This window comes from Sphingomonas cremea, assembly GCF_021502585.1.
GTDB classification, from domain to species: Bacteria; Pseudomonadota; Alphaproteobacteria; order Sphingomonadales; family Sphingomonadaceae; genus Sphingomicrobium; species Sphingomicrobium cremea.
Window position 1 is genome coordinate 372,501 of record NZ_JAKFGM010000002.1, and the last position, 226,644, is coordinate 599,144.

Annotated in this window: 215 protein-coding genes, 2 tRNA genes and 1 pseudogene (2 of these 218 running past the window's edge); 105 read left to right on the plus strand and 113 right to left on the minus strand. The window is 62.3% G+C overall.

The features are described 5' to 3' along the window. Positions 1-620: the 5' portion of an ammonium transporter gene (locus LVY65_RS08320; RefSeq protein ID WP_235067569.1), read on the minus strand. Its footprint begins 613 nt before the window's first position; 620 of the gene's 1,233 nt are visible here — the first part of the coding sequence; the start codon lies at positions 618-620; its stop codon lies off the left edge, out of view. Between the two features lie 69 nt (positions 621-689). Next, complete coding sequence (locus tag LVY65_RS08325; protein ID WP_235067570.1) at positions 690-1,574, minus strand: arginase family protein; 885 nt, start codon at positions 1,572-1,574, stop codon at positions 690-692. A gap of 41 nt (positions 1,575-1,615) precedes the next feature. On the opposite strand from LVY65_RS08325, the gene hutI reads away from it, so the two are divergent. Then, positions 1,616-2,833 carry an imidazolonepropionase gene (hutI, locus tag LVY65_RS08330; protein ID WP_235067571.1) on the plus strand — a complete coding sequence of 406 codons (1,218 nt, stop codon included), beginning with the start codon at positions 1,616-1,618 and terminating at the stop codon, positions 2,831-2,833. A gap of 96 nt (positions 2,834-2,929) precedes the next feature. Beyond that, positions 2,930-4,591 (plus strand): urocanate hydratase, encoded by a 1,662-nt coding sequence (hutU, locus tag LVY65_RS08335; RefSeq protein ID WP_235067572.1) that lies wholly within the window; start codon positions 2,930-2,932, stop codon positions 4,589-4,591. Here hutU and LVY65_RS08340 read toward each other — a convergent pair. Next, the gene (locus tag LVY65_RS08340) at positions 4,588-4,884 is read right to left on the minus strand and encodes a hypothetical protein (RefSeq protein WP_235067574.1); all 297 of its coding nucleotides are present in this window, start codon (positions 4,882-4,884) and stop codon (positions 4,588-4,590) included. The genes hutU and LVY65_RS08340 overlap by 4 nt on opposite strands. Positions 4,885-4,956: 72 nt before the next feature. Here LVY65_RS08340 and hutH point away from each other — a divergent pair, with 72 nt between their 5' ends. Continuing rightward, complete coding sequence (gene hutH / locus LVY65_RS08345) at positions 4,957-6,465, plus strand: histidine ammonia-lyase (RefSeq protein ID WP_235067575.1); 1,509 nt, start codon at positions 4,957-4,959, stop codon at positions 6,463-6,465. Positions 6,466-6,468: 3 nt separating this feature from the next. Here hutH and LVY65_RS08350 read toward each other — a convergent pair whose 3' ends face one another. Beyond that, positions 6,469-6,879 carry a hypothetical protein gene (locus LVY65_RS08350; RefSeq protein WP_235067576.1) on the minus strand — a complete coding sequence of 137 codons (411 nt, stop codon included), beginning with the start codon at positions 6,877-6,879 and terminating at the stop codon, positions 6,469-6,471. Between the two features lie 152 nt (positions 6,880-7,031). Next, positions 7,032-7,430 carry a DUF2147 domain-containing protein gene (locus tag LVY65_RS08355; RefSeq protein WP_235067577.1) on the minus strand — a complete coding sequence of 133 codons (399 nt, stop codon included), beginning with the start codon at positions 7,428-7,430 and terminating at the stop codon, positions 7,032-7,034. 135 nt (positions 7,431-7,565) lie between these two features. On the opposite strand from LVY65_RS08355, the gene LVY65_RS08360 reads away from it, so the two are divergent. Further along, complete coding sequence (locus LVY65_RS08360; RefSeq protein WP_235067578.1) at positions 7,566-8,639, plus strand: PepSY-associated TM helix domain-containing protein; 1,074 nt, start codon at positions 7,566-7,568, stop codon at positions 8,637-8,639. A 27-nt stretch (positions 8,640-8,666) separates the two neighbouring features. On the opposite strand, the gene yghU is transcribed toward LVY65_RS08360, so the two are convergent. The 3 genes from yghU to LVY65_RS08375 all read right to left on the minus strand — a co-directional run bounded on the left by yghU (position 8,667) and on the right by LVY65_RS08375 (position 10,925). Continuing rightward, positions 8,667-9,539: a glutathione-dependent disulfide-bond oxidoreductase gene (gene yghU / locus LVY65_RS08365; protein WP_235067579.1), complete on the minus strand. Its 873-nt coding sequence runs from the start codon at positions 9,537-9,539 to the stop codon at positions 8,667-8,669. A gap of 64 nt (positions 9,540-9,603) precedes the next feature. Continuing rightward, complete coding sequence (gene crcB / locus LVY65_RS08370; RefSeq protein WP_235067580.1) at positions 9,604-9,972, minus strand: fluoride efflux transporter CrcB; 369 nt, start codon at positions 9,970-9,972, stop codon at positions 9,604-9,606. After that, positions 9,972-10,925 carry a DUF808 domain-containing protein gene (locus LVY65_RS08375; RefSeq protein ID WP_235067581.1) on the minus strand — a complete coding sequence of 318 codons (954 nt, stop codon included), beginning with the start codon at positions 10,923-10,925 and terminating at the stop codon, positions 9,972-9,974. Before LVY65_RS08375 ends, crcB begins: the two co-directional genes overlap by 1 nt. A gap of 147 nt (positions 10,926-11,072) precedes the next feature. Here LVY65_RS08375 and LVY65_RS08380 point away from each other — a divergent pair, with 147 nt between their 5' ends. Continuing rightward, on the plus strand, positions 11,073-11,504 hold the full coding sequence (locus LVY65_RS08380) for a nuclear transport factor 2 family protein (protein WP_235067582.1): 432 nt from the start codon (positions 11,073-11,075) through the stop codon (positions 11,502-11,504). Here the strand turns inward: LVY65_RS08380 and LVY65_RS08385 are convergent. Continuing rightward, positions 11,501-11,866: a winged helix-turn-helix transcriptional regulator gene (locus LVY65_RS08385; RefSeq protein ID WP_235067583.1), complete on the minus strand. Its 366-nt coding sequence runs from the start codon at positions 11,864-11,866 to the stop codon at positions 11,501-11,503. The genes LVY65_RS08380 and LVY65_RS08385 overlap by 4 nt on opposite strands. 101 nt (positions 11,867-11,967) lie before the next feature. On the opposite strand from LVY65_RS08385, the gene LVY65_RS08390 reads away from it, so the two are divergent. Genes LVY65_RS08390 through LVY65_RS08405 form a run of 4 tightly spaced genes read left to right on the plus strand, consistent with a single transcriptional unit; the run spans position 11,968 to position 15,788 of the window. Beyond that, positions 11,968-12,963, plus strand: a complete 996-nt coding sequence (locus LVY65_RS08390; RefSeq protein ID WP_235067584.1) for a zinc-dependent alcohol dehydrogenase family protein — start codon at positions 11,968-11,970, stop codon at positions 12,961-12,963. Between the two features lie 57 nt (positions 12,964-13,020). Beyond that, complete coding sequence (gene serS / locus LVY65_RS08395; protein WP_235067585.1) at positions 13,021-14,274, plus strand: serine--tRNA ligase; 1,254 nt, start codon at positions 13,021-13,023, stop codon at positions 14,272-14,274. Continuing rightward, positions 14,261-14,968: an alpha/beta fold hydrolase gene (locus LVY65_RS08400; RefSeq protein WP_235067586.1), complete on the plus strand. Its 708-nt coding sequence runs from the start codon at positions 14,261-14,263 to the stop codon at positions 14,966-14,968. Before serS ends, LVY65_RS08400 begins: the two co-directional genes overlap by 14 nt. Positions 14,969-15,017: 49 nt before the next feature. After that, positions 15,018-15,788: an alpha/beta fold hydrolase gene (locus LVY65_RS08405; RefSeq protein WP_235067587.1), complete on the plus strand. Its 771-nt coding sequence runs from the start codon at positions 15,018-15,020 to the stop codon at positions 15,786-15,788. On the opposite strand, the gene LVY65_RS08410 is transcribed toward LVY65_RS08405, so the two are convergent. The 4 genes and pseudogenes from LVY65_RS08410 to lepA all read right to left on the minus strand — a co-directional run bounded on the left by LVY65_RS08410 (position 15,785) and on the right by lepA (position 19,571). Beyond that, positions 15,785-16,168 (minus strand): hypothetical protein, encoded by a 384-nt coding sequence (locus LVY65_RS08410; protein WP_235067588.1) that lies wholly within the window; start codon positions 16,166-16,168, stop codon positions 15,785-15,787. The two genes, LVY65_RS08405 and LVY65_RS08410, sit on opposite strands and share 4 nt — an antisense overlap. Before the next feature lie 371 nt (positions 16,169-16,539). Then, positions 16,540-16,700, minus strand: a pseudogene (locus LVY65_RS13445) (hypothetical protein); the annotation flags it as partial. A 9-nt stretch (positions 16,701-16,709) separates the two neighbouring features. Further along, entirely contained in the window at positions 16,710-17,663 is a 954-nt protein-coding gene (locus LVY65_RS08420) for a transporter (RefSeq protein WP_235067591.1), read from the minus strand. A 72-nt stretch (positions 17,664-17,735) separates the two neighbouring features. Next, a complete protein-coding gene (gene lepA, locus LVY65_RS08425) occupies positions 17,736-19,571 on the minus strand; it encodes a translation elongation factor 4 (RefSeq protein WP_235067592.1) in 1,836 nt (611 codons plus the stop codon). 221 nt (positions 19,572-19,792) lie between these two features. Here lepA and LVY65_RS08430 point away from each other — a divergent pair, with 221 nt between their 5' ends. Both LVY65_RS08430 and LVY65_RS08435 read left to right on the plus strand, forming a co-directional pair. After that, positions 19,793-20,986, plus strand: a complete 1,194-nt coding sequence (locus tag LVY65_RS08430; protein ID WP_235067594.1) for a hypothetical protein — start codon at positions 19,793-19,795, stop codon at positions 20,984-20,986. Between the two features lie 108 nt (positions 20,987-21,094). Continuing rightward, complete coding sequence (locus LVY65_RS08435; protein WP_235067595.1) at positions 21,095-23,959, plus strand: M16 family metallopeptidase; 2,865 nt, start codon at positions 21,095-21,097, stop codon at positions 23,957-23,959. Positions 23,960-24,114: 155 nt separating this feature from the next. Here LVY65_RS08435 and LVY65_RS08440 read toward each other — a convergent pair whose 3' ends face one another. From LVY65_RS08440 to LVY65_RS08460, 5 genes are all read right to left on the minus strand, one after another. Next, positions 24,115-24,993: an alpha/beta hydrolase gene (locus LVY65_RS08440; RefSeq protein WP_235067596.1), complete on the minus strand. Its 879-nt coding sequence runs from the start codon at positions 24,991-24,993 to the stop codon at positions 24,115-24,117. A gap of 239 nt (positions 24,994-25,232) precedes the next feature. Continuing rightward, positions 25,233-25,808, minus strand: a complete 576-nt coding sequence (locus tag LVY65_RS08445; protein ID WP_235067597.1) for a J domain-containing protein — start codon at positions 25,806-25,808, stop codon at positions 25,233-25,235. 133 nt (positions 25,809-25,941) lie between these two features. Then, positions 25,942-26,229, minus strand: a complete 288-nt coding sequence (locus LVY65_RS08450; RefSeq protein ID WP_235067598.1) for a hypothetical protein — start codon at positions 26,227-26,229, stop codon at positions 25,942-25,944. 289 nt (positions 26,230-26,518) lie between these two features. Beyond that, positions 26,519-27,226, minus strand: a complete 708-nt coding sequence (locus LVY65_RS08455) for a COG3904 family protein (protein WP_235067599.1) — start codon at positions 27,224-27,226, stop codon at positions 26,519-26,521. Beyond that, complete coding sequence (locus tag LVY65_RS08460) at positions 27,207-27,761, minus strand: hypothetical protein (RefSeq protein WP_235067600.1); 555 nt, start codon at positions 27,759-27,761, stop codon at positions 27,207-27,209. Before LVY65_RS08460 ends, LVY65_RS08455 begins: the two co-directional genes overlap by 20 nt. Before the next feature lie 162 nt (positions 27,762-27,923). On the opposite strand from LVY65_RS08460, the gene LVY65_RS08465 reads away from it, so the two are divergent. Beyond that, the gene (locus LVY65_RS08465; protein ID WP_235067601.1) at positions 27,924-28,205 is read left to right on the plus strand and encodes a hypothetical protein; all 282 of its coding nucleotides are present in this window, start codon (positions 27,924-27,926) and stop codon (positions 28,203-28,205) included. A gap of 25 nt (positions 28,206-28,230) precedes the next feature. Here the strand turns inward: LVY65_RS08465 and LVY65_RS08470 are convergent, their stop codons facing one another. The 3 genes from LVY65_RS08470 to purE all read right to left on the minus strand — a co-directional run bounded on the left by LVY65_RS08470 (position 28,231) and on the right by purE (position 30,337). After that, positions 28,231-28,467, minus strand: coding sequence for a hypothetical protein (locus LVY65_RS08470; protein ID WP_235067602.1), 237 nt, complete (start codon positions 28,465-28,467; stop codon positions 28,231-28,233). A 318-nt stretch (positions 28,468-28,785) separates the two neighbouring features. Beyond that, positions 28,786-29,844 carry a 5-(carboxyamino)imidazole ribonucleotide synthase gene (locus LVY65_RS08475; RefSeq protein WP_235067603.1) on the minus strand — a complete coding sequence of 353 codons (1,059 nt, stop codon included), beginning with the start codon at positions 29,842-29,844 and terminating at the stop codon, positions 28,786-28,788. A 10-nt stretch (positions 29,845-29,854) separates the two neighbouring features. Beyond that, positions 29,855-30,337 (minus strand): 5-(carboxyamino)imidazole ribonucleotide mutase, encoded by a 483-nt coding sequence (gene purE, locus LVY65_RS08480; protein ID WP_235067604.1) that lies wholly within the window; start codon positions 30,335-30,337, stop codon positions 29,855-29,857. Between the two features lie 142 nt (positions 30,338-30,479). Here purE and LVY65_RS08485 point away from each other — a divergent pair, with 142 nt between their 5' ends. Then, positions 30,480-31,058, plus strand: coding sequence for a GGDEF domain-containing protein (locus tag LVY65_RS08485; RefSeq protein ID WP_235067605.1), 579 nt, complete (start codon positions 30,480-30,482; stop codon positions 31,056-31,058). Positions 31,059-31,090: 32 nt separating this feature from the next. Here the strand turns inward: LVY65_RS08485 and gpmA are convergent, their stop codons facing one another. Both gpmA and LVY65_RS08495 read right to left on the minus strand, forming a co-directional pair. Next, positions 31,091-31,777 carry a 2,3-diphosphoglycerate-dependent phosphoglycerate mutase gene (gene gpmA / locus LVY65_RS08490; RefSeq protein WP_235067606.1) on the minus strand — a complete coding sequence of 229 codons (687 nt, stop codon included), beginning with the start codon at positions 31,775-31,777 and terminating at the stop codon, positions 31,091-31,093. Further along, on the minus strand, positions 31,777-32,943 hold the full coding sequence (locus LVY65_RS08495) for a M14 family metallopeptidase (RefSeq protein WP_235067607.1): 1,167 nt from the start codon (positions 32,941-32,943) through the stop codon (positions 31,777-31,779). Before LVY65_RS08495 ends, gpmA begins: the two co-directional genes overlap by 1 nt. 179 nt (positions 32,944-33,122) lie before the next feature. On the opposite strand from LVY65_RS08495, the gene LVY65_RS08500 reads away from it, so the two are divergent. From LVY65_RS08500 to LVY65_RS08510, 3 genes are all read left to right on the plus strand, one after another. Beyond that, positions 33,123-34,769, plus strand: a complete 1,647-nt coding sequence (locus LVY65_RS08500; protein WP_235067608.1) for a M20/M25/M40 family metallo-hydrolase — start codon at positions 33,123-33,125, stop codon at positions 34,767-34,769. Between the two features lie 82 nt (positions 34,770-34,851). Continuing rightward, positions 34,852-34,977: a type B 50S ribosomal protein L36 gene (ykgO, locus tag LVY65_RS08505; protein WP_006833921.1), complete on the plus strand. Its 126-nt coding sequence runs from the start codon at positions 34,852-34,854 to the stop codon at positions 34,975-34,977. A 192-nt stretch (positions 34,978-35,169) separates the two neighbouring features. After that, positions 35,170-35,442 carry a hypothetical protein gene (locus LVY65_RS08510; RefSeq protein ID WP_235067610.1) on the plus strand — a complete coding sequence of 91 codons (273 nt, stop codon included), beginning with the start codon at positions 35,170-35,172 and terminating at the stop codon, positions 35,440-35,442. A gap of 7 nt (positions 35,443-35,449) precedes the next feature. Here the strand turns inward: LVY65_RS08510 and LVY65_RS08515 are convergent, their stop codons facing one another. The 5 genes from LVY65_RS08515 to argC are packed head-to-tail and all read right to left on the minus strand — an operon-like array spanning position 35,450 to position 39,398. Then, positions 35,450-35,869: a hypothetical protein gene (locus tag LVY65_RS08515; RefSeq protein ID WP_235067611.1), complete on the minus strand. Its 420-nt coding sequence runs from the start codon at positions 35,867-35,869 to the stop codon at positions 35,450-35,452. 40 nt (positions 35,870-35,909) lie between these two features. After that, complete coding sequence (locus LVY65_RS13450) at positions 35,910-36,371, minus strand: arginine repressor (RefSeq protein ID WP_235067612.1); 462 nt, start codon at positions 36,369-36,371, stop codon at positions 35,910-35,912. Continuing rightward, positions 36,371-37,231 carry an acetylglutamate kinase gene (argB, locus tag LVY65_RS08525; RefSeq protein ID WP_235067613.1) on the minus strand — a complete coding sequence of 287 codons (861 nt, stop codon included), beginning with the start codon at positions 37,229-37,231 and terminating at the stop codon, positions 36,371-36,373. Before argB ends, LVY65_RS13450 begins: the two co-directional genes overlap by 1 nt. Beyond that, positions 37,228-38,394 (minus strand): bifunctional glutamate N-acetyltransferase/amino-acid acetyltransferase ArgJ, encoded by a 1,167-nt coding sequence (gene argJ / locus LVY65_RS08530; RefSeq protein ID WP_235067614.1) that lies wholly within the window; start codon positions 38,392-38,394, stop codon positions 37,228-37,230. Before argJ ends, argB begins: the two co-directional genes overlap by 4 nt. After that, positions 38,391-39,398, minus strand: a complete 1,008-nt coding sequence (argC, locus tag LVY65_RS08535; RefSeq protein ID WP_235067615.1) for an N-acetyl-gamma-glutamyl-phosphate reductase — start codon at positions 39,396-39,398, stop codon at positions 38,391-38,393. The genes argJ and argC overlap by 4 nt, the downstream gene beginning before the upstream one ends. Positions 39,399-39,591: 193 nt before the next feature. Here argC and LVY65_RS08540 point away from each other — a divergent pair, with 193 nt between their 5' ends. Beyond that, positions 39,592-41,487 (plus strand): TIR domain-containing protein, encoded by a 1,896-nt coding sequence (locus tag LVY65_RS08540; RefSeq protein ID WP_235067616.1) that lies wholly within the window; start codon positions 39,592-39,594, stop codon positions 41,485-41,487. A gap of 52 nt (positions 41,488-41,539) precedes the next feature. Here the strand turns inward: LVY65_RS08540 and purT are convergent, their stop codons facing one another. After that, positions 41,540-42,718, minus strand: coding sequence for a formate-dependent phosphoribosylglycinamide formyltransferase (gene purT, locus LVY65_RS08545; RefSeq protein ID WP_235067617.1), 1,179 nt, complete (start codon positions 42,716-42,718; stop codon positions 41,540-41,542). A 67-nt stretch (positions 42,719-42,785) separates the two neighbouring features. On the opposite strand from purT, the gene LVY65_RS08550 reads away from it, so the two are divergent. Beyond that, on the plus strand, positions 42,786-43,667 hold the full coding sequence (locus LVY65_RS08550) for a peptidylprolyl isomerase (protein WP_235067618.1): 882 nt from the start codon (positions 42,786-42,788) through the stop codon (positions 43,665-43,667). On the opposite strand, the gene LVY65_RS08555 is transcribed toward LVY65_RS08550, so the two are convergent. The 3 genes from LVY65_RS08555 to LVY65_RS08565 all read right to left on the minus strand — a co-directional run bounded on the left by LVY65_RS08555 (position 43,664) and on the right by LVY65_RS08565 (position 47,138). Further along, positions 43,664-43,924, minus strand: a complete 261-nt coding sequence (locus LVY65_RS08555) for a hypothetical protein (protein WP_235067620.1) — start codon at positions 43,922-43,924, stop codon at positions 43,664-43,666. The genes LVY65_RS08550 and LVY65_RS08555 overlap by 4 nt on opposite strands. Before the next feature lie 62 nt (positions 43,925-43,986). After that, positions 43,987-46,470, minus strand: a complete 2,484-nt coding sequence (locus LVY65_RS13335; RefSeq protein WP_235067621.1) for an ABC transporter permease — start codon at positions 46,468-46,470, stop codon at positions 43,987-43,989. Next, positions 46,467-47,138, minus strand: coding sequence for an ABC transporter ATP-binding protein (locus LVY65_RS08565; RefSeq protein WP_235067623.1), 672 nt, complete (start codon positions 47,136-47,138; stop codon positions 46,467-46,469). The genes LVY65_RS13335 and LVY65_RS08565 overlap by 4 nt, the downstream gene beginning before the upstream one ends. A gap of 56 nt (positions 47,139-47,194) precedes the next feature. On the opposite strand from LVY65_RS08565, the gene LVY65_RS08570 reads away from it, so the two are divergent. Then, entirely contained in the window at positions 47,195-47,824 is a 630-nt protein-coding gene (locus tag LVY65_RS08570; protein ID WP_235067625.1) for an arylesterase, read from the plus strand. Here LVY65_RS08570 and LVY65_RS08575 read toward each other — a convergent pair. Continuing rightward, positions 47,821-48,135 (minus strand): PilZ domain-containing protein, encoded by a 315-nt coding sequence (locus LVY65_RS08575; RefSeq protein ID WP_235067627.1) that lies wholly within the window; start codon positions 48,133-48,135, stop codon positions 47,821-47,823. The two genes, LVY65_RS08570 and LVY65_RS08575, sit on opposite strands and share 4 nt — an antisense overlap. A 10-nt stretch (positions 48,136-48,145) precedes the next feature. After that, positions 48,146-48,451, minus strand: coding sequence for a PilZ domain-containing protein (locus tag LVY65_RS08580; protein WP_235067628.1), 306 nt, complete (start codon positions 48,449-48,451; stop codon positions 48,146-48,148). 204 nt (positions 48,452-48,655) lie between these two features. On the opposite strand from LVY65_RS08580, the gene LVY65_RS08585 reads away from it, so the two are divergent. Continuing rightward, entirely contained in the window at positions 48,656-49,984 is a 1,329-nt protein-coding gene (locus LVY65_RS08585; RefSeq protein WP_235067629.1) for a L,D-transpeptidase family protein, read from the plus strand. A gap of 74 nt (positions 49,985-50,058) precedes the next feature. Here the strand turns inward: LVY65_RS08585 and LVY65_RS08590 are convergent, their stop codons facing one another. After that, the gene (locus tag LVY65_RS08590) at positions 50,059-50,745 is read right to left on the minus strand and encodes a murein L,D-transpeptidase catalytic domain family protein (RefSeq protein ID WP_235067630.1); all 687 of its coding nucleotides are present in this window, start codon (positions 50,743-50,745) and stop codon (positions 50,059-50,061) included. A 293-nt stretch (positions 50,746-51,038) separates the two neighbouring features. On the opposite strand from LVY65_RS08590, the gene rpsU reads away from it, so the two are divergent. Both rpsU and LVY65_RS08600 read left to right on the plus strand, forming a co-directional pair. Then, complete coding sequence (rpsU, locus tag LVY65_RS08595) at positions 51,039-51,245, plus strand: 30S ribosomal protein S21 (protein ID WP_118858261.1); 207 nt, start codon at positions 51,039-51,041, stop codon at positions 51,243-51,245. 43 nt (positions 51,246-51,288) lie between these two features. Then, positions 51,289-51,771: an FKBP-type peptidyl-prolyl cis-trans isomerase gene (locus tag LVY65_RS08600; protein WP_235067631.1), complete on the plus strand. Its 483-nt coding sequence runs from the start codon at positions 51,289-51,291 to the stop codon at positions 51,769-51,771. 2 nt (positions 51,772-51,773) lie between these two features. Here LVY65_RS08600 and LVY65_RS08605 read toward each other — a convergent pair whose 3' ends face one another. From LVY65_RS08605 to pyrE, 5 genes are read right to left on the minus strand one after another with little or no spacing between them, the layout of a single operon-like run. Further along, positions 51,774-52,856, minus strand: coding sequence for an AI-2E family transporter (locus tag LVY65_RS08605; RefSeq protein ID WP_235067632.1), 1,083 nt, complete (start codon positions 52,854-52,856; stop codon positions 51,774-51,776). Positions 52,857-52,859: 3 nt separating this feature from the next. Then, entirely contained in the window at positions 52,860-53,792 is a 933-nt protein-coding gene (gene lepB, locus LVY65_RS08610) for a signal peptidase I (RefSeq protein WP_235067633.1), read from the minus strand. Beyond that, positions 53,793-54,200, minus strand: coding sequence for a holo-ACP synthase (gene acpS, locus LVY65_RS08615; protein WP_235067634.1), 408 nt, complete (start codon positions 54,198-54,200; stop codon positions 53,793-53,795). It abuts the gene before it with no gap. After that, the gene (locus tag LVY65_RS08620; protein ID WP_235067635.1) at positions 54,197-54,985 is read right to left on the minus strand and encodes a pyridoxine 5'-phosphate synthase; all 789 of its coding nucleotides are present in this window, start codon (positions 54,983-54,985) and stop codon (positions 54,197-54,199) included. The genes acpS and LVY65_RS08620 overlap by 4 nt, the downstream gene beginning before the upstream one ends. After that, entirely contained in the window at positions 54,982-55,563 is a 582-nt protein-coding gene (gene pyrE, locus LVY65_RS08625) for an orotate phosphoribosyltransferase (protein WP_235067637.1), read from the minus strand. The genes LVY65_RS08620 and pyrE overlap by 4 nt, the downstream gene beginning before the upstream one ends. 159 nt (positions 55,564-55,722) lie before the next feature. Between pyrE and coxB the strand changes: the two genes are divergently transcribed. Both coxB and ctaD read left to right on the plus strand, forming a co-directional pair. Further along, positions 55,723-56,778, plus strand: a complete 1,056-nt coding sequence (coxB, locus tag LVY65_RS08630; RefSeq protein ID WP_235067638.1) for a cytochrome c oxidase subunit II — start codon at positions 55,723-55,725, stop codon at positions 56,776-56,778. Positions 56,779-56,802: 24 nt separating this feature from the next. After that, positions 56,803-58,482: a cytochrome c oxidase subunit I gene (gene ctaD, locus LVY65_RS08635; RefSeq protein WP_235067640.1), complete on the plus strand. Its 1,680-nt coding sequence runs from the start codon at positions 56,803-56,805 to the stop codon at positions 58,480-58,482. 78 nt (positions 58,483-58,560) lie between these two features. Here the strand turns inward: ctaD and LVY65_RS08640 are convergent, their stop codons facing one another. Next, entirely contained in the window at positions 58,561-59,139 is a 579-nt protein-coding gene (locus LVY65_RS08640) for a DUF4118 domain-containing protein (protein ID WP_235067641.1), read from the minus strand. A 216-nt stretch (positions 59,140-59,355) separates the two neighbouring features. Between LVY65_RS08640 and LVY65_RS08645 the strand changes: the two genes are divergently transcribed. Genes LVY65_RS08645 through LVY65_RS08680 form a run of 8 tightly spaced genes read left to right on the plus strand, consistent with a single transcriptional unit; the run spans position 59,356 to position 64,976 of the window. Continuing rightward, positions 59,356-60,267, plus strand: a complete 912-nt coding sequence (locus tag LVY65_RS08645; protein ID WP_235067642.1) for a heme o synthase — start codon at positions 59,356-59,358, stop codon at positions 60,265-60,267. Continuing rightward, the gene (locus tag LVY65_RS08650) at positions 60,264-60,440 is read left to right on the plus strand and encodes a hypothetical protein (protein ID WP_235067997.1); all 177 of its coding nucleotides are present in this window, start codon (positions 60,264-60,266) and stop codon (positions 60,438-60,440) included. Before LVY65_RS08645 ends, LVY65_RS08650 begins: the two co-directional genes overlap by 4 nt. After that, complete coding sequence (locus LVY65_RS08655; RefSeq protein WP_235067643.1) at positions 60,437-60,982, plus strand: cytochrome c oxidase assembly protein; 546 nt, start codon at positions 60,437-60,439, stop codon at positions 60,980-60,982. Before LVY65_RS08650 ends, LVY65_RS08655 begins: the two co-directional genes overlap by 4 nt. 30 nt (positions 60,983-61,012) lie before the next feature. Further along, entirely contained in the window at positions 61,013-61,918 is a 906-nt protein-coding gene (locus LVY65_RS08660) for a cytochrome c oxidase subunit 3 (RefSeq protein WP_235067644.1), read from the plus strand. Further along, the gene (locus LVY65_RS08665) at positions 61,915-62,292 is read left to right on the plus strand and encodes a DUF983 domain-containing protein (protein WP_235067645.1); all 378 of its coding nucleotides are present in this window, start codon (positions 61,915-61,917) and stop codon (positions 62,290-62,292) included. The genes LVY65_RS08660 and LVY65_RS08665 overlap by 4 nt, the downstream gene beginning before the upstream one ends. Then, positions 62,289-62,891, plus strand: a complete 603-nt coding sequence (locus LVY65_RS08670) for an SURF1 family protein (RefSeq protein WP_235067646.1) — start codon at positions 62,289-62,291, stop codon at positions 62,889-62,891. Before LVY65_RS08665 ends, LVY65_RS08670 begins: the two co-directional genes overlap by 4 nt. Further along, positions 62,884-64,110 (plus strand): M16 family metallopeptidase, encoded by a 1,227-nt coding sequence (locus LVY65_RS08675; RefSeq protein ID WP_235067647.1) that lies wholly within the window; start codon positions 62,884-62,886, stop codon positions 64,108-64,110. Before LVY65_RS08670 ends, LVY65_RS08675 begins: the two co-directional genes overlap by 8 nt. Continuing rightward, complete coding sequence (locus LVY65_RS08680) at positions 64,107-64,976, plus strand: class I SAM-dependent methyltransferase (protein WP_235067648.1); 870 nt, start codon at positions 64,107-64,109, stop codon at positions 64,974-64,976. Before LVY65_RS08675 ends, LVY65_RS08680 begins: the two co-directional genes overlap by 4 nt. Here LVY65_RS08680 and LVY65_RS08685 read toward each other — a convergent pair. Genes LVY65_RS08685 through LVY65_RS08695 form a run of 3 tightly spaced genes read right to left on the minus strand, consistent with a single transcriptional unit; the run spans position 64,973 to position 66,557 of the window. Next, entirely contained in the window at positions 64,973-65,611 is a 639-nt protein-coding gene (locus LVY65_RS08685; protein WP_235067650.1) for a heme exporter protein CcmB, read from the minus strand. The two genes, LVY65_RS08680 and LVY65_RS08685, sit on opposite strands and share 4 nt — an antisense overlap. Continuing rightward, complete coding sequence (locus LVY65_RS08690; protein ID WP_235067651.1) at positions 65,608-66,162, minus strand: ABC transporter ATP-binding protein; 555 nt, start codon at positions 66,160-66,162, stop codon at positions 65,608-65,610. Before LVY65_RS08690 ends, LVY65_RS08685 begins: the two co-directional genes overlap by 4 nt. Further along, positions 66,159-66,557, minus strand: coding sequence for a metallopeptidase family protein (locus tag LVY65_RS08695; RefSeq protein ID WP_235067652.1), 399 nt, complete (start codon positions 66,555-66,557; stop codon positions 66,159-66,161). The genes LVY65_RS08690 and LVY65_RS08695 overlap by 4 nt, the downstream gene beginning before the upstream one ends. Positions 66,558-66,701: 144 nt before the next feature. Here LVY65_RS08695 and LVY65_RS08700 point away from each other — a divergent pair. After that, positions 66,702-66,792, plus strand: a tRNA-Ser gene (locus LVY65_RS08700). 99 nt (positions 66,793-66,891) lie between these two features. Beyond that, complete coding sequence (locus tag LVY65_RS08705; protein ID WP_235067653.1) at positions 66,892-67,098, plus strand: DUF7336 domain-containing protein; 207 nt, start codon at positions 66,892-66,894, stop codon at positions 67,096-67,098. Positions 67,099-67,128: 30 nt separating this feature from the next. Here LVY65_RS08705 and pflA read toward each other — a convergent pair whose 3' ends face one another. The 7 genes from pflA to LVY65_RS08740 form a co-directional block, all read right to left on the minus strand. After that, positions 67,129-67,974, minus strand: coding sequence for a pyruvate formate-lyase-activating protein (gene pflA, locus LVY65_RS08710; RefSeq protein ID WP_235067654.1), 846 nt, complete (start codon positions 67,972-67,974; stop codon positions 67,129-67,131). Position 67,975: 1 nt separating this feature from the next. Continuing rightward, positions 67,976-70,237 carry a formate C-acetyltransferase gene (gene pflB, locus LVY65_RS08715; protein WP_235067655.1) on the minus strand — a complete coding sequence of 754 codons (2,262 nt, stop codon included), beginning with the start codon at positions 70,235-70,237 and terminating at the stop codon, positions 67,976-67,978. Between the two features lie 18 nt (positions 70,238-70,255). Further along, complete coding sequence (locus tag LVY65_RS08720) at positions 70,256-71,545, minus strand: MFS transporter (protein WP_235067656.1); 1,290 nt, start codon at positions 71,543-71,545, stop codon at positions 70,256-70,258. Positions 71,546-71,551: 6 nt separating this feature from the next. After that, positions 71,552-73,138 (minus strand): L-serine ammonia-lyase, encoded by a 1,587-nt coding sequence (locus LVY65_RS08725; protein ID WP_235067657.1) that lies wholly within the window; start codon positions 73,136-73,138, stop codon positions 71,552-71,554. A gap of 140 nt (positions 73,139-73,278) precedes the next feature. Beyond that, positions 73,279-74,508, minus strand: coding sequence for an acetate/propionate family kinase (locus LVY65_RS08730; protein WP_235067658.1), 1,230 nt, complete (start codon positions 74,506-74,508; stop codon positions 73,279-73,281). A gap of 11 nt (positions 74,509-74,519) precedes the next feature. Then, positions 74,520-75,524 (minus strand): phosphate acetyltransferase, encoded by a 1,005-nt coding sequence (locus tag LVY65_RS08735; protein WP_408021982.1) that lies wholly within the window; start codon positions 75,522-75,524, stop codon positions 74,520-74,522. A 15-nt stretch (positions 75,525-75,539) separates the two neighbouring features. Further along, positions 75,540-76,970, minus strand: coding sequence for a DcaP family trimeric outer membrane transporter (locus LVY65_RS08740; protein WP_235067659.1), 1,431 nt, complete (start codon positions 76,968-76,970; stop codon positions 75,540-75,542). A 302-nt stretch (positions 76,971-77,272) separates the two neighbouring features. On the opposite strand from LVY65_RS08740, the gene LVY65_RS08745 reads away from it, so the two are divergent. After that, complete coding sequence (locus LVY65_RS08745; RefSeq protein WP_235067660.1) at positions 77,273-78,553, plus strand: nucleotide sugar dehydrogenase; 1,281 nt, start codon at positions 77,273-77,275, stop codon at positions 78,551-78,553. Between the two features lie 27 nt (positions 78,554-78,580). On the opposite strand, the gene LVY65_RS08750 is transcribed toward LVY65_RS08745, so the two are convergent. Both LVY65_RS08750 and LVY65_RS08755 read right to left on the minus strand, forming a co-directional pair. Beyond that, the gene (locus LVY65_RS08750) at positions 78,581-80,602 is read right to left on the minus strand and encodes a response regulator (protein ID WP_235067661.1); all 2,022 of its coding nucleotides are present in this window, start codon (positions 80,600-80,602) and stop codon (positions 78,581-78,583) included. A gap of 4 nt (positions 80,603-80,606) precedes the next feature. Continuing rightward, on the minus strand, positions 80,607-85,970 hold the full coding sequence (locus tag LVY65_RS08755) for a HAMP domain-containing protein (protein ID WP_235067662.1): 5,364 nt from the start codon (positions 85,968-85,970) through the stop codon (positions 80,607-80,609). 222 nt (positions 85,971-86,192) lie between these two features. Here LVY65_RS08755 and LVY65_RS08760 point away from each other — a divergent pair, with 222 nt between their 5' ends. From LVY65_RS08760 to LVY65_RS08770, 3 genes are read left to right on the plus strand one after another with little or no spacing between them, the layout of a single operon-like run. Beyond that, positions 86,193-86,975 carry an ImuA family protein gene (locus LVY65_RS08760; protein WP_235067664.1) on the plus strand — a complete coding sequence of 261 codons (783 nt, stop codon included), beginning with the start codon at positions 86,193-86,195 and terminating at the stop codon, positions 86,973-86,975. Then, positions 86,875-88,410 (plus strand): Y-family DNA polymerase, encoded by a 1,536-nt coding sequence (locus LVY65_RS08765; protein ID WP_235067666.1) that lies wholly within the window; start codon positions 86,875-86,877, stop codon positions 88,408-88,410. Before LVY65_RS08760 ends, LVY65_RS08765 begins: the two co-directional genes overlap by 101 nt. Next, positions 88,407-91,625, plus strand: coding sequence for an error-prone DNA polymerase (locus tag LVY65_RS08770; RefSeq protein ID WP_235067667.1), 3,219 nt, complete (start codon positions 88,407-88,409; stop codon positions 91,623-91,625). Before LVY65_RS08765 ends, LVY65_RS08770 begins: the two co-directional genes overlap by 4 nt. Positions 91,626-91,627: 2 nt before the next feature. Here the strand turns inward: LVY65_RS08770 and LVY65_RS08775 are convergent, their stop codons facing one another. From LVY65_RS08775 to LVY65_RS08795, 5 genes are all read right to left on the minus strand, one after another. After that, on the minus strand, positions 91,628-92,803 hold the full coding sequence (locus tag LVY65_RS08775; protein WP_235067668.1) for an acetyl-CoA C-acetyltransferase: 1,176 nt from the start codon (positions 92,801-92,803) through the stop codon (positions 91,628-91,630). Then, positions 92,803-93,600 (minus strand): class I mannose-6-phosphate isomerase, encoded by a 798-nt coding sequence (locus tag LVY65_RS08780; RefSeq protein WP_408021986.1) that lies wholly within the window; start codon positions 93,598-93,600, stop codon positions 92,803-92,805. Before LVY65_RS08780 ends, LVY65_RS08775 begins: the two co-directional genes overlap by 1 nt. Positions 93,601-93,605: 5 nt before the next feature. Next, on the minus strand, positions 93,606-94,886 hold the full coding sequence (locus LVY65_RS08785) for a glycoside hydrolase family 130 protein (RefSeq protein WP_235067670.1): 1,281 nt from the start codon (positions 94,884-94,886) through the stop codon (positions 93,606-93,608). A gap of 6 nt (positions 94,887-94,892) precedes the next feature. Beyond that, the gene (locus LVY65_RS08790; protein ID WP_235067671.1) at positions 94,893-97,193 is read right to left on the minus strand and encodes a glycosyltransferase family 4 protein; all 2,301 of its coding nucleotides are present in this window, start codon (positions 97,191-97,193) and stop codon (positions 94,893-94,895) included. Between the two features lie 158 nt (positions 97,194-97,351). Next, positions 97,352-98,683, minus strand: coding sequence for a dicarboxylate/amino acid:cation symporter (locus tag LVY65_RS08795; protein WP_235067672.1), 1,332 nt, complete (start codon positions 98,681-98,683; stop codon positions 97,352-97,354). A gap of 77 nt (positions 98,684-98,760) precedes the next feature. Between LVY65_RS08795 and LVY65_RS08800 the strand changes: the two genes are divergently transcribed. Genes LVY65_RS08800 through LVY65_RS08810 form a run of 3 tightly spaced genes read left to right on the plus strand, consistent with a single transcriptional unit; the run spans position 98,761 to position 102,229 of the window. Beyond that, complete coding sequence (locus tag LVY65_RS08800; RefSeq protein WP_235067673.1) at positions 98,761-99,954, plus strand: 3-deoxy-7-phosphoheptulonate synthase; 1,194 nt, start codon at positions 98,761-98,763, stop codon at positions 99,952-99,954. Beyond that, complete coding sequence (aroA, locus tag LVY65_RS08805) at positions 99,951-101,243, plus strand: 3-phosphoshikimate 1-carboxyvinyltransferase (protein ID WP_235067674.1); 1,293 nt, start codon at positions 99,951-99,953, stop codon at positions 101,241-101,243. The genes LVY65_RS08800 and aroA overlap by 4 nt, the downstream gene beginning before the upstream one ends. Beyond that, positions 101,240-102,229: a chorismate synthase gene (locus LVY65_RS08810; RefSeq protein WP_235067676.1), complete on the plus strand. Its 990-nt coding sequence runs from the start codon at positions 101,240-101,242 to the stop codon at positions 102,227-102,229. The genes aroA and LVY65_RS08810 overlap by 4 nt, the downstream gene beginning before the upstream one ends. Here LVY65_RS08810 and paaD read toward each other — a convergent pair. Genes paaD through hppD form a run of 4 tightly spaced genes read right to left on the minus strand, consistent with a single transcriptional unit; the run spans position 102,226 to position 105,435 of the window. Next, complete coding sequence (gene paaD, locus LVY65_RS08815; RefSeq protein WP_235067677.1) at positions 102,226-102,663, minus strand: 1,2-phenylacetyl-CoA epoxidase subunit PaaD; 438 nt, start codon at positions 102,661-102,663, stop codon at positions 102,226-102,228. The two genes, LVY65_RS08810 and paaD, sit on opposite strands and share 4 nt — an antisense overlap. Continuing rightward, positions 102,663-103,865, minus strand: a complete 1,203-nt coding sequence (gene pcaF / locus LVY65_RS08820; RefSeq protein ID WP_235067678.1) for a 3-oxoadipyl-CoA thiolase — start codon at positions 103,863-103,865, stop codon at positions 102,663-102,665. Before pcaF ends, paaD begins: the two co-directional genes overlap by 1 nt. A 44-nt stretch (positions 103,866-103,909) precedes the next feature. Further along, entirely contained in the window at positions 103,910-104,338 is a 429-nt protein-coding gene (paaI, locus tag LVY65_RS08825) for a hydroxyphenylacetyl-CoA thioesterase PaaI (RefSeq protein WP_235067679.1), read from the minus strand. Continuing rightward, positions 104,335-105,435: a 4-hydroxyphenylpyruvate dioxygenase gene (hppD, locus tag LVY65_RS08830; RefSeq protein ID WP_235067680.1), complete on the minus strand. Its 1,101-nt coding sequence runs from the start codon at positions 105,433-105,435 to the stop codon at positions 104,335-104,337. The genes paaI and hppD overlap by 4 nt, the downstream gene beginning before the upstream one ends. Before the next feature lie 82 nt (positions 105,436-105,517). Here hppD and LVY65_RS08835 point away from each other — a divergent pair, with 82 nt between their 5' ends. Beyond that, complete coding sequence (locus LVY65_RS08835) at positions 105,518-105,766, plus strand: 4a-hydroxytetrahydrobiopterin dehydratase (protein WP_235067681.1); 249 nt, start codon at positions 105,518-105,520, stop codon at positions 105,764-105,766. A 38-nt stretch (positions 105,767-105,804) separates the two neighbouring features. Here the strand turns inward: LVY65_RS08835 and LVY65_RS08840 are convergent, their stop codons facing one another. Then, complete coding sequence (locus LVY65_RS08840; RefSeq protein WP_235067682.1) at positions 105,805-106,290, minus strand: RrF2 family transcriptional regulator; 486 nt, start codon at positions 106,288-106,290, stop codon at positions 105,805-105,807. 269 nt (positions 106,291-106,559) lie between these two features. Between LVY65_RS08840 and LVY65_RS08845 the strand changes: the two genes are divergently transcribed. The 4 genes from LVY65_RS08845 to LVY65_RS08860 all read left to right on the plus strand — a co-directional run bounded on the left by LVY65_RS08845 (position 106,560) and on the right by LVY65_RS08860 (position 111,498). After that, positions 106,560-107,339 carry a phenylalanine 4-monooxygenase gene (locus tag LVY65_RS08845; protein WP_235067683.1) on the plus strand — a complete coding sequence of 260 codons (780 nt, stop codon included), beginning with the start codon at positions 106,560-106,562 and terminating at the stop codon, positions 107,337-107,339. Between the two features lie 32 nt (positions 107,340-107,371). After that, positions 107,372-107,887 (plus strand): flavin reductase family protein, encoded by a 516-nt coding sequence (locus tag LVY65_RS08850; RefSeq protein ID WP_235067684.1) that lies wholly within the window; start codon positions 107,372-107,374, stop codon positions 107,885-107,887. Positions 107,888-108,036: 149 nt separating this feature from the next. Continuing rightward, a complete protein-coding gene (locus LVY65_RS08855; RefSeq protein WP_235067686.1) occupies positions 108,037-110,040 on the plus strand; it encodes a hybrid sensor histidine kinase/response regulator in 2,004 nt (667 codons plus the stop codon). Between the two features lie 15 nt (positions 110,041-110,055). Beyond that, the gene (locus tag LVY65_RS08860) at positions 110,056-111,498 is read left to right on the plus strand and encodes a CYTH and CHAD domain-containing protein (RefSeq protein WP_235067687.1); all 1,443 of its coding nucleotides are present in this window, start codon (positions 110,056-110,058) and stop codon (positions 111,496-111,498) included. On the opposite strand, the gene LVY65_RS08865 is transcribed toward LVY65_RS08860, so the two are convergent. The 3 genes from LVY65_RS08865 to LVY65_RS08875 are packed head-to-tail and all read right to left on the minus strand — an operon-like array spanning position 111,495 to position 116,433. Then, positions 111,495-113,831, minus strand: coding sequence for a putative bifunctional diguanylate cyclase/phosphodiesterase (locus tag LVY65_RS08865; protein WP_235067688.1), 2,337 nt, complete (start codon positions 113,829-113,831; stop codon positions 111,495-111,497). The genes LVY65_RS08860 and LVY65_RS08865 overlap by 4 nt on opposite strands. Positions 113,832-113,888: 57 nt before the next feature. After that, complete coding sequence (locus tag LVY65_RS08870) at positions 113,889-115,826, minus strand: M1 family metallopeptidase (RefSeq protein WP_235067689.1); 1,938 nt, start codon at positions 115,824-115,826, stop codon at positions 113,889-113,891. Positions 115,827-115,848: 22 nt separating this feature from the next. After that, positions 115,849-116,433, minus strand: coding sequence for an HD domain-containing protein (locus LVY65_RS08875; protein ID WP_235067690.1), 585 nt, complete (start codon positions 116,431-116,433; stop codon positions 115,849-115,851). A 171-nt stretch (positions 116,434-116,604) separates the two neighbouring features. Between LVY65_RS08875 and LVY65_RS08880 the strand changes: the two genes are divergently transcribed. From LVY65_RS08880 to LVY65_RS08900, 6 genes are all read left to right on the plus strand, one after another. Next, positions 116,605-117,726 carry a sensor histidine kinase gene (locus LVY65_RS08880; protein ID WP_235067977.1) on the plus strand — a complete coding sequence of 374 codons (1,122 nt, stop codon included), beginning with the start codon at positions 116,605-116,607 and terminating at the stop codon, positions 117,724-117,726. Continuing rightward, a complete protein-coding gene (locus LVY65_RS08885; RefSeq protein WP_235067691.1) occupies positions 117,723-118,526 on the plus strand; it encodes a LytR/AlgR family response regulator transcription factor in 804 nt (267 codons plus the stop codon). The genes LVY65_RS08880 and LVY65_RS08885 overlap by 4 nt, the downstream gene beginning before the upstream one ends. A 12-nt stretch (positions 118,527-118,538) precedes the next feature. Beyond that, positions 118,539-118,664, plus strand: a complete 126-nt coding sequence (locus LVY65_RS13340) for a hypothetical protein (RefSeq protein WP_328282505.1) — start codon at positions 118,539-118,541, stop codon at positions 118,662-118,664. Between the two features lie 78 nt (positions 118,665-118,742). Further along, the gene (locus LVY65_RS13345; protein WP_328282506.1) at positions 118,743-118,913 is read left to right on the plus strand and encodes a VOC family protein; all 171 of its coding nucleotides are present in this window, start codon (positions 118,743-118,745) and stop codon (positions 118,911-118,913) included. A 7-nt stretch (positions 118,914-118,920) separates the two neighbouring features. Beyond that, on the plus strand, positions 118,921-119,670 hold the full coding sequence (locus LVY65_RS08895; protein ID WP_235067692.1) for an isocitrate lyase/PEP mutase family protein: 750 nt from the start codon (positions 118,921-118,923) through the stop codon (positions 119,668-119,670). A 70-nt stretch (positions 119,671-119,740) separates the two neighbouring features. Further along, positions 119,741-120,493 (plus strand): isocitrate lyase/PEP mutase family protein, encoded by a 753-nt coding sequence (locus LVY65_RS08900; protein WP_235067693.1) that lies wholly within the window; start codon positions 119,741-119,743, stop codon positions 120,491-120,493. Here the strand turns inward: LVY65_RS08900 and LVY65_RS08905 are convergent. Continuing rightward, positions 120,490-121,716, minus strand: coding sequence for an ABC transporter permease (locus LVY65_RS08905; RefSeq protein WP_235067694.1), 1,227 nt, complete (start codon positions 121,714-121,716; stop codon positions 120,490-120,492). The two genes, LVY65_RS08900 and LVY65_RS08905, sit on opposite strands and share 4 nt — an antisense overlap. Then, on the minus strand, positions 121,713-122,660 hold the full coding sequence (locus LVY65_RS08910) for an ABC transporter ATP-binding protein (protein ID WP_235067695.1): 948 nt from the start codon (positions 122,658-122,660) through the stop codon (positions 121,713-121,715). The genes LVY65_RS08905 and LVY65_RS08910 overlap by 4 nt, the downstream gene beginning before the upstream one ends. A 29-nt stretch (positions 122,661-122,689) precedes the next feature. Between LVY65_RS08910 and queG the strand changes: the two genes are divergently transcribed. Beyond that, positions 122,690-123,769 carry a tRNA epoxyqueuosine(34) reductase QueG gene (queG, locus tag LVY65_RS08915; RefSeq protein WP_235067696.1) on the plus strand — a complete coding sequence of 360 codons (1,080 nt, stop codon included), beginning with the start codon at positions 122,690-122,692 and terminating at the stop codon, positions 123,767-123,769. Here the strand turns inward: queG and LVY65_RS08920 are convergent. Then, positions 123,713-124,069, minus strand: a complete 357-nt coding sequence (locus LVY65_RS08920) for a hypothetical protein (protein WP_235067697.1) — start codon at positions 124,067-124,069, stop codon at positions 123,713-123,715. The two genes, queG and LVY65_RS08920, sit on opposite strands and share 57 nt — an antisense overlap. Before the next feature lie 103 nt (positions 124,070-124,172). Here LVY65_RS08920 and LVY65_RS08925 point away from each other — a divergent pair, with 103 nt between their 5' ends. Then, on the plus strand, positions 124,173-125,168 hold the full coding sequence (locus LVY65_RS08925) for an adenosine kinase (protein WP_235067698.1): 996 nt from the start codon (positions 124,173-124,175) through the stop codon (positions 125,166-125,168). Here the strand turns inward: LVY65_RS08925 and LVY65_RS08930 are convergent. The 3 genes from LVY65_RS08930 to LVY65_RS08940 form a co-directional block, all read right to left on the minus strand. Further along, on the minus strand, positions 125,165-125,581 hold the full coding sequence (locus LVY65_RS08930) for a VOC family protein (RefSeq protein ID WP_235067699.1): 417 nt from the start codon (positions 125,579-125,581) through the stop codon (positions 125,165-125,167). The two genes, LVY65_RS08925 and LVY65_RS08930, sit on opposite strands and share 4 nt — an antisense overlap. Positions 125,582-125,663: 82 nt before the next feature. After that, complete coding sequence (locus LVY65_RS08935) at positions 125,664-127,211, minus strand: amino acid permease (RefSeq protein ID WP_235067700.1); 1,548 nt, start codon at positions 127,209-127,211, stop codon at positions 125,664-125,666. 143 nt (positions 127,212-127,354) lie between these two features. Then, positions 127,355-127,732 (minus strand): histidine triad nucleotide-binding protein, encoded by a 378-nt coding sequence (locus LVY65_RS08940; protein ID WP_235067702.1) that lies wholly within the window; start codon positions 127,730-127,732, stop codon positions 127,355-127,357. A 54-nt stretch (positions 127,733-127,786) separates the two neighbouring features. Here LVY65_RS08940 and LVY65_RS08945 point away from each other — a divergent pair, with 54 nt between their 5' ends. From LVY65_RS08945 to LVY65_RS08955, 3 genes are all read left to right on the plus strand, one after another. Further along, positions 127,787-128,269 carry an SspB family protein gene (locus LVY65_RS08945; RefSeq protein ID WP_235067703.1) on the plus strand — a complete coding sequence of 161 codons (483 nt, stop codon included), beginning with the start codon at positions 127,787-127,789 and terminating at the stop codon, positions 128,267-128,269. A gap of 108 nt (positions 128,270-128,377) precedes the next feature. Then, entirely contained in the window at positions 128,378-129,772 is a 1,395-nt protein-coding gene (gene fumC / locus LVY65_RS08950) for a class II fumarate hydratase (RefSeq protein WP_235067704.1), read from the plus strand. Further along, positions 129,762-130,316, plus strand: a complete 555-nt coding sequence (locus tag LVY65_RS08955) for a DUF4142 domain-containing protein (RefSeq protein WP_235067705.1) — start codon at positions 129,762-129,764, stop codon at positions 130,314-130,316. The genes fumC and LVY65_RS08955 overlap by 11 nt, the downstream gene beginning before the upstream one ends. On the opposite strand, the gene LVY65_RS08960 is transcribed toward LVY65_RS08955, so the two are convergent. After that, on the minus strand, positions 130,313-130,876 hold the full coding sequence (locus LVY65_RS08960; RefSeq protein ID WP_235067706.1) for a DUF2585 family protein: 564 nt from the start codon (positions 130,874-130,876) through the stop codon (positions 130,313-130,315). The two genes, LVY65_RS08955 and LVY65_RS08960, sit on opposite strands and share 4 nt — an antisense overlap. 93 nt (positions 130,877-130,969) lie before the next feature. Continuing rightward, a complete protein-coding gene (locus LVY65_RS08965) occupies positions 130,970-131,494 on the minus strand; it encodes an acyloxyacyl hydrolase (protein ID WP_235067707.1) in 525 nt (174 codons plus the stop codon). 394 nt (positions 131,495-131,888) lie between these two features. Between LVY65_RS08965 and acnA the strand changes: the two genes are divergently transcribed. Together acnA and LVY65_RS08975 are read left to right on the plus strand one after the other, a co-directional pair. After that, positions 131,889-134,567 carry an aconitate hydratase AcnA gene (gene acnA / locus LVY65_RS08970; RefSeq protein WP_235067708.1) on the plus strand — a complete coding sequence of 893 codons (2,679 nt, stop codon included), beginning with the start codon at positions 131,889-131,891 and terminating at the stop codon, positions 134,565-134,567. Between the two features lie 23 nt (positions 134,568-134,590). After that, positions 134,591-134,836 carry a CBU_0592 family membrane protein gene (locus LVY65_RS08975; RefSeq protein WP_456242942.1) on the plus strand — a complete coding sequence of 82 codons (246 nt, stop codon included), beginning with the start codon at positions 134,591-134,593 and terminating at the stop codon, positions 134,834-134,836. Between the two features lie 9 nt (positions 134,837-134,845). On the opposite strand, the gene ygfZ is transcribed toward LVY65_RS08975, so the two are convergent. Next, on the minus strand, positions 134,846-135,556 hold the full coding sequence (gene ygfZ / locus LVY65_RS08980) for a CAF17-like 4Fe-4S cluster assembly/insertion protein YgfZ (protein ID WP_235067710.1): 711 nt from the start codon (positions 135,554-135,556) through the stop codon (positions 134,846-134,848). A gap of 28 nt (positions 135,557-135,584) precedes the next feature. Between ygfZ and pyrC the strand changes: the two genes are divergently transcribed. Continuing rightward, on the plus strand, positions 135,585-136,601 hold the full coding sequence (gene pyrC / locus LVY65_RS08985) for a dihydroorotase (RefSeq protein WP_235067979.1): 1,017 nt from the start codon (positions 135,585-135,587) through the stop codon (positions 136,599-136,601). Here pyrC and LVY65_RS08990 read toward each other — a convergent pair. Continuing rightward, complete coding sequence (locus LVY65_RS08990) at positions 136,598-137,347, minus strand: Crp/Fnr family transcriptional regulator (protein WP_235067711.1); 750 nt, start codon at positions 137,345-137,347, stop codon at positions 136,598-136,600. The two genes, pyrC and LVY65_RS08990, sit on opposite strands and share 4 nt — an antisense overlap. 189 nt (positions 137,348-137,536) lie before the next feature. Here LVY65_RS08990 and LVY65_RS08995 point away from each other — a divergent pair. Then, a tRNA-Ser gene (locus tag LVY65_RS08995) sits at positions 137,537-137,626 on the plus strand. A gap of 200 nt (positions 137,627-137,826) precedes the next feature. On the opposite strand, the gene LVY65_RS09000 is transcribed toward LVY65_RS08995, so the two are convergent. Next, the gene (locus LVY65_RS09000) at positions 137,827-138,018 is read right to left on the minus strand and encodes a hypothetical protein (RefSeq protein WP_235067712.1); all 192 of its coding nucleotides are present in this window, start codon (positions 138,016-138,018) and stop codon (positions 137,827-137,829) included. 354 nt (positions 138,019-138,372) lie between these two features. Between LVY65_RS09000 and LVY65_RS09005 the strand changes: the two genes are divergently transcribed. From LVY65_RS09005 to LVY65_RS09085, 17 genes are all read left to right on the plus strand, one after another. After that, positions 138,373-140,688 carry a heavy metal translocating P-type ATPase gene (locus tag LVY65_RS09005; RefSeq protein ID WP_235067980.1) on the plus strand — a complete coding sequence of 772 codons (2,316 nt, stop codon included), beginning with the start codon at positions 138,373-138,375 and terminating at the stop codon, positions 140,686-140,688. Between the two features lie 48 nt (positions 140,689-140,736). After that, the gene (locus tag LVY65_RS09010; RefSeq protein ID WP_235067713.1) at positions 140,737-140,904 is read left to right on the plus strand and encodes a DUF2933 domain-containing protein; all 168 of its coding nucleotides are present in this window, start codon (positions 140,737-140,739) and stop codon (positions 140,902-140,904) included. Continuing rightward, positions 140,901-141,296 carry a Cu(I)-responsive transcriptional regulator gene (gene cueR / locus LVY65_RS09015; protein ID WP_235067714.1) on the plus strand — a complete coding sequence of 132 codons (396 nt, stop codon included), beginning with the start codon at positions 140,901-140,903 and terminating at the stop codon, positions 141,294-141,296. Before LVY65_RS09010 ends, cueR begins: the two co-directional genes overlap by 4 nt. Continuing rightward, positions 141,293-141,700: a hypothetical protein gene (locus LVY65_RS09020; protein ID WP_235067715.1), complete on the plus strand. Its 408-nt coding sequence runs from the start codon at positions 141,293-141,295 to the stop codon at positions 141,698-141,700. Before cueR ends, LVY65_RS09020 begins: the two co-directional genes overlap by 4 nt. 38 nt (positions 141,701-141,738) lie before the next feature. Further along, the gene (locus LVY65_RS09025; RefSeq protein WP_235067716.1) at positions 141,739-141,996 is read left to right on the plus strand and encodes a hypothetical protein; all 258 of its coding nucleotides are present in this window, start codon (positions 141,739-141,741) and stop codon (positions 141,994-141,996) included. A gap of 82 nt (positions 141,997-142,078) precedes the next feature. Next, positions 142,079-143,800: a copper resistance system multicopper oxidase gene (locus LVY65_RS09030; protein ID WP_235067717.1), complete on the plus strand. Its 1,722-nt coding sequence runs from the start codon at positions 142,079-142,081 to the stop codon at positions 143,798-143,800. Then, a complete protein-coding gene (locus tag LVY65_RS09035) occupies positions 143,797-145,014 on the plus strand; it encodes a copper resistance protein B (RefSeq protein WP_235067718.1) in 1,218 nt (405 codons plus the stop codon). The genes LVY65_RS09030 and LVY65_RS09035 overlap by 4 nt, the downstream gene beginning before the upstream one ends. 22 nt (positions 145,015-145,036) lie before the next feature. Continuing rightward, entirely contained in the window at positions 145,037-145,537 is a 501-nt protein-coding gene (locus tag LVY65_RS09040) for a YybH family protein (RefSeq protein ID WP_235067719.1), read from the plus strand. A gap of 115 nt (positions 145,538-145,652) precedes the next feature. Next, complete coding sequence (locus LVY65_RS09045; RefSeq protein WP_235067720.1) at positions 145,653-146,225, plus strand: c-type cytochrome; 573 nt, start codon at positions 145,653-145,655, stop codon at positions 146,223-146,225. A gap of 227 nt (positions 146,226-146,452) precedes the next feature. Continuing rightward, positions 146,453-146,980: an RNA polymerase sigma factor gene (locus LVY65_RS09050; protein WP_235067721.1), complete on the plus strand. Its 528-nt coding sequence runs from the start codon at positions 146,453-146,455 to the stop codon at positions 146,978-146,980. Positions 146,981-147,058: 78 nt separating this feature from the next. Then, positions 147,059-147,994 (plus strand): FecR family protein, encoded by a 936-nt coding sequence (locus LVY65_RS09055; RefSeq protein ID WP_235067722.1) that lies wholly within the window; start codon positions 147,059-147,061, stop codon positions 147,992-147,994. After that, positions 147,960-150,284, plus strand: coding sequence for a TonB-dependent receptor (locus LVY65_RS09060; RefSeq protein ID WP_235067723.1), 2,325 nt, complete (start codon positions 147,960-147,962; stop codon positions 150,282-150,284). The genes LVY65_RS09055 and LVY65_RS09060 overlap by 35 nt, the downstream gene beginning before the upstream one ends. 79 nt (positions 150,285-150,363) lie before the next feature. After that, positions 150,364-150,918: a thermostable hemolysin gene (locus LVY65_RS09065; protein ID WP_235067725.1), complete on the plus strand. Its 555-nt coding sequence runs from the start codon at positions 150,364-150,366 to the stop codon at positions 150,916-150,918. Then, complete coding sequence (locus tag LVY65_RS09070; protein ID WP_235067726.1) at positions 150,915-152,999, plus strand: AMP-binding protein; 2,085 nt, start codon at positions 150,915-150,917, stop codon at positions 152,997-152,999. The genes LVY65_RS09065 and LVY65_RS09070 overlap by 4 nt, the downstream gene beginning before the upstream one ends. Next, on the plus strand, positions 152,989-153,744 hold the full coding sequence (locus LVY65_RS09075; protein WP_235067727.1) for an SDR family NAD(P)-dependent oxidoreductase: 756 nt from the start codon (positions 152,989-152,991) through the stop codon (positions 153,742-153,744). The genes LVY65_RS09070 and LVY65_RS09075 overlap by 11 nt, the downstream gene beginning before the upstream one ends. Before the next feature lie 23 nt (positions 153,745-153,767). Next, a complete protein-coding gene (locus tag LVY65_RS09080; RefSeq protein ID WP_235067728.1) occupies positions 153,768-154,421 on the plus strand; it encodes a tetratricopeptide repeat protein in 654 nt (217 codons plus the stop codon). Next, positions 154,421-155,074, plus strand: coding sequence for a class I SAM-dependent methyltransferase (locus tag LVY65_RS09085; protein ID WP_235067729.1), 654 nt, complete (start codon positions 154,421-154,423; stop codon positions 155,072-155,074). The genes LVY65_RS09080 and LVY65_RS09085 overlap by 1 nt, the downstream gene beginning before the upstream one ends. On the opposite strand, the gene LVY65_RS09090 is transcribed toward LVY65_RS09085, so the two are convergent. The 7 genes from LVY65_RS09090 to LVY65_RS09120 form a co-directional block, all read right to left on the minus strand. Continuing rightward, positions 155,071-155,595: a superoxide dismutase family protein gene (locus LVY65_RS09090; protein WP_235067730.1), complete on the minus strand. Its 525-nt coding sequence runs from the start codon at positions 155,593-155,595 to the stop codon at positions 155,071-155,073. The genes LVY65_RS09085 and LVY65_RS09090 overlap by 4 nt on opposite strands. 291 nt (positions 155,596-155,886) lie before the next feature. Continuing rightward, the gene (locus LVY65_RS09095; RefSeq protein WP_235067731.1) at positions 155,887-156,879 is read right to left on the minus strand and encodes a hypothetical protein; all 993 of its coding nucleotides are present in this window, start codon (positions 156,877-156,879) and stop codon (positions 155,887-155,889) included. 61 nt (positions 156,880-156,940) lie between these two features. Then, the gene (locus LVY65_RS09100; protein WP_235067732.1) at positions 156,941-157,759 is read right to left on the minus strand and encodes a DUF2092 domain-containing protein; all 819 of its coding nucleotides are present in this window, start codon (positions 157,757-157,759) and stop codon (positions 156,941-156,943) included. Between the two features lie 219 nt (positions 157,760-157,978). After that, entirely contained in the window at positions 157,979-158,440 is a 462-nt protein-coding gene (locus LVY65_RS09105; RefSeq protein WP_235067734.1) for a hypothetical protein, read from the minus strand. A gap of 46 nt (positions 158,441-158,486) precedes the next feature. Next, the gene (locus tag LVY65_RS09110; protein ID WP_235067735.1) at positions 158,487-159,533 is read right to left on the minus strand and encodes a DUF2955 domain-containing protein; all 1,047 of its coding nucleotides are present in this window, start codon (positions 159,531-159,533) and stop codon (positions 158,487-158,489) included. Then, positions 159,530-160,669, minus strand: a complete 1,140-nt coding sequence (locus tag LVY65_RS09115; protein WP_235067736.1) for an HlyD family secretion protein — start codon at positions 160,667-160,669, stop codon at positions 159,530-159,532. Before LVY65_RS09115 ends, LVY65_RS09110 begins: the two co-directional genes overlap by 4 nt. Beyond that, a complete protein-coding gene (locus LVY65_RS09120; RefSeq protein ID WP_235067981.1) occupies positions 160,666-162,126 on the minus strand; it encodes an efflux transporter outer membrane subunit in 1,461 nt (486 codons plus the stop codon). The genes LVY65_RS09115 and LVY65_RS09120 overlap by 4 nt, the downstream gene beginning before the upstream one ends. Before the next feature lie 514 nt (positions 162,127-162,640). On the opposite strand from LVY65_RS09120, the gene LVY65_RS09125 reads away from it, so the two are divergent. The 3 genes from LVY65_RS09125 (at position 162,641) to LVY65_RS09135 (ending at position 165,415) form a co-directional block, all read left to right on the plus strand. Further along, positions 162,641-163,861, plus strand: a complete 1,221-nt coding sequence (locus LVY65_RS09125) for a patatin-like phospholipase family protein (protein WP_235067737.1) — start codon at positions 162,641-162,643, stop codon at positions 163,859-163,861. 12 nt (positions 163,862-163,873) lie between these two features. Then, a complete protein-coding gene (locus LVY65_RS09130; protein ID WP_235067738.1) occupies positions 163,874-164,593 on the plus strand; it encodes a DUF3047 domain-containing protein in 720 nt (239 codons plus the stop codon). Positions 164,594-164,713: 120 nt separating this feature from the next. Further along, entirely contained in the window at positions 164,714-165,415 is a 702-nt protein-coding gene (locus tag LVY65_RS09135) for a DUF3313 domain-containing protein (RefSeq protein WP_235067739.1), read from the plus strand. 52 nt (positions 165,416-165,467) lie between these two features. Here LVY65_RS09135 and LVY65_RS09140 read toward each other — a convergent pair whose 3' ends face one another. After that, a complete protein-coding gene (locus LVY65_RS09140; protein ID WP_235067740.1) occupies positions 165,468-166,334 on the minus strand; it encodes a hypothetical protein in 867 nt (288 codons plus the stop codon). A 344-nt stretch (positions 166,335-166,678) separates the two neighbouring features. On the opposite strand from LVY65_RS09140, the gene LVY65_RS09145 reads away from it, so the two are divergent. After that, entirely contained in the window at positions 166,679-167,446 is a 768-nt protein-coding gene (locus LVY65_RS09145) for a sensor histidine kinase (RefSeq protein WP_235067741.1), read from the plus strand. A gap of 54 nt (positions 167,447-167,500) precedes the next feature. On the opposite strand, the gene LVY65_RS09150 is transcribed toward LVY65_RS09145, so the two are convergent. Next, positions 167,501-168,124, minus strand: coding sequence for a response regulator transcription factor (locus LVY65_RS09150; protein ID WP_328282508.1), 624 nt, complete (start codon positions 168,122-168,124; stop codon positions 167,501-167,503). Between the two features lie 258 nt (positions 168,125-168,382). Between LVY65_RS09150 and LVY65_RS09155 the strand changes: the two genes are divergently transcribed. The 4 genes from LVY65_RS09155 (at position 168,383) to LVY65_RS09170 (ending at position 171,540) form a co-directional block, all read left to right on the plus strand. Further along, positions 168,383-168,847 carry a DUF202 domain-containing protein gene (locus LVY65_RS09155; protein WP_235067744.1) on the plus strand — a complete coding sequence of 155 codons (465 nt, stop codon included), beginning with the start codon at positions 168,383-168,385 and terminating at the stop codon, positions 168,845-168,847. A gap of 17 nt (positions 168,848-168,864) precedes the next feature. Then, entirely contained in the window at positions 168,865-169,737 is an 873-nt protein-coding gene (locus tag LVY65_RS09160) for a bile acid:sodium symporter family protein (protein WP_235067746.1), read from the plus strand. Between the two features lie 232 nt (positions 169,738-169,969). Next, positions 169,970-170,752, plus strand: a complete 783-nt coding sequence (locus tag LVY65_RS09165; RefSeq protein WP_235067748.1) for a hypothetical protein — start codon at positions 169,970-169,972, stop codon at positions 170,750-170,752. Between the two features lie 98 nt (positions 170,753-170,850). Then, the gene (locus tag LVY65_RS09170; protein WP_235067750.1) at positions 170,851-171,540 is read left to right on the plus strand and encodes a DUF3313 family protein; all 690 of its coding nucleotides are present in this window, start codon (positions 170,851-170,853) and stop codon (positions 171,538-171,540) included. Positions 171,541-171,606: 66 nt separating this feature from the next. Here the strand turns inward: LVY65_RS09170 and LVY65_RS09175 are convergent, their stop codons facing one another. Further along, positions 171,607-172,566 carry a formylglycine-generating enzyme family protein gene (locus tag LVY65_RS09175; RefSeq protein WP_408021983.1) on the minus strand — a complete coding sequence of 320 codons (960 nt, stop codon included), beginning with the start codon at positions 172,564-172,566 and terminating at the stop codon, positions 171,607-171,609. Between the two features lie 227 nt (positions 172,567-172,793). Here LVY65_RS09175 and LVY65_RS09180 point away from each other — a divergent pair, with 227 nt between their 5' ends. After that, the gene (locus LVY65_RS09180; RefSeq protein WP_235067751.1) at positions 172,794-173,603 is read left to right on the plus strand and encodes a DUF2092 domain-containing protein; all 810 of its coding nucleotides are present in this window, start codon (positions 172,794-172,796) and stop codon (positions 173,601-173,603) included. A 1-nt stretch (position 173,604) separates the two neighbouring features. Next, positions 173,605-174,270 (plus strand): pentapeptide repeat-containing protein, encoded by a 666-nt coding sequence (locus tag LVY65_RS09185; RefSeq protein WP_235067753.1) that lies wholly within the window; start codon positions 173,605-173,607, stop codon positions 174,268-174,270. Positions 174,271-174,285: 15 nt separating this feature from the next. On the opposite strand, the gene LVY65_RS09190 is transcribed toward LVY65_RS09185, so the two are convergent. Continuing rightward, positions 174,286-176,586: a bifunctional salicylyl-CoA 5-hydroxylase/oxidoreductase gene (locus tag LVY65_RS09190; protein WP_235067754.1), complete on the minus strand. Its 2,301-nt coding sequence runs from the start codon at positions 176,584-176,586 to the stop codon at positions 174,286-174,288. A gap of 643 nt (positions 176,587-177,229) precedes the next feature. On the opposite strand from LVY65_RS09190, the gene LVY65_RS09195 reads away from it, so the two are divergent. From LVY65_RS09195 to LVY65_RS09215, 5 genes are all read left to right on the plus strand, one after another. After that, on the plus strand, positions 177,230-185,560 hold the full coding sequence (locus LVY65_RS09195; RefSeq protein ID WP_235067755.1) for a DUF5801 repeats-in-toxin domain-containing protein: 8,331 nt from the start codon (positions 177,230-177,232) through the stop codon (positions 185,558-185,560). Positions 185,561-185,624: 64 nt separating this feature from the next. Beyond that, entirely contained in the window at positions 185,625-187,103 is a 1,479-nt protein-coding gene (locus LVY65_RS09200; protein WP_235067756.1) for a TolC family protein, read from the plus strand. 31 nt (positions 187,104-187,134) lie between these two features. Continuing rightward, positions 187,135-189,285, plus strand: a complete 2,151-nt coding sequence (locus LVY65_RS09205) for a type I secretion system permease/ATPase (RefSeq protein WP_235067983.1) — start codon at positions 187,135-187,137, stop codon at positions 189,283-189,285. After that, positions 189,282-190,286 (plus strand): cell wall hydrolase, encoded by a 1,005-nt coding sequence (locus LVY65_RS09210; RefSeq protein ID WP_235067757.1) that lies wholly within the window; start codon positions 189,282-189,284, stop codon positions 190,284-190,286. Before LVY65_RS09205 ends, LVY65_RS09210 begins: the two co-directional genes overlap by 4 nt. Positions 190,287-190,305: 19 nt before the next feature. Further along, the gene (locus LVY65_RS09215) at positions 190,306-191,568 is read left to right on the plus strand and encodes an HlyD family type I secretion periplasmic adaptor subunit (protein WP_235067758.1); all 1,263 of its coding nucleotides are present in this window, start codon (positions 190,306-190,308) and stop codon (positions 191,566-191,568) included. On the opposite strand, the gene LVY65_RS09220 is transcribed toward LVY65_RS09215, so the two are convergent. Beyond that, a complete protein-coding gene (locus LVY65_RS09220; protein ID WP_235067759.1) occupies positions 191,569-192,510 on the minus strand; it encodes a transglutaminase-like cysteine peptidase in 942 nt (313 codons plus the stop codon). Positions 192,511-192,566: 56 nt separating this feature from the next. After that, positions 192,567-193,349 (minus strand): alpha/beta fold hydrolase, encoded by a 783-nt coding sequence (locus LVY65_RS09225; protein WP_235067761.1) that lies wholly within the window; start codon positions 193,347-193,349, stop codon positions 192,567-192,569. A gap of 67 nt (positions 193,350-193,416) precedes the next feature. On the opposite strand from LVY65_RS09225, the gene LVY65_RS09230 reads away from it, so the two are divergent. From LVY65_RS09230 to LVY65_RS09240, 3 genes are all read left to right on the plus strand, one after another. After that, the gene (locus tag LVY65_RS09230; RefSeq protein ID WP_235067762.1) at positions 193,417-193,956 is read left to right on the plus strand and encodes a (2Fe-2S)-binding protein; all 540 of its coding nucleotides are present in this window, start codon (positions 193,417-193,419) and stop codon (positions 193,954-193,956) included. A gap of 420 nt (positions 193,957-194,376) precedes the next feature. Next, entirely contained in the window at positions 194,377-194,820 is a 444-nt protein-coding gene (locus LVY65_RS09235; RefSeq protein ID WP_235067764.1) for an RcnB family protein, read from the plus strand. 107 nt (positions 194,821-194,927) lie between these two features. Next, positions 194,928-196,757: a DUF885 domain-containing protein gene (locus tag LVY65_RS09240; protein WP_235067765.1), complete on the plus strand. Its 1,830-nt coding sequence runs from the start codon at positions 194,928-194,930 to the stop codon at positions 196,755-196,757. Between the two features lie 21 nt (positions 196,758-196,778). Here the strand turns inward: LVY65_RS09240 and LVY65_RS09245 are convergent, their stop codons facing one another. Next, positions 196,779-197,258 (minus strand): Lrp/AsnC family transcriptional regulator, encoded by a 480-nt coding sequence (locus tag LVY65_RS09245; protein WP_235067766.1) that lies wholly within the window; start codon positions 197,256-197,258, stop codon positions 196,779-196,781. A 99-nt stretch (positions 197,259-197,357) separates the two neighbouring features. Here LVY65_RS09245 and LVY65_RS09250 point away from each other — a divergent pair, with 99 nt between their 5' ends. Then, positions 197,358-197,582 carry a hypothetical protein gene (locus LVY65_RS09250; RefSeq protein ID WP_235067767.1) on the plus strand — a complete coding sequence of 75 codons (225 nt, stop codon included), beginning with the start codon at positions 197,358-197,360 and terminating at the stop codon, positions 197,580-197,582. 100 nt (positions 197,583-197,682) lie between these two features. After that, entirely contained in the window at positions 197,683-198,813 is a 1,131-nt protein-coding gene (locus tag LVY65_RS09255; RefSeq protein WP_235067768.1) for a S41 family peptidase, read from the plus strand. On the opposite strand, the gene LVY65_RS09260 is transcribed toward LVY65_RS09255, so the two are convergent. Continuing rightward, complete coding sequence (locus LVY65_RS09260; RefSeq protein ID WP_235067984.1) at positions 198,810-200,357, minus strand: lysine--tRNA ligase; 1,548 nt, start codon at positions 200,355-200,357, stop codon at positions 198,810-198,812. The two genes, LVY65_RS09255 and LVY65_RS09260, sit on opposite strands and share 4 nt — an antisense overlap. Positions 200,358-200,429: 72 nt before the next feature. Here LVY65_RS09260 and LVY65_RS09265 point away from each other — a divergent pair, with 72 nt between their 5' ends. Together LVY65_RS09265 and LVY65_RS09270 are read left to right on the plus strand one after the other, a co-directional pair. Then, the gene (locus LVY65_RS09265) at positions 200,430-203,129 is read left to right on the plus strand and encodes an ATP-dependent DNA helicase (protein WP_235067769.1); all 2,700 of its coding nucleotides are present in this window, start codon (positions 200,430-200,432) and stop codon (positions 203,127-203,129) included. Continuing rightward, on the plus strand, positions 203,126-203,602 hold the full coding sequence (locus LVY65_RS09270) for a SixA phosphatase family protein (RefSeq protein WP_235067770.1): 477 nt from the start codon (positions 203,126-203,128) through the stop codon (positions 203,600-203,602). The genes LVY65_RS09265 and LVY65_RS09270 overlap by 4 nt, the downstream gene beginning before the upstream one ends. Here LVY65_RS09270 and LVY65_RS09275 read toward each other — a convergent pair. From LVY65_RS09275 to LVY65_RS09305, 7 genes are all read right to left on the minus strand, one after another. Further along, positions 203,599-204,003 (minus strand): MerR family transcriptional regulator, encoded by a 405-nt coding sequence (locus LVY65_RS09275; RefSeq protein WP_235067771.1) that lies wholly within the window; start codon positions 204,001-204,003, stop codon positions 203,599-203,601. The two genes, LVY65_RS09270 and LVY65_RS09275, sit on opposite strands and share 4 nt — an antisense overlap. An 8-nt stretch (positions 204,004-204,011) precedes the next feature. After that, the gene (locus tag LVY65_RS09280; RefSeq protein WP_235067772.1) at positions 204,012-204,335 is read right to left on the minus strand and encodes an integration host factor subunit alpha; all 324 of its coding nucleotides are present in this window, start codon (positions 204,333-204,335) and stop codon (positions 204,012-204,014) included. A gap of 112 nt (positions 204,336-204,447) precedes the next feature. After that, entirely contained in the window at positions 204,448-205,407 is a 960-nt protein-coding gene (locus LVY65_RS09285; protein ID WP_235067774.1) for a beta-ketoacyl-ACP synthase III, read from the minus strand. Next, entirely contained in the window at positions 205,404-206,453 is a 1,050-nt protein-coding gene (gene plsX, locus LVY65_RS09290) for a phosphate acyltransferase PlsX (RefSeq protein WP_235067775.1), read from the minus strand. The genes LVY65_RS09285 and plsX overlap by 4 nt, the downstream gene beginning before the upstream one ends. 29 nt (positions 206,454-206,482) lie before the next feature. Then, the gene (gene rpmF, locus LVY65_RS09295) at positions 206,483-206,662 is read right to left on the minus strand and encodes a 50S ribosomal protein L32 (RefSeq protein ID WP_119532944.1); all 180 of its coding nucleotides are present in this window, start codon (positions 206,660-206,662) and stop codon (positions 206,483-206,485) included. 138 nt (positions 206,663-206,800) lie between these two features. Continuing rightward, entirely contained in the window at positions 206,801-207,463 is a 663-nt protein-coding gene (locus LVY65_RS09300) for an MBL fold metallo-hydrolase (RefSeq protein WP_235067777.1), read from the minus strand. Between the two features lie 10 nt (positions 207,464-207,473). Continuing rightward, the gene (locus LVY65_RS09305; protein WP_235067778.1) at positions 207,474-208,727 is read right to left on the minus strand and encodes a dipeptidase; all 1,254 of its coding nucleotides are present in this window, start codon (positions 208,725-208,727) and stop codon (positions 207,474-207,476) included. Positions 208,728-208,800: 73 nt separating this feature from the next. Here LVY65_RS09305 and pabB point away from each other — a divergent pair, with 73 nt between their 5' ends. Continuing rightward, positions 208,801-210,546 carry an aminodeoxychorismate synthase component I gene (gene pabB / locus LVY65_RS09310; RefSeq protein WP_235067779.1) on the plus strand — a complete coding sequence of 582 codons (1,746 nt, stop codon included), beginning with the start codon at positions 208,801-208,803 and terminating at the stop codon, positions 210,544-210,546. Here pabB and pdeM read toward each other — a convergent pair. After that, positions 210,543-211,205 carry a ligase-associated DNA damage response endonuclease PdeM gene (gene pdeM, locus LVY65_RS09315; protein ID WP_235067780.1) on the minus strand — a complete coding sequence of 221 codons (663 nt, stop codon included), beginning with the start codon at positions 211,203-211,205 and terminating at the stop codon, positions 210,543-210,545. The two genes, pabB and pdeM, sit on opposite strands and share 4 nt — an antisense overlap. A 29-nt stretch (positions 211,206-211,234) precedes the next feature. Beyond that, positions 211,235-211,690 (minus strand): hypothetical protein, encoded by a 456-nt coding sequence (locus LVY65_RS09320; RefSeq protein ID WP_235067781.1) that lies wholly within the window; start codon positions 211,688-211,690, stop codon positions 211,235-211,237. Positions 211,691-211,764: 74 nt separating this feature from the next. Here LVY65_RS09320 and LVY65_RS09325 point away from each other — a divergent pair, with 74 nt between their 5' ends. Beyond that, complete coding sequence (locus tag LVY65_RS09325; RefSeq protein ID WP_235067782.1) at positions 211,765-213,279, plus strand: M20/M25/M40 family metallo-hydrolase; 1,515 nt, start codon at positions 211,765-211,767, stop codon at positions 213,277-213,279. Here the strand turns inward: LVY65_RS09325 and LVY65_RS09330 are convergent. After that, on the minus strand, positions 213,276-213,566 hold the full coding sequence (locus tag LVY65_RS09330; RefSeq protein WP_235067783.1) for a hypothetical protein: 291 nt from the start codon (positions 213,564-213,566) through the stop codon (positions 213,276-213,278). The two genes, LVY65_RS09325 and LVY65_RS09330, sit on opposite strands and share 4 nt — an antisense overlap. Before the next feature lie 39 nt (positions 213,567-213,605). Then, the gene (locus LVY65_RS09335) at positions 213,606-216,026 is read right to left on the minus strand and encodes a ligase-associated DNA damage response DEXH box helicase (RefSeq protein WP_235067785.1); all 2,421 of its coding nucleotides are present in this window, start codon (positions 216,024-216,026) and stop codon (positions 213,606-213,608) included. Between LVY65_RS09335 and LVY65_RS09340 the strand changes: the two genes are divergently transcribed. Beyond that, on the plus strand, positions 216,025-217,023 hold the full coding sequence (locus tag LVY65_RS09340; protein WP_235067786.1) for a ligase-associated DNA damage response exonuclease: 999 nt from the start codon (positions 216,025-216,027) through the stop codon (positions 217,021-217,023). The two genes, LVY65_RS09335 and LVY65_RS09340, sit on opposite strands and share 2 nt — an antisense overlap. Before the next feature lie 38 nt (positions 217,024-217,061). On the opposite strand, the gene LVY65_RS09345 is transcribed toward LVY65_RS09340, so the two are convergent. The 3 genes from LVY65_RS09345 to LVY65_RS09355 form a co-directional block, all read right to left on the minus strand. Next, on the minus strand, positions 217,062-218,003 hold the full coding sequence (locus LVY65_RS09345; protein ID WP_235067787.1) for a GAF domain-containing protein: 942 nt from the start codon (positions 218,001-218,003) through the stop codon (positions 217,062-217,064). A gap of 65 nt (positions 218,004-218,068) precedes the next feature. After that, positions 218,069-219,448: a phosphoglucomutase/phosphomannomutase PgmG gene (gene pgmG, locus LVY65_RS09350; protein ID WP_235067788.1), complete on the minus strand. Its 1,380-nt coding sequence runs from the start codon at positions 219,446-219,448 to the stop codon at positions 218,069-218,071. A gap of 26 nt (positions 219,449-219,474) precedes the next feature. Beyond that, positions 219,475-220,275 (minus strand): division plane positioning ATPase MipZ, encoded by an 801-nt coding sequence (locus LVY65_RS09355; protein WP_235067789.1) that lies wholly within the window; start codon positions 220,273-220,275, stop codon positions 219,475-219,477. A gap of 83 nt (positions 220,276-220,358) precedes the next feature. Between LVY65_RS09355 and panC the strand changes: the two genes are divergently transcribed. Further along, positions 220,359-221,210, plus strand: coding sequence for a pantoate--beta-alanine ligase (gene panC, locus LVY65_RS09360; protein WP_235067790.1), 852 nt, complete (start codon positions 220,359-220,361; stop codon positions 221,208-221,210). 84 nt (positions 221,211-221,294) lie between these two features. Continuing rightward, positions 221,295-221,597, plus strand: coding sequence for an SEL1-like repeat protein (locus LVY65_RS09365; RefSeq protein ID WP_235067791.1), 303 nt, complete (start codon positions 221,295-221,297; stop codon positions 221,595-221,597). A gap of 15 nt (positions 221,598-221,612) precedes the next feature. On the opposite strand, the gene pal is transcribed toward LVY65_RS09365, so the two are convergent. The 7 genes in view from pal to LVY65_RS09400 are tightly spaced (at most 60 nt apart) and all read right to left on the minus strand, a layout consistent with a single transcriptional unit that may run on beyond the window. Beyond that, the gene (pal, locus tag LVY65_RS09370) at positions 221,613-222,125 is read right to left on the minus strand and encodes a peptidoglycan-associated lipoprotein Pal (RefSeq protein WP_235067792.1); all 513 of its coding nucleotides are present in this window, start codon (positions 222,123-222,125) and stop codon (positions 221,613-221,615) included. A 27-nt stretch (positions 222,126-222,152) separates the two neighbouring features. Then, complete coding sequence (gene tolB / locus LVY65_RS09375; RefSeq protein ID WP_235067793.1) at positions 222,153-223,460, minus strand: Tol-Pal system beta propeller repeat protein TolB; 1,308 nt, start codon at positions 223,458-223,460, stop codon at positions 222,153-222,155. An 11-nt stretch (positions 223,461-223,471) separates the two neighbouring features. Beyond that, positions 223,472-224,218, minus strand: a complete 747-nt coding sequence (locus tag LVY65_RS09380; RefSeq protein WP_235067795.1) for a hypothetical protein — start codon at positions 224,216-224,218, stop codon at positions 223,472-223,474. Next, positions 224,215-224,655 carry a protein TolR gene (tolR, locus tag LVY65_RS09385; protein WP_235067796.1) on the minus strand — a complete coding sequence of 147 codons (441 nt, stop codon included), beginning with the start codon at positions 224,653-224,655 and terminating at the stop codon, positions 224,215-224,217. Before tolR ends, LVY65_RS09380 begins: the two co-directional genes overlap by 4 nt. Then, positions 224,655-225,356 carry a protein TolQ gene (gene tolQ / locus LVY65_RS09390; RefSeq protein WP_235067797.1) on the minus strand — a complete coding sequence of 234 codons (702 nt, stop codon included), beginning with the start codon at positions 225,354-225,356 and terminating at the stop codon, positions 224,655-224,657. Before tolQ ends, tolR begins: the two co-directional genes overlap by 1 nt. Beyond that, positions 225,356-225,814: a YbgC/FadM family acyl-CoA thioesterase gene (locus LVY65_RS09395; protein WP_235067798.1), complete on the minus strand. Its 459-nt coding sequence runs from the start codon at positions 225,812-225,814 to the stop codon at positions 225,356-225,358. The genes tolQ and LVY65_RS09395 overlap by 1 nt, the downstream gene beginning before the upstream one ends. Positions 225,815-225,874: 60 nt before the next feature. Next, positions 225,875-226,644, minus strand: the 3' portion of a protein-coding gene (locus LVY65_RS09400; protein WP_235067799.1) for a DUF3089 domain-containing protein. The gene runs 379 nt beyond the window's last position; only the last 770 of its 1,149 coding nucleotides appear in the window; the start codon falls outside the window, past its right edge — the gene reads right to left on this strand; its stop codon occupies positions 225,875-225,877.

Consider the following 226,644-nt stretch of genomic DNA (forward strand, 5'->3'; position numbering starts at 1 on the left):
AGCACCAGCGCCAGGCTGTGCGGCGGCATCGCTTCCTTCAGGAAACCGATGCGCGGCCCGGCGAAAGCTACTCCGACGAGGCCCGCGACGCCGGCGTTGATGTGCACGACGGTTCCGCCGGCAAAGTCGATCGCCCCGGTCTGGAAGATCAAGCCGTCGTTCGCCCAGACCATGTGCGCGATCGGCGCATAGACGATGGTCACGAACAGCAATGCGAAGACCAACATCGCCGAAAAGCGCACCCGCTCGACCAACGCGCCAACAACCAGTGCCACTGTGATTGCGGCAAAGCTCATCTGGAAGCATGTGAACAAAAGCTCGGGGATCGCCTCTCCCGGCGTTGCCAGGGCCCACGCCGAATCGCCGTCGATCCCCTTAAGGCCCGCCTTGGCCAAGTCGCCGACAATGTGACCGGTGCCTGAGAAAGCGAGACTATAGCCCCAGCCGACCCAGGCGAGGATGGCGACCGCGCCGACACCCATCACCTGGCTCATCACCGACAGCAGATTCTTGGCTCGGACCAGCCCGCCATAGAATAGAGCGAGGCCGGGAAGCAGCATCATCATCACCAGCAGCGTCGCGGTCAGCATCCACGCCGTGTCGCCGCTGTTGACCTGCATCCCTGCCCCCTTGCTGCAGCGCACAAGCTGCAGTCATGGGCCCGGGCGATCAAGCCGTCGGTGAACTATTCAACGCTGCTCGAAGCCGGCCAGGCATTCGGCCACCCAGCGGCCGGCGGTCAGCGCACTGAGGTCGGTGGAATCGAGCGGAGGATCCCATTCGGTAAGGTCGATCAGCCGGACTCTCGGATCGGCGGCCAAGGTTCGTGCTGCAATGAAGAAATCATGGGATGCCATCCCGCCCGGCCGCGCTCCCGGTGCCCCGGGCAGCTGGGCCCGGTCGATCACGTCAATGTCGCAATCGACGACTAGCGCTTCGCAATGACGCAGATGATCGAGCGCTCGTCCGACCGCCCGGTCGATCCCTTCCGCTCGCACTCCCGCGATCGTCACGACAAGGTGCCCGCCATCGATCGCGTCGCGGTGCATGGCCGCCGAATTGGCGAATGGAGCAAGCCCGATCTGGGCTATGTTCGCCCCCGGCAGCCCATCTTCGCGCAGCGCCCGCACCGGGTTGCCGTTGCCCAGGCCCTGCGACGTATCGCGCATGTCGAAATGGGCGTCGAGGGTGATCAGCCCGATCTTGTCCAGCGGGAGGCCGAGCGCATGCACGCCCGGCCGCGTCACCGCATTGTTGCCGCCGATAAGCAGTGTCAGTTCGTGCCGCTCGACGCTCCCCTTGCAGGCAGCGACAATCGACGGCGCAGCTTCCTCGATCGACAGTCCCGCGATCGGAACATCGCCATGGTCGGCGATCGGGGTCGACAATTCCTTGCCGGTCTCGACGTCATAGCGTCCGATCCGGCGAAGGGTCGCGCGGAGCACGCCCGGCGCCAGGTCGCACCGCCCCGGAGTGACCGACCCGGCATCGAGCGGGACTCCGACCATTCCGACCGGCGCGTCGGCGCCCTTTTCGACAATCAGTTCGGAAAGATTGGGCCAGCTGCTGCTCATGCGCTTGACGCTAGCACTCTCGCCGCCCAATGCCACCCGGCATGTGGGATCGGCTACTGACTGACTGCCATGTCGCGACAATGGTCGCGTCGCCGGGCAATCCGCTGGGCCTGTTCCCCAATGCAGCGATCGGCATCGCCGATGGCAAGATTGTCCGCGTCGGCAAGCGCACCGAGCTCGCCGGATTCCGGGCAAAGGAAGTCACTCCCTGCGGCGGTGCCTGGGTCACGCCTGGGCTGGTGGACTGCCACACCCACCTGGTGTTCGGCGGCACCCGCGCCAACGAACATGCCATGCGCCGCGCCGGCGCCACCTATGAGGAGATCGCCAAGGCCGGCGGAGGCATCGCCTCGACCGTCGCGGCGACCAAGGCCGCCAGCGCCGACGAGCTGCGTGACACCGCCCGCCGCCGCCTCCACGCGCTGATGCAAGGCGGCGTCACCTCCATCGAGATCAAGTCGGGCTATGGACTCGACACCGCGTCGGAAATCCGCCTGCTCAACGCCGCCCGCGCCATCGGCCGCGACGAGCCGGTGCGGGTCGTCACCACACTGCTCGCTGCCCACGCGCTCCCGCCCGAGGCGAAGGAAGGCCCGGCGCGCGATGTCTATGTGAAAATGATCGCCGAGGAGATGATCCCGGCGGTCGCCAAGGCCGGTCTCGCCACCAGCGTCGACGCATTCTGTGAGTCCATCGCCTTCACCCCCGCGGAGGTCGAGCGCGTCTTCACCGCCGCTCGCGCTAATGGCCTACCGGTCCGGCTCCACGCCGAGCAGCTTAGCAACCAGAAGGGCGCCGAATTGGCCGCGCGTTACAAGGCGCTGTCGGCAGACCATCTCGAACATCTCGACGCGGCGGGCGCAAAGGCAATGGCCGCCGCGGGGACGGTCGCGGTGCTGCTCCCCGGCGCCTTCTACGCGCTCAATGAGAAGAAGAAACCGCCGGTCGATCTGCTGCGCGACGCGGGCGTGGCCGTAGCCATCGCCAGCGACTGCAACCCCGGCACCTCGCCGGTGCTGAACCCGCAGCTCATCATGAACATGGCCTGCACCCTGTTCGGCCTGACACCAGAGGAAGCGATCGCCGGCATGACCATCAACGCCGCCCGAGCCCTAGGCCTCGCCCATGAAGTCGGGACAATCGAAGCCGGCAAGGCCGCCGACCTCTGTGTCTGGCGGGTTAGCGAGCTATCGGAGCTGGGCTACTGGATCGGCATGCCGGGGCCGGAGCGGCGGATTTTCTGCGGACAAGATTCTTGACCTTTGTCGTCATTGCGAGGAGCGCAGCGACGAAGCAATCCAAGAAGAGTCGGCGATGCTGGATTGCTTCGCTGCACTCGCAATGACGAGGGACCAGTGACCACCAATCGACGCGACAACAGCCGCCATATCCGCGCGCGGCGGGGCTCCGACATCAAAGCGAAGCATTGGACCACCGAGGCTGCGGTGCGGATGCTGATGAACAACCTCGACGACGAGGTCGCCGAGGACCCGCAAAGCCTGGTCGTCTATGGCGGCATCGGCCGCGCCGCGCGCGACTGGGCCTGCTATGACAAGATCGTCGAGACGCTGGAGCGGCTGGAGGAAGACCAGACCTTGCTGATCCAGTCAGGCAAACCCGCCGGCGTCTTCCGAACCCACAAGGATGCGCCCCGCGTGCTCCTCGCCAACTCCAACCTCGTCCCCCACTGGGCGACATGGGAAAAGTTCAACGATCTCGATCGCAAGGGGCTTATGATGTACGGCCAGATGACGGCCGGGTCGTGGATATACATCGGCAGCCAGGGCATCGTTCAGGGCACTTACGAGACCTTCGCCGAGATGGGCCGCCAGCATTATGGCGGCGACCTCAAGGGCAAGTGGATTTTGACTGGCGGGCTAGGCGGCATGGGCGGGGCGCAACCGCTCGCCGCGGTGATGGCGGGGGCGCATTGCATTGCGGTCGAGGTCCAGGACAGCCGGATCGAAAAGCGCCTCGAAACCCGCTACCTAGATCATCGTGCGACCAGCATCGACGAGGCGCTGGACATCGTCGCCAAGGCGACCGAACCCACTTCAGTGGGCCTGCTCGGCAACTGCGCCGAAATACTTCCGGAAATGGTCCGGCGCGGCATCCGCCCCGACGCGGTCACCGACCAGACTTCGGCGCATGACCCGGCCAACGGCTATTGCCCGGCCGGCTGGACCGTCGCCCAGTGGATCGAAATGCGCGAACGCGATCCCGCCGCAGTCGCCGCCGCCGCGCGCGAGTCGATGGCGGTCCACGTCCAGGCAATGCTCGACTTCCAGAAGATGGGCATTCCGACCTTCGACTATGGCAACAACATCCGCCAGGAAGCTTTCAACGAGGGCCTCAAGCACGCGTTCGACTTCCCCGCCTTCGTCCCCGCCTATGTCCGCCCGCTCTTTTGTCGCGGCGTCGGCCCGTTCCGCTGGGCCGCATTGTCGGGCGATCCCGAGGACATCGCTAAGACCGACGCCAAGGTGAAGGAGCTGATCCCCGATGATCCGCAGCTCCACCGCTGGCTCGACATGGCTAAGGAGAGGATCGCCTTCCAGGGGCTTCCCGCGCGCATCTGCTGGGTCGGTCTTGGCCAGCGCCACCGCCTCGGCCTCGCCTTCAACGAAATGGTGAGGAGCGGAGAAGTCTCCGCCCCCATCGTCATCGGCCGCGACCATCTCGACAGCGGCAGCGTCGCCTCCCCCAACCGCGAGACTGAGGCGATGCAGGACGGTAGCGATGCGGTCAGCGATTGGCCGCTATTGAACGCACTTTTGAACACCGCCAGCGGCGCGACTTGGGTCTCGCTCCATCATGGTGGCGGGGTCGGCATGGGCTATTCGCAGCACAGCGGCGTGGTGATCGTCGCCGACGGGACCGACGATGCCGCCCGCCGGCTCGAACGAGTCCTCTGGAACGATCCCGCCACCGGCGTTATGCGCCACGCGGACGCCGGGTATCAGATCGCAATCGATTGCGCGAAGGAGCAGGGGCTGGACCTGCCGATGATCAGTTAGTTGGACGGCGCGGGCGGCGCCTTCTTTTCCGCATCGTCACCGACTTCGATTGTCAGCGGGCCGAATGTTTTGGCACGGTCGGGCGGCTGGACTCGACTGCAGCGCTGGGCATTGCAGGCGATCATCTCGCCGCTGTCTGTGTCCATGCGCACCACTGAGTCTCCGGTAGATGCGATCTGGTAGCGTGGTTCGCCCCGCGAATTGCCCCATGACAGAATCAGCGCCGCGCCAACGATAGCGGCGGCGATGATCGCGGGTCCGCGCGCTCTACGGTCTTCCTCTGATGTCGCCATTTTCGTCCCTCCGCCTCTTCTCCCGCTATAGCCCGCTGTTCCTCGCCGCCCAAATCTCCTAGACGCGCGCGCATGAACGTGTTGAACCCCGAAGCCATCGACCTCGCGACCCTCCGCCAACTTTGGCAGGGCGCGCCCGTCAAACTCGACGACGCCAGCATGGACCGCATCCGCGCCTCCGCTGCGTCGGTCGATCGCATCGTTGCGGGGGGTGAGACGGTCTATGGAATTAACACCGGCTTCGGCCTGCTCGCCAACACCCGTATCCCTGCAGAGCGGCTGGCCGAGCTTCAGCGCAACCTGATCCTGTCGCATAGCTGCGGGCTCGGCGATGCGTTGCCGCGCCAGGTCGTCCGGATGATGATCGTTCTGAAGCTGCTCGGCCTCGGCCGCGGCTATTCGGGCGTGAAGCCGTTGGTAATCGATGCCCTGCAAGGCTTGCTCGACCGGGACGCCATGCCGGTTATCCCCGCTCAGGGCAGTGTCGGCGCCAGCGGAGATCTCGCCCCGCTCGCCCACCTTATCGCCGCCATGATGGGGGAGGGGCGAATCGACGTCGCCGGTGAAGTTCTCCCTGCACGCGAAGCGCTCGATCATCTCGGAATGAAGCCGCTCGAGCTTGGCCCGAAGGAAGGCCTGGCCCTCATCAATGGCACCCAGGCCTCGACGGCCATCTCTCTCGATGCGCTGTTCATGGCCGAGCGGGTATTCGGCGCTGCCATCGCCGCCGGTGCGCTGTCGGTCGATGCGCTCAAGGGTTCGGTCAAGCCGTTCGACCCGCGAATCAGCGAAGTCCGTGGCCAGTCCGGCCAGATCCGCGTCGCGTCGCTTGTCCGCGAACTGCTCGACGGCAGCGCAATCGTCGAGAGCCATTTCCGTTGCGGCCGGGTGCAGGATCCCTACAGCTTCCGCTGCCAGCCGCAGGTCATGGGCGCCGCGCTCGACCTGCTCACCAACGCCGCCCGCACCCTGACCATCGAGGCCGGCGCGGTGACGGACAATCCGGTCGTGTTCGAGGATGAGGACATCGCCATCAGCGGCGGCAATTTCCACGCCCAGCCGGTCGCCTTCGCCGCCGACATCATCGCCATGGCGATGTGCGAGGTGGGGAGCCTGTCCGAACGCCGCACCGCGGTTCTGATCGACCCCAAGATGAGTGGGCTCCCGGCATTCCTGACAGACGATGGCGGAGTAAATTCGGGGCTGATGATCCCGCAGGTGACGCAGGCCGCACTGGTCGCCGAAAACCGCAGCCTAGCCTTCCCGTCGAGCGTCGACAGCGTGCCGACGTCGGCGGGACAGGAGGACCATGTCTCTATGGCCCCAATCTCCGCGCGCAAGGCTGCGAGCATTGCGAAGAACGTCGCCGGCATCGTCGCGGTCGAGCTGATCGCCGCCGCGCAAGGTGTCGACTATCATGCTCCGCTCAAGACTTCGGCGAAGCTCCAGGCCGTCCACGCAAAGGTTCGCGCGATCAGTCCGCGCCTCGAATCCGACCGCTACTGGGCCGATGAAATGGCCGCGCTGCAGGCAGCGGTGCTGGCCGGCGAAACCGGCCAGCTTTTCCGCCTGCTCGACTAGGCGCTATTGTTCGCCTAGGGTCGCCAGGATCTGGGCTGCGGTCATGGGCCCATTGGACGTTGTATCAGTGTGGCTGGCGATCATCGTTCGGAACTGGATGCTGGCACGAGGCCCGGACGCAATGCCCATCTTCTTCGCCGCTGCATCGACCGCATCGTCCTGTGCCTTAGTCGTCACGGGATTGATCACCAGATAGTCCCAGCTGTCGCCCGACGTATGAACATAGATTTGGGACGCTGCCACGCCCGCTGCCGCGGCCGCGCGGTCTTGCTGCGCCATCCATTTCAAAAGGGCCACCTGCTGGCCCGGAGCCGCGCGATATAACGACACAATATGCTGTGGCGCATCCTGGGCGATTGCCGGTGACGCAATTGCGCATGCGGCGGCCGCCGCAAAGATTATCCCTATTTTCATTTCATTTGCCCCTTGTTCGGCGCCCGCGCGCCAGTGCAGCCTGCCCGTTGGCAGGCCGGCCAAGTCTCCCATGGGGACGCTACAGATGCGGGATCAGCGTCGCGCACTTAACGCATGTTAAGCGTTATCGGCAAGCGGCCGATAGATTGGGGCTAGCTCGGCACCCGTGTCCAGCGCTCGTTGTCGCACAGGAGGCCGCCCAGGATGCAACCTTGGACCTGCATGGAGTCATCGCCGAGCTGGCGGACCGTAGCGGTTGCGTGGGCATTGCGTTTGGGAACGAATGCGCGCCCGCGGAAGCGCCCGTCGCCGATCGGTTTGAGCCCGGTCAAGATCTGCGTGCCCACCAGGTTGGCGGTGCCCCCCTTGCGCGCCTTGGCCTTGGCCTTTTCGCTGGCCTGGACAACCGTACCGCAATAGGCGGTGCCGCAGCGCGCAACCTGCACGACGACAGTGCGCTTGGGGTTGGTCCACTTGCCCTCGATGGCCTGGGCCGAGGCCGGGGCCGACGCCAGTACAATGGCCGCGATCGTGATGAAGAACTTACGCATGGGTTCCTCTTGGCAGGCCAATGTGACGAAAATGGTGCCTTCAGCTTGACCTTAGATGAACGCGGTCGATAGTTATTGATAATCATTCGCATCTAGACTAAGCGAATAGGGTATCCCTTCTCCGTTCGAGTTTTCATGAAATTTCTGTCGTTCCTTCACCGCTGGTCCGGCGGGCTCATTGGCCTGCTACTCGCTGTCCTCGGCCGTTCCGGCGCGATCCTCGTTTGGGAAAGCGAGTGGATTTCACTGACCGGCACGCACGATCCGGTAGTCGAACGGATCGAAGTGCTAAGTGTCATCGCAGAGCGCGAAGTAGCCAGGGGCGCGACCCGCATCACCTTCGCCAGCCCAGAAATCGGCCTCCATTTGGTTACCCGCGATAGTGGCGCCGGCGCCTACATCGCGCAGGATGGCACGATGGTGGCGTCATGGTCGAGCCAATGGCAACGGCCGGAATTATGGATCTTCGACCTCCATCATCACCTGTTTGCAGGCCATAATGGAGAGCTCGTCGCCGGTTGGGCCGGAGTATTCGGCCTGCTGTTCGTCATCAGCGGATCGATCCTGTGGTGGCGCAGCCGCCGTAACTGGCGGCCACGGCTTTTGCCCCGCAGATTTCAGCCAGGGCCGATCGTCAGCCATCATCGCGATCTTGGGATCATCGTCGCGCCGCTTCTATTGCTCAGCTTCCTCACCGGCACTGGCATGGTATTCAAGGAAGCGGCTGCAGCGGTATTAAGTCCGTTCGGCAAAATTGAAGCACGGGCCAAGCCACCCGAGATTGCGCCAACCAAGGGCCCGGCGCGGATTGCGACACTGTTGGCTGAAGCCAGGGCCCGCTTTCCCGACGCCGCTTTGCGCCGTTTGAACGCACCGACCAAACCCGGCCAGCCCTGGTCGGTCCGCATGCGCCAGCCGTTTGAATGGTCCGTCGGAGGCCGGACCAACCTAACGTTCGATGGCTCGGGCAGGTTGATCAAGATCGACGATCCGGCCACTAGCAGCCGGGCGGCGTCAATCTATGAGAAATTCCTGCCGGTCCACAGTGCCAGGGTTGGAGGCATCGCCTGGAAACTGACGATGACCCTGTCTGGCCTCGGCCTGACCATCCTCGGGCTTTTGGCTACCTGGTCATTTTGGTTCCGCAAGGCGAATAAACGGAGGCGACCCGATAGTGAGGGAGCCGGCCTTGAGGTCGCCGCCGCGTAGGGGAACCAGCGCCAGACGCATATGACATCAGCCCAGGTCGGCGGCGCTATGTCGCTCCGGCACAAAACTCGGATCGTTGCTTGGCTTACGGTTGACCCGCCGTCCGCGCTGGACCGCAGGCCGCGCCGCAACCTCGTCAACCCACCGGTTGAAATGGCGATAATCCTTCAGGGACAGGAAGCTCGCGGCATCGCCATAGGCCTGGCCCAATGCAATACCGCCGTACCAGGGCCAGATAGCCATGTCAGCGATGCTATACTCGTCGCCGGCGGCAAACCGATGCTCGGCGAAATGCCGATCGAGGACATCATATTGCCGCTTGGCCTCCATCGCATATCGGTCGATCGCATATTGGATCTTGACCGGTGCGTAGGCGTAGAAGTGGCCGAAGCCACCGCCGAGGAAGGGCGCCGACCCCATCTGCCAGAACAACCAGCTCAATGCTTCTGTCCGCTTGGCCGGGTCCTTGGGCAGGAAGGCGCCGAACTTCTCCGCCAGATAGAGGAGGATCGATCCGCTCTCGAACACGCGTTGCGGCTGGTTGGGATTCGATTGATCGAGAAGCGCCGGGATCTTCGAATTGGGGTTTAGCTCGACGAAGCCCGACCCAAACTGCTCGCCTTCGCCAATATCGATGTACCAGGCATCATACTCGGCACCCGCATGACCTGCCGCGAGCAGCTCCTCGAGCATGATGGTTACTTTCTGCCCATTGGGCGTGCCGAGCGAATATAGCTGCAGCGGCTGGTCGCCGAGCGGCAGCGCCTTGTCGTGGGTTTGACCGGCGATAGGCCGGTTGATGCTGGCGAACTGGCCGCCGCTCGGTTGGTCCCAGCTCCACACTCTGGGCGGAACATATTCGGCAGGGAGAGAGGGGATTTTGTCAGGGGCGTCGGCCATCTTTACTCCTTCGCGTCGCGGGCTTGCCGGAAATGGGTATGCGAATTGCAACTGACAAGTAGCCTCAAGCGAGGCGCGACAACATCAGCCCAAGTGCTGCCCCGATCAAAGACAGGATGACGCTTCCCAGCACATAGAATCCCGCCTGCATCGGCTCGCCCCGTTCCCATAAGGTCAAGGCATCTAGGCTGAAGGCGGAAAAAGTGGTGAACCCGCCGAGGAAGCCAGTGATTAGGAACAGCCGCGCATAATGACCTGTTTCGAACGCCGAAAATAATCCGGCCAGCAACCCGATTGCGACACTTCCCGAGACGTTGACTGCCAGGGTCCACCAGGGAAAGCCGGGCCCCAACAGCGTTAGCCCCGCCCGCCCGGTCGCATGTCGCGCCAAAGCTCCCAACCCGCCGCCCAGGAAGACGAGCAACCAGTGCATCAGGCGTCGACCACAAATTGTTCTGGATGCTTGGTGAGCTGGCGAACGATGATGGCTATGATCCCGCCAACGATCACGCCGATGATCGATGCGGCGATCGCATCCGATAACCACTTCACGATCGCATGGAGCGGACCGAACCAAGAGGCGATCGCGTGCCCCGCATCATGCACGACGTGCGGCAATTGCTCGAAGCCCAGCTCCTCGATGCCGTGCAATAGGATGCCGCCGCCAACCCACAGCATGGCCGCCGTACCGATGCCGGACAGCGATGTGAGCAGCTTGGGCACGATATGGACCAGGCCCCGTCCCACCGCCTTGCTGGTACGGCTGGCTCGCTCGGCGAGATGGAGGCCGATATCGTCCAGCTTCACGATCAGCCCGACGACGCCATAGACCGCAACCGTGATCACCAGGCCAACCAATGCCAGCGCGGCGGCCTGCTCCGCGATCCCAAGATCGCTGAGCTCGTTCAGGGCAATCGCCATGATTTCGGCGGACAGGATGAAATCGGTTCGGATTGCACCAGCGACCTGCCGGTCCTCCAATTCCTTGGCGGAATCCGCCTGCAGCAGCTCGGTTTCATGATGATGATCGTGGAGTATGGCCTCGACGATCTTCTCGGTTGCTTCGAAGGCAAGGTACGCACCGCCGATCATCAGCAATGGCGTAATCAGGACCGGGGCGAATGCCGACAGGGCGACCGCCCCTGGCAACAGGAACAGCAGCTTGTTCTTGAGGCTGCCGAGCGCGATCTTCCAGATGATCGGCAGCTCGCGGTCCGGCGTCAGGCCGGTGACGTAGCGCGGCGTCACCGCAGTATCATCGATGACAACGCCAGCAGCCTTGGTCCCGGCCTTGGCGGTTGCGCCGGCAACGTCGTCGAGGCTGGCAGACGCCAGCTTGGCGATCATCGACACATCGTCGAGCAGCGCGATCAGTCCGGATGGCATGGATTTCCCCGTAGTTGGTGCGCATGAGTTAGCGGCAGATGCGGCCGCTTGCCAGCGTTCGTCTGGCAGAACTGAACGTTCGCCGGACATTCGCTTTACAAAATTCAACCGGCGAACCTCCTGTCCCGGACCATCGGGAGCGCTCGTATGAAATTGCCGTTGCTTGCCATGCTGATACTGGACGCTCTGCCATTGGCGGCTGCGCCAGCCAAAGACATATCGATCGTTGCCGCCGCTGACGCGTTCGACCGGGCGCAACTTACCAAGGATGGCGCGGCAATCGGGCGGATTGTCCTCGACGACCTCGTCTTTATCGACAGTTCGGGCAAACGGCTCGGGAAGAAGGAATTCATCACCGGCTGGACTGCGCCGGGCGATCGCTTCGACCCGATTTCGCTGATCGATCGCACGGTCGTCCCGCTCGGACGCGACGCGGCGGTGGTAGGCGCGGAGGTCAACCTGTGCGGGACCTCGGATGGCGTCCCCTTTTGCAGCCGAATCCGCTACGCCGACACGTTTGTGCGGATCGACGGGCGCTGGCGGGTGGCGCACATCCAGGTGACGCGCATCAAGGGCTAGGCGGCGAGGTCCTTCGCTGGCTTAGGTTCGCCCAGGCGGCGCGACTGGAATGATAGCCCCCAGTCGCGCATCGTCAGCAGGATGGGCTCGAGCGATCGGCCGAATTCGGTCAGCTCATATTCGACCCGGGGAGGAACCTCCGGGAAAACCGTGCGGCTGATGACGCCGTCCGCTTCCAGCTCGCGCAATTGCAGCGTTAGCATCCGTTGCGTCGTTCCGGGGACAAGTCGCGAAAGCTCACCAAAGCGGCGCTTTCCTTCCAGCAGATGGAACAGGATAACTGCCTTCCACAGCCCGCCGATAACTGACAGCGTCGCCTCGACCGAGCAGCCGGTTCGCCAGTCGTAACGCTTGGGACGCATCCAATACTTCCTTTTATGATAGTATATGCTTTTATTGTAACTTCTTGCGAATCAATAAGTAACAGTAGAAATGGCCCGTTGTCCATCACTAGGAGACGACGATGAAGGCCATGATTTTGTCCGCTTATGGCGGCGGTCCCGACAGTTTCGAGCCGGCCGAACTGGCCGACCCCGTTCCGCTTGCAGGTCAAGTGCTGGTGCGGGTTACCGCCGCCAGCGTGAACCCGGTCGACACCAAAATCCGGCGGATCGGCCATGCGTCTTCGCCGGAACTTCCCGCCCTGCTCGGCTGCGACATGGCCGGCGAAGTAGTGGCGGTGGGCGCGGATGTTTCCGGCTTCGACGTGGGCGATCGAGTCTATGGCTGCGTCGGCGGGGTCCGTGGCTCGCCCGGCACTTATGCCCAACTGGTGTTGGCCGATGCGCGATTGCTCGCCAAGGCGCCGGAAGGTCTGCTGCTTCGGGAAACAGCGGCGCTTCCGCTGGTCACAATCACCGCCTGGGAAGCGCTCGACCGGCTTGGGGTCGGGGAAGGCACCCATTTGCTGGTTCATGGCGGCGCCGGCGGCGTTGGCCACATTGCGATCCAGCTTGCCAAGGCGCGGGGCGCTCGGGTTGCGACGACCATTTCTTCGCCCGAAAAGGCAGCGATCGCGCAAGGCTTCGGTGCCGATGAGATCATCGACTACCGATCGGAAGCGGTCGAGGCCTACGTTGATCGGTTGACCGGCGGGCGCGGCTTCGACGCGGTGTTTGATTCGACCGGGGGCAGCGATCTTGCCACCTCCTTTGCAGCCGCCCGGCTCAATGGACAGGTCGCGGTCATCGTCGCCAGCTATTCCGCCGACCTCACTCCGATGCACGTCAAGGGACTGTCGCTCCACGCCGTGTTCATGCTGATCCCGCTGCTCTACGGTATCGGGCGGGAGGAGCATGGCCGTATCCTGGCGAAAGCCGCGAAGCTGGTCGATGAAGGCCGGCTTAGGCCCCTGATCGACGCCGAGCGATTTACCCTGGAAGAGGTCGGCAAGGCGCACGCAAAGCTCGAATCCGGCCAGGCGCTGGGCAAGCTGGTAATCGACGTCGCGGCCGATTGATCGCGCAGCCCTTGCGCGCGCGTCGCCTTTCGCGCAACTGGCCGAGCCATGCTTGCAATGGATTTCATCAAGGCCAACCGCGAAACGGTCGAGCGCGCGATCCGCGACAAGGGCGTCGACCTCGACGTCGATACACTGCTGGCGCTGGAGGGTGACGCTCGGTCGCTCAAGACTGAGATCGACAATCTTCGCGCCAGCCGCAACGCGATCAGTGCCCGCTTCAAGGACGCCGCGCCCGAGGAAAAGGCGGCGCTCGGCGCAGAGGCCAAGGCGGCCGGCGCCCGCGCGTCTGAACTCGAAGTCGAGCTCGGTGAAAAAGACGCGGCGCTGAAGGCGATGATGCTGAGGCTGCCCGGCATCCCCTGGGAAGGCGCGCCGGTCGGCCCCGATGAAAGCTTCAACACCGTCGTCCGCCAGGAAGGCGCAGTCCCGGCCTTCACCTTCCAGCCGCTCGACCATGTCGCGCTGATCGAACGCAACGACTGGGCGGAACTCAGCCGCATCGTCCAGGTCTCGGGCAGTCGCACCTATTGCCTGAAGGGCCGTCTCGCCCTGCTCGAGGCCAAGCTGATGGGCTGGGCGCTCGAGCAGATCGCGGAGGCCGGCTTCACCCCGATCACCGTCCCGGCCATCGCCCGCGGACAGGCCTTTCTCAGCCAGGGCCAATTCCCCGGCCATAAGGAAGAAACCTACGAGCTTCCCAACGACGACCTGTGGCTGGCCGGAACCGCCGAGGTCGCGCTGACCTCGCTCCATTCGGGTGAGATCGTCGAGCACGACCGGCTGCCGATCCTCTACGCCGGCTACTCCCCCTGCTTCCGCCGCGAAGCGGGAAGCGCCGGCAAGGACGTCCGCGGATTGTTGCGGGTCCACCAATTCCTCAAAGTGGAACAGTATGTCATCTGCGAGGCGGATGAGGGGGTTAGTGCGGAGTGGCACGCCAGGCTGCTGGGCCTGGCCGAGCAGCTGCTGGCCGCGCTTGAAATCCCCTACCAGGTGATCGAGACTTCGACCGGCGACATGGGCCTTGGCAAATATCGGATGAACGACATCGAAAGCTGGGTGCCGAGCCTCGGCAAGTATCGCGAGACTCACAGCTGTTCGACCCTGCACGACTGGCAGGCCCGCCGCGCCAACCTCCGCTACCGCGACAAGGAGGGGCAGGTCCGCTTCGCCCACACGCTCAACAACACGGCACTGGCCTCCCCGCGTATCCTGGTCCCGCTGCTGGAGAATCACCAGACCGCCGATGGCCGCGTCCGCCTGCCCGAGGCGATTCGCCCGCTGATGGGCGGTGATGAATATCTCTGACGGAGATCCGAGGGACGAGCTCCCGCCGCCGTCGTGGCGGCGGCTGCACGAGGCGGCGTGGCTGGGCAGCCGCATCTTCAGGAGCTTCGGCCACTTGAACCCGCGCGGCCCCGAGGGCGGCCCGCCGGCGCTGGTCATCCCCGGCTTTATCGCCGACGACCGCACGACGATGGAGCTCCGCAGGGCGCTGGCGGAGGCAGGCTTCCGCACCCACGGCTGGGACCGCGGCTGGAACCTCGGCGCCCGCCACGACACGATCGAGCAGCTGAAGCACCGCCTGGACCAGGTTTCGACCGAAGAGCCGGTGCTGGTCGTCGGCTGGAGCCTCGGCGGAGTGTTCGCGCGCGAACTCGCCCGCGCCCACCCGGAGCGAGTCCGGGCGGTGGTCACCCTGGGCAGCCCATTCAGCGGCGACCCGCACCAGAATAATGTCTGGCGGCTCTACGAATGGATCGCGGGGCACAAGGTCGACGAACCCCCGATCGCCCGAGTCACCGACAAGCCCCCGGTCCCGACCCTGGCGATGTGGTCGCGCTACGACGGCATCATCGCCGTCCGCGCCGCCCGCGGCCTGGCCCATGAAAGCGATCATTCGGTGGAGCTGGATTGCACCCACATGGCGTTCGGTGTTTCGCGGCGGACGACGCGGCTTGTAGTGCAAGAAATCGACAGCTTCCTGAAATCGTTCACCTAATCGGCCCGGATTCTTGTTTCGCTAACGTATTCACCCCATTGTTAACCTTATGAAGTGGGACCGCTACCCGCTCGCGCCCGTCAGTGGCCGCGGAAGCCCCGACGATGTTGCTCCGTCGGACTGGGGCCGTTGGCGTGAGGTCGCCTGGCATATCCCGCGCCTTTTGAGCGGCCTTGGACCCCTGGGTCCCCGCGGCCCGGAGGACGGACCGCCCGCGCTGGTCTTCCCCGGATTCCTTGCCACCGACCGCACCACGATGGAGCTTCGCCGCGCGCTGGCCCGGGCCGGCTGGCGCGCCCACCCCTGGCTGCTGGGGGTCAATGGCGGGGCCAAGGCCAATACGATGGAGCTGCTTGCCAGCCGCCTCGACGCCATCTGGGACGGCCGCCCGATCCTGCTGGTGGGATGGAGCCTGGGCGGAATGTTCGCCCGGGAACTGGCTGCCCGTGTCCCCGAAAAGGTCCGCGCGGTGGTCACGCTTGGATCGCCATTTTCCGGCAACCTGAAAACCAACACCAATGTCCGCGAATTTTACGAGCGGGTCGCCGGCCACGACGTCAACGTCCCCCCGTTCGAGCGGATCGGCGGCAAGCCCCCGGTGCCGACCCTGGCCCTATGGTCGCGCAAGGACGGCATCGTCGCCCCCGCCGCCGCCCGCGGCCTGGCGACCGAGGTCGACAAGGCGGTCGAGATCGACACGCATCATATGGGATTTGCCGTGTACCGGCCGGCATTGAGCCGGGTCGTTCACGAGATTCGCGTTTTCCTGACGGAGATGGAAGGCGCGGAGCCGGTGATGGGGAAGAAGGCGGCGGCTTAGGGCGCCGCGACTGCTCGATATTGGGCGTCCCGGCCTCCCCCCAACTGTTGATACCACCCGCCATCGCAGTAATAGTAAGTGGCGCCCCCATCGATCATCTTCATGCATCCGGCGGGGAGGGACGCGTAGGTGCTGCCGATGACATAGGGTTTCCGGGGCTCCGGCGGCGCGACGGCCACCGGCGGTTCGGCGGGCTTTTCGTCGCGCACGACCTCCTTCTCGACGATGACGGGGACTTCCCGTTCGACGACGAAGATGCCGCTGTTTAGCCCGTGCATGTTGCCGCCGTGATGGCTCGGAAAATTGTTGCGCGGGCCGGTGCCCGCCGGGTGCCCCTGGGCATCGGTCTTGGATGCGGCGAGGATCAGCAGCGCGGACATGGCGGCGCTTATTCCTAGGAGGTGGGTGCCTTTCATTCGCTGCAGGATGAGCCGGTTCGACGGGTAAGCCAATCGGGGGATTTGCGTATGTGGGTGGGGGCGTCACGGGAGTGAATCCCGTGACGTCGATCGACACGGCCTTGCCGGTCGTCGGCCGGCTCAAATCGACTCTTCGACACAAGCCGATGTGGCGCTTCGCGCCTATCGTCTTGTGCTCGGCGATTTGTGCTGTCCTACACGAACCTATTTGGTTATGCGAGTCGCATGACCATCCCCGTAATCTGCGACCGGCCGGCTTTCAGGGCTCATTGTCCACGACGAATAGGAGCTGAATTCCAAGGCTAATGGCTCCACGCCGATGAACGAGTGGGCTAGCCTTCGTCACCCATTCGGAGTGCGGCTATGAAAGCATCCTGGGGTATCGAAACAGATCCGTACTCCCGCTTCTTCGCCGCCCCGTTCTTCTGCTTTCGAGCAGCTTCCGCTTCTGGGTCGCGTCGCCGCCACAGCATTTCGCGGTCACGCCCTTCCGAGCATCTCCCTACTGCCAGGACGCCGACAGCCCGATGCTGAACGTCTGCGAGTTATTGCCGATGAAGTTGAGGCGGTCTGAATCGAAATATCGGACCCTGACCCCCAGCTGGCGCGAAATTGGGAAGCCGCCGGCGATCGCCCAGCCGACGTCCTTCCTTCGGTCGTTATTGCGGATGCCGTCGATCCGGGACCGGCCGCCAACCCCGATGCCGGCGCTCACCGCTGCCCAGATGCCGGACTTGAACGAATAAATGGCGGTGCCGTCGAGCGTGTAGAAGTTATCCTGTTCCAGCCGCTTGCCGTTAAAAAAGTCATCATTGTCGGTGTAGATCCACGCCATCGCGGTGGCTTCGAAGGTCCAGTTGCGGCGGCGATGCTGCATCCCCAGCTGCGGCCGGAAGGTGAAGCGGTTGTTGCCGAGGTTGATTATCTTGTCGTCGAAATATTCGCCGGTGGGCAGGTGCACCGCCATCGCCGCGCCGACGATCGTCTCGCTCTCATGCGTGGCGAGATAGGCGCCATATTCCCGGGCGGCGAGCGGCGGCGGGCCGACCAGGTTGATCGCCACCCGGACGATGGTGTCGGAAAATCCGTCGCGCTCGACCGTCTTCGGGAGCCCGTTGACGATGCCGTCCCAGCGGCCGGTCTGCCAGGCCTGCCTGACCTCGATCCGCGCCGACCTGCCGGCCAGCTTGAAACCGCGGACATAGCCGGCAAGCGCGGTGTCGACCTTCATCTTCGCATCCTCGATCCCGATCGTCGGATCGACGTTAATGTCGCCGTTGGTGTGGGCGTAGGTCAGGCTGAGGAAATTCTGGCCGGTCGGAAGCTGGCTCCAGCGGCGCGGCTCAAGGTCCTGCGCGAACCCCGGTGAGCAGAGGAACAGCGCGGCGACGGCCCAGGCCAGCGCGCGAAGGGCAATGCGATGCAGGTTGCTCGGCCAGCTGTTCAAATCGTTCATGCCCCCCGGTGGGGAGCATCCTAGCCGAAACGGCGCGCCGTGCCATCGGCACTAACGTGCCAGCGGAACGCCTTACTCTTCGCCCATTCTCAAAGCAGCGATGAAGGCTTCCTGGGGGATTGAAACGCTGCCGTACTCGCGCATCTTCGCCTTCCCCTTCTTCTGCTTCTCCAGCAGCTTCCGTTTCCGGGTCGCGTCGCCGCCGTAGCATTTGGCGGTGACGTCCTTGCGCATTGCGCTGATCGTCTCGCGGGCGATGACCTTGCCGCCGATCGCGGCCTGGATCGGGATTTTGAACAAGTGCCTTGGTATCAGTTCCTTCAGACGCTCGACCATGCCGCGGCCGCGGGCTTCGGCGTTGCCGCGGTGGACGATCATGCTCAATGCGTCGACCGGCTCCTCATTGACCAGGATGCTCATCTTGACGAGGTCGCCCTCGCGGTGGCCGATCTGGTGATAGTCGAAGCTGGCATAGCCTTTCGACAGCGACTTCAGCCGGTCGTAGAAATCGAACACCACTTCGTTGAGCGGCAATTCATAGGTCAGCTGGGCCCGCGTGCTCGACCCGTGGCCGACATAGGTCAGGTTCTTCTGGATGCCGCGCCGGTCCTGGCACAGCTTCAGGATCGCGCCGAGATATTCGTCGGGGGAATAGATGGTCGCCTCGATCCACGGCTCCTCGATCAGCTCGATCCGGTTGGGGTCGGGCATGTCGGCGGGGTTGTGCAGCTCTATGGTCTGCGCCGGCTCATTCTTCGAATGCGAAAGCGCGATGCGATAGACCACCGACGGCGCGGTGGTGATGAGGTCGAGGTCATATTCGCGGGTCAGCCGCTCCTGGATGATCTCCAGGTGGAGGAGGCCGAGGAAGCCGCAGCGGAAGCCGAAACCAAGCGCCGCGCTGGTCTCCATCTCGAAGCTGAAGGAGGCGTCGTTGAGGCGGAGCTTGTAGAGGCTGTCGCGGAGCTTTTCGAAATCGGCGGCGTCGGTCGGGAACAGGCCGCAGAAGACCACCGGCTGGACCGTCTTGAAGCCGGGCAGCGCCTCCGCCGTGGGCTTCTTCGCGTCGGTGATGGTGTCGCCGACCGCGGTCTGGCTGACTTCCTTGATCTGCGCGGTGATGAAGCCGATCTCGCCCGGGCCGAGCTCGTTCAATTGCTCGATCTTGGGGCGGAAGCAGCCGACCCGGTCGACCAGGTGCAGGGTGCCTGCGGCCATGAACTTGATCTGCTGGCCCTTGCGGATCGTGCCGTCCATGACGCGGACGAGGATGACGACGCCGAGGTAGGGGTCGTACCATGAGTCGACCAGCATGGCCTTTAAGGACGCGTCGCGGTCGCCCTTGGGCGGCGGGATTTTGTCGACGATCGCCTGCAGCACTTCGTCGATGCCAATGCCGCTCTTGGCGCTGGCGAGGACGGCTTCCGACGCGTCGAGGCCGATGATGTCCTCAATCTCCGCGCGGACCTTCTCAGGCTCGGCGGCGGGGAGGTCGATCTTGTTGATGACGGGCACGATCTCATGGTCATGCTCGATCGACTGGTAGACGTTGGCGAGCGTCTGCGCCTCGACCCCCTGCGCCGCGTCGACCACCAGCAGCGCGCCCTCGCAGGCGGCCAGGCTGCGGCTGACCTCATAGGCGAAGTCGACGTGGCCGGGCGTGTCCATCAGGTTGAGCTCGTAGGTCTCGCCGTCCTTCGCCTTCCAGTTGAGGCGGACGGTCTGGGCCTTGATGGTGATCCCGCGCTCCTGCTCAATCTCCATATTGTCGAGCATCTGCCCGCGGACCATCTCGCGGTCGGTGAGGCCGCCGGTGCGCTGGATGAGGCGGTCGGCAAGCGTCGACTTCCCATGGTCGATATGGGCTATAATACTGAAATTACGTATCTTTTTCTGCGTAATGGTCAATTTGCGAGCTTTGCCTGTAGGGGTTTGTGCGCCGCCTAGCATCTGGTGCCCGCAGTGTCACCGCCCGCGGCCCAAGTCGCCATTCCGCAAGCCGGCTGCCGTCTTTTGCTGCCGCAGGTTAAGTCGGGGGTGACAATCGGCCGGCCACCCCGCTACTTTGGGCCCGACAGCCTCGCCGGCCACCCTGGCCGAAGGTGCGAGGCGCCAAATTGGGGGCGATGATGGACAGGAAGTTCTGGTTCTCGGCCGGCGCGATGGCGGTGGCGGTTTCGGCAGCGGCCTATGCGGCGACGCCCGCTGCGCCTCCGCCCCCGATAGCCAATTACTGGGTCGATGTCGCGACCAGCAGCGGGATGGGCGCGGGCATGACCCCAGGCGCGCGGCCCAACATGGCGCAGATGATGAACATAATGCAGGGCGGCTCCTCGGTGGCGCACGCGCTCGAACTTCGCCTTGCCTCACGCGACAAGGCCGCAGCCGCGCCGAGCGCCCAGCATTTTATCCCGCCGGGCCTGCAGATGGGGCCGAGCCTGCCGCTGGTGACGCCGGTCGCGGCTAAGCCGGTGCGCGAGACACCGGATACGCCGTACCAATATGAGCGGCCCAAGGGGCGGATGCTGATTTATTGGGGCTGCGGCGAGCATGTCGGCCCCGGCCAGCCGACGGTGATCGATTTCTCCAAGCTCGCCGCCGGCCAGGTGCCGCCGGGCATGGCGGCGATGGCGGCGATGGGCCGCGCGGCGACGCCGCCGCGGCCGGGGCAGTCGGCCAGCTATGGCGAATGGCCCAACGAGCGGGATTCGCGCGCGGTGCCGGTGCAGGGCTCGCTGCTCGGCGCGCACCGCATCGAGGGAAATTATTCGCCACCGATCGCCTTCAGCCTCGCCGCCGGGCAGGACTTCATGCCCGACCTGGGGCTGAATGAAGGCGCTGCCCTGCCTTCGGGAGCGATCACGCTCGGCTGGCGCCCGGCGTCCCAGGCGACGGGCTATGCGCTGGCGATGTTCGGCGGGGCCGAGAATGGCGACGTGATCGTCTGGAGCTCCGCCAACAAGGCGGCAATGTCCGCCAACCTCGACTATCTACCGCCCGCCGAGGTAAAGAAGCTGGTGGCTGCCGGGGCAGCCCTGCCGCCGACCGCCAGCCAGTGCCTGCTCCCCGCCGAGGTCGCCAACGCCTCCCCGGGCGGGATGATCATGATGATCGGCTACGGTCCCGAGGTCTTTTTCGCCGAGGCGCCCAAGGCGCCGAAATGGGCGGCGCGGCTGCGCTACAAGACCACCGCCTCGCTGATGCGGGGAATGGGATCGATGGGCGCCATGCAGGATGGCCAGGCCCAGCCCGGCCAGCCGCCGAAGAAAAAGAAGAAGAAATTCGGGCTCGGCGACCTCCTCGGCAACCTTCCGCAGCCCTGACGCCGCGTTCCAGTCGCCGGTCGAGCGAGACCCGCCGTTTATCGAACAAAGTTGCATCGCACCCGCGCGCGACTAAGGCTCGAGCCAAATCCATTGGAGAATGATTTCATGCGTTTAGCCGATCGCCGCCTGTCCCTTCTGCTTGCCAGCGCTTCGCTGCTCGCGGCCTGCGCATCCACTCCCGCCGTCCAGACAGTCGCTCCTCCGCCGGCAGCAGTCGCGGCCGCGCCGGCCCCGGCCGAGCCCGTTCCGGTCACCTCGCTGGTCAAGGAAGTGACGATCCCGCACGAGAAGTTCGTGCTCGACAACGGCCTTACCGTGTTGGTCCATGAGGACCGCAAGGCTCCGGTTGTCGGGGTCAGCATGTGGTACAATGTCGGGTCCAAGGACGAGCCGAAGGGCGAGACCGGCTTCGCGCACCTGTTCGAGCATCTGATGTTCAACGGCACCGAGAATCTGCCGGGCGACTATTTCACTTACCTGCAGCAGATCGGTGCGACGGACCTTAACGGCACCACCTCGTTCGACCGAACCAACTATTTCGAGACGGTCCCGACCGGAGCGCTGGAGCGGGCGCTGTTCATGGAAAGCGACCGCATGGGCCACCTGCTCGGCGCGGTGACGCAGGGCGTGCTGGATAACCAGCGGGGCGTGGTCCAGAACGAAAAGCGCCAGGGCGACAATCGCCCGGGCGGCCTGGTCTTCTACAAGGTGCTGGAGACGCTGTTCCCGGTCGGGCACCCCTATCACCACTCGACGATCGGATCGATGGCCGATCTCGATGCGGCCAGCCTGAACTCGGTCGCCAACTGGTTCCGCGACAAATATGGCCCGAACAATGCGGTGCTGGTGCTGGCCGGCGACATCGACGCAGCAACCGCGCGGCCGCTGGTCGAGAAATATTTCGGATCGATCCCGCGCGGACCGGTCAACAATGTCGCCCAGGCAGCGGTCCCGACGCTGGCTGCGCCCCAGTCGGTGGTGATGAAGGACAATGTCGCGACGACGTCCGTGTCGCGTTACTGGCCTACCCCCGGGCTGCTCGACGCGCAGCTGGTCGCGCTGGACGTCGGCGGATCGGTGCTGGGCGGCCTTGCCAGTTCGCGCCTCGACGAGGTGCTGGTGCGCAACGAGAAGCTGGCGACGCAGGTGTCGGCCGGCCTCTATGCATTCCAGCGGGTCGGCATCTTCACCGTTTCGGCGACGGTCAAGCCGGGGATCGACCCGGCGGTGGTCGAGAAAAGGCTCGACGAGCTGGTTGCCGATTTTATCGCCAAGGGACCGAGCGAGGACGAAGTCCGCCGCGCGTCAGTGACCGAGGTCGGCGGACGGATCCGCGGGCTGGAGCAGGTCGGCGGTTTCGGCGGCAAGGCGGTGACCCTGGCCGAGGGACAGACCTTTGCCGGCGACAGCGACTGGTACGCAAAGAACCTGGCCACCTATGCTTCGGTCACTCCTACCGACATTCGCCAGGCGATGGGCCAATGGCTGACCAAGCCGGCACTGGCGCTGCGGCTCGAGCCGGGGGCGCGCCCGCCTTATGAGGAAGCCAAGTCGGTCACGGTGAAGGGCGGCAAGAAGGTCAACAAAAATGCACGGGCGGCCCAGCCGGGGCCGAAGCGCGAGCTTCCGCCGGTCGGTTCGCTTAGCGCGCTCGACTTCCCGGACGTGACGATCGTCCGCCTGTCTAACGGGGTCGAGCTGCAATATGCGCAGCGGAATGCCGTGCCCGTGACCCAGCTGGCGCTGTCGTTCGATGCCGGCGATGCGGCCGATGCACCCAATGGGCGCGGGTTGCAGTCGATGGTCATGTCGATGCTCGATGAAGGCACCACGACGCTGAGTTCGCAAAAAGTCGCGGAGGCCGAAGAGCGGTTGGGCGCGAGCATCGAAACGGGAAGCTCCCTGGATCGGTCGTCGGTAACCTTGTCGGCCCTGTCCGCCAACCTGACGCCGTCGCTCGCGCTTTTGGGCGATATCATCAAGAATCCGGCATTCGATCCGGCCGAGCTGGAGCGGGTTCGTACCCAGCGGCTGACCGCCATCGCCCAGATCAAGAAGGAACCGAACGGAATTGCGCAGCGGGTTCTTCCGGCGCTGCTGTTCGGCGACAACCATCCCTACGCCACTCTGGCCGGAGGCGATGCGGCGGCGACCGAGCGTTTCACTCGTGACGAACTGGTCGGCTTCAAGGACGCATGGCTACGCCCCGACCGGATGAAGATCTTCGTCGTGTCGGACCGGCCGCTGGCCGAGATCCAGCCACTGATCGAGGCCGAGTTCGGCAAATGGGCGACCCCGTCGGTCCCGGCGGGCATCAAGCAGTTCACTGCCCCTCCGGCACGGCCGACCCATGCCCGCATCGTGCTGGTCAATCGCCCGGATTCGCCGCAGTCGGTCATTTCCGGCGGGCAGATCACCCCGGCCGATCCGCGCAACAATATCGAAGCGCTGCAAAGCGCCAATGACGTGCTGGGCGGCAATTTCCTCAGCCGGATCAACATGGACCTGCGTGAGGCCAGGGGCTGGTCCTATGGCGTGCGCGGTTCGGCGCAGCTCAGCGAGAAGGCGGTCCCCTATGTCATCAACGCGCCGGTCCAGGCCGACCGGACCGGGGATTCGATCAAGGCGCTGAACGACGATTTCGCGGCCTTCCTGGGCAAGAAGGGCGTCACCGGCGAAGAGCTGAGCCGAACAATCGCCAATCGGGTCAATGCGCTTCCCGGCCAATATGAGACTTCGGGTGCGGTGCTGTCGGCGATGATGTCCAACGACCTGTTCGGGCGACCGACCAATTACCAGGAAACGCTGGCCGCCAAATATCGCAGCTACACCGCGGCCAGCCTGGACCAGGCGATCCGCGGCGCGATCGATCCCAACGGCTTCATATGGGTCGTGGTCGGCGACGCGGCCAAGGTGAAGCCGCAACTCGACAAGCTGGGCATTCCGGTCGAGGTGATCGAGGCGCGCTGAGCGACCGGCGAAGGCCGGCCAGCTTCGCATCTGGAGGACGGACTGCGCCTGATTTACTCCGGCGCCGGTCGCGCCAGTGTCCGCTTTGGGTGGAGAGTGGACAGTCGGTTAATGGCCGGAACGGGTGGAAAGCCGGACACTTGCAGTGGCGACCCTCACGTTGCCACGGGCATTTCCACTTCGACGTGCTGCCTTACTCGCCCATCAATCCACGTCACGATGTCGTCGAACACCTCCTCGCGGCCGAGATCGTTTAACAAGTCGTGATAATGGCCTTCGTAGAGCTTTAGCGTCTTATCGGTTGAGCCGGCCTTGTCGAAGAACTCCTGGCTACCGTCAGGACGTGTGGCTTTGTCTGCGGTGCCGTGGAGGATCAGAGCCGGCAATGTGATGCGTTCGAACTCGCGCTCGAAGCGCTCACCGGCGCGGGCGAAAGCGGCGACCGTTCCTACTGGCTGAACTTCGTCCTTTGTTAGTGGATCGGCGTTGAGCTGTCCGACCCATTGAGGATCGCGTGAAAAATCCTCCATCTTGAGCTTCAGCACATGCGCGTGCGGCGCGATGTGGTCGACAGCCTCGAGCAGTTTCAAGGCGAAGTTCGGCGCGTAGACGCGGAAAGCGAAGCTTTCGCAAATCAGCCCGTCGAGCTTGTCCTGATGGTCGAGCGCATAAGTGACCGCCGTGACCCCGCCGGCGCTGTGGCCAAGTAAGTAAAGCGGCAGGTCGGGATGTTTTGAGCGTCCGAGTTCAATAGCCAGCGCCAAATCGGAGACATAGTCGTCGATGCTGTCGATGTAGAAGCGCTCGCCGTCGGACTTTCCGCGACCGCGTAGGTCGAGCGCAGTGACAGCAAAGCCTCTCGCGGCGAAAGTCTCACCTGCGCGAATGTACTGGCCGCCATGCGAATTGACGCCGTGGCAGAGGACCAGGTTGGCCTTTACCGCACCTTCCGGCTCCCAATGGCGGGTGAAGATCTTGCCCCCCGTTCCGTCCAGCCATTGCTCGGTTGCGGGCGTGATCGCGGTCGCTGTCATTGGAGGTCTCCTCGACTTCTCACTGGAAGTCGTGAAACGGGGTAGCCCCTCCAATCAAACTTAAACAGTCCAACTCGATCCAATGACAGCAATGGGTCGAAAGCTGCCATAGCGGCTTATATCGGGAATGGGTGGAAAGCGGCATTAACTCGATCCAGCCTTCGCGTCTTAAGGACGTTTACTCTGCTGGCAGGGGGCTGTTGGCGCTAATGGCGCCCTCACCCAGCCGACAATCTTGTTCAGCCCCTGGGGTCAGTCGATTGGGTAATCTGTAATCTTTCTGCCTTTGTGGTTCGGGACATGGAGATCACATGATCGACGCCCTGAATGGTGATTGCTAAAGTTCCCTGCTCGGTTAGCACAATGAAACCCTTTTCCTTCAAATACCATTTATGAAATTCAAAATGTTCATCCGAGCATTTCAACATGTCCTGAATATAATAACCGACAACACCGGCATTTTGAGCACTTTCCCTTCTTTTACTGTATAGAAGTGTGAGAATGCGGGCATGATCGTCAGCGTCGTCCAATGCAGATTTTTCGCCGATCTCTACATCGTCGCTAGATTGGGAATTGAACGTTTCGCCCATGTTTTGTGAGTAGAGAAGGTCATAATCGGCACGTCGTTCGGGATCCCTGAGCGCCCTGTACGCCTCAATCACTTCATTTAATTTCTTCGTGTCCGCGCTTCGCGTGTGATCAGGGTGGTACCTCTTCGCCAGATAGTGATATGCGGATTCCAGGATTTTTGCGTCGCAATCCGGACTGACCTGCAAAATATTGTAATAATCGATAAAAACTTGGCCATCATTCATGGTCGGATTGCCCTGATTAGCTGCTTTGAAGGCTCAAAATACGGTGACGTTTATCCCCATCTGCCAGGTTACGGTCGCTCGGGTTGCGAAGGTACGCAATGGACGGCCGGACGCGGTCGGAAATGGGCTCACCCTATCCTCGCTCACCAGCTTCCACCTTATGGCAGCCAGGGAGTGGCCGGTCGTCAGCCACGAACGCCGCAAGTTCGCCGTCAAGGTAGAGCGTCGCTTCCTTAGACGCATATTTGATCGCGATGGTGGAGGAGCGCCTAGGCAACAGATACTCTCCATCCTGGAACCGGACGATAGCGATTTCGTTCGAGGCGCTTAGGGCGAACATGGTGCTGTCGAGGCACATATAGGTTGAGAAGTTGACCGGGTTGATCTGTGCCACGGCAGCTATGGTTAGCCAGAACCTCACCAGTCCTCCCCCGTGGCTTACCGGTTCGTGAATACCAGCGGCACCGCATCGGGGTCCTTCCTAACATAGTTATTTACTTTGTGTTAATGCATCTGAGCAAAACAGAAGTTTACTCATTGCTTTCGCTGCTGATTGTGCCCAGTGCCATGACCATTGATCGCTTAATCCGCTAAATTAGTTGGAAAGAGGCAGGCCTTTTTAGCTTGGGCTAATGTCGGCAATGGGTCGAAACCGGCCATAAGCCAATTTCGTCATTCGCGCGGAATGGAGGTTAGCGACAGGCTGCCGGTCAAAGGTTGACGACGTTGTAGCGCCTCAGTTCCTCTGTGGTCAGGCAGCGCCGCGTCGAGCGGTCCTCGCCCTGCGTCTCGATCGCCTTTTGCTGATACATCACGTCGCTCAGCAACTTCCGCGAGACCCCCATGCGGATGAGGAAATCATTGTCTTCGGTCGCCAGGACGGCCGAGTCCTGCTCGATCTCGCCAATCAGGTCGACGGTGGCGCTGCTGCCCTTGGAGACTTCGACTTCAATCAGCGCGCGGTTGGCGGTGTGGGTGAACATGTGGACGATGAACAGCCCGCCGGCGTCGACCGAGCGAATCGGGCCGCCCATGAAGAGGAAATTGCAGGCCGAGAAGCAGGCCGCACCCGACGGGATCCGGGTCGGGATCATCGCCTTGCGGATCAGGCGCCCGGCCTCGTTGCCGACGAGGGCATTTCCGCCGGGCGAACTCAACCAGATTTCCTCAACCGGGGAATATTTGGTGAGCGCTTCCGCCAGCCGGGTCGCGGCGCCGTCATCGATCACTCCTTCGGCGCGCAGGACACGGCTGCCGCCGCTTGCATCGAGCGTGAAGCGCATTTCCCTGAAGGTCGCCCAGCCGGGCGCCTGAGGGCATGTAGGGTTGACGGGATCGGTCGCTGCCGCGGCAGGAACCGCCGAAACCAGCGCAGCCAGGGCCGCGAGGCGACCGAGGCTATGCCGCCGCCAGCACATAGCCACTTTCGCCGGGCTTGCGGCACATCCGCTTCGGAGCGGTCGTTTCCTCGCCATCGACGATGATGACATCGGTAACGGTCACGCAGCTGGAGCCATCGGCGAGCTTGTCTTCGCCGGTGACGGTCGAAGTCCCCGAAACATTGGCCCGCGTTTCGCTCTTCCAGGTCGACGAGGTGCCGACACCGCCGCGAACCGCATTGTTGGTGGCTTCCGCCGCCTGGACCTGCTCCTTGCAGTCGAGTTTTTCGATGATTGCGGTCGACAGCAGGCTTCCGACCGGAACGGCGAGGCTGACCACCGCTCCGCCGGCGCCGGCCCGGCCGAGCGCGGAGCCCGCGATGCTGCCCGCGATCGATCCGAACAGGCTGTTGCGCTGCTTGCGGGCCTCGGACGGCTGGCATTGCTGCTGGCTAGTGGTGGTGGTGGAGCTGTCGCTTTTCTTCGGGCCGATGCCGAGAAATTGAGCCTGCGCAGGCTGAGCCGCAAGCGCAGCAATGGCGATTAACGCAGGAATAAAGCCGGTCGCGTTCAACTTCCGCTCCCTATGCTGGCCGGGCTGCTCGTCTATGCCTGCTTGGCAACCCGGTCAATTGTCATTGCCCGGGACATCATCGCTCATACGGCCCTCGCATCCAAGTCGAATAAGCGCTAATCCGGCGCTGGATGCCAGCGTTGCCATTCAAGGAGATACGATATGGCACAGAAATTGTCGGCCATCGCCCTTGGCTTCATCATCGCCGCTTCGCCGCTGTCGGCAACGACGCCTAAGCCGATCCCGGAGACGCTGCCCGCGACGGAGACCCCCGGGACCCAATATTGCCTCCGCGTCGGGCCCTATACGGGCAGCCGGCTTGAGGCCGTGCAGTGCTGGACCCGCCAGGAATGGGCCGATCAATGCGACGATTGGGACACGCAATGCGTCGATGTCGACAAGGAATGGGCCAAGAACGGCGTCAGGATCGAGATGAAGGAATAGGCCGCCCGCCGGGAAACGGGGCGACTTATCCGTACCGGCGCTGCGGCATTGAAGGCGGCGAACGGCAGAGATCGTTCAAATGGTCAAACGCCATGAGCGATTTGCCGTTGGCGTCCTCAATCCCGTCAAGCTGGAACCGGCGCTCGCCATACAGTTCCCGCCCATAGGCAACGGCGTCTTCGATGGAGGGAAATTCCAGGAAATCATTCTCGCCCTGGCGCGGGCCAGCGAGCAACAACAATACAAGCCGTACAGGCTGCACCGCCTATCCCCCCTCCAACGCCCGCGCCGGCAAATCGGCGCAGGCCCCGACGTCAATCTGTCATTTTTTGGGTCAGGGAGCAAATGTCGGGTCAGGTGGACCGCTTGCATCCAGCTCAATCAGGAAAAGTTCCCGGCCACAGGGGTGCAGCCGGGAACCCTATCCGACCCCCCCTTATTTGCAGGAAACGCGGCTTCGGTTCGCCCTCCCCGAGGATCGACATTTCCAATAATATCAGATAATTGCAGACAGGCAATTATCCAAAGTTAGTCGTGCCGAAATGGCGCAGCGCGATAATCGCGCCTTGCCCGCGGCAACCTATTTCAGCCGCGTGACATGGCCCATTTTTCGGCCGGGCCGGGCCTCGCCCTTGTTGTAGAGGTGGAGGTCGGCGCCCCGTTCCGCCACCAGTTCGGCCCAACGATCGACGTCGGGGCCGATCAGGTTTTCCATCTGCGCACTGCCGCACACCAGCGACGGATCGCCGAGCGGGAGGCCGAGGATCGCACGCAGATGCTGTTCGAACTGGGACGTATGGGCGCCCTCGATGGTCCAATGGCCGCTATTGTGAACGCGCGGCGCCATTTCGTTGACCACCGCGCCGCCAGCGCAGGCGAAAAATTCGACGGTCAGCACGCCGACATGCCCAAGCGCTTCTGCGATTGCGGTGGCGGCCGCGATCGCCTCACCGGCCGATGCCTCGATCTCCGGCCCCGCGGGGACGGTCGACGTGCGCAGGATGCCGCCGTCATGATGGTTGCGGGTTAGCGGGAAAGCGCTGGCTTCGCCCGCCTCGGTGCGGGCGAGAATCACGCTGAACTCGGCGTCGAAGGCCATTTTCGCTTCGGCCACCGCCGGCTGGCCGCCGACGGCCACCCATGCCGCAGGAGCCTCTTCCGGCCGGCCGACCCAGGCCTGGCCCTTGCCGTCATAGCCGAGGCGGCGCGTCTTCAGGAGGATCGGCGATCCGAGCGCGTCCAGCGCGGCGACGATGTCGTCAACCCCGTCGACCTCTCGCCATGGTGCGATCCGCGCGCCGCATTGGTCGAGGAAGCGCTTCTCGACCGCGCGGTCCTGCGCCATCTTCAGGCTTCTTGTGCCGGGTTTCAGCTTCGACCCCAGGACGGCCAGCGGTTCGACCGGCACATTTTCAAACTCATAGGTGACGACGGCGCATTCGTCGGCGAAGCGGCGAAGCGCCTCCACATCATCGAATGCGGCGCGGGTGAAATGCTTCGACACCTCGGCCGCGCAGGGACGGTAATGCGGGTCGAAGATATGGCATTCATAGCCGAACCGGGCCGCGGCCATCGCCATCATCCGGCCGAGCTGGCCGCCGCCCAATATGCCGATCGTGGAGCCGGGTGGCAGGATCATTCGGCCAAGGTCACTCAGGAAGCTCGGGAACGGCCTCGGTCTGCTGGGCGCGCCAGGCCGCCAGGCGGGCGGCAAGCGCGTCATCGCCGTTGGCCAGCATTGCCGCGGCGAGGAGCGCTGCGTTAATCGCTCCCGCCTTTCCGATCGCCAAGGTTCCGACCGGGATCCCGGCGGGCATCTGGACGATCGAGAGGAGGCTATCCATGCCTTTGAGGGCCTTGCTTTCGATGGGCACGCCAAGCACCGGCAATTCGGTCATCGATGCGGCCATGCCCGGCAAATGCGCCGCGCCGCCGGCGCCGGCGATAATCGCCTTCAACCCGCGTCCCTTGGCCTCATGCGCATAATCGTAGAGCCGCTGGGGCGTGCGATGAGCCGACACCACCCGGGCTTCGTGGGGCACGCCAAGGGCGTCGAGCGTTTCCGCCGCGTGCCGCATCGTTTCCCAATCGGAAGTGCTGCCCATGATGATCCCGATCTTTGGATCGGCCATTCGAACTTCCCTGCGCCAAGCTAAGAGGAACAGGCGGCTTAAAGGGGCCGGGCGGATGGCGCAATCCGGGACAGCGCCCGATTGGGAATCCACATTGTCTTGAATCTCGACTATGGCTTGGCCGGTAAGCGGGGGTTGAACGATGCACGACGTCGCTCTGGAACAGCGCGATCCGGCGCAGTTGCTGGAAGAGATTGCTCGTCTGCGCGGCGAGGTGTCCCGGCTGGAGTCGCGAGTCGAGGAACTCGACCGCCTGGCTCACCGCGACCCGCTGGTTCCGATCGCCAACCGTCGCGGCATGATGCGCGAGCTTGAGACGATGATTGCGCGCCACAACCGCCACGATACCCCGGCGGCGGTGCTGTTCGTCGACCTGAACGGCCTGAAGCAGCTCAACGACAGTTTCGGCCATATGGGCGGCGATGCGGCACTGGTCACCGTTGCCGAAAAGCTGATCGAGGGAACTCGTGCGACCGATTGCGTCGCCCGGCTTGGCGGCGACGAATTTTGCGTCCTGCTCGAGCATGCCGACGAAAAGAGCGCGCTGGAGACTGCCGAGCGGCTGGTCGAGACTATCGCCGACGAGGAATGCCTGTTCGAAGGATCGCCAATGCCGCTGTCGGTGGCGATCGGCGTGACCTTGATCGAAAAGGGCGATACCGCCGCCACCGTCCTCGCCCGCGCCGACAAGGCGATGTATCGGGTGAAGGCCGCCGCTTAGTCCTTCCCGCGGAAGGCGTCTGGCAACGGTGGCTAACGCTCGCTCAGATAATAACGATCGCGAACGGTGAAATCGTCATTGAGATCGTAGACGATCGGCTGGCCTGTCGGGATTTCGAGCGAGACGATGTCGGCATCGGCGATGTTCGACAAATGCTTCTCAAGGGCGCGCAGAGAATTGCCGTGCGCGGAGACCATGACCCGCTCGCCCCGCTTCAGCGCTGGCGCGATCTCGGCGTCAAAATATGGCAGCACCCGGCCGATGGTGTCCTTGAGGCTTTCGGTGGCGGGGATCGCTATGCCGGCATAGCGGCGGTCGCCTGCCAGCCGGTAGGGGCTGTCCGGGTCAAGCGGCGGCGGCGGAATGTCGAACGAGCGGCGCCAGATCTTGACCTGCTCGGCACCGACCTTGTCGATCATCTCCTGCTTGTTGACCCCGGTCAGTCCGCCATAGTGGCGCTCGTTGAGGCGCCAGTCCTTGGCGACCGGAAGCCACAACGACCTGAGCTCGTGCAGGACCAGGTGAAGCGTGCGAATGGCGCGGGTCTGGACGCTGGTGAAGCAGCGGTCGAACTCGAAGCCTTTGTCCCGGAGCATCCGGCCGGCTTCGCGCGCTTCGGCAATGCCTTTCTCGCTAAGATCGACGTCCCACCATCCGGTGAATCGATTTTCGAGGTTCCACTGCGATTGTCCATGCCGCAGGAGGACGAGCGTCGGCATCAGGCGTCGACCTTCTCCGAATGCGCGCGCTCCGCCTTGGCCTTCTTCAGTTCGGGCAGGATGGCGTGGAGCGTGTCGAGGCAGGCGCCCGCAAGATATTTGCTGCGCTCCGGCGACCAGCCATAGACATCGTCGGGCAAGTCGAAATTGTCCTTGAACGGCATTTCGAGCGTCATCGACACACAACCAAAGCGTTCGGCCAGTTGCGTCGTGGACATCGACATGTTCGCCTCACCGGGTCGGGCGACCTCATAGCCCTTGCGGGTCTGGAAGTCGGGTGAGACGCGTTCCAGCGTTTCGCTGAACAGGTGGAACAGCCGGGACTGGCGCTCCGTGATCGAGGGGATCCCCTCGAAACCGGCAAGGAAATTCGCGGGAATCGCCTCGTCGCCATGAATGTCCATGGCGAAATCTGGCGGGGACTGATCCATCGCGCCCCGGACATACAGCACTTCCGGGCTCTTGTCGGCGGAGGGGGCGTGCCATTCCCGATTGAGGTTTACGCCGACTGCGTTAGTCCTGAGGTGGCCGCGGCGCGACCCGTCGGGATTCATGTTGGGAACCACGTGGAAGGTGCAATCGCGGCGAAGGACGCGGGCAATCGGATCGTCGGGGTCGGTCAGCTTTTCGAGCGCGCCTTCCATCCACCATTCGGCCATCGTCTCGCCGGGATGCTGGCGGGCGTAGAGCCAAACCGTGCAATCGCCTTCGCCGATGCTCAGACAGTCGATGTCCTGGCCGTCCAGGCTCTTGCCGAGGCTCCGGTAATCGACCCCGGGCAGTGCGGCGACAGTCGAGATAAGGTCGTGATGCCGCTCCATCGAATAAGGCGCGAAATAGGCGATCCAGACGAGATCCGTTTCGGGGACAAAGCGGATGGTGAGAATTCCGTCCGCGTAGCTGGTGCCGGCAATTCGGGTCCAATCCTCGCGGTCGAGCGAGACACAGGCCTTATAATCGGGCCAGCCGTCAGGATAGGCAGAGTTGCCGCAATTGATGATCCGCAAGGTGACTTCCCGCCCGCCGGCGCCCGCCAGGCGGAAATTGAACCATTGGTGGAAATCACTCATGTGATCCTTGACCAGTTCCAGGTCGATCGTGTCCCCTCGCTCCTCGACGACGCGAATGTTGCCGGCGTCGAATGCGCTTGAAATCGTGATGGTCATGAAAGCCCCTAGTGACTGGCAAAGGTGGACAAGCGCGGCCTCATAGTGCGGCGCGCGCCGAACGGCAAACCCGACCATTCGACGAACGGCGGGCCGCAACACTGGCGCGCAAGCGCGCGGTCGATTAGCCCTCCGCCAATTAGCGGCGATCAACGCCCAATATTACCCGGAGTTCTTCGATGCGTTTGCTTGCCGCCGCCCTTCTGTTGCTTGTCTATCCGGCATCGGCCCAGACCGTTCCCACTTCGCTCGGCCAGGATGTCGCTCGCCGGGTGCAGGCCGATGTCGAATTCCTTGCCTCGGACAATCTCGAGGGACGCGATACGGGATCCCGGGGCTATGCCATCGCCGCCGACTATGTCGCCTCTCAGTTTCGGGCGATCGGGCTGGAGCCCGCGGGCGAAAAAGGGAGCTGGTTCCAGGCTGTGCCGTTCCGCCGCGCCTCGTTCGAAAATCCGCCGAGGTTGACACTTTCGATCGGTGGAAAGCAGGTTGCGCTGGAGCCGGGCAAGGATGCCGCCTTGCGTCCCAGCGTCACTGCCAAGGCGCGCCGGCTTTCCGCCGGGTTCGTGTTCGTCGGCCATGGGCTTCGCGATCGGCGCTATGGGTTCGACGATTATCGCGGGCTGAACGTGCATGGAAAGATCGTCGTCGCCCTGTCGGGAACGCCCGTCGGATTGCCGAGCGATGTCGAGGCTCATCTTATTGCCAGCAAGGAACAGGTCGCCGCCGCGGCCGGTGCGATCGGCTTTGTCGAGGTGTCCAGGAACAACGGGTCCGCAGGAAGACTCGATCCGGTTCGGCGGGGCGGGCGCCCGCTGGTTGACTGGGTCGATGCGCAAGGGCGGGCGGGGTCCGTCCCGGCAGGCCTCCAACTCCAGCTCAGCATTTCAAACGACTGGGCAACGCGATTGTTCGAAGGCGCGCCGGAATCCTTGGCTGACATAAGGAACAAAGCCAAAGCCGACCCAAAGGCCCGGCTGCGCGGTTTCCCGCTGGCGCCGACCCTGGCGGTGGACGCCGAAAGCAAGTGGGAGGATTATACGAGCCCGGAAGTGGTTGGCCTGCTTAAAGGTTCCGACCCGGCGCTTGCCGCGCAGCATGTAGTGCTGATGGGGCATCTCGATCATCTTGGGGTGAAGGCCGACGCCAAGCCGGGCGAGGATGCGATCTATAATGGCGCGCTCGACAATGCCGCAGGGGTCGCCACCATGCTGGAGGCGGCCCGGCAGTTCGCAGCCCAGCCGGTACGGCCCAAGCGCTCGGTCCTGTTCATTGCCAATACCGGGGAGGAACGCGGACTTCTGGGTGCCGATTATTTCGCCAATCATCCGACAGTCCCGTCGGAGAGCATCGTCGGGCTGGTCGATCTCGACATGCCGCTGCTGCTTTATCCCTTCACCGACGTAACGGCGTTCGGAGCCGATCATTCGACCATCGGTGCGACGGTGGCCGAAGCAGGACGCTCGATGGGGATATCGGTGAACCCGGATCCGATGCCGCAGGAAGCGATCTTCACCCGTTCCGACCATTATATGTTCGTCCGCCGCGGCGTTCCGGCTGTGCTGCTGATGACCGGCCATGCCAATGGCGGGAAGGCCTATTGGGACGCCTATCTTGGGAAAATCTATCACTCGCCGCAGGACGATTTGACCCAGAAGATCGATTGGAACGCAGGTGCCCGCTATGCGCTGCTCAACTACCGCATTGCCAGGGCAATGGCCGACGCGGCGCAGCGCCCAATGTGGCTTCGCGGAGATTATTTCGGCGATCTGTACGATCCGCAGGGACCACGCGCCCCGGTTGTGATCGCTTCCAAACCTTGACTTGGGGCGGCGGCCGCCATAGGGGGTCCGCCGGTTTACAACCTCCGACAACCCAAGAAACACGAAGGCAGGCGTTCCGGCCATGAAGATTCGCAATTCCCTGAAGTCGCTGAAGTCGCGTCACCGCGATTGCCGGGTGATTCGCCGTCGCGGCCGGACCTACGTCATCAACAAGACGAACCGCCGCTTCAAAGCGCGCCAAGGCTAAGCTCTGGGCTAGCTTTGCCGACCGCGTTCGGCAGGGCTGACCACAGATAATCCTCCAAAAGCCTCTGCCCTTATCGGGCGGGGGCTTTTTGCGTGGATAAGCCGGGCGATTCGGGCGTTTTATTGCGTGAACATGGCCGTCAGCCCGCGTTAAGCTCGAATTGGGTAGAGATGCAGGCAAGGAGTGGGTGAAATGCCTCGCACGTTGAAGATTATAGTTGGAATTGGAGTTTTCGCGCTTGCCGCGACTGCGGCCAGCGCCGCATACGCCCAGGTCGCGACGGGCGACCAGGCGACGCCCAAGGACTTCAATTGGGAAATCAAGGATGGCAAGCGCGTCCCCAAGGGACAGCGCCAAGTCAACGCCGACGGCAGCTGGCGCGAAGAAATACGCCAGGGCAAATGCGTGACGATCAAGGAAAAGTCGGCTGCCGGCGACTATAAGGAAACCCGCAAGTGCGACTGATCAGTAACTAACTCGCCTTGTTCTCGACCGAATTATCAAGCCCGGTACCGCCCTCGGTGCCGGGCTTAACTTTGCAGGCGGGAAGCCCAATCTTCTCATTATCGTCGCACAGCCGCACCTGAACACTATCGTTGGCGGCAATGAACAGCGCCCATTGGCGGTCGTCGCTGCAGGTGGCGGACCACATATCCAGATCGCGATAGCGGGTAACATAGCCGGTCGAAATAATCCGGGTGCAGCGCAGGCCCTGATCGGCGATGGCCCGCTTTAGCGCGATCGCCCGGTCGAGGTCGTTCAAGTCGAATAGCCGTTGCTGGGCCTCGCTCCGGACCATGATGTCGTTCTGCAACGGCGGTGCGGGCTTGTCGCTTTGGCCGCATGAGGCGAGCAGCGTCGCTGAAATCAGCAGGGTTGCGGAACGGATCATCGGTTTTACTCCTCATCCGGCGCAACGCGCCGATACACGATTAGGCTCCCGCCCGTCGTCGATGCAACATTTCGGCCACCGCATGGGGATTGGTTCCATCGGCCAGAGCGACGAAAATCGTGTCGTCGCCGGCCAACGTTCCCGCCACTTCATCCAGCCCCGCGGCATCGAGCGCGTTGGCGACGAGATTGGCCGATCCCGGCGGAGTCTTGAGCACCAGCAGGTTGCCGGCGGGGATGATGGCGTCGACCCATTCGGCCAGCAGCCGGTCGAGCTTTGCGGCGGCGTGGCCCGGCTCGACCTGGTCGGGCATTACGTAGCGGATCGACCCGTCGCGCTTGAGCTTGACCGCACCCAGTTCAAGCAGGTCGCGGCTAACCGTGGCCTGGGTGGCGGCGATTCCGGCCAACGACAGCCTGCCGACCACTTCCTCCTGGCTTCCGACCCGATGCTCGCGCAGCCAGTCGGCGATCATCCGCTGGCGCTGGGTCTTGCTGGTCATTAGCCCGACTCCCCACAAACCATCGTTCCGACGCCCTCGTCGGTAAACAATTCGACCAGGATAGCATGCCCGGCCCGCCCATCGATCATATGGGCGCTGCCGACCCCTCCCTCCACGGCCTCGGCACATGCGAGGAGCTTGGGGATCATGCCGCCGGTGACGCTTTCATCCGCGATCCGGCGACGCGCCTCCGCGGCGGTCAGCCGGTGGATCAGGCTAGCGGGATTTGCCGGATCTTCGAGCAGGCCAGGCGCGCTGGTGAGATAGATGATTTTCTCCGCCTTCATCGCGACGGCAATTGCGCGGGCGGCATCGTCGGCGTTGACGTTATAGGGCTGGCCGGTCGGGTCGGCTCCGACAGTCGAGACGATCGGGATCAGCCCGTCGTCAAGCAGTGCGCGGAGAAGCCCAGCGCGGACGTTGCCGACCTTGCCGACAAAGCCCAGCCTGGCATCGACCTGCGTCGCTTCCAGCAGGCGGCCGTCTTCGCCGGCAACCCCGACCGCGACAGGCTCCAGCGCGTTGACCGCACTGACCAACTCCCGGTTGATCTTCCCGACCAGTACCATCCGGACAATCTCCAGTGCCTCGGCGTCGGTGACGCGCAGGCCGTCGATCCGCTCCACCGCCTTGCCCTGCCGCCCCATCTGTTCGTCGATCTGGGGACCGCCGCCGTGGACCAACACCGGCCGAATGCCGACCGAATGGAGCAGAAGCACATCCTTGGCGAGGCTGCGAGCGCGATCGGGATCGGTCATCGGCAGGCCGCCAACCTTCACGATTATGGTCTTGCCGGTGAAGCGGCGGATGTAGGGCAGCGCTTCGATCAGCAGCCGGGCGGTATCGTTGGTGTTGATCATGACGTCGCCGAATTTTCCTTGATGTAGCCGGGACCGAGGTCGACGGAGACGGCGCGGCCTGTGCCACGGCCGAGGCCGAGGTCGATCAGGATGTCGATCTCTTCGTCCTTCATATGGGCTCGGACTGCCTCCGCCTCATGGGGAATCTCGACGCCCGCCTCGGCAACCTTGATGCCGCCATAGCTGACGCTCGTTCGTTCCGTTTCGAACTCCCCGCCGCACGACCCCGCTTCGGCCAGCAGCCGGCCCCAATAGGCGTCGGCGCCGTACCAGCTGCATTTGATCAGCTGGTTGTTACCGATTGACCGGGCAACCTTCCGCGCCTCGGCGTCGCTGGCCGCCCCGGTGACGCGGACGACCACCAGCTTGGTCATGCCCTCCGCGTCGCGCGCCATCTGAAGCATCAGTTCCTCGCACACCTGCCGCACATCGTCCTCGAAACGGGCGAGGTCGGCCGGCCGGCCTTTGCGGCCGCTGGCGAACAGCATGACCGTGTCGTTGGTCGAGGTGGCGCCGTCGGTGATCAGCGCATTGAAGGTGGCGTCGGCCGCTCGGAACAGGATCGGCTTCAGTTCGTCGGGCGCAAGCTCTGCGTCGGTAGTAAGGAACGCCAGCATGGTCGCCATGTTGGGAGCCAGCATGCCACAGCCTTTGGCCATGCCGCCAACCGCATAATCCTTGCGGACAACCTCGGCCTCCTTGGGCCGGGTGTCGGTGGTGAGTATGCCCTTGGCCGCGTCGCGATGCCCGTCGCGGCTTAGCGTTTCTCCGAGCCGGGGGACGGCGGTCAGGATCTTGCGCATCGGCAGGCGGTAACCGATGAGCCCGGTCGAGCAGACCAGCATATCGCGCGGATCGCAGCCAACCGCCTCGGCCGCCGCCGTGCACATCGCCTCGGCATCCGCCCGGCCCTTGGCGCCGGTCCCGGCATTGGCATTGCCGCTGTTGACGATCACGCCGGACGCATAGCCGCCCGAAACGTTTAGCCGCTCCAGGCTGGCTTCGACCGGCGGCGCCCGGAACTTGTTCTGGGTGAAGACGGCGGCGGCAGGAACGGGCTTGCCGCCATCGGTTGCCAGCAGGCTGACGTCGCGGCGGCCCGCGGCCTTGATGCCCGCGGCCAGGCCCGATGCGACAAAACCTTCGGCAAGGGTCACGCTCACGGATAAACTCCCATATTGGACAGGCCCGCGCCCTCGTCGAGGCCGAGCATCAAATTGGCACATTGGATCATCTGGCCCGCCGCGCCCTTGCCGAGATTGTCGATCGCCGCGAGGGCGAGGACGGTGCCGGTCCGCTCGTCATGGCGGGCGGTCAGGAAGGCGGCGTTGGAGCCGGTTGCCCATTTCGTCTCAGGCGGAGTTTCGCCGACGTGGACGAACTTTTCACCGGCGTAAGCTTCGCGAAGGATGGCCAGCGGGTCGCACGGGCCCGTTGCCCGGGCATAGCAGGTGGCCAGGATGCCGCGGCTGGCGGCCATGAGATGCGGGGTGAACAGCACGCTGGCGCCGGACACCATTTCCATCTCCGCCGTGTGCCGATGATTGATGAGGCCATAGGCGCGATAATTGCCGTCGACGGCGCAGAAATGGGTGGCGGCACTGGCTGCGCGGCCGGCGCCGCTGACGCCTGACGCAGCGTCGACGATGATACCTTGCCGGTCGATGCCGCCCGCCTCGACCAGGGGGCGGAGCGCGAGGCTGGCGGCGGTCGGATAGCAACCGGGCGCAGCTACCCGTTTCGAGTGGCTGATCTCGTCCCGGAAGAATTCAGGCAGGCCGTAGGTAAAGGTCTCGAGCAGGTCGGGGCGGCTATGAGGCTCGCCGTACCAGCGTTCGAATTCGGCGGCGCTGTTTAGCCGGAAGTCCGCACCGAGATCGACGAAGGGAATCCCGGGGGCCAGCAACTGGTCGGCCAGCCGCTGGGTCTCGCCGTGCGGCAAGGCGGCCAGGATCAGGTCGCAGCCGTTCAGGAGGCCCGGATCCCAGGCGGCAAGTGCCGCGCCCGGATAAGCAATGGCGAGGTGCGGATGAACCGCCGTGACCTTCTGGCCGGCGTTGGACGCGCCGAAGGCGACGCCGACCTCGATCGCCGGGTGGCCAGCGATGAGGCGCATCAACTCGCCGCCGACATAACCGGAGGCGCCAAGGATCGCGGCGCGAATCATGCGCGCCATATGCAAATCTATGAATAATTATGCAATAGGAGGAATGGCAGCTATGGGTGGAAAGCGGACATTCTTAAGCGGCACACCGCTTGGCTTCTCATTCTGAGGATATTTCCGTAAGTTCTTGATCTCCGGCAGGGGGCAAGCCGTGAATCGATCGAAACGAGCCGATGTCGACCGCAGGGCCGGGCCCGTGTTCATCAGTTATGCGACGGCCGATCGCCAGCAGGCCCTGGCGGTGTGTGATTCCATCGAGAGCCGCGGCACTCCTTGCTGGATCTCGAGCCGGGATGTTCCCCCGGGCGAGAACTACCAGGAAGCGATAGTCCAAGCGCTTCGCAATACCCGCGCCGTGGTCCTCGTCTTTTCATGGGCGGCAAACAAGAGTGACGAGATCAAGAAGGAGCTGTCGCTCGCTAGCCGGTATCATGTGCAGGTCATCGCCCTGAGACTGCAAAACGTCGAGCCCAGCGATGCCTTCGCCTACGAGCTTTCGACACGGCAATGGATCGACGCCTTCAACGGCTGGGACAAGTCAATCGATTCCCTTGTCAGCCGTATCGCGCAGACTTCGGGTGCGAATCAGGGGGACGCAGCAACCGGTGTTCCCGTTCCCACCCGCTCAGCCTTCCCGTCTCGACGTTTCCTCGCCATCGCAGCTGCAGCCGGCATGCTCGTGTTGCTGACTGTTGCCGGCTGGTGGCTTCGACCGCATGCACCAGCGCACAGCATGACGGTACGCTTGGCCGGCTTCCAAACACTCTCCGCGGATTTGCCCGCGACTATGCGCGACGCTCTCAACTCCGAGATCAGTGCGGCATTCAACGCTGACGGCGTGATCGGGGTCTCGACTGCGCCTGCTCCCCAGCCGGGAAGTGCGCCCGCCTATGCGCTCGGTGGAACAGTACACCGTATCGGCAACTCCGTTCGTGTGATCACTGAGTTCAAGAACGAGCGCACCGGGACGATTCTGTGGTCGGACAGCGTCGACTATCCCGACGATCAAGTCGCGAAGATCCCTCACAAGGTCGCGGTTGATGCGGGGATCGTGGTGCGCTGCGGCCTGTCGGGTGCGTCGACCTATCGCAAGCCGCTGCCCGATCGGGTGCTGAAGGATTACATGCAGTACTGCCAGGAATCCTGGGCTTACGGCGGCACAAAGACGCTCCTTCCCGCGCAGCGCGTCGTCGCCGCTCTTCCCGATTTCTCCTGGGGGTGGTCCGCCGTCCAGACGGGCTTCATGCAGGCTGCCTTCGATGAGCCGGACGAGCGACGCGCCGAACAACTGCGAGCCGAAGGACTCCGCGCCGCCGCAAAGGCTTTGGCCCTCGACCCACGCAACAGCGAGGCCCTCGATCGCAAGACATATCTGATCGATCCCTACGCCTGGGGGGAACAAGAGAGCCTGTACAGGGCGGCGATCGCGGCGAAGCCGCTCGATTGCGGATGCGAGCATTACGGCTACGGGCTGATGTTGAACAACGTCGGGCGCATGAACGATGCGGTCGATCAATTCCGCGCCGCAACGGACATGTTGGCGCTTTGGCCTGACTCTCAGCTGGCATTGAGTATCGCGCTGCTGGCAGTGAGGAGGACCGAAGAGGCCAAGGACCATTTCGAGGCTGCGATCGATCTCAGCAAAGATCCGAACTTCGCGGCGTGGCTCGCCCTGAATGTCAGCCCTGAAACGGGCAACTATGCGGCTGCAATCGTAGCTCTCAAGGAGACGCAACTTGAGATGCCGGACACTTCGCGTGCCGCTCTGCTTGCAGGCTATCGGGCGCTCGCGGCGAATGATCCGCAGCAGAAGCTGAAAGCGATCAGCCTCCTCGTGGCGCTTCCGAAGGAGGAGCAACGCGACCAGGTCGTAGTGCTGCTTGGGGCGCTTGGAGCAAGTCACGAGGCGCTGCAGATTGCCGCGGACAGGCCGTGGCTGTTCTGGCGCCGGAGCATGCGCGGAGTGCTGAACGATCCGGCCTTTCCAGCCGTCCTCCAGAAGTTACGCCTGATCGCCTACTGGAAGCAGTCGCACTCGCAACCGGACGTCTGCAAGGAAAGCGGACGACCATCGTTCTGCGGCTCGCTTTAATGACCGCCATGGGTCGAAAGCGGACATAAAGCATCGAGACAAAAATGAGGCGTTATGCATAAAATATGCTGACGCGGCCCGCGGCCTCGACAGCAAGCGCCGTGGCCTCTTCCAACGAGTCCGCGCGCGCGAGTGCCACCCCCATTCGCCGATTCTTGAGCGTGTTGGGCTTGGCGAACAGGCGGAGATCGACCGGATTGCCGGGTTCGCCTTGGGCCAGCGCTTCCGCGACGCCGGAAAAGCCGAAGTCGTGGCTCTCGCGGTCGGCGAGGATGACCGCCGAGGCCGCCGGACCCGCCAGTTCGATCGCCGGGATGGGCAGGCCGAGAATGGCGCGCAGGTGCAGCTCGAACTCGTTGGGCGACTGGCCGATCAGCGTGACCATGCCGGTGTCGTGGGGGCGCGGCGAAAGCTCGGAAAAGATTGCGCGGTCGCCGGCAATGAAGAATTCGACACCGAAAATGCCATGGCCGCCGAGAGCGGTAACCACCCTGGCAGCCTGGTCCTCCGCCGACTTGAGCACGGCGTCATTCATCGGCGCCGGTTGCCAGCTTTCGCGATAATCGCCGCTCTCCTGCCGGTGTCCGATCGGCGGGCAGAACAGCACGCCATCCCTGGTCGATACGGTCAGCAGGGTGATCTCATAGTCGAATGCGATGAATTCCTCGACGATCACCCGGGGCCGGTCGCCGCGCATGTTGGCGACTGCATAATCGAACGCCGTGCCAAGCTCGTCCGCTGTGCGGGCGACGCTCTGGCCCTTGCCGCTCGACGACATCACCGGCTTGACCACTGCGGGGAGACCGATGGTCGATGCAGCGGCGATCGCCTCCTCGCGCGTTTCCGCGAACAGAAAGCGGGAGGTGATGAGGCCAAGCTCGTTCGCCGCGAAGTCGCGTATGCCGTCGCGGTTCATGGTCAGCTGCACCGCCTTCGCCGACGGGACCACGTGCCAGCCTTCGCGCTCCAGATCGCCCAAGGTTGCCGTATCGATCGCCTCAATCTCGGGCACGATATAGTCGGGCCGGTGCTTCTCGACCGCGGCCCTGAGCGCCGCGCCGTCGAGCATCGGGAAGACTTCGCGCGCGTCGGCAACCTGCATCGCCGGCGCATCGTCGTAGCGGTCGCAGGCAATCACCCGGCAGCCAAGCCGCTTGGCGGCGATTGCGAATTCCCGGCCCAACTCGCCTGAGCCGAGCAACATCAAGGTGGCTAGATACATGTGCGCCATCTAGCGGGCTTGCGCGCCGATGGGGAGGCGGCAATGTTCGCTTCCGAAACAAAATGAAAGGCCCCCCATGCGCCGACTTGCCGCCATTGCCCTCGTTACCCTGATTGCCGCCGCGCCTCCCGCCAAGCCTAGGACGCCGAGCGAAATTGTCGCGGGGGCGCCGAAGGCCGATTGGCGCGATATCTCCGCCGAAGACCTGGTCGTCTTCGAGCTGGAAGGCGGCCGCAAGGTGGTGATGCAGCTCGCCCCCGCCTTCGCGCCGGTCCATGCCGCCAACATCCGCGCGCTGGCCCGGGGCGGCTGGTGGGATGGCGCGAAAATCTACCGGGTCCAGGACAATTATGTTGTTCAGTGGGGCAATAATGAGAGCGACAAGCCCCTTCCGGCGGGCGTGGCTGCAAAGCCGCCGGCCGAATATCATCGGGCGCGCAAGGGCCTGCAGATTACGCCGCTGGGTTCCCCGGATGCCTACGCCCCGGCGGCGGGATTTTCGGGCGGATGGCCGGTCGCCTATGATCCGAAGGCCGGCACGGCGAACCTAGCCCATTGCTATGCAATGGTCGGCGTCGGCCGCGATTTGTCACCTGATACCGGAACCGGTGGTGAGCTCTATGCCGTGATCGGCCATGCCCCGCGCCATCTCGACCGCAATATCGCCGTGGTCGGGCGGATCGTAGCGGGCATCGAACATCTTTCGTCGCTGCCACGCGGGACCGAGGCGCTCGGCTTCTACAAGGAAAGATCGTTCGACGTGCCGATCGTCAAGGCACGGCTGGCGACGGAATTGCCGGCTGCCGAGCGGCCCCTGTTCGAATATCTCGCCGGACCGTCCTTCGCCGCCTATCTGCAGGCACGAAAAAACCGGCAGGACGACTTCTTCATTCGTCCTGCCGGCGGTGCAGATCTCTGCAATATCAATGTGCCCGTCAGGGCGGTTCCAGCGGGCTAGGCGGCCCAGGCCGGGGCGGTCACCCGGTTACGATGCTGGATTACCACGGGCGCGTTGTGGTGGCGCATGCTGGCCTCGGCCAGCGGCAGCGCCGTCGTGCAGAAGGCGCATTCGGCCGACATGCGGCCGATCAGCCACTGGGTGCGCCCGCATCCAGGGCAGTGATTCACTTCATGTTCGCGATAAACGACATGATATCCGCGTCCGGCCGGGTCATGCCTCATCTGGAGGTCGCTCAGCGTCGGGACAGAAGCCATAAGACGTTCCTTTCGGATCGATTGAACGACCAAACCTGCCTTGGGTTGCATCGATTTAAAGGTCAGAGTTCGCGCAGTCCCTGTGCGGGACGGGCGTTCAGAGCGGGAATCGCCGCGGCAAAGGCGGCCAGAACGGCGAGGAAAATCGCCCCCAGCGGTATCAGCGCGAGGCTCGCCCAATCCGGGCTGAACGGGAATTCGAACAGTTGTACGACGACTAGCCACGCAGCGATCGCCCCGCTGGCAAAGGCGGCAACCGCGACCACCGATGACAGGAGCACGAACTCGATCAGCTGACTTCGCGCCACCTGACCTCTGGTCGCGCCGACCAGGCGCAACAGGACGATGTCGCGCGATCGCTGGCGGCGGGTAGCGACAACCGATCCGGCCAGAACGATCATCCCCATCAAAATGGCGAATCCGGTCGCAATCCGCACCGCACCATCGATCGATTCGAGCAATGTCTTCACCTGGACGACGACGTCGGAGACGCGAATCGCGCTGACCATCGGAAGTTCGGTCGTCAGCCGCCGTTCGAACGCGGTCGTCGAGCGGCCATTTGCGGGGGAGGCGGTTGCCATCAGCGTATAAGGTGCAGCTTCGATTGCGCCGGGTGCGAAAATGATGGCGAAGTTGAAGCCGAGGCTACGCCAGTCGATTTCCCGCATCGACGCGATCCGGGCCTCGATCGGCCGGCCGAGGATGGCGACCGTCAGCGTGTCGCCAACCTTAAGGTTCAGGGCTGTCGCGGCATCGACGTCGATGCTGACCAGCGGCGGGCCCCGATAATCCTTTGGCCACCATTGGCCGGCGACGATCCGGTTGGCCGGTGGAAGGTCGCGCGCAAACGTCAGCCCACGATCGCCGCGGAGGATCCAAGCACCTTCGGGAATATTGCGCATGTCCGCGACCCGCACGCCATTGACCTCGGTTACCGGGCCGCGAAGCGAGGGAACCAGGCGAAGGTCAGCGCCGGGCAGTTCGGATGCGGCAATAGTGCGGAACTTCGGTTCTTCCGCGCGCGGGATATCGACGAGGAACAGGGCGGGCGCGCGCCTGGGCACCGCGGTATCGATCTCTGCGAGGATGCTGGAGGCGGTTCCCGCAAGCGTGACGAGCAAGGTCAGTCCAAGGCCAAGCGACACGGCCAGCCGCCCGGTGGCTGCACCCGGCCGGTCGAGCGCCGCGATGCCCAGACGGGTAATCGGGCTGCCGAGATGCTTCGCTCCGCGCGCGATCCGCCGGATGGCCAGTCCCAGCAGCGCAAAGAGGACGCAAAGGACGGCGATTCCGGCCAAGCCGGTTGCGGCGAACCAGGGGTCGCTTGCGCTGCCGATCGCGATTGCAGCCGCCGTCGCAAGCGCCGAGGCAGGAAGGATGAAGGTCTGCCAGCGCAGCGGCTCGCCATCGACGACATCTCCGCGCAGCAGCCTGGCCGGCCTTGTGTCGCCGGCGTTGGCGACCATTCGCCAGCTTGCGGCGAAACTGATCAGCACTCCGAACAGCGCAGCCTGGCCAAGCGCAACCCATTGCGGCGAAGTGTCCGGCGCAACTGGGAGCAGCGCTGCGGTCAACTTGCCGACCAGCGCCGGGGCCATTGCCCCAGCGGCCAACCCAACCAGGATAGCGAGCCCGGCGATAAGGCCGATCTCGGCCAGCAACATTGCATTGACCGTCGAGCGGCCGGCCCCGACCAGCTTTAGTATGGCGATGGTCGAGCGGCGAGAAGCGGCGAAGGCCGCGGTCGCGCTGGACATTCCGAGCCCGCCGATCGCCAATGCCGACAAGGCAACAAGCAGCAGCATCTGACTCAGCCGATCGATGAAGCGACGCGTGCCTGATCCAGCCTCGTCGCGGGTGGTCGAACGCCAGCCGCCCTCGGGGAAGCGCTTTTGGAAGGCCTTGCCAGCGGCATCGGCGTCGGAGGCAGGCGGCAGGACGATTCGATAGCTGGTACTGCTGAGGCTGCCGGGCTGGATCAGCCCGCTCTTCGCCAGCCCGGCTTCGTCCATCAATGCAGGCGGCGCAAACGCGAAACCGGAGGCGCGCGGCATTTTGTCGATGATTGCTGAGACGCGGTATGTGGCACGGCCGATCCGGACATCGTCGCCGATGCCGATGTCGAGCCGCTCGGATATTTCATGCCCTATCGCCACCTCGGCACCTGCCGGGCGCTTGCTGCCACCGACCCATTCCACCTTGCCGGCCAGCGGCCAATTGGCATCGATGCTTGAAAGCTCCGCAAGCAGGCTTCGGCACTGGGGCGCGACCAGCATGGCGCGTGTCGTGACGCTCTTCGACGATCGTCCAAGCGCGTCGATGGCCGCGCGTTCGTCCGCGCCGGCGTCGCGCTGGGCGACCGACAACATAAGGTCACCGCCCAGCAGCTGACGGCCATTGGCGGCAATGGCGCTATCGACCGAAGAGGCGAGGCTGGTGACGGAGGCCAGCCCCGCGATCGCCACGGCGAGGCATAGCCACAGCAAGCCGAGCCCTGAAAGCCCGCCTCTCAGGTCGCGAAGCGCGAGGCGTAACGGTAATTTCACGTGGCCAGGCGCCCGTCCGACATATGCAATACTCGCGCCGCCCGGGCGGCGACCGCGGCATCGTGCGTGATGACCAGAAGGCCTGCGCCGGCATGCCCGGCCCGATCGAACAACAGGTCGATGATCGCCACGCCAGTAGCGCTGTCGAGGTTGCCGGTGGGTTCGTCGGCCAGCAGCAGATGTGGGCGAGGGGCGGTGGCGCGAGCGATTGCGACACGCTGCTGCTCGCCGCCCGACAATTGCGCCGGGTAATGGTTCAGGCGATGCCCTAGACCGACCGCTTCAAGCTCAAAGGCTGCCCGGCCGCGCGGATCGTCGGCGCCCGCCAGCTCCAACGGCACGGACACATTTTCAAGCGCGGTCATGGTCGGAAGCAAATGGAAGGCCTGCAGGATAATGCCGAGCGAACGGCCCCTCAGCCTGGCCAGCGCGTCCTCGTCGAGGCCGCCGATATCCTGTCCGGCCAGCCTGACGGAGCCCGAGTCGGCCCGCTCAAGCCCGGCGACCACCGCCATCAGCGAGCTTTTGCCCGAACCCGAAGGCCCGAGCACGGCGACGCTTTCGCCCGGTTCGAGCGTCAGGCTGACGCCTTTCAGGATTTCGGTGCGGACATCGCCCTGGCCAAGGGTCAGGCGGACGTCGTCGAGCGCGATCAAGGGTTCGGTCATGGCCGGTGTAGCTAGGGAGCTTGTTCCGCAGCCACAATGGCCCCACCTTGCGCGCCATGATCCGCCGGTCGATTGCCACCGCCCTTCTGTCGATCATGTTGATCGGTGCCGGTCCGCCACCGCAACGGCCGCTGGTGCTGGCATTCGGCGACAGCTTGACCGCCGGATATGGCCTCGACCAGGGACTTGGCTTCGCGCCCCAGTTGCAGGCGACGCTCCGCCGCCACGGGGTTGCGGCGACGGTCGTCGATGGGGGAGTCTCCGGCGACACCAGCGAGGCGGGCAAGGCGCGGCTCGGCTGGACGCTCGACGGCCTTGACCGCAAACCGGATTTGGTGATCCTCGAGCTTGGCGCCAACGACATGCTGCGCGGGCTCGATCCCGAGCTTACGGCCAAGAATCTGGATGCGATGCTGGCGGAGCTGAAACGTCGCCGCATAAATGTCCTGTTCACGGGAATGAGGGCAGCGCCAAATCTCGATCCCGCCTATGTCGCGCGGTTCGATGCAATCTATCCTGCGCTGGCCCGACGGCATGACGTCGCTACCTATCCCTTCTTCCTGGATGGCGTGGCGGCCGAGAAGAGCATGCAGCAGGCGGACGGAATGCATCCCACCTTTGCCGGCGTGAAGCGGATCGTTTCGGGAATTACGCCGGCGGTGAAGCGCGCGCTCGCACGAAGTTAGGCGTTCAGCCCTTCGAGCGAAATGGGCTCGGCGAATTCGGCGCCGATTCGGCTTCCCGCGATCCAGCGAACAAGTGCATTGGCACGCTCGCGACCGGGCAGGATCAGCCAGATGCGCGTGCCGACATCGAAATGGCCTTCGGCTTCGGCCATGAATCCGGTTTCGGAGATGTTGAGGACCCGCGCTTCGAATCCCTCGCTGCCAAGTTCACGGACGCGCGCGCCGATCTCGACCGGGTGGCGGGAGGTACGTCGCCGGTCACTTGGATCACGGGCCTGTTCAATCCGTGCCTTGATCATCCGAAAGCTCATCTCCACGGCGCTACTCCAGCGGAACGGCGAAATACACGCCCATCCGCCCATCGCGCAGCCAACGCACCTGACCCGCAATCGTGCCGCGGTCAAGCAATTGAAGCGAAACGGTTTCACCAATGCGCGCGTCGCCGGTGAAGCGAATCATCGCACCCGACCGCGACAGATTGACCAGCGTGACGACGTGATTGTGCCCCCTGAACGACAGGACAGCCGCATGCGACTCCGCTTCGATCCGCTCTTCGGACCGCTCGTCAAACACGCGCTTGACGGTGCGCGGTATCATGTTGCCATGAAGTTGGAACCGCGATGACATCTCGCCCCTTCCCATTCGTTCCCTGCTTCGGATTAATCTTATGCTTCCCAACTGCTTAAGGATTAGTTGGCGCGGCCGGATTCGCGCGCCGAGCCGTGCCGCGGCCTCTGGTCCCGCCGGTTCATCCTGTGTAAGCTTGGGGGCGCTAGGTAAGGCACTATATTGACGCTGGGGCGTTGAGTTGGTTGCGAGGGGTAAGCTGCAGTGACGAAGGCGCGTTGGAACCATTTGGCGATGTTCACAGTCGTGGCCTCGGTGCCGCTGGCGTCACTTGCGGCCCAGCCGGCCGCCACGCCGGCCCCCAAACCCGTTACGGCGCAGCCGAGCAAGGCGGTCGACCCGATCGCTCCGCTGCCGGAAGGAGCAAAGGCCCCGGCGCCTGCCCAGCCCACGGCGGAGCCGCTGCCCCCGCCACCGCCACCGCTGTGGCAGGTCCAGCAGGCGCAATCGCTGCTTAATTACATCAACAATATCGGGCGCGAGGGACTATCCCCGGCGGATTATGATCCCGCCGGGCTGGCCTCGGCAATGAATTCGGGCGATCCGTTGGCGCTGGCCCAGGCGGCGACCGACCGGTTCAACAAATTGTCATCGGACTTGGCACTTGGCCATGTGCGGGGCGACGCGCGAATTGGCTGGTTCGTCGAGGACAAGGACATCGACGACGTCCGGCAGCGCCAGCTGCTGGAGGCGGCGCTGGTCACCAACCGCGTTCCGGAGGTGCTGAACAGCCTGCTTCCGACCCATCCGCAATATGGCGCCTTGCGCACGGCTCTTGCAGTCGCTCCGCGTACGGACGTCCAGAAGATCAACAAGATCCGGCTCAACATGGATCGTTGGCGGTGGCTGCCGCGGGACCTTGGCGACAAATATATCATCGTCAACGTGCCGGCATTCCATGCGACGCTGGTCGAAAATGGCGTTACCCGCTGGAAGCACCGCGCGATTGCCGGCGCAATCAAGACGCCGACGCCGCAATTGAGTGTGATGGCGACGGGCGTGATCCTCAATCCGTGGTGGGAAGTGCCGACCAGCATTTCCAAGGAAGTCGCGGGCAAGCCGGGATATGTGTCGGTCAAGGGCAAGGACGGAAAGGTGCAGCGTTGGCGCCAGCCGCCGGGACCGAGCAATGCGCTCGGCCAGCTCAAGTTCGTGATGTACAATCCGTATAATATCTACCTCCACGACACCAATGCGCGGAGCCGGTTCAACAGCCAGATACGGGCGCTGTCGCATGGCTGCGTCCGCACCGAGCATGTCCTTGACCTGGCGACCGAATTGCTGGGCGACGACAATGGCGAATGGACCCCTGAAAAGATTCAGGAGACACTCACGGCCAAAAAGACTGTCCAGGCCAATTTCGTGAAGCCGGTGCCGGTGCACATCGTCTATTTCAGCGTCGCTGCGCTGACCGACGGGACGATCGTCAACTACACCGACCTCTACAAGCGCGACAATGAAGTGATCGCGGCGCTCCTCGAAGGCGATGGCGAGGTCCCTCACAAGGCCGGCGAGAAAGTCGCGGCCAAGTAAGCCCGGCGCAATAGAAAGGGCGGCCCCCGTGGGGGCCGCCCTTTCTGATTCCAGCTACATGCGAAAGGCGAGCTTTAGGCGGCCGAGCTATCCAGCTTGTCGGCGTAGATCATCCGCCCGCCCGCGAGTTTGCTCATCACTTTCCATTGGTCGGCGCGGCTGAATGCGAAGCAGCCTTCCGAACGGCCGAGCTTGCCGTGGATGTCAATCATCTCCGGCTCGGCATACCAGGCATTGTGAATGACGATCGCGCGCGATTCGGCATTGCTGTTGGTCCAGTCGAGACCGTGCACCTTCATCGAGAGGCCATATTTGCCATGGTAATATTCGCCGGTGGTGTAGGTGCCGTTCGACGTCGCCTCGGAACCCGGCCGGTTGGAGAACATCTCGACAAAGCCGCTGTGGTCGGGATCCGACCCCCGGCCATGTGCGACCCGGAAGCTTTCGACCTGACCGCTCGCCAGGTTGACGAGGTGGAAGCGAGGATCGCGCGAAGCCAGCGTGAAATCGACGATGCCAATCGAATCGCGAGCCGCGATCCGGTGCGAATCAAGCGCAGCCTTCGCCCGCTGGAACAGCGCCGAATCGATGCCAAGCGGTGTCGTCGGCGCGGCTGCAACCGGCGCCAGAGGGTCGACTGGGGCCATCGCGGGCGGCAGTTTTGACGGCAACAATATCTGCGAGCTGGCAGCACTGGACAGCAGGAGTCCCCCTGCGCCGGCCGCCCCAAGCCGCAACATTTCCCGACGATTCAACGACATCCACACCCTCCGGTTGAAGGAACCCTTATACCTGCGAAAAGGTTAATCGCCGATAACTGTCTTGCATCCGCACCGGCTTTTGTCCCGCCAAGCCAACGGTTCATCGTTCCCGGCGGAACCCGCAACGCCTTGAAATGAAGGGAAGCCGCTGCTAAGGGGCCGCCTCCGCACGCGCCCCGGGCGTTTGCGAACCATGTTCATTGCTCAGTGGAATCATGGCCGGATGTCCCGGTCTTTTCGCCGGGCTTGCCCGGTCGAATTCGGGTGCACTTTAAGGGAGTTGGACGGCTTTTATGCAAATCATCGTTCGCGACAACAATGTCGACCAGGCGCTGCGCGCGCTCAAGAAGAAGCTGCAGCGTGAGGGCGTCTATCGCGAGATGAAGCTCCGCCGTCATTACGAAAAGCCGTCGGAAAAGCGCGCCCGTGAGCGTGCTGCCGCGATTCGCCGCGCACGCAAGCTCGAGCGCAAGCGGATCGAGCGCGAAGGCGCCCGCTAAGCCTTACCGAGGCTTCGCCTAACTTTCTTCCGCGAGGGCAGACATGTCGGTTACCCAAGTTCCGCTTCGTCCCGTCGCGAAGGGCACGATGATCAAGCTGTGGCTCGCCGTCGCCGCGCTGATCGGGCTGGCCTATGGCATCGCCTACTTTGGCGCCGGCCAGTTCAAGACCGTCACCGTGGACACCGTGGCCGCGGGCAGCGGGCCGCTGATCCGCGAGCTGGATGGAGTGATCATCGAATATACCGGCCGGACCGAGGATGGCACGGTGTTCGATACGACCGACGGACGCGGCCCGGCGCCGTTCCTGGTGATGCAGGTGGTTCCCGGCTTTCGCGAGGCGCTGATCCGGATGCAGCAGGGCGGCCGCTACAAGATCCTTATTCCTGGCCGCCTGGCCTATGGCAAGAACCCGCCTCAGGGCAGCCCGATCGGCCCCAATGAAGACCTGTCCTTCGACGTCCATGTCCTGCAGGTCGTGCCCAACGCTGCGCTTACAGCCGGCGCGGTTCCGCAGGGCCAGTAAGACTAGCCGTCGTCCGCGGCGATACGCGGCTTATTGGTCTCGCTGAACTTTTCCAGCGCCACCTTGATCGTGGCAACAATCGGATCGGCCAGCAGCAGGCCCAACACCCCGAACAGCGCTCCGAATAACAGCTGTGCGGCCAGGACCAGCGCCGGCGCCAGGTCGACGGTGCGGCGTGCGATGTAGGGCACCACCAGATAGCCGTCGACGTTCTGCACCAGGAAATAGACGAATATTGCCCATAGGCCTTCGCCCTGCCCGGCGGAGAAACCGACGGCGACCATCAGCACGCCGGAGATGATTGCACCGATATTGGGGACGAAGGCGAGCAGGCCGGTCAACAGACCGAGCAGCGCCGCCATCGGAACGCCGCCCGCCCAAAGCAAAAGCCAGGTAAACACGCCTTCAAACAACATTCCGACAATGCGGCCGAACATCAGCCGCCTCAGCGTGAACCCGACCTGGTTGCTGATTTCATAGAAGCGGCCGCGATTGCCGACCGGCAGCATCCAGGCAACGCCCTTGTCATAGAGGCGCGGCTCGATCGCGACGAAGATGCCGATGACGACGATCATCAGGATCGACGTCACGGCGCCGATTGCGGTGCTTACGGCGCTGGTCAGGCGGCCGACCCCGCCAAGGAGTTGCTGGCTGAAGCTGTGCAGGCCAGCACCTTCGGCCGGCATCAGGTCCATTTCGACCGCGTAGCCGACCAGGCGGTCCCACTGCAGCGTGACCACTTCTCTAAGTTCGCTTGCCTGGCCGATCAGGGTCGTTCCGGCGAAATAGAATACCCAGCCGACGAAAGCGAAGCCGGCGAGCGTAACGAGTGCCAGCCTCCAGCCACGAGCGATCGGCAGGACCCTGCCGAGCAGGCGGGTGCCGCCATCGAGGATCACTGCGAACACCATGCCGCCGATGATCAACAGGATCGGCTGCGACAGGACGATCACCCCGGCGACCAGCAAAGCCATGCCGATCCAGACGGCCGCGCGGCGAACCTCGGCAATGACGGCGACGTCCGAAATATCGGCAGGACCGGGCCGTTCGGCAGTTGCGGCGGACGGCTCGTCAGTCTTCTTCAAGGCTTACTCCCTGGACGGGTGGAGCGAATTGCCTGCCCGCCCTTCCCGGAAAGCGGGGAACCAGGTCAGCGGGTTGGTATAAATCGTCGTGCCGTCAAGGCTGAAGGTGATGAATTCGGCACGGCCGCCGATATTTTCCCACGGCACTGGACCGCCGAGTCCCATGTCCTCCAGGCTGAAGCGGCTGTCGGCGCTATGGTCTCGATTGTCGCCCATCAGGAACACCCGGCCCGGAGGAACGCGGACCGCGGCATAGTCGTCGCCCTGGCTCTGGCCGTCGTCGATCGTGTCGTAGCTAACGCCGTTGGGGAGAGTCTCCCGGACGATCGGCAGGCGGCAGAAGGCCCCCTCGCTGGTTTCGATGCGCCGGCCCCAGAATTGCATCATGCCGCACGGGGCATTGGCATCGACCGGAATCATCGCCGGCGGTCGTACCTGGGCCTGGACCCGCTTGCCGTTCAGGATCAGTCGGCCGTTGTGCACCTCGACCGTGTCGCCCGGCAAGCCGATCACCCTTTTGATATAGTCCTGGTTGCCGCCCGGCGGAGTGACGATCACCACATCCCCGCGCTCTGGCAGCTTTCCGAGCAACCGCCCCTTCGTGAACGGCAAGGTTATGGTCCACGGCTCGGCCCGGCGGAGGACAAGATTGCGGAAGATCGCTGCCGGGTTGGGAATGGTCGGGGAGACGTAGGACCAGCCGTAAGGGAATTTCGTCACCACCAGCCGGTCGCCGGTCAGCAAATTGGGCATCATCGATTCGGATGGGATGTAGAAGGGCTTGGCGATGAAGCTGTGGAAGGCGAGCACCGCGACCAGCACCCAGAACAGGCCCTTGATCTCCCGCCAGATTGCCTGGCGGTGGCTTTCCTTTGCAGGTTCGGTGGCCGTGGCCGCCGCCGCGGTGGCGGTGACGGGCTTGGGACTCTCGGACAATCAGGGCTCCATCTTGCGGGCGTAAAGGATCACGAATGCCTGCGCCCAGGGGTGGTCGTCGGTCATCGTCAGATGCACTTCGATGGCGTGGCCCGGCGGAGCCATGGCGTCAAGCCGAGCCCGAGCGCCTCCGGTAAGTTGCAAGGTCGGAGCGCCCGACGGCGCATTGACCACGCCAATGTCCTTCATGAACACGCCGCGCTTGAATCCAGTACCGACCGCCTTTGAAAAGGCTTCCTTGGCAGCGAAGCGCTTGGCCAGCGTGCCGGCGATGGTGTGCGGGCGCCGGGAAGCCTTCGCGCGTTCGATATCGGTGAAGACGCGGTTCAAGAAGCGGTCGCCGAAACGGTCGAGCGAAGCCTGGATCCGCACGATGTTGCACAGGTCGGAGCCAATACCGAGGATCATGACGGAGCAGTCCGGCCGGGGGCAGGATGGCGGCTCGCCCCCAGCAAGCCGCGTTCCGGCATAGCCTCATCCATCAGCGCACGCATCCGCCTCACGCTTGCCTCCAGCCCGGTGAAGATCGCTTCGCCGACCAGGAAATGCCCGATGTTGAGCTCGGCCAGTTGCGGAATGGCGGCAACGGGGACGACATTGTCGAACGTCAGGCCGTGGCCTGCATGCGGCTCGATACCGTTCTTGGCGGCGAGTGCGGCGGCGTTGGCGATTCGTTTCAATTCGGCCGCCTGCTCCTCGCCCTCGACATGGGCGAAGCGCCCGGTATGGAATTCGACCACCGGAGCGCCGAGCCGCAAGGCGGCATCGACCTGCCGCTCGCTCGGTTCGATGAACAGCGACACGCGAATGCCGGCGTCAGCAAGGTGGCTGACATATGGCCGCAGGGCATCGAACTGGCCGGCAGCCTCCAGCCCGCCCTCGGTGGTGCGCTCTTCGCGCTTTTCGGGGACGATGCAGGCGGCGTGTGGCTTATGGGCCAGCGCGATCGCCAGCATTTCTTCGGTTGCCGCCATTTCCAGGTTCAGCGGAAGGTCGATCTCGGCCATCAGCCGGTCAATGTCGCCGTCGGTGATGTGCCGCCGGTCTTCGCGGAGATGGGCGGTGATTCCGTCCGCGCCCGCCGCCGCCGCCGCCTGCGCCGCGCGGACCGGGTCGGGATGCGGTCCGCCGCGCGCATTCCGGATGGTCGCGACATGGTCGATATTGACGCCAAGGCGAAGGCGAGTGCTCAAGCGGCGCGGCTCCCGGGCTTGATCGCCGGAATCGCTGCCAGCTCCGCGGGAAGGTCGTTTGCGTCGTAGGTGGGCACGTCGATCCGAATCAGCGGAACGAAGGGAACGCCAAGGTCAACGGCGCCGCCCGACCTGTCCACGAGGCTGGCTTCGGCGATTACCTTGCCCCCCGCTTCCTCGATCGCCGCGATCGCTTCCTTCGACGACAGGCCGGTGGTCACCACATCCTCGACCATCAAAACCCGCTCGCCCGGTTTCAGCGAAAAGCCGCGGCGAAGATGGAATGCACCGTCAGGCCGCTCGACGAACATCGCGGGCTTGCCCAGCGCGCGTCCCATTTCATGGCCGATGATCACCCCGCCCATGGCCGGCGAGACGACCGCATCGATGGAATCGCGGATTTCCGCCGGCAGCTTCGCGGCGAGCGCCCGGGCCAGCCGTTCGGCCCGCGCGCCATCCATCAATACCCGCGCGCATTGCAGATATCGCGGGCTGCGGAGGCCCGAGGAAAGGATGAAGTGACCTTCGAGCAGCGCGTCCGCAGCGCGGAATTCCGCCAAAATCTCCTCGTCGGTCACGCTTATCTCCTTCGAATTCGCGGCCCGAAATAGGCCCGCGGCGCCCGACCCGCAACCGCCGCTTGAGGGAGCGCAATGTCCCGCCTATAAGGCCGCCAAATTCGGGACCTGCCGCATCTCGGCGGGCCTTTCTTTGCAACCGAATCAATCGGGGTGACGATGAGACTGATGGGATGGGCAATCGCCCTGGCGGCAGCCGGACTTACACCAGTAGCGGCAGGCGCCCAGACGCCCGAAGCTGCCCAGCCGCAAGTAACAAGCGCAGCTCCTGCTGCTGCCCCGGCCGCCGCGGCGCCAGCGCCAGCTGCTGCAACGCCGGCCCCGTCGATCGATTATGCCGCGCCGACGCCCGGCATCGGCGTTCCCGACGGCCGCAAGGGCGTGCAGGACCAGGTCACCGCGGTCGGCCAGCAGGCCGCCGATTTCCATAATCACTGGCTGCTGCTGATGTGCGCGGTGATCAGCGTCTTCGTGCTGGCGCTGCTGCTGTGGACGATCTTCCGTTATCGCCGCGGCGCCAATCCGACCCCCTCGCGCACCAGCCATAACACCGCGATCGAGATCGTCTGGACATTGGTCCCCGTGCTCATCCTGGTGGCGATCGCCATTCCGTCGATCCGGCTGATCCGCGCGCAATATAGTCCGCCGCCGGCCGATGTGACCGTCAAGGTCATCGGCAACCAGTGGTACTGGACCTACCAATATCCGGACAATGGCGGTTTCGAGATCGTGTCCAACCAGCTCAAGGAGCAGAAGGACGCGAAGCCCGGCGAACGCTATCGCACCGACGCCGACGGCCCCCCGCTGCTGGCAGTTGACGAGCGGATCGTGATTCCGGCCGGCAAGATCGTGAAGTTCATCGTCACTTCAAACGACGTTATCCACGCCTTCGCCGTCCCGGCCTTCTGGACCAAGATCGACGCCAACCCCGGCCGTCTCAACGAGACCTGGGTGAAGGTCGACCGTCCGGGGGTCTATTTCGGCCAGTGCAGCGAATTGTGCGGCGCGCGCCACGGCTATATGCCGATCGCGGTCGAGGTGGTTCCGGAAGCTACGTTCAACGCCTGGGTCGCATCCAAGGGTGGAACGCCCAAGGGCGCGAAGCCGGCGACGGAAGCCGCAGCCCCGGCGACTGCCGAGGCGGCAGCGGCTCCGGCCGACAATGCCGCGGTCGAGCAGCCCGCGACCAACCAAGCCGCAGTGGCCCAGAATTAATCGATTAGCGGAAACGAGAGACACATGAGCACCATTCCCGCCGACGCGCTTCCGCTGAAAGCCCATGAGGCGCATGACGCCCATCATGACGCGGATCACAAGCCGGGCTTCTTCGCCCGCTGGTTCATGTCGACCAACCACAAGGATATCGGGACGCTGTACCTGATCTTCGCGATCGTCGCGGGGATCATCGGCGGAGCCATTTCGGGCGTGATGCGCGCAGAACTGGCCGAACCTGGAATCCAGATCCTGACCGGTGCATGGCCACTCGGCGCGGGCGCGGGCGCCAGTTTCGACGAGGCGCTGCATCACTGGAACGTGCTGATCACCGCCCACGGCCTGATCATGGTGTTCTTCATGGTGATGCCCGCGATGATCGGCGGATTCGGCAACTGGTTCGTGCCGCTGATGATCGGCGCTCCGGACATGGCCTTCCCGCGCATGAACAACATCAGCTTCTGGCTGCTCGTCCCGGCCTTCATCCTGCTTTTGGGTTCGTCGTTCGTTTCGGGCGGAACCGGGCTTGGCGCAGGTACAGGCTGGACGGTTTATGCGCCGCTATCGACCTCCGGCTCCAGCGGCCCCGCCGTCGACATGGCGATCTTCTCGCTCCATCTGGCCGGCGCCAGCTCGATCCTTGGCGCGATCAATTTCATCACCACCATCTTCAACATGCGCGCACCGGGCATGACCCTGCACAAGATGCCGCTGTTCGTGTGGTCGGTGCTGATCACCGCTTTCCTGCTGCTCCTGGCGCTGCCGGTCCTGGCGGGCGCGATCACCATGCTGCTTACCGATCGCAATTTCGGGACGACCTTCTTCGACGCGTCGGGCGGTGGCGATCCGGTGCTTTACCAGCACCTGTTCTGGTTCTTCGGCCACCCCGAAGTGTACATCATGATCCTGCCGGGCTTCGGCATGGTCAGCCAGGTCATCGCTACCTTCAGCCGCAAGCCGGTGTTCGGCTATCTCGGCATGGCCTACGCCATGGTCGCGATCGGCGTGGTCGGGTTCGTCGTCTGGGCCCACCACATGTTCACCATCGGCATGGACGTGAATACCAAGATGTATTTCACCGCCGCGACGATGATCATCGCGGTTCCCACGGGCGTGAAGATCTTCTCGTGGATTGCGACGATGTGGGGCGGCTCGCTCACCTTCGAGACGCCGATGCTGTGGGCGATCGGCTTCATCTTCCTGTTCACCGTCGGCGGCGTGACCGGCGTCGTGCTCGCCAACGGCGGCGTCGATAATTACATGCACGACACTTATTATGTGGTCGCGCACTTCCACTATGTGCTGAGCCTTGGCGCGGTCTTCGCCATCTTCGCCGGCTGGTATTACTGGTTCGGCAAGATGACGGGCCGGATGTACAATGAGCTGCTGGGCAAGCTGCACTTCTTCATCATGTTCATCGGCGTGAACCTGATCTTCTTCCCGCAGCATTTCCTCGGCCTCGACGGCATGCCGCGGCGTATCCCGGACTACACGCCGGCGTTCGCTTATTGGAACAAGATCTCGACCATCGGCTATATGGTGATGGCGGTCGGCATGGTGATCTTCTTCATCAACATGATCTGGTCGATGCTGGCCGGAAAGAAGGCGCCCGACAATTATTGGGGCGAGGGCGCGACGACGCTTGAGTGGACCCTCAGCAGCCCGCCGCCGTACCACCAGTTCGAAACGCTTCCGAAGATCGACTAGGTTTCGAACGAGGTTGGAAAAACGAAGGCGCCCCGGTTTCGGCCGGGGCGTTTTTCGTTGGTCCTTCTGCGCGTTCGATCAAAACGTCGGGGTGGTGGCTTGGCTCGCTCGGGCGCCGCCGTTGAGGCGTTTTGCAAGCTCCTGCTGCGCCAGGTAATCCTTCATCATCTCGGCCACCTGGTCCTGCGGCCCCAGTCGAATGTAGTAGCTCGCGCCGGGCCAGCTAGCCCAGGCCTGCCCGCGCTCCTGGCTGAAAATGACGCCATCGACAGCAGTTGCCGGCCTGCCACCATTCTGCATCAGCGTCCTCATGGCATGCACCAGGCCGATCATCAGGCATGAAGTTCCAAGGAAGACGACGACACCGAATATATCGGTCGGTGCCTCAATCAATTGGAAGCGCGGCCCGACGAACAAGGCGTCGCCAATCACCGCGGCTGCAAGTGCGACAACCGTGGCATGCCTCCAGCCCAGCAGGACCGCGGAAAGCAGCACGAAAGGACAATATGGCGTAAACCCAACACCGGTAACGTGGCCGTCGACTGCGACGCGGCCAAGGGTCGGCACCGCGATGGCGGCAAGGGTCCAGCCGATTGCCCGGATGCCCGTGATCGGGGGCAACACAAGCCATCTCCTGAGACGGGCGGCAAGTGTCATCGAGTTGCTCCTGCGCACTACATCCCCACTTGTAATAGAATCGTAACAAGCCCGGGCGGTTCCGCCCATCGGGCATTCTCCCGACCCGGGAGCATCCGTTTTTCCAATTGCCGTGGGCGATCGGCTTGCTCAATTGCCGGGCGAAGCCGGCCGCCCCCCAAGTCCTTGTCAGGCTGCCCCTTTCCTCTCTTGGGTCGACCCCTTATAGGCACGCGCGTGACCAGCGTTCCCCTGACCCACAACCAGAGCCTTCCGGCCGATTGGCGCGATCTTTTCGCGCTGACCAAGCCGCGCGTCATGAGCCTGGTCGTGTTCACCGGACTGTGCGGACTGCTGGCGGCGCCCGTCCCGGTCCATCCGGTGCTGGGCTTTGCTGCCGTGCTGTGCATCGCGCTCGGCGCGGGCGCGGCCGGTGCGCTCAACCAATGGTATGAAGCCGACCTCGACGCCAAGATGAAGCGGACCGCCAGTCGGCCGCTTCCCGCCGGCCGGATGACCCGCCAGACCGCACTTCATTTTGGTGTAGGACTGGCCGTCTTCTCGGTCATCCTGATGGATCTCGCCGCCAATCACCTGGCCGCCGCGATCCTGGCCGTGTCGATCCTGTTCTATGTGCTGATCTATACCGTGTGGCTGAAGCGGCGGACCGCCCAGAACATCGTCATCGGCGGAGCAGCGGGGGCCTTCCCGCCGCTGATCGGCTGGGTCGCTGCGACGGGCGACATCAGTGCGCTTCCGGTCCTGCTGTTCGCGATCATCTTCCTTTGGACGCCTCCTCATTTCTGGGCGCTGTCGCTGTTCGTGCGAACCGATTACGCCAATGCGGGCGTACCGATGATGCCGGTCGTCGCCGGAGTCACGAGCACCCGCCGCCAGATCCTGCTCTACACGCTTCCGATGATCGTCGCCGCGATCGCACCGTGGGCAATGGGACTTACCGGATGGGTCTACGGCGCCGCCTCCATCGCGCTCAACACCATCTTCCTGGTTTTGGCCTTTTCGGTTTTTGCCAACAAGCAGACCGAGCCCAAGCAAATGGGTCCCGAGAAGCGCTTGTTCGCCTTCTCCATCCTTTACCTGTTCGGCCTGTTCGCGGCATTGGTCGTCGACCGCTGGGTGATCGCATGAGCCCGCAGCCCGAGGATGAGCTCGGCCCTGGGCCCGGGGAGCTACCCCGGCCCGAAGACGAGCTTATCCGTAAGCGGCAGCGCGAGCGGGCGCGAGTGCTGGCCCTGTTGCTTGGGGCCTTCGTCGTGCTGATGTTCGGGATCACCATCGCCAAGATGACGATCAATCAATGAGCTCGCTGGCCCAGAAGAATCGCAACGTCGGGCTTCGCGCCGCCCTGTTCGGGCTGGCCATGCTTGCGCTCGCCTTCGCGGCGGTGCCGCTTTACCGGGTGTTCTGCCAGGTCACCGGCTTTGGCGGCACGACGATGAAGGCCGAGGCTGCCCCGGGTGCAGTTGCGGGTCAAATCGGCGTCCGCTTCGACGCCAATATCTCCCCGGCTTTGCCGTGGAAGTTCGAGCCCGAGCAGGCGACGGTTCGGATCCACCCCGGTGCGCGCACGACCATCTATTATCACGCGACCAACTACACTGCGCGCAACACGACCGGCCAGGCGGTGTTCAATGTGACTCCCGAGGCGGCTGGCAAATATTTCAGCAAGATCGAATGCTTCTGCTTCACCGAGCAGACGCTCAAGCCCGGCGAGGATGTCCGCATGCCGGTGGTGTTCTACGTCGACCCGAAGCTGCGCGACGACCCGGCCACCAGCCACATCGACGAGATCACCTTAAGCTACACATTTTATCCGGTGGAAAATCCGGAAAGCGGCCGCTAGAGCCGCAAGCGACTACAGGGAACGAGACTCATGGCATCGACGAAGAACCACGATTATCACATCCTTCCGCCCGACCAGTGGCCGCTGATCGGTGCCACATCGGCGCTGTTCTTCTTCGGCGGGACGGTCATGTGGATGCATGACAATCCCTATGGGAAATTCCTTTTCCTGTTGGGCTTGCTCGGCATTTTGACGACGATGTTCAGCTGGTGGGGCAACGTCATCCGCGAGGGCAAGGCAGGCGATCACACGCCGGTCGTCCAGCTTCACCTGCGCTATGGGATGATCCTGTTCATCGCTTCGGAAGTGATGTTCTTCGTCGCATGGTTCTGGGCATTCTTCGCTTCGTCACTTTTCCCGGCCCCGGTCGAGCTAGTCGATGGCGCGGTGCAGCACATCACCGATGCCGCCGCCGCGGCGCAGTGGCCGATGAAGGGCATCGAAGTACTCGACCCGTTCGGCTTCCCGCTGCTCAATACGTTCATCCTGCTCTGCTCCGGAACCACGGTGACCTGGGCCCATCATGCATTGATCCACAACCAGCGCGGCGGCGCGCTGAAGGGCGCCTGGGGCATGCTTGGGGTCGGAGAGAATGACAACCTGAAGAAGGGGCTCTGGCTGACCATTGCGCTCGGCCTGCTGTTCACCTCGATCCAGGCCTATGAATATATTCACGCTCCGTTCGGCTTTAAGGGCAACATCTACGGCGCGACCTTCTTCATGGCGACCGGCTTCCACGGCGCCCATGTCATCATCGGCACCATCTTCCTGACCGTCTGCCTGGTTCGCTCGTACAAGGGCGATTTCACTCCCAAGCACCATTTCGGTTTCGAAGCGGCGGCCTGGTACTGGCACTTCGTCGACGTCGTATGGCTGTTCCTGTTCGTCTCCATCTATGTCTGGGGCGGCTGGGGGGCGCCGACCCACGGCGGATGAGCGAGGCGCCGGCCAGCGGCGCCGCGCCGTCGCTGGCGGCGGCGGCTTTCCGGGGACTTTGCCCGAATTGCGGAGCGAGGACGCTGTTCGCGGGCCTCGCCCGCTTCGCGCCGAAATGCCGCGCCTGCGGTTTGGATTTCGCCAGCTTCAATGTCGGCGACGGGCCGGCGGCTTTCCTGATCCTGATCGTTGGCGCCATCGTGGCGGTTGGGGCCATCCTGCTTGACCAGGCGGTGAGCCCGCCGTGGTGGCTGCATATTATCTGGCTGCCGATCGGCGCGGGGCTGACGATCCTGGGCCTGCGCATCGGCAAGGCCGCGCTGATTTATCAGGAATTCAAGCACCGCGCCCGCGAAGGGAGGCTGGTCGAATGAAGCACAAGCTGCCGATCATTCCGACCATCCTTGTCGCATTGGCGGTCGCGACGATGATCGGGCTCGGCATTTGGCAACTCGAGCGCCGCAACCAGAAGGAGGCATTGCTCGCGCGCTATGCCTCCGCTGCCAACAAACCGCCGATCGGTTGGCCATCGATACCGCCAAAGGAACCGCTGCCGCTGTTTCGCTCGGCCACCGCCAACTGCCTGTCGGTAGCCGGTTTTCGCACGGCTGCGGGCCAAAGCCTACGCGGCGAGCCAGGTTACCTCATTATCGCCGATTGCCGTACCGGCGCCGAGGGACCGGGGGTCGCGATCGAACTTGGCTGGTCGAAGGATCCGAACGCCGGCCGCGCCTTCAGGGGCGGGCTGGTCAGCGGCGTCATCGCGCCGGACCGAATCAGCCGGATGCGGCTGGTTGCCGCGACCGCGGGCCCCGGTCTCGTGCCAAGCGCTCCGCCTTCGCCCGATATCGTTCCCAACAATCATTTCAGCTACGCGATCCAGTGGTTCCTGTTCGCCCTGATCGCAGTGGTGATTTACGCCCTCGCATTGCGTGGCCGATGGCGGAAGGAAGATGCCGGGTCCAATGGCTGAACTGACCCGCCTTGCCAACGGGGTCACTGTTGCCATCGACACGATGCCCAACGCGCAATCGGCGGCGATCGGGCTCCACGCCTTCGTCGGCTCTCGTTCGGAGGCGGCAGGCAAGGGCGGCCTCGCCCATCTGGTCGAGCATATGGTTTTCAAGGGCGCTCGAGGCCGCGATGCCCGCGCGATCGCCGAGGCGATCGAAGACGTCGGCGGCAGCCTGAACGCCTGGACCGCGCGGGACCAGACGGCATTTCATGCACGGACCCTGGCACCGGACGTCGGCCTGGCGCTTGAGCTGATCGCCGACCTGGTTCGCGCCCCGAAGCTGGACGAAGCGGAGCTGGAGCGCGAAAAGCTGGTCATCCTGTCGGAGCTGGGCGAATGCCTCGATGCACCTGACGACCTGATCCACGATCATCTGTTCATCGCGGCGTTCGGCGACCAACCGCTGGCTCGCCCGGTGCTCGGCAGCGAGCCCAGCATCCGCGGCCTGACACGGAGCGATTGCGTGGCCTGGCTGGAAGGGCAATTTCGACCGGAACGGCTGGTGATCAGCGCCGCGGGAAAGGTCGATGCCGGCCACATCCTGTTGCTCGCCGAAGCGCTTTTCGGAGATCTGGAGGCGACGCCGGCGCCGCTGCTCGACTCGGCCAGGTTCTCCGGCGGCATCAAATCGGACCGCCGTGCAGCCGAGCAAACGCACCTCGCGCTGGCATATGAAGGCGTTCCGGCCTCCCATCCCACCGCCCCCGCGCTGTCGCTGTTCGCCCAGGCCGTGGGCGGCGGTATGTCGTCAAGGCTGTTCCAGGAGCTGCGGGAGGAGCGGGGCCTGGCCTATTCGATTTACGCCTGGACCCAAGGATTTGCCGATACCGGCTTGTTCGCGGTCAACCTGTCTGCCGACAAGGCACGCGCCGCCGAGGCCATGGCGCTGGCCCGCGACACGGTTGAGCAGGCGGTTGCGGAGCTTACCGAGGCCGAGCTCAATCGCGCACGCGCGCAGCTTGAAGCGAGTATCCTGATGGCGCTTGAAACGCCGCAGGGGCGGGCCGATTCCATGGCTCGCTCGATCGAGATATTCGGCCGCATCATGACGTCCGACGAAATGCTGGCCGAACTTCGTGCAGTCGATGTCAGCAGTGCTCGCGCGGCCGGAGGCAATTTGCTGAACGGCCCGCGTGCCCTGGCTTCGATCGGCGGCAAGCTCGCGCTGGCCGCATGAGCCTCACCGACCTCAAGACGATTGTCGCCGAACCCTGGGAGGACTGGGGACTGATCGACAGCGGCAGCGGCCAGAAGTGGGAGCGTTATGGCCCTGTCACCGTCGTCCGGCCCGAGCCGCAGGCGATGTGGGCGCCGGAGCTCGGCGAATGGGCCCCCGACGCAACTTTCGTCCCAGGTTCCGATGAGGAAGGCGGCGGGCGCTGGGTCCGCCACCGCGAAGTTCCGCAAAGCTGGCCATTGGCGCGGGGCAACGTCCGATTTCATGCCAGCCTGACGCCATTTCGGCATTTGGGTTTCTTCCCCGACATGGCGCCGCAATGGGACTGGATGGTGGATCGGGCGGATGACGGAGAGGTGATGAACCTGTTTGGCTATACCGGCGTCGGCACCCTGCTCCTGTCCGATGCGGGGGCCAGGCTGGTCCATGTCGACGCTTCCAAGAAATCGGTCGAGGGCGGACGCGCCAATGCAGCGTTGTCGGGAATGGCCGAAAGGCCGATCCGCTGGATCGTCGACGACGCCGCAAAATTCACCGCTCGCGAGGTTCGTCGGGGGCGGCGCTACGATGGCATATTGCTCGATCCCCCCAAGTTCGGCCGGGGGCCGGAGGGAGAGGTATGGCGGCTTGAGGAGCATCTTGCTCCGCTGCTCGCCGACTGCCGCAAGCTGCTCGACGCCGACAGCCAGTTCCTGGTGCTGACCGTTTATGCGGTGCGCATGTCGGCGCTGAGCATCGGCGAGCTGCTGAGACAGCTGACCGCCGACCTTGGTGGCAGAGTCGAATGCGGAGAGATGGCGGTGCGCGAGGAAGCGCGCGGGCTGCTGCTTCCAACGGCAATCTTCGCCCGCTGGTCGAAAGACTAGCTTCTCGCCGCCCTGATCGCAGCGCCCGCCACGAAGGGCGCCCCTGCTATGGTCAGCAGCGCAACCGCCGCTTCGAGCTTCAGTGCCGAGCTTTCTCCGTCGCCGGTCGCCGCCGCGCCGAAAATGATGAGCGGGACCGCGAGCGGCATCATCAACAGCCCCGCCAGCGCCCCCGCCCGCGGAAGACCGGCGGTCAGTGCCGCCACCGCCACCGCCAGGGCGGATAAGGCGGGAGTGCCGATGGCGAGCGAAACGAGGCTACGGACCAGCGCCGGGCCATCCAGCCCGACCAGGAAGCTACCGGGAACCGCGGCGATCAGCAGCAATGGCCCGAACGTCAGCCAGTGGCCGACGATCTTCGCTCCGCCGACCGCTTCCTCGGCGGTGCCGGTCAACGCCAGCTGGTCAAGCACTCCGTCGGCCCGGTCGGGCTCGACCAGTCGCTCGACCGGCAGCAGCGCCGCGGTCAGCGCCGCTATCCATAGCGCCCCGCCGCCGATCTGGCCAAGCAGCCGCGCGTCCGGTCCAACCGCGAAGGGGACGATCGTCGCGACCAAGAGGAAAAAGGCGACGGGCAACCAGGCCGCACCATGCAAGCCGCGACGAACCTCACGCCGGATCAGCGCGCCCGTCACTGCCCGAGCTCCAGCGTCAGCCAATTGCCACTGAGCGGGAGATGGCTTGCGGCCACGACCGCTCCACCCGCCTCTCGATGCCTTGCGATGGCCGCGTCGAGCCGACCGGCTCCATCGCGATCGAGGCCGTTCAGGGGCTCGTCGAGCAGCCAAAGAGGGGCGTCGGCGGCCATGGCCCGAGCGAGCCGTGCTCGTTTGGCCTGGCCCGTGGAAAGCAGTCGAACGGGGACGTCAGCCAGGTCGTCAAGGTGGAATGCCGTCATTGCATCGATGAGGCGAGACCCCTTCCAGAAGGCCAGGGCCTGCCGCAGCGGCAGTTCGCGGTCCAATGCCAGTCCCTCATCGGCAAGCGCTGCCCCGGCCCGCTCGATCCGACCAGCCGTCGGACGAAGCAAACCCGCGACCAGCCGGATCAGGCTCGACTTGCCGCTGCCATTGCGACCGGTGACATGGAGCGCGTCTCCATGGCCAAGTTCGAGATCGAGACTCTCGAACAGCAGTCGACCACCTCGGACCAGCGCCAGCCCGTCGCCCTTCAGCAGCGGCGTCACTCCTGTTCCTCCAGCGCGTGCATATCGGCATCGCTCAGGCCGAAATGATGGCCGACTTCGTGGATCAGGATGTGGCGGACGAGATGCTCGAACGGCTCGCCTTCCTCGGTCCATTCGACAAGGATCGCCTGGCGGAACAGGCGAATCCGATCGGGCAACGTCCCCGATGTCTCGACGCTCCGAAGCCCGATGGGAATGCCTTCATAGACTCCGGTGAGGTCGAGCGGATGGTCGATCCCCAACTCCCCAAGCAGCGCCTCCTCCGCATATTCGTCGATCTGCAGCACGACGTCCGCAAGATGGCTGGAGAAGGGCTCGGGCAGCCGGGACAGGGCATCGCGCGCGATCGCCTCAATCTCCTCGGCCGAAGGGGGGTGGTCGAAGCGCCGCGCCATTCGATCGCCATAGAGGCGTGCGGGCCCGCGCGGCAAGCTTGCCCCTGGCGAGAAGCGCCTCTACATGCCCCCAATTCCAGGCGCATTTTGGTTGCGCTCCCGATTCATGCGCGATGCCTTGCATCGCCGATCGGGATGCGGTGCGGAGCGGTGGCCGAGTGGTCGAAGGCGCTCGCCTGGAAAGTGAGTATACGGCAAAACCGTATCGAGGGTTCGAATCCCTCCCGCTCCGCCAACTTCAAGCTTCCCGATATTTACCATCGGTAAGTGGGCGCTTCCAACGGCAGGGTTCGGCCCATTGCGAACATTGGCGCAAAGGTTAGACCTTACGGCCATGGATCCTCTATACGTACTGCTCCACAGCCTTCCCGAGACCGGTAGGGTGAAGGTTATCGGTATCTATTCTTCAAGGACCCTGGCGGAGGCAGCCGAGATGCGATCCCGGCTGCTGCCCGGATTCGCCGAGGAACCGGAAGGTTTCACCATCGAGCAATATGAAGTCGATATCGACCATTGGCCGCGCGGGTTTGTCCGCCTTTGAGGTGCGCCCGGAGCTTACTGAGCAGGGCAATCAGTCGGCAACAAGCCCGGCATTCCTGAATATAGCGACTGCCTCCGCGACAAGTTCGTTCGAGGGAGGAGTTGTTGCGGCAAGCTTGTAATCAAGGCCAAGCCGCTCCCACTTGTAACGGCCCATTTGATGGAATGGCAGAATTTCGGCCTTTTCCACTACCCCGAGAGATGCCGCGAATTTCGCGACGCGGTCCATTTCTTCCGGTACGTCGGTCAATCCCGGGACGAGCACGTAACGAAACCACATCGGTCGTTTCAGGTGCGCGAGGCGTTCGCAGAACTCGATGACCGGCGCGTTATCCATTCCGGTCACGCGCTTGTGCTGGACAGGATCGAATGCCTTCATATCGAGAATGACGAGGTCAATATATGCCAGTTCGTCGTCCGTAAGCTTGTCGCCATAGTAGCCGTTGGTTTCGATGGCCGTATGAATTCCCATTTCCTTGGCGGCCGCGAACAGCCTTACTGCAAAGCGGGATTGCATCAGGGGTTCGCCACCCGACAAAGTGAAGCCGCCGTGCATCGCTTTCAGCCCCGGGGCATATTTGCGAAGCTCCTCCTTGGCCTTTTCGATCGGCACCGGAATGCCGTTGGAAAGCGTCCAGGTGTCGGGGTTGTGGCAATATTGGCAGCGAAACATGCAGGACGTCGTCCAGGCGACCAGCCTGATGCCTGGTCCATCCACCGCGGATCCTGTCGTGAACGAGTGCAAGAAACCAATTTCGCCGCTTTTCAATGCCGAGCGGACGTCGGTTTCAGGGACGTCCTTGCCAAGGTCGACCCGCATCTCGAACGGGCTTGCGGCCTCCAGTGGCGTTTGCCCTACGGTTTCAGTGACGCTCATGTCAGGCTCCGTGGAAGGTGCGGTTGATCACGTCCATCTGCTGTTCGCGGGTGAGCCGGACGAAGTTCACCGCATAGCCCGACACTCGGATGGTGAGGCTTGGGTATTTTTCCGGATGATCCATCGCGTCCAGCAGCGTATCACGGTTCAGGACATTGATGTTCATATGGTATCCGGTCGAGCCGAAGAAGCCGTCGAGAATGGACGTCAGGTTGGTGATCCGATCATTTGCCGTACGGCCAAGACCTGTCGGCACTAGGGTCGTCGTCAGCGAAATTCCGTCGGCGGCATCTCGATAGGGTATTTTGGCGACCGAAGCCGCCGAGGCATGGATTCCGTGGCTGTCGCGCCCATGCATCGGGTTGGCGCCGGGTGCGAACGGCTCGCCCTGCCGCCGGCCGTCAGGAGTATTCCCGGTCGCCTTACCGTAGACGACGTTCGAGGTAATGGTCAGCACCGACTGCGTATGCCGGGCGTGCCGATAGGTAGGATATTTGCGTAGCTTGCCCATGAAGGTCGAAACCAGCCAGCGGGCGAGATGGTCGACCCGATTGTCATTGTTTCCGAACGTCGGGAATTCGCCCTCGGTCTCATAGTCGGTGATGAGACCTGATTCGTCGCGCTTCACCTTCACCTTCGCATATTTGATCGCCGAAAGGCTGTCGGCGACCACGGACATTCCGGCGATACCGAAGGCCATCGTCCTCAAGGGCGCATAGTCGTGCAGCGCCATTTCGATCCGTTCGTAGGCGTATTTGTCGTGCATGTAATGAATGGCGTTCATTGCGCTGACGTAGACGCCGGCAAGCCAATCCATTGTGGTTTCGAACCGTTCGAGGACGTCGTCGAAGTCGAGATAGTCGCCCTGGACGGGTTCGGTAGCCGGCGCGACCTGCTTTCCGGACATTTCATCGCGACCGCCGTTGATCGCATAGAGCATGCACTTGGCAAGGTTGGCGCGGGCACCGAAGAACTGCATCTGCTTGCCCATGGCCATCGGCGAAACGCAGCAGGCGATGGCCCCGTCGTCACCCCATACGAGACGCATGATCTCGTCGCTTTCGAACTGGATCGAACTGGTGTCGATCGCGACCTTCGAAGAAAAACGCCGGAAGGGTTCGGGTAGCCGCGGAGAATACCAGATGGTCAGATTTGGCTCGGGCGCCGGACCAAGGTTGTAGAGCGTTTGCAGGAAGCGGAAGCTGGACTTGGTGACCAGCGGCCGCCCGTCGTCTCCCACGCCGCCGATGGATTCAGTGACCCAGGTGGGATCCCCCGCGAACAGCGCGTCATATTCCGGAGCGCGAAGAAAGCGAACGATCCTGAGCTTGATGACGAAATCATCGATCATCTCCTGAGCCTGCTCTTCGGTGATGAGTCCGGCATCCAGGTCGCGCTCGAAATAAATGTCGAGGAAGGTCGAGACGCGACCCAGCGACATGGCCGCGCCATTTTGCTCCTTCACGCCGGCAAGATAGCCGAAATAGAGCCATTGCACTGCTTCCTTGGCGGTCCTGGCAGGTCCGGAAATGTCGAAGCCATATTTGGCGGCCATTTCCTTCAATTCGCCCAGCGAGCGGATTTGCTCGCTCAGTTCTTCCCGGTCACGGATGATGTCGTCGGTTGACCATTCGTGGTCGAGCGCGTCCTTCTCCTCTTTCTTTCGCTCGATCAGCCGGTCGACCCCGTAAAGGGCGACGCGGCGGTAGTCGCCGATGATCCTTCCGCGTCCATAGGAATCCGGTAGCCCGGTAAGGACGTGAGAACTGCGGCAGCGGCGAACTTCGGCGGTATAGGCGTCGAAGACGCCATCATTGTGGGTCTTGCGATATTTGGTGAACGCTTCAACCACCTGTGCGTCGGGCTTGTAACCGAACGCCTCGAGCGCCGATGTGACCATCCTGAGCCCGCCATTGGGCATGATCGCGCGCTTCAGCGGCGCATCGGTCTGAAGCCCGACGATGACCTCATTCTTCTTGTCGATATAGCCCGCGTCGTGCGCCGTTATCGAACTCGGTATCTGCGAGACGTCGAGGATGCCCTTCTTGCGTTCCTCAACGAACATGTCGGTCAGCTTCTTCCAGATGCCGAGCGTCCGCTTGGTCGGTCCGGCCAGGAACTTTTCGTCTTCGTAATAGGGTTTGTAATTTTCCTGAATGAAGTCGCGGACATCGATCTCTTTGTTCCAAAGCCCCGGAGCGAAATCGGTCCACGGATCGCTCTGGCCGTTGGCTTTCGGCCGGTCGAGAGTGGTTGTTGCCATTTTATCCTCCAAGGATCGCTAAATTGGGGCCGCTTCGGGCTCTTTGGCCGGTTTTATCGAGGACCGGGCGGCGGGCCCGGTTTCGCGCAGGATCAGGGTCAGGACGATGGCCAGCGCGACGCCGTAAAGCAGCGGCGTGAAAGTCGCCTGGTAATGGGCAATGCCGCGCTCGCCGCCTTCGCTCGCTTTCATAAGCGAGGCGGCGAAAATCGGACCGCAAAGCGCCGTCAATGAGAAGTTGAGGAAGTTGATAACGCCGGTCGCCGTGCCACTATGTTCCGGTCGATTGGCTTCCTTGATCACCGTGTACGGGATCATCGCCGCGCCGGACGCGATGCCGGCCAACAAGGCCAGGCTATAGGGCGGGAACAGGCCGGGCGGGGCGAACAGGATGAGCGCGAGGGAGCCAAGCAGGATTAAGCTAGCGCCGATGATGACCGGCTTGCGGCGGCCGATGCGATCGGTCAGCCAGCCGAGCAAGGGGCAGCCGATGATCCAGCCGAACGGCACGGCGGCCGAGCGCAAAACGGCAACGGAATAGGGAAGGTCGTGCGCTTCCTGCAGGTAGCGCACACCCCAGACCATATCGAAGATGGTGGTCGGGATGAACAGCAGGCCTGCTACCAATCCGCACAAAATCGACTGCGGATTGATGAACACTGTGCCCATGGCCCGGAACGCGGGGCCTAGGCCGGCGCGTTGCGGCGCATTTCCGACCGGCGCTTCCCGCTTCGGGATGAGCAGGAAGAGAAGCGCGGCAATGGGAATGCCGATAAGGCCCATGACCAGCCAAAACTGGTCCCACCTGACGCCGGATGAGATGAGCGGACCGACGACGAACTGTCCGGCCGAGCCGCCGGCCATCCCGAACATCTGGGTCAGGCCGACCAGGAGCGCGGCGCGCGATGCGGGCATGAAGGTAGTCACGAGGTAGATCGCGCCGATCAACGCGAACACGCCGCCCGCACCCTGGATGAACCGGCCGACGCTGCCCAAGGTGGGATCGCCGGTCGAAAACAGGATCGCACCGATGGCAACGGAGGCCGCGCCGAGCGGCACCACTTTGCGCGGGCCAAGTTGGTCCATGGCCACGCCCGCCACCAGGCTGAACGGCGCATAGCCATAGTAAAACAGGCCGACGAGCGAAGCGACGCCGGCGGCGCTCAATCCGAACGCCGTCGATAGCTCCGGCACCATGACCGCCGGGGCCGAGCGCATCGAATATTGGTAGAAATAGAAAATGGCGGTCAGGAGCCAGGCGGCAGCAACTGCCGCCGTTACTACTGACCGCTGCTTCGGCCCGCTCACTGATCGTCAACAGAGCGTCAGGGACACGGCAAGGCCGCCTTCCGACGTCTCCTTGTACTTGGAATTCATCTCTTTGGCTGTAATCGCCAAGGCTTGCACGGTGGAGTCGAAGTCGACACGCCGATTGGCCGGGATCTCATCCTTGGCGATGAGAAAGCCAGTCCAAGACTTGACGGCCCCAAACGCGCAGCGCTCGATGCAAGGAATCTGGACGAATCCGGCAACGGGATCGCAGGTCATCCCGAGATGATGCTCAAGCGCGCCCTCCGCCCCGTTTGCAGCGATCTGCGGAGCTGCGTCGAGCGCCTGTGCGATCATCGCCGCGCCCATCGCCGAGGCAACGCCGATCTCTGCCTGGCAGCCCCCCTCGGCCGCCGCGAGGGTCGCGTGGTGCTTGCACAGATAGCCGACGACAGCTGCGGCAAGCAGGCCTTCGCGCAGTTTCTGGTCGGAAACCTTCGCGCCGGCCGCGTCGAGGGAAAAGAGAACCGCGGGCATCACTCCCGCCGAACCGCCGGTGGGCGCAGTGATGACCAGATGGCCGCGCGCATTTTCCTCGGAACCCGCGAGCGCGGCCGCGGACACGATACCGATGGCTTTCCGGGCAGGTAGCTGCTCAGCCATGGCGCTCCGGTAGACATCCCCTGCCTTTGTCTTGAGCTTGATGGGCCCAGGCAAGGTCGACGTCGGCGCCGCGAGGCCCGTCTTTACCGTGGCGCGCATTGCGCCGATGATCTTGTCGAGAAAGGCGTTGATCTCTGCCTCGCTGCGGCCAGAAATCGACGTCTCGTTGGCCATGGCGAGCTGGGCGATCGAAATATTGTCACGCTTCGTGAAAGCGATGACTTCCGCCATGGATTGATACGGATATTTGGGCGGATTTTTCTTTGGCGGCGTATAGCCCTTCCACTCGATGAAGCCGCCGCCGACGGAATAATATTCCTGTTCCAGCAACACTTTGTCGCCAGCCATAAGCATGCAGGTCATGGTGTTGGCGTGCGGGAAGTCGCCCTTGGTTGCATCATAGATGATGTCGGCCAGGGACGAATTGATTGTTTTGGTTCCCAGCTTGACGGGGTAGGTCTTGTTCGGCTCGGCCTGCATCTTGTCGAGAACGGCAACCGGATCGATCGTCGCAGGCTCATATCCGATTAGGCCAGCCAGCGCTGCCCGCTCCGTGCCGTGGCCTTTGCCCGTGGCACTGAGGCTACCGTATAGATGAACCTTGAGCGCCGTGGCCTGGTCGAGCTGCGCCTGAGGCAATTTGATCGCCCGCTGGTAGAAGTCGTAGGTGATCCGCATCGGGCCGATCGTGTGGGACGACGACGGTCCCGGACCGACCTTGTAGAACTCGTCGACGAGGGTCATCACCGGGCCCTTGGATTGCTTCACCACGTTCAAGTTCGGATCGAGCTTGACCGGCTGAGCATTGGCCGGCGCCTGGGCGAACAGCGGATTGACCTGGCCGCCAAGCAGACCGATCGCCGTTGCCATGGCGCTGCGCACCATGAAGGTTCGGCGGTCTGAGCCGGGCTGGGGTTCGGTGAAATCAAGCGCCGGAATGGCGGAGTGGGTGCTCGTGGGATCGTTCATGTCCATCGTTCCATTCCTCTTTTAGAGCGCACGACATTTTTGGCCGAGCCGCAGTCCGCCGATCGGATCAGGTGAACTGACTGATCTTCGGACCGCTTCTTCACAATAAGGTGAAATCCCTATGCTATTGGCTCCCAAGTCTAATTTGGGGCGCTGGCAACATCCGATTGCGCCGGTCTGGCCTTGTCGGTCCCTGCCAATCCAAGCACCTCGGCTGTGTGCCGGGCGACCATGCTTTCCTCGTCCGTCCGGATTACCCAGACCGGCAAGCTGCCCTCATCGATACTGATCAGTCCCTCACCCATCTGATTGCGCATTTCGTCGAGTTCCACGCCGAGCCAGCTGCAACCCCTTGCGACGGCCGACCTGGTGGCGGCATCGCGCTCTCCAATGCCGCCGGTGAACACCAGCGCGTCGATCCCGCTCATTGCCGCAACCAGCGAACCGATTTCACGCACGATGCGATAGACAAACAAGTCGATTGCCTGCGCCGCCGAGGAATCATTGGAGGCTCTCAATGAGCGCATGTCCGAAGAGATTCCGGAGACGCCGAGCAGCCCCGATCGCTTATAGATCAGGTCTTCAATGTCTCGCGGGCCCATCCCGCGCTCGTCCATCAAATAGATCAGCACGCCGGGATCGATGTTCCCGCAGCGGGTGCCCATCATCAGGCCGTCGACCGCGGTGAATCCCATCGTTGTGGCCATGCTGCGGCCCGCCCGCATGGCACACATGCTCGCACCATTGCCGAGATGCGCGATCAATACGCGCGCATCCCCTAGTCCAGGGGCAAGCTCGCGCAGGCGCTGCGACACAAATTCATAGGATAAGCCATGGAAGCCATAGCGCCGGACGCCCGATTGCGTGATTTCGCGAGGTAGCGCGAAAAGCTGGGCAAGCTCCGGCTGGTTGCGGTGGAACGCCGTGTCAAAACAGGCGACCTGGGGCATGTGCGGCGCCGCTTCGGCTATGGCCTCAATCGCTGCAAGGTTATGCGGTTGATGCAGCGGAGCCAGCGGGCAAAGTGCGCGCAGCTTGCCGATGATCTCATCGTCAATCCGTATTGGCGCTGCAAAGTCGGTGCCGCCATGTACGACGCGATGGCCCACGGCCGCGACGGGAGTTCCGCGCAACAGTTGAATGGCCTGTTCGAAAATTACGCTCGTAGCTTTGCGGTGGTCAAATCCCTCTGCCGGCCACTGCTCGTCCGCGACTGCGTTTCCACCCAGATCGGATATGCTCAGATGCGGGGCGCTGCCGATGCGCTCTACCTGGCCCCTGAACGCGGCCGGCTGGTTCGCGCCTGCCGTATAAAGGGCGAACTTGATGCTCGACGATCCCGCATTGATGACTGCAATGGGCTCTGCCATCGTCGATCCTTCTATTGGATTGCCGCGGTCGGACTTTCGCGCCGCGCCGCGGCGACAAGCAGTGCGATCGCGCAGGAGGCGAGCCGGGTCAGCAATGCATCGGCCCTGCTGGTGAGGATGATCGGAACCCGCGCGCCAAGCACGATCCCGGCAGCATCCGCTCCGGCGAGGAACGAAAGGCTTTTCGCAAGCATATTGCCCGCTTCGAGATCGGGCACGACGAGCACGTTGGCACGGCCTGCAACGGGCGAGACGATTTTCTTGATGGCGGCGGCTTCTGGGCTGATTGCGTTATCCAGAGCTAACGGCCCATCGAGGACTGCCCCTACAATTTGGCCGCGATCGGCCATTTTGCAGAGCGCCGCGGCCTCCAACGTGGATAGTACCTTCGGATTGACGGTCTCCATGGCGCTGAGAATCGCAACACGGACATCCGTCACGCCGAGAGCATGCGCGAGGTCGATCGCATTTTGAACGATGTGGACCTTATCTTCCAGCGTGGGCGCGATGTTCACCGCGGCATCGGTGATGATCAGCGCATCCTCATGATCCGGGACGTCCATGATGAAGCAGTGGCTAATCCGCCGGGCGGTCCGAAGCCCGGTTTCTCGCGCCACGACCGCCGCCATCAGCTCGTCAGTGTGAAGGCTGCCTTTCATTAAGGCTTCGGCGCGCCCCGCCCGAACGAGCGCGACGGCTTTGGCCGCGGAGTCGTTGCTGTGAGCTGCATCGACGATTTCGAATTCGCCAATATCGAAGCCTGCTGCCGCTTCCCGGATCCGGGCTTCGGGGCCGACCAGGATCGGCACGATGAGCTTGAGGCGCGATGCCTCTACAGCACTTTCAATTGCGACCTTATCGCATGGGTGCACGATGGCGGTTGGAGCAGGTGGAAGGCGCTGGGCCCGTTCAACAAGGCGCCGGAATTTCACATGATCTTGGCGGCTGTGATCAATCGGCGCATCCGACATCGTCAATTCCTTGCTTTCCAAGGGGAAAATCCTTCGCTGATGCACCCGAGCAAGGTTGGGTCAGTCCCAGATATCCTTGCTCGAGAAGTTGAACTTGAAGCTGGTTTGCAGCCGGAGGTCGGTGCCCTTGTCGCCGTCGTTGTCGGTTCGCCTGCCCCACAAAAGTTCGATGCCGGTCATGATGCGGTCGGCCGGAGTCCACAGCAGGTTGCCGGAGGCATATTCGCCTTTATGGAAGGCGGACGGGTCCTGGAAATTGGTGTTGTCCACCTTGGTGAAGCTGTAGCCCAGTGCCGAACTGAGCTGCTTGCTCCACTGAAGATCGACATAGGCGGTGATGCCTAGCAGTTTGACCGCCTCGGCCTTCGGCACGAGCGTGATGGTTCCGGGGCCCGGGACCACCGAAATCGATGGCGCCAGGTCCATGCCGCCATCGTTCATGTAGGTGGCGATGCCCCTGCCGTAGACAGCGCCAAGCCGGAAAGTTGCCAGCGAGGCGTTGAGGCTGGTGCCCAGGTTGACACCCCATCCGGTCTGGCTGCCCTTGGGATCGTTATCGGGCGTGTCGACAGTGTCGTAGCCGACCTTGCGCAGGATGCCTGAAAGCTGGACGTGGCCCCATTTGCCCGCATAGCGAACCTGGGCGGTCAGGTCGGGCAGCTCTTCGTTGCTGCGAATGTTCGATGCCAGTTCTTCGTCGATCAGGCGGAGGTTGCCGGAATCGATGTCGTGAGTGGCATGTTCAAGCGCGACCGCCGCTTTCCATCCATTCCGATCGAGGAACGTAAAGCGGATTTGGGGCGTGCGCAGAAACACCATTCCGGTCGGGCCCCAATAGTCGATCACGTTCGGGAACAGGTCGCCGTCCATGAACACGCTGTTGGTCTGGCCAACGAGGATCGGGCCCCAGCTGGCATAGACGTGTCGAAAGCGGATCGTGGTCTGCCCGGCGTCGTCGCCTGTACCGTACAGGTCGAATTCGATCTTTGCCTCATAGGGCTTGCCGGAGATCATGCCGCTGGACTTGGCGCCAAGCCGCGACTGGCGGACGCTGAAGATTGTCTGGCCATTGCTCCCAAACTCGCCGCTCGTCGTCGGCACACGTGATGGCCGGAGCGTCGCGGCCCAGTCGGGATTGACCCGGTCGAAGTCCTGGATCGCGTCGAGCTGGACGAAGCCGTAGAGTTCGAGATTATTGTCGCCGAGAAGCTTGTGATGCTCCGGCGCTTCAGGGGTATATTGTACCTGTGTCGAGCGCGCCTCTAGGGCCTGGACCCGTTCGCGTAGCGCCTGAACTTCTTGCAGCAATTGAACCTGCTGCTCTGGTGTCAGCCCTGCAGCGGGAGCCTGGGCCGCGCTGCTCGCTGCTGCGGCAGATGTCGTTGTCGCCGACCCCGGCGTCGTCGTTGAAGGCGGGGATGAATCGTCGCTGGCGGCCCAGGCGGGCGATGCGATCAGCAATGCGGACGTCACCAGCAGTCGCTTGTACATGATCGCCCCCTTCGGTTTTTGGGTAGGCTACGCCACGCAATCCGGGGGGATGAGGCTATCGGGCTCGGCCCTAATGGTAACTCCGGCAAACACCTGACTACCGCTAGGGGAATCCCTGATTTCCTGCTGACTTGAGGAGTTACTCTTAGGTAGCATGCTTTCTTGTTCGAGCTCGCGGCCCCGAAATATACGTATATCCCCGAGGATTCCTGACTCCCGCTTCGCTATTTCCCCAACTCGGCCGCAAGATTTCAAAATGATCGCGTCCCCTGTAGGGCGCAGATTGAAATGAGATCTTGCCAATGAGCGTCGAAAATATTGCTGTGATCGGACTGGGCTATGTCGGACTTCCGCTTGCGGTCGCGCTTTCCAAGAAGGCGGATGTCGTCGGTTTCGATATCGATGCCAAGCGTGTCGCGGAGCTTGAACGCGGGCTCGATAATACCAACGAAGTTCCGCCGTCCGAGCTGCAGCGCAACTCTCTCAAAATCACGGCAGATTCTGCCATGCTTGCCAACCGGACCATCTATATCGTCACGGTTCCAACCCCGATCGATGAGGCCAACCGGCCTGATTTCACGGCGATGCTCAAGGCCTGCGAGCTGGTCGGCGGGGTACTGACACCGGGCGCCGTCGTCGTCTTTGAAAGCACCGTCTACCCGGGAGTCACCGAGGATATTTGCGGCCCAGCCCTGGAAAAGGCATCCGGCCTGAGGTGCGGAACCGACTTCACCCTGGGGTACAGTCCGGAACGGATCAATCCTGGCGATAAGCAGCATTCGCTAGACAAAATCATCAAGGTGGTTGCGGGGCAGGATGCAAAGACCCTCGACCGCCTGTCGGAGCTGTATGGCGAAGTCACCGAAGCCGGCATTCACAAGGCCCCGTCGATCAAGGTCGCCGAGACGGCCAAGGTGCTGGAAAACACGCAGCGAGACGTGAACATCGCGCTGATGAACGAAGTGTCGAAGATCTGCGACCTGGTCGGCATCCGTTCAAGCGACGTGCTGGCGGCGGCAGGGACCAAGTGGAACTTCCTAAAATTCCAGCCGGGCCTCGTCGGCGGCCACTGCATCGGTGTCGACCCCTATTATCTGACGGCGAAGGCGCAGGAGCTCGGCTATCATCCAGAAGTCATCTTGTCGGGACGACGGGTTAACGACAGCATGGGGCCTTACGTTGCACAGCGGCTGATCAAGCTTCTGTCGCGCCATGACCAACCCCTCAAAAATCTTCGCGTCGGAATTCTCGGCTTCACCTTCAAGGAAAATGTGCCGGACATCCGCAATTCGAAGGTCGTCGACATTTATGCCGAACTGGCATCATTCGGCCTGAAGCCGCTGGTCCATGATCCGATGGCCGATCCCAAGGATGTGAAGAGGGAATATGGCATCCAACTGTCGCCGATGGAGGAGCTTCGGGAACTTCACGCGCTGATCCTGGCCGTCCCCCACTCGGCCTATGACATGCTTGATGGCGGTTCGGTCAGCGGGATGCTGGCCCTCAACGGCATTTTCGTGGACGTGAAATCGCGCCTGCGGCCCGAGGCGATGCGTGAGGACATCCTTTATTGGAGCCTTTGACCGAATGCGATGACGGTCGTCCGCCGTTCAGGCGATCCGGCGCATCAATTCATCGAGATTGATCGGCTTGCGAATGACCGGCACGCTTTCACGCGCATCTGCGACCGCGCCCTCGTCGGCATAGCCGGTCATCAGGAGGGCATGAATCGACGGCCGCTGCAGCACCGCCGAGCGGATTGTGTCGAGTCCATTCATGCCCGGCATTGCGAAGTCGGTGAGCAACACGTCATAGCCGCCATTGGCCTTGAGCCGCTCGATCGCAGAGCTGCCATCGCAGACTTCGTCGACGCGGAACCCCATTTCGCGCAACTGCTCGCCAAGCACTGTCCGTACCGCGTCGTCGTCATCGACCAGAAGCACGGTCCTTAATGTAGAATCGAGCCTGGGCTCGGCTGTACGCGGTTCCTCTGCAGCGGGAGCAGGCAGTGGCGTTGAAGGCAGGAACAGCTCAATCGTCGCTCCTTCGCCTGGCTTGCTGCCTATGCGCAGCCGCCCGCCCGATTGCTGAACGAATCCGGTCACCATCGACAGTCCAAGCCCGGTCCCCTTGCCGGCTTCCTTGGTCGTGAAGAAGGGCTCGGTAATGCGGTTGACGATGTCGCTGGGAATTCCCTCGCCCTGGTCCCTGACGCTGATGCGGACGTAGTCGCCGGACGGAAGATCGGGCGGAATGGTATCGTCGTTCGGATCCACGCCTTCAATTGCGACCTCAACCCGGCCCCCTCGGGGCATGGCATCGCGGGCATTGAGGATGAGGTTGACCAGAGCGAGTTCAAGCTGGGACCTATCGACAAACAGGTTCTGCACATTGCCCGAGCAGTGCCAGTCAATGGCGACGGTGCCGCCAAGCGTATGTTCGACCAGGCCCGCAACCGACTTGCAGAGCGAGCTGGCATCTATGCTGGCTGGCGCCAAGTCCTGCTTGCGGGCGAAGGCCATCATTCGGCGGACAAGTTCGGCCCCCTGTTCCGCGGCATGGCGCATTTGCTTGACGACCAACTGCTCGCGTTCCTCGAGCGACAGGCGACGCTCAAGGAAATGGAGTCCGCCCAGGACCGCCGACAAGAGATTGTTGAAATCGTGCGCGATTCCGCCGGTAAGCTGTCCTATCGCATCCATCTTCTGCGCCTGGACCAGTTGGCTCTCCAGCAGGCGCTGTTCGGTTACATCGGTCAGGGTGCCGGCGAACTCGGTATTGCCGTCGTCGCCATCCTTCACAAGCACCGACTGGTCGAGGAAATGCTTGTAGCTGCCATCGGCGCACTGCCAGCGATATTCGATCGAAAAGCGACCGGTCGACTGGCGCTCCCGGAGCGCGGCGAGGACCCTTTCGCGATCATCGGGATGAAGGCGTCGTTCCCAAACATAAGGATCGGTCCTAACGTCATCCAAGGTGAAGCCGGTCATCGCCGCCATATCGCCGCTGATGAAATCCGGCCGCCGAGGGTGCGCAGATTGTGGCTCCATGTAGAGCAACATGGGCAGCGACTGGATGATCGCCGCTTCACGCTCGCGCGTGGCCTGCAGTTCGCGCGCAATCTGCAAGCGGTCCAGTTGCGCCTGATAATTTGCGTCGCGGAGTTTCTGTTCGGCGCGGCTGGTCTCTTCGACCTGCAACCGCATGTTGTAGAGATCGACGAACACCCCGACCTTGGACTTCAAGATCATCGGGTCGACCGGCTTGAACACATAGTCGACCGCACCCATCGCATAGCCGCGCATCAGGTGTTCGGTTTCCTTGTTGACCGCGGACAGGAAGATGATCGGTATCCGCGCAGTCTGTTCGCGTTCCCGGATCAGGCTGGCGGTTTCGTAACCATCAAGCTCGGGCATGAAGACGTCGAGCAGGATGACCGCGAAATCGCCCTTTAGCAGGTGGCGAAGCGCCTCCCGGCCCGACGTCGCGGTGACCACTTGCGCCAGGTCCTTGAGCACTTCCGTCAGCGCCATGAGGTTACGCTCATCGTCGTCGACGAGGAGGATGCGCGCCTTGGGCAGCCGGCGGCGTGCCGGCCTGTCAGGCTGCAACAGAATAGAGTCCACACCCATTGCTTCAGGCCGCCCTGGAGGCGCGCTTGGGCTTCGCCGGAGCGGTTCGGGCACGGCCAATCCACACCCGCATCAGCGCCAGCAGAAGGTCTATGTCGACGGGCTTTGCGATATAGTCGGACGCGCCGGCATCGAGGCATTTTTGCCGGTCGCCCTTCATTGCCTTGGCGGTCACGGCAATGAGCGGAACGCCAGCGATTTCGGGCGTGCCGCGAATTCGCCGCATGGTTTCATAGCCATCCATATCCGGCATCATGATGTCGACCAGCGCGACGTCGATTTCCGGCGAGGCCTGGAGGATCGATATGCCCTCGGCGCCTCGCTCGGCATGGAGCACTTCGACGTCGTGCGATTCCAGCACGCTCGTTAGCGAGTAGATATTGCGGATGTCGTCGTCGATGATCAGGATCCGGCTTCCGGCAAGCTCGGGGATCGCTTCCCGCTTGATGGGCCGTGCGGCGCGGCGGGCCGACGGTTTGCTTTTCTTGCGCATCGAGCGCGCCGCTTCGGCGATCGAGCGGAACAATGCGCCAAGCTGTTCGCGATCCGCCGGCTTTTCGGTGACCTCCGCTGCCCCAAGTGTCAGGGCATGGGCCGCCTGCTCGGCACCGGAAATGACGTGGACCGGGATGTCTGCGGTGTCGGGATCGTGACGAAGCAGGTCGAGCAGCACGAAGCCGTCGATATCCGACAGGCCGAGGTCGAGCGTGATCGCGCTGGGCCGCATTTTTCGAACCATGGCAACGGTACCGGACCCGGCCGAGGAAATTACACCCTTCAGGCCTTGCTCATGCGCCATTTCGAGCAGGATGCTGGCGAAGGTCGGGTCGTCCTCAACGATCAGCACGAATGGATGGGAACCCAGTTCGTCGCGATCGTCGGGCGGAGCATAGCTGATTGTCGCGGGCGCTTCGGTAGCGACGATATCGACCGGCAATGCGGGAATGGCCAGCGGTCCGCCCAATGAATTGGGTGGGACGTAAAGGGTGAATGTCGACCCTTCGCCCGGGACCGAACGAACCTGAAGCTCTCCGCCCAGGAGCCGGGCGATCTCCCGGCTGATCGACAGGCCCAGGCCGGTACCGCCATATTTGCGGCTGGTCGTTCCGTCAGCTTGCTGGAACGCCTCGAAGATCAGCTTCTGCTTGTCCTGTGGAATGCCGATGCCAGTGTCGCAGACCGATATTTCGATTGCCTGCTCGGCCTCCCGAAGGATCGGATGGCTTGGGCTCCAGCCTTCGGTTGCCGTGCGCACCGACAGGGTCACGCCGCCCTGGGCGGTGAATTTGAACGCGTTGGAAAGCAGGTTGAGGACGACCTGCTGGAGCCGCTTTTCGTCGGTGCGGATCGTTGCGGGCAATGCCTCGTCGAATTCGACCTTGAAGGCGAGGCCTTTCTCCGACGCAAGCTGGCGGAAGGTTCGCTCCATATGCTGCTTGAGCCCGGCTAGTGGCATGTCGCCGATTTCGATCGACACGGTGCCTGACTCGATCTTCGAAAGATCGAGGATATCATTGATGAGATTCAGAAGGTCGGTGCCGGCGCTGTGGATGGTGCGCGCGAACTCGGTCTGCTTTTCGTTCAAATTGCCCTGCTGGTTGTCGGCCAGCAGCTTGGACAGGATCAGCAGCGAGTTGAGCGGGGTCCTGAGTTCGTGGCTCATATTCGCCAGGAATTCGGACTTGTACTTCGAAGTCAGCGCAAGTTGCTCCGCCTTCTCCTCGACCGCCCGGCGGGCCATGTCGATTTCGAAGTTCTTGGCCTCGACCTGACGCTTCTCATTTTCGAGAAGTTGCGCCTTCTCCTGCAGCTCCTCGTTGGTCGCATGCAGCTCTTCCTGTTTGGTCGTCAGCTCCGTCTGGCGCGCCTGCAATTCCTGCGTCAGCAACTGCGACTGGGCGAGCAGGCCCTCGGTGCGCATCGTCGCTGCGATCGTATTGAGAACGATCCCAACCGTTTCCATCAGCTGGTTGAGGAAACTGTGGTGAGTCTCGTTGAACTCCTCGAACGAGGCCAGTTCGATGACCGCCTTGACCTCATCCTCGAAGAGGGCGGGCAAGATGTTTATATTGACCGGGGCGGCTTTGCCGAGACCGGAGCCGATCTTGATGAAGTCGCCCGGGACCTCGTTGAGGCGGATCGGTCGCTTGTCGGCGGCGGCCTGGCCGATCAACCCTTCGCGCAGGTCGAACCGCTGTTTCAACTCGTCATGGCCCTCGGCGCCATAGCTGGCGACCAGCTCCATCCGCGTCTTTTCCTCCTCGCGGTTGGTAACGTAGAAGACGCCATACTGGGCGTTCACCAGCGGTGCGAGCTCGGACATGATAAGGTTGGAGATGGTGGCCAGGTCGCGCTCGCCCTGAAGCATTCGGCTGAAGCGGGCGAGGTTCGTCTTGAGCCAATCCTGCTCGGCATTCTTGAGCGTCTGATCCTTCAGGTTCCGGATCATTTCGTTGATGTTGTCCTTGAGCGCGGCCATTTCGCCCGACGCTTCCACGGCGATCGACCGGGTAAGGTCTCCCTTGGTCACCGCGGTCGCCACCTCGGCGATGGAGCGGACCTGGTTGGTGAGGTTGGCCGCCAGCTGGTTGACGTTGTCGGTCAGGTCGCGCCACAGGCCGGCCGCGCCGGGGACTCGGGCCTGCCCGCCAAGCTTGCCCTCGACGCCGACTTCGCGCGCCATGTTGGTCACCTGGTCGCCGAAGGTCGACAGCGTTTCGATCATTCCGTTGATCGTCTCGGCAAGCGCCGCAATCTCGCCCTTTGCGTCGAAGGTCAGCTTGCGCTTCAAATTTCCCTGCGCGACCGCCGTCACGACGTCGGCAATACCGCGCACTTGGTTGGTGAGGTTGGTCGCCATCAGGTTGACGTTGTCGGTCAGGTCCTTCCACGTACCGCCGACGCCAGGCACCTGGGCCTGGCCGCCCAGCTTGCCCTCGGTGCCGACTTCGCGAGCGACGCGGGTCACTTCCGATGCGAAGCCGTTCAACTGATCGACCATCGTGTTGATGGTGTTCTTGAGCTCCAGGATCTCGCCCTTCACGTCGACCGTGATCTTCTTGGAAAGGTCGCCGCGTGCGACGGCGGTGGTGACGTCCGCGATGTTGCGGACCTGGCCGGTCAAATTGTCTGCCATCAAATTGACGTTGTCGGTCAGGTCCTTCCACGTGCCGGCGACGCCGCGAACCTGGGCCTGGCCGCCCAGCTTGCCTTCGGTGCCGACCTCGCGGGCAACGCGAGTCACTTCGGAAGCGAAGCTGTTGAGCTGGTCGACCATCGTGTTGATGGTATTCTTGAGCTCCAGGATCTCTCCCTTCACGTCGACGGTGATTTTCTTCGAAAGGTCACCCGACGCCACCGCAGTGGTCACTTCGGCGATATTGCGGACCTGGCCGGTCAGGTTCGCGGCCATGGCGTTGACGTTGTCGGTCAGGTCCTTCCATGTGCCGCCGACGCCCTCGACTTGGGCTTGTCCACCGAGGCGGCCTTCGGTGCCAACCTCGCGGGCGACGCGGGTCACTTCGGAAGCGAAGCTGTTGAGCTGGTCGACCATCGTGTTGATGGTGTCCTTGAGCTCGAGGATTTCGCCTTTCACTTCGACGGTGATCTTCTTGGAAAGGTCGCCTCGCGCGACGGCGGTCGTCACCTCGGCGATGTTGCGGACCTGACCCGTGAGGTTGCCGGCCATGGCGTTCACATTGTCGGTCAAATCTTTCCACGTGCCGCCGACGCCCTCGACTTGGGCTTGTCCACCGAGGCGGCCTTCGGTGCCGACCTCGCGGGCGACGCGGGTCACTTCGGAAGCGAAGCTGTTGAGCTGGTCGACCATCGTGTTGATGGTGTTCTTGAGCTCGAGGATCTCGCCCTTCACGTCGACCGTGATCTTCTTGGAAAGGTCGCCACGGGCCACGGCGGTGGTCACCTCCGCGATGTTGCGAACCTGGCCGGTCAAATTGGCAGCCATCAGGTTCACATTGTCGGTGAGGTCGGCCCAGGTTCCGGCGACGCCCGGCACCTGTGCCTGACCGCCAAGCTTGCCCTCGGTACCGACTTCGCGCGCAACGCGGGTCACTTCCGAGGCGAAGCCGTTCAACTGATCGACCATCACGTTGATGGTGTTCTTGAGCTCGAGGATCTCGCCCTTCACGTCGACCGTGATCTTCTTCGACAAATCGCCGGAGGCGACCGCGGTGGTCACTTCAGCGATGTTGCGCACCTGGCCGGTCAGATTGTCGGCCATCAAGTTGACGTTGTCGGTCAGGTCTTTCCACGTGCCCGCCACGCCCGGCACCTGCGCCTGGCCGCCCAGCTTGCCCTCGGTTCCGACTTCGCGCGCGACGCGGGTCACTTCCGATGCGAAGCCGTTCAACTGATCGACCATCGTGTTGATGGTGTTCTTGAGCTCCAGGATCTCGCCTTTCACGTCGACCGTGATCTTCTTTGACAAATCGCCTGACGCCACCGCGGTGGTGACCTCGGCGATGTTGCGGACCTGGCCGGTCAGGTTGGCGGCCATCGAGTTCACATTCTCGGTAAGGTCGCGCCACGTGCCAGCGACGCCTTCGACGCGGGCCTGGCCGCCGAGCTTGCCCTCGGTGCCGACCTCGCGGGCGACGCGGGTCACTTCCGAGGCGAAGCTGTTGAGCTGGTCGACCATCGTGTTGATGGTGTTCTTGAGCTCCAGGATCTCGCCCTTCACGTCGACCGTGATCTTTTTCGACAAGTCGCCGAGTGCCACCGCCGTCGTCACCTCGGCGATATTGCGGACCTGGCCGGTCAAATTGGCAGCCATCAGATTGACGTTGTCGGTAAGGTCCTTCCAGGTGCCGGCGACGCCCTTCACATTGGCCTGGCCGCCGAGCTTGCCTTCGGTGCCGACTTCGCGGGCGACGCGGGTCACTTCCGAAGCGAAGGAGGCGAGCTGTTCGACCATGGTGTTGACCACCTTGCCGATGCGCAAGAATTCGCCGCGGAGCGCCCGGCCGTCGATTTCGACCGCCATGGTCTGCGACAGGTCGCCCTTGGCAACCGCGCCGATGACGCGGGCCACTTCGGTGGTCGGCTGGACCATGTCGTCGATCAATTCGTTGACTGCGCGCAGCTTGGTATCCCAGCCGCCGGTGGCGCCGCGAACCTTGGCCCGATGGCCGATCTTGCCTTCCTTGCCGACGATTTTGGAAAGCAGCTCAAATTCGTCGGTGATCTGTTGATTAAGGCCAACCACCTCGTTGAACAGGATGGCGATTTCGTTGTCGGCACCGTCTTCCGACAGGCGGACGGAAAAATCGCCTCGGCGCAATTTCTGGAGGGCGGAGATTAATTCGCGGCGGCTGACACCGAATTCCGATCGTGGGCTCTGCTTGTTCACGTCGCACCTCACACGCTGGGAGCAAGGAACGGCAGCTCCCCCCAAGCGTGAGAAAAACTTCAGCGTGAATTGAGTTCCGGTGTCCCGAAATTAAACGGAGGTTGTGGTGTGCTGGCTGCAAGTGCCCCTGCGCTGATTTCGGGACTTGGCCATTCCCCTGCATTTTCATCCGCTTGACTCTTAAAAACCTGAAGCGCAATTGGAACATATAGGGAACAAACAATGCGCGAGTCGGTTGATCATCTTGCCATGCTGAGGCAACAACTCGCCTGGATTGCGGGGGGCGAACGCTCGGTCGAAGTGGCGCGCTTCGCCACCGGCCATAAGGCGCTCGACGCAGCCTTGGGCGGGGGCCTCATGCGCGGACGGGTGCACGAGCTGTTCGCCGCCGAGGCCGATGATTCGGCCAGTTCGCTGGGCTTTGCCGCCATGCTCGCGATTCAAGCCGCGTTGGGCGGACCGATCCTTTGGCTCAAGACCGATGAGGCCGAGCGGCGCGGCGGCGGTTTCCATGCACCGGGCCTGGCTGAGCTGGGCGGCGATCCGGACGCACTGGTGCTGGGCCTGGCCCCCGACGCTAAGGCATTGCTCAAGGCCGCCGCGGACGCGGCGCGTTGCGCCGGACTGGGGGCGCTGATCGTCGAATGCTGGGGCAAGTGCCCGGTGCTCGACCTGACTGCCAGCCGACGCCTGGCGCTCGCTGCCGAGCAGTCGGGAATGACGCTGTTCCTGTTGCGGTTGGAGGCGGAGCCCGGCCCAAGCGCCGCCGACACGCGCTGGGCGGTCAGCGCTGCCCCTTCGCGCGTACTGGAGGCCAATGCGCCCGGGCCGCCTCAGTTTGAAATCGAATTGCTGCGCCGGCGCGCGGGCCCGTCGGGGATGCGCTGGCGCCTGGAGTGGGATCGTGACCGACTTGCCTTCAACGAACCGGCGCTACCTGGCGCTGTGGTTCCCCTTCCTTCCCACCGACCGGCTTCGGCGGACGGGCTGCGGCTTAGTGCCTGAGACGCCGCTCGCCTTCACCGAGAAGGTGAAGGCTGCGCTGCGGTTGGCGGCGGTCGACCAGGCGGCAACAGCGCTGGGGCTGGCGGCAGGAATGACCCCGGCAGATGCAAGGGCGCGGGTACCGGAACTCATTGTCTTCGACCGCGATGAGGCCGCCGATCGTGTCTGGCTCGAACGCATTGCCGACGGCTGCATTCGCTATACGCCAATGGTCGAAGTGGATTCGCCCGATGGCATCATCCTCGGCGTTACCGGCTGTGCGCACCTGTTCGGTGGTGAGGAGGGGCTGGTGGCGGATGTCGAGAAGCGCATGGCCGAGCTCGGCATGTCCATGCGCCATGCCTTCGCTGCTACTCCTTTCGCGGCCCATGCCCTCGCTCGCTTCCAGACGACGGAAGTTCGACAGCTGCCGGTGGCGTCGCTCGAGCTGGAACCGGAGGCGACGCAAGGGCTGCTCCGTGCTGGTTTGAAGACCATAAACGACATGGCGGCGCGGCCGATGGCGGCGATCGCGGCGCGCTTTGGCGGCGAGGCGGCGCAGGCCCTGCGCCATCTGCTGGGCGAGATCAGCAGGCCGATCACCCCACGCATCAAGCCCGCCCCAATCCTTGCCGAGCGGCGCTTTGCGGAACCGGTCGCACGGACCGAATATGCGCTGGAGACATTGGGCGAACTGGCCGCCGAAACCGTGCGCCAGCTCGAGCAAGTCGAGGCCGGGGGGAGGCAGTTCGAGGCCGCCTTTTTCCGCAGCGACGGCTTGGTGCGTCCACTGGTCGTCGAAACCAGCCAGCCGACCCGCAACGCTGCCCTGGTGGTCCGCCTGTTCGAGGAGCGGATCGAGGGACTGAGCGATCCGATCGACCCCGGCTTCGGGTTCGACCTCATCCGGCTGGCGGTGCCGGTAATCGAGCCGCTTGCCGCCGCGCAGCTCAAGCTGGAAGGCGGGCCGGCAAAGGATGCGGAGGTCGCCGCGCTGATCGACCGGCTGAGCACCCGGTTGGGGCGTAACCGGGTTCGCCGTCTGGTTCCCGTCGACACCCACATTCCCGAGCAGATGCAGCTCGCCTTGCCGGCGGTCGAGTCATGTGTGCCGGTCGCTGCTTGGCCAGTCCCGGAGCCCGGCGAACCGCCGATGCGTCCGCTTCACCTGTTCGACCCGCCCCAGCCGATCGAGGTGATCGCCGAAGTGCCCGATGGCCCGCCGTATCGCTTCCGCTGGCGCCGCGTTTTCCATGAGGTACGTCGGTTCGAGGGGCCGGAGCGAATCGCCAGCCTATGGTGGAAACGGCGCGACGGCGAGGTCGATCGTCCCGGCCTTACGCGTGACTATTACCGGATCGAGGACGCGCGCGGCCGTCGCTTCTGGGTCTTCCGTCATGGGCTCTATGACGAAAAGCCCGATCCCGGCTGGTATCTCCACGGGCTGTTCGCATGAGCGCCTTCGCCGAGTTGGTCGCGGCGACCAATTACAGCTTCCTGCGAGGAGCATCGCATCCGTCGGACATGGTCGCAAAGGCGCTGGAACTGGGCATGGCCGGGATCGGCATCGCCGATCGCAACAGCGTCGCCGGCGTGGTCCGCGCCTGGGTCGCGATCAACGATGCGAAGGAACAAGCGCGGGCAGCGCTGGCCGGCGAGATCGATTTCAAGCTGGCGGTCGGTGCACGGCTGGTGTTCGCCGACGCCACTCCCGACGTCATTGCCTATCCAGCCACGCGCCGCGGCTGGGGGCGGCTTACCCGGCTGCTGACCGTCGGCAACCGCCGGGCGAAGAAAGGAGATTGTCACCTCTATTTCGGCGACCTCCTTGCCCATGCCGAGGATCTGCTGCTGATCGTCATGGCCGAGAAAAGGCATGAATTCCTGTTGCGTCGCTTGGCCGAAGCGCGGCCAGGCACGGTGTGGCTGGGCGCCGCCATGCCGCGGGCGGGAAGCGACGACAGGCGGGTGGCGAAGCTGAAGCGGCTTTCGCAGGGTACCGGAATTCCGTTGCTCGCGACCAACGACGCGCTTTACGCCTCGCCCGCCGATCGGCCGCTGCACGACATCGTCACCTGCATCCGCGAGGGCGCAACGATCCAGACGGCAGGCCGGCTGCTCGCGGCCAATGCCGAGCGGCATTTGAAGCCGCCGCGGGAAATGGCGCGGCTGTTCAGCGATTTCCCCGAGGCGGTCGAAGAAAGCCTCAACTTCCTGAGGCGCATCGACTTCACGCTCGACCAGCTGCGCTACGAATATCCGCATGAGCCGGTGCCCGACGGCTGGACGGCGCAAGGCTGGCTTGAGCATCTGGTGACTGGGGAGGCCAACCGCCGATTTCTCAACGGTTTGCCTACCAAATGGCGAAAGGTGCTGGATGAGGAGTTCGGCCTTATCCGCAAATGCCAATACGCCAACTATTTCCTGACCGTGCATGACATTGTCCGCTTTGCGCGAAGCCAGGAACCGCCGATCCTCTGCCAGGGGCGCGGGTCGGCCGCCAATTCGCTGGTCTGTTACCTGCTCGGGATTACCGCGATCGACCCGGTCGAGAACAACCTCCTCTTCACTCGTTTCCTCTCGGAAGAGCGCCGCGAGCCGCCCGACATCGATGTCGACTTTGAGCATGAGCGCCGCGAGGAGGTGATGCAGTATATTTATGAGCGCTACGGCCGGGAACGGGCGGGGATCGCCGCGACCGTGATTCACTATCGTTCGCGAAGCACGGTGCGCGAGGTTGGCAAGGCTTTGGGCCTGTCGGAGGATGTCACCGCCAAGCTCGCCAGCACCACCTGGGGCAGCTACGAAAATGATTTGGAGGACGGGCGGTTCGCCGAGGCCGGGCTGACGCTCGCCAATCCCGAGATCGCGCGAATGAAGGCGCTGGTCGACCGGCTGCTACGCTTCCCCCGCCATTTGTCGCAGCATGTCGGGGGCTTCGTGCTGACCGAGGGACGGCTGGACGAGATGGTGCCGATCCACAATGCGGCAATGCAGGACCGCACTTTCATCGAATGGGACAAGGACGACATCGACGCATTGGGCCTGATGAAGGTCGATGTGCTCGCGCTCGGCATGCTGACCTGCATCCGCAAAAGCTTCGATCTGATGCGGCTGCACGGGCTTGGCGATTATCGGCTCGACACGATCCCGCTCGAGGATCCGGCTGTCTATGACATGCTGTGCAAGGGCAACAGCATCGGCGTGTTCCAGGTCGAAAGCCGGGCCCAGATCAATATGCTGCCCAGGCTCAAGCCGCGCTGCTTTTACGATTTGGTGATCGAGGTGGCGCTGGTCCGTCCCGGGCCGATCGAGGGCGATATGGTCCATCCCTATCTTCGTCGCCGCAATGGGGAAGAGAAGGCCGACCTGCCATCACCGGGGCCGGAATATCCCGCCGACGAATTGAAGACTGTGCTCGGCCGCACCTTTGGCGTGCCGCTGTTCCAGGAACAGGCGATGAAGATCGCCATCGTCGCGGCGGGTTTCACGCCGGACGAGGCCAACGGCCTTCGCCGGGCCATGGCCACCTTCCGCAACGCCGGAACGATCCATCGCTATGAATCGAAAATGGTCGAGGGGATGGTGCGGCGCGGTTACGACCGAGTCTTCGCGGAGCGCTGCTACAACCAGATCAAGGGCTTCGGAAGCTATGGATTTCCCGAAAGCCATGCCCAGAGCTTTGCCAAGCTGGTCTATGTTTCGGCCTGGCTAAAATGCCATCATCCGGCGGTGTTCACCTGCGCGCTGCTCAACTCGCAGCCGATGGGGTTCTATGCCTCCGCCCAATTGGTCCGCGACGCACGAGAGCATGGGGTGGAGGTGCGCGGCGCGGATATCAACGCCAGCGGATATGACAATCTGCTGGAACGGCGTGACGATGGATCGCTCGCGATCCGCCTGGGTTTCCGCCAGATCGACGGTTTCCGCGAGGATTGGGCGACCGAACTGGTCGCGGCGCGGGGCGCGGGCTTCACTCATGTCGAACAGCTGGCGCAGCGCGCCGGATTGCCGTCGCGCGCGCTAAGATTGCTTGGCGATGCCGATGCCTGCGGCTCGATCGGGCTCGGCCGGCGCGAGGCATTATGGGAAGCGCGGCGGACTCCGCAGGGTGTGCTGCCGCTATTCGCCGCGGCCGAGGCGGCGGAGCTGGGCGAGGAGGCGGACGCCAGGCTGCCGGCGATGCCGCTGCCGGAGGAGATCGTCACCGATTACCAGGTGATACGCCTGTCGCTCAAAGGCCATCCGATGCAATTTTTGCGTGGAGCGTTCGAGCCGGAGGGCGTGCTGAGCTGCATGGGCGCGGCCAAGGCGCGCAATGGCTCGATCATCCGGGTCGCCGGTGTGGTGCTGATCCGCCAGCGGCCGGGCAAGGGCAATGCCCTTTTCATCACGCTGGAGGATGAAACCGGAATCACCAACGTGCTGCTGTGGGCTCGCGATTTCGAACGCTATCGCCGCGCGGTGATGGCCGCCCGGCTGATGGAGGTAGAAGGCGAGATCCAGCGGAGCAAGGAAGGGGTGATGCACCTGATGGCGCGGCGGGTGTTCGACCGCAGCGCACTGCTAAGCAGCCTTACCGAACGCGAACCGCCGACCAATGAACCCTATCCACGTCACGGCCATCCCAGGAACGTTCGCGTCCTCCCGAAATCGCGCGATTTCCACTGAAATCAGAGCGCCTCGACGATCGTCACATTGGCGATTCCGCCGCCTTCGCACATGGTCTGGAGACCATAGCGCTTGCCGCGCGCGCGAAGCGCATGGACCAACGTCGCCATCAGCTTGGCACCGCTCGCCCCCAAGGGATGGCCGAGCGCAATTGCACCGCCGTTGACGTTGAGCCGATCCGGGTCGGCGCCGATTTCCTTCAGCCAGGCCAGCGGCACCGGCGCGAAGGCCTCGTTGACTTCGTAAAGGTCGATCTCGTCGAGCTTGCGCCCCGACCGCTGAAGCGCACGGCGGGTCGCGGGGATCGGTTCCTCCAGCATGATCACCGGGTCGCCGGCGGTGACCGTCAGATTATCGATCCGGGCAATGGGGGTGAGGCCGTGCTGCTTGAGTCCCTGCTCCGAAACGATCAGCACGCCCGACGCACCATCGCAGACCTGGCTGGCATTGCCGGCGGTGATCATGCCGTTGGCGGTAATCGTCTTCAGTTCGGCAAGGCCTTCAAGGCTTGCATCGGCGCGGATGCCTTCGTCGCGGTCGTGGCGCCGCGCATTGCCTTCCTTGTCGACGCCCTCAAGGATGACGATCTCCCGCTCAAATGCCTCGCTGTCCGCCGCCGCGGCCGCCTTGCGGTGGCTCGACAAGGCAAAGGCGTCGAGCTCTTCGCGGCTGAATCCGTAAATCTGGGCCATCATCTCGGCGCCGGTGAACTGGCTGAATTCATTGACGCCGTAACGGTCCCTGATCGACTTGGGCCATGGCCCGATGCCGATGCCGGCCTGCATCGGCAGGATAACCGGCGTCCCCATCGGCACGCGCGTCATGCTTTCAACGCCAGCGGCGATGACCATGTCCTGCGTCCCGCTCATCACGGCCTGCGCGGCGAAATGCAGCGCCTGCTGGGAGCTGCCACACTGCCTGTCGATGCTGACGGCCGGGACGCTGTCGGGAAGATCGGAAGCCATCACCATGTTGCGGCCGATATGGAAGCTTTGCTCGCCGACCTGGCTGACGCACCCGACAATGACATCCTCGATCGCGGCGGGGTCGATGCCGCTGCGCTGGACCAATGCGTCAAGTACCGCGGCGCCAAGGTCGGCCGGGTGCCAATCGCGCAAGGCGCCGCCACGTCGCCCGCCCGCAGTGCGCAGCGCTTCCACGATATAGGCTTCGGCCATCAACTGCTCCTTGGTTCGGTTGACCAGGCGAGGACGAACGTTCCCCCGCTGCTCAGGCTTCTCGCTACGTCATTGTCGACCAGGGCGCATTCACCTGGATTGATCCCGCCAGCAGGCGCGTCGATGGGAAGCAGTTGCACGTCGCGCAATGCGGCGGGCAATTCGGGTGGAGACTTAACGCACCAGGCAACCCCGAAATGAGGTCCGTCGACCAACACGCGGCTTTCGTTGTCGACCCTGGTATCGAGCGAATTATGATGCGGGCGGGGCATGACGACGCCGGCCGCTTCATCGAGGTGAAGCTCGCGTGGGCGACCGTAATCGTAGAGGCGATAAGTGAGGTCGACGGCCTGCTGGATCTCAAGCACGGTGAGGCCGGGCCCAAGCGCATGGATCGTTCCAGCGGGATTAAAAATGAAGTCGCCCTTTTTCGGCTTCCGCCAATCGATCAGATCAACGATCGACCCGTCCCGCGCCGCGGTCATTAACTGGGCAGGCGCAAGGTCGCGAACCGTGCCGATACCAAGCTCGGCATCCTCGGCAACGTCTAGCACGATCCAACACTCGTCCTTGCCGCGAGCATAACCGCGTTCCTGCGCCGTCTTGTCGTCGGGATGGACCTGGATCGACAGCCGCTCAGTGGTAAAGAGATATTTCGCCATCACGTCGAGCTCTCGGCCCGACGGCGGCTCAAACCAAATCTCGCCAACCTGTCGACCGGGTTCGACCGCGAAGCGAGGGTCGATTCCGCGCCTGCCCCATGGCTTTTCGACGATCCTGGTGGCGAGCTTTTGCACTTCGCTCAACTCAGCGCTGCCACAAGATCCTTCAGCGGAAGGAAGGCGAAGCCGATCGAGCTGTCCGAGATGCCATATGGCATGAACAATTGGTCGCCGACGCGCATGCCGCCGCATGTATAGACGACGTTCGGGACGTAGCCGTTGCGGTCATCGTCCTCTGCCTCGAGGATCGGATAGCGAGTGCGGCCGAGGATTTTCGAAGGATCGTCGCGGTCGAGCAGAACCGCCCCCAGCGCATATTGCCGCATGGCGCCGACACCGTGGGTCAGTACCAGCCAGCCTTCGTCAATAAGGATAGGTGCCCCGCAATTGCCGATCTGAATGAACTCCCACGCATATTTCGGCCCCATCAACAGGTCGCCGCCGTCCCATTGCGTGAGATCGTCCGACCTCAACAGGAACATGTTCTGCCCGTCTTGCCGGCCGAGCATCATATATTGTCCGCCAATTTTCTGCGGGAACAGCGCCATTCCCTTGTTGCGGGCCGCTTCGCCGGTCATCGGGATAAGATCGATCGAGCGGAAATCGCAGGTCCGCATCAACTCGGAACGAATGCCCTTGCCGGAATAGGCGGTGTAGGTGCCGATATATTCCTGACTACCATCGTCATGGGTGAAATAGGTTAGCCGGAGATCCTCGAGCCCGTTGGACTGTGCCGGTGTAACCGGAAAAATCACCGTTCCCGACAAATTGGCATCTTCGTGCCGGTAGACCGTAACCGGCCCGTCGATCACCTGGTCCAGCTCGGGCGAGTCCGCGGCCGTCGCGAACGGCGGCTCGGGCGCCAGCTGGAGTCCGCCGCTGGCCGACACCAGTCCCTCTCGAAAGGCGATCGAACTGATATGGCCTTCGCCGACGGCGCGAAGCGACAGCAAAATTCGAGTGGTGTGCCGGTCGAGCCCCGTCTGGTCGGGGTGAGGCACAATGCTGGGATTCATCAGCGCCGCCGCGGCGTAGCTATATTCCTGGCAGAAATAGGCACCGATCAGCTGCTGCCGCTTGTCGCCGATTCCTTCCAGCGACAGGTTGAGAAGGGAGCAAATCTCCTTGAAGCGGTTGAGGAAGACCTTGCGAGTCTGCCAGTGGCGCTGTTCGAAGTCCTGCATCACCATTCTGAGCTGGCGGCCGATCTCGCGATCATCGAGTTTCAGTACTGAATCAACCAGCCGGCCCGCACGGCCCGGGTCGGACCGATTGCCCTGCCAGGCAAGGTGGAACGGCCGTACGACGACTCGGGCAGGGTCCGCCTTCAGTCGTAGCGGGTGGAGTTGGGATTGGATCATGAGTCTCTAGGAAGCGGCGAGGGTCCTCGTATCTGCTTCCACACGGCTCTCCTGTCCAGCCTGTTTGGTCAGGCCGAAGCTCTCCCGCATCGTCAACGCGGCGAGGTGGAGCGCCAGGATCGACTCCGCGCCCTGGTTGCGGTTGATCCCGGTGGCCATCAGGCCATCGAAACAGCTCCCGTCCCTGGCGTCGGCCAAGGGGGCGCCGGCGTCGTTGTCGCCAAAGAACCAGGCAAATGCGTCGCGGGCCACCTGGCTCCATCCCCCATGCTTGCTCGCTTCATGGGCGGCGGAAGCTGCATCGATCGTCGCTACCGCTTCCACCGGCTGCTGGTCGAAGGCCAGCGGCGGTGCATAAGGCCGGCTGAAGCCCTTGCAGCCAACCGGCCGGAACGTTCCGCGCGGACCGGTTTGCTGTCGAACAAGCCAATCAAGCGTGGCAAGGCCACGTTCGACCATCGACGGCTCACCGAGCACCATTCCCGCCCGGATCAGCGCCTCCGGCAGGCGGGCATTGTCATAGGCAAGCTCCGGCTCGAACCAGTCCCAGTCGTCCCGGGAGTAGCGGAAATGCAAGTGCGTCAGCAGCTCGGCGGATTGTCCGAGCAGCCATCGCGACAGATCGTGATCGGGCCTGGCCTGAAGCAACTCGTAACCGCCGAGTGCGGCAAAAGCCTTGGCCCGAGGCGCACCAAGCTCGCCAGCGAGGGGCGCGGCTTCTTCAAACAATTGCAGCGCCCAATCGCGCAATCCGGGGGACGGCGATCGTGCTGCCGTCATGCCGAGCGCCCACAGCGTGCGGCCATTGCTGTCTTCCGAGCCCGATGATTCAAGCCACTGCCGGTCATAGCCCATGAAATTGCGGAACCGGCGCAAGTCGCGATTCCAACCATGCTGGACGAAGGCAGCGAATATCGGAGCCAGAGTGGCCGCCTCCTCGTCATTCCGTCGAACCGCAACCATTAGCGCCCGGGCATTATCGTCGATGCAATAGCCGTGATTGCGATCCGGCATCGAATAGACCGCATGCTGCAGCATGCCGACCCCGTCGGTCATTCGCCGGATCGCGTCGAGCGGCAGGGCGGGGGAGCGGGGCAGTAGCGGACGCACGGTCGACTTGGGTTTCTCCGCCAGCGGCCCGAGCGAACGTTCGACCACCCGGGGCCAGAGCATTTCGCGGCCCCGGCGATAGGCTGATCGAGCCAGCGAATGGCGCTGCTCGTCGTTTGAAAGCAGGTCGTTCGTGGCTATCGCCAAGGCAGCAGGATCGCCGGGGGAGACGATCAGTCCATGTCCGTCGGACAATATTTCCCGCGCATGGGCGTAAGGGGTCGCAATGACCGGCTTTCCGACTGCTACCGCATAGCTGAGAGTTCCCGAGGTCACCTGCGCCATGTTGAGGTAGGGCGTGACATAGATGTCCGCCGCCTGGAGCATGTCGAGCAGCTCTTCCTGTTCAACGAACCGATCGACAAAGCGCACATGATCTTCGACGCCCAAATCGCGGGCGAGATCGATCAGCATAGTGCGATGACTTTCACCTGCATTGCGGACCAGATTCGGGTGGGTAGCGCCGACGATTTCGTAGAGTGCGTCTGGATGTTCCTTCACGATCGCCGGCATCGCCTCGATCATGTGGCGGATGCCCTTGTCAGGCGTAATCAGCCCGAACGTCATCAGCACTTTGCGTCCCTGCCAGTCGAATTGCGGCTTTAACTCATCAGGATCGCGCAGCGGTCGATCAGGGACCCCGTGGGGGATGACACTGATACGGCCCGGCGAAACGCCGTATCGCCGTTCCAAAATTTCCGCGCCAGTCTTGGCCATGACGATTGTCCGCTCGGCGCGGGCGATGAGCCGGTTCAGCACCGCTTCCTGCTCGTCGCTCGGATGCTCCAGCACCGTATGCAGGGTGACGATCAGAGGCAATTTCGTCGCGCTGGTAAGCTCAAGGATGTCGCAACCGGCAGCTCCGCCGAAGATTCCAAATTCATGCTGCAGCCAGATCGCCTCGGCCCCGCTCGCCTTGATCCGCTCGGCCGCATCGCGATACGCGGCGGGGTTTTCGGCGTCGATCGTGACGATGGGATCCGGGTAACTAACGCCCGACCCGTCATCCATCGCATAATGGTCCAGCTTCATCGTCGGGTAGCGTTGGCGAAGCGCGTCGGCGACATCGCTGGTGTAGGTGGCCAATCCGCATCGGCGCGGCAATGCATTGCCGATCAGCGCCAGATGATGGAACGGCGCCGACCGCGCGGAGATGCGTTCGTCGTCGTGATTGGTCAGGAAATCGGACTCGAACATTACGCCTCAGTTTCACGAATGGGTGCTAGGCGGCCGAAGAGCCGCATATGTCCCAACGATTGGAACGGACTCTGGTTCATACCACGTTCGCGCTCGCACAAGAAATTATTGTGCGATGCAGCAATGCTTGCGCAACTTGATCGGTCTGCCGCCCCGTGTCAGGCGGCGATTTCGGCCGGATCGAGTCTGTCGACGCTTGGCAATTCTCCGGCCAGGGCGGCATCGAACTGCTCCCGGTCGAGCGCATTCTCCCAGCGGGTGACGACCACAGTGGCGACCGCATTGCCAATGAAGTTGGTTAGGCTTCGGCACTCGCTCATGAAGCGGTCAATGCCGAGTATCAGCGCCATTCCCGCGACAGGTACAGAGGGCACGATCGACAGGGTCGCGGCCAGGGTGATGAAGCCGGCGCCTGTTACGCCCGCCGCGCCCTTCGACGACAGCATTGCCACCGAAAGCAAAAGCAGCTGCTCGCCAAGGCTGAGATGAACGCCCGTCGCCTGGGCAATGAACAGTGCAGCCAGCGTCATGTAAATATTGGTGCCGTCGAGATTGAACGAATAGCCGGTCGGCACGACCAGTCCGACAATCGACTTTGGGCAGCCGGCTCGCTCCAGCTTTTCGATCAGCGAGGGTAGGGCGCTTTCGCTCGATGAGGTGCCGAGCACCAGCAGCAGTTCGGCTTTGAGGTAAGCGATCAGCCTGAAGATGGAGAAGCCGGCAAGTTTCGCGACAGTGCCGAGGACGACCAGCACGAAAAACAGCGCGGTCGCATAGAAGGTCGCGACGAGCGTGGCGAGGTTCGCCAGCGTCCCAATTCCATATTTGCCGATGGTAAAGGCCATCGCCCCGAACGCTCCGACCGGGGCAATCGCCATGATGATCGCAACGAGCCTGAACATGACCAGCGAAAGCTGGTTCAAAAGGTCGAGAATCTTTGTCCCCCTGTCGCCGACCAGGGCCAGCGCGATGCCGAACAGGATCGACGCGAGCAGGGTCTGGAGGATGTGCCCGGCTGTCAGCGCGGACAGGAAAGTATCGGGGATGATGTCGAGCAGGAAGCCGGTCAGCGTGGTGTCATGGGCTTGGGCGGAATAATCGCCGATCTGCGACGTATCGAGGGTCGACGGGTCGATATTGAGCCCTTCGCCCGGCCGGACGACATTGGCGACGACCAGGCCGACAATCAGCGCCAGGGTGGAGAAGAAGAGGAAATAGGCAAACGCCTTCAATGCCACCCGTCCGACACGCCTCAGGTCGCGCATGCCGGCGATGCCGGTGACGATGGTGAGGAAGATCACCGGGGCGATGATCATCTTGATCAGCTTGATGAAACCGTCGCCAAGCGGCTTGAGCGCTTCGCCGGTAGCGGGCCAGAAATGGCCAACGATCACCCCCAGTATGATCGCAACCAGTACCTGGACATAAAGATGCCGATACCAGGGCTTGGCCGCCGGCACCGTCGCGTCCTTGTCGAAATTGATTGTCATCGCTTCCCCTCAGGCGCGAGCAAAGCGGGAGCGCCGCGCTTTGGCAAGCGGCGAGGCTTGCGCTAGGGCGCGAAGCGATGAGTGCGACGCTTGTTTCGAACCTCGGCTGGTTCCCGGCCAGCTGGCGCGGCCGACCGGCCCGCCAGATGCCGGCCTATGCTGATGAAATGCTGCTGAACGCGGTCGAAGCGCGGCTGTCGGGCGCAGGGCCGGTGGTCGCCTGCGAGGATGCGGCGCTACTCCGCTCGGCTATGGCCGAACTGGCCCAAGGGCGTGGCTTCCTGCTTCAGGGCGGCGACTGCGCTGAGAGCTTTGACGATCCGGTTGCCGAACAGGTGGCAGGGATTGCCGGCCTGTTCGACGCGATGTCCGAACGGCTCAAGCCTGCCCTCAATGGTCCCCTGATCGAAGTGGCGCGGATCGCGGGCCAGTTCGCAAAGCCGCGCAGCGCGCATGAGGAAACGCGCGACGGCGTCACGCTACCCGCGTACCGCGGCGACATTGTCAACGGAATCGAGTTCGAGGCGGCCGTGCGCAAGGCGGATCCACAGCGGATGCTTCGGGCGCACATGCAGTCGGTCGGCACGGCCGCCAGCCTTTCTGCAGCACGAGCTACCGGGGCCCCGATCTTCACCAGTCACGAGGCATTGCTACTCCCCTATGAGGAGCCTTTGACTCGTCGGGACTCGGCTGGCCGGTGGTGGGCGACTTCGGGCCACATGCTATGGCTTGGCGATCGGACCCGGCAGGTCGACGGCGCCCATGTCGAATATTTGCGCGGGATCGAGAATGTCGTCGGCGTGAAGTGTGGGCCTAGCCTGACTGCCGACGAATTGATGCACCTGGTGAACCGGCTCGACCCACTCAACAGCGACGGCAAGCTGGTGCTCATCGGGCGCTTTGGGGCGAGGAAGATCGGTGAGCTTTTGCCCCCGTTGATGCGCGCATTGAAGAGCGAGGGCCGGGCGGTCGTCTGGACGATCGATCCGATGCACGGCAACACCAGCATGACCGGCAAGCGCAAAGTGCGCCGGCTGCCCGATATCCTTGCGGAGATCGACGCTTTCTTCGCGATTGCCCGATCCGAAGGGGTGCATGGTGGCGGAGTGCATCTGGAAATGAGTGCATTGGACGTCACCGAATGCTTGGGCGGGCGCGGGCCGGCGTCGATCGACGAGCTGGAGAAGAATTGGCTTACCGCCTGCGACCCGCGCCTTAATCGCGCCCAGGCTATCGACCTTGCGACCCATGTCGCGGAGCTGCTTGGTTGAAGCTGGTTGCGACCCCGGGCTCGTTCGTGACAGGCGAGGCGGCAATCCCGGGCGACAAGAGCTGCTCGCACCGCGCCCTGATTCTCGGTGCAATGGCGGAAGGCGAGACCCGGATCAGCGGCATGCTCGAAAGCGACGATGTGCTTGCCACTGCGCGAGCGATTGAGGCGTTTGGGGCGAGGGTCGATCACAGCGATGGCGGCAAGTGGATTGTTCGCGGCGGTACGTGGCGCTCGCCCGGTTCGATCGACTGCGGCAATAGCGGGACGACTGCCCGGCTTCTGATAGGTGCGGTCGCAGGAATGCCGGCGGTCCGTGCGGTCTTTACCGGCGATGAATCGCTGTCGACCCGGCCGATGCAGCGGTTGACTGTCCCGCTCGAGCGGATGGGGGCGATCATCGAGGGCGGCGATCGGCTGCCTTTGACGGTTCAGGGCACGCAACTGGGTGGGATCGACCATCGCAACGTGCCCGCCTCGGCCCAGGTTAAATCGGCGGTCCTGCTCGCCGGTCTTGGAACGAATGCCCCGGTATCAATCACCGAGCCGATGCCCAGCCGCAATCACACCGAATTGATGCTGGCTCGGTTCGGGTGCGAACTTGAGTATTCGGAGACGCCAGGTGGGCAAGTTACTCGACTGGGCCGGCGCCGGACGCTCGTGGGGTGCGAGATCAAGATTGGAGCCGATCCCTCGTCCGCCGCTTTTCCGCTCGTCGCAGCGGCGATCGTGCCAGGGTCCGACGTGCTTGTCCGGGGCATGCTGGTCAATCCACTGCGCACTGGGCTTTACGAAACCATGGAAGCAATGGGCACAGACATAAGGCTTTCCAACGAGCGCTTGCAGTCGGGCGAAATCGTTGCCGATGTCCGAATTACGCATTCGCACCTCCGGCCGTGCCACGTTAGACCCGAGCAAATCCCGGCGATGATCGATGAGATTCCTGCCCTGGCTGTCGCCTGCGCTTTCGCCGATGGGGAAAGCTTGATCGAGGGGCTCGGCGAATTGCGGGTCAAGGAAAGCGACCGATTGGGCGCCATTGTCGCGGGGCTCGCCGCATGCGGGGTCGTTGCGATGGTGCACGGGGACACGCTGCGAATTTTCGGACGCGGCCAGGTGCAAGGCGGTGCAAACGTCGCGACCCAGGGAGATCACCGCATTGCCATGGCTTTCCTGGCGCTCGGCCTGGCCGCCGAACAGCCGGTCGAGGTAGACCGGGCCGAAATGATTGCCACCAGCTTTCCCGGCTTTACGGAGGTGATGCAGGCACTGGGGGCCGACCTAAGATGAGCATCAACAGCTTCGGCCACTTGTTCCGACTGACGACCTGGGGCGAGAGCCATGGGCCTGCGATCGGGTGCGTCGTGGACGGCTGTCCGCCGGGGTTGGAGCTTGATGACACGTGGGTCCAACGCTTCCTCGATCTTCGCCGGCCGGGGACGTCCAAGAACGTCTCTCCGCGGCAGGAGCCAGACCGTGTACAGATCCTCTCTGGAGTTTACGAGGGCCGCACCACAGGTACGCCGATCGCGATGACGATCGAAAATGTCGATGCTCGAAGCGCCGACTATCCCATCGATGCCCCCTATCGGCCAGGGCATGCCGATTTCGCCTACGACGCAAAATACGGTCTTCGCGACCCTCGTGGCGGGGGACGTGCCTCGGCTCGTGAAACGGCGATGCGGGTCGCCGGCGGGGCGGTGGCGCGGCTCGTGATTCCAGAGGTTGAGATTGCCTCGGCCGTGGTCGAGATCGGCGGCGATGCGGACGAAAGCCGCTGGGAAGCCATACTCGATGAGGCGCGCGCTGCGGGCGACAGCCTGGGCGCCATTGTCGAATGCATTGCAACGGGCGTGCCCTCCGGTTGGGGTGCACCGGTTTACGCCAAGCTTGATGCCAAGCTGGCGGGGGCGTGCATGGGCATTAACGCGGCCAAGGGAGTCGAGATCGGCGACGGATTCGGCGCGGCGCGATTGAAGGGAAGCGAAAATGCCGACGCGATGCGCTCCGACGGCCGTTTCGAATCAAACCATGCCGGCGGGATCTCCGGTGGAATCTCGACTGGGCAGGCGATCGTCGTCCGGGTCGCATTCAAACCGACCTCGTCGATCCGTGTGCCCGTGCCCAGCATCGATGCGTCGGGCCGCGAAATGGATGCGGTGACCAAAGGCCGTCATGATCCTTGCGTCGGGATAAGGGGCGGACCCGTAGTCGAAGCGATGGTTGCGCTTGTCCTGGCGGACCAGAAGCTGCTTCACCGGGGCCAGTGCGGCTAATGGCATTTGAATCGGTCGAACGGTTCCAAACAGTCCTTGCAGCGCCATTGCGCCTTGCACGGGGTTGATCCGAAGCGGCTGACCTCCTCGGTATTGGTCGATCTGCAGCGCGGGCAGGTTGCAGACTTGGCGAGATCCGGCGGTGCGATGCCATAGGCGAGAAGCTTGGCCTTGCCCTCCTCGCTGATCCAATCGGTCGTCCATGGCGGGGCGAGCCGGGTTTCGATGGCAACGTCGCGATAGCCCGCAGCGTCGAGGGCATCGCGGATGCTTTGTTCGATAAACTGGGTAGCGGGGCAGCCCGAATAGGTTGGGGTGATGATCACCCTGTCTTCTTCAACCGAGCGGACAATTCCAAGATCGAGCACCGACACGGCCGGGATTTCCGGATCGGGAACATCCTTGAGGACGGTCCAGATATCGCGGACGCCCATCACACCCGCTCGAGCGCCAGCGCGATTCCCTGGCCGACGCCAATGCACATGGTCGCTAGCGCGTAGCGATGCGAACCCTGCTGCAGCTCCTCGGTCGCGGTCAGCGCGAGCCGCGCACCCGACATGCCCAGCGGATGGCCGAGCGCGATCGCGCCGCCATTGGGGTTCACTCGGGGGTCCTCATCCTCAAGGCCGAGCTGGCGAATCACGGCCAGTCCCTGGGCGGCAAATGCTTCGTTGAGTTCGATCACGTCGATATCGGAGATGTTGAGGCTGAGCCGGGCAAGCAATTTCTCGGAAGCCGGCGCCGGACCGATGCCCATAATCCGTGGCGGAACCCCGGCAACGGCCGCGCCCAAGATGCGCGCACGTGGAGTCAGGCCGTGGCGCCTGGCCGCTTCCTCGCTGGCGATGATGAGCGCCGCCGCACCGTCATTGACGCCCGACGCATTTCCGGCAGTCACCGAACCGTCGCCCCGGACGATCGGCTTCAGCCGGGCGAGTGCGTCGATGCTGGTGAGGCGCGGATGCTCGTCGGTATCGACGACGATCGCATCACCTTTGCGCTGGGGAATGGTGACCGCCACGATTTCCTTCGACAGCCGCCCATTTTTTTGAGCGGCAGCGGTCTTTTGTTGGCTACGAAGCGCGAACTTGTCCTGGTCCTCGCGGCTGATCTGATACTCCTCGGCCACATTCTCTGCCGTGGACGGCATGGTGTCGTCGCCATAAGCGTCACGCATCTTCGGATTGACGAAGCGCCAGCCGATGGTGGTGTCGTAAATCTCCGCATTTCGGTCGAATGCGCTCATCGCCTTGGGCATGACGAACGGCGCTCGGCTCATGCTTTCGCTGCCGCCGGCAATGATCAGCTCGGCGTCGCCGCCGCGGATCGCACGCGCGGCCATCGCCACGGCGTCCAGACCTGAGCCGCATAAACGGTTGAGCGTCACACCGCCCGAGCTGTCGGGCAGCCCTGCGAGCAGCCCGGCCATCCTTGCCAGGTTGCGATTGTCCTCGCCGGCCTGGTTGGCGCAGCCGAGGATGACGTCGTCGAGCGTCAGCCAGTCGACCTGGTGGTTGCGGTCCTTGAGGGCACGGATCGGGATTGCGGCAAGGTCGTCGGCGCGGACCGAGCTCAGTGCGCCGCCATAGCGGCCGATGGGAGTGCGGATGGCGTCGCAGACGAAGGCTTCTTTCATGGGCGTCACCTAGGGTCGTGGCCCCCAACCGGCAAGTGTTATGCCTAGACGATCGCTCCGCCAATTTCGCGCGACAGGCCCTGGAATTCGGCGACGGTGCGGCCGTCGTCCGCCTTGACCTGCACCGCATAAACCCCACTGCGGCCGCTGCGAGAGCGCTCCACTGCCTCGGCAATTAGGGTTTCGCCGACCTTGGCCGGTGACAGGAAGCTGATCGCGGCATGAGCCGCCACTGTGGTCGCGTTGCGGCTGTTGCAGGCATAGGCAAAGGCGCTGTCGGCTAGGCTGAAAATCATCCCGCCGTGGACGATGCCGTGACCGTTGGCCATGTCGGGGCGGAGCAGCATCCGCACCCGGGCATATCCCTCACGCGATTCCTCGATGACCAGCCCCCAGCTAGGGCCTGTGCCTTCCTTCGACAGCATGGTGTCGGCGACGCGCCGGGCGAGCGCGTCAGCTTCGCTGGCGCTCATTCGGCGTCGATCACTCCGCGGCGGATCTGGTCGAGCTCGATCGATTCGAACAGTGCCTTGAAATTGCCCTCGCCGAAGCCCTCATTGCCCTTGCGCTGGATGATTTCGAAAAAGATCGGGCCGATCACATTCTGGGTGAAGATCTGAAGCAGCAGGCCCTGGCCCTCGGTTGGTGCGCCATCGAGCAGGATGCGGCGCTTCTCTAGCTCAGCGGTCGGCTCGCCGTGATCCTTCACCCTCTCGTCGAGCAGTTCATAATAGGTGTCCGGAGTGTCCTGAAAGGGAATCCCGCGCGATCGAAGAATGTCGACGCTCCGGTAAATGTCGTCGCTGCCCAGCGCGATGTGCTGGATGCCTTCGCCCTTATATTCGCGCAGGAACTCCTCGATCTGGCTCTTGTCGTCTTGGCTCTCGTTCAAGGGGATGCGGATCTTGCCGCACGGGCTGGTCATCGCCTTGGAGAAGAGGCCAGTGATCTTCCCTTCGATGTCGAAATAGCGGATTTCCTTAAAGTTGAAGAGCCGCTCGTAAAATTCGGCCCAATGATTCATCCGCCCGCGGTTCACATTGTGAGTTAGGTGATCAAGATAGGTGAGGTGCGTGGCGTTGGTCGCTTCTTTCTCGGCAGCGTCGGGATCGAAGTCGAAATCGACGTCGTAGATGGTACCACCGTTCCCGTATCGGTCGACCAGATAGAGCCGCGACCCGCCAATTCCTTCGATGCAGGGGATATCGAGCTCGCCCGCGGCAACGTCATTCTCAACGTTGGTTGCGCCCAATTCGAGTGCGCGCTGATGGGCTGCCTTGGCATCCTTGACCCGGAACGCCATGGCGCAGGCACAGGGCCCGTGAAGCTCCGCGAACTTTTCGGCGAAGCTTGCCGGCTCGGCATTGATGATGAAGTTGATGTCGCCCTGACGATGAAGCGTGACGTTCTTGCGCTTGTGCCGGGCGACGGCGGGAAAGCCCATCTTGGTGAACAGGCCGCGCAGCAGCTCGGGATCGGGGGCGGCATATTCGACGAACTCGAAGCCGTCGGTGCCCATCGGATTCTCAAGGCCCAGCGGGCCGAGCTCGACGGAAGTGGCAGTGGCCATGACTCTTAACTCCTTATTTGGCGCCATCTGCGCTCGCCATCCACGCTTTGCAAGACGGGCGGCCGACGGGTAGGGCGGGCTCATGGAGATTCCCGACGGGTGGACGATTAGCGTGGACGGCAAGGCGCTGGAAAAGAGCTTCCGGTTCGCCGATTTTTCCGAGGCGTTCGCCTTTCTCACCCGGGTAGCAATGCATGCGGAGAAGGTCGATCATCATCCGGAATTCACCAACGTCTGGAATCGCGTCGACTTCCACCTGACGACCCATGACACCGGCGGCATTACAGAACGAGACAAAAAACTGGCTGACGCTATCAACCGAATGTCCTGATGTCCGCGCCTTGCCCTCCGTTCGCCGCTGTTTTGGGTTCAGATTTGCCAGTCGGCGGCGAGCGGGTCGCCGCTATGGCTATTGTCGGCGTCAGCATCGGTGAGCCTAAGCTCCCATCGGGCGCCGTCCTCAAGGCTGACGGAATTGAGTACGTCGATGCTGCGGTCGCGGACCAGGACAAACAGCCGCCGGATGGCGCAAGTGGCTTCATCATGGCAGTCGCCGCAACGCTTGTAGAAATTGACGCTGGCACAAGGCACCAGCGCAATTGGCCCTTCAAGCCCGCGGATGACTTCACCGAACGAAATGCCTCTTGGATGACGGGTTAGTCGATAGCCGCCCTTGGGGCCACGCACGCTTTTGACGATGCCTAGTGCCTTTAGGTCCAGCATGATGAGCTCGAGAAACTTGCGAGGGATTTTCTGCGTCTCGGCTATCCGCGGCAGTTGGACCGCATCCCCGTGACCTTCTTCGATCAGGTAGAGAAGGGCGCGAAGCGCATATCGCGTCTTCTGGGTAAGCATGGGGTAATCTTGGTCGGTAGGGATGCGCGGCGCAAGCGCCCGCACTTAATATCCATCTTTCGTTCACACGACCGATGCGATAGGGTTCATGCGATGACCGCGCTTGCACCCTTCCGCCTTGCTTCGCCGACCCTCCGGTCGGGCGCGGTCTATTATTATCTCAGTGCGGTGGAGACCGGCTGAGGCAGCGCGCCCAGACCAACGAACCACCGCCCCGCCAAGCCTCGCTTCGGCGGGGTTTTTGTTGCCGTCACGAATAGGAGTTTACGATGTTCCAGCCCGATTTCGCCCAGACCGCCGACCGCTTGCCGGCAGCTTGGTGCGACTATCTCGTGTCACAGGACTGGACGCATTTCAGCGAGGAAGAACACCGCGTCTGGGACATGTTGTTCGCGCGGCAGGTTCCGTACCTGGGCACGCGTATCGTTACGCCGTTCCTCGACGGGATTGCCAAGCTAGGGCTCGACGAACCTGGAATTCCCGACCTCGAGCGCCTGAACCAGCGGTTGGAATCACTGTCCGGATGGCGCTGTGTTTCGGTCCCGGGGCTGGTTCCGGACCATGCATTCTTCGCAATGCTCGCCGAGCGTGCCTTCCCGATCGGCAATTTCATTCGATCGGCTGACAGCCTCGACTATCTGGAGGAGCCGGATTGCTTCCACGACATTTTCGGGCACGTACCGCTGCTGGCACATGAGCCGGTCGCTCGGTTGATGGAGGCCATAGGGCGTCTCGGAGTGCAGGCGATCGCGAATGGTCTCGGCGAGACGATCTCGCGCCTCTATTGGCATAGTGTCGAATTCGGGCTGGCGCGCGAGCGCGGCGAAGTGAAAATCCTCGGCGCCGGTCTCGCGTCGAGCTTTGGCGAGGCGCATTTTGCGATTGAAGCCGAGGTGCCGCGCCCCCGCTTCACGGTCCGCGATGCGGCAGCAACCGGTTATCGAAGTGACACCTTCCAGCCGCTCTATTTCGTATCGGATTCGCTGGATGCTGCAGCAGCCGAGCTGGAACGGCTCGATCTGGCCGGCCTGCGACGCCTCGCGGGGTGACGGGCCGGAATGTGGCGGCTATGGCGGCGCCGATGACCGACGCCCCCGTTGCCCGCGAGTATCGAACCGGCTCCGACCCGCGCACCTTGCGAGATGCGCTGGGCTGCTTCGCGACCGGGGTGACGGTGGTCACCTGTCTCGACAGTGAGGGGCACCCGGTCGGACTCACTGCCAACAGCTTTACGTCGCTCAGCCTCGATCCGCCGCTGTTGCTTGTCTGCGTGGCCAAGGCGGCTGCGAGTGCCGGACCGCTGAGTGAGGCCGAGCATTTCGCGGTCAACGTGCTCCAGACAGGCCAGCAGCCGGCGTCGATTACTTTTTCGACCCGGGTCGAAGATCGGTTCGGCTGCACGGCCTGGGCACTTGGCGAACATGGCGTTCCGGTATTGATGGATTCGCTGTCGGTGTTCGAATGTGCGCGCCGCGCGATTCACGAAGGCGGCGACCACTATATACTGGTCGGCGAAGTGAAGAAGGCGACGTTCGAATCCGGACTCGACCCGCTGCTCTATTTCCGCGGCCGCTATCGGCGGCTCCACTTCGATTAAGTTGTGCCGACCGGCCGCCTATTGTGCCTCGAAGCACGCGGAATGGCCCGCCTGAAACTTATCCACAGGTGCGTGACTCCGGCGTCAAATGGGCGCAGCGTCAATTGATGGCGGTCCGGGGGAAACATGATTCGCCTACGGGCGGAGCGGTGAAAAGGCGGCGGCAGAAGAGCGACGCACTGGAGACAGCGGCCGTCGCCAATATGCTGCCCAACCTCGGCGCATCCTTCGATTTCTCCCAGATACTGGCTGTCGCAGACGCGCTTCCGATCATGATCGGATTTGTCGACCGGACGGAACATTATCGATTCATCAATCGGGCGTTGGCCGATTGGTTCGAACGGCCTCGTCGCGAAATGCTCGGCCGGACCATGCGGGAAATGCTGGGTGATAAGACTTATGAGTCTCGTCGGCCCCTGATCGAAGCGGCGTTTGCCGGTGAGCGCCAATGGTTCGCAGCGGATTTCAATCATCCGACGCGCGGACTTCTGGCTGTTCAGGCCGATTATGTTCCTCAAACGAATGCCGACGGCGAAGTCATCGGGATGATCCTGCTGATTCAGGACATTACCGAGCAACGGATGGCGGAGCGGGCGCTCAAGGAAAGCGAAGCCCGTTTTCGGAGGATTGCCGACTCGGCGCCTGTGATGATGTGGGTCACCCGGCTCGATCGCACCCGCGATTTCGTCAATGACGTTTATGTCGAGTTCACCGGATTGTCGCGAGAGGAAGCACGGCTGCTCGATTGGCGCGAGCGGATCCATCCTTATGACCAGGAGCGGATTATTGCCGAAAGCGTCGCTGGAGAGGCGAGCCTCAAACGATTTACTCTGGAGGCGCGCTACCTTCGTCACGATGGTGAGTGGCGCTGGCTTCGGTCGGTATCCCAACCGCGGTTCGGCGCCGACGGCGCGCTGTCCGGTTTCATCGGCGCCGGCAGCGACGTTACGGAAGCGAAGGAAGCCGAACTCGAGCTGCAGCGGCAGGTAGCCGAGCGAACGGCCGAACTGAGCCACGCTCAAGACCAGCTTCGTCAAAGCCAGAAGATGGAGGCGCTCGGCCAGTTGACGGGCGGCATTGCACACGACTTCAACAATTTGCTGACGGTGGTGGTCGGTGGACTCGATTTGATCGCCAAGGAGGTCACCGACGAAAGACTGTTGCGTTACGCCAACAATGCGCTGGCCGCAGCCGAGCGCGGCGCTCGGCTAACCGGGCAGTTGCTGGCCTTCAGTCGGGTTCAGCGGCTTGAGGTAAAGCCCACTTATGTCGCGCCGCTGATCGAGGAAATGCGGCCGCTGCTTCGCAACGTTCTTGGGCCAGGAATCGAAAAGGAGTTTGATCTGGACCCGCGCCTGATGCCGGTCCTGGCCGACCCGACCCAGCTGGAGGTGGCGGTGCTCAACCTTGCCATAAACGCGCGCGATGCCATGCCCGAAGGCGGGACCCTGACCATCAGCAGTCAAAGACGGCGGATTGGCGATGACCCGGAACTGGAGCCCGGCACCTACATCGAGCTTTCGATTGCCGATACCGGGGCGGGCATGGCGCCCGAGGTATTGGCGAGGGCGTTTGAACCTTTCTTCACAACCAAGGAGGTCGGCAAGGGCACCGGCCTTGGCCTGTCGATGGTTTATGGCATGGCGCGTCAGTCAGGCGGGGGAGTCCGGATCGAAAGCGAGCCGGGAGTCGGGACTACGGTCCGGCTCTATTTCCGCCGCGCCGATCGCGACGGCGAGGTACCGGCTAGTGGCGGCAAGACTGGCCACGAGCTGAGGCGTAGCCGCGGAACTGCGACCGTGCTGGTGATCGATGACGACGATGACGTTCGGCAATTCATCGCCGCGAGCCTGGAGGAATATGGCCATGACGTGATCGAAGCCGCCGATGGGGTCGAAGGGATCGACCGTTTCGGCGCGTGTCAGCCTGACCTGGTGGTTATCGATTATGTCATGCCCGGCCTGTCGGGCGCGGAGGTTGCCGCCCACATTGTGGCTACGAAACCCGACCAGCCGATATTGTTCGTTTCGGGCTACAATGAAACCGACGCGATCCGGAAGGTCGCGCCCGATGCCAATATACTGGCGAAGCCGTTTCGCGCGGCGGTGCTTGAGGACGCGGTCCGTGCGGCCCTTGCGCGGACGACCGCCTAGGACCAATGCGAAGCAATGGCCCGCGAAGTCGAGCTAAAGCTGGAGATCGATCCGGCGCATGTCGGCAAGTTGAAATCGCATCCGCTGTTTCGCCGTAAACCTCACCGCGCTCAGCAGACTTCAGTCTATTTCGACACCCCTAAAGGCAAGCTTCGCAAAAGCGGATGGGTCCTACGGGTCCGCCATGAAGGCGATCGATGGATCCAAACCATCAAGCATTCCGGTGACAACGCGGGGCTGTTCGACCGCGGCGAATGGGAGGCGGACGTGACCGGTTCGCAACCAAATCTCGAGGCTATCGCCGGGACACCGTTAAACGCGCTGATCAAGGCGCGACAATTTCGCGATCTTGTGCCGTTAGTGCGAACCGAAGTCACTCGGTCCACGTGGATTGCAAGCGCCAACAGCGCGACAATCGAAATCACCTATGATGAGGGGTCGATCGAGGCCGGGGGCGCATCCGAGCCCATTCACGAGGTCGAACTTGAGCTCAAGGCGGGGCGGGCTCCCGTCCTGTTTTCGACCGCAAAGCGGATCAGCGCTAATATTCCCGTGAAACTGGGGGTACTCGCCAAGTCGGAGCGCGGGTTCGCCTTGGCCGAGGGACGGCAAGGGAAGCCGGTCAAGGCGACACACGTCGATCTCAATGAAAAGGCGACCGTCGCCGAAGGCTTTGCAGTGATCGTAACCGCCTGCCTGAAACATTTCCGGATCAATGAAGCACTGCTCATCAGTCATGGAGATTCGGAGGCACTTCACCAGCTGCGAGTTGCCGTCCGCCGAATCCGTTCCGCGCTGTGGCTGTTCAGGCCAGTGGTGAAGGATGATGAATTCATTAGGGCCAGCGACCGGTTACGGCGGTTTACTCGCGAGCTAGGCGCGGCGAGGAACATCGACGTGATACTGGCGACCATGCGGGAAGGCGATCCGGCGCGGGATCATCTCGAGCGTGATCGTCGCCTGCTTTATGCGCGAATCCTGAGAAAGCTCGATTCACGCGCCTTCCGCGCCTTCGTCCTGGACCTGCTTGCCTGGACGCATACCGGTGAGTGGCGGAATGGAAAGAAAGCGGGCAAGCGGCTCATCCCATTCGCCGTCAGGAGGCTCGATAAGCTTTGGGACAAGATTGACGAGCGCGGGGCCGATCTTTCGCGACTGACGGTTGGCGAGCGGCATCGGCTTCGCATCGACACCAAGAAGATTCGCTATGCGCTGCAGTTCCTGGAGGAACCGTTCCGGCGCGCAGGGCGCGCCCAGGAAGAATTTGCCGCTGCAGCCGAGGGCGTGCAGGATTCACTGGGCTGCCTCAACGATCTTGCCACGAGGCAAGCGCTGCTCGGTACTACACCGCAACCCTGGCTGATTGAGATGGATGCGACCCGCTACCTGCGCGCAGCCAAGGGCTACCTACGTAAGTTACGGAAAATTCGGCCTTATTGGCGAAAGGCCAGTCGTTAGCCGGCCATTCGCTTGGCGCCGAGGCCAAGCACCATCTGGTTCGCGCGCTCATAACTCAGCGGCCGGCCGAACAAATAGCCCTGGATTGTGTCGCAGCCGAGGTCGCGCATCCGCTCGAAATCCTCGGCCGTCTCCACGCCCTCGGCGGTGATCGACATGCGGAACGATTTGGCGAGTTGGACGATCGACTGAATGATCGCGACATTTTCAGGACGCGAACCGGCTTCGCGCACGAAGCTGCCATCGATCTTCAACTTGTGGAACACGGCCTTGTTCAAATAGCCGATAGAGGAATAGCCGGTGCCGAAGTCGTCGAGTGCGATGCCGACCCCGAGCGAGCGCAGTCGCTTCAATACGTCGAGCGTAAGGCCGTTGTCGCCGAGGAAGACGCCTTCGGTGACCTCCAGCTCCAGCCGGTTGGCGGGAACCCGGTGACGGCCGAGCGCCTGGCTTACGACATTGGGCAACGCGGGCAGAATGATCTGCTTGGGGCTGATATTCAGCGCAACGGTGATGGGCTCCGGCCAGGTCGCGGCGGCGCGGCAGGCCTCCTCGATGACCCATTCGCCGATCACCGGCATCAGGCCGCTCTCTTCGGCAACCGGGATAAAGACGTTGGGGGGCACGAAGCCGCGCTGCGGATGGTTCCAGCGGATTAGCGCCTCGAACCCGACCAGTTTCTGGGTCTTGGCGTTGACTAGCGGCTGGTAGACCAGATGGAACTGTTTGGCCGCGATCGCGCCGCGCAAGTCGGTTTCCAGGCGCACACGGTCGTCCTGCTCGGTCTGCAGTTCCGACGAAAAATATTTGGCGACGCCGCGACCGGCGCCCTTCGCCTCATAAAGGGCGAGATCGGCCTTGAGGATGAGGTCGTCCACGGTGGCCCCGTCGATTGGTCCGAAGGCGCAGCCGATCGACACGCCGATGCGGATCTCGGTCTGGTCGATCATATAGGGCTCGGCGATAGCCTTGATGATGCTGTCGGCAAGCTGCTCGACCTTATGCCGGGATTGGGCGTCGGTGATGACGATCGCGAATTCGTCGCCGCCCATGCGGCCGACACTGCCGTCGGAGCTAACCTGGTCGCACAGCCGCTTTGCAACGGCCTGGAGCACTGCATCCCCTTTGGGGTGGCCGAAGGTGTCGTTGACCGGTTTGAAGCCGTCGAGATCGAGAAACATGATCGCGCAGGGCACATTGCTGCTGGTCGCCTGGCGAAGTGCCTCGCCGAGAAGCTGCCGGACCCGACCGCGGTTGGGAAGGCCGGATAGCACGTCCATGTTCGCCAGGTGGGTCAGTCGTTCCTGCGTCTGGCGGATTTCGGTGATGTCGCTGCCGACGCCGCGAAAGCCTTCGAAGCGACCCGCCGTATCGACGATCGGGTCTCCTGCGATCGAGATCCATCGAGGGCCGCGCGCGGTCTTCAACTCCATCTCGAGCGAATTGAAGGGCTGTTTTTCGAACAGCATGCGGCCGAGCTCTGCATGGCCACCGAGCAGAGCGGGCATGGAATGGCCGAGCAACTGTGCGGCCGGCCGACCGAGCAGCGCGGTCATGCGGCTGGAAATATAGGTTACGCGATTTTCGGCATCGACTTGCCACAGCCAGCCAACGCCGCGCTGCTCATATTCCTGGAGAAGCAGGCTGGCACTTTCCGACTGCGAGCCGAAGTCGGCATTGGTTTTGAGCTGACCGAACGCCCAGCGCGCAACGGTAAGCACGCCGACAATCGCGACGCCAAGCGTGAACAGGATGGCAAGCATATTGTCGAACTGGACGGAACTGCGCCCGACGAGCAGCGCGTAGCTGAGCCCGGCGGTGAAGATCGCCATCCACGCCGTAACGCAAGCGGGCACAACTACCAGGCCGAGCGCAGCGATGCCGAGGCCCGCCAGAAGTGTCGCAGCGACCACCTGGCTTCCGGCACCGATCGAAGGAAATGAAAGGATCGGGAGAGACAGCCAGAGCAGAGCGCGAAATACCACATCGCCCAGCATCAGTATCTTCGGCACCTTGCGTCCGGATCGACCGACATGGGTCACGGCCTGCGTACGGGCCAGTTGCATGGCGCCGAGATTGGTGCCGACAACTGCCACGACCCAACCGCCCAGATAGGCGGCATCGACATGGCGGTAGAGAATCATCGCCATCAACAGCGCCGCGACACTGTTGGCGGCAGCGAAGAAAGGGGCGAACTGGCCGCGGGCGATCAACTGCGCGTCGCGCAGCGGACTGCTCCCTTCGTCCGTCTCGCGCGACGTCACGCCCAGCGATTCGCCGTCGGGCAGGCGCGCCGATATCATACGCTTGTAACGGTCTGGAGCCTCGTACATCCGGTCATCCGCTTGTCTGAATAGACAGCAGATAGGCCAAAGAGCGTTACTTCGCGGTTAAAGGTTTGGCGATTTCCCCTTTGGGAGGAGCCCCAATTTGTCGAGGTCGCGGGTCGTCACAGGGTGGTAGGACGAGCGGTTTTTGGCATAAATCCGCTCCGCAATTGGCCGCCCCCATGACGGATCTTTTGCCAACGCGGAAATCAACGGCCGTACAAATTTCCGCCGCCCCTGCATCGCCAGAAATTCCTCCAGCGCCGGCACTGCCGGGTCGAAGCGATTATTTACCGCCAGCATCAGGAAAGCGAACCGCAGCTCATTGTTGCCCGCGCGCGACAGGTTGAAGGCGGCATCGAGGGCCGCAAGCCGATCGGCAGGTTGCTTCGGATCGATCCGATTGAGGAATCGCAGTCGCTCGTCGGTCGTCCAGCCGCTCCAGGTAGCCGTATTGGGGAGTTTCCCGGTCTTGAAGGCCGACACGGCTGAATCGACTGCAGCAAATGCGTTGGGATCGGCCAAAGCGATATTGGTTGGGATTCCAGGTTCATAGACCCAACGATCCAGCTGCAACTTGTCCTCAAGCGACCGGTCGCCCTTCACCAGATGCTCGCGGATGTCAGCCAGGAAGATGCTGGTCGTCACCGGCTGGAACATGTGCCTGCTGAACCAGCCCTTGAGCCACTCATCGAACCGTTCCCGGCCTACGGTCTTCTCAATCGTGCGAAGGAATGCCGCGCCCTTTTCATAGGCGATGTCGGTCAAGCCGGCGTCGGGATGACGGCCTTTGAGGTCGATATGAAGGCGCGTGTCAGGGTTGGTCGGTCCCCCATTGTCGGCGATCGCCTTGTTCATTGCGTCCAGGCCCAGCGCGACCTGTTGCTCGGCCACCTTCGGTCCATAAACCTGTTCGATGATCCTGCGCTCGGCATAGGTCGTCATGCCTTCGTTGAGCCAGAAATCGGCCCAAGTGGCATTGGTCGCGAGATTGCCCGACCAGCTATGGGCCAATTCATGGGCGATCAGGCTGACCAGGCTCTTATCCCCGGCGATAAATGTGGGGGTTAGGAAAGTCATGGTCGGATTTTCCATCCCGCCCATGGGGAACGATGGCGGCAGGACGAGCATGTCGTAGCGACCCCATTTATAGGGGCCGAACAAAGCTTCCGCGGCCGCGACCATTTTCTCCGTGTCGGCGAGCTCCGTCGCCGCCTTGTCGAGCATGACCGGCTCAGCCCAGACACCGGTGCGCGGGCCAAGCTGCCTGAACGAAAGATCGCCGACCGCGATCGCGATCAGGTAGGGCGCGACGGGCTTGTCCATGCTGAAATAGAAGCTCGACCGGTTCGGCGGTGGCGGGGTTGGGTCCGCCTTGTCGCCCTTCTGGGCACTCATCACCGCAGTCAGCCCGCTCGGAACCGAGATCCACGCCTCCCAGCTTTGCCGGATTCCAGGCGAATCCTGGGTCGGGATCCATGTACGGTTTTCGATCGACTCGCCCTGGCTCAACAGGAACGGGTGGTTCTTGCCAGCGGTCTGCTCAGGCGTCAGCCACTGCAGCGCGCCGGAATCGGGCGCCGATTTGTAGGTAATGACGATCTTGCGCTTGTCCCCGATCTGGATGGCAAGCGGTGCGCCCAGATCCTCGTCAATCGCGCCAATTTTATAGGGCAGCGGCTTGCCGGCCTCGTCGGTGACCGCTTCGATTTCCAGCCCCTTGTCGTCGAGGATGACCTCTTTGGCGCCTGGCTTGGCCTGAATGTCCAGGGTCGCCGTTCCGCCGATTCGCTTGGCATCGAAGTCGACATCGAGGTCCAGCGCGACATGGGTGACCCGCGCTTCCAGGGGCTTGGCGTAGCTGTGGATGTCGACTGCGTCAGGCGCATCGAGAATAGGGGCGACAACCCCCAGGTCGGCTTTCGGTGGTAATGTGTCCTTGGCTTGGCATGACATCAGGAACAGGGCCGCGGCGGCGGCCGTCAGGATTCGGTTGGACAAGAAGAAACTCCGAAAAGATAGCTCAAGCGGCTTCGCCGACGGCCTTGTAAATACTGTTGATCGGCCTTTCCATGACGCGCCGGACCATCGGCTCGAAAAATTCGAGCGGGGCACTATCATAGGAAGGGTCGAAGGCGGCCTGGTCGTAAAGCTCGCAGAAGCGCGCCGTATCTTCGAAATACTCATGCCCTCGAAACGCTTCCCGCATGTCGCGGTTCATCCCGAGGTAGTGAAAGAAGTAATAGCCCTGAAAGACGCCGTGATGCTGCGTGACCCAGTGCAGCTTTTCATCGACAAAGGGCTTTAGGATCGCGGCGGCGATATCGGGATGATTGTAACTGCCCAGCGTGTCGCCAATGTCATGGAGCAGGGCCATGACCACATAGGGCTCGCTCTCTCCGGCCCGATGCGCTCGCGTCGCGGTCTGCAGGCTATGTTGCAGCCGGTCGATGGGAAAACCGCCATAATCGCCGTCAAGCAGCTTCAAATGGGTCAGCACGCGATCCGGCAAAGCATGGGCAAAGGGCATGAAGTGCCGGCCGATTATCTCCCAGTCCTCCTGAGTGCCCTCATCCATCGATCGGAACTTGGCGTGCTGCTCGTTCATCCAGACTCTCCCTGGGGGCAACTCTAATCCCGGGATGCGGAGACGCCAAGGGTAGGCGGTTACGCGCTTGCCGCCTATATCTGTCCCATGGACCGTATCTCGGCGACCCAGGCGGAAATGGCCAGCGATAGCGTTCGCGCACTGGCCGAGGCCGCGGCACAGGACCATGCCATGCGGCCACGTGGAAAGGGACCGGCTCGGCCGATCCTGGCGGGCGTCGGGCTCGATCGGCCATTCTTCGACGACAAGAATCGCGCCTTCTGGGTGCTGCAATCGATCGGCTGGAGCGGCTATTTCATCCTGCGCTCGCTGTCAGGCCTAGCCAATTCGATGGGCGCGATGTTTGTCGTCCACGCGCTGCTTCTGACGGCGACGGGCTATTCCCTCACCCTGCTGATGGCTTCGCTCTACCGGCGGTTGATCACCATGCGGGCGATTTGGACGGTGATCATCAGTCTTGGCACGGTGGCGCTTGCGGCCGCGGCCTTTTCGTTCATCGAGACGTGGAGCTACTCCACCTTCCTGAGGCCCGACGCCAAGCCGGCCGGCGTCGAATATCTGGGCGCGATCATCCTCGATTTCTCGATCCTCGCGGCCTGGTCGGCGCTTTATTACGGGATCAACTATTACCTGCTGCTGGAAGAGGAAATCGACCAGCGTGCCCAGCTCGAGAGCCAGGCGTCGACAGCCCAACTGGCGATGCTACGCTATCAGCTGAACCCGCATTTCCTGTTCAATACGCTGAACAGCATCTCGACTCTGGTTCTATTGAAGCAGACGGAACGCGCCAATGCGATGCTGTCCCGGCTATCGTCGTTCCTACGCTATACGCTGGTCAACGAACCGACTGCCAAGGTGACGTTGGTCCAGGAAGTCGAGACTTTGAAGCTGTATCTCGAGATTGAAAAGATGCGGTTCGAGGATCGGTTAAGGCCGCATTTCAAGATCGACGCCGACACGATCGGCGCACGGCTTCCGTCCCTGCTGCTCCAGCCCCTGATCGAAAATGCCATCAAATACGCCGTCACCTCATCGGAACAAGGTGCCGATATCTGGATTAATGCGCGGCGGGAGGGACGCGCAGTGCGGATCGAAGTGGCTGACAGCGGTCCAGGCCCGGGCGGTGCGCCAGTCGACGCGCAGTCGACCGGGGTCGGTCTGGCGAACATCCAGGACCGCCTGACGCAGGCTTATGGTCCGGCGCATGGCTTTGCCACGCGAACGAACGAACATGGGGGTTTTAGCGTTATCATCGAAATTCCGCTCGATACCGATCAAAAGGATCATTCATGACCATTCGCACAATCCTCGTCGACGATGAGCCCCTGGCAACGCAGGGCCTCCGCCTGCGTCTGGAGGCGCACGAAGATGTGGAGGTAATCGCCACAGCGGCCAATGGTCGCGAGGCGATCCGCGCGATCAAGACGCACAAGCCGGACCTTGTCTTCCTAGACATTCAAATGCCGGGCTTCGATGGATTTTCGGTCATTTCCGGAATGATGGAAGTTGAGCCGCCGCTGTTCGTTTTCGTTACGGCCTATAACGAGCACGCGTTGCGCGCCTTCGAGGCGCAGGCGGTCGATTATCTGATGAAGCCGGTCGAGGAAGATCGGCTTGCAGCTACCCTCGATCGGGTTCGCCAACGGCTTGCCGAAAAGCGCGGGGCCGAAGAGGCCAAGCAGCTCAAGGAGGCGCTGGCCGAGCATGCGCCGGAAGCCGCCGAGGAGCTTGCCGACACAATGCCCGACGCACCATCTTCGTCGCGGTTCGAAAAGATGATCAACATTCGTGACCAGGGCCAGATTTTCAGGGTCGATGTCGACACGATCGAGCGGATTGACGCCGCAGGCGACTATATGTGCATCCAGACGGGCGAGAATACGCTGATCCTCCGTGAGACGATGAAGGACCTGGAAAAACGCCTCGACCCGCGCCGTTTCCAGCGGGTGCACCGCTCAACAATCGTCAATCTTGATTTGGTGCGGCAGGTGAAGCCACACACTAACGGCGAATGCTTCCTGGTGCTGGACAGCGGCGCACAAGTGAAGGTGAGCCGCAGCTATCGCGACGTGGTAGCCCGTTTCGTTCACTAGAAGGGGGCAGCTATGGCCAGGATCACCGGCCTGGGCGGCGTTTTCTACAAAGTCGCTGACCCATCCTCGACGCGTGCCTGGTACCAGGAGATTCTGGGAATTGGCGGTGCGTGGGGTGCGATGTTCCCGTTCAATTAGGATGCCCCCGAAGGATTCACCCTGCTTTCGCCGTTCAAGGCGGATAGCGACTATTTCGGGCCCAGCGACAAGCCGTTCATGATCAATCTCCGCGCCGACGACATCGACGGCGTGGTTGCGGACCTTGAGGGCAAAGGCATCGAGATACTCGGCCGTCAGGACGAAGATTATGGCCGCTTCGCCTGGATCCTTGATCCCGACGGAGTGAAGGTGGAATTGTGGCAGCAACTTGGGCCCGCACCGGAGTAACTGAAACATGTCCGATCAAAGCAAATTCGAAACATTCGCCGCGCTCCACGTGCCGGGCGACCCGGTGGTCCTTTACAATATCTGGGATGTGGGCAGCGCCCATGCGGTGGTGAAGGCCGGTGCCAAAGCGCTCGCTACCGGCAGCCATCCGGTCGCGGATGCCAATGGCTGGCCGGACGGTCAGCAGGTACCGATCGACTTCGCGCTGGCCAATGCCCGGCGGATCGTAGAGGCGGTCGAACTGCCGCTGACGGTCGATTTCGAAGGCGCCTATTCGACCGACCCTGAATTTGGCGGTCGCAATGTCGCTCTGCTGGCCGACACCGGCGCGATCGGCTGCAACTTCGAGGACCAGGTGATCGGCGGCGAAGGAGTGCATCCGCTCGACTTGCAGGTGCGACGCATCGAGGCGATCCGCCGTGCCGTAGGAGACGCCTTTTTTATCAATGCCCGTACCGACCTATTCTTGAAGGCGGAGAGCCATGACGACGCGCTGGTCGGCCAGGTGATCGAGCGCGGCAAGGCATTCGCCGATGCGGGCGCTAGCGGCTTTTTCGTTCCCCGCCTGGCTGACCCCGTGCAGATTGAGCGGGTCGTGCGAGAAGTTCCGTTGCCGCTGAACGTCATCGCCTTTCCCGGGGCGCCGCCCAAGTCGACATGGGCAGCCGCGGGGGTGGCGCGGATCAGCCACGGCCCATTCCCGCACCGCGCCTTGATGGCGCAGCTGGAGGAAATGGCGCGGGCAGCCATCGCCTGATTTGTTGACCGCAAGATTCGGGAAGTTCGGTATCGCCACCTGCCTCAAGGTAGGCTGCGAGGAGTAATTCATGACAACCAGTCTTTTCGAGCGCTTCGCAGCGCTGCACGTTTCCGGCGACCCTCTCGTCCTCTTCAACGTCTGGGACGTCGGAAGTGCTGGCGCCGTGGCCAAGTCGGGGGCACGAGCCATTGCCACCGGCAGTGCGTCAGTCGCCATGGCGAACGGCTTTGGCGATGGCGAGCAGGTCCCGATCGATTTCGCGCTGGCCAATGCCAAGCGGATCGTCGATGCCGTCGAGCTTCCCGTCACGGTCGATTTCGAAGGCGCTTATTCGAACGACCCGGATGAGGGCGCGCGCAATATCGCCCAGCTGGCAGGGATTGGGGCAGTTGGCTGCAACTTCGAGGACCAGATCGTAGGCGGCGAGGGCCTGCATCCAATCCGCAACCAAGCCGCGCGGATCGCGGCGGCACGACAGGCGGTCGGACCCCATTTCTTCATAAATTGCCGAACCGACCTGTTCCTTAAAGCTCCGCAGGAGACACATGACGGGGCGATGCTCGATGAGGCGATCACCCGGGTCCAAGCCTATGCTGATGCGGGCGCAAGCGGTTTCTTCGTGCCGATGCTGGGCAATCTCGATCTGCTTGGTCGGCTGTGCGCCCAGTCACCGATCCCGGTGAACTTCATGACTTATCCCGGATGTCCGTCCAACGCCGAGGTCGCATCGACTGGCGTGGCCCGGATCAGCCACGGTCCCTTCCCCTATCTGGCGTTGATGGGCCAGCTGGAGGAAGCGGCGCGGGCTGCGATCGGCTAAGCTGGCCGCCGCTTCCGTCGCTGCCACGGCCAGCGGCGCGACGGCCCCGACTTCAATACGCTGCGGCGGAAGACTGCTGCAGCGAATTTGAGGATCAGCGCAACCCATAGCCCTTGCCAGACCAAGGCAAGCAGATGCGGCCAGATCATGGGTTGCTCCGCCGCCCTGGCGATCATTGCAAAGGGCGAGGACAGGGGAAAGACAGCGGCGGCGATTGCTTGGCCGCTCATCGGCTGGCCCACGCCGAGCGAGGCGAAGCCAAACAGCACCAATTGCCCCATCGTCACCGGCATGGACAATATCTGCACCTCGCGCGCCGTCGATGCCTGGGCCCCGATGCCGAGAAAGGTCGCCCCAATCAGCAGGTAGCTCATCGAGAAATAGATGAGCAGAAGGGCGAGAAAGACCGGCCAGCCGACAGCGGGCGCCGGCAATGCACCGGGGCCGCCACCGGTCCAGATGGCAACCGCTCCCGCCCCGACCGCTGCCCAAAGGGCGATGCCGGTCAGCGACGTGGCGAGCATGGCGAACAGCTTGCCAAGGAAGATCGCATCAACCGGAGCCGCGGCGGCAAGCACCTCGATCACCTTGCTCGATTTCTCCTCGATCAACTGGCTGAGCAGCATGCCCGCAAGCAAAATGGTCAGCACGAACAACAGGGTCTGGGCGACCCGACCGGTCATGCTGCGCGTGAAGGCCTTCAGTCCGGCCGTTCCCGTCGTTGGGAAGACTTGAAGCGCAACCCCTTGGACAGGCTGCTGGACACTCATTCGCCGGGCCTCGTCGACGAACAATCCGACTTGCCGCGCCGTACGGCTTCTCATTGTAACTGCGCCGGAAAGACGGGGGGCGGTCAGGCCTCCCTCCAATACCCCAATTACGGGATTCGCTTCGGCCGACAGCAATTGCGAACTCTGTAGAGAGACATCGGCGGCGGGCGTAATATGGCGGAGCTCAACGAGCGGTTCCGCATCGGCCAGCGGTGAAAGCTGTTGCCGTGCCGCCTCGAGCAAATCGAAGTCATGTTGCGAGGCGATCACTGCAACCGGCGGCGTCTTTGCATTGCGGTCCACCTGGGCCCCAATTCCCACCATGCCCATGCCAAGTGCGATGGGAAACAAGGGGCCAAGCAGAAAGAGCAGGAAGGTCTTGCTCAATACCGTAGCGGTAAAATCACGGCGCGCGATTACGAACGCTGCGCGGATGGTCTCTGGCAATTTCATGCGGCTTCCTCAGCGCTCGGCACATGACCCATTTCGCGCGCTGCCGCCTCTCCAGCGATGGCAATAAATGCGTCGTGCAGTCCGGGCCGCTCGATGCTCAACGTTTCGATCCCGGCATCGCCGTCGATCAGCGCCCTGAGCAAGGGTTCAGGACCGCTCGCGGGCAGTTCGAAACGCCATTCGCCGCCGAGCTTCTTGGCTGATGCAGGTAGGGCGGCGCGCCACGGCCCATCGTCGGCGCGTGTGCGGAGGTGGACTATGGGCCTCAAGCGCCCGCGCGCCTCGTCGACCGCGCCTTCGAACACCGCTTTGCCTTCGGCGATGATGGCAACCCTTTCGCAGAGCCGCTCGGCATGGGCGATGACATGGGTTGAGAAAATCACTGTAACCCCCGCGGCCGCCTGATCGCGAATCAGTTGTTCCAATTTTTCCTGGTTGATCGCGTCGAGTCCGGCGAATGGCTCATCGAGGACGATCAAGCGTGGCTCGTGAATAATCGTCCCGAGCAGCTGGACAGTCTGCGCCATGCCCTTGGACAAGGTGCGGATCGGTTGCTTCGCCCAATCCTCATGGCCACGCGACTTAAGCAGTTCGAGCGCCCGGCGGCGGCCCTCCTTGAGCGGGAGGCCGCGCAAGGCACCCATGAACGCGATCGCCTCGGCCACGGGCATCGCCGGGTAGAGCCCGCGCTCCTCGGGCAGATAGCCGACCTCCCGCGCTACCTCGAGCGGGCGATCATGACCCAGCAGCGACCGGCTACCCGAACTGGGTTCGATTATTCCCAACATCATTCGGATCGTGGTCGTCTTGCCGGCGCCGTTGGGGCCGAGAATGCCGGTGATGCTGCCTTCGGGTACGGTCAGACTGACCCCGTCCACGGCCCGTTTGCCGTCGAAGTCCTTGACGAGGTCGCGGGCCTCGGCGGCGATTGCTCTTTCCCCCATGGCGCGAAAGGGTAAATGGTCGCCGCGTCATGGCAAGCCTCAAGGCACGGATTTTCGATAAAGCGAAGGAACTGGGCTTTTGCGCCTGGGGAATTGCCCGCGCCGATGCTGCTCCGGAGGCGGGCGACCGCCTGCGCGAATGGCTGGCAGAGGGCAATCACGGCGAAATGGGCTGGATGGAGGACCGCGCCGAGCAGCGCGCCAGCCCGAACGGCTTATGGTCGGAAGCGAAATCAGTGATCGCGCTGGCGATGAGCTATGCGCCGGCGAACGATCCATTGGCTCTGGCCGAGGCCCGGGAGCGTGGGCGTATATCGGTCTATGCTCAAGGCGCCGACTATCACAAGGTGGTCAAGAAAGCGCTGAAAGCGATAGGGCGCTGGTTGGCCGACGAGGCGGGTTGCCAGCTCAAGGTGTTCGTTGACACCGCCCCGGTGATGGAAAAACCCTTGTCCGCGGCGGCCGGCATTGGCTGGCAGGGCAAGCATACCAACCTTCTGAACCGCGAGCATGGCAGCTGGCTCTTCCTCGGCGTCATCTACACGACGCTGGAGTTGGAACCCGACGAACCCGCCGAGCCGCACTGCGGAAGCTGCATCCGTTGCATCGAAGCCTGCCCGACGGGAGCGATCACCGGACCAAACCGGATTGATGCCCGGCGCTGCATTTCTTATCTCACCATCGAACATTCCGGACCGATTCCCCATGAATTTCGGGAAGCGATGGGCAATCGCATCTATGGCTGTGACGACTGCCTGGCGGTGTGCCCGTGGAACCGCTTCGCCTCGGCAGCGCAGGCCAATATGGCCTTTTCTCCCCGGGCCGAGTTATTCGCGCCAGCGCTGTCAGACCTGCTGGCGCTCGACGATGCATCGTTCCGCGAACTCTTTTCCGGATCCCCGATCAAGCGGATCGGGGTGGCGCGAATGACCCGCAACTGCCTGATCGCCGCTGGAAATAGTGGCGACCCAATGCTGCAATCGTCGGTGGAGCGGCATTTGCAGAGTGACGACCCGGTGGTCGCCGACGCCGCGAACTGGGCTATGATTGCCCTAATGCGCCTCGATCGCGGAGGCGCAGCTTTGGGCACTGACGTCGCTGCCCTGTAAATTGCGCGCCTCGATGTGGGTGGCACGCGGTGCACCAGAACCGCCGGGCGGCGGGTAGAGATAGACGTCCAGGAAGCAATTAGGCCCTTTGAACTGCAACTTTGTTCCATCGCCCTCGACGATCTGAAGTCGTGGCTTACCGAAATGCTGGATCAGCTCGTTGGTGGTCATGTCGTTGATGGTCCGGTGGTCATGGGGACCGGAGGATGCCGGTGCGGTGGCGACCGGCTTTGGCGTGGGGGCAGGTCTTGGGGCGCACGCGGCCACGAACAAGACGACAAGTAAGACGATGCGACGCATTTGCCGCTTGTGGCGGCGCTGAGTCAGGCTTGCAAGCTTGCCCCAATCGGCAGGCGCCGCTAGGCGCCCCGCAGCTTTCTTTCCCCGCAGGACCTCACAAGAGATGACCAAGCCCCGTTTCGACGTTCTCTGCATCGGCAATGCGATCGTCGACGTGATTGCCGATACCAACGACGCCTTCCTGTCCAACCAGGGGCTTCACAAGGGGTCGATGCGGCTGATCGATGAGGACGAAGCGGTACGACTTTACGAGGCAATGGGGCCGGGCCGGGAGATCAGCGGGGGTTCTGCCGGCAACACCGCGGCAGGCCTTGCCGCCTTTGGACTGAAGGCGGCCTTCATCGGCCAGGTGGCCGACGACCAGTTGGGCAAAATCTATCAGCATGACATTGAAGCACAGGGCATCGACTTCCTCGTTCCGGCACGAAATGACGTCGGGGCAACCGCCCGGTCGCTGATCCTTGTGACGCCCGACGCGCAGCGGACGATGAATACCTTCCTCGGCGCAGCGCAGCAGTTGGAGGCGACCGCTGTCGATCCGGGGGCAGTTGCCGATTCAGCGATTATCTATCTTGAGGGCTATCTGTGGGATCCGGCGGAGCCTCGTGCTGCCATGGAGGCGGCAATCGAGGCCGCCCATTCCGCCGGCCGCAAGGTCGCCTTTACCCTGTCCGACACCTTCTGCGTCGACCGCCATCGCGATGGCTTTTGGCAGCTTCTTCGCGATGGAAAGATCGACATTTTGTTTGCCAACGAAGCAGAAGCGGCCTCGATGGCGATGGTCAACGATGTCGAAGAGGCGATCGCCTGTCTGGCCAAGTTGGCGCCCACCTTGGTGGTCACCCGAAGCGAAGCTGGCGCAACGGCGATTTCGGGAGGCGAGCGAGCCGACGTACCGGCCGAGCCGATCGAGCGGCTGGTCGACACCACCGGCGCTGGAGACCTGTTCGCAGCCGGATTTCTTGCGGGCCAGGCTCGTGGATTGAGCCTCGCGAATTCCCTGAAACTCGGCGCAATCGCCGCCGCCGAGGTGATACAGCATTATGGCGCCAGGCCGGAGAAGGATCTGACCTCGCTGGCCGAGGGCATTTTCGCCTAATCGACCAGGGGGCCCTTCAGCTCGATCTGGTTGCCCGACGGATCGCAGATGTAGAAAGACATGCCGTCGCCTTTTGTACCGTAGCGTATGCCTTCCTCCACGATGGCGACGCCATGACGGGACAAATGGGCGCGCATCGCCTGCTCTTCGCACGGGCCAGTAGCTATGCAGACATGGTCCATATTGCGACCGCCCTCGATTTCGGGCCGCCCCCAGGCACCTTCCTCCGAGCCGATGTCGACCAAATCGATCAACGACGCGCCGGCGCGCAGCTGAAGCATTCCATATTTGGGCAGCGCGCGGTCAACAGAACATCCCAACACCTGCTCGTAGAAATGCTGTGCCTTGGCCATGTCGCGAACCAGCAATACGACATGATCGATTCCTTCGAGCGTGAACGGGCGGCGGGTCATGGGCGCATGATAAGACTTCATCGCCGAATGAAAAAGGGCGGGCCCGTTTCCGGACCCGCCCCATCAATTCATTGCCGATCGACTAAGGCCGGATAATCGGCTTTCCGGATTCGTCGCGCGGGGCATCTTCAGGATAAACCGGCAGCTGGCCGTCGGAATCCACCGGGTGACCCTTGGCCAGCTCGGAATTGTGCATGCCGTAGATGAAGTAGAGCGCAATGGCGGCCACGACATACCAGCCGAAGAAAATCAGCACGCGATTTTCGACGGTGAAGATGAGCGCAAAGCAGGAGAGGATGCCGAGCGCCGGCAAGACCGGATAAAGCGGTACCCGGTAGCCTCGCTTGATGTCCGGGTGCGTGCGCCGCAGCCAGATCACAGTCAGGCAAACGATGCCGAATGCGGCAAGAGTGCCTACCGACGTCGCATCTCCAAGGAAGTTGATGTCGAAGAAGCCGGCGGCGCAAGCTACCGCGAGCCCTACAACCATGGTGTTGATCCACGGCGTACGGAACTTCGGGTGCACGCTGGAAAATACCTTCGGCAACAGGCCATCACGGGCCATGGTGTAGAAGATGCGCGTCTGGCCATACATCAGCACAAGGATGACTGACGTCAGGCCAATGATTGCGCCAACCTTGATGGTCTTGGCGAACCAAGCCCACTGCGGGCCGAAGGCGTCGACCGCGACCGCGACCGGATCAGGGACGTTCAGGGACTTGTAGGGGACGATCAGCGTCAGAACGATCGAAACCAGGATATAGATGATCGTGCAAGCGACGAGCGAGCCGATGATCCCGAACGGCATATCCTTGCCCGGATCCTTCGCTTCCTGACCCGCGGTCGAGACTGCTTCGAAGCCGATATAGGCGAAGAAGACGATCGAAGCGGCGCGCAGGATTCCGCTCCAGCCGAACTCGCCCTTCTCGCCGGTCGGCGGCGGGATGAACGGGTCCCAGTTGGGCGTGTACGCGGGCAGGTTGGAGAGGATGATAAAGCCGCCGACCAGGATGAAGGCGACCAGCACCGTCACCTTGATTGCGACGATTGCGTTGTTGAACTTGGCCGACTCCGAGACGCCCACGACGAGAAGGATCGCGAGGGCGCTGCAGACGAGAAAGGCGGGCAGGTTGAAGAGGTAGACAATAGGGGCGCCGTTAACGAGGACGTCGACCCCGTCCATCTGGAGATGGTGCCCGGTCGGTCCGGTCAACGCCGCTGGTATGTGAAGGCCGAAGTCGGCGAGCAGGCTGACCACATAGCCCGACCAGCCAACCGCGACCACCGACGCGGCAAGCCCATATTCGAGCAGCAGGAGCGCGCCCATCACCCAGGCGGCGAATTCGCCGATCGTGGCATAGCTATAGGTATATGCGGATCCCGATACCGGCAGGGTCGACGCCAGCTCGGCGTAGCAGAGACCTGCAAAGGCGCAGATGACTCCGGCGATCGCATAGGAAATCAGAACGGCCGGGCCCGCGTGGAGTGCTGCGGCATTGCCGGTACGCACGAAGATGCCGGCGCCGATGATGCAGCCGATCCCGAGGAAAACCAGGTTCCACGGCCCCAGGCTGCGCTTCAGCTCGCTGGTCCGGGTTTCTTCCTGGATCTGGGCGACGCTTTTGCGCAACCCTATCCGTCCTAAAAAGCTCCTCCGCGGTGCCGCAGTGGCCATTCGTACTCCCCTCGAATTGGTTCTTCAGTTCGCCGCGGACCCTAGCGCCTCGGAACGCAGGCGCAATCCCCTTGCCGCTTATCCGCTAACTTGTTGCCCTACCGCGACAACATTGGCCCCAATGGGGCGCCGCCGAAGACATGCATGTGAAGATGCGGCACTTCCTGCCCGCCGCGCTTGCCGCTGTTGGAGAGGACCCGATAGCCCTGGGTATCGGCGCCGGTCATCCGCGCCACTTCGCCGATTGTCCGGACGAAATCCGCGATTTCCGCGTCGGAGGCCTTGGCAGTGAAATCGTCCCAGCTGACATAATCGCCCTTGGGAATCACCAGAACATGAATTGGGGCGAGCGGGTTGATATCATGAAATGCCAGGCTGTGATCGGTCTCCATCACCGTCTTGCTGGGGATCTCGCCGCGCAGGATCCGGGCGAAAATATTCTGGTCGTCATATGGCTGCTTGGCATCGATGGGCATGGATGAGGTTAACTCCGCTTGACCCTATGGCCTCGCTCGCTACCACGAAAAGCGATGAGTGAGGAAACCCCTGAGTCCCTAATCCCCTATGATGAGATTGTGCAGGAGGCCCTGCGCGACGTCGTCGGCCGCGTGCTGCACGAGGTGGAGCAGGCCGGCGGACTGCCGGGCGGCCATCATTTCTACATTACGTTCAAGACCCGAATGCCTGGGGTTTCGATCCCCAAGCATCTGGTCGAGCGCTTTCCGGATGAAATGACGATCGTCATCCAGCATCGCTTCTGGGATCTGAAGGTTGAGGATCAGGGGTTCACGGTTGGATTGAGCTTCGGGGGGGTGCCGTCGACGCTGGTCGTGCCCTTTGCCGCGGTAACGGATTTCGTCGATCCCGCGGTCGATTTCAGTTTGAAGTTCCAGGCCGATGGAGCCGTTGAGGGCCATGAAGAACATGACGAGCCCGAAAATGATTCTCCAGTTGCGGAGCCTGCAGAGGACGGCTCGAACGTCGTCAATGTGGACTTCACGCGCAAGAAATAGCCCCTGAATCGCCACCCCTGGACTTGATCCGGGGTCCGCCTTCCTACTAGCGGCGGGAAGCACAGGAAGATGCCGGATCAAGTCCGGCATGACGGCATAGGAACGATCATGAGCACGCACACTCGCACCGAAACCGACAGCTTTGGCCCGATCGAGGTGCCCGGCGACAGCTATTGGGGGGCTCAAACCGAGCGCTCCATCGCCAATTTTCCGTTCGGCGAGCGCGAGCGGATGCCGGCCGAAATCGTCCACGCCCTAGGCTATGTGAAGCAGGCCGCGGCGCGGGTGAATGCCCGGATCGGCGGCCTTGCGCCGGAAATCGCCGAGGCGATCCAGCAGGCGGCCGGCGAAGTGGCGCGAGGTGACCTCGATGGTCAGTTTCCACTGGTCATCTGGCAGACCGGGTCCGGCACTCAGTCGAACATGAACGCCAATGAAGTGATTGCCGGGCGGGCAAATGAGCAGCTGACCGGCACGCGCGGCGGCAAGACGCCGGTCCATCCCAACGACCATGTCAACAAGGGGCAATCGTCGAACGATAGCTTCCCGACCGCGATGCACATTGCCGCCGGATTGGCGGTTTACCGGAAGCTGCTGCCGGCGCTGAAAAGGCTCCACGCCCGGCTCGACGACCAGGCGAAGCGCTGGGACAGGATCGTCAAGATCGGTCGCACCCACCTTCAGGATGCGACGCCCCTGACCCTTGGCCAGGAATTCTCAGGCTATGCGATGATGATCGAAGACAACATCGCCCGCGTGGATGCGGCGTTGCCAAGGGTGTTACGGCTGGCACAGGGCGGCACTGCCGTGGGTACCGGCCTTAATGCGCCGGAGGGTTTCGCCGACGCGTTCGCCAAGGAAATTTCCAACCTTACCCAGCTGCCGTTTACGTCGGCGCCCAACAAATTCGCCGAACTGGCCGCCCACGACACGATGGTTGAGCTGTCCGGCGTCCTCAATACCATTGCCGTCAGCTGTACGAAGATCGCCAATGATATCCGGCTGCTCGGTTCGGGCCCACGCTGCGGGCTCGGCGAATTGAAGTTGCCGGAAAATGAGCCCGGCAGCTCGATCATGCCGGGCAAGGTCAATCCGACCCAGTGCGAGATGCTGACGATGGTAGCCGCTCAGGTGATGGGCAATCATGTCGCAGTCACCGTGGGCGGGCTCCAGGGCCATTTGGAGCTGAACGTGTTCAAGCCGCTGATCGGCGCCAATGTTATCCGCTCGATCAACCTGCTGTCGAACGGCATGGACAGCTTTACCGAGCGGACGCTCGACGGCCTGGAGCCGGACGAAACACGCATCGCCGAGCTGATGAACCGGTCGCTGATGCTGGTGACTGCGCTTGCTCCCGAAATCGGGTATGACAATGCCGCAACGATCGCCAAGCACGCGCACAAGAAGGGCCTGACCTTGAAACAAGCCGGGTTGGAATTGGAACTGGTCGACGAGGAGACTTTCGACCGAGTGGTCAAGCCGGAGAAGATGCTTGGCCGCTAGCCAAGCCATTCGCATTGGCGGCGCGTTCGCCGCGCTCGCTTCCCTTATGCTCGCCGGCTGCGCGCCCAAGGCGCCCGCGCCTCAGCCGCCGGTGCCGACCGCTCCGCCCGCAGTACCGACGCCTGCCCCGGTCGCGTTGGATCCCGAAAGCTATATGGCCTTTACCGCGTCGAGCGCGCTGTTCGCAGTCCGAGCGTCGAATTTTGCCGAAGGCCGCGGATCGACCAACAAGATCCAGAAGTTCGCGACAAAGGTCGTCATGGACCAAATGGGAATCGGTGCCCAGCTGAGTTTTGCCGGTCGGCGCATCGACCTGTTGCCATCTGCGCAGCCGCTGCCGGAGCACCAGGCGATGCTTGAGTTGCTGGCGTCCAGCACAAACTTTGATGCGACCTACAAGGCCCAGCTTGCCAAGGTGCTGAGAAAGGCCGCTGCGGCGCATCGGGCGTTCGAGGCGAACGGCTCCAGCCCGACGCTTCGTCCCGTCGCCCGGTTTGCGGCGCCGGTCTGCGAGAAGAATCTCGCCGCTCTCTTGAAGCTCTAGGCTCCGGCCTGCCAGTTCAGGATTGCGTCACTGGGTGCCAGCAGCATCCAAATGTTGAGCGTGAGATTGTCGCGGATGGCGACGAGCGGGATCAGCTCCAGCAACAGGACGACCGCTACACTGGCCCAAATGGGAAGACGCCGTGCAGCGAGGAAACCCAATGCCATCATCGCTATGTCGCTAGCCGAATTGATAATCGAATCGCCCGAGTAGCCCAGCGCGATGGTCGCCTCCCGGTAGCGATCGATGATCATCGGGGTGTTCTCGATGATTTCCCACGCGGCCTCGACGACCAATGCAGCCAGAAATCGCAGATCGACGCTCGCCTTCGGCCATAGCCAACTGAGTGCCCAGTAGAAGAGAAAGCCATGGACGATGTGACTAGGGCTGTACCAGTCGGCCAGCATCTGGCTCTGCGCTGGACCGACCTGGCCCCAAACCGTCACCGACCCGCAAGTGCAGATCGGCGGCCGGCCCATCGCCCAGAGGATGGCGATCGAAAGTCCCAAAACAGCGAAAAGACTGTGAAGCGGCTTGGGCCGCGGCAGCGTGGCCAGCATGGGCGGCATGGGTAAGCAGCAATGTCCGGCTTGCCAAGCACGCCTTCGGCAACAAGAGGTTGAGCCGTCGGACCACCCTGGCTTCCGATATCTTTAGCGCAGCTGCCAGGTCAGGCGGACGCCGAGGTTATTGATACCGCTATTCTGGCGGCCAAATAGGTGCGCGTGGCTCATGTGAACCCAACTCGCCTCGATGCTCAACCGATCGGTCATTCGCGCACCCAATCCGAACTCCGGTTCGAAGAGTATCTGGCTGCCGAACTCAATGTCATCGTTGGCGGGGTCGAAATGGTTTGCTGCAGAACCGGTGTGGACGGCGATGCCAAGTCCGGGACGGACGAAGATCCGGTTGCCGAACTTGGCCGAAAGGCCAACCGCACCATAGTGGGTATCGCCCGCAGAATTTACCGAAAGGAAGGCATAAGGCTGAAGCGGTGTGCGACCAATGCGTCCGCCCCGCCAGCCGAACTGCATGTCGATCCCACCTTCGGGGCCGCTCCGGGAAAATGACGTGCCGATGTCGTGGGCGTAAGCACCACCGAACAGCTCGCCGGCATGGGCCGGCGAGGATGCGACAAGGCCGGCAAGCGTGGCGAGCAATAGACGCCTGGCCTTCATTGCACTCTCCCTGATTCGGCTGGGGCAACAGTGCATCAGGGTGATATTAGCCGTAGGGCGTCCAAAAGTCATTTCGGGACAGCAATTTATGCCGAAAAACTGCCTAAATTACTGCTCTGATGTAATAAATGTAGCTTATGCTGACGCTAATTGATCTGGATTGCGTCAACATCTCGTCAGGTTCACTGATTTTTGGAATCTAGATCGCTGGCATGGTGCCAGTCGCTGCCCAATGGCGCTTCACTGGGGATTGCCGTTGCGGGCCCCTTCGGATCGAGGCTTGAATTCGATCTTCTCCCTCGACCCTTTGTCTTGGGGTCCCAATCTTGCTAGGGGCGCGGCCAATCGCCGCCTTCCTGCGCGGCTATCCGATGCAACCTTAGAGGACTGGCGAATGATCCCTACCGGCCAAGACAGTTTGAAGACCCGTTCGACGCTGGAGGCCGGCGGCAAGAGTTACCTTTATTATTCGCTCGAAAAGGCCGCCGCTGCTCTCGGCGATGTCAGCCGCCTGCCTTTCTCGATGAAGGTGCTGCTGGAAAACCTCCTGCGTTTCGAGGACGGGGTCACTGTCACTCGCGACGATTTGCAGAGCATGGTCGACTGGCAGAAGGAGCGGCGGATCAACCGGGAGATCCAGTATCGCCCGGCGCGGGTACTGATGCAGGACTTCACCGGGGTTCCGGCCGTCGTCGACTTGGCCGCAATGCGCGATGCAATGAAGTCGCTTGGCGGCGACGCGCAGAAGATCAACCCGCAGGTCCCGGTCCATTTGGTCATCGACCATAGCGTCATGGTCGATGAGTTCGGCACCCCGCGTTCGTTCGAGCAAAACGTCGTGCTGGAATATCAGCGCAATGCCGAGCGTTACGAGTTCCTGAAGTGGGGATCGAACGCATTCGACAATTTCAAGGTCGTGCCGCCGGGCACCGGCATCTGTCACCAAGTGAACCTTGAAAATATTGGCCAGACGATTTGGACCAGCACCGACCAGGACGGCAACGAAGTCGCCTATCCTGACACGCTGGTCGGCACCGACAGCCATACGACGATGATCAATGGGCTCGGCGTTCTAGGCTGGGGCGTCGGCGGGATCGAGGCGGAGGCGGCCATGCTCGGCCAGCCGGTCTCGATGCTCATTCCCGAGGTGGTCGGTTTCCGCCTTTCTGGCGAACTCAAAGAAGGCATAACCGCCACCGACCTGGTGCTGACCGTGACTCAGATGCTCCGCGCCAAGGGCGTGGTTGGCCGCTTCGTCGAATTCTTCGGCCCCGGCCTCGACGCGCTCAGCCTCGCCGACCGCGCAACGATCGCCAACATGGCGCCCGAATATGGCGCGACCTGCGGCTTCTTCCCGATCGATGAGCGGACCGTCGATTATCTCAAGCTCACCGGCCGCGACGAGGTCCGCATCGAATTGGTCCGTGCTTACGCCAAGGCGCAAGGCATGTGGCGTGATGCGTCCACTCCGGATCCGGTGTTCACCGACACGCTGGAACTGGACATGTCTTCTGTCCAGCCGAGCCTCGCCGGGCCAAAGCGTCCGCAGGACCGGGTGCTGCTGAGCGATGTCGACAACCGCTTCAACGAAGAGCTGATCGCTACCTACAAGAAGGGTGATGCCCCCCGCGTTCCCGTAAAGGGCGGGGAGTTCGATGTTGGCAATGGCGACGTGATGATCGCCGCAATCACCAGCTGCACCAATACCTCGAATCCCTCTGTACTTGTTGCCGCCGGGCTGGTTGCCCGTAAGGCGCGTGCGCTTGGCCTCACGCCAAAACCTTGGGTAAAGACATCGCTTGCCCCGGGAAGCCAGGTGGTGACCGACTATCTGAATGCCAGCGGTTTGAGCGAGGATCTTGATGCGATCGGGTTCAACCTGGTCGGTTATGGTTGCACCACCTGCATCGGAAATTCGGGCCCGCTCGCGCCGGAAATCAGCGCCGCGATTGCCGAGAATGACCTCGTCGCAGCGTCGGTGCTGTCTGGTAACCGCAACTTCGAAGGCCGTGTGTCGCCGGACTGCCGGGCCAACTATCTAGCATCGCCGCCGCTGGTGGTCGCATATGCGCTGATGGGCACCGTCCGCAACGACATGAACAAGACGCCGCTGGGTAAGAGCAAGGCCGGGGTCGACGTATTCTTGAAGGATGTCTGGCCTTCGAACGATGAGGTCCGCGCGCTGATCGACGCCCATGTCCACAGCGACATGTTCCGCCGCCGCTATGCCGACGTCTATCATGGCGACGATCGCTGGCGGGCGATCGACGTGACTGGTGGCGAAACCTACAATTGGCCGCCCACGTCGACCTATATTCAAAACCCGCCCTATTTCACCGGAATGACGATGACCCCCAAGCCGCTGACCGACATAAGCGGGGCCCGGGCGCTTGCGGTATTCGGCGATTCGATCACCACTGATCACATTTCACCAGCGGGCGCGATCAAGCTCGACAGCCCTGCCGGGAAATATCTGAGCGATCATGGCGTGCCCCGCGCGGAGTTCAACAGCTATGGCGCGCGCCGCGGCAACCATGAAGTCATGATGCGCGGCACTTTCGCCAATATTCGCATCCGCAACCGCATGCTTGACGGGGTCGAGGGCGGCATGACCCGCTACGCGCCTACCGAAGAAGTGATGCCGATATATGATGCGGCAATGAAGTATCAGGCCGACGGTACGCCACTGGTGGTCATTGCCGGCAAGGAATATGGCACCGGCTCGTCGCGCGACTGGGCCGCCAAGGGCACCGTATTACTTGGTGTTCGGGCTGTGCTGGCCGAGAGCTTCGAGCGCATTCACCGTTCGAACCTGGTCGGCATGGGCGTCATCCCGCTCCAATTCGCCGACGGCGAAGGCGCCAGCACCTACCAGATCGACGGTAGCGAAATTTATTCGATCGAAGGCATCGCCTCGATCGAACCGCGCCAGGACGTCTCGGTCAAGGTCACTCGCACCAATGGTAAGACCTTCGACATCACCGCCCGCTGCCGCATCGATACCTACAACGAACTCGAATATTATCGCTCGGGCGGCATCCTCCAGTTTGTTCTAAGGAATCTGGCCAGCTGACCTACACCGAGATCCTCGTCGAGATTGTCGGCTGGACCGGCGCCCTGTTGATCTTGCTCGCGTATTTGCTGCTGTCGATGGGCAAGCTGACCGGCCAGTCGGCGCTCTATCAGTGGATGAATGTGGTCGGGGCGGCGGGCTTTACTGTTAATGGATGGTGGCATGGCGCACTGCCCTCGGCAGCGCTGAATGTGATCTGGATGCTGATCGGGGGAGTGGCGCTATGGCAGATCGCGCGCAAGAAGGATTTGTCTACCTCGGCCAGGTGACTGCAGCCGCTAGGCGTCAGGCGCACCAAGCGCCACCTCCAGCCACGCCGGAATGATGGCATTTGGTGGGATGGCGTCGGCACGGGCGTGCACAACTGCCAGACCCAGTTCGGGATAGCCAACCCTTGTCCGGTCGCCGCCATCTCCCTCAACTACAACCAGTCGGCGATTGACCTTTTGCCGCCAGTTCATGCGCGCCGTATTTTCCTGGCCGACGAAGCAGCCCTTGGAGAAGCTGACCCCGTTCAATTCGGTGGCGTTGCATTCGAGCCAGAGCAGATCGCCCAGCTCTGCCCGTCCTTCGCAGACGCCAAGGCGTAGGCGATGTTCCGGCCAGTCGGTCACCGGATCATTGGCGGGGGCAAGCCAGCGTTGGCCCAGCTCCGCCAGCCGCGGGTCCGCAACGCCTGCACTTACGTCCCGCGACCAATGAACCGCGAGGCTATCGTCGCGAGCGATCGAAATGGGGCGGCGCAGCCGATAAAGCGATAATCGCTTGATAAGATCGTCAGCTGCGTCATTTTCGCAATCGATCAGCAGGTCATCGCCATCTGCCCAGACCAGGAAATCGAACAGGCATTTGCCCTGGGGCGTGAGCAGACCGGCCCACATCGGCAACGCGCCTGCAACGTCTTGCGTCACGAGCCCCTGGAGGAAATCGCGGACGTCTGCGCCCGAAAGGCGGAGGACGGCACGGTCGGTGAGGGTGGTCGCGGGCATGCAGCTTAGCTAAGGAGCCCGCGTGAATATGCAATCGATCACCATGCGCCGCCCTGACGATTGGCACGTCCATCTACGCGACGGGGACATGCTCGAGCGGGTCGTGCCCCACACGGCACGCCAGTTCGCCCGGGCTATCGTCATGCCCAATCTTGCTCCGCCGGTGACCAGCATCGACGGGGCCGTCGCCTATCGCGACCGGATCGTTTCGGTCGCCGGCCCCAATTTCACCCCGCTGATGACCGCCTATCTGACCGATAATGTCGATGCGGACGAACTGGGGCGCGGGCACGCCGAGGGCGTATGGGTCGCCGCCAAGCTCTACCCGGCGGGCGCGACGACTAATAGCGCCAGCGGCGTCACCGATATCCGCAACATCCACCCGGCCCTGGAGCGAATGGAGCGGATCGGAATGATTTTATGCGTTCATGGCGAGGTGACCGACCCTGCCGTGGACGTCTTCGACCGTGAGGCGGTGTTCATCGACCGCATCCTTACGGGAATCGTCCGTGATTTTCCCGCTCTCAAGGTCGTGCTGGAACATATCACCACGAAGCAGGCCGCCCAGTTCGTCGCCGACGCGCCCGCGACGGTTGCCGCGACAATTACCCCGCAACACCTCCATCTCAATCGCAACGCCCTGTTTCAGGGTGGTCTCCGCCCTCACGCCTATTGCCTGCCCGTGCTGAAGCGTGAGGAGCATCGCCTGGCAGTGCGAAAGGCGGGGGTCAGCGGCTCCCCCAAATTTTTCCTTGGTACCGATAGCGCCCCCCACGCGCGTGAAGCCAAGGAATCGGCCTGCGGATGCGCGGGTATATTCAATGCGCCATTCGCACTCGAAAGCTATGCCACGGTGTTCGAGGAAGAGAAGGCGCTCGACAAGTTCGAAGGCTTCGCGTCCGAGCACGGCCCGCGTTTCTATGGCTTGCCGCTCAATGACGGGACGATAACGCTGGAGCGCTCTGACCAGCTTGTACCCGACACGGTCGACGGGCTGGTGCCCTTCCACGCCGGCGAGACGATAGGCTGGCGAGTGGCCGGCTAAGCTATGCCAATCCCCTTCGGCCCCACGATGTCGCCGAAGAAATGCTCGACCCGGTCATAGCATTCGCATGCCCGGCGCTCGAGTCCGCCGCGATCATGCACCTCGATGATTCCCCGCCTGGTGGTGATCAACCCTTCGTCCTGCAGCTCGCGGGCAACCGCATTGACGGTAGTCCGTTGTACGCCAAGCAGCCCGGCTAGGGACTCCTGGGTTAGTTCGAGCCTGTCGCCCGCCCGGTCCTGTGCCGTCAGCAGCCAGCGTGCGGCCCTGGCCTCGATGGCATGGAAGCTATTGCAGGCGACTGTCTGCATGATCTGCGCAAGCAAATAGTCCGCGTAGCGGCAGTAAAGGTTGCGGAGATGGGCGGAACGGCTCTTGGCTTCCTCGATCACCGCCATGGGGACTTTGGCCGCCGGGCCAGCAACGATTACCTCCGCCCGGGTAAAGGCCGGAGCGCGGCCGCAACTGATGATCCCACCGACCGCGCCCTCACGGCCAATCGACGCGACCTCGACCGACCGCCCGTCATCAAGATCGACGACCATCGAAATCATCGTAGGACCGAACGGGAAAAGCGAGTGGTCCACATCGACCCCGCGGCGCAGAACCGTCATGCCCAAATCGAGATCGACCATCTGCAGGCGCGATTCCAGCAATTGACGCAGCTCGTTTGGGAAGGTCGAAAGCAGGCGATTGCCGGAAAAGGCGTCCCCGATCGAAGGTGGAGCGTAGCGGATCTCGGTCATGGAATGACGTCCCTTTGGTGGGGAAACAGATATCCAATGATCGGCCAATCGAATCGTTTCATGCCGCCAACGACGAATATCGCAAGCTAGGCGCCATGGGCGGTTGAACGCGGTAACTTCGTTCGCTAAAGCCGCGCTCAGTCCTCCGTGCTCGGCCTTCCCCCAGAAAGCCTGCGCGCCTCGGATCCCGGAGACGTGGGTGAGTGGCTGAAACCAACGCTTTGCTAAAGCGTCATACGGGAAACCGTATCGAGGGTTCGAATCCCTCCGTCTCCGCCAGTTCTACCTAGAAAATTGCGAAAAAATTGAAGCAAGAGCGTTAGTTCCCATAAACGCTCCCCAATGCAATGATCGCTTGGGCCTAATCGCGCTTGGCACTGCAGCGGCTCATGACCAGCGCTTCGCCCGAATCTCTTATGACCGGTTTCGACCCATTGCGGTCATAAGCCGAATGACCGCCTTCGACCCAAAGTGGACATTCAGCCAACGCGACGGATAGCGCACCAGTTGGTCCATGCGGCCCACAGATCGGGCTTTCCTCTAGCAATCACGCCGAGCCATCCGCCTGCGGCGAGGCCAATCGACAGGCTAATTGCCAGCACCGCCGCGCCGAGCTTTTGCAGATTACGCCTGAGCAACTCATGCTGACGCAAACGAATGGTCCAGAACATCTTCGATGGGTTGGAGCGCTCACCTTAGGTTACGAGCGATCTGTGCTGAAGCGTAAGCTCCTTTCCCTGTTCGCGGGAAGTTCGATCACGAAGGATTTTGGCCCGCGCTCGTTCGAGGGCGATTATGGTAAGCATTTGGGAGGCGCGAAGCTTTTCCTTAGGCTCAAGTTTGATAGTTCGACGGGGATGGCCCCAGGAATGTAGGCACCGCCCGCAATGGTTTGACCCTGACATCATGTCAGACTTCATAAGTCCTTGCAGGCGAGTCGATTGAAAAGGGTCTCGACGATGGGCGAGTGCCAGGACCACACGCAAGGCCATACGCACCACTGCCGCGATGATAACACCAAGGAGATGGTGAAGGACCTCGTTTGCGGCATGATGGTCGATCCCAAAGCCGCTCCTCACCACGCGGACACTGGCGGGTCGCGATACTATTTTTGCAGTGCCGGATGCAGCGACAAGTTCACGGCCGCTCCCGACCGCTATCTCAACCCACAAGACTCACATCCGAAAATGCAAACGCCGACGCTCGGTGAACTGCCTGCGGCCGCCGAAGGCACCATCTGGATCTGCCCGATGCATCCCCAGATCCGGCGCAATGGCCCCGGCCAATGTCCCATCTGCGGCATGGCGCTGGAACCCTTGGAGCCGAAGTTCGACGAGGGACCCAACCCCGAGCTGATCGACATGAACCGCCGTTTCTGGGTGAGCGCCGTGCTGACCCTGCCACTGGTCGTCCTGACCTTCGGCGCTGAGTTGTTCGGATGGGAGCCATTCCCGATGGCCCTTTCGATGTGGATCCAACTCGCGCTGGCGACGCCGGTGGTTTTGTGGGGCGGCTGGCCGTTCTTCGAGCGGCTGTGGGCCTCGCTCAAAACCCGCAACCTCAACATGTTCACGCTGATCGGTCTCGGCGTTGGCGTCGCATACGGCTACAGCGTCGTGGGCGCTCTCGCACCGGAACTGTTTCCAACATCTCTGCGAACGATGGGCGGGCTAGTTCCGGTCTACTTCGAGGCGGCCGCGGCAATCACCACTTTGGTGCTGCTCGGCCAAGTTCTGGAGCTTCGTGCCCGGTCGGCTACCGGAAAGGCGATCCGGGCCTTGCTGGGGTTGGCTCCAAAGACGGCGCGGCGGGTTCGCGACGGCATCGAAGAGGATATCCCGCTGGAGCACGTCCATGTCGATGACATGTTGCGCGTGCGCCCCGGCGAGAAAGTGCCAGTCGATGGCATCGTGCTCGAAGGCAGGAGCTCGGTCGACGAGTCGATGATCTCGGGCGAGCCGATTCCGGTCGAGAAGGTCGAAGGAACAAAGCTAATCGGCGCCACGGTCAATGGCACCGGCTCACTGCTCATGAGGGCCGAGCGCGTTGGCCGCGACACGATGCTGTCGCAGATCGTCCACATGGTTGCGGAGGCGCAGCGCTCGCGAGCGCCGATCCAGAAGTTGGCTGACAAGGTGTCTGGTTGGTTTGTGCCGGGGGTCGTCCTGATCGCAGTCCTGACATTCATCGTCTGGTCGTTTGCTGGACCAGAGCCACGGCTGCCTCATGCGCTAGTCAACGCCATCGCGGTGTTGATCATCGCCTGCCCCTGCGCACTCGGTCTCGCAACGCCAATGTCGATCATGGTCGGCACCGGTAAGGGTGCCACGCAAGGTGTGTTAGTGAAGAACGCTGAGGCGCTGGAGCTGATGGAAAAGATCGACACGCTGGTGGTCGACAAGACCGGCACGCTAACGCTTGGCAAACCACGGCTGGTCAAGGTGGTGACCGCCAACGGCTTCGAGGTGAACGAGGTCCTCCGACTTGCAGCCTCGCTTGAAAAGGGCAGCGAACATCCGCTTGCCGCGGCGATCGTCGAGGGTGCGGAAGAGCGCGGCGCCGAGGCGGTGCCGGCTGCCAATTTTAAGTCGCATACCGGCAAGGGCGTGACTGGAAAGGTTGCGGACCGCGCAGTCGCGCTCGGCAACAAGCCGATGATGGCAGCCCTTGGAGTCGATACCGCCTCGCTCGACGCGGAAGCCGATCCGCTGCGAGGTGAGGGCCAGGGCGTGATGTTTGTCGCGATCGATCAGAAGCTCGCCGGGCTGGTGGTGGTCGCGGACCCGATCAAGGAGAGTGCGGTCGCGGCGGTGGCCAACCTCCGCAAGCATGGCGTGCGCGTGGTCATGATGACCGGCGACAACCGGCGCACAGCCGAAGCCGTCGCGCGCAAGATCGGCGGGATCGACGAAGTGCTTGCCGATGTGCTGCCCGATCAAAAACAGGCGATGGTTGAAAGGCTGCGCCGAGAAGGGCGCCGCGTGGGCATGGCTGGTGACGGGATCAACGATGCTCCCGCCCTGGCGGCTGCCGATGTCGGAATCGCCATGGGCACCGGCACGGATGTCGCCATGGAAAGTGCCGCCGTAACGCTAGTGAAGGGCGATCTCAGCGGTATCGTCCGAGCACGCCGCCTCAGCCGCGCCACCATGCGCAACATTCGCGAAAACTTGTTCTTCTCCTTTGTGTTCAACGCGGCCGGTGTGCCGATCGCTGCCGGGGTCCTCTACCCCTGGTTTGGAATTTTATTGAGCCCGATTATCGCTGGCGCTGCGATGGCGTTCAGCTCGGTGGCGGTCATTGGCAACTCGCTGCGGCTGCGCACGGTCCAGCTCGGATAGTCTGGTTGGGAGGTTGAAATGAGCGGACGGTTCAGGGGCTTCTCCCTTATGACGGTCGTGGCAGTCGCATCAGCGGCTCTGTTCTGGCTTCTGCGCGATCATTGGGGCCATGCGCTAGGCCTGGCGCCTTATCTGCTGTTTCTAGCCTGTCCGATCATGCACCTTTTCATGCATCGTGGGCATGGACATGGACAATCTGGTGAGCACGGCAGGTGAACATCGGGCAAGCCTCCAGCTCTAGCGGCATCTCACAGCGCATGATCAGGCATTACGAAAAAATTGGACTGATCCCGCCGGCTGTACGCCGCAATTCCGGTTACCGTGACTATGACCAGCGTGACGTCTACACGCTGCGTTTTATCGGCCGCGCTCGCGATCTGGGATTTCCGATCGAGGAAATCCGCACCCTGCTTGCATTGTGGCGTGATCGTGACCGGCCGAGCGCTGAGGTAAAGAAGCTTGCTTTGTCTCGTGCGGCCGAACTCCATGCGCGGGCTGCTGCACTGGAGTCTATGCGATGCACGCTGGAGCATTTGGCCGATACTTGCCACGGCGATGACCGGCCGGATTGCCCGATTTTGCACGAACTCGAGTGGGGAACGCCATGATGAGGATTTCGATCAACGGCGCAGACACTCGATTGAATATCGGGCCGATCGACGCCATATCGCCATCCGTGAATTTACGCCCGCTCTTTGCGATTCTGATCGCGTTCGCGATGCTGTTCTCCCCGCTTGCGATGCAAACCGGCAGCGCGATGGCGATGGCGCCTGCCGATCACAGCAGCCAAATGATGAACAAGGGTCACTGCGACGGCCAGCCAGCCAAGGGCGATCACGGCAAGTCGACGGAAAAGTCTTGTTGCGTCGCGATGTGCACAGCGGTTGCAGTCACCCCAATGACTTCATTTGAACCGCATAGTTTCTCACGGCTTATCGAGCGACCTGCGTTGGTTCAGTTCCAGCACAGTTTCCTGGCCGAACTGCCGACCCCCCCTCCGCGTCTGGCGTGAAGTCGATTTAACCCAATTCGATTTCACGGAGACAAGAAATGAAGATGATTTTTGGCGCACTAGCGCTCGCTCTGGCTGTTCCCGCCGCGGCTCAGACCGCACCCGCTACCGATCCGCATGCTGGCCATCACCAGCAAATGGAAATGGACCATAGCAAGCACCAGCAGGGCATGCACGACGGCATGGATTGCTGCGAAAAGATGAAGCAATCCGGTGGCAAGATGGAATGCATGGATGAGAAGGGCGAGGCCAAGCAGGCCGCGCCTGCGTCCGAGCACGAAGGCCACACCCACTAACTAGTCGGGGCGCCGTCCAACGGCGGCGCCCCTTCTTCCAAACAAAGACAGCCTTTGGCGCTCGTTAGGCGCGGAGAACGCCATGACCTATTCTGTTTCCCTCGGCCGCAGAGCCTTCCTTGGCGGCGGCGCCGCATTGGCAGCCGCTGCTGGCCTGCAACCTGCCTGGGCACGCGCGCTCAGTCATGGTGTAGCAGCCAAAAACCAAGGCACGCTCAGCGGCGAGGACATCCGCATGATCGTTGCCAACTCCGGTTTTACAGTCGACGGCCGGCTCGGGCACGCCGTCACAATCAACGGCACCATCCCAGCACCGCTGCTCCGCCTCAAGCAAGGCCAGAATGTCCGCATTACCGTCGAAAACCGGCTGGCCGAGGACACTTCGATTCACTGGCATGGCCTCCTCGTGCCGTTCCAGATGGATGGCGTTCCCGGCGTTAGCTTCCCCGGCATCCGGCCCGGCCAGAGCTTCACCTCTGATTTTCCGATCAAGCAGTCGGGCACATATTGGTATCACAGTCACAGCGGGTTGCAGGAGCAGCTCGGCCATTACGGTCCGATCATCATCGACCCGGCAGGCCCCGACCCAGTCGCCTATGATCGCGAGCATGTGATCGTTCTCTCCGACTGGAGCTTTATGCACCCGCACATGATCTTCACGCGGCTCAAGCAGGAAGGGGGCTTTTTCAACCGAAACAAGCGAACGCTGGCGGACAGGATGAATGACAAGCATGATCCGCTATCGCCGACCGACCGCAAGATGTTCGCGAAGATGCGGATGGACCCGACTGATATCGCCGACATCACCGCGGCCGCCTACACCTTCATGGTCAATGGCCACAGCCCCGCGGAAAACTGGACCGGACTGTTCTCGCCTGGCGAACGAGTGCGCCTGCGCATCATCAACGCGGCCACCCAAACTATCTTCAACCTGCGCATTCCGGGCCTCAAGTTGACCGTTGTTGCCGCTGACGGAGTCGATGTTCGTCCTGTCGAGGTGGAGGAACTCCAGATCGGCAATGCGGAGACATATGACGTCATCGTCCATCCCGAGGACCAGGCTTACGCTTTTGTCGCCGAAAGCATCGATCGCTCAGGTATGGGCGTGGCCACGCTGGCGCCCCGTGCCGGAATGCGCGCGGCCGTGCCGCCGCTACGCGAGCGCCCAACACTAACGATGGTGGATATGGGCATGACGGGTCATGGTGCGCACGCCGGTCATGGCACAGCGAGTAACACGCCGATGGTCCACGACATGCGCGACAAGTCCAAGGTCGACTTCAAAGTCGGTGCCGGTGTCGACATGATCGCGCCGATGCCAATGGACCGCAGCGGTGATCCCGGCATCGGCCTCGACAATGTCGGGCACAAGGTCCTGACCTACAAAGACCTCGTTTCGCTCAAGCCGAATGCCGATACGCGACCGCCGACCCGTCGCATCGACATCCACCTGACCGGCAACATGGAACGGTTCATGTGGTCGATGGATGGCGAGAAGCTGAGCGAGAACCCAGAGCCCTACCGCCTGGCCAGGAACGAGCGCGTGCGGATGCGGCTCATAAACGACACGATGATGACGCATCCGATGCACATCCACGGGCACTTTTGGCAGATCGTCAATGGTCACGGGGCACACCAGCCGTCGAAGCACACGGTAAGGGTGCTGCCTGGCGGTTACATCGACCTGGACATGACCGCGGATGCGCCAGGCGACTGGGCCTTCCACTGCCACCTGCTCTACCACATGCACGCGGGGATGATGCGGGTTGTCAAGATTCGGCCAATGGACGGAGACGCGGCGTGAGGACGCTCGTTCTCTTTTTCGCCGCGACCGCGTTGAGCGCTTCGCCAGCCGTTGCTCAGCATGCCGGCCACAGTATGCCGGGTATGACCATGCCGATGCCGGAAAAGAAGCCTCTCGCGAAAAAGGCTCCGGCGAAGAAGCCCTCTGCCAAAAAGCCGGGAGCCCAGAAGGCGCCAGCGAAAAAAGCTCCGATTAGGAAAGTCGGTGTAAGGAAGCCGGCTGCCTCGAAGCCGGTCACGGCGCCCGACGAGCACGCCGGCCATGCCATGTCGGCCGTGCCCGGAATGGAAATGCAGGGAAATGATATACCCGCAGTGCCTTCCGGAGAGCAGCCCAATCCCCACGCTGGTCACCAGATGCCAACCGAGGATCAGCCGCAAGCCCAACCTGCGGACGCGCATGCTGGCCATGACATGTCGGCGATGCCCGGCATGGAGGATCACGATATGGGTCAGATGGGGACGCCCGCGCCGCCGCTTGGCCCGCCGCCTCCCGAAGCGCTGACCGGACCCGAATGGGCCGCCGACACCTATTGGTCGGGGCAGCCCCAGTCACGCGAAACCCTAAGCGCCGAGCATGGAACAACGAAGGTCGGCCGGTTCCTGGTCGATCGCGCCGAGACGCGCGTTCGCGAGGGGCGCGATGCGTATCTGCTCGACATCCAAGCTTGGTATGGTGGTGACATCAACAAGCTTTGGACCAAGGCAGAGATCGAGGGGCCTTGGGGCAAGAAGCTCGAGCATGCCGAGGTTCAAGCTCTTTGGAGTCACGCCATCGGCCCCTTCTTCGACCTCCAGACGGGCGTCCGTTACGACCCGCAGCCGGGGCCGAACCGCAGCCATCTGGTGCTCGGCATTGAGGGGCTCGCCCCCTACTGGTGGGAAGTCGAAGGCGCAGTCTTTCTATCCAACAAGGGCGAAGTCACGGCGCGTGCAGAAGGTGAATATGACCTTCGCATCACTCAGAAGCTGATCGTGCAACCTCGCGCGGAGGTCAATCTCGCGCTGCAAGACGTTCCCGAGCTTGCCATCGGCTCTGGTCTTACGAACGCCTCGCTTGGCCTCAGGCTGCGCTACCAATTCTCGCCGCTTTGCGCCCCATACATCGGCGTCGAATATGAGCGTGCGTTCGGCGACACCCGCCGATTCTTGCGAGCCGAAGGCGATGACCCACGTGGGTTTAACCTGATCGCCGGCGTTCGTTTCTGGCTCTGAGAATGGAGAGGGAGAAGAATAAATGAAGTTCATTGCTGTTATCACTGCTGCCATGCTCGCGACCCAACCTGCGGTCGCACAGCATGCAGGTCACAACCCCACAGCCGAGGCACCGGCGAAGGCGGCACAAAGCGCGGACGAAGCTGCGGTCAAAAGCGTACTGAGGCACTATCAGTCAGCGGTTGAACGCCTCGACGGGACTGGCACTGAGCACCTGTTTACTTCCGACTCTGCAATCGTCGAGACCGGCGGCGTCGAAGGGACCTACGCCCACTATTTGGCCCATCACCTCACGCCCGAATTGGGGGAGTTCAAGAGCTTCAGCTTCTCGGACTATAAGGTGGATGTCCGTTTCGAGGGGCCGGTCGCGCTTGCCACCGAGAGTTACAAATACCGCATCGAAACAAAGACCGGCGTGGTGGCCGAGCGCCTCGGCGTCACCACTAGCGTCCTGAAAAAGGTCGGTGGGCAGTGGAAGATCCTCGTCGGTCACAACTCCGCTCGCAAACCGAGCGCGTCATGATCTCTGTGCGGTGATAGGAAATAAGAAGGGGGAAGTTCCGATGGCCGAAGGAAGGTTTCTAGATCTGCGCCGGCATTTGCCAAGCAGCGCGTTTGTAGGATTGTTGCTGCTAGTAATGGCAGCCTTCGTCGGAGTTTTTATCTATGTCGGTGTTTATAATATCGGCGCCGACGCACCGCACTCAAAGCTCGTTTATGAGACGCTTAATCAGCTGCGTGAGCGCGCCATCAAGCACCACTCTCGCGACATTGTCCCTCCCGCTGATTTGGCCGACCCCAAACGGATCGCTGCCGGCGCTGGACTCTACGCGGAAATGTGCACGGGCTGCCATTTGGGTCCGGGCATGGAGAAGTCTGAGCTGAGCCAAGGCCTCTATCCGCCGGCACCAGAACTTGCACGCCCATCGGACCGTTCAGCCGCGCAGCAGTTCTGGATCATTAAGCATGGCGTCAAACTCAGCGCCATGCCGGCCTGGGGCCGTACCCACGATGACCAGCTTATCTGGAACATGGTGGCATTCGTCCGCACTCTGTCGAAACTCTCACCCGAACAATACAAGGCCGCGCTCGCCAACGCCCCCGCGGATCATGATGAAATGATGAAGGGCATGCAGGGTATGATGGTCGGTCACAGTCGAGAGTCGGGCTCGGAGGCCGAGCACCCGCATCAACACAAACATGCGCATTGAGATGGTATCGAGGCGCGACCCCAACGGCAACTTTAGACCCACTGCGGACATAGCGCTTGATGAGTTTCCGCCGTCCATCCGGCTGCCCTGATCCAATTGCCCGACCAATATTCTACAACCACTATCTGTTCGAAGTTGGAATTTGATGATTGTTGCCGTTTGGGCGATGGGGGTTTGCCGGACTAACAAGGGCGCCGCTAATCAAATCCAATGGCTCGATCGCATCCATGTCGCTGGAATCCCATCAAGGCCTAGTAGGACTGCTGGAAGAGCGGCGCGCCGAGCTTCGGCGGTTTCTGGTCGCAAGGACCGGAAGCGAAGCTGATGCCGATGATTTGCTGAGTGAGCTCTGGATAAAGGTCAACACCGGACAGCCTGGGCCGATTGCCAGTCCCACCGCCTACCTTTTCCGGATGGCGAACAATCTCGTGCTCGACCGCATTCGCGAAGCGCGCCGGCGCGAACGGCGGGAGAGCGAATGGACCGCCGATCGGCATGGCCTCCATTCGACCTTGATGGAAGTCTCCGACAGTTCGCCGAACGCAGAACAGCTCATGGTGGAGAGTGGCGAGGCGAGGCGCTTGGCCGATGCCATCGCCCAGTTGCCCGCTGGCGCCCAGCGCGTCCTGCGAAGGCACAAGCTTGATGGCCTGAGCCACGGGGAGGTCGCGGCAGAGCTCGGCATCAGCAAGAGCGCTGTCGAAAAACATATGGCGGTGGCGATGAATCATCTTCGCCGGTTGCTGGGGGACTGAGGCGATGGCCGTGGCGCGACGTCAACGCAATGATCAGGGAAGTCCGGTGGCCAGCGCCACGGGCTGCAAGGCATGACGATGGACCGAATTTACGAGGAGGCTGCCAACTGGCTCGTTCGCGAGCCGGATGATGCCATGGATTGGCCCGGCTTCACCCATTGGCTTGAGGCTGACCCGCGGCACCGCGCGGCATATGACGAGCTTGCCCTCATCGATGCCGAGCTTGACGACCATTCCACACGACTTGCCGCCGCACGTCCCGAACCACTCCCAGTAGCAGCGAACGATAGCCAGCCTTTACGCTGGGGCCGTTGGGCTGGGATGGGCGGGGGCGCAATTGCCGCCTGCCTCGCCCTCGTCTTCGCGCTCCAGCCGGTCGGCCGTGACGTGCCAATCCAGGACTATCGCTCGGCGATTGGCAAGAACAGCCAGATTGCCCTTGGCGACGGCTCCAAGATTGTGCTTGCGCCGGCAAGTCACCTTACGGTTCAGGGCGACCAGCTGGCATTGGAAGGTACGGGTTATTTCGATATCCCCCACAAGCCCGGTCGGACCCTTATTATTCGCGCGGGTGAATTCCAGATTAGTGATGTGGGCACTCAATTCTCGGTTGGGAATGAGGCCGATGGCGTCAGCGTCGACGTCGCGGAGGGTTCCCTGTCCGTGTCGTCCGAACGGCTAGCGAAGCCGATCGCCCTTGCTGCCGGGCATGGCCTCCGTGCCGACCGGTCCAGCAAGACTATCCGGATGACGAGCGTCGATCCGCAACAGGTCGCCAGTTGGCGCCGTGGACAGCTGCAATTCGACCAGACCCCCCTGGCGCTGGTGGCCCGCGACATCTCGCGCTATTCGGGCGAGAAGGTCATGGTCGATCCGGCTATCGCCAACCAGCCTTTCAGCGGAGTGATTGCGATTGACGAAGGTGCGTCGCCCGCCCGAGCCCTGGCCCAAATCCTTTCTGTGGAAACCAGGCCTGTGGATGGCGGTATTCGCCTGGAGCCTCGCGGCCGCTAGCAATCCGGCCTCCGCTGCGTCCGTGCATGCGGAATCGCGGCCGATCAATATTCCCGCCGGAGCGTTGGCAAAGGCAATCCGACGGCTGTCCGATAGCACCGGGGTGTCAGTCGGCTATGCTGGACGACTTCCAGATATACGCACTCGCGAAGTACGCGGTGCGTCGAACGCTTCAGAGGCGTTGCGCCAGATGCTTCAGGGGAGCGGCTACCGGGCGATCGCGACCGGACTGTCAAGCTTCAGGATTGAGCGGGTCCCGACGACCGAGCCTCGTCCCACGCCGATCCCTACTGCTCCGTCGCAAAGCGACGTGCCACAGCCGGAAATTGTGGTTACGGCACTCAAACGGCCTTCGCCCTTGTCGACCCTGCCAGCCACAATCCGAGTTATCCGCGACGACCGCCTATTTTCAGCTACCGGAATTCCCGGCAGCGACGCTCTTGCTCGCGACATTCCAGCCTTGAGCATCAGCGGGCTGGGGCCCGGCCGCAATCGCATGTTTCTCCGCGGGATCGGTGATGGCCCGCTGAATGGCTTCAATCAGGGAAGCGTCGCAATCCTGCTCGACGAATCCCGGCTTAACTATGATGCGCCCGATCCCGACTGGGCATTGGTCGATATTGATCAGGTCGAAGTGCTCGAAGGTCCGCAAGGCCCACTCTACGGCACAGGGGCCTTGGGTGGTATCGTCAAGATCTCAACCAACCGGCCCGACACTTCCCATGCCTCGGCCCAAATATTCGGGGGATTGTCGCTGACGCAGGACGGCGACCTGTCGAACAGTCAGTCGGTGGCGATCAACGTGCCGCTGGCTAGCGGTCGGCTAGCGCTGCGCGCAGTCGCCTACCGCCAGCAGCAGGCCGGCTGGATCGACAATGTCGGCGGACGCAACGATTCCAATAACGAGCGGCTTAGTGGCGGACGGGCCACCCTTCGCTGGACGCCGGGCGGCTGGACGATCGACCTTGCCGCCGGTGCCCAAAGTCGCGGTGCGCGCGATAGCCAATATGTCGACGGCGACCTGGGGCCACTGGAACGAAGCGACCGCCTCCGCGAACCCCGCGACCTCGACGCTAAGGTCGCCATGTTGACGGTGCGGGGGCCGCTTGGCGGCGTTGACGTGACGTCGATCACCAGCATCAGCCGCCAGGAGGCGGTTGCTGCTTACGATGCCACGCCGCTGGCGGCATTGCTCGGAGCGACCGGCCCAACGAAAGTCGACGACGATCGCAATTACAGCCTGTTCGATCAGGAAATCCGGGTCAGTAATCCGCACTCCGGGCGGTTTGATTGGCTGGCTGGCGTCTCGCTGATCAAGGCGACGACCGACGCGGACATCGTCGCCGAGGATTCCGCTGACGTTTTTCCCATTTTGACCTTCAAACGGTCGGTGACCGAAGCGGCGCTTTTTGGAGAAGCGAGCGTTGCACTCACCCCCACGCTGAAGCTTGGCGGTGGTGCCAGGGTCTTTTCCAGCCGGGTCGAAGACGAAGGACGCCAGGGTGGTTCGGACAGCCTTCGCGGCCAGCGAAAGGTCAGGGGTTCGGGCAGCGCCAGCATCGCCTGGAACCCCACCGACCACGCAACCTTCTTCGTCCGGGCGGCGACAGCTTATCGGCCGGGAGGAATCAATATTCAGCCCGATGCCACTCAGCCGTCATATGACGCCGATGAACTGGCAAGCGCCGAACTAGGATCTCGCCTGGAGCTAATTCCATCGCTGTCGGTCGACGCCACGCTATTCGCGGCGCAATGGAAGCATGTGCAGACCGACGAGCTGCTGGCGAACGGGCTGGTCGCAACGCGTAATGCGGGAAATGCGCGGAATTACGGTGTGGAAGCGGATATTCGCTGGGCAATATCGCATCGAACGGAGTTGATTGGTGGCCTGCTCCTCCAGTCGGCCCGGCTGGAATCGTCGGGATCCGGCGAACCAATCGATGACCGGCGCCTGCCTGTCGTTCCCCAGCTATCGGCAAGATTGAAACTGGCCCAGGAGTTCAGGCTCGGATCCTGGGAAGGCAAGGCAAATCTCGGCCTGCAGTACGTCGGGGCGACGCATTTGAGTTTCGACCCCGCGCTTGACCGCCGCACCGGCGGACACGCGGTTATCGATGCCTCCCTCGGCTTAACGCGCGGAGGCTGGACCGTAGCGCTAGTGGGCGACAACCTCGCCAACAGTAGCGCCGACACCTTTGCGTTCGGCAACCCCTATCGGGTCCGAACAGAGCCGCAACGTACCCCTTTGAAGCCGCGCACTGTCGGCATCACGGTCGGCCGAAGCTTCTAGATCGAATTTTTTTGTGGAGTCCGGCTGAGGTCTCAGCTTGCGCGTGTCGTCCTTTCCCCAAATAGCCGGGGAATATCCAATGCAGGCTGCGGCCGTTAGGCAATTGATCGAGCGTCGCTACGCGATCGTCCACGGAGCGGTTCCGGCAGTGGAATATCCGCATTTCTGTGTCGTCGATCCGGGCGGAAGGAAAGGGCCCAGTGCGGCGCTCGGATTTCGCGTCGCATCAACGGAGAGGCTATTCCTCGAGGATTACCTGGACGACCCCATCGAAGCGGTCGTCAGTTCCGCATTCGGCCGGGCCATCGATCGCCGTCGGATCGTCGAAATCGGCGCCCACGCATCCGATCGCAGCCGCGCAACGATCGCGCTTTGGGCCCGGACCGCGCGCCACCTCGACGGAGTGGCGGATGTTGCGGTGGCGGTTCTTACGGAACCGCTGCGCTCGATGTTCGCCCGCCTTGGGATTTCCATTTTGGAAATTTGCGATGCCGATCCCTCGCGGTTGCCCAACGGCGCTGAGAAGTGGGGCCAATATTATGACCAGTCGCCGCGGGTTTGCGCCGGCCTGATTGCGCCGGCCCGGCCAAAACTGGCCGGCTTCGACGATGGGCTTGTTGGAATCTGCGCGTGACCGGCCTTCTGAATAGCATTCGCGGCCATGCCGAGGCCGGCCGTACAAATCCGGCATTCGATGATGGCGTGCAGCCAATAGGCTGGGCCGGCGCCGCTGTGGCCATTGCCGGCGCCGTCACCGAGATCAATTGCCTTGGTTTCGACGGAAGGCCGGTCGGCCTGATTCTCGACCACTCGGCCGCAAGCGCGATGCTGCTCGTCGCCTTCGTGGAGTCGAGAATTCCGATCATCCCGCTGCCGCCCTATTTCAGCAGCGCCCAACGACTTGCTGCGCTCAATAATGCTGGTGCTGTGGCGCTTGTGACAAACTGCGCTTTCGACTGCGGGACAATCAAGCTCGACCTCCGATATCGCGAGGTAGCGAAGGCTGATCTTCCAAGCGGCACGGCGGTAATCAGCTTTAGTAGCGGATCGACAGGCATACCCAAAGGCGTATGCCTGTCGGCGGCGCACCTTATTGCTGTCGCCACTGCTGTCTGTGACCGGCTTGGCCGCGAAATGGCGGGGCGCCACCTGCCAATCCTGCCATTCGGAATCCTTCTCGAACAAGTGGCCGGCCTGTTTGCGTCGCTGATCGCCGGCGGAACATATGTTCCGCTGCCGGGAGAACAGGTCGGTCTGTCCGACCCCTTGCGGCCGGACTTGATGGCACTGATCGGGGCCATCGATCGGGCGCAAGCGACGTCACTGATCGTCGTCCCCGAATATCTGTCCGCAATCGTGGCGGCGATGGAGGTGAGCGGTGTTCGCCTGCCGCGATTGAATTTGGTTGCGGTAGGAGGTGCCAGTATTTCCGACGCCCTCTTGGGGCGGGCGCGGGCGGTCGGGCTGCCGATTTGCCAAGGCTATGGGATGACAGAGGCCGGATCGGTCATCACGCTAGAAGCCAGGATCGGCATTTCAAAGGGAAGCGTCGGCCGATCGATCGGCGCGCATCGCCTGTCCCTGGCCGATGACGGGGAGATCGTCATCGACGGTCCCCTGTTCCTCGGCCTGGTCGGGAATCCGCGCAAGCCCGGTCCATTTGCGACCGGCGATATCGGCCGTATCGACGAGGATGGCCAGCTCTGGATCGAGGGTCGCAAATCCAATCTCATCGTTACCAGTTTCGGACGGAACGTTTCGCCTGAATGGATCGAGGGGTTGCTGGCCGCCCAGCCGGAGGTCGCTCAGGCGATGGTTCGCGGTGATGGCGACGCCACGCTGGAAGCGCTCATCGTGCCAGCAGGACCGGCTGTCGACGTTCAGCCGGCCCTCGATCGGGTGAATGGCGCCCTTCCCGAATATGCCCGCGCTGCACGATTCCGGCTCGTGCCCCCGTTTACTCCCGCCAACAGACAGCTGACCGGCAATGGCCGCCTCCGGCGGGCGGCGATCAACCAAGCCTATCCCAAGGAGACAGAGGTGGTTCCATTCTTTCAACGACTGATCGCGGCAACGAGCGAGGACCAGGCGCGATTTGCGATGACTCCGCAACTGATTGCGGGCCTGACCGGCCAGATCAGCCGGGCCGACTATATCGCTTACCTCACCCAGGCATATCACCATGTGCGCCAGACCGTCCCGCTGATGCTGGAGGCGCGAGCGATCCTAGCGGCGCGCGGCAACATGATGCTGGCTAACGCACTCGACGAATATATCGTCGAGGAGACCGGTCATGAGGAATGGGTTCTAGACGACATTGAGGCCGCCGGGGGCGATCGCGCCATCGCAGCGCAAAGCGCTCCCAATCCGGCAACCAAGGCAATGGTCGACCATGCCTATCGTGTCATCCGCACCGGAAATCCGGCAGCCTTTTTCGGAATGGTGTTCGTGCTCGAAGGGACCAGCGTCGCCATGGCGTCACACGGTGCGTCCGCCGTGCAGCAGAAGCTTGGGCTGCCAAAGGCCGCGTTCCGATACCTCAATTCCCATGGTGCGCTCGACCAGGATCATATGAAATTCTTCGAAGCGCTGATGAACCGCATCGACGATCCGAAAGATCAGTCGGCGATCATAGAAATGGCCAAGGACATGTTCCGGCTATTTGGAGGGTTGTTCGGCGCTATCGAGCTGGAAGGGACCCGTCATGCGGCTTGACGGGAAGGCGGTCGTCCTCACCGGCGCCGCGGGCGGGCTCGGAAGTTTGCTGAGCCGCGAGTTGAAAGGCCATGGCGCGAAATTAATCGGCGTCGATCGCTTAGATTGCCTCGATTGCGACGAAACCATCATCGCCGACCTCTCCAGTGAGAGCGGAATTGCCGACCTGGGTGCGACGCTCGCCGCACGGCGGGTCGACATGCTCGTGAACCTGGCGGGGATGCAATATTTTGGCCCGTTCGAACGGCAGGATACGAGCAACATCTGGACAGGCTATGTCGTCAACCTCATCGCGCCCGCTACCTTGATGCGTTTCGTCCTGCCGCAGATGCAGGCGCGTGGCGACGGACAAATCGTCAACATCGGTTCCGTGATGGGTGCGGTGAACTATCCGCACTTCGCGACCTATTCCAGCAGCAAGTGCGGCCTGCGCGGGCTGTCGGAAGGGCTTCGCCGCGAACTCGGCAAGTCGCCAATTGCGATCACCTACATAGCACCGCGCGCGGTGCGCACAGGGTTCAACGACGCCACGGTGAATCGCTTCCTCGAAGTCGCCAAAATGCAGGTGGATGATCCGGCGAAAGTTGTTCGTCGGATCGCAAGAGCAATTGTCGACCGGCGCAAGGAAGTCACCCTTGGAATCGCCGAGCATATTTTTACCCGCCTAAACGGGATTTGCCCCCGCCTTATCGATGCAGGCCTTGAAGGCACGACTGCCAAGGCGCGGGCGCTATTTGCAAATTGACCAACGAAGCAAAGGATTAAGTGATGGTTTCCAACCCTGTTGTTGCATTTTTCGGTGCGCTGGCCATCGGCACGATGGCGATGCCGGCCCTGGCCGCGGACAGTGGCGGAATGGACGCCGATGTCATGCGCATCAACAATAGCTGGGCCCATATCCGCTACCAGATCAAGGATCGCGGCGCGCAGTTCCAACAGCTCGCCGCGCTCGAGAAGCAGGCACATGCGGTTACGCTGAAATATCCCGGCAAGGCGGAGCCGCTGCTGTGGGAAGGTATCGTCGTAAGCGAAGAAGCGGCCCGCGCTTCGACCCTAAAGCAACTCGGAGTAGCAACCCGGGCGCGCGATATCCTGGCAAAGGCATATGCGATCAATCCAAAGGTTGCCGATGGCGGCGCGGCGATGAGCCTGGGCGTCCTCTATTACAAGGTTCCAGGCTGGCCGATTGGCTTCGGCAGCACGTCCAAAGCGCGGACCTATTTCCAGCAGGCATTGACGCAAGATCCAAAGGGGCTCGACAATAATTTCTTCTATGGCGACTTCCTCGCCCAGGAAGGCGACAAGGTTCACGCCAGGCAATATCTGCAGCGTGCACTGCAGGCGCCGACCAACCCGGACCGACCGGTCTGGGACGCCGGGCGCCGAACCGAAGTCAGGGCCTTGCTGGCCAAGCTCGGCTAATGATTGAACGATGGAAGGCGCAGGCGGGGCTGGCGGTCGGCCGCCAGCTTCGTCACCCCAGCGGGGCGAGCGGCCGCCTTGTTGGAACAGTGATGCGCTTTGCCAACCGCAAGCCGATCCAGGCGGTTGTGGGCTCTCTGGACCTGCAGCCGACCGACCGGGTTCTGGACATTGGATGCGGTGACGGCTCCGCCATCGCCATGATGTCGCGGGCCAACCACGTCGTCGGACTGGATCAGTCGGATACGATGATCGCTGCCGCCTGGCGACGTAATCGAGCAGCGGTGCGATGTGGTCGCCTATCGCTTCGGAAGGGCGACATGATGGCACTGCCCTTCGGCCCCAAGGCATTCGATAAATTTGCGGCGATCAACATCCTTTATTTTTGCGACGACGTGCCCACCCTTATTGCCGGTATTCGGCGAATTGCCCGCCCCGATGCACGCCTGGCAGTGTACGTTACAGCCGCGGAATCGATGCACGATTGGGGTTTCGCGACGACTGCCACCCATCGCCATTTCACGCGCGAACTACTTGTGCAGGAGCTTGAACGTAGCAGCGTGCCCGAAAGTGATCGAAGCGTAGAGGAGATCGCTTTGCCGGGCGGCTTGACCGGCCTTGTTGCAACCGCCCGGATCAACCCACGCGACTAGCGGATCGCGGCGCAGCCAACGCGAACGCCTGCGCCTCCGATCGGTTGCGTCTGATGATCATCCGCGGCGGCGTGAATGATGATCGCCGAACCGTCGCTGTCGATTATATTGAGGCGGCCGGGCGCCTCTTCCAGGGAAAGATTGGGCGCGAAGACCTCGGCCGCGGCATGACCGTCCGCGCTGGCATAGATGTTCGGCAGATCGCCGAGATCGGTCTCCTGGTCATTGAGCAACCCATGGATGGACGTCGCGGCGCCCATTCCATGCACATGGCCGCCCGAGGCCTTGAACCCGGCATCTGCGCATGTTGCGACCGAATGAATGTGCATGCCGTGCCATCCCGGAGTGAGACCGGACACATCGACCTTGATAAGAACCCCGCGAGGAGCATTGGTCACATTGACCACGCCGATCGTCTTTCCGCCGTCGCCGACGATATCCGCGGTTCGCGAGACGGCCTCCGCATGAAGGGACGATGCCGACAGGAAAGCTGAAAGGCCAACAAGGATCGACTTATGCATGATGATCACTTCCTTTGAGGGACTCGTACATCGTCATGACGTCGCGGCCCGGATGACACCACAGGTGCGCACAGCAACGAGCGGCCGAGACTATTCGACAGCGCGAATGCGGGAGACGAAGGGAAGTCGGACAGAGGTACGCTCCAACTGGAACGGAGCATGAAGTCAACGGCTGTGGGCACGAAATAGCCGCATTGAGTGGAAAGTGCAGATTAGCCCGCGACTATCGCCGCCGCGACTCATCCCCCATCAATTAAGTGGTGGAATTGGCAGGCCACAAAATATTCCCACTTATGGCGGCGGAGGCGCGCCCTGCGTGCTTGGGTCTGGAACGGTCACGTAAACGACCGTGTCTCCCTCATATTGCGGCTGATAATAGGCGCCGCCGCAGTTGTAATAATTGTAGCCGTAATAAGCATAAGGCGAACAGCCTGGGGGCAATGAATAATATGCAGACCCGATCGCCGCAGCCGTCCACCCGGCCATTGCGCCGATAGCAAGGCCGGCGCCGAGCGGATAATCGCCCCAGCCGTCCCAATCGCCACCCCAGTCATTGTCGATGTTGATGTCGCCGGTATTGATATTGCCGGTATTGATATTGCCGTTGTTGATGCGATTGCCGCTGTTGTTGATTCCACCGCCCTGGCCCGGTCGCTGAACTCCTCCGCCAGCGCCGCCGGGGCGACCAACGCCGCCAGCTCCGCCGACACCGCCAACACCGCCGACACCACCGGGCTTGCCGACGCCGCCAGCTCCGCCGACACCACCGACACCACCGACACCACCGACACCACCGACACCACCGGGCTTGCCGACGCCACCTGCGCCACCGACACCGCCGACACCACCGGGTTTGCCGGGCTTGCCGACACCACCAGCGCCACCAACTCCGCCTGGACGCCCCGCTCCACCGACGCCGCCGGGCCGGCCAGCGCCGCCGACGCCACCAATGCCTCCGGCCCCGCCGGGTCGGGATGAGGCGACGCCTCCTCCCGCGGGCCTGGTTGTCGGCCGGCTATATCCGCCTGAAGGCCGGCTGTAGCTGCCACCACGACTGAATCCGGACTGGCCGTAGCCGCCCCGGCCGCCGCCGCCACCATAGCCGCCGCGACTACCGCCGCCGCCGTAACTCCCACGACTGCCGCTGCTGAAACCCCCGCGACTACCGCCGCCGAAACCGCCGCCACGGCTCATGCTGCTCGATCCGCCGCGGCTGAAGCCGCCGCCGCCGCGACCGCCGCCGCCGCCGCCGCGACCGCCGCGGGCATCGACTTCCTGAGCCATGAAAGCCGCGAGGCTCACGAAAGCGCTGAGCATAGCCACTCGGGATATCAAGCCGCGCATGTTACTCTCCCGTTCCCTGATAGGTGGCCATCTTGATCTGCTTGGCATTCGCGTCGGGGACAAAGGCGAAGTCGGCATCCGTGAAGGTCGGATTCATCTGCCATGTCAGGCGAGCGGTGAAGGTCGGCCTCGCCGGATCGGTCCGGTCGATGATCACCAGCTTGCGGGGCCAAGGCTGGTCCCCTTTCTGAATCCAGACTTCCCAGTCCACATCCGCTTCGCGAAACGCGAAATGATCGGTGGGCACACCGTCGATCGTCGCCGATCCGACCTCATAGGCAGATTTCAACGCCTGGATCCGGTCCGCATTGGAACCGTCGCCCCAGCGGAACAAGTCTTCCAATGGCAACCGGATTCCGAATTTGTTGTAGATGGTGTCCAGCACTTCGCGGTTGGTCGCTGGCGCCGGGACTGTAGAGTAATAGCCTAGCTTGGGCGAATAGACGGTGAAGGTCTTGCCATCGTAGATGAACCGCCGGCTCTTGATGTCGCTCTCGTAATCGATGACGAAGCCTGGCCGACGGATCTTGTAGCTGGTGGTCCCATCGAGCTGGATTCGCTGGCCGTCGTTGGTGACGACGTCCATGCTCCCCTGCGACGTGATCGCCAGCGTCTTGGCCGTCATCAGGAAATTGCTCATTTCCTTGAGCGCGTCGATTGCGCCGTCCTCAATGACGCCTTCGTTCGCGATTGGATCTTCGAGCGCGGATTGCGGCATGGCAGTGCCCGATTGCGGCGGCGTCTGCGCAGTGGTGCCCTGTGCGGTTGCGATGGCCAAGATCAGTCCGACCGCCAAAGGCGTAGAGCCGAGACGCTTCATGCGACATACTCCGTGCTGACACTGAGAGAGAGTTTTATTGCTGGCGCTGCAAGGTAGGGACGCGTCATAGGGAGCTCTCCCCGACAAATGGCCACAGCGGCCTATTCATGCGGGGAAAATACTCCCCGTCCGACCTTATCCAATCGGTACTTATACTGGTCCGAGCGAATTCTACGCCGCCGATGGTCCCGGCCCATTAACTGCGCTGTCCAAGCGGCCTTATGCGAGCTTTCGAAACAGCCGCACGATCGCCTCTTCGACGATGAGCATCGTGACGACGACGATGATCAGCCAGACCAGGCCATGGAATGCGCCCTCGAAGCGTACTCCGTCGCCGAAGGCAAAGGACAGGGCCTCGAGGATTACGAACTTCGACCCGAACAGCACGACCCAGGCTCCGAAGAAGCGCAGGAAGGTATTGAAGGCACCGGGCCTGTCTTTGAAGAACAGGGCAACCTGATGCTCGACCGCGATCGTCGCCTTGAGAAGAGCCTGCAACAGCACGGCTGCCAATAACGATACGGTGAACGAGTGGATGGAAACCTTGTCCGAATATTCATTGAAAAGATTCAATACGACCAGGTCGATGAGCGCACCCGTGAGATAGCGTATGAACAACCGCTGCCTGTCGGATGGCATCTCGGCAGTGGCCGGCATGAAGCCGTGGATTTTGTCTGACATGGCTTCAATCCTCCTGCTAGCGCTGCCTTCCGAAATATGTCCGCAGTCAACGCGTTGCGGCTGCTGTCGCCGATTGCGGCTTTTTGCTCCACACCAGGATCATCATCCCGACTGCAAACGTGCAGGCGAGCGCGAATTGCAGAAGGCGAGTAATCCACACGCCCGACGATGACGAAGGGTTGGCTATTGCCGTGCTCAAGATGATCAGGGCGGAATTGCACGTCATCAACGCGATTGCGGCTCCCGGCCCTCCTTTTTCGATGCGGATGGCAAAAGCGACCGCAATCAGAAATGTGACGAGGCCAAGCGTGATAAGCGAGGGCATCACCGCCAGTAATATGTAGGCCACCAGCCCGATCAGACCGCCGATGAGGTTACCGATCATCATAGCCAGACCCTGCATCGCGCCCTGACGAGGGTCGAAATTGGCGACGAGCAGGACCGTTGTAACCAGGACGGGTAGCGCGTTCGCCAGTCCCAAAAGCAGGTAGACCAGCATCACCGGCATTACGACCGCCGTGCCGACCAACGCAGTCTTTACGGGTGAATCGGTTGATGAAGCTCCGGGCGGAGCGCCCCGAGGCGCGACTTTGGGCCAAAGCGCATACATGCACCACAGGGTGATAACGGCCACTGTCATTCCGCGCACCATCGCCAGCGGCATCACTCCCGCCTGGGCCGGAGCGATGATCGCGATCACCGGGATCGTCGAAATGCATAGCAATAGAAACGTCGCCTGCAGCTTGGCGCGTCCGCGCGCCATGGCGGTGAAGGCCATGAAAACGATCAAGCCAAGTGCCCCGGCCAAGACTTGAGGCGCTTCGCTAAGCAGGGACGGCAGGATGAACGCAATCAAGGCCGATCCACCCATCACGGCAACCAGCGCCAAACCCAGCTTAATGGGGGGGCAGAAGGGCAGGTTGGCGGCCAGGACCGCGAACAGCACCGGGGCCAGCATCGTCGGCGCCCATCCCATCGCTTCGGAAAGGACAAACGCAATGGTAACTCCAACGCCAAACCGGAGAATCGCCTGAATCCGGGCCATGTCGATGGGACTGCCCGCCATTCCGCTAAGGGCGATGGCCTGGCTCATCGCAGGTAACTCAGCAGGGCGATTATCCGCATGTACAGCCTGCCGATTGGGTTCAGGATCGAGCCGCCGTCGGTGAATACCATGACATTGGCCTGAGCTCCGCTACGCCCGAACGCCAGCGCCGCCGTTCCGTCGTCGGTCGGCGTCAACACGATCCGGACGGGAAAGCGCTGCGGTTCGCGCAACCAGCCATTGGCTGCCTGGACATCGGGCAATTGCCCGGTGGGAGCTTCGCCGCCCTGGGCGATGCCCCAGCCAATGCTATCGACGCGCCCCTGGAACAGCTTGCCAGGATTGTCGTCGAGGGCGACCACTACTTTATCCCCGGGTTCCAAGTTTCCGAGTTGGTTTTCGCGCATCGCGGCCGAAATCCAACGCGGTCCATATTCGATGAAGCTGAGAAGCGGTTGGCCTTGATTGACATATTGGCCGGCCGACAAACGGAGGTTTGTGACTACGCCGTCGGCAGGCGCGATTACCGTCGAGTTGGTGAGGTTGAGTCGTGCCTGCTGGATGGCCGCAACCGCCTGCTTCACATTTGGGTTATCGTAACCAGCTGCTCCTAGATTTTGCCGCGCGCGTTCAAGTTCCGCCTCGGCCTTTTGGACGTCGGCTTGTGTCTTTGAAATATCGGCGCGGGCCCGGATGGCCTGGGTTTCGGCCAATGCGCGCTGGTCAACCAGGTCGATCACGATCTTGCCAAGCTGCCGGCTTGCCGCGAGATCGACGCGTTGCTTTTGCAGTGCAGCCTTCGCTACCCCGATCTCAACTGCTGAAACCTCCGCTCCCTGAAGCGCAACCGCGAGATCGGCTTCGGCCTTGCGCAGCGCAATCTGGAATGGCTCGGGATCCACCCGAAACATCACCTGGCCTTTTTTGACCGGCCCGTTGTCCTTGACCCCGACTTCGATCACCTGCCCGGTCACTTCCGGCGCAATCTGTACGAGCAGAGTGTCCACCGTTGCTTGAGAAGTGTAGGGCGTGATCCGGTCGGCCGCGACGTGGTAAATGTACAGAAGCAGGAGCACGCAAAGGGAGATCAGGATGATCTTGCGGGCCGGGTTCGCGGGCGCCGCTGCTACGACCTGCTCTGAATCCGCCACTGCGACCTCGCGAGTATCTTCGGGCGCTGTCATCTTGGTTGCGCCGCGGCCGTTTTGGCTCCGCGTTCCTCGATGACCATCGCGTCGACCTGATCCACCCAGTCACCTCCCAGCGCTCGATACAGATTGGCCAACGCCCGATAGGTGTCTCCGCGCGCTTCAGCGAGCGTAAGCTCGGCAGAAAATAGGCTGCGCTCCGTATCGAGTACGTCGAGATAGTCCGAATAGCCATTATCATAACGTATGCGCACCAATGTCACGGCCTGTTTCAAAGACTCGACGCGACGATTGACCGATTGCTCCAACTCGCGCGATTTCTGCACGGTGATGAGGGCGTCCTCGACATCGCGAAATGCATTTTGAATGGTGAGTTCATACGCGGCGAGCGATTGTTCACGGCGGGCCACGGCCTGGTCCGTCGCTGCCTTAATGCCGCCACCAGTATAAATCGGGCCTGCGACATCTCCGGTGAATGTCCAGGTGCGCGCCGTGCCGGTGAACAGATTTCCCAGGGAATTGCTTGCCAATCCACCAATGCCGGTAAGGAAAATTCGCGGAAAGTAGAGCGCGCGGGCTGCTCCGATCAGGGCATTGCTCGCAATTAATTGCTGCTCGGCTGCTAGGATGTCCGGGCGCCGGGTCAGCAATTCGGCAGGAAGGCTCGGCGGGACTGCCGGCGTACCCAGGCTACGCAATTTACGTCCGCGCTCGATGGGGCCTGGATTGCGGCCCAGCAACACCGACAGCGCACTTTCCTGAACGCCAATTAGTCGTTCCAGGTCGGGAACTGCGGCGGCGGCAGACTCATATTCCGCCTGCACCTGCGCCATTTCGTAATCGGAAATGTAGCCGCCTTCGAGCCGCTTGCGGAATATAACTACCGACTCCTTGCGACCCGCGAGCGTATCTTTTGCGACCTGCAGGCGGTCATCGAGATCGAGCAATGTTACATAGCCGGTGATTACCGACGCGACCAAGGTCAGGATTACCCCGCGGCGAGCTTCAGTGGTAGCGAGTAGGTTGGCGCGAGCTGCTTCGGTCTCACGTCGGATGCGGCCCCAAAGATCGATTTCCCAGCTGGACGTTAGCAGCGCGCCGAAGCTCGAGCTGAGCGGGCTGGAACCGGGCGGGAATGGGATCCCTATCTCCTCACTGGTGCGCTTGCGGCTACCTGACACGTCGTAGCCGATCTGCGGAAACGCCTGCGATCGAGTTCCCATGAGTATGGCGTCGAATTCTTCGACCCGGGCCGTTGCTATGCTCAGATCGCGATTGTTGACGATGCATTCCCGGATCATTCCATCGAGAATTGGGTCGTCGAATGCATTCCACCAAGCCGCTGAGTCCGGATTTGATGCTGGCGGGAGGCCACTTTCTTCGAAGCGGTAAGCGGGAGGAATTTCAACGACGGGTCGCTGATAGTCTGGTCCTTGTGTGCAGGCTGCGGCCCCGCTCAAGCAAAGGATGGTTGCGATGTAGCGCGCACCCATCTGTGGGCGACCAAGCCCCACCACTCCTTATCCCCGGCACCCGGTAGGCAGCAATCGCAGGGGCAAGGCTTTGGGCTGGCCTATACAAGTAGCGCGAAAGTGCTGCCTCGGAATTACAACTCTACGCACGCGAGCCTCCTTGCATGCTGAACAGTTAGGTTGTGTTCCAGGCAACGAATATCAGGGAAGACCCGGAGTAGAGTCGACCGAAACATGCATTCGCTGCCCATTCGCAAGCGGGACCAGAAAACGGCCGGCGAACCAGGCGGCTAAGTCTGGCCTGACTTGCAACGGGATGAGCATGGTCGGCGTCGTCAGTTCGACCGTTCGCAGGTCCAGCAGGGAAGTAAGCGCATTTTTTGTTGGCGGCATGCAAGGTAGCCGCGTGCTTGGGGCTATTCTGCCAAATCGCCGTCAGATTATTTCCCCTGCCGGCAATATATCAGGGTTTATGCTGATGGTTTGGGACGCCCGCGCGGCGGATCAGCATCCCATCAGTCTTGGGGAAACGAACATGGCAATTCCCGTATGGCGGAAGCTAATACTTGTCGCGGGCGCGGTTCAGATGGGGTTGGCGGGCTGCTCGACACCCGGACGGCTACCCGCCGTTCCAACCGCATCGATCCCACAGGCCAGCACGGGCCTCGGCCAGATTCGCTATTTGGTTGCTCGCGAAACCGATACCTTCGCGGCTGACGCTTATGTGGCGATGCAACGGGAGCAAGGTTGGCTCGCTAGCCAGGGGCAGACCGGGCCGCTGCCGCCGGCCTACTATCTCGCAATATCGGGGGGCGGCGACAACGGGGCATTTGGCGCCGGACTTCTGAACGGCTGGACCGCCGCCGGGACGCGCCCGGAGTTCAAGCTTGTCACCGGGGTAAGCACCGGATCACTGATCGCGCCGTTCGCATTTCTCGGGCCGAAGTATGATTACGTGCTCGAACGAGTTTACACGCAGACGTCGCAGAAGGACATTTTCAAAAAGCGCGGCATGATCAAGGGCTTCTTCGCCGATGGCATGGCCGATACTTCTCCGCTCGCCAGCATCATCGCATCCTACGTCAACCAACCGTTCCTCGACGAGATCGCTGCCGAATATGCGAAGGGGCGCGTGCTTCTAGTTGGGACCGCAAACCTCGACTCGCTGGAGCCGGTCATCTGGAACATGACCGCGATCGCGGCCAGCAAGGATCCACGCTCACTCGGACTGTTCCGGAAGATCCTGCTTGCCTCCGCGTCCATCCCCGGCGCCTTTCCGCCCGTCATGATCGATGTTGAAGTGAACGGCACCCGCTATCAAGAAATGCATGTCGACGGTGGGACCATGGCGCAGGTATTTCTGTTTCCCCCGTCAATCTCGGTCTCGCGTGTCGCCAAGGTCGAGCGCAAGCGCGTCGCCTATATCATCCGCAATGCCCGGCTCGACGCCGACTGGGCCAGCGTTGAGCGCCGGACCTTGCCGATTGCCGCGCGTGCAATCGGTTCGCTGACAACGACGCAGGGAATCGGAGATCTGTACAGGATCTTCAGCACTACCCAAAAAGAAGGAATCGACTTCAACCTCGCCTACATTCCGCGAACCTTCAACGTTCCTCATACCGAGGAATTCGACACCAATTATATGCGGCAGCTTTACGCGACCGGTAGGCAAATGGCTGAAGCCGGCTATAATTGGCAGAAATATCCGCCGGGTTATGAATCGCCTCGGGGGGCGACCGAGCCCAGCGGCAAATAAGCGAGGTTCAGTATGCGTGAGTCCGCGACCGCCTTCCTCATCGCGGTCGCGGCCACGGCCAGTTCGCCAACCTGGGTCGGGCGCTTCACGACCGCGGGCGCTCCTCCCGCGCCATGGGCAATGATTCCTTTAAAGGGCGAGAAGCCGACCTCTTATCGCGTCACAACGGTAGAGGGGAGAATGGCTGTTGAGGCGCGAGTTGACGGTAGCATGTCGCTGCTAGCCCGACCCATCAACGTCGATCTTGCGGAAAAGCCTGTGCTCTGCTGGCGCTGGTATGTCGACGCTCCGGTGGCCAAGGCCGACATGACCCGCAAGAGTGGAGATGATTATGCGGCCCGGGTCTACATTGCGTTCGACATGCCCGACGAAGTCCTTTCCGGCTCAACCAAGTTCAAGCTGAAGATTGCCCGAAGCATGTTCGGACGATCCGTCCCCGACGCCGCAGTGGTTTATGTCTGGGATAATAATCATCCGGTCGGCACCGCCCGCAGGAGCTCCTACACGGATCGTTCGCAGCTAATCGTCGCCGAAAGCGGAGAGGGTAGGGCGGGAACATGGGTTACGAAGCGGGCCGATGTCGGTGCCGACTTCGGTCGCGCCTTCGGCAACAAGCCTGGAAAGCCGATCCAACTCGCGGTCGCATCTGACGGCGATAACACCAAGAGCAAGGGCCGGGCCGCCTTTGCCGACATTCATTTCGTTGAGCGCGGCCAGCCCTGCGCATTCTAGACCTAGGGATTTGTCCCGATGGAGCGCGGCTGGGCAGGATGTAAGGCTTCTTTCGTACCGCAATTAGGGGTCTGGGATCCGGACCTCGGTCCAGCCAGACGACGAAGGAGCTTCACCGCCATGACCCAACGTTCAGCCAAAAGGGCTATTTCCTGTGCTGCCGTTTCGGCGGCCCTTTTCCTGACAGCAACTCCCGCCATTGCTCAAACCGTGGATCATGCCCCGGTCAACCTGCCTGCATCGGCGCAAATGAATCAGGACAAGGCGGGAAGCGAGTCCTGGACTTACGTCAATCCGAACGCCAACTTCACGACATATCGCCAGGTCATTGTCGATCCGACGACGGTCTACACAGGCCCTGATGCGCAGTTTGGCGACATCAGCCAGGACGACCGGACCAAATTTGCCGCAATCATGACGGACGAGCTTCAGTCCGAAATCGGAGCGGCCTTTCCTGCCCCGTCAGGTCCTCCCACTGCAGACACGCTGCGTCTTCGTGTCGTGCTGCTCGGCGCCAAGAAGACGGTGGGCGGGGTCGCAACTGCTACGCGCGCGACGCCTATCGGTCTTGGTCTCAACGCGTTCAAAAGCGTGATTGGGAAAAGCGGCACGATGACGGGCTCGCTACTGTTCGCGGTCGAAGGCTATAATGGGAAGACGGGCGAATTATTGTTCACCGCTGTCCGCCGGCGGACCCCCGATCCGCTGGACATTCCCGCGACCTTTTCGACCAGCGATACGGTGAAGGCGGTAGCCCATGATTTCGCCGAAGCGGCCGTCAAGAAACTGCAGAATATGATGGGCACAAGCCCAGCGCCGTAGGGCCGGCGAGTTCCGCGATTGGGCCGGTGGCGAATCCCCACCGGTCTTATCATCACTTGGGGAAAAGCAGGGTTGTGACGAACCGGACACCCCAGTCCGGGCCGAATTTTGGACGTGCGACATAGTAGCGGCCGCCCAAGGTGAATGAGACAGGCTGCCTGCCGATACGCACCAACTGCGCCACCGTTACATTGATCGGCACCGACCATTGTTTTGTTTTCCAGTCGTAAGTGCTTTCGGTGTTGAGGCCATAAGTGGTGGCCCGTTTAGTCGTGTAGGCCAGGAATGGCTGGAGAAAAGTTGAGCTGACGTCCGGGCGGGCGTCGGATCCCGCCACCGACCAGATGTGATTGGCCAACAAGCCGATGGTCGTTGGCCCGAACTGTTTCAACACGACGAACGTCGGGCCGGCACCCCACTTGTCGCTCGTGGTATATTTGCTGGTGCCGCTTGGATAGAGAAACACCGGACCAGCGCCCCAAATTATTCCTCCCGCGGTTGGCTTCTTGGGCGAATAGAAGAAGCTCTGCACGGTATCCCCAAGCCCGAAATCGCTAACGTCGTCGCCTCGCAGGTCGGTTTGGAAGATGACCGGCACGATCGTCCGGACGATTAGGTTGGCGTTTTGGGTTATGCCGATCGGAACCACCGGCTGAATATTGAGCGTCATCTTGTCGCCGCTGTCCGTGAGGCCGACGCCGAAATCCAGGTTCGCCTGGAACGGCACGCTGATCAGCGAGGCGACGGGGTTCGACAGCTTCTTGGCCAGGGACTCGGCGTCGTCGGGCGAAGTTGCCGAGGCCTGGGGCGCTGAGGGAGCATTGGCTTGCTCTGCGGGTGGCGCATCCTGCGCGGCAAGCGCAGGAGTTGCCAACAATGACGAAAGTATCGCGGCGACCAGTTCAGTAGGTCTTTGCATAAAGCTGGCCCCGTTCGCTTCCTGATAGAACCAGCCTGCACTCGCAGGGCGAGATCACCATTGGGACAATTACCTATCGATGCTCCAGGGCCCCTAGGGTTAATGAGTAATGGTAGACCCTGAATCAGCATGACTCTGGGGATGAATTGGTATATTAACATACGTTATTCACTAAGTTTTGCGGCATAGGCGCTTGATAATTAGGCCAAGTAGGTTGCGTCCCGACTTTTGATCATTTCCTTAAGGCAACGGGGGCGTTGTTGATGGATCATGGTGTGGACCTCCCGGCGTCGGTAAATTCCGTTGAGATCGACGTTCGCCATTGCGTGCGCGCTGAGCCGCCAATGCACTTACTTGATGAGGGCCTGGCTGACGTTTCTGCACCACATGACTCTCGCGCGTTTCGCGAAGACCGCACTTCGGTAGCGGGATCGAGCCTTATCGAAGAGGCATGGATTTCCGATCAGGGTATGGAATGCGATCGTTACCTTGAACATCGCCTGATGGCCCAGGAATATGAAGGATTGCGGATGGGCCGCGAATTGCACGATTCAACTGGGCAGCTGCTGCTTTCGCTTAGGCTTGGAATCAGCCACCTGAAGCGTGCGCATGATGCCGGCGAGTCCGAAGAAATTCTGGAAGAGATCAGCGAAACCGTACGGCAGATCGACCAGGAAATTCGCGCATTCTCATACCTTCATTATCCCGCCGAGCTAGGTCAAGGTGGGCTTGTTGCGGCACTCAATACGCTTGCGCGAGGATTTGGCGATCGAACCGGTCTGAAGATCGTTTTCAAATCCATCTGCAATCGGGCCATCGCCAATGGTGCAGCTTCGATTGCGCTACTGCGAGTGGCGCAGGAGGCGCTGATGAATGTGCATCGCCATGCCTGCGCTGGATTGGTCCGAATGTCGCTGCTCGAGCATGGCGGCATGCTTCAGCTCAGTGTTCAGGATGACGGTCGGGGTATGCCGACCGCGACAAGCGAACTGGTATCCAAGGGGCTTGGGTTGCCGGGAATGCGACACCGGGTTGAACGCCTTGGCGGTCAATTGTCGATCCGACGACTGAAGCAGGGCACCAAGCTGATAGCGAGCGTTGCAATCGACTAGCGTGTGAAGCCGCCGCGTTTAAATCATTCGGTGAAGATGCGGCATTCAGGGACCTTAGGCCTGCACAATGTTGTTGCGGATGGCATAGCGGACAAGATCGGCGGTCGTGCGCAACTTGAGCTTGTGCATTGCGCTTGCGCGGTGAGTTTCGACGGTCTTCACGCTGATGCCTAGGATCTCCGCGATTTCCTTGTTGATGCGTCCCTCGGCAATCTGCTGGACCACCTCGCGTTCGCGATGCGTAAGGCTGCTCGCGCAGGGTTGCGGCTTGGTCTCAAGGAACTTTTCCAGGAGCGTTTCCGAAATGGCGTTCGAAAAATAGGGGCGGTGGATCGAAAGCGCGTCTAGCGCCGCGATCAAATGCGGCTCCGTATCCGACTTGAGCACGAACCCACGAACGCCGGCCCGCAACACATCCATGATGATCTCTTCGCGATCATGCATGGTGTAGAGCAGGATTTCCATTCGCGGGAAGGTCCGCTTGAGCAGGTGAGCGAGGTCGAGGCCGTTTAGCTCCGGCAGCGAATAGTCAAGGATGGTTATGTCGGGATTGGTTTCCTGCGCTATCGCCAGGGCAGCCCGGCCGTCAGCCGCTTCCCCGACCACCTGGTAATAAGGCTTGCTTTCGACAAGCTGACGTACGCCACGCCGTACCGCGCCGTGATCGTCGACAATCATTATTCGTCTGATCGGACTGGTCATCGCATTGGCAAACCCGTCTTATTCTTCGTCATATGCAATCTCGTAACCTGCGACACACCCAGCGCTATCGGGATAAACCCTTCCTCCTTAGCTGGCGACGCCAGTTCAAATGATGCTTTCAAATGGCATTAACTCCGATCGGTCGGAACGTAGGGTGTTTTCCCGATTGGCGGTCGAAATGCGAGGAACGATAGTGTTCTCGTTCGCCCAGCCAATCCGCGAAAGGTGGTCCCCTTGGCTCAGGAGATTGAACCCGCGTCACCACTGATTGGAGGAGATGCGGGAACCGAGCTTGCTTCCAACCGCACCGCAATGGCGTTCGATCGTACTGCCTTGGCCAGCGATCGAACGTTGATGGCGATGGTCCGCACCGCACTGGCGCTGATCGGTTTCGGTTTTACGATTTTCACATTCTTCCATACGTTGGCGGAGAAGTATCTCGAATTGCCGGCCGAGGCGCCGCGGCGCTTTGGAGGGGCTTTAATCATTCTAGGAATCATTCTCCTGTCGCTCGGCATCCTCAATCATCGGCAGGAAGCCCGGGAACGACGGAGCCGGAGACAAAAGCTGTTCGAAGAGAAGCTCCTCCACCATCCCGAGATCGTCAAAGTATCGGGCACGATGGTCGTTGCCATTCTGCTGCTTCTCGTCGGGCTAGTCGCGATCTTGCGGATCATCGCCAAGGCTGGTCCACTCTAAACTGAGGAGTGCGCGCAGTGGACGCTAAGGAGCTGATGCCGATCGTCGCTCAGGGCGCGCTGTGCTTGATTATCGCGTCGATTGGCTTGCAGGCCCAGCCGCGAGTCGTCCTGGCAGCGATGCGCAATACGAAATTGGTGCTGAAGGGCCTTCTTGCGGTGAACATTGTCGTACCCGTTATTGCCCTCATCATCTGCTCGATCCTGCCGATTAATCCCTTTGTCAGGGCCGGAATCGTCATCATGGCGGTTTCCCCGATGGCGCCATTGGTACAGATGAAGATGTGGAAGGGCGGGCTCGATACATCGCATGCGATCGGCCTCTATGTTGCGCTGATCTTGAGCGCGATCCTGTTCGTGCCGGCTACGCTGGCTTTGCTAAGTGTCCTGTATCCAGGTGAAGTCTCCATATCAGTCGAAGCGGTCGCGAAGATGGTTGCTATCACTACACTTCTTCCTGTGGCGGTGGGCTTGGCGGTCAGCAACTGGGCGCCCGGATTTGCTCGACGAACTGCCCCGTTTGTCATGATCTTGGGTTTCATCGCAGTCGGATTGCTGGCGGTGCTGATACTCTATAAGGAAGGCGGTGCCATTCTCGGGCTGATCGGGGACGGGACATTGCTGGCTATCGTCGTGACCGTGGCCGCCGGGCTCTTGGCGGGACATTGGCTCGGCCGGCCAAATCCCGCAAACAGCGACGCGCTAGCGATGGCGGCAGGTACCCGCCATCCGGGCATTGCCGCACTGATCGTCCATGCGAATTTCAACGATCCTCGCGTTATGTTGAGCGTGCTGCTTTTCCTTTTGACGGGAATAGTCATGACCGTGGGGTACCTGGTCTGGCAAACTCGGCGTCAGCGAAACGGCGAGCATGGCAGCGCGGCTACCTAGCCCGCTAGCGGCCAATCACTCACATTTAAATTGTTTCGGGGTTTACCCCGATGATGCTGCGGGCCGCTGTTCACTAACCTCCTTTCAACTTTGGATTCGTCGCAATGGAGGGAGCATGTTTAGGAACCTGGGGCTGGCAATAACGACGGCATTGATATGCACCTATCCCACTGGCGCTTCGGCGGCCGAGTTAGCGTTCGCGGATGCAAGCTCAACCGAAGCTGCTGGAGCAGTGAACGACTCAACCACTTATGTTGAGGCCGCCGAAGTTGGCAATTCAGTCGCTGACAGCGTCGCTGCCGCGTCGTTGGCCGCCGCTTCCGCTACCGAGGGGCCAGGAAGCGACTGGGAATTTGAGGTCACGCCCTACCTATGGGCGTCCGGCATGAAGGCGGATATCAAAACGCCGCAAGGCGAGGAGGCTCATGTCGACGACTCCTTCTTCGACATCCTCGGCGATCTCAAATTCGCACTCATGAGTACGTTCGAGGCGCGGCACGGCCGTTTCGTTACGGCCCACGACCTGTTTTACATAAGCTTGGGTAGTTCCGCTGACGGACGCATTGGCCCGATACCCGTTGAAGCCGACGTTGACGAAAAGCTTCTCCTGACGACCCATCTTGTGGGATATCGCGTGGTCGACAAAGGGCCGATGTCGCTAGATCTCATGGCGGGCGCGCGAATTGTATCGCTAAAGGTGGACGTCAAGCTCAGCGGGCCACTCCAGGAAATCAAAAGAGAGAATTCGGGAACGAAGGTAGGCCCGATGATCGCTTCACGTTTCCGAACGCCGCTTGGCGGGAAATGGGCAGCCTCGCTTTATGGCGACGTTGGCGGATTTGGCGTGAACGACTTCAACTCGTGGCAGCTGTGGGGCACGATCCAATATGAAATTAGCGATCGCTGGCGACTTGCCGCAGGTTGGCGGCACTTCTCGGTCCGAAAGGACAAGAATGATTTCGAAGCGCATGTGAAGCTTGACGGTCCGACCTTCGGAGCGACCTATAGTTTCTAAGGGTGTGGATGACGGGCCGTATCGGGCTTTTCCCGGATGGGCGTGGCCGTTAACGCATTCATAATGGGTGCAATAGCCTCGACGAGGAGGATGGGGGCATGCACGGGATCAAGCTCATGCTGGCGGTGCTGGCGCTGACGGCTACGGCCCCGGCGAGCGCAGCGAAGCTTCCGCCTAGCTGGGATGGCCTGGTCCAAGTCAAGGCCAAGAAGCTTGCGGCGGTTTACCTGCTCCCTAACGCGGACTTCCGCGCCTATTCCAAGGTCATGCTCGATCCAGCCCAGGTTGCCTTCGAGAAGAATTGGGCGCGCGACTATAATAGTTCGACAATGACGCTTGGCGGGCGGGTAACGGACAGCGAGGTTCAAAAGGCCATCGCGGATGCCCAGGCGGGACTGAACAAGATCTTCGCGGAAACCTTTGCCAAGCAGGGCTATGTCGTCGCGACCGCACCCGGACCCGACGTTGCGCGGGTCACTTTCGGGGTGATTGACCTAGCGGTCACGGCACCTGACGTCGGAATTGGAATGGGCGACACTTTTGCCGTCGATGCCGGCGAAGCAACTTTTGTAATCGAAGTGAGGGATTCGATAACCAACCAACTACTCGGCCGCGGGCTCGATCGGCGCGCGGCGGGTGACAATGGCCCCGGATATCTCCGCACTTCGGTCAGTAATCGCGACGACTTCGAGCAGTTATTCGAAACCTGGGCGAACATCGCTGCAAAGGGGCTGATTGAGCTCCGCGCGTCATCGCCCGTCAATACGGACGGGATTCGCAAGCAATAGGCGAAACCCATCCGAGCCCCCGCACCGGAGCTGTCCCCTCCCCACCCGCAGCTTCGGTGACGGGGGCTAGTCGTTTCGAACGCAGCGGAAGCCGATATGACTGGCGGAGGAGTCGATCGGCTGCGGATGGCGTGCCGCAGGGCGGTATCGGCGGCAATAACTTGGCGCGCACAGGTGGGAGCCGCCCTTCAACGTCTTGCGCGGAATGGCTATCGCATCGCATCGGTCGTGGCTGTCGGACCGTGGTCCGCCGCGTGGATTGATCGGGATACAGCACGGCTTGTCCTTCGCCGCGGGATGGCGGGCGCGGAACCAGTCGTCGGTCCATTCCCATACGTTGCCGATCATGTCGAAAAGCCCGAACGCGTTGGCGGGATAATTGCCGACCGGTGAGGTTCGTTCATAGCCGTCGGTCAGGAGGTTCTGCCATGGGAACTCGCCCTGCCAGACGTTGGCCATCTGACGCCCCTTGGGCTCCAACTCATCGCCCCAGGCGAATTCATGGTCGTCCATGCCCGCCCAGGCCGCATATTCCCACTGTGCCTCGGTCGGCAGGCTCTTGCCGATCCATTTGGCATAGGCGTCGGCATCGCCGTGGGTAACGTGGACCACCGGGTGGTCCATCAAATCGGCGATACCGCTATCGGGCCCGAGAGGATGTCGCCAATCAGCGCCGAAGCAGAACGTCCACCACTGGGACCAGTCCGTCGTGTCGACCGGGAATTCGGTCGGCACAAACAGCAGCGATCCCGGCTTCAGCATTTCAGGAAGCGCACCGGGATAGTCCTCCGCAGCGGGTGCAATCTCCGCCGTTGTGACATGTCCCGTCGCTTCAACGAATGCAGCGAACTGCCGATTGGTGACCAGCGTTCGATCGATCGAAAAGCCGTCGACCCGAACCGGATGCCGCGGCGCCTCTTCCGGATAGTGGCGATCCGATCCCATGTGGAACAGTCCACCCTCGATCCGGACCATATCATCGCCTGACTCGACGTCGGTCGGGTGCGTGGAGGATTGGGTGAACATGGCGGAGCATCATCGTACAACCGGGTGCCAAGGGTATAGGGAAAATTCCCGATCATCCGGCCCAACCACTCACACGGTCCAAGGATTCCAATAGGAACGGGTTGCAGGCTGCACCTCCGTATAGTTCCCATCCGGCCTACGGGATTAGCCTGATAAAAGCGGTGAAATTGAGGTGCTAGGCAAAACCCAGCCCAACATGATTTCGCGCCTGTCATGGAGAATGACGCATGACCAGTCTCCGTCCCCGAATTTATATCCTGGGAATCATCCTTTGTATTGGAACGGCGCCACTCAACGCGGCTCCACCCAAATCCGGAACAACCATGCCCAAGTCGGCCGCTCCCAAAATTGTCACGAAGGGCATTGTCGACCCTGACTCGGTGGCGGCGCTGAAGCGAATGAGCGCTTATCTAACGTCGCTCAATACGGCGGCAATTACGTCCGAAGGCAGCCTGGACGTTGTCACCGATGACGGGCAGCGGATCCAGCTCGACGGCGTAACCAAATATAAGCTCCGCAAGCCGAACGGCTTCGTTATCGACTATGTCAGCGACGCGAAGAGCCGCCAGTTCATTTATGACGGCAAGCAATTCACGGTCTACGCGCCGAAACTGGACTTTTACGCGACGGTTCCAGCTCCTCCCACCAACCGGGAGGTGCTCGATACCATCTACAAGCGATTTGGCATCGCCCTGCCGCTTGAAGACCTGTTCCGATGGAACGATCCAAATGGCGTTCGTGTCGACTCGCTCAAGTCCGGCTACCTTGCCGGCACCGCAACGCTCGATGGCGTTGAAACCGATCATTACGCCTTTCGCGAAGCGGAAGTTGATTGGGAAATCTGGATCGACAAGGGCGATCGCCCGCTTCCGCGCAAGGTCGTAATTGTCGATCGGACCGATCCGGCCAATCCAACCTTTATCGCGCGCCTAAACTGGACCGTGAACCCGGCCTTCACCGACAGCGATTTTGCCTTCACTCCCGATAAGGATGCGAAGCGAATTGAACTGGCGGTCTATGAGGAATCAGGAGAGTAAAATGCGCAGCACGGTTTCCCGCGTCGCAGCGATCGGCGCATTTGCAAGTCTTCTCGCCTTCACCGCTGCTCAAGTCGACGCTCGTGGCGGCGGCGGCCGCGGCGGATCGACCAGCATGGGTCGTGGCGGTGGTGGTGGCGGCGGCTTCAACCGAGGCGGTGGCGGAGGAGGCGGTGGAGGCTTCAATCGAGGCGGCGGCGGCGGCGGCGGCATGAATGCCGGCGGTTTCAGCCGCGGCGGGAACTATAGCAGCGCTGGCGCCGGGAATCGCGGAAATGTCAACGCCGGCAACGTCAATCGGGGCAACGTTAACACCGGGAACATCAATCGCGGAAACGTCAACACCGGCAACATCAACACCGGCAATATTAACCGGGGAAACATCAACACCGGAAACATCAACACCGGCAACGTCAACGTCAACGTCGACAACAATTATGGCTGCTGTCACGGCGGCTGGAACGACTATCCAGTCGGTGCAGGTCTCGCTGTTGGCGCGGTTGCCGGCATGACGGCCGCGGCTATCGGTTCGCGCTACTATGCGCTTCCCCCGGCCTGCTCACCCTATCCCTATAGCGGTTTCACCTATTACTCATGTGGCGGGGCATATTACAAACCCACCTATCAGGGCGATACGGTGGTCTATGTCGTTGTGGACAAGCCCTGAGCTGCCGGATCACATTCAGGCCCTGAGCTCGGCGGCCTTCATTTCCGCTTCGCGCTGCATGGTGCGGACTAGTTGGGCCATCCCGCCGAGATATTGGGGAGGGACCCACTGGTCGCGATAGTCGGCGGCCGCCGCGGCGCGCAGCGTCCACATCGGGTCGATCAAATGCGGCCGGGCCAGCGCCACCAGATCGGCTCGGCCGGCGGTAAGGATTGCGTTGGCTTGGTCGGGGTCGGTGATGTTGCCGACCGCCATGGTAGCGAGCTTTGCCTCGTTTCGAATCTTGTCCGAAAAAGGCGTCTGGAACAGGCGCCCGTAAACCGGCTGTGCATCGGCCCAGGTCTGGCCGGCCGAGACGTCAATCAAGTCGGCGCCGGCTTCCGCGAACGCTTCGGCGACGAGCACCGCTTCATCAGGGGTAACCCCCTCCCGGCCGGCCCAATCGTTGGCTGAAATACGAACTGACATCGGCTTGTCCGCCGGCCAAGCCTCGCGCATCGCCGCGAACACTTCGAGCGGAAAGCGAAGCCGGTTCGCCAAGCTGCCGCCATATTCGTCAGTGCGCCTGTTCTGAAGCGGGGTAATGAAGCCCGACAACAGATAGCCGTGTGCCGCGTGTAATTCGACCATGTCGAAGCCGGCTTGCTGCCCCATACGCACGGCGGCAACGAATTGATCGCGAACATTGTCCATGTCGGAGCGGGTCATCGGACGCGGTTGCTGGTTGGCCGGCGCCCAGGGAACGTCAGAGGCTGCAATCAATGGCCAATTGCCTTCGTTCAGCGGCGCATCGGCTACTTCCCATCCGAGCTGGGTCGAACCCTTGCTGCCCGAATGCCCAAGCTGGAGGCAGATCTTGGCCTTGCTGTTGGAGTGAACGAATTCGGTGATCCGTCGCCAGGCCGTAACATGGTCCTCTTTCCACATGCCAGTGCATCCGGGGGTGATCCGTCCCGAGGGCGAGACGCAGGTCATTTCAGTGAAAAGCAGGCCCGCACCGCCCTGAGCCCTCGCACCGAGATGAACAAGATGGAAGTCGTTGGGCATTCCGTCGGTCGCCGAATACATTGCCATCGGGGAGACGACGATGCGATTCTCAAGCATCATCTCACGCAGCTTGAACGGCGCGAACATTGGCCAAGCATTCTTGGCCTTTCCGGTTGCCCGCTCCCAAAAGGTCCGCTCCGTCCCCTCCAACCAATTGCGATCGCGGAGGCGAAGGTTTTCATGGCTGATGCGCTGGGAACGGGTCATCAGCGAATAGGCGAACTGCCAGGGCTCGAAGTCCAAATAGCGCTCTACGGTTTCGAACCATTCAGTTGAGTTACGTGCGCTATTCTGAAGCTTCAGCACCTCAAGGTTTCGCTCAGCCTGATATTCAGCGAGCGCTTCCATGCGGTCGAGGCCGGGACGGTTAAGAACCTCGGCCAGCTTGATTGCATCTTCAAGCGCAAGCTTGGTACCCGAACCAATCGAGAAATGGGCAGTATGAGCGGCATCGCCCAGCAGGATGATCTTGTCATGATGCCAGCGCTCGCAAATGATCCGGCGAAACTTCAGCCAAGCTGCGGAACCGCGTAGATGCGCAGCGTTGCTAAGTAACGGCTGGCCATCGAGGTATTTGGCGAAGATCCTTTCACAAGTTGCGATCGCCTCGGCCTGATCCATCCGATCGAACCCCAGGCCGGTCCAAGTGCTTTCCGAACATTCAATGATGAAGGTCGAACAGTCGTCGGCGAAGCGATAGGCGTGGGCCCAGATCCAGCCGGCCTCTGTCTTCTCGAAGGCGAAGGTGAAGGCGTCGAATGTCTTCGGCGTTCCAAGCCAGACAAAGCGATTGGCGCGTTCCTGAATGTCTACGCCGAGACGCTCGGCATAGGCTTCTCGGAACCGGCTGTTGATTCCATCCGCGGCAATAACCAGGTCCCAGTCTCGCCAGCTAGTGAGGTCCGGATCGCATTCCGTTTCATAGTGGATGTTGACGCCCAGATCGCAGGCTCGGCCCGCCAAAATCTCCAGCAAGCGTTTGCGGCCGATGCCGATGAAACCATGGCCCGACGAGCGGACGCAGGTCCCATGGATGTGAACGTCGATATCATCCCAATGCGCAAATTCGTCTGCAATAATTTGGCCGGACACCGGATCATTGGCCATTAAGTTTTCGACTGTCTGGTCGGAAAAGACGACGCCCCAGCCGAAGGTGACCCCCGCGGCATTTCGCTCGAACACATGCACTTCGTGACGGGGATCGCGAAGCTTCATCGAAATGGCGAAGTAAAGGCCGGCTGGGCCTCCGCCGATGCAGGCAATTTTCAAGCTCGTCCCTCCCGGAATATTCACCATCCTAGCGACCCGTGGTGGCGGATGCACCCGCGATTGAAATGTCGCCGATTCGACTCGGCCCCCGGATGATGGGTTTGCCGAGTCGCATGCAAAGGAACTCGACTGAAGGGCAGATTTTCCCAAAGCGGGACGCTTGGCCCACAATTTTTTCCACAAGCTTTGGGTCGACCGGAATCTTCGTTGAATCGGGGTCGGCTGCTTACCGCGCTCCGTTAACCTTTCGCTAACCTAAGTTATAAATTTAACACGAATTAACTTTTCACCTATTACGTGAATCTATTCGCAAGCCTACTCTGGGATAATTCAGGCAAAACATCTAGCGTTTTTCCCTAATCTCATGGTGTATCCACAAATCGTCCAGATGAATACTTACTAAAGCGGCAAGATTAACCATGAAATTCGGACCGCAACGCTAAAGTTGAACATCGCTTATCCTAGTCTTGACCGGGCCAAGCTTGAAAAATTCGGAATTGAGGTGTTTCTTTTGCCTTACGAGCGCGGGGGCGGTCTCGACTATTCGCGGCTGCATTAACCCAAAAAGGTTAACAGCCAGCCCCCGCTACGAATGATTCACGCGTCGCGGGTTCTGCCCCGGCGCAAAAGGGCAGAGGTGGTTATGCGGTACGAAGATGCTTCGCACACGGGCGCGTTTCAGGGGTCACAGCCGATCGCCAACGACGACCTGGATTCGCTCCCGGCTGGCTCACGCAGTCCCGCCACGGGCAACCTGATCTCGGGCGAGGGTACGCAGAGCGGCTCGGCTGGCGCCGATGTGGCCGCCGGCGCCCACGTCACCGCCATTGCTGGTAAGGGCGGGGAAGACACGAGCTTCGCCGGCGGAAAGCTCAGCGTTGTCGGAGAGCATGGAAAGCTTAGCGTCGATGCCGCGGGCAATTACACCTATCAGGCCAACGGCGGCGAAGAGAATGTCCGCGACCGCTTCACGTACACGCTTGCGGATAACAATGGTGCCACCGACACCGGGTCGCTGATCGTCGAGATCGGCAAGACGCCCGTCGTCATCAAGGCCAATGCCCAGCAGATCGTTCCGGGTCCGGACGGCGTCGTCACCTTGCCGCCGGGCGTGGAGCTCAGCGACATTCGCGTGGTTGGCCGCAACCTGGTCATCGACATGCCCGATGGCACGCAGCTGATCATCGTCGACGGAGCCATTTTCGTGCCCCAGCTGGTGCTGGGCGGGGTCGAAATTCCTTCGACCAACCTTGCCGCCCTGCTAATCGGCCAGGAGCCGCAGCCGGCCGCCGGCGAGACGCCGCCGTCGAGCGGCGGTAATTTCGCCGTTCCGCCGCCTCCGCTGGATCCGGGCGTTCCGCTCGGCGACCTGATTCCGCCGACTGAATATACTTATAAGCCGCCGGAGCCCCAGGAAACCTTCCTGCCCGAGGACCGCGAGCCGACGATCGAAATCCAGCCCGACGGCCAGCCGGCTTCCGTTTCTGCAGTCGACTCGGTTGACGAAGACGGCTTGCCCGGCCGCGATGGCAATTTGCCGGACGAACCGCCAGGCAGCGATGAGGGCGCCGACGGCAATCCCACTAACAACAGCGACACGGATGAGACGACGGCCGGGACGATCATCATCGACTCGCCGGACGGCATCGATAACGTCACGATCAATGGCGTGCTCGTCACTGGCGCGATCGGCCAGGTGATTCAGGGCCAATACGGAACCCTGACGATCACAGGCTTCAGCGGCCAGAATATCCTCTACAGCTACACGCTGACCGACAATACGTCGGGCGATAACACGCACGACGATTTCAGCGTCACGATCACCGACGATGATGGCGACCAGGCGACGGCGACGTTGACCATCGACATCATCGACGACGTGCCGACGGCGCGTAACGATACCGACACGACCGTTGACGGCGTTGCTACCGGCAACGTCATGACTGACGCCTCGCCTGGCGACGTCGGCGACAGCGATACCAACGCCGCCGACACGGTCGGCGCCGACAATGCCAGCCTGACTTCAGTCAGCGGCTTCGGCGGCAGTAACGATTCGACGTTCGAAGGCGGTCTGCTCACGGTCAACGGCCAGTTCGGCGTTCTGACGATCGATGCGCAGGGCAATTACACCTATACCGTCAATCCCAATGCCGGCGGCGGCGGAGTGGACGTGTTCACCTACACGCTGACGGACGGTGACGGCGACACGACGCAAGCGACGCTGACGATCACCAATCCCGACCTGCATCCGGACCTTCCGAATCCTGACGCGGTGCTTCTGGACGATGATGCGCTGACCGGCGGCAATCCGGGCGGAACCGGCGACGATGTCGACTCCCAGGGTACGCCTGGGCAGCTCGTCGGCTCTGGCGGCGACGGCGACCTCGATTATTTCTTCGCGGGTCCGAACTCGCTTCCGCCCGGCTTTACGACCAACCTGGTCGATGCTTCGCACATGCAGATCCTGCAGGGCGGAACGGTGGTCCTGACGATTACGCTCGACAATGAGACGGGCGCGTTCTCGGTTGTGCAGAACAACCCGATCGATCATCCTGCGGGTCTGGATGAGAACAACCTGTCGTTCGGTGTGGGCGTCGAAGTCAAGGACGCCGACGGCGATACCGATCCCGCGACAATTACCATTAACGTCGACGACGACACTCCGGTCGTAAATGTCGAGCTGAATCGCGAAGGCGCGGTTACGGTCGACGAGAGCGGCCCGACCGGCGCTTCGACGATCAACTTCGGTGGAACCGAGGGCGATGACGAACATGTCCCCGGCAGCGGTCCGATCGGCCGCGCGGTCGGATCGACGGCAATCGTGGATGCCAATGCGTTGTTCGGCGCGGACGGCCCGTCGGGCAGCGGCTTGACCTATTCGCTTCAGCTTGGCGGAACTGACACGCCGCTGACGCTGACCGATGGCTCGGCGATCCAGCTTCAGCTAATCAATGGCGTGATTGTCGGCATGGTCACTGAGGGCTCGCACTCAGGTGAGGCGGCATTCGCGATCGCGATCAATCCGACGACCGGTGTTGCGACGGTCGAGCTCTATTTGAGCCTCGATCACCCGGATATTACGAACCCCAACGATTCGCTACCACTCGGACCAGACACGGTCGACGTGGTGGTGAGCGCGACCGATGGCGATGGCGATACTACTACCAGCGATCCGGTCGACGTTTCCGGCCTGTTCAACTTCCTTGACGACGGCCCCAGCGTCGATCCGGAACTCAGTGCAGACGGCCCGGCGATCGTCGACGAGAGCCCGCCCGTGGCGGCTCCAACAATCGACACCGGCCCCTATGCAAAGGGCGATGACCCCGACCTCGTTGGCGGTCAGGCAATCGGTTCAGGCAGCACGACATTGCTGGTGCCGAATGCCGCTTTTGGAGCCGACGGCCCGGCAGCCAGCGACTCGCTGACGTTCGCGCTTTCGGTCATTAATCCCTCGTCGGGCCTGACCCTTACCGACGGTTCGGCGATCAACCTGGTCCTGCTTCCGAGCGGCGTGGTGGTCGGCGTTGTCAGCGGCGGAGCATTCGACGGCCAAGCGGCGTTTGCTATCTCGATCGACGCGAGCACGGGTACGATCACGGCCGAGCTTTATCTCAGCCTTGACCATCCGGTGAATCCCGATCCGAACGATGTTCTGACCCTGGACCCGAACAGCCTCGGCGCCATCGTCACGGCGACTGACGGCGACGGTGATACGGCGACGTCCGGCGTCATCGACATTGGCGGCAAGATCAGCTTCCTTGACGACGGTCCGACGATCGATCCTTCGGTTAATCAGGAGGCGACCGTCACGGTTGACGAGAGTCTTCCGTCAACCGATCCGCTCATCAACACAGGTATCTATGCGAAGGGTGATGATCCCGACCTCGCTGGCGGCCTTGCGCTTGGCCAGGCCAACTCGGGCTCGGCAATCGTCGACGCCAATGCGGTATTCGGAGCAGACGGCCCGGCCGCTGGCGGCGGGATCAGCTATGCGCTGAGCATCCTCAACCCTTCGTCGGGGCTGACCCTGACGGATGGCAGCGCGATCAACCTGGTAATGCAGGGTGGTGTTATTGTCGGCGTGGTTGCCGCGGGGGCTTTCGCAGGCCAGGCCGCGTTTGCCATCGCGATTAATTCGACGACCGGCGTGGTCAGCATGGAGCAATATCTCTCGCTCGACCATCCGATCAACCCGAACCCGAACGACCCGCTCAACTTCGGTTCGGACATCATCGGCGTGACCGTGACGGCGACCGACGGCGACGGCGATCCGGTGACTTCGGACGCGGTCGATATCGGCGGACAGCTCACCTTCCTCGACGACGGTCCATCGGCAAACAACGACACCGACACTACCGATCCGGTCACAGACGAGGCGGTCGGCAATGTGATCACCGGCGTGGGCACGACAGAAGGCGCGGCTAATCACGATGTCCCGGGCGCCGACGGCTTTGGCGCGATCAGCAACCTCGTCGGCTTCAACGGCAGCACCGACAGCAATCCGGCGGGCGGTTTCGATGTGAGCGGCGAGTGGGGCACGCTGCATATGGATGCCAGCGGCCAGTATACTTACACCCGTACCGGCGGTGCCGGCGGCGCGACCGACACTTTCACCTACACCTATTTGGATGGTGACGGCGATTCAGTCAGCGCCACGCTGACCATCACGCTGGCGGACAATACGCCGACGCTGCCGGATCCAGATCTGATCCGCTTGGATGATGATGTCATTCCGGGCAAAGGCGGCATCTTGGACGGTCCGGGCGACGATGATCCCGACACGGTTCCCGGCAATGTTGTCAATGGACAACTGAATGGCTCGGGCGGTGATGGTACCCTGACTTATTCGTTCACCGGAACCAACACGCTGCCGACGGGCTTCACCGTCAACGTTGTTGATGGCGACACAATCCAGGTGCTGCAGGGCGTGACTGTCGTCATGACGATTGACCTGAACACGGCCACCGGTGCGTTCACGGTCACGCAGAACAATCCGATCGTGCATCCGTCATTGGATGGCGAGGCAGGCGACAACACCGAGAATAATCTCGACTTCTCGATTGGCGTCCAGGTCAAGGATATCGATAACGACGCGGATTCCGCGACGATCACGATCAATGTCGATGACGACTCGCCTGTGGCAGCGGTGGTCGCCACTGGCCAGAATGTCAGTGTTGACGAAACCAACGGCAATCAGGGCGACTCTAACGACGTCACCGGTCCGCTGGCGATCTTCAACGGCGTTGCCAACAAGGGCACCGACGCCGACATGGCGGGTCCGCAGTTCGGGACTAGTGCCGCGGCGATCGTTGCGGCGACCGGCAGCGCCTATGGCGCCGACGGCGCGGGCACGACCGTGTTCGGCCTCAGCGTTGCTCCGGGCGGCGTTGACTCGGGTCTCGACACGACGGCCGGCGTCAACATCTTCCTGTTCCTGGAAAACGGCCTTGTCGTTGGCCGGGTCGGGGCGACTGCCGGTGCGGCGGCTGCGGGTCCGGCGGCGTTCGCGCTGTCGATCGATCCGTCGACCGGCTTCATCAGCATGGTCGAATATATGTCGATCAACCACCCGAACACCGGCAATCCGGATGACTCGGTGTCGATCCTAAACACTGCGGTCCAGGCGACGGTGGCGGTGACCGACAGTGACGGCGATACGACGACCAATTCGGTCAATATCGGCAGCCATATCCAGTTCCAGGACGATGGCCCGACGGCAGCGGTGGTCGCCACTGGCCAGAATGTCGGTGTTGACGAAACCAACGGCAATCAGGGCGACTCTAACGACGTCACCGGTCCGCTGGCGATCTTCAACGGCGTTGCCAACAAGGGCACCGACGCCGACATGGCGGGTCCGCAGTTCGGGACTAGTGCCGCGGCGATCGTTGCGGCGACCGGCAGCGCCTATGGCGCCGACGGCGCGGGCACGACCGTGTTCGGCCTCAGCGTTGCTCCGGGCGGCGTTGACTCGGGTCTCGACACGACGGCCGGCGTCAACATCTTCCTGTTCCTGGAAAACGGCCTTGTCGTTGGCCGGGTCGGGGCGACTGCCGGTGCGGCGGCTGCGGGTCCGGCGGCGTTCGCGCTGTCGATCGATCCGTCGACCGGCTTCATCAGCATGGTCGAATATATGTCGATCAACCACCCGAACACCGGCAATCCGGATGACTCGGTGTCGATCCTAAACACTGCGGTCCAGGCGACCGTGACGGTGACCGACGGCGATAGCGACCCTGCGACCACCTCGGTCAATATCGGCAGCCATATCCAGTTCCAGGACGATGGTCCAACGGCTGGCATCGCCACGACCGGTCAGACCGTCAGTCTCGATGAGTCTGCCGGCAACCAGGTTGACTCTAATGACGTAACCGGACCGATCGCGGCCTTCGCCGGTGTGGCGAATGTCGGGGACGATCCGGACGTTGCGGGCACCGGTCCGATTCAGTTCGCGACGAGTGCTGCTGCCCTGGTCGCGGCCACCGGCAGTGCCTACGGCGCCGACGGCGCGGGCACGACCTTGTTCGGCCTGAGCGTTGCCCCGGGCGGCGTAGACTCGGGCCTCGACACCACGGCCGGCGTCAACATCTTCCTGTTCCTGGAAAACGGCGTTGTCGTTGGCCGGGTCGGGGCAACCGCCGGCGTGGCGGCGGCGGGTCCGGCGGCGTTCGCCTTGTCGATCAACCCGACGACCGGCGTTGTTAGCATGGTCGAGTATCTCTCGATCTACCATCCGAACGCGGCCAATCCTGATGACTCGGTGTCGATCATCAATACCGCGGTCCAGGCGACCGTGACGGTGACCGACGGCGATAGCGATACGGCGACCAACTCGGTCAACATCGGCAGCCTGATCAGTTTCCAGGACTCTGCGCCGATCATGACTTCGGCGTCGAACATCAACATCCAGAATAGCGGCGACGTCGCCCATACCGGTGCGTTCGCCTTCAACCTGGGTGCCGATGGCGCGAACACGTCAAACGATGTCATCACCAACGTGACAGGCGGTGCGACGGTCGGCGGTGTTGCGGTGACAAACTGGATCCTGACGCCGGGGGCCGAGAATGCGACCACGGCGAACTACTCGTTCAGTTTCGATTATCCGATTGGTGGCGGCAATACCGCGCACGAAACCGGTACGCTGGTGTTCGACAAGGTCGCCGGCACCTACACGATCGACCTCGCCAACCCGATCCAGGGGGTGGTCACCATCCTGCAGACGGCGACGGGTACCCTGTTCCAGGGCTATGAGTTTGGGACCTCGACATTGGACAACTCTCAGCCGGCAATCTCGGTAACCCAAATCCAGGACCTGGCCGGAACTGCGAACGACATCTACGTGCAGTTCACCAGCGTTGCCGAGCCGAGCTCGGGTACCGGCAATAATGCTTTGGAGGTGACCAATTGGGTCCCCGGCGCGGACAACCCGCCACCGATCGATGCTCCGCCAAACCCGGACGCCAGCGACTTCACCTGGAACCCGGGTCAGGTGTTCAATCAGACAGATAGCTGGGTTTCCACCTCGAACGACTCAAATGGCGTGGCCGGCGATACCATCCAGGGCGGCGAGGTGCTCGACTTCAACCTGGTCCAGGGCGCCAACCCGACCGGAACATTGGCCAGTCCGGCAACCTATGCCCAGGCTTCCTCGATGTTCCTGAAGTTCGACGGCATCGGCACTTCGGAAGACATGATTGTCGTCCTCAAGGTCTATGACACCGTCGCACACACATACTCGACCGTAGCGCTGATGGTTCAGAACTCGGACATCCAGAAGGGCCCGGGTTCGGGTCCGGGGATCTACTCGGGCATCACGCTCGATCAGAATGACGGCCTGATCGTCATCGAGCCCAACGATTACCAGCAGGGCAACACCAACCTGGTGATAGTCGGTGCGCAGATTGCGGGCAGCGATGAAGGAGTCTCCGGAACGGCGATCGACTTCAACTACGGTGGAGTTTTGGGTGTCGCCAGCACGGGCACCCAGGCCTTCTCGACCGATGTCAGCGACGGTCCGTTCAAGATCTCGTCGATCGGTTTCACGACGACGCAGACCACGCCGCAGAACGCGCAGCTGGACTTCAACGTCACGGTAACCGACGGCGACGGTGACTCGATCACGCAGGCCATCAGTGCGACCGTGACTGCGGCAGCGGATTCGTCGACACCAATCTCGCTCGACCCAAGCGTGACGACGATTCAGTCGACCCTTCCGCCTTCGCCTGAGAGCAGCAGCCTGCTTGTTTCCGACAGCCAGCTGCAGAAGACCGCAGCGAACAGCAACACGCTGACGCTGGCGGCTGCGGTTGCGGCGGCAGGTGTGGCGGAATCGGCGGCGGCTGCGGGTCATCAGGACTTTGGCCGCAGTCACCAAAATGCCGAGACCGAGTCCGCAGTCGGACATGTAGGGAAGCTCGCGGACAGCGGTTCGGGCGACGACTCGGGCCATTCGGCGCTGCCGAATGTGTCCCTTGTGGCGGCCAATGACTCGGCTCCGGCCGACTCATCTAGCCACAGCTCGGATGCAGCGGAATCGGATCATTCTCTCGACGACAGCGCGGCAAGTGCCGCGGCCCAGTCGAGCGATGCTCCGGCGGCTGCAAACGATCAGGGACCTGCCCAGGTCTCGGCCAGCGCCAGCCCGGTTGCTCCGACAGTCGCGATGGTCTCGGCCGAAGCGCTGCAGGCTGCAGGGATTAACGGCGAGGGCCATCACCACGGCTCGGTCGAACAGGTCGTTGCAGAAGCGCTAGGCCAGGGTAACGCACCCGCCGCGGTGGACGCGATACTCAATGCCTTGCCGGGCGGGAATGGCGCGCTTGCGGCGCTTGCCAATGTGGCAAGCCCTGCTGCCGGCGGCGTTCCGGCTTGGGACATGGCGGGGCACGGGGCTTTCGCCCACGGCGCCGACATGCTGATGAATGCGCATGTGGCGAACCAGCATCACGACGCAGTTCAGCCGGTTGTTAACGGCTAACGAAGGCAGCGGCCCTCCCTGGTGGACGGGGAGGGTCATTGCCTATGACCAGAAGGGGGAAGACATGAGTAGGAAGCACTGGACGTTGATCGTTCCCGGGGCGGTGCTGTTATGCGCCTCACCGGCATTTGGCGTGGATCTCCAGAGCGCGGTTCAAGCCGCCCTCAATACCAATCCGGAGATCCGGCAAGCGGTTGCCAACAAGGAGGCGACCAAGGAGGAGCGCAAGCAGGCCGAGGGCCTGTGGTACCCGCGCATTTCGGTCGAAGGTTCGGCCGGCGTGCGTAAATTGCGCAACCCGACCCGTCGCGATCTCGGCATTGCCGGCGATACGCTCCATCCTGTCGAAGGCTTCATCATCGCCGACCAGCTGCTGTGGAACAGCGGCGGCCGGACTGCTGAGATCAAGCGCCAGGCTTCGCGGACCGACGCGGCCGCAACCCGCATCGAAGAGCGCAGCGAATTCGTCGCGCTCAACGTCAGCCGCGCCTACATCGACTATCTGCTGCAACAGCGGCTGGTAGCGATCGCGCAAGACAATGCGACGTTCCACGAACGGCTCGCCGCCGATCTTCGCGAAGGCGTGGCCAAGGGATCGATTTCGGTTGCCGACCAGCAGCAGGCTGAAGAGCGGCTGCAGGCGGCTCGGACCAAGATCACCGAAGCCCAGGAAGATCTGGATACGGCAGCGATCCAGTTTCAGACGCTGACCGGCGTTCCGATCGATAGCGTCGCCATGCCGCCGGACCTGTCGGCCATGATGCCTGCTTCGCTTCCGGAAGCGGAAGAAATGGCGCGCCAGAACAACCCGCGTGTCCAGGAAGCCCTGGCCGATCTCAACACTTCGCGTGAAGAGATCAAGTCGGCTCAGGCAGAGTTGGGCCCGCGGTTCAACGCTGAGGCTTCGGCCCGCTATGGCGACGACATCGACGGGTTCCAGGGTCGCACCAGCGATCTGACGGCTCGGGTCGTAATGCGTTGGAAAATCTTCGACGGCTTCGCCAATACGGCGAATGTTCGTGAACAGAAGGCGCGCGCCGATGAAGTGCATGCCCGGCTGTTCCAACGGACTCGCCAGGCCGAGGAAGACACGCGTTCCGCGTGGAGCCGCCTCACCAACCAGAGCCGGCTTGTTACGGAACTCGAGACTCAAGGCCGCGTCGCGGACGATCTGCTGCTTTCCTATCGTGAGCAGTTCAATGTCGGCCGCCGCTCGCTGCTCGACGTGCTCGACGCCCAGAACACGCGCTACAATGTCCAGGCCCAGGCCGAGACTGCACGCATGTCCAAGCTTTATGCCCAATATCGGGTGTTGGCAGCGTCCAACCGCCTGATTGAGGCGCTTGGCGTGCAGATGCCAGTCGAAGCAGTGGCCAACCAGCGCGCCAAGTTCGACGTCAATCCAATCCCGCCGGAAGACCGGCAGGAAAATAGCTTCCCTTATCCGGTCATGGGTCCGCCCGTCCCGGATGCAGGGATGGCACCTGCATCGGCGCCTGCCGCGGAGCCCGCTCCGGAGCCGGCACCGACGGGCGGCCAGTAATCAGGTATGAAGGGGACGGGTGTTGAGTATCATGCACTGGCTGGATTCCACGCCGTCGCGTGAAATTGACCCTGTCCTCGACTGCCTGACCTTCCTCGCGCGCCGCGCAGACAGGCCGTCTTCCCCGGTCTTGCTGCGTGCGGGGTTGGCGCTTTCGGACACGGGCACGCTGCCATTCCACCAGATCGAGCCAGCGCTCGAGCAGGTCGGGATGCGTGGCGAGCCCGTGTCTCGCCGCCGCCTTGCGGGCTGGCGGCTGCAACAGCTTCCGGCGATCGTCGAGCTCAGCGAAGATCGGGCGATCGTCCTCCTCGAAATGAAGGCCGGCGATGCGCTGGTCTATGCGCCCGGCACGGCCGAACCGCTCTGGGTTCCGGTATCCGACCTGGAGGCGGCATTCACCGGACACGCGATCGCGGTGGAGCCGGACCCGACGCAGGAGCGCGCCGGGGAACGGCCGTGGGACAAGGCACGCCGTACCCATTGGTTCTGGTCCGAAGTGTGGAAAGTCCGTCGCGAATTCTGGCCGGTCCTGCTCGCAGCGTTGATCGTCAACCTGCTCGCACTGGCGGTGCCGCTGTTCACGATGAACGTCTATGACCGCGTTATTCCGAACAAGGCAGTGCCGACGCTGTGGGTCCTGGCAATAGGCGTGCTGCTTGCGCTCGGTTTCGACTTCCTCCTGCGTGTCGCCCGCGCCCAACTCGTCGACGAGCTCGGCCGGCGGCTCGATGCCAAATATTCGCAGAAGCTGTTCGAGAAAGTGATGAACCTGCCGATGGCAGAGCGCCAGGGCAGCACCGGCGCATTCGCCAAGCGGATTAGCGAATATGAAGGCGTCCGCGACTTCTTCGCCTCGACCTCGGTTGTGCTGATCGTCGACATCGGCTTCCTGCTCGTTTTCCTGGTACTGATTGCAATTCTTGCTGGGCCCTTGGTGCTGGTGCCGATCTTCGGCATCGTGACAATGCTCGGAGTTGGAATGGTGCTGCAGCGGCGAATGGCTGGCGCGGCGGTAGACGCCCAGGCCGACAGCTCGCTTCAGCATTCGGTTCTGGTCGAATCCATCTCCGGTATTGAAACGCTCAAATCAGCAGGCGCCGAAGGGCAGATGCTCGGCCGCTGGCGTCGTTATGCCGCCATGTCGGCTGCGACCCAGGAAAAGATGCGTCGGCTGACATCGATCGCGGTCAATCTGGCTTCCATTTGCCAGCAGGCGATCAGTGTCGGGCTGGTGATCGGCGGCTTCTACCTCTTCAACAACGGCGACATCACCATGGGCGCGATCATCGCCATCGTGATGCTGGCCGGCCGCGCGATGTCGCCGATCGGTCAGTTCGCCTTCCTGATCACGCGCGCACGCCAGTCGATGACGACCCTGGATTCATTGCAGCGGATGATGGAGGCGACGGACGAGCGGCAAGCGGCCTCGCGCAGCATCGTGCCGGAAATCCGAGTTGGCCATCTTGAGCTCAAAAATGCCAGCTTCCGATATCCGGGCGCAAGCGTTGACAGCCTGAGTGGCATCAACCTCAAAATCGAACCCGGCGAGCGAATTGCAATCATCGGCCGGGTAGCATCGGGCAAATCCACCCTTGGTCGGTTGATCTGCGGACTTTATGCGCCGACCGACGGGGAAATGCTGGTCGATGGGCTCGACAGCCGCCAGTATCACCCGCACCAGTTGCGCAATAGCTTCCGCTATGTCGGCCAGGATGCAGACCTGTTCTCGGGTACCGTTCGTGATAATCTGATGCTCGGCGCGGCAAAGGCTGACGACCAGCAGTTGATTGACGCCGTAGTCCGCTCTGGCGCCGATATTTTCCTGTCGCGCGATGCCGCCGGATTCGATCGTCCGGTCGGCGAACGCGGTGCCCTCCTGTCAGGCGGCCAGCGCTCGCTGCTGGTCCTAGCGCGCGCCCTGGTTTCGCAATCGAAGCTGCTATTCCTGGACGAGCCGACAGGCGCCATGGATACCCAGACCGAGCTTTATTTCATCGAGAAATTGAAGACTGCGCTGGGCAAGGATCAAAGCCTGGTGGTCTCCACCCATCGGCACAATATGCTGTCGATCTGCGACCGGCTGATTGTCATCGACGCCGGCAAGATCATTGCCGACGGCCCGCGCGACCAAGTGCTTGGTAAATTGGCGGGTGCTGCAAAGCATGAGGGTGCGCAATGATCGCCCTACCTCGTCTTTCGCTTCCGGTTCGCCGCCAACTGTCGTTCGCTGCGACAGCGCTGCTGGGCGTCGTGGTCGGTGGAACGACCCTGCGCATCGATCCGACCGAGGCGTCGACGGCATCGGTCATGATCGCCCCGGCAATCGCGGCGTCGCTAATTTCCGCGACGTCGGGCGAACATCTTATCGAGAATCGTGCGATCGGAATGGACGCGAAGCTGATCAACGCAGCGATGCCCTTCAGCAGCTCGCCGGTAATGGCTGCGCGACCTTTCGACCTGTCGGATTCCGACCCGCTCGATCGCCGCCGGGCGCTGCTGTGCCTGACCCAAGCCGTCTATTATGAAGCGGGGTTTGAACCGCTCGAAGGACGAAGGGCAGTTGCGCAGGTCGTCCTCAACCGGATGCGCCATCCGGCCTTCCCCAAATCCGTCTGCGGTGTCGTGTATCAGGGAGCGCGCGACCCGGTTTGCCAGTTCAGCTTCGTTTGCGACGGATCGCTATATCGCCGCCCGGTGCCCGGTGCCTGGAAGGAAGCGGAGCTCGTTGCCCGGGCCGCTCTTGATGGGTTCGTCGAACGGGCGGTTGGAGCGGCGACCCATTATCACGCCGACTATGTCGCACCCTATTGGGCGCCTCGGCTTGCGAAAATTTCTCAGATCGGCGCGCATATATTCTACCGCTGGCCCGGCGCCTGGGGCTCAACCGCTGCCTTCACCGGCCGCTACATCGGCGAGCCGAACGACCCGATGGCGCTACGGCCTCCGCTTCGCCAGGCGATCTTGACCGACGGAAGCGTCGTTCCGGTCGAAGATCCGGCATTGGCTGGCCCGCCAATCGCGCGCGCGCCGAACGATGTAGGCGGCCTGTTGGACACGTCGAAAGGCTGGACGCTCAACATCCCGATGCCGTCGGAAAGTAATTCGGCAAGCAAGTCGATCTCCGACACCCAGGTCAAGCCGCACGAGCCGGCTGCGCCAGTTACGCTGGCTGCTCGATAGCGAACGGACAGGCTTCATCATGGCAACTCTTCCCTTCATTCCTGCCGCGGCCCAGCGCCGGCGAGAACCCCTTACCGGGGCTCGGCTGGTTATCGTCTCCGTGGCGGTTGGCTTCGCGCTGTTCCTGCTCTGGGCGATGTTGGCGCAGGTCGATGAAGTGACCAAGGGCCAGGGAAAGGTTATTCCATCGAGCAAAATCCAGGTAATCCAGTCGTCGGTCCCGGCAACAATTGCCGAGCTGCTAGTCCGTTCCGGCCAGCGAGTTTCCAAGGGGCAATTGCTAGCGCGTCTGGACAACCCGGAAAACCGCTCTATCCAGGCCGAAACCGAGGCGCTGCAAGAGCGTTCGGCGCGTCTGGAGGCGGAAGGCACCGGCGCAACCACAACGTTGGCCGGCGACGAGGCTACGCTTAGCGCAGTTCGCCGGCAGGCGCTGTCGAGCCGCGTTGCGGCGCTCGGATCGTCGGCGGAACAACGCCGACGGGAAGCGGCAGAAGCTAACGCGACCATATCCAGCCTGCAGAACAGCCTCGTGATCGCCCAAAAACAGGTAGAGATGCTCGAACCACTCGCGGCGAAGAACATTGTGCCGCAAACCGACCTTATGAGTGCGCGGCGCGAAGTGATCGATCTCCAGGGCCGAATTGCTGCCGCGCGCGAGCAAGCGAGCCGAGCGAACGCCGCCGTGCAAGAGGCATTGAGCCAAGCCAATGAGGCCCGCTTTACCTTCCGCCAGGAAGCGCTCAACGAGCGAAGCCAGGTCAATCAGAAGATAGCCGTCAACGAGCAATCGTTGCGTGGCGCCGGGGGACAGCCCGGGCGCATGGAATTGCGCTCGCCGGTCGACGGTGTCGTCAACGACGTCCAAGTGACCACCATCGGTGGCTTCGTCCAGGCGGGCGAAAAGGTAATGGAAGTGGTCCCGATGGGCGACAAGTTGCTGGTCGAGACTCGCGTCAAGCCCAGCGACATTGCGTTCATCAAGGTCGGCGACAAAGCATTGGTCAAAGTCACGGCTTATGACTTCTCGACCTATGGAGGACTGGACGGCAAGGTTGTCCAGGTGTCGGCCGATAGCATCTATGACGAGGTCGAGCGCCAAGCTTACTTCATCGTCATCGTCGAAACGGAGAAGTCGTACCTGATGGCGGCCGGCCGGCGATTGCCGATCACCCCGGGCATGATGACTGACACGCAGATCATCACTGGTCGCAAGAGCATTCTTACCTATTTGCTGAAGCCGGTTCTCAAGGCGCGTAGCGACGCGCTTCGTGAGCGCTAATTAGAGGTTGATCGTCGCCGGAACGAGGCTGGCCGTTTCCTGCACCACCTCCGGCAATTCATCTTCGCCTGACGACGGCTCGAACCGGGCCTCGGCAAGCACTACAGGAGCGCGCAGGCTGTTGCTTGCGTAGGTCACCGGCGCCAGCTCGCGGCGGTAGCCGTGAGTGTAGGCATGTCCAGCCGTAAACGTCAGCACCGGCTTATAGTCCTGGACGTCGCTGGAATCGACGATGTGGTCCGTACCATTGTCGAGTACCAGGAAGCGCCCCGCGGCCCGAACGACCAGCACAGCATGATCGGCCCGACGTGAAAGGTCCTTCAGCACGACCAGGTAGAGATCCTTGTCGGGGACGCCGGCGGCGCGAAGCATGGCTCGCTTTGCCAGCGCGAAATCCTCACAGTCGCCGCGACCGCGGGCAAGCGTTTCGGAGGCAGGCATCCAGCGATCGGCGACGCCGAACTGCACGCGGTCGTCAACGAAGCGGACTCGCGCGTTGACGTAGCCATTCACCGCCTCGAGCTTGGCAATAATGCCGTCGCCACGAAGCGCTGCAGCAAAGCCACCAGCAGCGCCACCCACGCCCGCTCCTGACACCCGGTTCCAGCGCGCATCGAGCGGGCTTCGGCCGATCGACAGCGCGACGCTGTTGAATATGTCAGGGCGGTCGTTCGAAACTGGCTGGCGAACAATATTCGCGATGGCCGGGCGGAAATAGGTTCCCCGGCTCATCGGTGCCACCACCGAAGTGTAAGCAGGTAGGCCTCCCTGCTGCGACGTGATGGCGGCAAGTGCGCTTGGCGCTCCACCAAGGATCGCCTCGGTCTTCGTCATCGACCTGTATGGGGAATTGGCCACCTGTGCCTGCGCGGGCGCGGCGAGCGAGACCATGGCCAGGCCGGGAAGTAGCGAGAGCGCAAAGCGGGCGGCGTTGTTCTTCATTGCCCCGCTTTTCGCAGGACAAGGGAAAAACTGCCTTAAATCACAAGGTTAACAGATCAGTAAGGTTGTCCGGAGAGAAAGGATTCAATCGCGTTATTAAATGCTTCCGGCTGCTCCGCATTGGCGAGATGGCCGGCGCGGGCAATCCGCTCCATGCGTGAACCCGTAATCAGATTCCGCAATTCCTCTGACAGCGCGGGAGGCGTGATCCCGTCCTCTTCGCCGACCAGAATGAGCGTTGGAACGTCGATCGTGCGCGCCCGGTCACGCTGGTCGGCCAACCAAACCGCCGCCGCACCGATACGATAGGCGACAGGGTCAATTTGGGCCATCGCGTCGATCACTTGATTTCGCAGCTGTAACGTTGCCACTGATCCAAGCAGCGCACCGCTGCGCGCCTCGGCGAGTTCGCGCATCGTCATCGATTGGCTGGCCGCCACCGAACGGTCGTGGATTGCTTGGCCGTCGGGATGAACTGCAAAGCTGTCGGCAATGATTAGCGATGCGCAACGGTCGGGCGCAGCGGCATAAAGCGCGATTGCCATGACGCCACCTAGTGACAGGCCGCAAATATGCGCGCGGAGGATTCCGAGTGCGTCCATCCCCGCCAGGATGAATGCAGCATAATCGTCCCGCGTCGCATTCGCGACTATTTCGCTTTCGCCATATCCGGGATAGTCGAACGCGATTGCGCGTCGGGACCTACCGAAATGGGCGAGCTGCGGCGCCCAGACGCTTTTATCCGAACCTACCCCGTGCAGGAACAGGATCGGCAGGGCGTCGCCATTACCTGCTTCGTCAAATCCGATGCGCCCCCGCGCTGTCCCAATGCTTGCCATGAAGGTCATCATGGCTGTGCAGTTCGACTTTGCAAGTCGCGGCCTCCATCCTAGGCTCCTCACCGATATGACCAGCATGACCGTCAACGGCGAAGCGATTCACTACCGGCTCGATCCGGAAACACCGCTTCTGTTTGCGCTTCGCGACGCCTCAAACCTGACGGGGGCCAAGCATGGCTGTTACAGCGGCGATTGCGGCAGTTGCACCGTGATCGTCGACGGACGCGCGGCCCTGTCCTGTCAGTTGACGATTGCGGCGGCCGAAGGCGCGGACATCACAACAATTGAAGGGCTTTCAGCCGACCGCGCTCATCCATTGCAGCAGGCCTGGGCCGCGGAGCAAGTCAGCCAATGCGGACGCTGCGATCCTGGCTTCATCATGGCGCTGGCGGCTTTGATGCGGGCAACGCCAAATCCAACGCCGGAACAATTGTCGAGCCTGCCCAATATCTGTCGCTGCGGTGCCACTCCGCGCATTCTCAAGGCCATTGCAAGGGCAGCTCAGATCGCTGCCCCAGTGAATGCCGCCGATGGGGTTAAGCCATCGGCCGAGCCCGTCGATGAACGGCTCAATTCATCACGGTTCAGCAACGGCTCATCCACCTAAGCGCAATCGCAACCTAGCGACTCATGAAGTCTAAGCTGGAGTTTTGTGATGCGTAGATATTTGATCCCATTGCTGGTGGCGGGCGCCCTTGTGCCAGCCACGACTTGGGCCCAGGACAGCGGCCATCGAGGCCCTCGAGCGGAAGGGGACCGCAGCAAGGACAGCGGCGCCCGGAGCGACCGTTCATCCAATGATCGCCCGCAGCGTGCCGAACGCTCCGGTGCCGATAGGCCCGGGCGCTCGGTTCAAGCCGAGCCGCCAGCCGGAATCAAAAACAATGAGCCGGGCGCGCACTCCAGGGGCGCCGATCAGCCCGTCCGAATCAGACGCAACGAACACCCCGCCCAGATCAATCGGGTGGTACGCCCAATTCGGATCCGCCCAGGCGAGACCAGTGTACCTACTACACCGGTACAGCACGTGGATAACGTCCCACCCACTGGCAATAATGTCGGTGATGGCCTGCACGTTGTGGGCCGCGATGACGAACTTAAGCCCGACACCTATCGCCACGGAGATAGCGGATGGTCAGGTAACCGCGACGGTGACAGCAACCATCATTGGTCAGGCGATTGGCGACACGACCACCGCTATGACTGGCAAAATCATCGCAAACATCATCGATCGCTCTTTCGGCTTGGCCGCTATTATGATCCTTATGGCTGGGGCTACCGCCGTTTCTCGATCGGTTTCGACCTTTGGCCAAGCTATTACGGTTCAAGCTTCTGGTTGAACGATCCTTGGATGTATCGACTCCCACCGGCTTATGGGCCCTATCGCTGGGTGCGCTATTATAATGACGCATTGCTGGTGAATATCTACACCGGGCAGGTCGTCGACGTGATCTACAGCTTCTTCTGGTAGACACAGCTTAACTGTTGGTCGAAGGGGCGTTGCGGGCAGTCGCGATGCCCTTTCTGCGTGGACGGTACCGGGAGCGCGCGTCCAGCGCGACGACGAAGGGGTAAGTGATGAAATTGAAGTTGGTTTTCGCCGCGTCCGCCGCTGTCGTGGCGCTGTCTGGTTTATCGTCCATCCCCGCGGCGGCGCAGGTGCCGAACCTGGTCGCAGCGGTTCCTGCCGCTTCCGAAACGCCACACGACCGCCTGTTCCGGTTGTTCAAGGAAAGCGACGAGGCGCAGCTCAAGCGCAACCCGATCTTCGGCATCTTCCGTGGCGATATGCGCTACGCCGACCAGTTTGGCGATTATATTACCGATGCATATTATGCCGGCGAAAAGGCCGCAGCCGAATCCGATCTTGCCGCCCTCCACGCCATCGATCGCGCGTCGCTCGATGCGACCGACCAGCTTGCCTACGACGTTTTCGAATATACGACGGCGGACACGCTGAAGGGGTATCAGCCGGAGATACTCGATTTCACCAAAGTGCGCCCGATCAACCATTTCTCGGGGTTCCATACTTTCTACCCCACATTCTCCAGCGGCGCCGGCGGCGCGCCGTTCAAGACCGTCCTCGACTATGACAATGCGCTGAAGCGCCACGCTGGATATGTCGTGCTGCTCGACCGGTCGATCGATCGCTTCAAACAGGGCGAGGCCGCGGGCGTGTTCGAAACCAAGATGACAATCAAGAACGTCATCGAGCAGCTCGCCACGCAACTGAAGCAGCCGGTAGAGGAATCGCCCTTCTACGGACCGGTGAAGGATTTCCCCGCCGACTTCAGCGCAGCCGACAAGGCGCGGCTCGCCGCCGCCTACAAAGCGTCAATCGCCAACGACATTTATCCGGCGATGCGGCGCCTGCACGACTATCTCGAAACCAGCTACCTGCCCAAGGCCCGCGAAGGTTATGGCCTGATGTACATGAAGGGTGGCGACCGGCTTTATCGCTACCTGGTCCAGTCGACCACAACCCTGCCGCTGACTCCTGAGGAAATTCACGAAACCGGCCTTCGCGAAGTGGCGAGGATCACCACCGAAATGGAGAAAGTGAAGCAGGAAGTCGGCTTCAACGGAACGTTGCCGCAATTCTTCAACTACCTGCGCACCGATCCCAAATTCAAGAAGCCGACGCGCGAAGCACTGACGCAGGGCTATTACGATATCGGCAAGGCCGTCGACGCCAAGTTGCCCACCTATTTTTCAACGATCCCCAAGGCGAAGCTGGAGATCCGGCCCTACGAGCCGTTCCGCGAGAAATTCCAGGCAGGCGGAAGCTATGAGCAGGGAACGCCCGACGGCTCGCGGCCAGGCGTATTTTACTTCAACGCCTATGACCTGCCTTCGCGGACAACTCCGGGAATGACGACGCTCTACCTTCACGAGGGATCACCGGGGCATCATTTCCAGATCAGCCTGGCGCAGGAAAATACGGCGCTTCCGGCTTTCATGCGGTTCGGCGGGAATACCGCTTATGTCGAGGGCTGGGCGCTTTATGCCGAGACGCTTGGCTACGACATGGGCTTCTACAAGGACCCGATCCAGCGTTTCGGTACGCTGTCGGACGAGATGCTGCGTGCGATGCGCCTCGTCGTTGACACCGGAATCCATAGCAAGGGTTGGACCCGGCAACAGTCGATCGACTACATGATGTCGCACTCCGACATCGGAAAGACCGACGCCACGTCGGAGGTTGAGCGCTATATCGCCATCCCCAGTCAGGCATTGGCCTACAAGACCGGTGCGATGACCATCCAGCGCCTCAGGCGCAAGGCCGAGGCAGAGCTTGGTCCCAAATTCGACATTCGCGAATTTCACGCGCAGGTGTTGATGACCGGCTCCCTGCCGCTGGCGATCCTCGAGGAGAAGATCGACCGCTGGATCGCCTCGAAGAAGTGACTTCCGCGCGCCGCGGACGGATCAGCCGTTCGCGTCGCGCTCGTCCAGCCGGATCATCGGCCGGTTCTTGATTTCCTTTTTGACGAAGCTGGTCTCATAGCGCCGGACGACCGGGCATGCGGCCAGTTCATCGTCTGCAAAGGCGTTGAACTCCGCCATGTCGCGGCAGCTTACGAGAATCAACATGTCGTCGCTGCCGCTCACCTCAAGGCAAAGCTGCACTTCATCGCACGCCTGGAGCTTTGCTCGGAATTCGTTGAACGCGGCGGCTTGTTCATGCTCGTGAAGCTGCAGTCGAACTACTGCGCGAAGGCGCCTATCGGCAAAGCTCGACGAGGCCAGAGCTACGGTCCGCGCAATCGCTCCGGTTTCGCGCAGCCTTCTGAGCCGGCGCGCTATGGCCGATGGCGACAGCGCGATCGTTTCGGCAAGCTGTTCGGCAGTCCGGTCTGCGTCCTCCTGCATGGCATTAAGTAGCTTGATGTCGAAATTGTCGAACATAGGCTGAACCTTGCCAATTTTTGGCGCTGTGGCCAGCAACTTTGCATCCTGCCACCTTGATTCCCGATGTATGATTATTGGTACCAAGGATCCGCAGCCATGCTTTCGAACTTCGCCCAATTGATATCGGCGCTGACGCTGCTTCTCGCCGCGCATGCCTCACCATCATCATGGACCCGTCCCCTGGCAGGTGAAGTCGAGGCCAAATGCACTGCTGCCTCACACCAGCAGGGAGCCAGCTGGCAGGGTAAGCCGGCCACCCGCCTTGTGATCGTTCAGCGGTCGACATCCAGCGAGTTGCAGATTTTGTCGTACGGTCCCTGATTCGCGCTGAAAAATGACCGAAGTACGCGCAAAGTCAGCGAGAAATGCTCTGCGCTCGGCTGTAATATCCCTCCAGATTTGATCATGAATGGAGCTTGCCTTGCTTCGTAACTTTCTACTTGCAGCGGCCGCGGTGCCTGCGCTTGCTTTGGCAACTATTGCGGCCGCCCAGACGGTTCCACCTGCGCCGTCCGCGCGCCAGCTTCCGGCCGGCGCGCAGCTTCCGCTGGCGGCGGGTGAAGGACGTGCGATTGCCGAGAAGCTGGCGGTCAAGCTGACCGACAATTTTGTCTATGCGGACCATGGCCAGCGCTATGCCGAAATGCTTCGAGCAAATGCTCAGGCCGGCCGCTATGACAAGGGGACGCGCCAGGAGCTTGCTGAGCGCATGACCGACGACCTTCAGGCAGTTCAGAGGGACGGCCACCTGCATGTAGCGGTAGCGGAAAAGGAGGATGGCGATCACGCCGGCGGCGCGGTGGGCATACCTAAGCATTGGCCGCCGTTGATCCAGTCGGCGAAGTGGATTGCGCCAGGGATCGCCTACATCCGGTTCACCGCCTTCATGTCGACCGATGAGGAGGTCGCGGCCGTCCGTGCGTTCATGCGCGAACATCGCGATGCCAAGACCTTCATCTTCGATCTGCGCAACCACCATGGCGGCAGGTTGGGGGAAATGGATGAAATCTTCCCCTATCTTTTTGCGGAGAAGACCGCGCTTGTGACCATGGAGATGCGCAGGTCGATCTTCGATCGGGAAGGATCACCATTCGGGGAAGCTCCGACGCTAGAGCTGGCCAAGGACGATTCCTATGCCCGCGTGACCCACTATGCGTTGCCCGGAGAAGCCACCCCTGCGCGCGACGCGAAGGTCTATTTGCTGACATCGAACCGGACCGGTTCGGCCGCCGAGCATTTTTCTCTGGCGATGAAATCGACCGGCCGGGCAACGCTCATCGGCGAAGCAACCGCGGGCGCCAATCATTTCGGTGACATGACGGAAATTGGTGAGAATTTTGCCGCCTTCGTCCCGGTCGGGCGCACCTATGACATCAAGACCGGCAGGGACTGGGAAGGCGATGGAATCGCGCCGGACATCGCGGTCGATCCAAGGCAGGCGCTGGTCGTGGCGCTTGAGAAAGCGGGCCTGTCGCACGAAGAAGCAGTTCGGCTAGACGCGACGGAAGTCCCCGGGGAGCCGGTGCATCGCGACAAGAAGCGGGCGAGTTAAGCGGGGGCTAGAGCTTCGGCGATCAGGCGCCGGCTGTTGTCGATTCCATAGAGGGCGATGAAGCTGCCCATGCGCGGGCCCTGGCTGGAGCCAAGCAGCGTCTCATACAGCGCCTGGAACCAGTGGCGCAGGCTTTCGAACGGGTGACGTTTGCCAACTTCGAACACGATATGCTGGATCTCATCGCCCGATGTTTCGGGCGTCAGCTTGGCCAATTCGGTGTCGAGGTCGGCAAGCGCGGCCCGTTCTTCCTCAGATGGCGATCGCCGACTGAGCGTCGGCGCAACGAAATCGCGGGCATAGTTGACCGCGAGCCCGATGAGATTGTCGAGTTCTTTATGGCTCTCCGCAGAGGTATCGGGCGCATAGCGCTGGACGAACTTCCAAGCGGTTTCCTTGTCGCCCACGCCTGGGAGCGACGCCAAGTTGAGTAGCAATCCGTAGGTCAGCGGCAATGACGCGGTCGGTACCTTGCCGCCGTGGATGTGATGAACCGGATTGCCAAGCTGCTGCTCAACCGGCTGCGTCGCATAATTGCCCCGGAATTGATAATATTCGTCGACCGCGCGCGGGATGACGCCAATGTGCAGGCTCTTGGCCTTGCGCGGCTCGCGAAAGGCGAAGAAGGCCAGGCTCTCTTCATTGCCGTAGGTCAGCCATTGCTCGAGGCTAAGGCCGTTGCCCTTCGACTTGGAAATCTTCTCGCCCTTTTCATCGAGGAACATTTCATAGTTGAAGCCCTCTGGCGGGCGGCCGCCGATGATGCGCGCGATCTTGCCGGACTGGATGGTCGAGTCGATCAGGTCTTTGCCGGCCATCTCATAGTCGACGCCAAGGGCGACCCAGCGCATCGCCCAGTCGACCTTCCATTGAAGCTTGCTGAGGCCGCCGAGCGCGGATTGCTCGATTTCGGCTCCATCCTCATCGGTGAAGGCGACGATGCCGGCTTCGGCGTCGACCACCCGGACCGGCACCTGCAGCACGCGGCCGGATGTAGGGGAAATGGGCAGCACCGGCGAATAGGTCTGACGGCGTTCCTCGCCCAGCGTCGGCAGCATCACGCCAAGGATCTCATCCCACTTGCGGAGCACCTGGCGAAGCGCCGTGTCGAATTGGCCGCTCGAATATGCATCGGTCGAGGAGACGAACTCATATTCAAACCCGAAGCGATCCAGGAAGCGCCGCAGCATCGCATTATTGTGATGGGCGAAGCTTTCATATTCCTCGAACGGGTCGGGGACCTTGGTCAGCGGCTGCCCAAGATGCTTGCCAAGCAGCTCGCGGTTAGGGACGTTGTCGGGCACCTTGCGCAGCCCGTCCATATCGTCGCTGAAAGCGACCAGCCGTGTAGGCGCACCCGTCAATTCTTCAAACGCATGCCGAACCATGGTCGTGCGCAACACTTCGTTGAAGGTGCCGATGTGGGGCAGGCCTGATGGCCCGTAGCCAGTCTCGAACAGCATCGGCTCACCGTCGGGTTTGCCGTCGGGCCAGCGCTTCAACAGCTTGCGTGCCTCCTCATATGGCCATGCCTTGCTGGTCATGGCAGCATTGCGGATCGCTTCGTCGCTCAACTGTTGCCCTTTCGTTCCGGCGAAGCCATTGGTTAAGGCGCCGTGGCCGCTCCTTTGCCTCTTCCCGCCCTCCATGCAACCCATGCCGGCATCTGGATCGCGGCCGGTGGAGAGGTAAGGGAGGCTTCACGAGGCGAGGCGATCGCCCGGCTGGCGGAGACGCCGCACATTTTGCTCAACGCCCCGTTAGTCGGCCAACGCCTCGGCTACCCCGACGTGTCCGGTCTCGATCTGTTGGAGCTTTATGCCTTCGTTCATCCGGCGCGCTTCGCGGTGCCCACGGTGCCGGGGTTGGCACGGGCTTGCGGCGTTGATCCGCCTGGGTGCGAAACCGGCGCTGTGTCGGTGCTAATCCAGATCGCAGAGGCCCTGCTGGTCCGACTGGGGCAAGACGACTGGTCTGAGCGCGAAGGCGCCTGGACTGCCAATACCACGCTGTACCGGTTGGGGTGGAACTGGGCACCGTTTGTCGGTCAGCGACTGGCCAAACCCGAACTTGGCGAGCGCATGCTTTTCTCTCGCCTCCCACAATGGGAGGAACTGGCAGAACGGCCGCAACCCTGGGCGATCGCCATCCCGCCCACCGATGCCGAGGAGAAGCTGTCGGAACTGACCGGCGATGGCTCCGAGCCGCGCGAGGGGCAGCGGGCGATGGCTGGGGAAGTCGCGGCAGTTTTCGCCCCACGGATGGCCCAGGGCGAGCCCAACATGCTTCTCGCCGAGGCCGGCACGGGTATCGGCAAGACGCTGGCTTATCTCGCCCCTGCTTCACTTTGGGCGGAGCGGGCGCAGGGGACGGTGTGGATATCGACGTTCACCAAGGCGCTTCAGCGGCAACTGGACGCCGAAGGGTGGCGGCTGTTTCCCGGCGATGAGGAGCGAAAACGGAAGATCGTCATCCGCAAAGGACGCGAGAATTACCTTTGCCTGCTCAACCTCGAGGATGCGATGCAGGGCGCGTTTGTCGGGCGAGCAGCGGTGCTGGCGCAGTTGGTTGGGCGGTGGGCAGCGTACACCAAAGACGGTGACATGGTCGGTGGCGACATGCCTGGCTGGCTGCCGAGCCTATTTCGCCGATCGGGTTCTACGGCGCTCACCGATCGCCGGGGCGAATGTGTCTATGCCGGCTGCCCACATTATCGGAAATGTTTCATCGAGCGAGCGGAGCGGGCAGGGCGCGAGGCGGATCTTGTCATCGCGAACCACGCCTTGGTGATGGTCAATGCGGCACGGGGCCGACCAGACGCGCCAACCCGGATTATCTTCGACGAGGGGCATCATCTGTTCGATGCTGCAGATTCTACATTTTCGGCCGCGCTGACGGGGCAAGAAGCGATCGAGATGCGCCGCTGGATCGTCGGTCCGGAAGGCAAGTCGCGTGGGCGGCGGCGCGGGCTTGCCGCGCGGCTGCTGGACGTCTGCTCCTATGACGAGCAAGGAGCGCAGGCACTTGACGCTGCGGTTGAGGCGGCGCGAGCGCTGCCTTCGGACGGATGGCTTGGCCGACTGGCGGAGGACGACCCCTTTGGGCCGGTCGAGACGTTGCTCAGCCAGGTCCGCGGTACGGTTTATGCCCGGGCCAAGGCCCAGGAGGCCGGCTATGGACTCGAAACCGAGCTCGCCGAGCCCGACGGAAATCTTGTTTCTGCGGCGGCGGCAGCCCTGGAAGCGCTCGAAGCGCTAGCTCGACCGCTGGCCGCGCTTGGCCGGAGGCTGGAAGCAATTCTCGAGGATGCGCCCGATTGGCTGGATAGCCAGGCTCGGGCTCGGGTTGAAGGGGCGATCAATGGCCTCTCATGGCGGCGCGAGACGCTTGGATCGTGGATTGCGCTTCTTGGACGAGTCGGCGGGGTCGCGGATCCCGATTTTGTCGACTGGCTGGCGATAGAGCGGGTCGAGGGGCGCGAATTCGATGTTGGCCTTCACCGACACTGGCTGGACCCCACACGTCCGCTTGCCAAGGCGGTGCTCGAACCGGCGCATGGCGTCCTGGTCACCTCCGCAACGTTGCGCGGAAGCGAGGGCTGGCCGAGCGCCGAGGCACGAACGGGAGCGCTCCACCTGTCCGGCCCCATCGATCACTTCGAGGCCGCCAGCCCGTTCGATTATGCCGCCCAGGCGGAAGTGCTAATCGTCAATGACATCGGTCGAAATGACATCGCCGCGCTGGCGGGCGCATATGCCCGGCTTATCGAGGCTGCGGAGGGCGGGACGCTGGGATTGTTCACCGCTATCCAACGGCTGCGCGGGGTACATGCCCGGATTGCCGATCGCCTGGCGCGAACCGGGCTGCCGCTCCTTGCCCAGCATGTTGATCCGATCGACACCGGCACCCTGGTCGACATCTTCCGCGACGATCCGCATGCATCGCTGCTTGGTACCGACGCGCTCCGCGACGGAGTCGACGTGCCCGGTGAGTCGCTTCGACTGGTGGTGATGGAGCGGGTACCATGGCCGCGCCCGACGGTACTTCACGCCGCGCGAAAGCTGGCCAATGGAGGCAGCGCCTATGACGACAGGGTGGTGCGCGCGCGCCTTGCGCAGGCGTTTGGCCGGCTGATTAGGAGGCAAGGCGACAAGGGGCTGTTCGTGATCTTGTCGAGCGCACTTCCTTCGCGATTGCTAAGCGCCTTCCCGCCCGAGGTCGCAGTGTCCCGGCTTCCGCTCGATGCGGCGCTTGAACGCGTTCGGGCGAAGCTTTTCGAGTCCGTCCCCGTTGAGCAGTCGGAGAAAGTGTCATGAAAAGTCTCATTCTGCTGCGTCATGCCAAGTCGGAAAGGGATTCGCCCGACGGCAGTGATTTCGCCCGGCCGCTCAATGACCGCGGACGATCCGATTCAAAGCGGATAGGGAAGGAAATTCGCCGATTGGGACTCGACAGCGACCTGGTTTTGGCGAGCTCTGCGCAGCGCGTTGTCGAAACGGTCGACGGTGTCGGCGGCCTTTCCCCAACATTCGACCGCCGTATCTATGAAGCCTCGACCGGGCAGCTATTCGAGATCATTCGCGAGGTGGACGACCGAATCGACCGGCTGATGCTCGTCGGCCATAATCCGGGGTTCGAGCGGGTGGCCGCGCGGCTTACCGACGGAAAAGTCGACACCCTTCCAACGGGGGCACTGGTCGAAATCGAGCTTCCGGTGGATCATTGGCGGGAAGTTGGGGAAGGCAACGGACATCTCGTCCGCTTCGTCAGGCCGAAGGAACTGGCTTAGCCCTCGAGCGCCGCGGCCAGCCTGTCGCGCAACACCTTCAGTCGCTCAACATCGAAAGAAGTTTGCGAGGCGGTAATCGCTGAATCGGCCTTGTAGCTGGGCTGCGGAATGACTGTGGCCGGCGAGCGTGCAAGCAAAGGTTGTTCCGCCTCACCCTTGGTTCGAAGCAGCTTCTGGACGCCCTTTACCGTATAGCCTTCCTCGTTGAGGAGGCGATGGATCCGCCGCGCCAGCGCAACATCTGCAGGCCGATAATAGCGGCGGTTGCCCGCGCGTTGCAGCGGTCTCAACTGGGGGAACTTGGTTTCCCAATAGCGCAGGATGTGCTGCGCCACTCCCAATTCGGCGGAAAGCTCGCCGATGGTTCGGAAGGCGTCCGGAGCCTTTTCGCCGGTCGCCATTTCAGATGCTACCCGGCGATCTCGTCGCGCATGATCTGGCTTGCGCGAAAAGTCATCACGCGCCGGGGTGCAATCGGCACTTCAACGCCGGTCTTGGGATTGCGACCGACCCGCTCACCCTTGTCACGCAGGATGAAAGTGCCAAAGCCCGAGATCTTGACGTTCTGGCCGACACTAAGCGCATGGCACATGTGATGAAGCACGCGTTCAACGATGCCTGCGCTTTCAGCGCGCGACACACCCAGCCGGTTGTGAACGATGTCAGACAGGTCCGCGCGGGTCAGCGTACCCGCATGCAATCCATCCGAACGGGCAACTCCTGCATCAGCCATTTTGATCTCCGCCCCCTTGAACATCTCGTTCCCAGCTAATCGCCTTTGGTCATAACGCTATCGCAAAGTCCCTGCGTCGGCAATTCGACTTTCGTCCGTTTTCCTGACCGGTTCAATAGCGGAGAGCAGCTGCGCCCCAAGTAAACCCTCCGCCCATCGCTTCGAGGATCAAAAGGTCGCCACGCTTGATCCTTCCGTCGCGCACCGCGACATCGAGCGCCAGCGGCACGGATGCCGCCGAGGTATTGGCATGACGATCGACGGTGACCACCACTTTCTCCGCGGGCAGGCCAAGCTTGCGCGCCGTCGCATCGAGAATGCGGGCATTGGCCTGGTGGGGTACGACCCAATCGATATCGGTCGAGGTCAGCCCCGCATCCGATAGCACTTCGTTGAGCACATCGGCGAGATTGACGACCGCATGGCGAAACACCTCGCGGCCTTTCATGCGAAGCTTGCCGACGGTGCCGGTCGTCGACGGACCACCGTCGACGAACAGCAGGCCGTTGTGGCGGCCGTCGGCATGGAGTTTGGTCGACAGGATCCCGGACTCACCTTCTTGGGCCTCGAGCACGACCGCCCCGGCGCCGTCGCCGAACAGGACGCAGGTGGTGCGGTCCTCCCAATCGAGGATGCGGCTGAAGGTTTCCGAGCCAATTACCAGAGCGCGCTTTGCGTTGCCGCCGCGAAGCATCGAATCGGCGACCGTCAGCGCGTAAAGAAATCCGGTACAAACGGCATGAACGTCGAAGGCGATGCAATCGTCGATCCCAAGCAGCGCCTGGACCTTGGTGGCGGACGAAGGAAAGGTCTGATCGGGGGTCGCCGTGGCCAGCACGATCAGCCCGATGTCGTTTGGCCCAAGTCCGGCCGCATCCAGCGCCTTGCGGCATGCTTCGACCGCCAGCGTGGCAGTAGTTTCGCCATCGGCGGCGACGTAGCGACTGCGTATTCCGGTCCGTTCGACGATCCATTCGTCGGACGTATCGACCTGCCCCGCCAGCTCCGCATTATCGACACGTCGAGCTGGAAGTGCCGATCCAGTCCCTTTGACAACGGAACGAAGGGTCATTCGGCAGCCTCACCATTGAATGCATGGGCGCGGAAATTATCCAGATCCTCGCCAATCTTGCGGGTAATATCGTTGCGTACCATCGATGCGGCCACGCCAATTGCGTTGGCGACGCCCTTGTAATTGGCTCCCCCGTGGCTCTTCACCACAAGTCCGTTCAAGCCAAGGAAAACCGCGCCGTTATGGTTGTTGGGGTCAAGGTGGACCTTAAGCAGGTTGAGCGCGGGTTTGGAAAGCGCGAAGCCTGCCTTTGAGCGCAAGGACGATGTGAACGCGCGGCGCAGCAGGTCGGTAACGAAACGCGCGGTGCCCTCAGCGGTCTTCAGCGCAATATTTCCGGAGAATCCATCGGTAACGACGACATCGATATCACCGCGACTCAGTCGGTCGCCTTCCGTGAATCCTTCGAAACGCAGAGGTAGATAATCTGCGTCGCGGAGCAGCCCCGCGGCCTCTTTCAGTTCATCGGTGCCCTTCAGTTCCTCGGTGCCGATGTTGAGCAGCTTGACCCGGGGCTTGGAGATGCCGAGCACAGTACGCGAATAGGCCGAACCCATCACCGCAAACTGGACGAGGTTCTGTGCATCGCATTCGGTATTGGCGCCAAGGTCGAGCATCACGCAGTCGGTCGTGCCCAAGGTCGGCAATAGGGCGGCCAGCGCCGGCCGGTCGATGCCCGGCATGGTGCGGAGGGCCAGCTTGGCCATAGCCATCAGCGCGCCGGTGTTACCGCCCGAAAGTGCTGCGTGGGCCGCACCTTCCTTTACCGCATTGATCGCCAGGCCCATCGATGTCGTCTTGGCACGCCGAATGGCCTGGCTCGGCTTTTCGGATGCTTCGATCGCATCGGTGCAATGGTGAAGCACTACCGAGTCGAACAAAGGCTGATGCTTGGCGAGTTCGGGCGCGATCTTTGCCTCGTCGCCGAACACCTCGAATCGAAGGACTCGATCCCGGCGGCGCGCGCGCGCCATCCCGGCGACCATGACCGCCGGGCCGATATCTCCACCCATGGCGTCAATCGCGATGCGCGGGCTCACGTCCATGCGTGTTTCGCCCTCGTCCGCGTTGCCGCTCAGGCCTCGGTCGAAACGATCTCGCGGCCGTTATAGTGGCCGCAGGCCGAGCAGAGGTTGTGCGGGAGCTTGAGCTCCCCGCAATTCGGGCATTCCTGGAAGCTCGCCGGGCTCAGCGCATGGTGGCTGCGGCGCATGTTGCGCTTCGAGGGCGAGGTTTTTCTCTTAGGGACGGCCATCTCGGCTCTTCCTTAAATCAGATGCACAAAAAAATTGGCGACTCTCCTCGCCCAGCTCATCGGGTTAACCCGCGGCGGCGGCCGGATCGTCGCGAACGAAGGGGCCCTATAGCGAAATGGCGGCGAGACGCAAGCGCTTCACGCCCGCGCCAGCACCTTATCCGCAACGAAGGGATTGGTCGCCCGTTCATGCCCGAAGGTCGACATCGGCCCGTGGCCGGGAACGAAGTGGGTGTCGTCGCCCATTGGCCAAAGCCGGAGAGTGATCGAATCGAGTAGCTGCTGATGGTTGCCCCGCGGGAAATCGGTCCGCCCGATCGAGCCCTGAAACAATACGTCGCCGACCAGCGCCAACTTCGATCCGGGGTGATGGAAAACGATGTGGCCGGGCGTGTGCCCGGGGCAGTGGCGGACATCGAATGTCAGTTTTCCGACCGTTACGGTCTCGCCATCCTCCAGCCAGCGCTCGGGCTCAAACGGCTTACCTGGAACGCCATACCGCTTGCCGTCATCCTCCAGCCTGGAGATCCAGAAAATGTCGTCACGATGCGGCCCCTCGATCGGTACACCAAGTTCGGCGGCAAGAATGCCAGCCGACCCGCAATGATCGATATGCCCATGGGTGAGCAGGATCTTCTCGATCGTTACACCATGCTGGGTAGCCGCAGCCTTTAGCCGTTCAAGGTCGCCGCCCGGGTCGACAAAGGCGCCTAGCATCGTCTCCGTGCACCAAAGCAAAGTGCAGTTTTGCTGCAACGGCGTCACCGGAACGATCGCGGCCCTGAGTGGCGGGTTCGACATGACGAGGCGCCTAGGGAGCGGGCGGCAACTTGTCGAGCGCCGGCGCGACATCCTTCATCGACGCTGCGACCGTTTCGGTGCGGCGCAACACTCGAAGTACGTTACCGCCAGCCAGCTTGGCGAGGTCCTGGTCACTCCATCCGCGACGAATCAACTCTGCGAAGACCAGCGGATAGCTCTCAACACCAACCAGTCCGGTCGGCGAAAATGGGATTCCGTCGAAATCACCGCCAAGCCCGACATGGTCATGACCCGCGATTGCGACGACGTGCTCGATATGATCGGCGACATTTGTGACATCAGTGCGCGGGCGCGGATGTGCGTCTTCCCATGACTTGAGACCCGCTTCGACCGCCGCTTTGCTTGCTCGGTGGATGGCTTTCAATCGGGCTTCCTCGGCCGACTGAGCAGCGCCCCATTCCCACACATCCTTCGACAGGAAGGGCGGAACGAAATTGACCATCACGACCCCTCCGTTCGCGGGCAGCAAGCGGAGGATCTCATCCGGCACGTTGCGGGGGTGACTGTTCAATCCGCCAGCCGAGCTGTGAGAGAAAATGACCGGCGAACGGCTCGCCTCGATCGCGTCGCGCATGGTCGCAGAGGATACATGGCTCAAATCCACAAGCATGCCGAGGCGGTTCATCTCGGCGACGACCTTAAGACCGAAGGGCGAGAGGCCGTCATATTTGGCCTCATCCGTAGCGCTGTCGGCCCATTCGGTGGTTTGGTTGTGGGTCAGCGTCATGTAGCGCGCGCCCAGTCGATAGAACTGGCGAAGTGCGGCAAAACTGCCACCTATCTGGCGTCCCCCTTCGATCCCGATCAGCGAAGCTACCTTGCCCTTCTTGTGGATGCGGACGATGTCGTCGGCGGTGAGCGCGCGCTCCAGGTCGCTGGGATAGGCGGCGATCATCCGGTCGACGATGTCGATTTGCTCAATAGTTCTGCGGATCGCCTCGTCCCCAGTATATGTCCCATCAATATATACTGACCAGAACTGCCCACCCACGCGTCCGGCATGGAGCCGGGCCATGTCGGTCATCAGCGGATGGTCGGGCCACTTGTCAGTGCCGCTGGCGAGGTTGGCGACGCTATAACCATGGTTTTCCTGCAGCTGTTCGGCGATATCATTATGGCCATCAATCAGTGGCGTTTGCTTGAGGATCCGGTCGATGCGAACCTGCACCTTGGGGTCGATCGATTGCTGGGCCATGGCTGAGGTCGAGAAAAGCAGGGCGGCAAGCAGGACTGCTGAACGCATCAATTTGGACCTTTGGGACGGTTGTCGGTGACGAGGCTTTACGGGCGGCTGACAATAGGGGCAATGGCGGTCAATGATCGTCCTTTTCGATGATGCACGCAAAGGAGGAGCGCCGCCGCGACTTTATCGCCAGCCGGCCGAGCTCATCATTGCACGGGAATTGGACGATGTGGGGCCTGCACTCGAAACCGTCCGCAACGGGCTGCGGGCGGGAAAGCATGCCGCAGGCTATCTGGCCTATGAAGCCGGCTATGCCTTTGATCCCAAGTTAAGGTCGAGTGCCCGCATTGGCGAAGGCCCATTGCTTTGCTTCGGCCTTTATCAAGGCTCAGAAACGCCGCACCCGCCAGAACTTTTTCACTCGCCCGACGGCGCTTTCATCGGCCCCATCCATCCCCGCATAAGCCAGGGCGCGTATGCCAAAGCGGTGGCGCAGGTCCACGAGCATTTGTTTGCAGGCGATTTCTACCAGGCCAACCTGACATTCGGCTGTGACGTTGCCGTGGCGGGCAATCCCCTGGCGCTCTACGCGCGCCTCCGGCGCTCTTCTCTGGCGGGTTGGGGCGGAGTGCTGATTCATGAAGATCGCGCCCTTATCTCCCTTTCGCCCGAGCAATTCTTCACTATCCAACGCGGTATCGTTGAGGCGCGGCCGATGAAAGGCACGGCTCCGCGTCGAGTCGATCCTGCGGCGGACAGGGCGGAGGCCGAGGCACTTGCGGCCGATGAAAAGCAGCGCGCCGAAAACCTGATGATCGTCGATCTCATGCGGAACGACCTCGCCAGGGTATCGATCGCAGGCACAGTGGCAGTGCCGGAACTGTTCAAGGTCGAGGCCTATCCAACTGTTCACCAGATGGTGAGCAGGATTACTTCCCGCCTCCGACCCGAATGCGACGCGGTCGACCTGCTCCAGACCATTTTCCCATGTGGGTCCGTTACCGGTGCGCCAAAGGTGGCGGCGATCGAAGCGCTTGCTCGGCTCGAGCCAGAGCCGCGCGGGGCCTATACGGGATCAATGGGTTGGATCGAGCCCAATAGCCAAGGCGATGCCGGCGACGCTGCCTTCAACGTCCTCATCCGGACGCTGGAATGGCACGTGGGATCAACAAAAGCGCGGTTGGGACTCGGCTCGGGGCTTGTGGTCGACAGCAACGCGGGCAATGAATGGGCCGAGTGCCTGCTCAAGGGGGATTTCGTGCGACGGGAAGTCCAGGACTTTGACCTGATCGAAACCATGGGGTTCGACCCATCTGAGGGTATTATCGAACTGGAGCGGCACCTCGACCGGATGAAGAATTCTGCTGCCGATCTCGATTTCCAATTTGACCGGCATGCGGCCCGCAACGAGCTTCAGGCGGCGACATTCGGTCGCAAACAGCGAGCGATGGTCCGGCTGCTCCTTTCGCGCAGCGGTTCCATGGCGATCCAGCTGAAATCCTATGACGACCCCGATATGCTGCCGGTCCGCGTCGCCGTGCGCCCACTACCGGTCGACCCAAGTGATTTCAGGTTACGTTATAAGACGACTGACCGGCGTTTTCTCGACTTGGCTCGCCAGCGCGAGGGTGAATATGAGACGGTGTTCGTCGATCCAGATGGGCAGCTGACCGAAGGCAGCCGGACCAGCATCTTCGTCGAGCGCGACGGCAAGCTGCTGACGCCACCGCTGTCTCGTGGCCTGATGCCGGGGATACTCCGTGCGAAGCTGATCGACGAGGGCAGGGCGCAAGAGGCTGAATTGACGCCCGCCGATCTCGAAGGCGGCTTTTACGTCGGCAATATCGTTCGAGGACTGATCCCCGCTAAAATTGCCTAAGCGGCGATCGGAAAGCGCAGCAGACGGCCGGTTACGGGGATAAGCGCGGAGGCGCCGGGCCCAACCTTGCGCAGAATTTCGGGATGTCCTGCGTCGAGGCCGCCGGTAAATGCGCCATAGGCCGGCAAGATGAGTTTGCTCTTGCTTTCCACAAAGCAGCGCCGCGACACGGTCCGGCCTTTCATGTTGAGCCGCAGCTTGGGATGGAAATGGCCGGACATCTCGGGTCGCGGATCATGCTCCACGGCCTCGTGCCGAAGCATGATTCCGTCGACCTCGCACTCTTCCTCGATCCGGCCACCGCAATGGTCGACGAATCCAGCGTCGTGATTGCCCACGATCCAAAACCAATCGAGCCGGGTCGTCATGGAATTGAGCAGGGCGCGAGCGGTGGCGGGCAGGCGATCGCAACCATGTTTGTCATGGAAGTTGTCACCCAGGCAGTAGAGTCGAGTAACCCCAGTCCGGTCAATCTCCCGCTCGAGCGCCCCCAAAGTTGCAATTGAATCGTAAGGCGGAAGCATCTGCCCCAAGCGCGCAAACCAACTCGCCTTTTCAAGGTGCAGGTCGGCGACCAATAGCGCCTGCTGCGCAGGCCAATGGAGCGCTCCTTCAGGGCTAGCGAAGAATGACTGTCGTGCGAACGAAAGGGGAACCATGGATTCGGGCTGTAGCCCGATTATTGCAGCTATTCCAAATGGTTCATGATGTGATCGCGCAATGCGCGGGCATCATGCAAGGCATTGTGGGGAACGACGCTGTTGGTAGACGGGGAAAAACCATGAAGCGGGACCAGGTGGAGGCTAAGCGGCGGAACGTGCACCATCATTCCGGGGCTCGTGACCAGCAGCATCGCGATTTGCGCCAAATCCTCGGGCCAGTCTGCCACGATATCGGGCGCCGAATCATGCTCGATCCACGCGGCCAGCGCCTCAGCAGCAGCCCGGCGTGCAAGGCGCGGGCCTTTCAGCTGTTCGGGGACCATGTCGAGGAACGGAAGGACGTGCTGCTGAACCCACGGGTCTAGGGGCGCGTCGCATTCAAGCGTGACGTAGAATTCTTCACTGCCGTCTTCGGGCACAAGGGCAAGGCTGAGCAGCGCGCCGCCAAAGCCATTATATTCCGTGTCGAGAAAATAGCGCATGCAAGACCACTCTGGACGAGTGGCCGCCAACGTTCCAGTCTCGATCCCGCAAAGACATTCGGAGGGGATCGACCATGAAGAGAATATTGGCTGGAACTGCGCTGGCCCTGGCTCTCATCGCCACTGGCCCGGCTATGGCAAAGCCCGGCGACCCAGGCAGGGAGAAGGTGGTCGCGGCGATCAAGTCCGATCATGATGCGTCGATCGAACGGCTGCGAAAATGGATTGCGCTGCCGACCATCGCCAACATGGGCATCAATCATCGCGAGGGCGCGGAATATATGCGGCAGCTGGCGCTGGATGCCGGGTTCCAGCAGGCCAAGGTTATCGCCACCGATGGCGTTCCGGGCGTGTTCGCCACACTCGATGCCGGTGCCAAAGATACGCTGGCGATCTACTTCATGTACGACGTCAAACATTATGACCCGGCGGAATGGTCCTCGCCGCCGCTGGAAGGCAAGATCGTCGACCGCCCGGGCGAGGGCAAGGCGCTAATCGGCCGCGGCGCAGTCAATCAGAAAGGACCGGAGACGGCGTTCCTGACAGCGTTGCGTGCGTTCCGAACCGCCGGCGTGAAGCTGCCGGTCAACCTGGTGTTCGTGGCCGAGGGTGAGGAGGAGATTGCTTCGCCGCACTTCGCTCAGGTCGTCAACCAGCCCGAGGTTCGCGCTGCCCTGGAAAAGGCCGTTGGCATCATCATTCCGTCGGCAAGCCAATCGGTCGACGGTCAGGTGACGCTGCTCTTGGGAGCCAAAGGCGCGGTCGAACTGCAGCTGATCTCCAGCGGCGAGAAATGGGGCCGAGGCCCGAACAAGGACATTCATTCCAGCCTGATGGCCAACGTCGACAGCCCGGCCTGGCACCTGATCAAGGCGCTCAATACGCTCGTTGCGGATGACGGCCATACACCTGCGATCGACGGGTGGTTCGAAAATGTGAAGCCATTAACCGCGCGACAGAAGGAACTTATTGCTGCCGATGTGGCTGCCGGCAATGAGGCCGACGAGATGAAAGTGCTTGTTATCAAGCATTGGTACAAGGATGAGGACTATCTGACTGCGTCTTACCGGCTGGCCGAGCAGCCCACGGTCAATATCCAGGGCTTGGTCAGCGGTTATATGGGGCCGGGCGGCAAGACGGTCTTGCCGGGCAGGGCGGAGGCCAAGATTGACCTTCGGCTGGTGCCGGACATGACCAAGGACGAGGCAGTATCGAAATTGAAGTCACACCTCGCAAAGCGAGGATTCGGCGATATCGAGGTCAATGTCAGCGGTGGCTATGGCCCAAATCAGACCGATGAAAATAGCCCGCTGATCAAGGCAGAGCAGGCGACGCTTGCGGACGCAAAAATCCCTGCGACTTTGTCGGCGCGCTCAGCCGGGAGTTGGCCGGGCGTGGTGTTCACTGGTCCGCCGCTGCACCTGCCGGCCGGCCAATTCGGAGGCGGGCGGGGCGGCGGCGCTCATGCACCCGACGAATGGTTGCTGATAGACAGCAGCAATCCGAAGGTGCTCGGCTTCGATGGCCAGGCCATTCTTTACGCCGACTTCCTTTATGAGGTTGCGCGGACGGCAAAAGCGAAGCGCTAGCTTGCCGGCGGCGATGGAGGCGCGGGCGGGCAAGCCTCGCCCCGCTCGGCCGCCTTTCTGCAGGTACTTTCGCGCTCGCGAGCTTCCCGGCCGGCCTTTTCTTCGGCCTTTCGGAGCTCGCGGCCGCGCTTCTCGTCGGCTTCAGATTGGCTGGTGGTTGCCACGTCGACGCCCTTTGAGACGGCCTTGACAGGTAATGTAGCGATGTCGACCGCAGCATCAGCAACGCTGGCTACAACGCAGCCGGAAAGGGCAAGAGCAAGTACAGGCAGGACTAGAACGCGCATCGTGCCCTCTTAGCGAACCCGATATTGAAGCAGAATGAACTAATCGATCCGCATCGCTACTTCCGCCAACGCCTCGGCTTCGATCAGCAACGCTTCGTCAGCTGAGCCGGCCGGTGCCGCCTCGCGACCGACGATGACCATCAACGGGACCGCCATCGGGGTGATTCGATCGGCCTTGACGTGGACCATCGTCGCCGAAGCGCGATCGACGAGGCGAACGAGGCGACCCAATTCGGTCATTCTCGTCCGCGCATCGTCCCAGGCCGCTCGCAAAAGCAGGTGGTCGGGCTCATATTTGCGAAGCACATCGTAGATGAGGTCAGTCGAGAAACTGACCTGTCGTCCGGTTTTACGCTTGCCGGGATGCTGTCGCTCGACCAGGCCACCGATCACCGCAACTTCGCGAAAAGCGCTTTTGAGCAGATAAGAGCGCTCGACCCACTCGACGAACTCTCGTTCAAGTATATCGGCGGAAAAGAGCGATTGCGGGTCGCTGATGGGCTCAAGGCCATAACAGGCGATGCCATAGTCGTTGGCGACGAAGCCGAGCGGCTTCAAGCCATCATTCTCCATGCGCTTGGTGAGAAGCATCCCCAGCGACTGGTGGGCATTCCACCCCTCGAAGCTGTACGCGCACAGGTAATGACGCCCCTCATGCCCGAACGTTTCGACCAGCAGCTGGTGCGGTTCCGGAATTACCGAGCGGCGGTCCTGGACCTCCAGCCATTCTCGAACATCATCGGGGAAACGGTGCCAGTCGTTGCGATCGGCGAGCATTTGCCGAACGCGATTGGCGAGGTGCGTCGACATCGACATTCGCTGGCCCCCGTATGTGACGATGCGCGCCGACTTCTTCGACGCGTGCACGATGATGTCGGTGTCCTTGATCCTCTCGACTTCCAGGCTCAGGCCCGCGAAGAAAAAATGGTCGCCCGGCGTTAGGGTCGAGGCGAATCCCTCCTCGACCATGCCAAGCCTGCGGCCTCCTTTGAATCGAACATCCATCAGCGGCTGCTCGACGATCACGCCGGCGTTCATTCGATGCTGCGCTGCGATGGTCGGCCTGGCGAGCCGCCAGCGGCCCGGCGTTTCCTCTACGATCCGCCGGAAGCGGTCATAGGCCTTCAGCGCGTAGCCACCGGTCGCGACGAAACTGAGGATTTCTCGGAACGTCTCCAGCCTGAGATCCGAATAAGGTGCGGCCGAGCGAACTTCGGTAAGCAGTTCGGACTCGTCGAAAGGCCCGGCGCAGGCCACGGCAAGGACGTGCTGAGCGAGCACATCGAGCGTGCCCGGTCGGAAGATATCAGGGTCAAGCTCGCGGTCGTCGATGGCATCGAGCGCCGCTCGGGCTTCGAGATATTCGAACCGGTTGCCGGGAACGATGATGCCCTGGCTCGGCTCGTCGAGCCGATGGTTGGCTCGGCCGATGCGCTGCAAGAGGCGTGAGCTACCCTTGGGCGCTCCCATCTGTATGACGAGGTCAATGTCGCCCCAGTCGATACCGAGGTCGAGGCTGGCGGTGGCGACCAGCGCGCGAACTTTGCCAGCCGCCATTGCCGCTTCGATCTTGCGTCGCGCCTCGAGTGCCAGGCTGCCATGATGGATTCCGATCGGCAGCGCCTGGTTGTTGACCGACCACAATTTCTGGAAAATCAGCTCGGCAAGGCCGCGCGTGTTGCAGAAGACCAGCGTTGTCTTGTGTCGCTCGATCTCCTTCATCACCTCGCGCGCGGCGTGAAAGCCGCTGTGGCCGGACCACGGAATGCGATTCTCCGGGATGAGGATCGACAGGTCGGGCTCTGCGCCGGGCTCTCCTTCGACGAAGCGAACCCGGTCGATGTCGGCATCGGTTGCTAGCCAGCTCCTGTACGCGTCGGGTTCGGCAACGGTAGCGCTTAGGCCGACTCGCCGCATTCCCGGCGAGAGCGCTTGCAGCCGGGACATTGACAATGACAGCAGGTCGCCACGTTTTTCGCGAGCGAATGCATGAATTTCGTCGACGACGACGGTCTTGAGATTCTCGAACAGCAGTTTGCTGTCGGGGTAGCTGAGAAGGAGGCTGAGACTTTCCGGAGTGGTCAACAGTATCTGGGGCGGTCGCACCCGCTGTCGTGCCTTACGGTCCGACGGCGTATCGCCCGTCCTCGTTTCGACCCGGATGTCGAGTCCCATCTCGGCGATCGGCGTTAGCAGGTTGCGCTGAACGTCGACCGCCAAGGCTTTCAGAGGGGAGACATATAGCGTGTGGAGCCCCTCGGCCGGACTTTCGATCAGGTCGACCAGCGTAGGGAGGAAGCCCGCCAGCGTCTTGCCGGCACCGGTCGCCGCCACCAGTAGCACATGATCGCCTTCCTGTACCGCATCCAGCATTTCCAGCTGGTGCCCGCGGGGCTTCCAGCCGCGATCCGCGAACCAGCGCTCGACAATAGGGGGAAGGGCACTCACATTGGCGATCATGGTTCGCCTCGGTAGCTGGATCGAGCCTTTTCCCGAAGGCATTTACGTAAGGCCGGCCGACGCCTGGATCGATCCGGCGATGCCCAAGCCGTATGCACTAATCACCCATGGCCATGGCGATCACGCCCGCGGCGGGCACGGTACAGTGTGGGCGACGCCTGAAACCCTGGCAATCATGGAGGCTCGGTACGGCGAACAAAATGGGCGGCCGGTGAATTATGGCGATAACGTTCGCTTGGGAATGGTCGACATAAGCTTCGTTCCCGCCGGGCATGTGCTGGGCTCTGCACAGATCGTGATGGAATATGGCGGAGAGCGGGTGGTCGTCTCCGGCGACTATAAGCGCCGGGAGGATCCCACTTGTGAGCCTTTCGTTGTAACGCCTTGCGACATTTTCATCAGCGAGGCGACCTTCGGACTGCCGGTATTCCGCCATCCCGACACCGGCAGCGAAATCGACCGGCTGCTGCATCGCTTGCGCTCCGAGCCCGAACGCTGCGTGCTGGTCGGCGCCTACGCGCTGGGCAAGGCGCAACGGCTGATCATGGAATTACGTGGACGAGGTTACGAAGAGCCGGTCTACATCCATGGCGCGCTGGAGCGCCTTTGCCGACTCTATGAGGAGCAGGGCGTCCCGCTTGGTGAACTTCGCCTGGCGACGGGAACGCCGAAGGCCGAACTGCAAGGGAAGATTATCCTCTGCCCACCGGGAGCGCTAAACGACCGATGGTCGCGACGGTTGCCCGATCCGATTACCGCCATGGCCTCGGGCTGGATGCGCATTCGGCAGCGGGCGCGCCAGCGCAATGTCGAGCTACCCCTCATCATCTCCGACCATGCCGACTGGGACGAACTTACCCAGACCATTCGTGAGATCGCGCCCAAGGAAGTATGGATCACGCACGGCCGCGAGGACGCATTGATGCACTGGTGCCATTTGCACCAGATCAAGGCGCGGGAGCTGAACCTGGTCGGCTATGAGGATGAGGACGATTGAGGCGAAGGCAGTCCAGGGGACTGCCGAACATCAATCGGTCAGCCGGTCATCCGGGCGATGGTGCGCAGGGCACTTTGGGCCCGGTCGCGGTCGATTACCAGCGCCGCCGTTTGCGTGACAAGATCGACGAGGGCGAGGTCACGCACGGTCGGCTCACGCGGCTCCCTATGGTACATGGCGAAAGTGCCAAGCACTTTCCGGCCCGCTGTCATGATCGGGATCGACCAACAGGCGCGCAGGCCATGGGCATCGGCTAGTTCGCGGAAGTCGGCCCACAGCGGATCGTTGGCGATATCGGATACGAACACCGGTTCTGCGGTGAAGGCGGCGGTCCCGCAGGAGCCGACGCAGGGGCCGATCTCTGCGCCGTCGATCGCCTGGCAATAGGCGTCCGGCAGGCTTGGCGCGGCGCCATGGCGGAGGTGCTGGCCATCGGGATCAAGTAGCAGGATTGAGCCTAGGACTTGGGTCCGCGATGTGGATTCGACGATCCCGATCAGCTCGCTCAACGTTTGTTCAAGCGGGCTGTCGCCGATTGCCAGTTCGAGCACGCGATTGTGCGCCGCGCGAAGCGCCTCGTTTCGCTTGTCGCCGGTGACCTCATGCCCCTGGACAAAGATGACGGCCGGACCGCCATCGCTAGCGGGCAGCGGCTGGAACAGTACGTCGACGAAGATTTCTTCGGGCAGTTCGCCAGGTCGGGAGACCCGCATCGCCACGCCATGGCCGATCAGCGGCTCAGGGGAGTCGGCGACGCGGTCGAGCAGGTCGACAAAGGCCTGGCCGGCGAATTCCGGAATTGCTTCCGTTATCGTTTTGCCGGCCAGGTCATTGTGGCCGACCAATTCTGAGAAGGCGTTGTTGGCGAAGGCAAAGCGATGGTCGGGGCCTTCGAGCAGGGCCATGAATCCGGGCGCTCGCTCGAACATCTGTTGGAGCCGCTCACGCTCGCTGCCGTCCAAAGCAAGCTGGTTCAGCATCACATCGCCTTACAGTAACCGCGCGCCCTAGTCACGGCGATCGAGGGAATGGGCGCCGAACCCGGCTAGTGATCCGCTAACACCGGTGCGACGCCACTTTTCTCCAGCTGGTCGTTCACGGCGGCCATCAGCCGGTCGAGCCCGGCCTTGTCCTTCGCTTCGGCACGGGCGACCAGAACGTCCTGGGTGTTCGATGCGCGCAGAAGCCACCAGCCGCCTTGAGTGTTGACCCGTACGCCGTCGGTTGAATCGACGTTGGCACCCTCGTTGGCGAGACGCTTGGCAACCTCGTCGATAACAGCGAACTTGCGGCTTTCGTCGACCTGGAAGCGAAGCTCGGGCGTCGCCACGGAAACCGGAATCTCGTCCTTCAGCTCGGTCAGGGACTTGCCGCTGTCCGAAACAGCACGGATCACCCGCACGGCCGCGTAGAGCGCGTCGTCGAACCCGTACCATTGATGTTTGAAGAATATGTGTCCGCTCATTTCGCCCGCGAGCGGGGAGCCGGTTTCCTTCATCTTCGACTTGATCAGGCTATGCCCGGTCTTCCACATCAATGGCTTGCCACCCATTTCGGCGATGCGATCGAACAGGATTTGACTTGCCTTCACATCGGCAATGATTGTTGCCCCGGGCTCATCCTTCAACACCGGCGCGGCGAGGATGATCAAAAGCTGGTCGCCCCAGATCACCCGGCCCTGGCTGTCGACCGCACCAAGCCGGTCCGCGTCGCCGTCCAGGGCGAAACCGAAGTCGAGCTGCTTGTCCGCCACCAGCTTTTTCAAGTCGGCGAGATTGGCTTCGACAGTCGGATCGGGGTGATGATTGGGAAATCGGCCGTCGACGTCGGTGTAGAGCGTATAATGCTCGCCTGGAAGGCGCTTAACGAGCTTCTCGAGCACTAGCCCGCCGGCTCCGTTGCCCGCGTCCCAGCCGATCCGATAGGCCTTGCCATCGAAGCCCTTGACCAGCGCATCGACATAGGAGTCGACGATGTCTACCTCCTCGACGCCGCCTCGGCCTTCGCTCCAATCGCCCGCTGCGGCGCGCCGGCCCAGGTCTTGTATCTCCTGTCCGAAGACAGAGCGGCCGTTCAGCAGCATTTTGAAACCATTGTAGTCGGCTGGGTTATGGCTGCCAGTGACTTGGACGCCCCCTTGCACGTCTAGCGTTGCCACAGCGAAATAAAGCATCGGCGAAGGTCCCATGCCGATCTTCACTACAATGAGTCCGCCCTCGGTCAGCCCTTCGATCAACGCGGCTTCAAGCTCGGGCGAATGGGTTCGGCCATCACGGCCAACGGCGACGCGCTTGGCGCCTTCCGATGTCGCCAAGGCGGCATAGCTGCGGCCGAGCGCGTAGGCGTCCTCGGGATTGAGGGTCTGTCCGACGATCCCCCGCACGTCATATTCGCGCAGGATGGTCCGATTAAACTGGTGTGACATTGGAATCCTTGTTTGCGGGCCTGGAATCAGCCCGCGGCAGCGGCCTTGGGCTGCTCGATATCGGCCTCGCCGGGAACGGCAAGCCCTGAAATCATTTCGCGCAACTCCTGACGGGCCGCAATGTGTCCCAGGCTAACGTCGCTTAGCTCCGGGAGGTCGAGCAAGGTCAGCCCTTTCGGAAACAACTCGCGGTAGATGACTCGCTCACCTAGGCCGGGGATGACGCGATATCCGACGCGCCGGGCCAGCTCGTCCAGCGCGGCGCCGACACGTTGGAGGTTATGTGAATTAATGTGCTGCAGGCGGTTCCGCAGAACGACCCAGTCGACGCTCTTGCCGGTATCCTTGGCGCGCTGCGTGCGGCTGTTCCAGATCAACTCCGCATAGAAGCTGGGCTTGGTGACCTTGAAATTTTCGGGATGGACCTGGCCGATGAGGTCAAGGTCGACAAAGCTGTCGTTCATCGGCGTGACAAGGGTGTCGGCCTTGAGAATCGTAGCCCGGGCTATTGGATCGTCGCGGCCGGGAGTGTCGACCACTAGCACATCGGCCACTTCGCCCAGGCGGGCGATGGCAGCCTCAAGCCCCGCATCGGTTTGATCCTCAAGAACCTCAAAGGCTGCGCGAGGCAATTGCTTGTCGAGCCGGCGCATGGTTGCATCGCGATTCTCGAGATAGCGGGTCATGGTCCGCTGGCGTTGGTCGAGGTCGAGCGCGCCGACCCGATGGCCTGACGCGGCGAGCGCAATCGCGGTGTGGACCGCAGTGGTCGATTTGCCGGTGCCGCCCTTTTCATTGGCGAAGACGATGAAGTGCGGCTGGCCCATGGCCTGCTTATCCCCTTGTGATTCCCACAACCGCGCACGTAAGACGCGGCCCCGACACCAGATGTATCTGAGGCCTGAATCGCATGCAAATCATTCGAGAGATGGGCGATTTGGCATTGGCCCTGCGGGAATGGCGCGACGCGAGGCTAACGATCGCGCTGGTGCCGACCATGGGGGCACTCCACGCCGGTCATATGGCGCTGGTCGATGCGGCCCGGGCCAAGGCCGATCGGGTTGTTGCGTCCATCTTCGTCAACCCGCTCCAGTTTGGGCCGAGCGAGGATCTCGATCGCTATCCGCGTCAGGAATCGGAGGACGCAAGGCTGCTTGAGCATCACGGCTGCGACCTTCTTTGGATGCCAAGCGCGGCCCAGCTTTATCCGCCGGGATATGCGACGACGGTCAGCGTATCCGGGGTCAGCGAGCGTTGGGACGGGGCGGCTCGGCCGGGTCATTTCGCCGGCGTCGCAACAGTGGTGGCCAAGCTGTTCACTTCGGTTCGGCCCGACATGGCTTTCTTCGGGGAGAAGGATTTCCAGCAGCTTGCGGTCATCCGTCGGATGACGGCCGATCTTGGCTTGGGCGTGACTATTCACGGCGTCGCGACCGTGCGCGACGCCGACGGTTTGGCCCTATCGTCCCGCAACGCCTACCTGAATGCTGACCAGCGGGTACAAGCCTTGGCCTTGCCGCGCACTCTCGAGGAAGCTGCAGACGCCATCCTTGCCGGCGAGGCAGTGCAAGCCGTGCTCGACGATGCCAAGGGCAAGCTCAGCGATGCAGGATTTTCGCGGATCGATTATTTCGCATTGGTCGACGCGGCGACACTCGAACCGCTGGATGCGCCGTTGGGGGATATGCGACTGATTGCTGCGGCAGTGGTCGGCACCACAAGGCTGATCGACAATATCCGTGTCATTTCGGGCACAGTTTGAAAATAGCGTATCCGCGCCGTTAACCATTTGTTTGCGCCTTCAACGCGAACCTCTGCTCGATCGAACGAACAGGGGATTATGGTTATGGCGATCAGTCAGAAGAGCGCGGAATTCTTCCTCCGCAGTCGCATGGCGGAAGCGGAAGCAGGCAGTGTCGAAGCGCTTTATGAGCTTGGCGTCACTTACTCGACGGGACGCGGCGGAATAAACGTCGACCTGATCGAGGCGCACAAATGGTTCAATCTCGCCGCACTGTCGGGCGATACCCGCAGCCAGGCCTGCCGCGCCGAAATCTCGTTCGAGATGACTGCGCGAGAAATTGCCGAAGCCCAACGTCAGGCCCGCGCATGGCTGGGGCAAAGCGGCCACCAGCGCTACGCGGCCTGACGCGAGGCCTACTGCTTATTTGACGACGACCGATACGGCGCGCCGGTTCTGTGCCCAGGCTTCTTCGTTCGAGCCTAGCGCGACCGGCCGTTCCTTGCCCCAGCTGATCGTGGTCAGCCGTCCTGCCGGAACGCCGTTGGCGATCAGGAAATCCTTCGCGGCGTTTGCCCGCCGCTCGCCCAGCGCCAGATTATATTCACGCGTGCCGCGCTCGTCGGCATGGCCCTCGATCGAACCCCGAACCGACGGATTGGCAAGGAACCAGCGGGCCTGAGCGGCCAGCGTCGCCTTCGACTGATCGTCCAGCGAATATTCGTCCGTACTGAAATAGACGGTGTCCGACCCCGCCTTTGCGACCAGATCCGCCTGCATCGCCGGAAGCTCGACCAGGTCGACGCTGTCGTCCGTGGCGGTGCCCGGCGGATTTGCGGGCTGTTCGGTGGCAGGCGGGACTTCGGCCGGCGGCGTCTTCTTAGCGCAGGCGACAAGCGCCACGGCGGCCATGCCGATCAAGACGGTCTTCTTCATCACTTACTCCTTATTTCCCTGTTCGGCTTAATTGTTGAGCGGCGACCAGCTCGGGTCCGATCCGCCTACTGGTGTCGGCATCCGGCGCGGCTGGCCGCCATTGATGCTGACCGCGTAAAGGGTGGCGTTGCCCGAGCCTTGGGCCGTGCGGTAGAACATGACGAATTGCCCATTGGGGGCCCAGCTTGGCCCTTCGTCCTGCCAGGCGTTGGTCAGCAACCGCTCGCCTCCGCCGCCAGGGCTCATCACGCCGATACGAAAAGCGCCACCACCGATACGGGTGAAGGCAATGAGCTCACCTCGCGGGCTCCACACCGGCGACGCATAGGCGCCTCCGCCGAAGCTGATCCGCTTCTGCTGCGAGCCATCGTAATTCATCACATATAGCTGCTGGGAGCCCGACCGATCGCTTTCGAACACGATGCGATTGCCGTCCGGCGAGAAGCTGGGCGAAGTGTCGGCGCCTGGCGTCGAGGTCAGCCGACGCGGTTGGCCGCCATTGGCGCCCACGACATAGATATCGGTGTTGCCGCCTGATGCCATCGAGAAGACTATCTGGCTGCCGTCGGGCGAAAAGCGCGGGGCGAAGGTGAAAGCGGTGCCCGGCACCAGCAGCCGTTCGGTGCCGGTAACGACATCCATCACATATACGCGTGGGCGGCGGCCCTGGTAGCTCATGTAGACCAGCTTATCGCCGCGTGGGCTGAAGCGCGGGGTTAGCACCGTTGCCTTGCCGGGTGTCAGATAGCGGTGGTTCGATCCATCGCTATCCATGATCGCAATGCGCTTGACGCGGGCATTCTTCGGCCCTGTCTCGGCAACATAAACGACGCGCGTGTCGAGGAATGGCTGCTCGCCTGACAGCCTCGAATAGACGAGGTCTGCGCATTTGTGCGCGGCACGGCGCCAGTCATTGGCATTGACCGCAAACCCTTGCCTGGCGAGCTCCCGCCCGGCGCTCACGTCGAACAGATAGCAAGCGAGAGTGATGCGCCCTCCAGCTCCGGTCTCGACGTAACCGGAAACGAGCGCTGCCGCCCCGGCATTGCGCCAGGTGGCGTAAACCGGGTTCGACGCCTGGGCGTAGCTGTAGCTATCGATTCCGCTTGGCCCCAACGGCGTGAAAAGGCCCGTCGAGCGAAGGTCCGACGAAATGACCTCGGCGATCTGGCGACCAACCGCAGTGTCGCCGCTGGAGCTTGGCATTGCGGGAACGGCGACTGCCATCGGCGCCTGGATTCCGCCGACTACGTCGACTTCGAGCGGCCCGGTGTCCTGGGCAAAGCCGGCAGCTGCGATGGGCAACAGGAAAACGGCAGCGATAATCTGCTTCAAAGGAACGCTCCTCACGGCAGGTTGTAATTCATAATGAAGTCGGACCACCCCTTGCCGCTGTCGGTCTCATAAAGTTCCGGCGGCAAGCCCGTTAGCGGCGCACAACCAACAAAGGTTGCAACCGCCAAATCCTTCACCCGTTCCTCATAGCGGGCGTTTTCGTCATCCACTCCGGAGGTACCCAGCACTTGGGGAGGAACCCTGAGGCGGCCGCTGCGCAGCAGCTGGAGCCGGAGCCGAACGCGAATCCGGCTCGCGCCTTCGCCCGGGTTCACTTGCCGGTCGGCACAGGGCTGCACTTGGCGACGAATTGCTTGGACAATGCCGGCCATCGCCGAAGGGCTTACCGTGGCAGCGGAAGCCTGGGCAGGCGCGGCCGACTTGGATGGCGCGTCTTGGCGGATACCTTTTAGGAAATCGTCACCGATCCGCGACATGCGCGGCGCGGGCTTGGCCGGAGGCTGAGGCCTGGCCGGGGCGGGCGTGATGCTCGGCGTCCGCACCGGCTGAATCGTAGGGACCGGCTCGGTCGGTTCCGCTTTCCCGATCTCCGGCGCTTGGCTCGGCGGCGGCGGGACGGCTACGGATTGCGGCGCGGCGGGGGTTAGGCCGACATCCTCGACGAACTCGACCTCCATCGACGGCGGTTCGGGAACGCTCGCAACCTGGGCGAGGCTCAGCGTCAGCGCACCGATCAGCACGGCATGGAACAGCAGGGCCGCTCCCGTTCCGGCCCATTCGGCGCGATCCATCTTCATTGCTGTTCCGGGCCCACGGAAACCAGGGCGACGCGGTTCAGCCCGGCGCGGTTTAACTCACCCATCACCCGCATCACACGGCCATAATCGAGGGTGCGGTCGGCACGCAGATAGATCCGTCGCCCTTCGGTCGGCGCGGGCTGGGCAGCAATTGCGGCTAGCTTGGCCGGCAAGGCCGCCTCGGCGACCGGCGCGTCGTCGATGGTAATCGCTCCGTCGCGGTCGATCGCGATCTGGACGGGCTCTGCCTGCTGGTCGAGCGCCCCCGCACGACTTTCGGGGAGGTCAATCGGAACGCCAGCGACCAGCAGCGGCGCGGTGACCATGAAAATGATCAGCAGCACCAGCATTACGTCGACCAGCGGCGTCACGTTGATTTCCGACATCGGCCGGCGGCGGCGGCCGTGGCGGGAGGAGGAGGGAAGATTGGCGCCCATCAGTGCCCTGTCACCGCCTCGACTTCTAACTCCCGGCTCAAGGTCGCGTGGAAGCGGTCGGCGAAGCGGCTCAGCTTGGCTTCGAGGCGGTCGAGCCCGTGGGTCAGCCGGTTATAGGCGATCACTGCCGGAATCGCCGCGAACAGGCCGATGGCGGTGGCAAACAGCGCTTCAGCAATCCCGGGCGCGACTACCGCTAGCGAAGTGTTGTTGGCGCCAGCGATGGCGGTGAAGCTGCGCATGATGCCCCACACCGTACCGAAAAGGCCGACGAAAGGAGCGACCGATCCGACCGTTGCGAGGATGTTGAGGCGATCGCTGAGCCGGTCGAGCTCGGCGGCGACGGCGGCGTTCATCCGGCTTGCCAGTCGCTCCCGGGTACCGGCCCGGTCGACGGTCGCTGTCTTGGTCGAGCGGCGCCATTCGTCGAGGGCGGCGGCCATGACCACGGCAATCGGCAGCTTGTCCTCGCTGCGTCGAGCATGAAAGGCATCGATGTCGTCGGTTGCCCAGAAGTCGCGCTCGAACCGGTCGGTCTGGCGGTTGATCCGCCTCAGCCGCAGCGCATGGGTGAAGATGATCGCCCAGGTCCAGACGCTGGCGAGCAGCAGTCCGATCATGACGGTTTTGACGACGACGTCGGCCTGCAGGAACAGGTTAAGTGGCGACATGAGGTCGGCGGAGGCTTCGACGGTCGGCATTAATTCCCTTTTTGCTCGATGGCGCGGAAGCGGTCGATCCACTCTGGCGGTTGGCGACGGGGACGTCCCTCTGGGGTCAGGAGGGCTGCTGTCACCGTCGCCTCGGCCAAGATTTGGTTCCCGCGCATGACTCGTTGATGAATGGAGCAGGATGCATTGCGCACATCCGTGACCCTACTGATGACAATCAGGTCATCGTCCAGCTTGGCCGGGCGGCGCCATTTGATGTCCATTTCGCTCACCGCATAGGCGCCGATGCCGGCGTCGATCGCGGCGCGTTGGTCGATGCCGGCGGCGCGGAGCATGTCGGACCTCGCCCTCTCGAAGAAGCGGAGGTAGTTGGCGTGATAGACGATCCCGGCAGTGTCGGTGTCCTCGAAGAAGACCGTCAGCGCGAAGCGATGCTCCTTGCCGACAAAGCCGCCGCGATAAGGGTGGTCGAAGGGAGATGGCTCCATCACGACCGCCTTAACCATCCGCGGACTCGCCCGGCAACCCTCGATGGATGGAAAGTGTCGCTAGCGCGGCTGGCCGCTGGCGGTTTTCGGCCCTCCAGTGAGCGATTCGACCTGGCTGAGCAGGTCGCCCATCGGAGCGCTCAAGTCGGCGAGGTGCATGCCCCAGCCGGGGATGAAAAAGCCAAGCGCCCCGACCTCCCCGCCAATGCGATCGGTGCGTTTATCGTTGGGGTCGGCATTGGTGCGGATCGAAAGATAGCCGCGCGGTCCGTCGTTGATGCAGCGCGCCGAAACCAGGCCGTCGGTGCGAAGGAATGGGGAAGGCGGCGGGCCCTCCGTCGACCATTCGATCGGCCCTCCAGGCACGGGCATCGCCGAGCGGGCGAACCAATAGCTGTCGAGGTTGACCGGGCCGGTCGCCCCAGGCCTGCCAGGATTGGTGCAGGCGACGGTCATTCCGGGCTTGTCGGCATAGCCGAACACTGCCCCCGGCGGCGGCGCGTTCTTTTCGCGGTAGCTCACCCAGGTCATGACGCAGCCGGTCTGGCCGGGCCTTGAGCAGATCGGGGTCGATTTGAACGTGCCGCCAGTGAGCTTGCCCTGTGGCACCAGCACGTTGAAGCCGGGAATGATGGCAAGCTTCATTCGCTTTGCCTCGGGCTTGCCCTCAATCTCCTTGGCGATAAGCGTCTGGAGCATCCACGAGCCCTGGCTGTGGCCAATGAGGACGAAGGGTCGACCCTTGTTGTACTTGGCCAGATATTCCTTCCAGGCGGCGCGAACGTCGCCATAGGCGGTGGCAAACGGGGCCTTGAAGTCGGCGCCGGCAG

Bases quoted from the DNA above. Each gene is read 5' to 3' on its own strand.
- LVY65_RS08325 (WP_235067570.1), bottom strand. From the start codon at position 1,574: ATGAGCAGCAGCTGGCCCAATCTTTCCGAACTGATTGTCGAAAAGGGC.
- hutI (WP_235067571.1), top strand. From the start codon at position 1,616: ATGTGGGATCGGCTACTGACTGACTGCCATGTCGCGACAATGGTCGCG.
- LVY65_RS08340 (WP_235067574.1), bottom strand. From the start codon at position 4,884: ATGGCGACATCAGAGGAAGACCGTAGAGCGCGCGGACCCGCGATCATC.
- hutH (WP_235067575.1), top strand. From the start codon at position 4,957: ATGAACGTGTTGAACCCCGAAGCCATCGACCTCGCGACCCTCCGCCAA.
- LVY65_RS08350 (WP_235067576.1), bottom strand. From the start codon at position 6,879: ATGAAAATAGGGATAATCTTTGCGGCGGCCGCCGCATGCGCAATTGCG.
- LVY65_RS08355 (WP_235067577.1), bottom strand. From the start codon at position 7,430: ATGCGTAAGTTCTTCATCACGATCGCGGCCATTGTACTGGCGTCGGCC.
- LVY65_RS08360 (WP_235067578.1), top strand. From the start codon at position 7,566: ATGAAATTTCTGTCGTTCCTTCACCGCTGGTCCGGCGGGCTCATTGGC.
- yghU (WP_235067579.1), bottom strand. From the start codon at position 9,539: ATGGCCGACGCCCCTGACAAAATCCCCTCTCTCCCTGCCGAATATGTT.
- crcB (WP_235067580.1), bottom strand. From the start codon at position 9,972: ATGCACTGGTTGCTCGTCTTCCTGGGCGGCGGGTTGGGAGCTTTGGCG.
- LVY65_RS08375 (WP_235067581.1), bottom strand. From the start codon at position 10,925: ATGCCATCCGGACTGATCGCGCTGCTCGACGATGTGTCGATGATCGCC.
- LVY65_RS08380 (WP_235067582.1), top strand. From the start codon at position 11,073: ATGAAATTGCCGTTGCTTGCCATGCTGATACTGGACGCTCTGCCATTG.
- LVY65_RS08385 (WP_235067583.1), bottom strand. From the start codon at position 11,866: ATGCGTCCCAAGCGTTACGACTGGCGAACCGGCTGCTCGGTCGAGGCG.
- LVY65_RS08390 (WP_235067584.1), top strand. From the start codon at position 11,968: ATGAAGGCCATGATTTTGTCCGCTTATGGCGGCGGTCCCGACAGTTTC.
- serS (WP_235067585.1), top strand. From the start codon at position 13,021: ATGGATTTCATCAAGGCCAACCGCGAAACGGTCGAGCGCGCGATCCGC.
- LVY65_RS08400 (WP_235067586.1), top strand. From the start codon at position 14,261: ATGAATATCTCTGACGGAGATCCGAGGGACGAGCTCCCGCCGCCGTCG.
- LVY65_RS08405 (WP_235067587.1), top strand. From the start codon at position 15,018: ATGAAGTGGGACCGCTACCCGCTCGCGCCCGTCAGTGGCCGCGGAAGC.
- LVY65_RS08410 (WP_235067588.1), bottom strand. From the start codon at position 16,168: ATGTCCGCGCTGCTGATCCTCGCCGCATCCAAGACCGATGCCCAGGGG.
- LVY65_RS08420 (WP_235067591.1), bottom strand. From the start codon at position 17,663: ATGAACGATTTGAACAGCTGGCCGAGCAACCTGCATCGCATTGCCCTT.
- LVY65_RS08430 (WP_235067594.1), top strand. From the start codon at position 19,793: ATGGACAGGAAGTTCTGGTTCTCGGCCGGCGCGATGGCGGTGGCGGTT.
- LVY65_RS08435 (WP_235067595.1), top strand. From the start codon at position 21,095: ATGCGTTTAGCCGATCGCCGCCTGTCCCTTCTGCTTGCCAGCGCTTCG.
- LVY65_RS08440 (WP_235067596.1), bottom strand. From the start codon at position 24,993: ATGACAGCGACCGCGATCACGCCCGCAACCGAGCAATGGCTGGACGGA.
- LVY65_RS08445 (WP_235067597.1), bottom strand. From the start codon at position 25,808: ATGAATGATGGCCAAGTTTTTATCGATTATTACAATATTTTGCAGGTC.
- LVY65_RS08455 (WP_235067599.1), bottom strand. From the start codon at position 27,226: ATGTGCTGGCGGCGGCATAGCCTCGGTCGCCTCGCGGCCCTGGCTGCG.
- LVY65_RS08465 (WP_235067601.1), top strand. From the start codon at position 27,924: ATGGCACAGAAATTGTCGGCCATCGCCCTTGGCTTCATCATCGCCGCT.
- LVY65_RS08475 (WP_235067603.1), bottom strand. From the start codon at position 29,844: ATGATCCTGCCACCCGGCTCCACGATCGGCATATTGGGCGGCGGCCAG.
- purE (WP_235067604.1), bottom strand. From the start codon at position 30,337: ATGGCCGATCCAAAGATCGGGATCATCATGGGCAGCACTTCCGATTGG.
- LVY65_RS08485 (WP_235067605.1), top strand. From the start codon at position 30,480: ATGCACGACGTCGCTCTGGAACAGCGCGATCCGGCGCAGTTGCTGGAA.
- gpmA (WP_235067606.1), bottom strand. From the start codon at position 31,777: ATGCCGACGCTCGTCCTCCTGCGGCATGGACAATCGCAGTGGAACCTC.
- LVY65_RS08495 (WP_235067607.1), bottom strand. From the start codon at position 32,943: ATGACCATCACGATTTCAAGCGCATTCGACGCCGGCAACATTCGCGTC.
- LVY65_RS08500 (WP_235067608.1), top strand. From the start codon at position 33,123: ATGCGTTTGCTTGCCGCCGCCCTTCTGTTGCTTGTCTATCCGGCATCG.
- ykgO (WP_006833921.1), top strand. From the start codon at position 34,852: ATGAAGATTCGCAATTCCCTGAAGTCGCTGAAGTCGCGTCACCGCGAT.
- LVY65_RS08510 (WP_235067610.1), top strand. From the start codon at position 35,170: ATGCCTCGCACGTTGAAGATTATAGTTGGAATTGGAGTTTTCGCGCTT.
- LVY65_RS08515 (WP_235067611.1), bottom strand. From the start codon at position 35,869: ATGATCCGTTCCGCAACCCTGCTGATTTCAGCGACGCTGCTCGCCTCA.
- LVY65_RS13450 (WP_235067612.1), bottom strand. From the start codon at position 36,371: ATGACCAGCAAGACCCAGCGCCAGCGGATGATCGCCGACTGGCTGCGC.
- argB (WP_235067613.1), bottom strand. From the start codon at position 37,231: ATGATCAACACCAACGATACCGCCCGGCTGCTGATCGAAGCGCTGCCC.
- argC (WP_235067615.1), bottom strand. From the start codon at position 39,398: ATGATTCGCGCCGCGATCCTTGGCGCCTCCGGTTATGTCGGCGGCGAG.
- purT (WP_235067617.1), bottom strand. From the start codon at position 42,718: ATGGCGCACATGTATCTAGCCACCTTGATGTTGCTCGGCTCAGGCGAG.
- LVY65_RS08550 (WP_235067618.1), top strand. From the start codon at position 42,786: ATGCGCCGACTTGCCGCCATTGCCCTCGTTACCCTGATTGCCGCCGCG.
- LVY65_RS08555 (WP_235067620.1), bottom strand. From the start codon at position 43,924: ATGGCTTCTGTCCCGACGCTGAGCGACCTCCAGATGAGGCATGACCCG.
- LVY65_RS08565 (WP_235067623.1), bottom strand. From the start codon at position 47,138: ATGACCGAACCCTTGATCGCGCTCGACGACGTCCGCCTGACCCTTGGC.
- LVY65_RS08570 (WP_235067625.1), top strand. From the start codon at position 47,195: ATGATCCGCCGGTCGATTGCCACCGCCCTTCTGTCGATCATGTTGATC.
- LVY65_RS08575 (WP_235067627.1), bottom strand. From the start codon at position 48,135: ATGAGCTTTCGGATGATCAAGGCACGGATTGAACAGGCCCGTGATCCA.
- LVY65_RS08580 (WP_235067628.1), bottom strand. From the start codon at position 48,451: ATGTCATCGCGGTTCCAACTTCATGGCAACATGATACCGCGCACCGTC.
- LVY65_RS08590 (WP_235067630.1), bottom strand. From the start codon at position 50,745: ATGTCGTTGAATCGTCGGGAAATGTTGCGGCTTGGGGCGGCCGGCGCA.
- rpsU (WP_118858261.1), top strand. From the start codon at position 51,039: ATGCAAATCATCGTTCGCGACAACAATGTCGACCAGGCGCTGCGCGCG.
- LVY65_RS08600 (WP_235067631.1), top strand. From the start codon at position 51,289: ATGTCGGTTACCCAAGTTCCGCTTCGTCCCGTCGCGAAGGGCACGATG.
- acpS (WP_235067634.1), bottom strand. From the start codon at position 54,200: ATGATCCTCGGTATTGGCTCCGACCTGTGCAACATCGTGCGGATCCAG.
- coxB (WP_235067638.1), top strand. From the start codon at position 55,723: ATGAGACTGATGGGATGGGCAATCGCCCTGGCGGCAGCCGGACTTACA.
- ctaD (WP_235067640.1), top strand. From the start codon at position 56,803: ATGAGCACCATTCCCGCCGACGCGCTTCCGCTGAAAGCCCATGAGGCG.
- LVY65_RS08640 (WP_235067641.1), bottom strand. From the start codon at position 59,139: ATGACACTTGCCGCCCGTCTCAGGAGATGGCTTGTGTTGCCCCCGATC.
- LVY65_RS08650 (WP_235067997.1), top strand. From the start codon at position 60,264: ATGAGCCCGCAGCCCGAGGATGAGCTCGGCCCTGGGCCCGGGGAGCTA.
- LVY65_RS08655 (WP_235067643.1), top strand. From the start codon at position 60,437: ATGAGCTCGCTGGCCCAGAAGAATCGCAACGTCGGGCTTCGCGCCGCC.
- LVY65_RS08660 (WP_235067644.1), top strand. From the start codon at position 61,013: ATGGCATCGACGAAGAACCACGATTATCACATCCTTCCGCCCGACCAG.
- LVY65_RS08665 (WP_235067645.1), top strand. From the start codon at position 61,915: ATGAGCGAGGCGCCGGCCAGCGGCGCCGCGCCGTCGCTGGCGGCGGCG.
- LVY65_RS08670 (WP_235067646.1), top strand. From the start codon at position 62,289: ATGAAGCACAAGCTGCCGATCATTCCGACCATCCTTGTCGCATTGGCG.
- LVY65_RS08675 (WP_235067647.1), top strand. From the start codon at position 62,884: ATGGCTGAACTGACCCGCCTTGCCAACGGGGTCACTGTTGCCATCGAC.
- LVY65_RS08680 (WP_235067648.1), top strand. From the start codon at position 64,107: ATGAGCCTCACCGACCTCAAGACGATTGTCGCCGAACCCTGGGAGGAC.
- LVY65_RS08695 (WP_235067652.1), bottom strand. From the start codon at position 66,557: ATGGCGCGGCGCTTCGACCACCCCCCTTCGGCCGAGGAGATTGAGGCG.
- LVY65_RS08705 (WP_235067653.1), top strand. From the start codon at position 66,892: ATGGATCCTCTATACGTACTGCTCCACAGCCTTCCCGAGACCGGTAGG.
- pflA (WP_235067654.1), bottom strand. From the start codon at position 67,974: ATGAGCGTCACTGAAACCGTAGGGCAAACGCCACTGGAGGCCGCAAGC.
- pflB (WP_235067655.1), bottom strand. From the start codon at position 70,237: ATGGCAACAACCACTCTCGACCGGCCGAAAGCCAACGGCCAGAGCGAT.
- LVY65_RS08725 (WP_235067657.1), bottom strand. From the start codon at position 73,138: ATGAACGATCCCACGAGCACCCACTCCGCCATTCCGGCGCTTGATTTC.
- LVY65_RS08730 (WP_235067658.1), bottom strand. From the start codon at position 74,508: ATGGCAGAGCCCATTGCAGTCATCAATGCGGGATCGTCGAGCATCAAG.
- LVY65_RS08740 (WP_235067659.1), bottom strand. From the start codon at position 76,970: ATGTACAAGCGACTGCTGGTGACGTCCGCATTGCTGATCGCATCGCCC.
- LVY65_RS08745 (WP_235067660.1), top strand. From the start codon at position 77,273: ATGAGCGTCGAAAATATTGCTGTGATCGGACTGGGCTATGTCGGACTT.
- LVY65_RS08750 (WP_235067661.1), bottom strand. From the start codon at position 80,602: ATGGGTGTGGACTCTATTCTGTTGCAGCCTGACAGGCCGGCACGCCGC.
- LVY65_RS08760 (WP_235067664.1), top strand. From the start codon at position 86,193: ATGCGCGAGTCGGTTGATCATCTTGCCATGCTGAGGCAACAACTCGCC.
- LVY65_RS08770 (WP_235067667.1), top strand. From the start codon at position 88,407: ATGAGCGCCTTCGCCGAGTTGGTCGCGGCGACCAATTACAGCTTCCTG.
- LVY65_RS08775 (WP_235067668.1), bottom strand. From the start codon at position 92,803: ATGGCCGAAGCCTATATCGTGGAAGCGCTGCGCACTGCGGGCGGGCGA.
- LVY65_RS08785 (WP_235067670.1), bottom strand. From the start codon at position 94,886: ATGATCCAATCCCAACTCCACCCGCTACGACTGAAGGCGGACCCTGCC.
- LVY65_RS08790 (WP_235067671.1), bottom strand. From the start codon at position 97,193: ATGTTCGAGTCCGATTTCCTGACCAATCACGACGACGAACGCATCTCC.
- LVY65_RS08795 (WP_235067672.1), bottom strand. From the start codon at position 98,683: ATGACAATCAATTTCGACAAGGACGCGACGGTGCCGGCGGCCAAGCCC.
- LVY65_RS08800 (WP_235067673.1), top strand. From the start codon at position 98,761: ATGAGTGCGACGCTTGTTTCGAACCTCGGCTGGTTCCCGGCCAGCTGG.
- LVY65_RS08810 (WP_235067676.1), top strand. From the start codon at position 101,240: ATGAGCATCAACAGCTTCGGCCACTTGTTCCGACTGACGACCTGGGGC.
- paaD (WP_235067677.1), bottom strand. From the start codon at position 102,663: ATGGGCGTCCGCGATATCTGGACCGTCCTCAAGGATGTTCCCGATCCG.
- pcaF (WP_235067678.1), bottom strand. From the start codon at position 103,865: ATGAAAGAAGCCTTCGTCTGCGACGCCATCCGCACTCCCATCGGCCGC.
- paaI (WP_235067679.1), bottom strand. From the start codon at position 104,338: ATGAGCGCCAGCGAAGCTGACGCGCTCGCCCGGCGCGTCGCCGACACC.
- hppD (WP_235067680.1), bottom strand. From the start codon at position 105,435: ATGGCCACTGCCACTTCCGTCGAGCTCGGCCCGCTGGGCCTTGAGAAT.
- LVY65_RS08835 (WP_235067681.1), top strand. From the start codon at position 105,518: ATGGAGATTCCCGACGGGTGGACGATTAGCGTGGACGGCAAGGCGCTG.
- LVY65_RS08840 (WP_235067682.1), bottom strand. From the start codon at position 106,290: ATGCTTACCCAGAAGACGCGATATGCGCTTCGCGCCCTTCTCTACCTG.
- LVY65_RS08845 (WP_235067683.1), top strand. From the start codon at position 106,560: ATGTTCCAGCCCGATTTCGCCCAGACCGCCGACCGCTTGCCGGCAGCT.
- LVY65_RS08850 (WP_235067684.1), top strand. From the start codon at position 107,372: ATGACCGACGCCCCCGTTGCCCGCGAGTATCGAACCGGCTCCGACCCG.
- LVY65_RS08860 (WP_235067687.1), top strand. From the start codon at position 110,056: ATGGCCCGCGAAGTCGAGCTAAAGCTGGAGATCGATCCGGCGCATGTC.
- LVY65_RS08865 (WP_235067688.1), bottom strand. From the start codon at position 113,831: ATGTACGAGGCTCCAGACCGTTACAAGCGTATGATATCGGCGCGCCTG.
- LVY65_RS08875 (WP_235067690.1), bottom strand. From the start codon at position 116,433: ATGAACGAGCAGCACGCCAAGTTCCGATCGATGGATGAGGGCACTCAG.
- LVY65_RS08880 (WP_235067977.1), top strand. From the start codon at position 116,605: ATGCGGCCACGTGGAAAGGGACCGGCTCGGCCGATCCTGGCGGGCGTC.
- LVY65_RS08885 (WP_235067691.1), top strand. From the start codon at position 117,723: ATGACCATTCGCACAATCCTCGTCGACGATGAGCCCCTGGCAACGCAG.
- LVY65_RS13340 (WP_328282505.1), top strand. From the start codon at position 118,539: ATGGCCAGGATCACCGGCCTGGGCGGCGTTTTCTACAAAGTCGCTGAC.
- LVY65_RS13345 (WP_328282506.1), top strand. From the start codon at position 118,743: ATGATCAATCTCCGCGCCGACGACATCGACGGCGTGGTTGCGGACCTT.
- LVY65_RS08895 (WP_235067692.1), top strand. From the start codon at position 118,921: ATGTCCGATCAAAGCAAATTCGAAACATTCGCCGCGCTCCACGTGCCG.
- LVY65_RS08900 (WP_235067693.1), top strand. From the start codon at position 119,741: ATGACAACCAGTCTTTTCGAGCGCTTCGCAGCGCTGCACGTTTCCGGC.
- LVY65_RS08905 (WP_235067694.1), bottom strand. From the start codon at position 121,716: ATGAAATTGCCAGAGACCATCCGCGCAGCGTTCGTAATCGCGCGCCGT.
- LVY65_RS08910 (WP_235067695.1), bottom strand. From the start codon at position 122,660: ATGGGGGAAAGAGCAATCGCCGCCGAGGCCCGCGACCTCGTCAAGGAC.
- queG (WP_235067696.1), top strand. From the start codon at position 122,690: ATGGCAAGCCTCAAGGCACGGATTTTCGATAAAGCGAAGGAACTGGGC.
- LVY65_RS08920 (WP_235067697.1), bottom strand. From the start codon at position 124,069: ATGCGTCGCATCGTCTTACTTGTCGTCTTGTTCGTGGCCGCGTGCGCC.
- LVY65_RS08925 (WP_235067698.1), top strand. From the start codon at position 124,173: ATGACCAAGCCCCGTTTCGACGTTCTCTGCATCGGCAATGCGATCGTC.
- LVY65_RS08930 (WP_235067699.1), bottom strand. From the start codon at position 125,581: ATGACCCGCCGCCCGTTCACGCTCGAAGGAATCGATCATGTCGTATTG.
- LVY65_RS08940 (WP_235067702.1), bottom strand. From the start codon at position 127,732: ATGCCCATCGATGCCAAGCAGCCATATGACGACCAGAATATTTTCGCC.
- LVY65_RS08945 (WP_235067703.1), top strand. From the start codon at position 127,787: ATGAGTGAGGAAACCCCTGAGTCCCTAATCCCCTATGATGAGATTGTG.
- fumC (WP_235067704.1), top strand. From the start codon at position 128,378: ATGAGCACGCACACTCGCACCGAAACCGACAGCTTTGGCCCGATCGAG.
- LVY65_RS08960 (WP_235067706.1), bottom strand. From the start codon at position 130,876: ATGCTGGCCACGCTGCCGCGGCCCAAGCCGCTTCACAGTCTTTTCGCT.
- LVY65_RS08965 (WP_235067707.1), bottom strand. From the start codon at position 131,494: ATGAAGGCCAGGCGTCTATTGCTCGCCACGCTTGCCGGCCTTGTCGCA.
- acnA (WP_235067708.1), top strand. From the start codon at position 131,889: ATGATCCCTACCGGCCAAGACAGTTTGAAGACCCGTTCGACGCTGGAG.
- ygfZ (WP_235067710.1), bottom strand. From the start codon at position 135,556: ATGCCCGCGACCACCCTCACCGACCGTGCCGTCCTCCGCCTTTCGGGC.
- pyrC (WP_235067979.1), top strand. From the start codon at position 135,585: ATGCAATCGATCACCATGCGCCGCCCTGACGATTGGCACGTCCATCTA.
- LVY65_RS08990 (WP_235067711.1), bottom strand. From the start codon at position 137,347: ATGACCGAGATCCGCTACGCTCCACCTTCGATCGGGGACGCCTTTTCC.
- LVY65_RS09000 (WP_235067712.1), bottom strand. From the start codon at position 138,018: ATGTTCTGGACCATTCGTTTGCGTCAGCATGAGTTGCTCAGGCGTAAT.
- LVY65_RS09005 (WP_235067980.1), top strand. From the start codon at position 138,373: ATGGTGAAGGACCTCGTTTGCGGCATGATGGTCGATCCCAAAGCCGCT.
- LVY65_RS09010 (WP_235067713.1), top strand. From the start codon at position 140,737: ATGACGGTCGTGGCAGTCGCATCAGCGGCTCTGTTCTGGCTTCTGCGC.
- LVY65_RS09020 (WP_235067715.1), top strand. From the start codon at position 141,293: ATGATGAGGATTTCGATCAACGGCGCAGACACTCGATTGAATATCGGG.
- LVY65_RS09025 (WP_235067716.1), top strand. From the start codon at position 141,739: ATGAAGATGATTTTTGGCGCACTAGCGCTCGCTCTGGCTGTTCCCGCC.
- LVY65_RS09030 (WP_235067717.1), top strand. From the start codon at position 142,079: ATGACCTATTCTGTTTCCCTCGGCCGCAGAGCCTTCCTTGGCGGCGGC.
- LVY65_RS09040 (WP_235067719.1), top strand. From the start codon at position 145,037: ATGAAGTTCATTGCTGTTATCACTGCTGCCATGCTCGCGACCCAACCT.
- LVY65_RS09045 (WP_235067720.1), top strand. From the start codon at position 145,653: ATGGCAGCCTTCGTCGGAGTTTTTATCTATGTCGGTGTTTATAATATC.
- LVY65_RS09050 (WP_235067721.1), top strand. From the start codon at position 146,453: ATGTCGCTGGAATCCCATCAAGGCCTAGTAGGACTGCTGGAAGAGCGG.
- LVY65_RS09055 (WP_235067722.1), top strand. From the start codon at position 147,059: ATGGACCGAATTTACGAGGAGGCTGCCAACTGGCTCGTTCGCGAGCCG.
- LVY65_RS09060 (WP_235067723.1), top strand. From the start codon at position 147,960: ATGGCGGTATTCGCCTGGAGCCTCGCGGCCGCTAGCAATCCGGCCTCC.
- LVY65_RS09065 (WP_235067725.1), top strand. From the start codon at position 150,364: ATGCAGGCTGCGGCCGTTAGGCAATTGATCGAGCGTCGCTACGCGATC.
- LVY65_RS09075 (WP_235067727.1), top strand. From the start codon at position 152,989: ATGCGGCTTGACGGGAAGGCGGTCGTCCTCACCGGCGCCGCGGGCGGG.
- LVY65_RS09080 (WP_235067728.1), top strand. From the start codon at position 153,768: ATGGTTTCCAACCCTGTTGTTGCATTTTTCGGTGCGCTGGCCATCGGC.
- LVY65_RS09085 (WP_235067729.1), top strand. From the start codon at position 154,421: ATGATTGAACGATGGAAGGCGCAGGCGGGGCTGGCGGTCGGCCGCCAG.
- LVY65_RS09090 (WP_235067730.1), bottom strand. From the start codon at position 155,595: ATGCATAAGTCGATCCTTGTTGGCCTTTCAGCTTTCCTGTCGGCATCG.
- LVY65_RS09095 (WP_235067731.1), bottom strand. From the start codon at position 156,879: ATGGCTCAGGAAGTCGATGCCCGCGGCGGTCGCGGCGGCGGCGGCGGC.
- LVY65_RS09100 (WP_235067732.1), bottom strand. From the start codon at position 157,759: ATGAAGCGTCTCGGCTCTACGCCTTTGGCGGTCGGACTGATCTTGGCC.
- LVY65_RS09105 (WP_235067734.1), bottom strand. From the start codon at position 158,440: ATGTCAGACAAAATCCACGGCTTCATGCCGGCCACTGCCGAGATGCCA.
- LVY65_RS09110 (WP_235067735.1), bottom strand. From the start codon at position 159,533: ATGAGCCAGGCCATCGCCCTTAGCGGAATGGCGGGCAGTCCCATCGAC.
- LVY65_RS09115 (WP_235067736.1), bottom strand. From the start codon at position 160,669: ATGACAGCGCCCGAAGATACTCGCGAGGTCGCAGTGGCGGATTCAGAG.
- LVY65_RS09120 (WP_235067981.1), bottom strand. From the start codon at position 162,126: ATGGGTGCGCGCTACATCGCAACCATCCTTTGCTTGAGCGGGGCCGCA.
- LVY65_RS09125 (WP_235067737.1), top strand. From the start codon at position 162,641: ATGGCAATTCCCGTATGGCGGAAGCTAATACTTGTCGCGGGCGCGGTT.
- LVY65_RS09130 (WP_235067738.1), top strand. From the start codon at position 163,874: ATGCGTGAGTCCGCGACCGCCTTCCTCATCGCGGTCGCGGCCACGGCC.
- LVY65_RS09135 (WP_235067739.1), top strand. From the start codon at position 164,714: ATGACCCAACGTTCAGCCAAAAGGGCTATTTCCTGTGCTGCCGTTTCG.
- LVY65_RS09140 (WP_235067740.1), bottom strand. From the start codon at position 166,334: ATGCAAAGACCTACTGAACTGGTCGCCGCGATACTTTCGTCATTGTTG.
- LVY65_RS09145 (WP_235067741.1), top strand. From the start codon at position 166,679: ATGCACTTACTTGATGAGGGCCTGGCTGACGTTTCTGCACCACATGAC.
- LVY65_RS09150 (WP_328282508.1), bottom strand. From the start codon at position 168,124: ATGATTGTCGACGATCACGGCGCGGTACGGCGTGGCGTACGTCAGCTT.
- LVY65_RS09170 (WP_235067750.1), top strand. From the start codon at position 170,851: ATGCACGGGATCAAGCTCATGCTGGCGGTGCTGGCGCTGACGGCTACG.
- LVY65_RS09175 (WP_408021983.1), bottom strand. From the start codon at position 172,566: ATGTTCACCCAATCCTCCACGCACCCGACCGACGTCGAGTCAGGCGAT.
- LVY65_RS09180 (WP_235067751.1), top strand. From the start codon at position 172,794: ATGACCAGTCTCCGTCCCCGAATTTATATCCTGGGAATCATCCTTTGT.
- LVY65_RS09185 (WP_235067753.1), top strand. From the start codon at position 173,605: ATGCGCAGCACGGTTTCCCGCGTCGCAGCGATCGGCGCATTTGCAAGT.
- LVY65_RS09195 (WP_235067755.1), top strand. From the start codon at position 177,230: ATGCGGTACGAAGATGCTTCGCACACGGGCGCGTTTCAGGGGTCACAG.
- LVY65_RS09200 (WP_235067756.1), top strand. From the start codon at position 185,625: ATGAGTAGGAAGCACTGGACGTTGATCGTTCCCGGGGCGGTGCTGTTA.
- LVY65_RS09205 (WP_235067983.1), top strand. From the start codon at position 187,135: ATGCACTGGCTGGATTCCACGCCGTCGCGTGAAATTGACCCTGTCCTC.
- LVY65_RS09210 (WP_235067757.1), top strand. From the start codon at position 189,282: ATGATCGCCCTACCTCGTCTTTCGCTTCCGGTTCGCCGCCAACTGTCG.
- LVY65_RS09215 (WP_235067758.1), top strand. From the start codon at position 190,306: ATGGCAACTCTTCCCTTCATTCCTGCCGCGGCCCAGCGCCGGCGAGAA.
- LVY65_RS09220 (WP_235067759.1), bottom strand. From the start codon at position 192,510: ATGAAGAACAACGCCGCCCGCTTTGCGCTCTCGCTACTTCCCGGCCTG.
- LVY65_RS09225 (WP_235067761.1), bottom strand. From the start codon at position 193,349: ATGGCAAGCATTGGGACAGCGCGGGGGCGCATCGGATTTGACGAAGCA.
- LVY65_RS09230 (WP_235067762.1), top strand. From the start codon at position 193,417: ATGACCAGCATGACCGTCAACGGCGAAGCGATTCACTACCGGCTCGAT.
- LVY65_RS09240 (WP_235067765.1), top strand. From the start codon at position 194,928: ATGAAATTGAAGTTGGTTTTCGCCGCGTCCGCCGCTGTCGTGGCGCTG.
- LVY65_RS09245 (WP_235067766.1), bottom strand. From the start codon at position 197,258: ATGTTCGACAATTTCGACATCAAGCTACTTAATGCCATGCAGGAGGAC.
- LVY65_RS09250 (WP_235067767.1), top strand. From the start codon at position 197,358: ATGCTTTCGAACTTCGCCCAATTGATATCGGCGCTGACGCTGCTTCTC.
- LVY65_RS09260 (WP_235067984.1), bottom strand. From the start codon at position 200,357: ATGACCAGCAAGGCATGGCCATATGAGGAGGCACGCAAGCTGTTGAAG.
- LVY65_RS09270 (WP_235067770.1), top strand. From the start codon at position 203,126: ATGAAAAGTCTCATTCTGCTGCGTCATGCCAAGTCGGAAAGGGATTCG.
- LVY65_RS09275 (WP_235067771.1), bottom strand. From the start codon at position 204,003: ATGGCGACCGGCGAAAAGGCTCCGGACGCCTTCCGAACCATCGGCGAG.
- LVY65_RS09280 (WP_235067772.1), bottom strand. From the start codon at position 204,335: ATGGCTGATGCAGGAGTTGCCCGTTCGGATGGATTGCATGCGGGTACG.
- LVY65_RS09285 (WP_235067774.1), bottom strand. From the start codon at position 205,407: ATGACCCTTCGTTCCGTTGTCAAAGGGACTGGATCGGCACTTCCAGCT.
- plsX (WP_235067775.1), bottom strand. From the start codon at position 206,453: ATGGACGTGAGCCCGCGCATCGCGATTGACGCCATGGGTGGAGATATC.
- rpmF (WP_119532944.1), bottom strand. From the start codon at position 206,662: ATGGCCGTCCCTAAGAGAAAAACCTCGCCCTCGAAGCGCAACATGCGC.
- LVY65_RS09300 (WP_235067777.1), bottom strand. From the start codon at position 207,463: ATGTCGAACCCGCCACTCAGGGCCGCGATCGTTCCGGTGACGCCGTTG.
- LVY65_RS09305 (WP_235067778.1), bottom strand. From the start codon at position 208,727: ATGCGTTCAGCAGTCCTGCTTGCCGCCCTGCTTTTCTCGACCTCAGCC.
- pabB (WP_235067779.1), top strand. From the start codon at position 208,801: ATGATCGTCCTTTTCGATGATGCACGCAAAGGAGGAGCGCCGCCGCGA.
- pdeM (WP_235067780.1), bottom strand. From the start codon at position 211,205: ATGGTTCCCCTTTCGTTCGCACGACAGTCATTCTTCGCTAGCCCTGAA.
- LVY65_RS09320 (WP_235067781.1), bottom strand. From the start codon at position 211,690: ATGCGCTATTTTCTCGACACGGAATATAATGGCTTTGGCGGCGCGCTG.
- LVY65_RS09325 (WP_235067782.1), top strand. From the start codon at position 211,765: ATGAAGAGAATATTGGCTGGAACTGCGCTGGCCCTGGCTCTCATCGCC.
- LVY65_RS09330 (WP_235067783.1), bottom strand. From the start codon at position 213,566: ATGCGCGTTCTAGTCCTGCCTGTACTTGCTCTTGCCCTTTCCGGCTGC.
- LVY65_RS09340 (WP_235067786.1), top strand. From the start codon at position 216,025: ATGGTTCGCCTCGGTAGCTGGATCGAGCCTTTTCCCGAAGGCATTTAC.
- LVY65_RS09335 (WP_235067785.1), bottom strand. From the start codon at position 216,026: ATGATCGCCAATGTGAGTGCCCTTCCCCCTATTGTCGAGCGCTGGTTC.
- LVY65_RS09345 (WP_235067787.1), bottom strand. From the start codon at position 218,003: ATGCTGAACCAGCTTGCTTTGGACGGCAGCGAGCGTGAGCGGCTCCAA.
- pgmG (WP_235067788.1), bottom strand. From the start codon at position 219,448: ATGTCACACCAGTTTAATCGGACCATCCTGCGCGAATATGACGTGCGG.
- LVY65_RS09355 (WP_235067789.1), bottom strand. From the start codon at position 220,275: ATGGGCCAGCCGCACTTCATCGTCTTCGCCAATGAAAAGGGCGGCACC.
- panC (WP_235067790.1), top strand. From the start codon at position 220,359: ATGCAAATCATTCGAGAGATGGGCGATTTGGCATTGGCCCTGCGGGAA.
- LVY65_RS09365 (WP_235067791.1), top strand. From the start codon at position 221,295: ATGGCGATCAGTCAGAAGAGCGCGGAATTCTTCCTCCGCAGTCGCATG.
- pal (WP_235067792.1), bottom strand. From the start codon at position 222,125: ATGAAGAAGACCGTCTTGATCGGCATGGCCGCCGTGGCGCTTGTCGCC.
- LVY65_RS09380 (WP_235067795.1), bottom strand. From the start codon at position 224,218: ATGAAGATGGATCGCGCCGAATGGGCCGGAACGGGAGCGGCCCTGCTG.
- tolR (WP_235067796.1), bottom strand. From the start codon at position 224,655: ATGGGCGCCAATCTTCCCTCCTCCTCCCGCCACGGCCGCCGCCGCCGG.
- tolQ (WP_235067797.1), bottom strand. From the start codon at position 225,356: ATGCCGACCGTCGAAGCCTCCGCCGACCTCATGTCGCCACTTAACCTG.
- LVY65_RS09395 (WP_235067798.1), bottom strand. From the start codon at position 225,814: ATGGAGCCATCTCCCTTCGACCACCCTTATCGCGGCGGCTTTGTCGGC.